Raw genomic sequence first — 223,102 nt, forward strand, 5'->3', positions numbered from 1 at the left:
TCTTAGCCGGTACGCCCGGTGCAAGTAAAACTTACGAACGCTATGACGGCCTAGCATTGGAAACGCAGTACTTTCCAGACGGGCCAAACAAACCAGAATGGGGACTCAACAATGGGGTGTTGAGCTCTGGGGATTGCTATCAGCATCGAACTACTTATCAGTTTGAATTTTAGATAGCACTTCTACCCTTTGAACTTGCAGCGGCAGCGATGCTGCAACTCCAACGACTTTGGGTGTTATGGTGGGCTACATGCCCACCTTTTTTGTTTTTGATATGTATTTTTACTAGGAAGTTTAAATCACTTACCTCACTTTCGACACAATACTGTACGGTGGATGATCCCCGTAATTTCCTACTTATTACTCTTCGTTTTACCTTTATTGTTATCGTTTACATTTTTGTTGATTTTAGAGAGTATTAATTAAATGATACTTCTCTTAATATTTGTGATCTTTAGCTCGTTATAAGGTTTTTAGCGTAATATGTATCAATATGTGTGATTTGAGTTACATTTCATTTGAGTGGTAACGTTTACACTTTGCGGCGTAAACAAAACTACAGGATGAAACTGATGTCGAATATAGAACATGGTCTAAGCTTTATCGACATAATGGTCTTCGCCATTTATGTCGCAATTATCATTGGGGTCGGACTTTGGGTATCTCGTGATAAAAAAGGCACTCAGAAAAGTACGGAAGATTATTTCTTGGCGGGAAAATCTTTGCCTTGGTGGGCTGTCGGTGCTTCGCTAATTGCTGCAAATATTTCTGCGGAACAATTTATAGGAATGTCTGGTTCAGGCTATTCAATCGGCTTGGCTATCGCATCTTATGAATGGATGTCGGCAATAACATTGATTATTGTTGGTAAGTACTTTCTACCTATTTTCATTGAAAAAGGAATCTATACCATTCCTGAATTTGTTGAAAAACGCTTCAATAAAAAACTAAAAACAATTTTGGCCGTTTTTTGGATTTCCTTGTACATTTTTGTAAACCTAACTTCAGTACTGTATTTAGGTGGTTTGGCTCTCGAAACCATTTTGGGTATTCCGTTGATGTACTCAATTCTAGGTCTTGCGCTGTTTGCGTTGGTGTACTCAATTTACGGTGGTTTATCGGCAGTAGTATGGACCGATGTCATCCAAGTGTTCTTCTTAGTTTTGGGTGGTTTTATGACTACCTACATGGCAGTGAGTTTTATTGGTGGTACGGACGGTTGGTTCGCTGGGTTGTCTAAAATGGTCGATGCCGCTCCAGGCCACTTTGAGATGATCTTGGATCAAAGTAATCCACAATACATGAACCTTCCTGGTATTGCCGTATTAATTGGTGGTCTTTGGGTAGCAAACTTATATTACTGGGGCTTTAACCAGTACATTATTCAAAGAACACTTGCTGCAAAATCAGTATCGGAAGCTCAGAAAGGTATTGTTTTTGCAGCGTTTTTGAAACTTATCGTTCCGTTTCTCGTGGTATTGCCAGGTATTGCCGCTTACGTTATTACTTCGGACCCAAAACTAATGGCAAGTCTTGGTGATATTGCAGCAACAAACCTTCCAAGTGCTGCTCATGCGGATAAAGCATATCCTTGGTTGACTCAATTCTTGCCTGTTGGTGTTAAAGGGGTTGTTTTTGCGGCTCTTGCTGCTGCAATTGTTTCTTCACTAGCATCAATGCTTAACTCAACTGCCACTATCTTCACCATGGATATTTACAAAGAGTATATCTCCCCAGACTCCGGAGACCACAAGCTGGTGAACGTTGGGCGTACTGCGGCTGTTGCGGCATTGATTATTGCCTGCCTAATTGCCCCAATGTTAGGTGGTATTGGCCAGGCATTCCAATACATCCAAGAATATACAGGTTTAGTTAGCCCTGGCATTTTGGCTGTATTCTTACTTGGCTTATTTTGGAAGAAAACAACCAGTAAAGGGGCTATTATTGGTGTCGTAGCATCAATACCATTTGCTTTGTTCTTGAAATTTATGCCACTAGCCATGCCGTTTATGGATCAAATGCTATATACATTATTGTTTACAATTGTTGTGATCGCATTTACAAGTTTGAGCACATCAATTAATGATGATGACCCTAAAGGTATTAGTGTTACATCATCGATGTTTGTAACAGATCGAAGCTTCAATATCGCAGCTTACGGTATAATGATTGTTTTGGCAGTGTTATATACATTGTTCTGGTAAACCATTCTTTATCATACTCCGCTCTTTTATGAGCGGAGTTTTTCTAATTAAAAGAGTGTCATATGGATTCAACCTTGCTGCCAAATGTCGTTTCTTTTTTTAAAACGATAGAGCCATTTCATTTACTTCCTGACCATGTTCTTGATGCTATCGCTACGAACACGGATATTGTTTATTGGGGAAAAGGAGAGAGTATCTCCTTAGTCATGCCTGAAGAAAAAAATTTATATATTATTCGGTCTGGAGTTATCGAACAGCGATTTCCTAATGGTGAATTAAGAGCTAGATTAGGCGATAATGATGTATTTGGATTTAATTTAGAACAGGATAAATATAAAGTAAAAACCATTGAAAATTGTTTAATATATAAAATTAATTATTCGTTCTTACTACAAGAAGCTTCGAATTTTGAAAATGTTGTTAACCAGCTTGCAATTCGTGCAAGTCAACGTCTCACTTCCGGTATTAATGCACAGTATTCACAAGCAGAAAAAAGCCTGTTTTTTAAAAGGGCTAGAGATTTAGCCAATCATAATGTTGTGGTGGTGCATACAAACCAAAGTATCCAGCAAGTGGCACAAATCATGAGTAAAAAAGGTTGCACTTGTGCCTTGGTTACCAATGACACTGCATTGGTTGGAGTGGTTACCGAGACTGACATGACAAGTAGAGTGGTTGCTGAGGCGTTTAATATCTATAGACCTGTTGAGGATATTATGAACGCTCATCCTCAGAGTGTTGACCAAGATGAGCCAGTTATTTCTGCGCTCAATCTGATGATGAAACACAATATTCGTAATATCCCCGTTATTGACAAAAATAAACAGGTTTTAGGTTTGATTAGCCCTCAAGAGTTAGTTCAGAGGCACGGCATCCAGGCTGTTTTTTTGATTGAAAAAATCAGTAAGTGTAAAAGCTTAGAATCGCTTTCATTGTTAGTAAAAGAACGTCAGTCGGTGTTTGAGGCAATGATAGAATCGCATTTGCCAGCCAATGTAATAGGGCAAGTTTTAATGATGATTTATGATGCCTTTACCTGTCGATTAATTAAATTAGCAGAAAGAAACTTGGGTTTACCTCCTTGTAATTACGCTTGGCTAGCTGCAGGCTCACATGCGAGAGGAGAGGTTCACTTAGGTTCTGATCAAGATAACGCTTTAGTACTTGATGACTCAGCAACAGAAAGTGACCGAATTTACTTTCGACATTTTGCTATGTATATATGTAAAGGGTTAGCGGAATGCGGGTATCCTTTGTGTAATGGGCGTTTTATGGCGGCTACACCAAAGTGGAATCAACCATTATTTATCTGGAAGCAGCTCTACAGAAAATGGGCGAACAATCCAGAGTACAATATGTTACTAAATCTTAATGTCTTCCTTGAAGTGCGCTTTATTTCCGGGGATAGGTCACTATTTGATGAACTAAATAGTGAACGCGAGCGGTGTACCAAAAATAACCCTCATTTAATCGCAGCCTTAGTTAGAAATTTAATATCACACCGTCCACCACTAGGGATATTCAATAACTTAGTGTTAGAAAACAATGGTCACAACGAAAAATCGCTGAATATTAAAAAGTCTGCGATTGGTCTGGTGGTCGATATCGCTAGAATTTATGCTCTTCATAAAGGCGGAGGTATGTTGTCTACGGAAGAAAGATTCGATTTTGCGTATGATACAGGATTGATTAATAGCACTTCACATCAAGACTTGATAGGGACTTATCGTTATGTAACGCAATTACGTTACTCACATCAGCTGCAATGCTTACAAGGTGGAAAGCCAGTAACGAATGCTATATTTCCTGAGCATTTTGGTAGCTTTGAAAGACAACACCTCAAAGATGCTTTTCGCATAATACGCGGTTATCAAGACACGTTAAAAATGAAATTTGGCTCTTAGTATGTTTGGCTACTCATTCCAGTCAATTGAACATCTAGAACACGTGCGCAGAGAACTAGAAAAATCTAGCTTGCCAGATGTATTTAACTCTATAGGAAATACGCCTCTACCTAGCGCTTTATCGGATGCTAGAGAGTTAGACACGTTAGTCTTGGACTTTGAAACGACAGGATTTAATCCTGAAGTAGATAGAGTAATCAGTATTGGATGGGTCGAAATTCGAAACAGCAATATTCGTCTAAACAGTGCACGTCATATCTTCATTAATCATGCAATTGATATTTGTCATGAGTCAGTCAAAGTTCACCATATCAGGCCTGAAACGTTGCATGTATCGGGGATTTCAGAACAAGTTGCTTTTACTCAGTTGCTGGATGTAATTGCTGGTAAAATTCTTGTTGCACATGGCTGCATTATGGAGCAGAGGTTTTTAGAGCAATACATCAAGATGAAGTACCAGAATTTGAAGTTGCCATTAATATGGTTAGATACATTAAAAATCGAGCAATATCGCACCCAACTGAGACCTACTCGGTCTGACTGGCGGTTAAGTTCAATTCGAAAGGAACTCAACCTACCAACATATCAAGCCCACAATGCACTAAATGATGCGATAGCGACTGCCGAACTATATCTAGCACAGATTAATTGCTTGTTTGGCCTTTCATCTGCGCCATTACATGTTTTAGTTAATGCTTCGCGCTAACATTTAACGCATATATATCAACAACGCTCGACAGAATTTCTTCGTACTAAAGTTGGGCTAAAAATAATGGTTTCGTCTTCAACTTTTTCGTCACGAGATAGCGCCAAAGCCAAACGGGCGGCGCGTTCTGCCATCATCTCGATTGGATAGCGAATAGTGGTCAGGCTAGGGTGAACAAAGCGGGCGATCAAGCCATCATCGAACCCGACCATAGAAACCTTACTTGGTACGTCAATGCCATTTTGATCCAACGCTGCCAGTGCGCCAGCGGCCATGTAGTCGTTGTAGGCCACCACTCCAGTAATCTCCAAAGATTTGGTTAACAGATTGGTCATCGCAACTTCGCCACCATCACTATTGGGCTCACCGTATTCGATGTAGCTTTTGGAGAGTTCAATACCATGTTCTTTCAATGCGGCTTGGTAACCTTGCAATCGCTCATCGGTATCTTCGATGTCATGGGATGAGGCAATGCAAGCGATTTTGCGATGCCCGTGACGAATTAAATATTCTGTCGCGAGGAATGCCCCCTTGCGGTTATCAAGGGAAATACAGCGTTCGGCTAGCTCTGGGATATGACGATTGATAAGCACCATACCTTTTACTTCTTGGGCGTAGCCAATTAGCTCATCATCAGATAAGCCTTTCGAGTGGATGACTATTGCATCGCAACGGCTGTTGATCAGCAATTCTAGGGCTTGACGCTCATCATCTGGATTGTGATACCCGTTGCCAATCAAGATATGTTTGCCATTTTCGCGCGCGATATTATCGACGGATTTGACCAGCGTGCCGAAGAAAGGATCGGACACATCACTCACCAACACACCCATGGTATTTGTGCTTTGGCTCACCAGTGCACGAGCTGCGGCATTAGGTCTGTAACCCAATTTGCTCATTGCTTTGGTGACCGACTCTACCGATGATTGACTGGCTTTTGGGGACTTGTTGATCACGCGAGAAACCGTTGCGACCGAAACACCGGCTTCTTTCGCGACATCCTTGATCGTTGCCATATAGAACCTTTAGTGGCTAAAAATTTTGACTGGAAGTATTAAACACCCATTGTGTAATAAGTGCAATTTGATAGGGGATTTGCTTTCGGAAATGAGATCTTTACCACTTGTATTTATTAAGCTTACTGATAGTGTAAACGTTATCTTTTTAGTAAAACTTTACTGAGGTTTTAATTATGGAAACTATCGCTTACTCAGATTTTGCCAAACTGGAAATTCGTACCGGAAAAATCATTGAAGTGGCTCGCCATCAAAATGCAGACAAGCTGTACATTGTGCAAATTGATATTGGTGAAAAAACACTGCAAACCGTAACCAGCCTAGTACCTTATTACACCGAGGAAGAGTTGATGGGCAAACAAGTGGTCGTGTTGTGTAATCTTGCCAAAGCCAAAATGCGCGGTGAAACCTCAGAATGTATGTTGTTGTGCGCAGAAACGGATGATGAATCCGAAAGTGTGTTGCTAACTCCAGAAAGAGCGATGCCGACTGGGGTGAGAATTGTTTAATCAGTTCACTGGTCGCTCTATTGTAAAAACAGCTCTTAGTTTAGAGCTGTTTTTACAGATGGGATTGAGCTACGAATTTTGGGCAATCAGATTATCAATCAACTCGTAATGATGCTTTTGCACGCCTGCAAGGTTGCCATATTTAGGTTGGTGGCGGTCATTTTCTTTTGCGTGTTGCCAGCCAATGGTGTGACGCACAAAATGCTCTGCAAACGCATGAGATACTTCTAAGCAACCTGCTAGCACGGTATCGACATAGCTTTGCATGATTGGGCTTTTGACGCACGGTGGTAATGGCTCGTCTTTTACGTAAACCCAGATGCTATGTTCTTGGTTAAAGTTCGCGTCCGTTTCTATTTGATCTGGCTGAATTTGAATACGATGATAACCACGCTCACGGCGATCGAATTCTGCGAGAGCCTCTTCATTCACTTCGAGTAAAACGCCGTTGACCTGCCCATCGCCTTGGTTTACAACCAGAGGAGACAGAGTATAGCTGTCATCAATCTTTCCCCAGTAGCGCACCAGTCCATGAGCAATGACGGGAATGGCTTCTCCCGTTTGTCCGGTTAACTTACGTGACGCAGAATTAATCAAACTGCCATAGCCAAATATGTACATTGTCTTTGCATCCCTTAACTGATGGTTGTGTCTCTCACCGTTTATACCTAACCCGCCTCTGAAGCACAACTTTACCTCTTAAGTATAATCTTAACTATTAACATGTATTTTTTATACATGTTTATGGTAGCATCAATATTGTAGTTGAGTTAACCAGCATCGAGAGACGCTTGAGGGCAAGATAATGCTGAATATCACCGATAAAAAAGTGGAAGAAAAAATCCCTGCATGGCTGCGACTAGGCTTTCGGCCGTTTTTTCTGTTTGGGTCGATTTACGCCATTGTTGCGATCGCGTTGTGGGTGTGGATATTCCAGAGCGGACAGCCAAACGCATTAGCTGTACCGGCATTATGGTGGCACGTTCATGAAATGTTGTTCGGCTTTTCGATGGCGATTGTGGTTGGTTTTGTACTGACTGCGGTACAAAACTGGACTGGCATTAATGGCACCAAGCATTACACGCTTTTGGTCTTATTTGGCTTATGGCTCGCGCCCCGAATATTGCTTTGGACGTCAGCGCCGTTATGGTTAACCAGCAGCATTGAAGCGGTATTTTTGTTGTTTGTTGCCTATGAGGTAGGCATTCGTGTTTATCGAGCCAAAGGTTGGCGTAATCTGTTTTTTGTACCGCTGTTTCTTTTGGCCATTTTTGCGAACTTTGCAAGCTACGCAACAATAAAAGGCATGCCGCCGTTTAGCTCTTCTGCTGTATGGCAGGCGATGTTGTGGTGGTTTACGCTGTTATTGTCGGTCATGGGCGGACGTGTGATTCCATTCTTTACTGCGCGTCGATTTAATTTCGAAAAAGCGCAACCACTGGCTTGGTTAGAATGGTTCGCGAACTTGCCGTTGGTAATGCTATTTGTGCTGAGCTTTTTCCCTGTGACGTTTGCAGAATTAGGCAATCCGTTGATGCTGTTTGCAGGAGTTGCTCAGTTGGTGCGTTTTGTTCGCTGGAAACCTTGGTTAACCCTGAGCGAGCCTTTAGTGTGGTCGCTGCATGCTGCGTATTTGTGTTTGCCACTAAGCTTAATTTTGCGAGGCACTTGGGGAGATGCATTTGCCAGCCATAACCTCATTCACCTGTTTGCGATAGGTGCATTAGGCGGCTTGATTTTAGCGATGATTGCACGCGTGACGATGGGACATACTGGTCGCATGATCTACAAAGGTCCGAACATGAGCCTCGCGTTTGCGGCGATTACCGCGGCAGCTTTGGTTCGCAGTTTTGCCGTGATATTTGATCCTGCCAATATGATGCTGTGGATTAATATCAGTGGCGGATTGTGGATTGTCGCATTTGGCCTGTTTGTTTGGCGCTTTGGCGTGATGCTTATTACCCCTCGCGTTGATGGTCATCCCGGATAGGGCGCTAATGTGAGTAGAGAAAGAGGAACCGCGCGCTCCTCTTTTGATTTTTGTTCTTTATAGGATTAGCGCTTATTCGTCTTCGTCGTCCGTTTTATTCGTGAACCCCAAGCGTTTGAATAGCCACCACTCTAGAGCAAAGATGACAATTAAAGCGATACAGAACCAGGTGAACGCCATGGCGGATTCCACGCCTGGCATACCGCCAATGTTGATGCCAAGCAAACCTGTTAGGAAGCTGGTTGGCAAGAAAATAGTCGCCACCAAGGTAAATAGATAACTGTTTTTATTAGTTTTCTCGTCACGATGATGTTTGATTTCTTCTTGAAAGAGTGCGACTTCTCCAAGATAAAACTCAAGTGTTTCATTTATGCGCGTAATATTATTGTGGGCGAAGCGATATTGATGGGGCCTTAAAGCCACCAACTCGGACTCTGATTCAACGAGATCACGAATAGCATATTGCTGAGGGCGAATAAAACGTTTGATGGAAATAAGCGCTTTTTGAGTCGCCATATGCTTGTACGTCGATTCATCATTCACATCAAACTGGTTTAACGTCTCTTCAATCGTATCAAGGTAAACGTCTATTTTGCTATTTAATCCTTCAATAATCTGATGAAGTAAACCAGCAAGGCTTTTCGGACCTTTGTGTTCCGCCAAGGCTTGACGAATTTCCATGATGGCACGCGATGGGATCTTACGTGTTGAAATCAGTGCGCCTTGAAAATAGAGAATTCGAATACTGAGCATGTCTTCTGGTGAAGCATCGCCATTCATATTGACGCCTCGTAAAATCAACATGAAGTTCTCGTCATCCAAAGGGTGGAAAGACGGTCGGCTTTCGTCGGCTAACAGGTGATCAACAGTGGCACGTGGTACTTGGTTTTGCTCTAGCCAGCCACGAATATCGGGATGCAGCCGTTCACAATGGTACCAATGTTTGGCTTGAATCTGCTCCGCCGTTGTGGATTGCTGAGTTGCTTCTGGGGTTGAAAAATCCCAATGTTCAATCATAAAACCCATTTTCTTTTCCTTGTCTGAGCCTTTCCCCAAATAACTCGGAAAGAGCCTGTTCTTCCACTGCATTTTTTCCGGGAAGTGCATCAGTGATAACGTTCTGAACCCAGCGCCATGAAGTTATTCAGGGATAATTATTCAAATGAGTATGATTGCATTTAACGCTAAATGTCTATGAATAGTTGCTCTTATTTGTAATCAAGTGAAGCAAGCCAAAGTGTGGTGTAAAAACAGCAAAATAAAAAAGCCTGCAGCTAGGCAGGCTTTCTAGTGGGGTGGAGAGGAGCAGTTAGCCAACTTGAGAAAGATTAACCACTTTCTGTTGTAGCTTTTCTTTTAAATAGTCCGATAAAGCCTGCTTTTCTTCATCGTTCATGTACAGACCAAGTTTGGTACGACGCCACAAAATGTCTTCATCGGTCATTGCCATTTCATGGTTCATTAAGTAGTCGATCTCACGTTGGTAAACACCGCCGGCTTGCGATGAGAACGCGTGTCCAAGGTCAGCTTCGCTTGCTGTGCCTTCCATTAAGTTCCACGTTTGGGTACCAAATTGTGTTACGTAACGAAGAATCAATGCTTCTGGCGCCCAAGCGTATTTAGCATGAATTTGTTTAGCTAATTGTTCACGACTACAGCTGAAGTTACCACCAGGTAGGGTTTGATTTGCCGTCCAGTCGCTTCCCATCTCTGGTAGGAAAGGAGCCAGCTTTTTCATTGCCGCTTCACCCAGCTTACGGTAGGTCGTCAGCTTACCACCAAAGACAGAAAGCAGAGGTGCATGGTCGTATTCCGCATCGAGTTCTAGCGTGTAGTCTCGTGTGATCGCTTGCGGAGAGTCAGATTCATCGTCACATAAAGGACGAACACCGCTGTATGTCCAAACCACATCTTCGTGAGTCAGCTGGTGGACAAAGTGTTGGTTTACGATATCGATGAGGTAATCGACTTCGTCATCTGAGATCGCCACTTCGCGTGGGTCACCTTTGTATTCCACATCTGTTGTACCAATGATTGAGAACTTATCTAAGTAAGGAATCATAAATACGATGCGGTTGTCTTTGTTTTGAAGAATGTAGGCTTGCGGTTCGTTGTGGATACGAGGAACAACGATGTGCGAGCCTTTGATTAAGCGAATGTTACGAGGAGAGGCTTGCTCTAATCCATCATCAAAGAACTGTTTTACCCAAGGGCCAGCTGCGTTTACTAGTGCTTTTGCTTTGCGTTCGAAACGTTGGTCTGTCATCACGTCATGAATTGTGACATGCCAGATACCACCTTCACGGTGTGCTTTTTCTACGCGGCAGTAGTTACGTACTTCTGCATGGTTTTCACGAGCAGCCAGAACGTTAAGTAATACTAAACGCGCGTCATCAACCCAACAGTCAGAGTATTCGAAACCGGTTTTCATTTCTGGTTTTAGCAAGCCCGATTTCGCTAAGTTGACGGTTTTGCTGCCTGGCAGAGTCGTACGTTTACCCAAGTTATCGTAAAGGAACAGACCACAGCGAATCATCCAAGCTGGGCGTAGGAATGGGCGATGAGGCAAACGGAAACGCATTGGTAGGGCAACGTGAGGCGCTTTGCGAAGAATAACTTCACGTTCTGCGAGCGCTTCCGAAACCAAACGAAACTCGTAGTGTTCAAGGTAGCGTAAACCGCCGTGGATCAGTTTAGAACTTGCCGAAGAAGTAGCGGACGCGAAGTCACTTGCTTCGTATAAGCCAACACTCAAACCGCGGCCAGCTGCGTCTGCCGCAATACCAGCCCCGTTAATGCCGCCACCAATTACGATCAAGTCTAAGGTAGTGGATGAGCTAGTAGTGGAAGCATTTTTTTGTATACTCATAAATTTGACCTCTTGGTGAGCGAACGAGCATTTTGGAACATGATCTAATCCTAGCTTAGGTTTCGTTTGTGATCATCTATTATTTTCGTTTGTGAGCGTTTTGTGTGATTTAGGCACAAAAAAACCTCTGCCTAATTAAGACAGAGGTCATTTGAGAGGCAAATTAATGACTGGAACTACTCGTTTTCGAAGTTTGTCTCGTTCGCTTCAACGACTTCAAGCGGAATTGAAGCTTCTTTTAAAATCGACAAGATTTCTTCTGGTGGCTGCTTGTTGGTAAAGATCATGTTGAGCTGAGCGATATTGCCTAGCTTCACCATGGCATTCCGCCCAAATTTGGTGTGGTCGACGGCGAGAAATACACTGCGGCTGTTGTCGATGATCGCTTGTTTGACCCTGACTTCGTGGTAATCAAAGTCTAATAGCGAGCCATCAAAGTCGATACCACTGATGCCAAGAATGCCAAAGTCGAGACGGAACTGTTTAACGAAGTCGAGAGTGGCTTCTCCAACAATGCCTCCATCGCGACTTCGAACTTCACCGCCAGCTAAGATGACTTTGATCTCTGGGTTGGGGAAGAGAATGGTTGCCACGTTGATATTGTTGGTAACCACGCGTAGCTGTTTATGGTTTTTATTGAGCGCTCGCGCAACCGCTTCTGGTGTGGTGCCGATATCAATAAATAGAGTCGCGCCATCAGGAATGTGCTTGACCACCTCGTCTGCAATGACATCTTTTTCATTGAAGTTGAGCGCTTTACGCGTGTTGTAAGATGTGTTTTCAGAACTGAGAGGGATGGTTGCACCACCGTGATAACGACGAATTTTGTTGTCGTCGGCGAGTTCATTAAGATCGCGTCGGATGGTTTGTGGGCTGACATTGAATCTTTCTACCAACTCATCCGTGCTGACATAGCCTTGTTTTTTCACCAACTCAACAATCTGTTGGTGTCGAGGTATTTGCTTCACTTACCACTCCCTTGTGCATTGGTAACGGCCAATGCTTCAAATTCGAAGCTCTATTGTGCTCGAATTTGCGCGTTGTGAGAAGTAAGCGAGTTCAGGAATCAGGGGCAAAGCGCAAAAAGAGCGCACAAATGGCGCTCTTTTTTCGTATGGAGGTGAGATTAATCTTCTTCGTCGTGAAGTTCAGACCAGGTTTGCGCACATTTCACTGCGCGTTTCCAACCCTTGTAACGACGATTGCGCTTTTCTTCATCATCGTGCGGCTCAAACGTGCGATCAAGCACCGCTTTATTCTGCAACTCGTCAATGCTGTCCCAGTAACCCACGGCAAGGCCTGCAAGGTAGGCTGCACCAAGAGCCGTCACTTCTGTTACTTGAGGGCGGTGTACTTCTGTATTCAATACATCGGATTGGAACTGCATTAGGAAGTTGTTCGCTACCGCACCGCCATCGACGCGAAGATTCGCCAACTTAATACCTGAATCGGCTTGCATCGCATCCAGTACGTCACGAGTTTGGTAAGCGATGCCTTCCAAAGTCGCACGGATAATGTGGTTTGAGTTCACGCCGCGAGTAAGGCCGACAATCGTGCCACGTGCGTAGGCATCCCAGTATGGTGCGCCTAAACCAGTAAAGGCAGGCACGACATAAACGCCGTTTGAGGTATCCACTTTGGTTGCGAAATATTCAGAGTCTTCTGCACCGTTCAGGATTTTTAATTCATCACGTAGCCATTGGATAGAAGCACCACCCATGAATACGGCACCTTCAAGCGCATAAGCAGGCTCACCTTTCGGACCACAAGCCAAAGTTGTCAGTAGGCCGTGCGTCGAAGTGACTTTTTCTTGGCCCGTATTCATTAGCAAGAAACAACCCGTGCCGTAAGTGTTTTTCGCCTGACCCGCTTCAACACACATTTGGCCGTAAAGCGCAGCTTGTTGGTCACCAGCAATACCAGAAATAGGAATACGAGTACCGCCTTTACCACCAATGTTGGTCTTACCGTAAACTTCCGATGAACGTTTTACTTCTGGCATCATAGATGCTGGGATACCAAGCTCATCTAACATTTTCTGATCCCAACATAGATCGTTGATGTTAAATAGCATGGTACGCGATGCGTTAGTGTAGTCGGTCACGTGAACGCGGCCTTGAGTCATCTTCCAAACTAACCAAGTATCGACGGTACCGAACAACAATTTGCCTGCTTCTGCGTCTTCGCGCGCGCCTTCAACATTGTCCAGAATCCATTTCACTTTGGTTCCTGAGAAGTAAGGGTCAAGCACCAAACCTGTGTTGTCACGTACGTAGTTTTCTAGACCACGCGCTTTTAAATCTTCACAGATGTCAGCAGTACGGCGACATTGCCATACGATCGCATTGTAAACGGGTTTGCCTGTTTCTTTATTCCAGACAATGGTGGTTTCACGCTGGTTAGTAATACCGATAGCCGCCAATTGGTCGCTACGGATGCCAGACTTAGCTAGAGCTTCTACCAACGTAGAGCTTTGTGTTGCCCAGATTTCCATTGGGTCATGTTCTACCCAACCTGCCTCTGGATAAATCTGAGTAAATTCGCGCTGTGCGACGCTTACGATGTTCGCGTCATGATCAAGAATTACTGCGCGAGAGCTTGTCGTACCTTGGTCTAGGGCAACAATGTATTTTTGCTCAGTCATGGTAAGAATCCTTTTGTTTCGTTATTTATATTTTAGTAAATGTTCGAGTTGCGTCAGTTTTAAGCTCTAGCTTCTTCTGTTTCTTCTTCCGTCTCACATTGGTTTGGAATTGTACAGCCGTGGCCTTGTTGTGGAAGGTAAGCCGCAATCGCTTTTGGATACAACCAACCACCAAAACACGCACCTGCAATCGGAGCAAGTAAAGGCACGATAAAGTAAGGAATGTCTTTAGCTCCTGTCAGAGCGTAATCCCAGCCTGCGAAGTAAGCGAACAGTTTCGGTCCAAAGTCGCGCGCAGGATTCATCGCGAAGCCAGTTAGTGGACCAAGAGAACCACCGATCACGGCAATCAAAATACCGATTAACAGCGGGTTCATTGCACCTCGTGCAGCGCCGTTATTTTCATCGCCCAAAGCCAAAATCGCAAACATCAGCACGGCAGTGATAACGAATTCCACAGCAAAAGCGCCAAAGAAAGAGAGGGAAGCATGTGGATAGGTTGAGAAGATACCAGCGGTTGCTAGTGCATCTTGGCTACTGCGGACGAAGTTATGTGCGATTTCGTAGTCGGTGAAAAGGTTGCTGTATAAGCTGTAAACCAACGCAGCAGAGCAGAATGCGCCAAGCATTTGGGCGATGATGTATGGCACCACTTTCGCCTTATCAAAACCATGGAACATAGCGAGTGCGATGGTTACCGCTGGGTTGATGTGCGCGCCTGAAACGCCGGCAGTACAGTAAATAGCGATGGCGACACCTAGGCCCCATACAATACTGATTTCCCATTGTCCAAATGATGCGTCTGTTAGAACTAAGGCTGCGACACAGCCTACGCCGAAGAAGATAAGTAGTCCTGTACCGATAAACTCGGCCAAACATTCTCCGAGCAGAGAGGGGTGTTTGTTCGTTGTCATGTTAAAAGTCCTTTGATCATTTTTGCCTGTCTAGCACGATACTATTGTGCACATATAAACGTTTGCGAAAACAAACGCGCGTTAAAAATGAGCGTTTGAGCATAGAATTGTTAATCAAAGTCTTCGTTTTTGTTAAATGGCGCATCTTTTAATCGAAAAAGAAAACAACGAAAAGAACTTCTTTGCTACGAAGTGTGTTTTGGAAGCGCTCAAATTACCGATGTGAAAAAGAATGCACAACTGGTAAGAGGAGTTTTGTGAAGCTGCTACGTGCTTGGGGATTTATTACTCAGATTTTGCGTAGTAATTAACCCTAAAGAGGTAAGGCGAGGTCAAGTACCTCAAGGACTAGCGGTGATATAAGAAAATGCGTTGCAATGTTTATATCTCGAGAGGAACTTGTTATCCAAATTAGTGTTAATTATGAAAATGGAGAGGAAAATAAACGCGGTTTATGTCTTGTGTTCGTGAATCACTGTCTAGGTTTGAGTTCAGATAACATTAGTTTTGTTATTTCGTTTGATACTAAGCGCGAACATTTTTCATCTTTTTAGTTATTTAGTGGTTTCGCGTAACAAGGATGGATGTGAAACACCCTTTTTACGGTTAATTTGTGTTCTTATTCGATCCTTTGTTTCATTGGTTTCGAATTAGAATGCTCAAATGAGAGGTTTAAACATCAGTTTCATATTAACTAATTATGAGTAAAGTTGAACGATGGTCTAATTAATGCGCTCTAATTTACTGTATTTACTTATATTTAATTCATGTGCAACATTTGTCACAGAAATAAAATCCTAACTCAATACAATTCATGAGCTTTCGAACGAAGGTTTTTTTGTTTCGTTCGCTCCTTTTGTGTTTTTTACCATCGCATACAAAATAATGAGGTTCCTATGTTTGGAATATTCAAACCTAAGGCGCACATTGATCGTCTGTCCCCAGGCAGTATCGATAGCACCTACTCTCGCCTCCGTTGGCAACTCTTTATCGGTATATTTGTTGGCTACGCCGGTTACTATTTGGTTCGTAAAAACTTCAGTTTGGCGATGCCTTATCTTATCGAGCAAGGCTTTAGCCGCGGAGACTTAGGTGTCGCGCTGGCAGCTGTTTCCATTGCATATGGTCTCTCTAAATTTCTAATGGGCAGCGTTTCTGACCGCTCCAACCCTCGCTACTTCCTAAGTGGCGGCCTGTTGATGTCTGCATTGGTTATGTTTTGCTTTGGCTTTATGCCATGGGCGACTGGCAGCGTCACTGCGATGTTCATTTTGCTTTTCTTGAATGGTTGGTTCCAAGGCATGGGGTGGCCCGCATGTGGACGAACCATGGTGCACTGGTGGTCACGTAAAGAGCGTGGTGAGATCGTTTCGGTTTGGAACGTGGCACACAACGTGGGTGGCGGTTTGATTGGTCCACTATTTATTCTTGGCCTGTGGGCATTTAACGATGATTGGCGCACTGCATTTTATGTTCCTGCATTTTTCGCCACGTTGGTTGCTGTGTTTGTTTGGATGACGGTTCGCGATACGCCTCAATCTTGTGGTTTGCCACCGATCGAAGAGTATAAAGACGATTATCCTGATGACTATGACAAGTCGCACGAACAAGAAATGACAGCCAAGGAAATCTTCTTTAAGTATGTATTCAACAATAAGCTGCTTTGGTCGATTGCAATTGCAAACGCATTTGTTTACCTAATTCGCTACGGCGTACTGGACTGGGCACCTGTTTACCTAAAAGAAGCGAAGGATTTCTCGGTAGATAAATCGTCATGGGCTTACTTTTTATACGAATGGGCCGGCATTCCAGGCACATTATTGTGTGGTTGGATTTCAGACAAATTGTTCAAAGGTCGTCGTGCACCTGCTGGCATCTTATTTATGGTGCTAGTGACCGTTGCAGTGATGGTTTACTGGTTTAACCCTGCTGGTAACCCAATGGTGGACATGATGGCGCTGATTGCAATTGGCTTCCTAATCTATGGTCCGGTTATGCTGATTGGCTTGTACGCACTTGAACTCGCTCCGAAGAAAGCCGCTGGTACTGCTGCTGGTCTTACTGGTTTATTTGGGTACTTAGGTGGGGCAGTTGCCGCAAACGCGATTCTGGGCTACACGGTAGACCACTTTGGCTGGGATGGTGGCTTTATCATCTTAGTGGGTTCTTGTATTACTTCTATTGTGTGTTTGATGTACGCCTTCTTAGGTGAGCGTGCGCACCACGAGCAAAAAGAGCGCGAAAAGGAAGCGCTAGCGTAATATTTATTTAAAGAGGCAGTGGAATACTGCCTCTTCGCTTTATCAAGGAAATAACAATGAAAACAAAGTCAGTATGTCTTACTTTTTTAGCACTTAGCCTCTCAGCTGGTGCGATTGCGAAACCGCTTGTAATTGCACACCGTGGCGCATCGGGTTACTTGCCTGAGCACACGCTAGAAGCCAAAGCGCTTGCTTACGCAATGAAACCTGACTACATAGAACAAGATGTGGTAATGACGAAAGACGACCAGTTGGTCGTGCTGCATGACCATTATCTCGATCGCGTAACGGATGTTGCGGAGCGTTTTCCTGATCGCGCACGCAAAGACGGTCGCTACTACGCGATTGATTTCACACTGGCGGAAATCAAATCGCTGCGAGTAACTGAAGGCTTTAATATCGATGACAAAGGTAATAAGGTCGCTGGTTATCCGACACGATTCCCAATGTGGAAATCGGATTTCACCGTGCCGACGTTTGCTGAAGAGATTGAGCTGATCCAAGGCTTAAACAAAACGCTGGGTTATGACATCGGTATTTACCCAGAAATTAAAGCGCCTTGGTTCCATCGTCATGAAGGTAAGGACATTTCTAAAGCAGTACTTAAAATCTTGAAGCAGTACGGTTACGACTCGCAAGACGATAAAGTCTACCTGCAGTGTTTTGATGCGAATGAACTTCAACGCATCAACAGTGAGCTCATGCCTGCAATGGACATGGACTTAAAGCTCGTTCAGCTTATGGCTTACACGGACTGGAACGAAACTATGGAGTACAAAGGCGATACAGCAACACCATACAGTTATGACTGGATGTTCGAAGCCGACGGCATGAAGAAAGTGGCGAGTTACGCGGAAGGAATTGGACCTTGGAAGCCGATGCTGGTGGATGATAAGTCAACCAAAGACAACATCATCATCAAGCCGTTGATGAAGGCTGCAAAAGACGCTGATTTACAAGTTCATCCATACACGTTCCGTGCCGATCCAGGACGCATTCCAGCGTACACGGACAGTTTTGAAGGCATGATGGATGTGTACTACAACCAAGTGAAGGTGGATGGTTTGTTTACTGACTTCCCAGATAAAGCGGTCAGCTTTTTAAACCAGTAACCAGCACTCACGAATTTTGCTTTAAGCTAAAAAATCCCCCAACAGTTTCCTGTTGGGGGATTTTTCGTAGGGCTAATTCACTGCAAGCCAAGTTAGCCTCGCTGAATCAAGCATCTCGAGGTTATTTAGGTATTCTTATTAGTTGTTTTTATGCAGTTCGCTGTTCAGTTCAACCGCGCTCTTGTTTGCAAGACACTCGATTTGACCAGTTACAGAGTTACGACGGAACAGTAGGTCAGAAACACCAGCAAGATCGCGAGCCTTAACCACTTCGACTTCTTGACCTTCAGAATCTAGCATGAGTACTTTAGAGCCAGCGGTTACGTACAGACCTGATTCGATAGTACAACGATCACCCATTGGGAAGCCAAGACCTGCGTTTGCGCCTAGTAGAGAGTTTTCACCGATGGAAACCACCACTTTACCGCCGCCAGATAGTGTACCCATGATAGATGCACCGCCACCGATGTCTGAACCGTTACCAACAACAACGCCAGCAGAAATACGGCCTTCAACCATGCTTACGCCAGTAGTTCCCGCGTTGAAGTTGATGAAGCCTTCGTGCATAACAGTTGTGCCTTCGCCAACGTGTGCGCCAAGACGTACGCGAGAAGTGTCTGCGATACGAACACCAGTTGGTACCACGTAGTCCACCATTTTAGGGAACTTGTCTACGCAATCTACGCTTAGCGTACGGCCAGCTAGGCGAGCTTCGATTTGACGCTCAGCCAGCTCAGGTAGGTCGATTGGGCCTTCGTTAGTCCATGCGATGTTGTGTAGTAGACCGAAGATGCCATCCAGTACTGTGCCGTGTGGCTTAACTAGACGGTTGGAGATAAGTTGAAGTTTTAGGAAGCCTTCAGCAACAGATTGTGGTTGTTCATCCGTAGCTAGGATAACCAGTACAAGCGGCTGTGCTGATTCTGCTGCTTTGGTTGCGAAAGATGCGTTTGCTGCATCGCCGTTTGCTTCGAAAGCCGCCGCAAGTTCTGCGCTTTGTGCTGCAGAGATCTCGATAGCTTGGTTGCCTTGTTCGTAACCTGCTACTGCTGCTAGTGCGTTAACAAGCTCTTCATTTGGGTTAAGAACAGGGTTTGGAAAAAACGCTTCAATGATTTTGCCATCGCGGTTTTTAGTCGCTGTACCAAAGGCTAGAGAAAAGAAAGCCATAGTTGATCTCCATGTGTTGAGTCTTGTGTCTCGTCTGTTCACTGACAAGAAATAATTAAGTTGTCAGCCATCATAATGAGAGTGCTAGGGAGTTTAAAGAGGGGAAATAGATAAAGTCTGTAGATGGATACCTTTTGTCTTTTGGGAGATATGTCTGTCTGATGAGAAATGTGGTTGTGAGGTGGTCAATTAGCAGGTGTTTGTTGAAATGAAAGAAGGCGATTTGTCGTATCTGTGCTCGAAAGAAAGGGCGATCTTTCCATGATGATGTGTGCCTTCAGATACAAAAAACGCCACATGATGCGGCGTTTCTTTAACAAATGAGAGGCTTATGCAGCGTCTTCTTGCTTATCTTCTTCTACAGATTCAAGCTTTTTTGCTTTCTTTGGTGCCGGTTTGCGTTTTGCACCCAGTGCGTAAAGCACTTCTTCTTTGTTTTGAGCGAGGTACATCGCAAGATCTTCTTGCTTACCTTCGTCTTCTAGAAGTTCACTTTTACCTAGCAGCGTGAATAGTTCGTCTGCCATGTCTAGCATTTTATCGTATGCGTCAGCTTCCGCTTTAGAGGTAAAAGTCATTTTCTCTTCTCCATTGCGTTCTACCACGTACTTGACGATTACAGCCATGGTTGGTCCCCTAACTTGGTGTATTGATACTGGCTTTTTATACAGTTTTTGACCAGTTAAGTCTAGCGACAAGCCTAAGAATGAGAGACACGTACAACTAACTGACCAGCATTTAAACTATCTCCGTTTCACTTGGAGGGCGTATTCTCTAGATAAAGATTATTTGGTCGTTCCCAATCTTGGCAAAATTCGATAAACGTTTTGAGCAATGGGCTTTGATATTTCTCTTTATGAACCAGTAACCAGAAGCGACGTTTCATATCTAAAGGCATGTCGAGCAGTTTTACGCGGCCGTCACGAATAGCAGGTTCTGCAGACAAACGTGACAAGCAACCTAAGCCCAGCCCAGCAGATACTGAGTTGATCAATGCTTCGGTGGTATTGAGCTGAAAAGCTTCATGCCAATGTTCCAAGCGCGGCGCGACAACGCGCATAAAGAATTCGCGTGAACCAGACCCCGCCTCTCGCAATATCCATTCGCTGTTTTCTAGCTCGGTTAAGTTTACTGGCCCTTCGTGCGCGGCTGGGGAATCTGGCGCGCAAATCACGCACATTTCATCTTCGCTAAACTGGGTGGACTGCAATTCAGGATGAAGAGTTTTACCCTCAATGAGGGCAATGTCTAACTCGTAATCGGTCAGCATGTCGCAGATTTGTGCAGAGTTAGAAATGAACAGGCTTTGAGAACGATGGTTCGTTTGCTGACGAAATTCGCTAAGCAAATAGGGCGCAACTTGGTTGCCAATGGTGTCGCTGGCACCAATGCGAAGTTGGCCCGATAGCGCTTGGTCACCATCGAAAATGCTCTCGATGTCTTTGGCTCGGTTGAGTAATTCATCCGCCAGTGGCAACAGTTTTTGACCTTCTTGGTTCAAAATCAGTCGGTTATTAACACGATCAAACAAGTGATGGCCGATCTGTTTTTCTAATTCTGAGAGTGCCATGCTCACTGCCGCTTTCGATAAAAAGAGACTATCAGAAGCTGCTGTGAGCGTTTTGTGCTGCGTGATCGTCGTAAACACTTTCAGTTGTTTAAGAGAAATGTGACTTGCCATACCCCACCGTTAAGTAATTTTGAACGTTTGTTTTAAATAATTAGATATATCAGAACGAAGTGCAAGCGTATTATACGCTCCATCAAGAGTGAGTCTGGTTGAGGTCATCATGATTCAAAGAACAAAAGCAAAAGTAATGGGAGCACCAACTCCAATGGCGGGTTTGGCTCTTGGTATTGCAAGCTTGGGCTGGAGTTGGGAGAACTTCGCCGAATTACATGGCTACGGACAGTGGATTAGTGCGGGTATCGCGAGCGTATTATTGGCTATATTGGCAACCAAGTTTTTGCTACATAATCATCTATTGAGACAAGATCTTGCTCATCCGGTTGTGGGTAGCGTGGTTCCGACATTTGCGATGGGCACTATGGTGGTATCGAACTCTCTCGGCCATTTTTACCCATTGGCTGGTGATGTGCTTTGGCTGATTGCAGTGGTTCTGCACATCGTGTTCTTGGTGAGCTTTGTTTACCATCGCGCCAAAGATTTTGAATTGCACCACATGGTTCCTAGTTGGTTTGTACCGCCAGTGGGTATCATCGTTGCGGATGTGTCTTTCTCTGGCAACCCGATGTTAGCACCAGTAGCACAAGGTGCATTGATGTTTGGGATGGTGGCGTACGCGATCATGTTGCCGATGATGATTTACCGTTTCATGTTTACCCATGAAATTCCGGATGCAGCGAAACCAACAATGGCAATCATGGCAGCGCCAGCAAGTCTATCATTGGCAGGGTACTTAACGGTCACTGCGACACCATCACCAGTGATCATCGCTATGCTATTTGGTATCGCGGTATTGATGACAGCCATCATTTACCTCGCATTCTTTAAATTGCTTAGACTGCCATTTAGCCCAGGCTATGCGGCGTTCACTTTCCCGATGGTGATCGGTGCGACGGCGCTGTTTAAAATGGCGAATTGGATGGAGTTGCAAGGATTGGCTGCGCACTATGTTCAACAAGTGCGAGGCTTAGCTGGTCTTGAGTTGATTGTGGCAACATTTGTTGTCTCTTATGTGGCTTTACAATACATCAACAACTTATTGATTCAGCCACGCTTGATGCACGCTCATCACGCTTAAATAGCAGATAGGGAAAAGCCTCTTGGTCTTACAGCCAAGAGGCTTTTTTATTTCAATCGGCGTCGATGTTGGACACTAGCCTTTTTTGTAAAATCGCGACATCTCATCCAGAGAATGACGAATGATATCGACAGGAACTTTCTGTTCTTTCTCGACTTTTAACTGGCGATTCAGTTGCTGAGAGTGCCCGCCAGGGTTGACCACAAGCATCAGTTCTTTGCCGACCAATGCATAGTTGTAGTAGCTGCCAGCAATATACCAATCGCGAGGGGCAGAACTATCAAACAAGTTATGACCAACGCTGTATGAACTCGTTGTGCCTTGAACGTCAAACAGCGTATTCATCATGGTTGGCACGACGTCAAAATGGGTCGTGCGGTAATCAATTTGCTCTGGTTGACGATTTGGCATGTACACGTAAAGAGGCACATGCACTTGTACGTCACTGTAGTTACCCGTGTGGCCCCAATAGTTCATCTTATGGTCATTAAACTCTTCACCATGATCAGATGAAATCACCACAATGGTATTGTCTAAGTCGACGTTTTTCAGCACATCACCAATCAAGCTATCGATGTAGTACAACGAGTTCTTGTATCGATTGTGGTAAAGCGAAGCGTCAAAATCGTTGTTGAGCAAAATGTGGTCAACGCGTTCCCAGTATGGTTTGAATTTCGCAAATTCAGGTTCAGGAAACACCGTGCCGTGGGCGGCATCGTAGAACAGAAAACCAAAGTACGGCTTGTCGCTGTCCTGCTTTTGGAACTCGATGAACTTGTCTGTGATCTGCTGATCGCGCTCGACTGCCGTTTCCCCACTTTGTTTCAAGGTCAAGTCCGACACTTTTTTGAATACCGTGCGAGAAAGTGGCGGGCTGGTGAGCGGTGCCGAGCCAAAAATGCCCATGCGGTAGCCTTCTGCTTGCAGCGTATCCATAAAAAGAGGAGAGCGTTGGCTTGCGTAAAAGCTTTCCCAGTAGGTCGCGGGCAAGCTGTAAAACAGGCTGAAAATACCCGCTTGAGTTGAGTTGCCGCCGCTCATATGTTGTGTGAAATTCACTGTTTTTTCGGCGAACTTGCTGACATTTGGCATGACTTCTGGCGTCGCATCACTGTAGCGCCACGCGTCAACCAAGATAAACAAAACATTGGGCTGTTTCTCTTTGCTTTGCACTTGAATGGGCGCAAGCGGGTAGTTGAGTGAGCTACGTTCAATGTTGGTTAACTCTACGCGGTTCTTCGATGCAATGTTCTCATCCACTAGGTCGTGTTTGTAAATAAATTTACGAGCCGTCAGCGGGTAGTAAAGTGGCCAGTTATTCGAAAACTGACTGACTTCATCGTCGTAAAGCGCGTTTTTGTACGCATGAATCATCTGTGTGCTGAGCAATACAGCAAACCAGACGCTGATCAAAACGAACTTAGCTCGGCTTTGTGCCAGTTTATTACTTACCCAAACGGTACAGGCGAGCCCGATCACCAGAACGGCAACTTCACTGATGAAGATTAGCCAACTCATCCACGAAATATCGAAGACATCACCGCCACCTTCGAAAAACATACGAATTAATAGGGCGTTGATGTGAAGTTTGTATTGCTGAAAAACGAGGATATCGACTTTAAACATGATCAATAGACAGATCGCGATAGCGATCACGATGCCTTTGAATGCTCGAGTCGGTAGAAAAGAGAGCAATAAACTCAACAACATAAATGGAAGAGCGATCAAGCCCAGCCAGCCATATTGAGTCGAAACCAAATAGTAACCTTGCAACAAGGTTAGTGGTTCATTCTGATTGTTAGACAACACAAAAGGATAACAAGCGATCGACAGATACACTGCAAAGCAAGCAAAAAAAGCAATCAGCCAAGCGCTGTTGAAAGACAGTTTGCGAAACATACTTTTTGTTTGTTTATAAATTATGGGTAGTGGGATTATAAAACAGTGTTTTTTATTATGGAATAGTTGCGACGAATGTCACATTTTGTATGGAGGTGTCAGAATTGATTGACATGTGAAAATTAAGAAGATTCATACTCTATTTGAGTGATATATAATCTTTTGTTTTTTCAGAACGCGAGATCACTGCGGGTTTAAATGGGGCTGTGCTAAGCTAGCTAACAGTTTCAATCGGCGCTCGGTATTCCCAATTTGTTTACTGTTTATCACTCCAACCAAGTTGACGTTCTTAAATCACTCCTTGTCGAACTGATTCGAATCAGTCCGCTGGAAAACCCGTTCGAAAAAGAACAAATTCTGGTTCAAAGTCCGGGCATGTCCCAGTGGCTAAAAATGGAATTGGCCAAAGAGTTTGGTGTTGCCGCGAACATTGATTTTCCGCTTCCTGCTACCTTCATTTGGGAAATGTTTACGCAGGTGTTGCCAGACGTGCCCAAGCGCAGTGCGTTTAACAAAGAAGCGATGACGTGGAAGTTGATGCATCTGCTACCGGGGCTTCTCAACCAAGACGTGTTTTCGCCGTTAGCGCAGTACCTCAAAGATGACAGTGACCACTCTAAGCTGTATCAGCTGGCTGAGAAAATTGCCGATATTTTCGATGGTTACTTGGTGTATCGTCCGGAATGGATCGCAAGTTGGGAAGCTGGGCAGAGTGTGGCAGAGCTGGAAGATGAGCATCCGTGGCAGCCGATCTTATGGCAAGCGTTGTACGATCACACTGTGTCGCTTGGGCAGTCCCCTTATCACCGCGCTAACCTTTATGAGCACTTTATCGACACATTAGCGAATTTTAACGGCAACTTTGACCATTTACCCAAGCGTTTATTTGTTTTTGGTATTTCCTCGTTGCCGCCACGCTATATGGATGCGCTAAAAGCAATTGGTGAGCACATCGATGTGCATCTGATGTTCACCAACCCTTGTCGCTATTACTGGGGTGAAGTTCGAGATCGTAAATATCTGGCTCGCTTGGCGGCGAAACATCGTCAGCACGTTGTGTGGCAGGACGATCACTCGGAAGTGCAAGGTGAAACTGAGCAACTGAAAGGCTCATTGGAAGATAATGTGATCGATGAGCTGCACACCGATGTGGTCGGAAACAGTCTGTTGGCGTCCATGGGTAAACTCGGGCGTGACAATATGTATCTGTTGTCTCAGCTGGAGTCTCATGAAATTGAAGCGTTTGTTGATGTTGAGCGCGACAGTCTGCTCCATCAATTGCAAGCGGATATTCTCAATCTTGAAGAACATCAAGATGACCAACAGATTGAAAACAGTCATCACAAACAAGTGGTTAGCTTGGGTGATAAATCACTTAGCCTACACGCGTGTCACAGCCCGATGCGTGAAGTGGAAGTGCTGCATGATCAACTGTTGGCGATGTTCGATGCTGACTCAACGTTAAAACCGCGCGATATTATCGTGATGGTCGCAGACATCAACGCTTACAGCCCTGCGATTCAGGCGGTCTTTGGTAACGCACCGGGTGAGCGTTTTATTCCATATTCGATTTCTGACCGAACCGCCGATCAAGAGAGCCCAATTCTGGCCGCATTTATGCAGTTGGTGAACTTACCCAATACGCGCTGTTTGGCATCAGAACTACTCGAACTTCTGGAAACGCCGACGATATTAAAGCGTTTTGAACTCAGCGAAGATGATTTCTTACAAGCTAAACAATGGGTTGAGGAATCGGGAATTCGCTGGGGGTTGGATGCCAATACCGGAAGCGAATTTGAACTGCCGGAAACCCGTCAAAACACATGGCAATTTGGTATTCAACGCATGTTGCTTGGCTACGCGATGCCAGAATCCGCAGGTTTGTTTGAAACCGAGCAAGGCAGTTTATCTCCGTACAACGAAGTGCAAGGCATGGGCGCAGAGCTTGCGGGAAAGTTGGCACACTTTATCCAACAAATTAGCACTTATCGAAGCAAACTTTCTCATGTTCAGACTATTGATGGTTGGCGAGAGACTTTGGTTTCACTGCTGGATGACTTCTTCTCAGTTGAGTTAGAAGGCGAAATGGCGCTCAAATCCATTCGCGATACGCTCAGCCAACTCAAAGAGCAATTAGCTGATGCCGCATTTGCTGATGCGTTATCGCCGTCAATCATCAGCCAATACCTTCAAAACAAATTATCTGGCACACGAGTCAGCCAGCGCTTCCTGGCTGGTCAAGTGAACTTTTGTACCCTGATGCCGATGCGCTCTATTCCGTTTAGAACCGTCTGTCTACTGGGGATGAATGACGGCGTGTACCCGCGTTCCATGCCGCCAGAAGGCTTTGACTTGATGACGGGAAGAACCAAACCGGGCGACCGTTCGCGCCGAGATGATGACCGTTACCTATTCCTCGAAGCGATGTTGTCTGCACAGCAAACGCTCTACATCAGTTATGTTGGCCGTTCAATCCAAGACAACACCGAGCGAGTGCCTTCGGTTCTGGTTTCTGAGCTGATGGAATACTGCCACCAAAACTATTGTTTAAGTGGTGATGAAGCGTTGCCCGTTGATGAGTCTGGCGACAACTTATTAAATGCGTTGGTGAATACCCACGCCATGGTGCCGTTTAGCCCAAGTGCGTTCCAAGGCACGCACGCTAGCTACGCGAAAGAGTGGATTCCAGCGGCATTGACTCAAAGTAGTCAATCGCAAGGCTATGTTCGTCGTGATTTTAATCGGGCATTAGACGACTATCTGTTAGGAGCGACGTTCCCACTTGAGCTCGACTTAGTCGAGTTGCAACGTTTCTGGCGCTTACCTGTGCAGTATTTTTTCAATCGTCGTTTAAAAGTAATCTTTGAACCGCCACTGCCGGTGATGGAAGACGACGAACCCTTTGTTTTAGGTGGTTTGGAAAGCTATCAAATGCGTGATGAGCTGTTAGAAACCTTGCTTGAAACGACATTGATGCAGCCAGAGAAAAAAACAGAGGTGCTTAAACACTTTATGAGTCAACAGCGCGCGCAAGGCAAACTGCCGGTGGGGGCGTTTGGTGATATCGAATTTGAAACCAACCGAGTTCAGGCGGAAGAGCTGGTGGACAAACTGGCGTTTTTATCTGGTGCGCCTCAAGACGATTTGGAAATCGACCTGACGTTTGACTCCTTATTTGAGCGAAATGAAGGCGAAGAGAAAAACGTTCGCCTGACTGGTTGGCTAACCCAGTGTTACCAATCTGGGTTGATTCGCTACCGAAGCGGTAAGATTCGAGCGCAAGATTACCTGGCTGCGTGGATCGATCACCTTGCCATGTCGGCGTCGGGTTATGCCAAGAAAACTCATCTGATTGGCTACGATCGTAAAGAAGGCGCGCTGCATTTGATCTACCCAGACATTGCCGATGCGCAGTATGCCAAACAGCTACTGACTGAATTAGTTCGCTTGTTCTTCGAAGGCATGACTAAGCCTTTGCCTTATTTCCCTAAAACGGCGTTGGCTTGTGTTGAAGCGGGCTTTAGCCGTGGTCAGTGGGTCGATGACGAAGAGAAATCTTTGAAGAAAATGGCTGACGCATTCAATGATGGCTTCATGAGTCCGGGCGAAGGCAATAACGCGTACATCTCTCGAATTTGGCCTGCTTGGAATGATGAGTTGGCCTCAGAAGTTCGTTTGCTGACAGCATTAGTACTGCAAGGTGCGCGCTTAGCGGTTCAAGACGCTGATGACGTAAAAGCGTAATAAAGACAGTTGGATAAAGAGAAGGAAGAGTAGGGTGGCCGCCAGAAAATCATTATTTTTTGTAGGGCGTTCGCTGTACGGCCACAAGGTCAGAGGGACCATGATACTTTTGTTTAATTCATTTGAGTTGTGCCGCCAAAAAGGTTTGGCTTATCTCGTGGGGCGCATACTAACGGTACGTCTTATGGATAACCGTGAGAAAGATCTCACAAAGCTCTAAATTATCCAACTTGTTAAACATATTAATAGAATTTTTAACTATAGATCACATTTATTAGGTGATACGTCCTAGTAAATAATCCGGAGAGATTCAGCGTTATGGATCAAATGTCAGGTGCAGAGTGTCCTCTACATACGTTAGACAGCACAGAGCGGCCTCAACCAACGCCACTAGAACCGATGACGTTTCCTCTGCATGGTGCGAGGTTAATCGAGGCATCAGCAGGTACAGGTAAAACCTTCACTATTGCAGGTTTATATCTGCGCCTTTTGCTTGGTCACGGCTGCGCGGAAACTAGGCACCGCGTACCGCTTACGGTCGACCAAATTCTGGTCGTAACCTTTACTGAAGCGGCAACTGCGGAATTACGCGATCGTATCAGGGCAAGAATCCATGATGCGCGAATCGCGTTTGCGCGTGGACAGAGTTCCGATCCGGTGATCCAACCTTTGCTTAATGAGTTTGACGATCACAAGCAAGCCGCAGAAATTTTATTGCAGGCAGAGCGTCAGATGGACGAGGCGGCGGTCTACACGATTCACGGTTTTTGCCAACGTATGCTAACGCAAAATGCGTTTGAATCTGGCAGCCGATTTAACAACGAGTTTGTGACCGATGAAAGTCACCTAAAAGCGCAAGTTGTAGCCGATTACTGGCGCCGCAATTTCTACCCGTTGCCATTTACCTTGGCTGGGGAAATTCGCCAGCTATGGAGCTCTCCATCTGCGTTGTTGTCTGACATCAGCAATTACTTAACTGGTGCACCGTTAAGCCTTTCCGTTCCTGCAATGAAAGGCAGTTTGGCTGATCTTCATACTGAAAATTTGAAAAAAATTGATGAATTAAAAGCACAGTGGCGAGAAAGCCAAGATGACTTCTTCACGCTGATTTCAGATTCAGATATTAACAAACGCAGCTACACCAAAAAGTCTCTGCCGACGTGGTTGGAGGCGGTAAACGCTTGGGCAGCAACGGAAACCACAGGTTACGATTATCCAGACAAGCTGGAGAAATTCGCGCAAAACGTCTTGTTGGAAAAAACACCGAAAGGCAGTGCGCCGCAGCATGCGGTATTTGAAGCCATTGAAACATTTCTTGCCAATCCAATCAGCTTAAAAGCGCCACTGCTTGCTCATGCGATTGAGCATTGTCGTGCAATGCTGGCCAACGCGAAAAATCAAAAACAGTGGCTCTCTTTCGATGATTTGCTGACGCAACTTTCTGCTTCTATCGATACGGACGAAAGCGAGCTTTTAGCGGCGCGTATTCGTACTTTGTATCCCGTCGCAATGATTGACGAGTTCCAAGATACCGACCCGCTTCAATACAGTATTTTCAGTCGTATTTATCTGAACAACCCGGAATGTGGTTTGTTTATGATCGGTGACCCCAAGCAGGCGATTTATGGCTTTCGTGGCGCAGACATTTTCACTTATATCAAAGCGCGTAACCAAGTAAGTGCCCACTACACGTTAGGAACCAACTGGCGTTCTAGCGCAGATATGGTGCAGGCGGTAAACCAAGTATTTGCTTTGCCCGATAGTCCATTTATCTATGATTCGGATATTCCCTTCTTACCCGTTAAGTACAGTCCCAATGCCGAAAAACGCATTTGGACTATGGGTGGCCAAAAGCAACCGGCGCTGACTTATTGGTTGCAAGAAGCGGACGATAAACCGCTACCAAAAGGCGAGTATTTGACTCGAATGGCGGAGGCGACCGCAAGCCAAATCCAAACCATTTTGACGCAGGCTCAACAGGGGCAAGCGTGTCTGGTGAATGGCGAAAAACAGAAAGCGGTTCAAGCGGGCGATATCGCAGTATTGGTTCGAACAGGTAGCGAAGGTCGAATGATCAAACAAGCGCTAGCAGACCAAGGCATTGCCAGCGTGTACCTGTCTAACCGAGACAGTGTGTTTACCAGTTCGGTGGCACAGGATTTACAGCGTTTGCTACAAGCAGTGCTGACTCCAGAAAATGACCGTGCGCTGCGTGCAAGTCTTGCCTCTGAGCTGTTTGCCCTCGATGCAGCAAGTTTGGATGCGCTTAATAACGATGAAATTGTGTGGGAAAACGCCGTTAACGAATTCAAAGAGTATCGCAAACTTTGGGTTCAGCGTGGTGTGCTGCCGATGTTGCGCGCGGTGATCAGTAAACGCCATATTGCCGAGCGATTACTAGAAGAAGGTGCGAGTTCACAGGGTGAGAATGGTGAGCGAGTACTTACCGATTTAATGCACATCGGTGAACTGCTGCAACAAGCCAGTAATGAACTGGATAGCGACCACGGCCTGCTGCGTTGGCTCGCTCAGTCTATCAGTGATGCGGAAAACGGTTTGGGTGGCAGTGATGACCAAATCCAACGTTTAGAATCGGAACGTAACTTAGTGCAGATCGTAACTATTCACAAATCAAAAGGCTTGGAGTATGACCTCGTATTTCTGCCGTTTGTGTTCAGCTATCGAGAAGCCAGTGAAGCCAAATATTACGATGCAGCCAATGACCGCACGGTACTGGATATCACTGGCAACGATGCGTCCATGAAGCAAGCGGATAAAGAGCGTTTGGCGGAAGACTTACGCTTGATATACGTGGCACTAACGCGAGCTGTGTATGCGTGTTTTATTGGAGCCTCGCCTTTGCGCAATGGTCGTTCGACCAAAGAGCCAACCGGCGTACACCGTAGTGCGATTGGCTATTTGATTCAAAATGGTCAAGAAGGTGGCATTAACGATTTGCACCAAGGTTTAACAAAACAACAAGACGAGCTTGATTGTGTCGTTGTGGCCGATCCGCCGCAGCAACTCGAAGAGAAGTACGTAGCGCCACAAGAAGAAATAAACGATCTTAGCGCGAAAGAGCTGCAAAACCCTATCGATAGAAACTGGCGCATCACCAGTTATTCTGGCTTGGTCAAGCAAGGCTCTCATCACGCCGAGCATGATGCCACGATTGAGATTACGGGTTTTGATATCGACTCATCTGAAGAGCAAGACGAAGCGGATTTGGTGGAGCCAGAGCGTTCTATTTTTACCTTCCCTCGCGGTGCGCGTCCGGGTACGTTCCTGCACAGCCTGTTTGAGGAAATTGAATTTACTCAGCCAGCCACGACGGAAGAGAATACACAAATCATCCTTGGTTTGATGGAAAGCGAACAGCTCGATGAAGAGTGGTTGCCCATTTTACAGCAATTGATTGATACCGTACTCGCAACGCCGTTGGATGGTAAATCTTTGCTGCTTAATCAAAAAGCACCGTCGCAACGTTTGGTGGAGATGGAATTTTTGTTGCCGATTGAAGTGTTGTCTGCGCCGGCGTTAAACCGAGTCATTCAACGTCACGATCCGTTGTCGGCGAAAGCGGGGGATTTAGGTTTCCAAACCGTGCAAGGCATGCTCAAAGGTTTTATCGACTTGGTGTTTGAACATCAAGGTAAATACTACGTGCTTGACTGGAAATCGAATCATCTTGGCGACGATGTGACGCACTACCATGGTGAGGCTCTGAAATCGGCCATGGCGGATCACCGCTACGATTTGCAGTACCAGATTTACGCGTTAGCACTGCATCGTTTCCTACGCAGCCGATTGGCGAATTATCAATATGAGCAGCACTTCGGTGGTGTGTATTACTTGTTCTTGCGCGGTATGGATGGGCAGAGTGACCACGGCATTTTTGCCGCGAAACCAACCTTAGACTTCTTACAAGAGATGGATCGTTTGATTGATGGTCAAGCACTTGAAACGCGCTCAACTCAAGCCGGGCAGATGGAGCTACTTTAATGACGACAAATCACAATCTTCATTCTGGCCAAGATAGTTTATTGGTAGTGCTGGAACGCTTGGCGCACAAAGGTGCTATTCGTCAGCTCGACTACCAATTTGCCTGTTTTATTGACTCTCAAACGCATGATGAACAGTCGGATAGCCAAGCACTGGCGTTTATCGCGGGTGTTGTCAGTAGTGAGCTTGGCAAAGGACATATCTGCCTGTCTCTGTTCGATGCACAAGGGCAATCTACGGATTTAGCCAGTAAGCTAGGGCTGTTTGGTGAGTCGGCATTGGCGCTCAACACACAGTTGCAAGGCATAGACTGGATTCAAGTATTAAAAAATTCCACCGTGGTCGGCGCGCAAGGAGAAGCCTTACCGCTGATGTTCGATGGCGAGCGTCTGTATCTGCACCGCTATTGGCATTATGAAGTGACACTGGCGGAAAAGCTTAATCAGTTGGGCGCCGCAGTTAACTTGCAAGCGCAAGAGTTTTCGCGATTATCCGAGTTGCTCAACCATCTGTTCGCACGCCAATACCATTTTCTGTTTAACGCGTTGGGCAAAGCAGTAGAAGCGGGAAGCAGCAACCAAGTGTTGCGTCAACAATTGGTGTGTGATCACCTTGATGTGGTCGCAAGCGAATCGTTGGATTGGCACGCCATTGATTCCGTGCTTAGCAATGCGCGCAAGGTTCAGGATTTGCAGCAACTGGATGAGCTGGTGCCACTTTCAGCTTGTGTGAACTGGCAAAAAGTCGCGGCGGCGGTTGCGTTAACTCGTCGATTTGCTGTGATTTCTGGTGGCCCTGGTACGGGTAAAACGACGACAGTAACCAAATTGCTTGCTGCTTTGATTGAACAGGCGACGCACGAGAAAAATCTAACCATCAAGCTGGTGGCCCCGACGGGGAAAGCGGCGGCGCGATTAACCGAGTCCATTGGTAAAGCAGTGCAAGAGCTGCCAGTTTCTCCGGAGCTAAAAGCCAAAATTCCGACTGAATCGAGCACCTTGCATCGATTGCTTGGCGCGATTCCTAATAGCGCAGAATTTCGTCACAACAAGCAAAATCCACTGCATTTGGATATTTTAGTTATCGACGAAGCGTCGATGGTCGATTTACCGATGATGTACAAAGTGGTCGATGCCTTACCGAAACATGCGCGGCTGATTTTGTTAGGTGATAAAGACCAACTTGCCTCAGTTGAAGCAGGGGCAGTGTTGGGTGATATCTGTTCGTTCCATGCATTGGGTTATGGCAAAGAGCAGGCGTCAGCCATCGCAAAACTGACGGGTTTCGATACTTTAGCCCATACGGGGAACAGTGCCTCCAGCATTGCCGATAGCTTATGTATGCTGCAAAAGAGCTACCGATTTGACGCTCGCTCAGGCATTGGTCAGTTGGCAAAAGCGGTTAACTCAGGTTCTGCTGCGAGTGTAGATAACGTCTGGGCGCGTGACTTTTCCGATATCGAACATTTCGCGCTAAGTAGTCAGCACTACAACCAAATGATGCAGACGTTGGTGCAGGAATACGGTCGTTACCTCAAACGCATTGGACAACAGGAAACCGATCCTGAAACCGGAGAGCCAGAGTCGCTAACGCGTAAAGCCAAAGCGGTATTAGATACCTTCAACCAATGCCGACTGCTTTGCGCGATTCGTGAAGGTGACTTTGGTGTTGCTGGGCTAAACCAGCGCATCGAGAAAGCGCTCGCGGCGCGCAAGTTCATTCAGGTTCAGGATGAAATTTGGTATCACGGTAGACCTGTCATGGTTACGCGTAATGATCATGGTCTAGGTTTGTATAACGGTGATATTGGTATTTGCATGCGAGATGACAGTGAAGAAGAACCGCGTTTGAAAGTCTTTTTCGAGTTACCTGACGGCAGTGTGAAATCGGTCTTGCCAAGCCGAGTGCCTGAACATGAAACGGCTTACGCCATGACCATCCATAAATCGCAAGGCAGTGAATTTGATTACACCCTGATGATTTTGCCACCAGACTTTAGCCCGATATTAACTCGTGAGTTGATTTACACAGGCATTACCCGCGCGAAAAAGCGTTTAGCTCTTTACGCCGAACTCAACGTTCTGAAGCGAGGCATTAAGGTGAAAACGGCTCGCGCGAGTGGATTAGTACAGCGGCTTACGAATTAATTTTTACTTGTGATTGTGACATTTTCGAAGATGATTCTTTGTGGCGGGTCTTATATCCGCCATTTCGTTTTCATGAAAAATGGATTGCTATTGAGTAATATTCTTCCTTAAAGGTATATTTCTCCTTTCTCATTCGCATATCAAAGGCAACTGAATATGAGTTTGCTCGACTCGTCTTTTCTAACCTTCTTTATCGCCGGAGGAGGCGCGTTTTTATGGTTCGTTATTATCGGAGCAATTTTTATATTTTTTATACCACCAAAGGTGAAGCGGTTTGCTTTTAATCCGAAACATTATTCAGAAGTAGAGTTAGCTTTAGTCTCAGGTTTTCACTTTGGTGCTTTAATTCATGGTGTAGGCTTAGTTGTGGCGGTCGCTTTACCAACTTTCGCGAAGAGAAGGGGCTTTGCTGATGTTCATCAAGTTTGCTCCGGTCTATTCATCGGACTTTGCCGTATTTATATAAGCGTTTTATTGCTGCTAGCTATGATCACTTTAGCCTCAATGGTGGTTTGGATGTCTATTACTTGAGAGCTGGAATAGAAGGTCGGTGAAGTTTGCAGTTATTAGAAGTTTCTTTTATTACATTTTTTGTTGCAGGTGCTTTGTTAGTTTTTTGGTACCTGATAGTAGGTATTTTGCTTATTGTTATCACGCCGCAAAAAGTAAAGCACTATGCGTATACTAGTGAGCACTATACAGATATTGAGCTTGCTTTAGTTTCTGGATTTCACTTTGGGGCCTTAATACATGGATTAGCTCTTGTTGCCGCAGTTGCATTTCCTAAGTTGGCCAAAAAAAGAAAGCTAACAGATATTCGTAGAGTTTGCCCAAAGTGGTTCATAAGTATTGGGCTAGTGTACTGGACTATTTTAATCTTTATCGTAGTCACTATTTTTGCATCTTTGTTAGCTATGATTTTGTTTTGAATTGATTACGTACGTAAAAGAAGACCGAGCTTATGGCTCGGTCTTCTTTTATGCATGTTTTGCAAACGCATTGGTAAAAGACACGCTGCGTATTTTGTATTGCTGTTGATAAGCAAGAATAAAATCTCGGATAGCGTCATTTACGGGGAAAACACAGTGGACGTCTAGGCCTTCTAAAAACTGATTGTCAGCCATATCCCAGAAGCTTTGAAGCGAATTACAAATGATTGTTCTCATAACAGTGCTCGTCTCGGCTTATTTAAAGTCAGATTAACAACTGTCCTTGGTGTGCAATACGGAGCTAACTAGTTTTTCAATTGCCCAGTATTTTAGGGTGAAGGCTACATTACATCACCTAGATCCATTCGTATTGGTTAAAAACCAATCACTAGCGAGCAGAGTATAGCCAACCAAATGTATATTTAAAAGATAAAATTGGAACGAAAATTAAGCAATGGTTTGCGCATTTCTAAGTTGGTGTTTACATGATGACTCGCTAGCTCGAAGCAGGATTTATGTGAGGCCTTACTCCAAAACAAACTTGATGTCCGGGATTGAGCGTCAATGAGCTGAATCCCGCACCTTGAGGTGTTGGTATAGCGGAACCTTAAATTTCTCTTCCTGATTTAAGGTTAAGCTACAAATCTAGCGCTAAGATTTTTGACTTACGTTGGAAGTTATATAGCCCTTGTTTGGCTCCGGGCAAATAGTCGACACTGACTTCGTAAAAACCTTGCTCTCTGAACCAATGCAAACTGTGTGTCGTGAGGACAAAGATTTGATCAATGGTTTCGGATTTAGAACGGTGTTTCATGTAGTTGAGCAGTAACAAACCTCGGTTCCCATCACGATAGTCAGGGTGAATCGCTACGCAAGCCATCTCAGCTTTGCGCTCTTCTGGGTATGGATAAAGGGCAGCACAGCCAATAATCAAGCCGTCTTTTTCGATGATGGTAAATTTTCCAATCTCTTGTTCTAGCTGCTCTCGAGAGCGCCTAACGAGTACACCTTGCTCTTCTAAAGGACGAATGAGGTCTAAGATACCGCCAATATCGTCAATATTGGCTTGCCTCACTTGTTCAGCGCTCGCCATAACGACTTGGGTTCCGATACCGTCGAAAGAGAACAACTCCTGAATTAGGGCTCCATCTACTTTATAACTGATCAAGTGGCTGCGAGGTACTCCGGCACGGCAAGCGGCAATAGACCCTTTAAGAAAGCGCAGTGTCCCAGTGTTGTAATCTAGGTCAGGAGACGTATTTTCAGAGAGCGTTTTGATGACATGCTCCGCCTCAATTGGCAGCAACTCGGCGACAGCATTACCGTTGTCATCAATGACACCTTGTTCTGAACAGAAACCAATCAGTTTGTCTGCGCCTAATTTGATCGCCAGTTGTGTCGCAACTTCTTCAGAAAGTAAGTTAAAACACTCGCCAGTCACAGAGCTCGCAATGGGGCCAAGTAGCACAATAGAGCCTTGGTCGAGCGTGCGATTAATCGCGTCGGTGTCAATGCGGCGAATGCGTCCACTATGGCAATAGTCCACACCATCATCAACGCCGAGTGGCTGAGCAATGATGTAGTTTCCGCTAACGACATTGAGCTGGGTGCCTGCCATCGGAGTGTTGTTGAGGCTCATTGATAGGCGCGCAGTAATCGCAAGTTGAAGTTGTCCGGCAGCTTGCATAACAACAGATAAAGCCGATTCATCCGTAATGCGGATATTTTTGTGGTAAGGCGTAGTGAGGTCTTGTTTTTCTAGCAGCTGATTAATTTGAGGACGTGCACCATACACCACCACGACTTTAATTCCGAGGCTGTGCATGAGTGCGATATCATTAATAATATTGCCAAAATTTTTGTGTGCGACGGCTTCTCCGCCCAGCATGATCACCATGGTTTTTCCGCGGTGAGCATTGACATAAGGTGTTGATTGACGGAATCCTTTTACGAGAGCAGTACTACGAATTTTCACTACAGCCATTCCTTTGTTTAATTATGTTAAAATAATGCCTTTTTATTCACTTGGTGGCAAGGTGAAATTTTGGAATAAAGCACAAACATATTGAGGTAGGTTCTTGGTCCCGTTGAGGGGGAGAGTTACAATGAGCGCGTCTTTTCTCAACACGTGAACCTCATGTCTTCTGCTGTTAATAAGAATGCTGCGATCACTGCTTCAAATCTGTCAAAAACGTCATCTAAATCAATGCTTCGTAAGTGGCTAGAGCGTTCTCTTATGCTTATAGCGATAGTTGGAACCGTTGTCGTGTGCATGCTGTATAGTGATTTGATTACTCGAACCATTAATCCGCCTATTCCTAAATCGACTATTTATGGCCGCTGGGTTGAGCAAGATGTTGCGCCTTATGCTCGTGAAGAATTTGTGTTGAGTGAGCGCGGTGTTACTGTAAATGGTTCTACAGTGGCGACCAGTTTTGAATTCGATGGGGATTCGTTTTCGTATCGAGTGGGTTCAAATGAGCGGCACTTCAATTTTGTGGGTAAGCAGCATGCAGAAATGAAGCTGGATGCCAATGCACATTATCTACCTGTATTCCGTTTAGAGGGGCGTGCAAGGATTGCGGTAAGATAGTCGTTTTTATCATTGTCTGTTAAGCAGAGATCTCTTGCGTCTGTGAGTCACATGGATGATCACAATTTCATCTCTCAATCAGTAAATCTTACTTTCAAACATAATCCGGACAATTCCGTAATTCTTCCGCTGCTATCATGTTGCATTAACTGAATGAATTCACAACGAGTAAACGGATTGGCTTAGCGTTGAAACATTTTGTCGTTGCTTTTCAATTGCACCGTATGCATTTGTTTGCCATCCTTTTGCTATTCTCTTTTACGGAAAAGACACGTGTTAAAAAAACTCCTTCCTATTATCTCTTTGAGCCTACTCTTTGGCTGTGCTCAACAAAATGATCGTGCTCAGCAATATCTTGATGGTGAGTTTCCTCAGATCCTCAATCAAGTGGATGTGGTTGAGTCTAACAAACCACGCGATTTTACTGAATTTAACAAGCAAGCTGAGCAAGTGGTGATAAAGTCACCATCCATGGCGAAGATGTACCAACCGCTATATCAACGATTAAGTGAGTGGGCGCAACAGAGCGGAGATACCAGTGCGTTGAGTGCGTTTGGCATTCAAGCCGCGCAATTGGGTGGTGGTGATAAAAAAGGTAATGTGTTGTTTACCGGATACTTTTCTCCCGTGATGGAACTGCGTCATACACCAAACGACATTTTTAAGTACCCAGTTTATGGCAAACCAAACTGCTCATCAGATTGTCCGACTCGCGCGGAGATCTACAATGGAGCACTAGATGGACAAGGTTTGGTGCTAGGTTACGCGCCTAATCGTATCGACCCATTTATGATGGAAGTGCAAGGCAGTGGCTACGTGCATTTTGAAGATGATGATACGTTGGAGTACTTTGCGTACGCGGGTAAAAACAATAAAGCTTACGTCAGCATTGGCCGCATTTTGATTGAGCGTGGTGAAGTCCCGCGTGAAAAAATGTCCCTCAAAGCAATCAAAGAGTGGGTGATGGACAACGACGATGCAACAGTACGCGAGTTGTTGGAGCAAAACCCTTCTTACGTTTTCTTTGCGCCAAAAGCAGAAGCGCCAGTAACGGGGTCGGCTGGTATTCCTTTGTTGCCAATGGCTGCCGTCGCAGGCGATCGTTCTATCTTACCAATGGGCACACCAATCTTGGCGGAAGTGCCGCTGTTGAATGCCGATGGTACGTGGAGCGGTGCGCATCAACTGCGAATGCTGATCGTTTTAGACACTGGTGGTGCGGTAAAACAGAACCATTTGGATCTGTATCATGGCATTGGTGCGAGAGCAGGAACGGAAGCTGGGCACTACAAGCATTTTGGTCGAGTGTGGAAGCTTGGGTTAGAAAACTCACCAACTCAAGCGCCTTGGGCTTTACCGCCAGAAAAGCTACAATAGTCGTCCAAGAGAGAGGAACACTCTCTTATCTAGACATTTCATCAAAGAGTGCGTATAAATCGCACTCTTTGTTTTTCTATCGATCATCTGGACTTCAATATGCGTGAACTCGATACCCCAGCATCTGACAGCTACAATCAACGCTTTGGCGGCACTCGTCGTCTTTATGGCAACAGCGAAGTGGACATTCTTCGCGCTGCACACGTTTGTGTGATTGGTATTGGTGGCGTAGGTTCATGGGCGGTGGAAGCGCTGGCTCGTACGGGGATCGGTGAGCTAACTCTGATTGATATGGACGATGTTTGTGTCACGAACATTAACCGCCAAATTCATGCGATGACGGGCACCGTTGGCCAAAGCAAGATTGAAGTGATGGCCGAGCGTGTCAAATTGATCAACCCAGAGTGTAAAGTTAATCTGATTGATGATTTCATCACGCCAGACAATCAACATGAGTACTTAAGCAAAGAGTTTGATTACGTGTTGGATGCCATTGACAGCGTAAAAGCGAAAGCGTCTTTGTTGGCGTATTGCCGCAGCAACAAGATCAAAGTGATCACCACGGGTGGTGCTGGTGGTCAGGTTGACCCAACGCAGATCATGGTCGCTGATTTAACGAAAACGATCCAAGATCCTCTAGCGAAGAAAATCAAAGACACCTTGCGTCGTCATCATAACTTCCCTAAGAATCCGGCTCGTAAGTTTGGTATTGATTGCGTGTTTTCAACCGAGCAGCTGAAGTACCCTCAAGCAGACGGTTCAGTGTGTGGTGTGAAGTCGACAGCGGAAGGCCCAAAACGTATGGATTGCGCTAGCGGTTTTGGTGCGGCGACTGTCGTAACTGCAACGTTTGGCTTTGTCGCGGTATCGCGAATCGTTGAGAAGTTGATTTCAAAATATAAGAAGTAAACTAGAAGAAGAGCGCATCATGACAGATTTTCCCGTTTCTCCATTTGGTACAGATATCACCAGCGAAGACATTGTAGCGACTATGCAGCAATTTCAAGGCTGGGAAGATCGTTACCGTCAGGTTATTCAGTGGGGTAAAAAGCTGCCACAAATGCCAGAAGAGCTGAAATCAGAACAAGTTACCGTTTCGGGTTGTGAAAGCTTGGTGTGGTTAGTGAGCCAAGAGCAAGATGGCGTTTGGCATTTTTGTGCGGACTCCGATGCGCGTATCGTCCGTGGATTGATTGCCTTGGTGATGGCGGCTTATGACGGAAAAACGGCCGATCAAATTCAAGCATTTGATATTGATGCTTATTTTGATCAACTGGGGCTTGTCTCCCATTTAAGCCCGTCACGTGGTAATGGCTTGAAAGCTATTGTAGAGCAGATTAAACAAACCGCCGTGTAACGAGTCATTTTCCCAATTCTTAAAAAACGCCGAATAGCCTAGCTGTTTGGCGTTTTTTGTATCTGAGTTGAGATATTTTTTGCATATGGATAAAAAGTATGCAAATGGTCGACTATTTTAGCGTTAATTAACCATTCTATTGATCCTGGTTCATTATATTGCCCACTTGGTTTTTATAAACTCAATTGTATTTAAAATTTGTCTATATTAGATAATAGACATATGCCCCATTCGCTCCTATTCCCCAATGTGGAAACACACTTGGAAGCGATTGGGTTACTTAGATACAAATGCTAGGAACCTCCCTATATGCAATTCACCTTGGAACATGCGCAAGACGTGTTATCCGGAATGCCAGACCCCACTTTTATTCTGAGTGAAGATGGTATCTATATTGATGTTTTTGGAGGAACAGATAAAAAAGCCTATCACGATGGAAGTAATTTGATAGGTGAGACGCTGTACAGCGTACTTGAGAAAGATAAAGCTGACTGGTTTATCGAACAGATAAATCGGTCACTGAAACAAGACAGTATTGTGACGATCGAGTACAAGATGTGCGCCGACAGCATTCAGGGAATAGATGCTAACAGTGGGCCAAGAGGCGACCTATACTACGAAGGCAAGATCTCCCCACTCGCTATAAAATACCGAGGTCGTCGCGTTGTCCTTATTCTTACACGCAACATCTCCAATCGCCACCGAGTTGAAACCCTTCTTCGCCATCAAAGCCAAATTGATGCTCTTACCAACATCTACAATCGACGTGTCTTTTTCGAAAAGCTCACAGAAGAAGTTATTAAATCCCAAGCTCCGGATTATCACTCCGCGTTGTTATTATTTGATTTGGATTTTTTTAAAGTCATCAATGATAAACGTGGTCATGATGCGGGGGATTATGTCTTAGAGACGTTAGCTGATTTGGTTTCTCACTTACTCGTCAAAGACGAAATTTTTGCAAGAGTCGGAGGGGAGGAGTTTGCGATTATTTTGCCAGAAACTTCTCTGTCGGCGGCGAAAGAGGTAGGAGAGGAAGTACGTTCCCACATTCAAAATTGTCAGTTCGAATTTGAAAAGATTGAAATTCCGGTCACGGTGAGTGTAGGCGTGGTGGAAATAGGCAGAAATGAAACCACCAAACGTTTGTATGCGCATGCAGATAAAGCGCTTTATGCTGCGAAAAGAAATGGCAGAAATTGCGTGGCGACTCTGGATAGGCAGATGGAGTAACCTTGTTGGTTACTCCAAATCAAACCGTTGGCGTTATAGCATGTCGACGGCTTTTTCTACGGCGGCGATGAGTCTATCCACATCTTCAGCCGTGTTATAAATACCAAAAGAAACGCGTACCGTGCCTTTAACGTTTAGCGCATCCATCAATGGGTGAGCGCAGTGGTGTCCTGCTCGTACCGCAATGCCTTGTTGATCGAGCAGCGTCGCAATATCTTGGTGATGAACATCGTCCATTACGAACGTCAGTACAGAAGCGTTCGGTTGGTAGCCTAGAATATGGATGTCATCCAAAGCGCTTAGTGCTTGGTAGGCCTTATCCTGAAGCGCATGGAGATGATCCTCGACTGCGTGATGGTCAAAACCTTGGTACCACTCAATGGCTTTCGCTAGAGCAATCGCGCCCGCAACGTTTGGTGTGCCCGCTTCAAATTTACCAGGAAGTGCAGAAAACGTCGTTTTCTCGAACGAAACGCGTTCAACCATTTTACCACCGCCGTGCCATGGTGGCATGGCTTCCAAAAGTTCAAGCTTGCCGTATAAAACGCCAATACCTGCTGGCGCATAAAGTTTGTGACCTGAGAAAACGTAAAAATCGATATCTGATACCGATAAATCAAGCTGCTCATGGACGATGCCTTGAGCGCCATCAATCACAACAACCGCGCCAACGCTGTGCGCTAGTTCAGTGATTTTTTCGATAGGTTGTCGTGTGCCCGTGACGTTGGTGATTTGCGCACAAGCAACAATTTTACAGCGGTCAGACAGAAGCGCCTCAAATGCACTGATGTCGAACTGGCAATCTGATGTCATTGGAACTTTTATGACTTTGGCGCCCGTTTGCTCTGCCACGATTTGCCAAGGCACGATGTTAGCGTGGTGCTCCATCTCGCTAATCAAGATCTCATCACCCGGTTGTAACGTGCTGCGGGCGTAAGTCTGAGCAATTAAGTTCAGTGCTTCGGTTGCGCCCCGTGTCCAAATGATCTCTTTAGAGCTGTTTGCACCAATAAAGTTTGCCACTCGTTCTCGTGCCGCTTCAAATTGGCTGGTGGCATTAGCCGTTAAACTATGACTGCCACGGTGAACATTGGCATTTTGCGCACTGTAGTAATGACTGATGACATCAATCACACATTGCGGTTTTTGCGTTGTCGCTGCGCTATCTAGATACACTAAGGGCGTATCGTTGACGGATTGATTTAGAGCGGGAAATTGCTCACGTACAGCATTTACGTCAAACATTATTCTTCACCAAGCTTATGGTAATGCAGAGTAGGCAGAGGGATCATTGGTTCAGCAACTGACCATGCGTGTTTTTTACCTGAGAGTTGAATGATTACTTCCATTGCGAACTCTAAAGCAGTGCCCGGACCTTGACTGGTGATAAGGTTGTGGTTGATATCAAAGGTCACGCGTTTGCTGCGCCACTTCTCTTCCGGGATATGTGACTGAAAGCTCGGGTGACAGGTCATCAGTGATTGTGGGAAAAGATCATGGTGTTGCAATACCAACGCCGGTGCTGCGCAGATAGCAGCGACCAACTTTCCCTCGTAGATGTGCTGCTTAAGGATTTCTATCATCACCGTGCTATCACGAAAAATTTCTGCACCACCAACACCACCAGAAAGCGCTATGGCGTCAAACTCATCATCAGCGATATCGACTAGCTTACAATCGGCTGTTAGTGTGACTCCGCGAGAAGCTTTCATCGTCAATGAGCCATCAAAAGCAGCACTCGCTACCGTAACGTCATAACCCGCGCGAACCATCATGTCGATAACGGTGACGGCTTCCATTTCTTCGGTGCCCGGAGCGATTGGCACTAAGATTTTCTTACTCATTGTTCTGTCCAGCTTTGTTCTATTTGTTTGATGCGTTGGTAAAGTTTTAAATTCTCAGGCGTATTGATGTGATGTTTCTCGGCAGCCTTTAACAAGTATCCGGTTATAAAATCAATTTCCGTTCGACGCTGATGGAATACGTCTTGTCTCATTGAAGAATAGTTCTCAGCTGTGGCGTTCACCACTTGCATTACCGTATCGAAAAGAGAGCGAAACTCGATAGCAATACCTTCTTTACTCATTACTTCAACCAGTTCTTGAGTGATACTTTCGAGTTGTATCTTAAACTCGGGCTGCGCAAGCTCACCATTCTTACACTGGTGAATCGCAGTCAGTGGGTTAATCGCGCAGTTAATTGCTAACTTAGTCCATAACGCAGATCGGATGTGTGGATTCCAAATGGCCTCTGGAAGGGCATGATGCATAACATCTTGCAGAAAAGCGCACTGCATTCCCTTGTCATTATAACCACCCACTTGCGTTGTTCCGTGACCGGTATGCAGTACGTGTTGGTTATCTGGTTTGTATGCGCCGTGCGTCGTTGTGGCGAGCACTATCGGATTGTTTGGCAGAGCCTTCTCTACGCCAGAGGCGGTACCCATACCATTGTGCATCAGCATGATAATCGTGTCAGCGTTGATATGAGGCAGTAAAGGCTGAATGGCGTCTTCCACTTGCCAAACTTTTACCGTGATCAAAATGAGATCCGCTTTATTTACGGAGGAAATATCTTGATTACTGAATACGGTTGCGGGTGTGTCATCCAACTGAAGTGATTGTTGTCTCTCTGAACTTCTTCCCCACAATGAAACATTGTGTCCGGCAAGCTGAAATTTTGTTGCCCAGAGTGAGCCCACCGCACCTGGACCGAGGATAAGGATATTCACCAAACGCTCTCATTAAAAAGGTTTGCTGCAAGGATAATGAGGGAAAAAAGGAAAGCAAATAAAAATGGCGCCGAAAGGCGCCATTTTTGATGAAACTTAGTGGTTCAATTAGAACTTGTAAGTTACAGCTACGTAGTGACCTACGCCTGAAGACTCAGATTTTGTCGAAGAATCCCATGGTAGACCAGTACCATCTTCGAAACCATATACGTCATGGTATAGCTTCAGACCGTAACCTACCGCGAAGCGGTCAGAGTGCCAGTAGATACCGTTGAACATAGCACCGCCATTACTAACTTGAGAATACTCGTCTTTCATACCAAATTGGTAATCGATGTAACCTTGGTAAGAGATGAATGAACCGTTCTCGAAGAAGTAGAATGGTTTGAACCAGTTAGTCGAGATTTGGAAACCGTTCCAATCTTTTTGGTTTGAGTCGTAAGTGCCGTAAAGGTTTAGACCCATTTTACCAAACCAAGGAACCATTACGTCAGAACCAAGACCTACTTTCTGAGTGTTAACACCGCCATTGTTACCGTCCCATTCAAAAAGAGTAGACAAGTAAAGCTCTTGTACTGGACCGAAAGATAAGTCTTTACCAGTAATAGCGTCTAGAGACATACGAGGGGCGAACTTCATAAAGATTTTACCATCTTTATCAGCTTTATCACTGCTGCTGTCGGAAGTTAGGTTGAATACGTCAACGTAGCCGTAAAGGTCGAAAATACCAGAGCGACCGCCAAATTCCATTTCTAGGTAATCGTGAGTTGATTCGTAAGGACCTTTCTCATTTATTGCGCCCATGATGTTGAACTGCATCCACTTGTAATCGTTCTTGTGGATATCGCCATCTGAGTAGTCAGCAGCCATAACTGGAGCTGAAGTAGCCGCTAGAAGGCTAAGAGCTAAAAGTGATTTACGCATAAGGGGACTCTCTATGTTTGTAATGATTCAGAACACGCAATCTGTGCTGCGCTTTCCAATTGGCGGGAATAATAGCGATAAAAATCCCAAATGAAAGTGATAAAGGGTGCAAAATTGAACGTTTTTGGTGAGTTGCGTCACGAAATTATCTTTATTTACGGAACTTTTTGTTTGTTGCATTTGATTGCAATAAATGTGTGATTTGGATCGTTTGCGTAAGCGATTTTATGACTTTTTAAGCCAGTCGATTAACCAACATAAATCGTTAGTGATCGGAGTGATAAGGGATTCGTATGTATCGGTGAATCAAAGAGGACGTTTGAATGAAAGAAGTCATGTTATTCCCACTCACTTCAGTTGTACTCCCTGAAGGTAAAATGAATTTGCGCATTTTTGAGCCACGATATAAGCGAATGGTAAAGGAATGCAGCCTACAAAATGTGGGTTTTGGAGTTTGCCTAGTAGGTAGTGAAGGTGACCCTAAAGACGTGGGAAATGTTTCATCTATCGGAACTTTGGTCAGGATCGTTGATTTTGAAACACTCAGTGATGGTCTTCTTGGTATTACAGTCGCTGGTGAGAAACGCTTTGTTGTCAAGCGAGTTCGTGCAGATGCGGACGGCTTACGCCATGCAGAGGTCGAATGGTTAGACAATTGGCAACATCCAGACAACTCACCAGATTTCTTCTATTTAAGCCAGCAGTTATCCCATGTTTATGAAGAGTTTCCTCAACTTGGAAACCTCTACCAGCATCGTTTTTACGATGACTCAGCTTGGGTGACCCAGCGCTGGCTTGAATTACTTCCTTTAGACTGCAATCTGTTCGAACAGCTCGTTGGCGCAGAGAACTGCATTCCTGCGTTGCAATTTCTGACAGAAGCCATAGAAGCCCCGACTAACAAAGAGGCAAGGATATGAAAGGATTTAGCAGAGCTGCGCTAACTATGGTGGCGGCATTAGGACTGGCGGCGTGTGGCTCCGACAGCGACACCATCGAGTATTCCAATTTGCAAGCAGTACATGCGTCTTCTGATGCGCCGCTTGCAAATGTGTGGATAAACGATAAGTCATCATTGACAGGTGTTGATTATGGTATGGGTTCTGGTTACATGAAGTTACGTGAGGGCATGAACTCAATTCAAGTTGATGTTCAACTTCCAGGCGATGAAACCGCGACTGTAATACCTAAAACAGAATTAGATCTCGATTCAGACCTCAATTACAACGTGTTCGTTGTTGGTGATGCCGATGGTTCGCCAAACCCAGTAGAACCTTTAGTTGTGACTCGCAGCGCCGATTCAATGGCTGATGCCAATAGTTTAGATGTTCAAGTTGTTCATGCAGCGTCTGGCGTTCCTGCCGTTGATCTCTACGTCACTGAGCCAGGGGCTGATCTTGCTAGCGCGACACCGCTTATGAATCTTGCATATAAAGCATCTACAGACGTATTGAACATCCCCGCTGGTGAGTACCAAGTTCGACTTGCTGTTGGGGATAGCGTTGCTTTTGACTCGGGCACAATATCTCTTGCTGCTAATTCAAACTTGACTATTGCCGCTATCAGTACCGGAGATTCAAATAGCACGTCACCAGTTAAGTTGTTGGTATTGGATGGTTCAGGATCTTCTATAATCGAGGATATGGGCAGCCAAGCTGAAGTAAGAGTTGGACATCTTGTCGATGGAGCGCCAATCGTCGATGTCAACGTTAACGGGGCGGCCTTCGGTCCTCTTGCCGACTTAGCGTTCAAAGAGATTCGTGGTTATTTGGATCTCGATGCTGGCGCTTACGATATTGACGTTTACGTGGATGGCACAACAACCAATCCTATTATCGATGTTGACGGATTAATGGTTGCGGGCGGAATGGATTACAGTGTTTACGCAGTCGGTGTTGTTAGCCCAGCGATTGATATCGAACCTCTAGTTGTTGAAGACATGAGACGTGCAGTGGCAACTAGCGCGACGCTGAATGTGACACACGCGGCGGCGAATCCCGTAGCGGAAATGGTGGATATTTATCTCACTACAAGCGCTGGAATAGATGGAAGTGATCCAACTATTGCTAATTTTGCGTACAAAGATAGCGTTCAGGGATTATATGTCGCTGAAGGTACCTATTATGTAACCGTGACAGTGGCAGGCGATCCAAGTACGGTTGCTGTTGATTCAGCACCAGTCAATGTGATGAATGGTGTTGTGTATCAGGTGGTTGCCATTGATGATGGGAACAACGGTGGCTTCAACTTGTTGGTTGATGACGTTACCGATTAGGACGAATGGGAGGAGATGACTCCTCCCTAAAATTAAGGCCGATTATGATGAGTGATAGCCCAAAAAAACTGGGGCGCAGTGATTGGAACGATTACATGGACAAAGTGAAGGCTCGAGATAAAGACGCGTTCGCTTTTGTATTCCGTTTTTACGCACCCAAGCTGAAGCAATTCGCTTACAAACATGTTGGTAATGAGCAAGTTGCTATGGAGATGGTGCAAGAGACCATGGCGACAGTTTGGCAGAAAGCGCACCTCTATGATGGGGAAAAGAGCGCGTTATCGACTTGGATATACACCATAATCCGAAACCTATGCTTTGATCTGTTGAGAAAGCAGAAAGGTAAGGAGTTACACATTCATTCTGATGACATTTGGCCGTCAGAATATTATCCACCAGATCTTGTTGATCACTATTCACCAGAGCAAGACATGTTGAAAGAGCAGGTGGTTAAATTTTTAGATATTTTACCGAAAAATCAGAGAGACGTTTTACAAGCGGTGTATCTTGAGGAGCTACCTCATCAGCAGGTCGCTGAATTATTTGATATACCCCTCGGTACCGTAAAATCCAGGCTGAGGCTTGCAGTAGAAAAGCTAAGGCATTCAATGCATACGGAGCAACTATGAACAAACACCCAGATAACAGCTTGTTAGAAGCATACGCTTCGGGAAGCATTGATGCAGTTTCTGGTCTTGTGGTCGCAACCCATTTAGAAACATGCACCAAGTGCCGAGCTTATGTGAACCAAGTCGAAGCCAGCCAAGCGAATATCGTGAGCGACATCCCCTCTGAATATGTCCCTGAATTCGACGATATGTTCAATGATATTATCAATGCGGAGCCAGCGACAGATAACATCGTTATCCGAGATCCTGCCGCAGTGAATGTTGCAGGAAAGAGCTTTGAACTTCCCAAAACCTTAGCGCGTTTCTCTGACCTTGTAGGGTCATGGAGAAGTTACGGAGGCAAGGTTTTCAGTGCTCAGATTGATCTAGGGGAAGATGCTCGTGTTAGCTTAATGTACATCGGAGAAGATGTGCAAATCCCTCAACATACGCACAAAGGCTTAGAATCTACATTGATCCTACATGGTGGGTTTAGTGATGAGGATGGCCAATATGAAGAGGGCGATTTGATGATTAGAGACGCGTCAGTGAAGCACAGCCCTTACACTAAGGCCGGAGAAGATTGCTTGTGTTTAACCGTACTGACTGAGCCGATGATCTTTACTCAAGGTGTGGCACGTATATTTAATATGTTTGGCAAAGGGCTATACCCATAGACCTCTTATCTTATATCTCGCAAAACAAAAACCACCGAATTCGGTGGTTTTTTGATGCGCTTCTTAGTGCTTGTGACGTGCCTTTTCCAATAGAGCATCAAAGTAATGTCGTAGCGAGTACAACATAATCAAGCTTGGCACGACCATAACAGCGGTAAGCACAAAGAACGTGCTCCAGTCATTGAGGTAGTCCACCAGTTCTCCACTGAAAGAAGCAAGAGTCGTTCGTCCGAAGTTGCCCAAAGAGGCAAGCAACGCATACTGAGTTGCCGAGAATGCTTGTCCGGTTAGAATCGTCAAAAATGAAACAAAAGCGACAGTTGAGAAAGCAGTCGTAAAGTTATCGACAATAATGGTTGCTAAATACAGGTGCTCATTTGGGCCTACCGATGCAATCCAAGCAAACATCAAGTTGCTGGCAGACATAGCAATACCGCCGATCATTAATCCACGTACAATACCAAACCTGACGTTGAACATGCTTCCGACAAAGGTAAAGAAGATAGTGGCTCCCCATCCGATCAGTTTGGAGTAATAACCAATTTGTTCGTTACTAAAACCAATATCTTTATAGAACGCGATCGACATCCTGCCCAAAAACGCTTCGCCAATTTTGAATAGGAAAACGAACAGCAAAAGAGTAATCGCGACACGGACGCCATTGCGATTAAAGAAGTCAAGGAAAGGTTCTACAACAGTCACAGTAAACCAAGCCACGACTTTTGAACCAACCACTTCTTTGTGGCGTTGTTCAGCGGCAGACTGAAGTTGTTCGCGTTGAGTTTTAGGCTCTCCGACTAAAATCGTAAAAACCATTAGAATGCCGACTATCACCGCCATCCCGTAATACACGCCATTCCAACCGACGCTATCAGCATTAACAAACGCTAAATAACCCGGTAGTGAATAACCTGTCCACCAGCCAATGACCGCCATTGCAGAAGCTTGTGGCAGCTTAGATTCTTCTGATTTTGGGAAAGTATCAATACGAAAAGCATCAATCGCAATGTCTTGTGTGGCTGATGCGGTTGCAATACACAAGGCGAGTAGAGACGCAAACACCAAGTTCTCTGCTGGATTCACGCCCGCAATAAATACCGTCGCGACGAGTACGATGCTTTGACAGAAGAAAATCCAGCTACGCCTTTGTCCAAGTAGTCGATAGAGCACTGGTAGCTTCACCCGGTCTACGAGTGGCGCCCAGAGAAAGTTAATTGCATAAACCGCAAAGACACTACCAAAGTAGCCTATTGCGGATAGGGTCAAACCAGCGTCTTTTAGCCAGCCAGACATATTTGAACCGATAAGTACCCACGGAAAGCCGCTAGAGCAGCCCAACATGAAAACCCACATGAGTCGTTTATCGAGGTAACTTTTTACCGTTTCCAACCAAGTGATGGAAGGTAATGAAGACATAAATCAATCCAATAAAATGAAGCCGTTGAAAGAGAAAGCCCTTCGATTATTCAAAGGGCTTATCGTTTTGGCTATTTAAGTAGTGTTGCTTTAGTGATGACGATTTGAGTCTCGGGAACATCACGCATACCGCGAGTCGTCGTAGTTGGCTGTTTTGCCATTTTTTGGATAATGTCGAATCCTTCCGTGACCTCGCCAAATACCGCATAACCCGGTGGACGAGCGCCGTAGTTTAGAAAATCATTGTCGACTAAATTGATAAAAAACTGACGAGTAGCAGAGTCAGGCGCGTTGGTGCGCGCCATTGCAATCGTCGCACGGTCGTTATTTAAACCGTTATTACCCTCGTTTTTGATTGGAGCGTAAGTCTTCACCATTTGCATATCTTGGTTAAAGCCACCACCTTGCGCCATAAAGCCTGGAATAATGCGGTGAAAAATAGTGCCTTCATAGCTACCGTCTTCTACATATTTCAGGAAGTTCGCTACCGTAATCGGCGCTTTCTCTTCATTCAGTTCGACAGTAAATGAACCTAACGTTGTTTCAAACGCCACTTTTGGTCCAGCCCAAACGCTGCAGCTGAGTAGCGCGAGAGAAAGAATTGCCTTGCGTAACATTAGAAACGCTCCTGCATGTACTGACGAAGCTCAGGATCATTGGCAATTTCTTTAAGTGTTAATGTCACAACATCATTCAGTGTTTGCTCAATGTCGGCATCAGACGCACTCAATGTGCCAGAACGCTTCGCAGTGCCTGTGTAAGTTTTGACCAGTTTGCCTTCTGGTGTTTCTGCGGTGATTTCAAGCACGACTTTCGCATCCATCTTATTTTCCATCACCGAATGTTTTACGTTAACTAATGCTTCTTGAACGTTTAATTCAATTGCATTGTTGCTGTTTAGATCGGCATGGAAGCCTTGAGATGAAAACTGCTTCTCTAATGATTCTTCTAACGCAATACGTAAATTCTGTTTAGCATGAAGAGGAAGAATGTTCGAACGGCCGTTATCCACCAACGCCACGTACTGCGCTGCACGTACATCTTTGCTGGTCAAACTGTAAGTCTTGCCTTGAACAATTGGATTGGTGCTCAGTGTGCTTTCTGGCATCAAATTCAGCTGAGGCTGTTGAGGCGCTGAACACGCAGCAAGCAACGCAACCGAAGCCGCAAGTACCAATTTTCTCATTTTATTATTCCTTTTAACTATTTTGCTAAAGCTTATTTTGCGCTTAATTTAGCAGGATTTTTTGTGGCCTGTAAAATCACAAACTTATTGTTGGAAGCGATAAGTTTCACATTCTTATCGCCAAACAGCCGTTTTAGTTTTGCGTCGTAACCAAGATGACGATTTCCAATCACCAGTAACTTACCACCTTGACTCAATACTTGCTTTGCATCACAGAACATTTGCCAAGCAATATGATCGGTGATTGCCTGCTGTTGGTGAAAGGGTGGGTTACACATAATCATAGAGCAGCTGTTGTGTTTAAAACCGTCCAAACAATTGTTTGCAACACACTGTATGTCTCTATCTTCACCAAGGTTATCTAGCAGGTTCTGCTTCGCGGACTCAAGCGCCATAAAGCTTTCATCAACACATGTTAATCGAGCATTCGGATTCAGCTGACCAAACTTCACAGACAAAACACCATTACCGCAACCGAGATCGATAACATTATCTACCAATGGATCTTGAGGTAGGTGCTGAAGCATAAAACGCGCACCTAAATCTAAGCTTTCTCCTGAATAGACATTTGGCATGTTCTTGAGTTCGATATCTTCGCCATCAACGCGCCAAGTCGTGAAAGGGCTTACTTCAATTGTTGGGTCAACCGTTGCTTGAGCAAATACCAATCGGTGCTTTTTCCAGGCCAGAGAGGTTTTTGTCTCACCCAAATATTTTTCAAACAGTTTTAGCGTTGAAGTATGAATGTCTTTCGCTTTATTAACTGCAATGACGGGGCAGGATGCAGGCAGTGCTTTTCTTAACTGACTGAGTATCCAAACGAGGTGACGGTTACTTTTTGGCAGTTGCAGCAATACGAGATCAGTATTGGAAGGTACGGGATCCATCGTGGTTGCAAACACTACCTTATTGCACTGGTTTTGCTCAAGGTTCTGCTGCACACCTTTATGAGAAATGAAAGAATCACTCATTAGCGTCACATGGTGCTTTTCTGAAAACCAGCAGGAGAGGGCACCAAAGCTGTCATTAATCACGAGGATGTTTTGATTGTCTGGCAAAGCAAGTTCTTCAACATGATTAATAAGATACTCATCACCGGCATCCCACGCTTGTAGAGTTTCATTGCTGCGTTTTGGGAAACGATGAAGTGTTAAGCTTCGCTCGTGAATATTCAGTTCGGTTTTCATAGCTAAATGTAAGTTGATTTAGAAATTAAGTGTTATTGTCGCAAATGATGACGTGTCGAGATACAAAAAGCTGTCAAATTTTACGTGTTCAGTGGTGGTCGCTCTCTAGGCATGTTCATAGCGTCAAGCGCTTTGAAATCAGTTGAACGTAAAATGCATCAATAATGAGAGTGATGTTTGAGTGATACACGTCTGCTTTACTTAGGTATATACTTATGGAATTCGCATCAATGAGGAACGAATATGATCCAAGAAATCATAGAGAAGAAACTACACAGTGAGCTGCAACCAAGCTATCTCAAAGTGATTAATGAGAGCTACATGCATAATGTGCCACCAGGCTCGGAGAGTCACTTCAAAGTGATTGTTGTGAGTGATTCGTTCGCGGGACAGCGTTTGATTGGACGCCATCGCCAAGTTCATCAAATTTTGGCAGATGAGCTAGATAACCACATTCATGCACTAGCTATCCATACATACACTGATGAAGAGTGGAAGCGAGAACAAGATGGCGCTCCTGATAGCCCTATGTGTATGGGTGGCGGTCACTAAAGACGCAAAATATAAAGGTGCAGAGAAAAGGTGGCTAAGGCCATCTTTTTTCGCTTTACATTCTTTAGGGGCATTGATGTGGCACAAATTCTGGTTAAAAAATGTGTTAACAGTGTTTCAACAAATGAATGGAAATTGCAGGATATTTCAGGCGATGAATATGACTTTTCCATAAGATATGTATGGAATATGGCATTTGTGCGATCGGTCAAAGTTATGACTATTCTTTGACCTTTTAGACCTGATTCTACCGAAATAACCCCTCTATTCTAATGATTGGTCATGGCATCAAGTTCCTAAAAAATGCTAGACTACGGCACCTGATAAATCTCGCGTATTCCTTGTGACGAGATTTTTAATAGGATGTTGCGATTTTGATGTTTAAAACAACATCAAAACCGGACACTGATGTCGTGTCTAAAAGTTACGCAATCAAAAGAATCTTTTTCCCGATAAAAGTAGTGCAAGTGCGTATGATTACAATAAAGAAGGGCTTGGATCTTCCTATCGCAGGAACTCCATCCCAGGTGATTAATGATGGTAAGACCATCAAAAAAGTCGCCTTGCTTGGCGAAGAGTACGTTGGCATGCGTCCTACCATGCATGTCCGCGTTGGTGATGAAGTGAAAAAAGCGCAAGTTCTTTTTGAAGATAAAAAGAACCCTGGCGTGAAATTTACTGCACCAGCAGCCGGTAAAGTGATCGAAGTTAACCGTGGCGCTAAACGTGTCCTTCAATCTGTAGTGATTGAAGTGGCAGGTGAAGAGCAGGTGACATTTGATAAGTTCGAAGCCGCTCAACTTTCAGGTCTAGATCGTGAAGTGATCAAGACTCAGTTGGTTGACTCTGGCCTATGGACCGCTTTACGTACTCGTCCGTTTAGCAAGGTTCCTGCAATCGAGTCTTCTACTAAGGCTATTTTCGTAACTGCAATGGATACTAATCCATTAGCAGCTAAGCCTGAGTTGATCATTAATGAGCAACAAGAAGCATTCATTGCTGGTCTAGACATTCTTTCAGCCCTGACAGAAGGCAAGGTTTACGTATGTAAATCTGGCACTAGTTTGCCACGCTCTTCACAGTCTAACGTAGAAGAACACGTCTTCGATGGCCCTCACCCAGCAGGTCTTGCTGGCACCCACATGCATTTCCTATACCCAGTGAATGCAGAAAATGTGGCATGGAGCATCAACTACCAAGACGTTATCGCGTTCGGTAAGCTGTTCCTAACTGGTGAGCTATACACAGATCGTGTTGTGTCTCTAGCTGGTCCAGTTGTGAATAACCCTCGTCTAGTTCGTACCGTAATCGGTGCAAGCTTGGATGACCTAACAGATAACGAGCTGATGCCTGGCGAAGTTCGTGTGATTTCTGGTTCTGTACTGACAGGTACACATGCAACTGGTCCACACGCATACCTTGGCCGTTACCATCAACAGGTTTCTGTATTACGTGAAGGCCGTGAAAAAGAACTATTTGGCTGGGCAATGCCTGGTAAGAATAAGTTCTCGGTAACTCGCTCTTTCCTTGGTCACGTATTCAAAGGTCAGTTGTTCAATATGACAACGACGACCAATGGTAGTGATCGTTCAATGGTTCCAATTGGCAACTACGAACGCGTAATGCCTCTAGATATGGAGCCTACTCTGCTGCTTCGTGATCTATGTGCAGGTGATACAGACAGTGCTCAAGCACTGGGTGCGCTTGAACTGGATGAAGAAGATCTAGCATTGTGTACCTTTGTATGTCCAGGTAAGTACGAGTACGGTACGTTACTTCGTGAATGCCTAGATACTATCGAGAAGGAAGGGTAATTTTCATGGCTCTTAAAAAGTTTCTTGAAGACATCGAGCATCATTTTGAGCCTGGTGGTAAACACGAAAAATGGTTTGCCCTGTACGAAGCTGTAGCAACAGTTTTTTACACGCCAGGTATCGTAACAAATAAAAGCTCGCACGTTCGTGATAGCGTTGACCTAAAACGTATCATGATCATGGTTTGGTTTGCGGTATTCCCAGCAATGTTCTGGGGTATGTACAACGCAGGTGGCCAAGCTATTGCAGCGCTTAACCACATGTACGCTGGTGATCAACTAGCGACAGTTATCTCTGGTAACTGGCACTACTGGCTAACTGAAATGCTGGGCGGAACGATTGCCGCTGATGCAGGGGTTGGCAGTAAGATGCTACTAGGTGCGACCTACTTCCTACCTATCTACGCAACAGTATTCCTTGTTGGTGGTTTCTGGGAAGTGCTTTTCTGTATGGTGCGTAAGCACGAAGTAAACGAAGGCTTCTTTGTTACTTCTATCTTGTTCGCACTTATCGTTCCACCAACGCTACCTCTATGGCAAGCGGCACTAGGTATCACATTTGGTGTTGTTGTTGCGAAGGAGATCTTCGGTGGTACAGGTCGTAACTTCCTTAACCCTGCACTTGCAGGTCGTGCATTCCTATTCTTCGCTTACCCAGCGCAAATCTCGGGTGACGTAGTATGGACTGCAGCTGACGGCTTCTCTGGTGCAACTGCTCTTAGCCAATGGGCTCAAGGTGGTAACGGTGCTCTAGTTAACACAGTAACTGGTTCTCCTATCACTTGGATGGACGCTTTCATCGGTAACATCCCTGGCTCTATTGGTGAAGTATCGACTCTAGCTCTAATGATCGGTGCAGCGATGATCGTTTACATGCGAATCGCTTCATGGCGCATCATTGCGGGCGTAATGATCGGTATGATTGCAGTATCGACTCTGTTTAACGTGATCGGTTCTGACACTAACCCAATGTTCAACATGCCATGGCACTGGCACCTAGTTCTAGGTGGTTTTGCATTCGGTATGTTCTTCATGGCAACGGACCCAGTATCAGCGTCATTTACTAACAAAGGTAAATGGTGGTACGGCATCCTGATTGGTGCAATGTGTGTGATGATCCGTGTAGTTAACCCGGCGTACCCAGAAGGTATGATGCTGGCGATTCTATTCGCGAACCTATTCGCACCTCTGTTCGACCATGTAGTGATTGAGAAGAACATCAAGCGGAGACTAGCACGCTATGGCAAGTAATAACGACAGCATTAAAAAGACGCTGGGTGTTGTTATCGGGTTGAGCCTTGTTTGTTCAATCATCGTATCAACAGCAGCAGTAGGTCTGCGTGATAAGCAAAAAGCTAACGCTGTCCTAGATAAGCAATCAAAGATCGTTGAAGTTGCAGGCATTGACGCGAACGGTAAGAAAGTACCAGAGCTATTTGCTGAGTACATCGAACCTCGTCTGGTAGACCTTGAAACAGGTAACTTTACTGAGGGTAATGCATCTACGTACGATCAGCGTGAAGCATCAAAAGATGCAGAACGTTCAATCGCATTGACACCAGAAGAAGACGTCGCTGATATCCGTCGTCGTGCGAATACAGCAGTGGTGTACTTAGTAAAAGACCAAGATGAAGTCCAAAAAGTTATCTTGCCTATGCACGGTAAAGGACTATGGTCGATGATGTATGCCTTTGTAGCCGTTGAAACTGATGGTAACACTGTGTCTGCTATTACTTACTACGAGCAAGGTGAAACTCCTGGACTTGGTGGTGAAGTAGAGAACCCTTCATGGCGTGATCAATTCATTGGCAAGAAATTGTACAATGAAGATCATCAGCCAGCGATTAAGGTCGTGAAAGGCGGCGCACCGCAAGGTTCTGAGCACGGTGTTGATGGCCTATCAGGAGCAACGCTCACTAGTAATGGTGTTCAACACACATTTGACTTCTGGTTAGGTGACAAGGGCTTTGGTCCTTTCCTAGCAAAAGTTCGTGACGGAGAACTTAACTAATGTCTAGTGCACAAAACGTTAAAAAGAGCATTCTAGCGCCAGTATTGGATAACAACCCAATCGCGCTACAAGTTCTTGGTGTATGTTCTGCTCTTGCAGTAACAACTAAACTAGAAACAGCTTTTGTAATGACGCTAGCGGTAACATTTGTAACTGCGCTGTCTAACTTCTCTGTTTCATTGATCCGTAACCACATTCCTAACAGTGTGCGTATCATCGTTCAGATGGCAATTATCGCATCGCTAGTAATCGTGGTAGACCAGGTGCTAAAAGCTTACCTATACGATATATCTAAACAGCTATCTGTATTCGTTGGTCTGATTATCACTAACTGTATCGTAATGGGTCGTGCTGAAGCATTCGCAATGAAGTCTGCGCCAGTACCATCTCTTATTGACGGTATTGGTAACGGTCTAGGTTACGGTTTCGTTCTTATCACTGTAGGTTTCTTCCGTGAGCTATTTGGCTCAGGCAAGCTATTTGGCCTAGAAGTTCTACCTCTAGTGAGCAACGGTGGTTGGTACCAGCCTAACGGCCTAATGCTACTAGCACCATCAGCATTCTTCCTAATCGGCTTCCTTATCTGGGTAATCCGTATTCTGAAACCAGAACAAGTAGAAGCGAAGGAGTAAGGACGTCATGGAACATTACATTAGTCTGTTAGTTAAATCGATTTTCATCGAAAACATGGCTCTGTCTTTCTTCCTAGGTATGTGTACTTTCCTTGCCGTATCTAAGAAGGTTAAGACCTCTTTCGGCCTAGGTGTTGCAGTTGTGGTAGTACTGACTATCGCTGTTCCTGTGAACAACCTAGTATACAACCTAGTTCTGAGAGAGAACGCGTTAGTTGAGGGCGTGGACCTTAGCTTCCTAAACTTCATCACCTTTATCGGTGTAATTGCAGCACTTGTACAGATTCTAGAGATGGTTCTAGACCGTTTCTTCCCACCTTTGTACAACGCGCTAGGCATCTTCCTACCGCTGATCACAGTAAACTGTGCAATCTTCGGTGGTGTATCTTTCATGGTACAACGTGACTACAACTTTGCTGAATCTATCGTTTACGGTTTCGGCTCTGGTGTGGGCTGGATGCTGGCAATCGTTGCTCTTGCAGGTATCCGTGAGAAGATGAAGTACTCTGACGTACCTCCAGGTCTACGTGGTCTTGGTATCACATTTATCACTGTAGGTCTTATGGCGTTAGGCTTTATGTCTTTCTCTGGTGTTCAACTGTAAGTCGGGTAAACCGCAACAATTAAGGAATAGTCAATGGACATTATTCTTGGTGTAGTGATGTTTACTCTGATCGTACTTGCACTAGTACTAGTGATTCTTTTCGCTAAGTCTAAGCTTGTACCAACAGGTGACATTACAATTTCTGTGAACGATGACCCTTCTCTGGCGATCGTTACACAACCAGGTGGTAAGCTACTGAGTGCTCTAGCCGGTGCTGGCGTATTCGTATCTTCTGCTTGTGGTGGCGGTGGCTCATGTGGTCAGTGTCGCGTAAAAGTTAAATCAGGTGGTGGCGACATCCTACCAACCGAGCTTGACCATATTACTAAAGGTGAAGCTCGTGAAGGTGAGCGTCTAGCGTGTCAGGTTGCAATGAAAACTGACATGGACATCGAGCTTCCTGAAGAAATCTTTGGCGTTAAGAAGTGGGAATGTACCGTTATCTCTAACGATAACAAAGCGACATTCATCAAAGAGCTTAAGCTACAAATTCCAGATGGCGAATCAGTACCTTTCCGTGCTGGTGGTTACATCCAGATTGAAGCACCTGCTCACCACGTGAAATACGCAGACTACGATATTCCTGAGGAATACCGTGAAGACTGGGAGAAGTTCAACCTTTTCCGTTACGAGTCTAAAGTTAACGAAGAGACAATCCGTGCATACTCAATGGCTAACTACCCGGAAGAGCACGGTATCATCATGCTTAACGTTCGTATCGCAACTCCGCCGCCGAACAACCCAGACGTACCACCAGGTATCATGTCTTCGTACATCTGGTCTCTAAAAGAAGGCGACAAGTGTACTATTTCTGGTCCATTTGGTGAGTTCTTTGCGAAAGATACAGATGCAGAAATGGTATTCGTAGGTGGTGGTGCTGGTATGGCTCCAATGCGCTCACACATCTTCGACCAACTTAAGCGTCTACACTCTAAGCGTAAGATGTCTTTCTGGTACGGCGCACGTTCTAAGCGTGAAATGTTCTACGTAGAAGACTTCGATATGCTACAAGCTGAGAATGACAACTTCGTATGGCACTGTGCACTGTCTGATCCACTTCCAGAAGATAACTGGGATGGTTACACTGGCTTTATTCACAACGTTCTTTACGAGAACTACCTACGTGATCACGAAGCGCCAGAAGACTGTGAATACTACATGTGTGGTCCACCTATGATGAACGCTGCTGTTATCGGCATGCTAAAAGATCTAGGTGTAGAGGATGAAAACATTCTACTAGATGACTTCGGTGGTTAATCCCTCCAAGTGATTGAATCTATGGCTAGCTCTCTAAGAGCTAGCCATTATTTTTTGTAGAAGTAAAAATAATATTCAACAGTTGATATAGGTAATTGGATTTAAGTAATCGGTCCCATTCCCCATATCAATTCAACAACATTGGGAGTTAACAAGTGAAAACGTGGCTTGTTGCATTCGCTTCTCTATTGATTTTGGCTGGCTGTGAGCAGCCAGCAGATCAAATTCATCTAAGTGGCCCTACCATGGGGACTTCTTATAACATCAAATATATCGAGCAAGATGGTATTCCTACGCCAAAAGCGATGCAGACGGAAATTGATCGCTTACTGGAAGAAGTCAATGACCAAATGTCGACCTACCGTGATGATTCAGAATTAAGTCGCTTTAACCAGCATCAAACGAGTGAGCCATTTACTGTATCGACACAAACAGCAACCGTAGTCAAAGAAGCGATTCGTCTCAACGGTCTTACTTTAGGCGCATTGGATGTGACAGTCGGTCCTTTAGTTAACCTGTGGGGCTTTGGCCCAGAAGCTCGCCCTGATGTCGTTCCTACAGATGAAGAGCTAGCGGCACGCAAAGCCAATACTGGCATTCACCACCTATCTGTTGATGGCAATAAATTGTCCAAAGATATTCCTAACTTGTATGTCGATTTATCAACTATTGCTAAAGGTTGGGGGGTTGACGTGGTTGCTGACTACCTTCAATCTGAAGGGGTTCATAACTTCATGGTAGAAGTGGGCGGCGAAATGCGCCTCAAAGGCGTGAATCGTGAAGGCGTGCCGTGGCGCATAGCGATTGAAAAGCCGACTATTGATGAGCGCTCAATTCAAGAAATTATTGAGCCAGGGGACATGGCAATTGCAACAAGTGGTGACTATCGTAATTACTTTGAGAGTAATGGTGTGAGATACTCTCATATTATTAATCCACGAACAGGCAAACCTATTCATCATAAAGTGGTGTCTGTAACGGTATTAGATAAATCGTCGATGACTGCTGATGGTCTTGCAACTGGTCTTATGGTGCTAGGTGAAGACAAAGGCATGGCAATTGCGAACGAAAATAATATTCCTGTTTTCATGATTGTGAAGACGGAAAATGGTTTTAAAGAGCTGGCTTCGGAAGCATACAAGCCGTTCATGAAGAAATAACAACAGAAGTGAGCATGTTCTTATGAGTACATTTCTAATTACGTTTGCAGTTTTTGTTGCGGTAATCGCAGCGATGGCTGTTGGCTACATCTTCCAGAAGAAAGTAGTGAAGGGTAGCTGTGGCGGTCTTGGTGCAGTAGGTATTGAGAAAGTATGTAACTGTCCAGAACCATGTGACGCGCGTAAGAAACGTGAAGCACGTGAAGCGGCGCGAGCTGAGAAATTGGCTGCATGGGAAAAAGATCGAATTGCTTAAGTATCGATCATCCAAATAGTAATATAAAATAACCCAGCCAAAGCTGGGTTTTTTTATATTTCTCGCTCTACTTCTCTGAGAGTTTATACTTTGCTTGCTACGTTTAATCTAGGATGACCGGAAGCTTAAGTCGGTGCAGACTTCACAGCCAAGTCATTTCCCTTTAATCACCGTACTTAACTGTTATTTGGTTATATACTCAAACTAAAGCGCGTCAACTTAGGAGGAAATATGGAAATGCATCAACACGGTATGGCTGAATTGTTTCAACAACTAGGCCTCGGCAGCTCTCCTCAAGAGATAAAGGACTTTATTAACGAACATCGGCACAAAAGAGCTTCAGCCCCTCTGCATGAAGCCAGCTTTTGGACAAGTTCGCAGGCCACATTTCTCAAACAAGCCATTGAAGAAGACGCAGACTGGGCAGAGTTGGTCGATCAGCTTGATGTGATGTTACGAGATTAAAGCACGTCTACAAACTCTCATTTCTATCAAGGCAGATTTAATTTATACTGTTTTTTTGAACAGTATTTGATGGCTATGTCAGACCGAATTAGAAAAATCATTCACGTCGATATGGATTGTTTTTATGCTGCCGTTGAGATGAGAGATAATCCTAGTTACCGTGGCATTGCACTCGCCGTTGGCGGTCATGAAAAACAGCGTGGCGTGATTAGCACCTGTAATTATGAGGCGCGCAAATATGGCGTTCGTAGTGCAATGTCAACGGCGCGTGCATTGCAACTCTGCCCCCATCTACTGGTCGTTCCCGGTCGAATGCACGTGTACAAACAAGTCTCTCAGCAGATTCGTGCTATTTTTGAGCGTTATACGCCTATCATTGAACCTCTATCATTAGATGAAGCATACCTCGATGTTACGGACTCGACAGCTTGTCGTGGCTCCGCAACGTTGATCGCAGAGTCTATTCGACGCGACATTTGGAATGAGCTTGGGCTGACGGCATCGGCGGGCATTGCACCGATTAAGTTCCTTGCCAAAGTCGCCTCTGATATGAATAAACCCAACGGTCAGTTTGTTATCCCGCCAGATAAGGTCCAGGAAGTTATCGATACACTTCCGCTGGAAAACATTCCTGGAGTAGGGAAGGTGAGTCTTGAGAAGCTACATCAAGCGGGCTTTTATCGATGTGAGGATATTAAAAACAGCGACTATCGTGAATTGCTGAGGCAGTTTGGTCGTCAGGGGGCCTCTTTATGGCAGCGTAGCCATGGAATTGATAATCGAGAAGTCGTTGTTGAGCGCGAGAGAAAATCCGTCGGTGTGGAACGGACATTCAGCCAGAATATCTCGAGCTATGATGAATGTTGGCAAGTGATCGAGGATAAACTTTATCCTGAACTCGAGAAACGCTTAGAGCGTGCAAGCCCAGATAAATCGATTATTAAACAAGGTATTAAAGTTAAATTTGCCGACTTTCAACTGACAACAATTGAGCATATCCATCCGCAATTAGAGCTTGAGGACTTCAAGATCTTGCTAAGAGATATTCTTAAGCGCCAAAACGGACGGGAAATACGCCTTTTAGGCTTGAACGTGATGCTCAAGCCCGAGAACCAAGCGCGTCAATTGAGCTTTTTCTAGGCTCTTACTGCTTCTACCTGAGCTAATACTTGTTCAAAGCTTGTGTTGGCCATCGCACCATAACCCGCCAGTTTTGAAGCTTTTAGCTGGCTAATTAAAGGGGTACTAATTCCACACAAGAAGCGGGCGACAGCATCATTGCTGATAGCTGAAGGGGAGAGCTGAATAAATTCCTGCACCCACATTGCTACTTGAGGTGGCTCAATATCCTCACTTTGTGGTGTTGGGAACGAAGCGACTTGACCACGACACACGGAGCAGTGACCACATTGCTTTGGTGCATTGTGATCAGAAAAGTAGTTCGCCAATTGTGAGCTCAAACAGTGCTCTGACTGGAACAAGCGCAGCATAGTGTGAATTCTTTCGATATCTTTGCTTTCTTTGGATTGGAACAGTTCATACAGTTGTTGGATTAAAACATCAGAACTCTGTGTGGTTGGCAAAACAGAGTACACGTCGGTCAGTTGTTTGCTCTCTAGCTCTATCCAACCATTCTGGTGAAAATAGTCGAGGGCTGCGACAACTCGGCTGCGTTCCGGTTGATAGTTCATCCATAACGCTTCTAGGTCAACTTGGCACCACACTTTGGCTTTTTGCGAGCAGGAGAAAATAGCCTCCACGAATTGACGTCGCTCGCCTTGAAATTGATTCACAATAAATTGCTGATCGTGCAAAAACTTAAAGCGATATTCCGCAAAGTAACTGTATTTTGCTTCAATGAGTTTATGTAGCTCCAAATAAACCAACAAGGTTTTGAGTGGTAATTGGCGGATATTACTTTCACGTGATAAGCGCAGTGGCACTACCTCCCATTGTGGAGCATGTTCTTTCGCTTGCTCGACTACATAGTTAATCGAGGTTAGTTCAGGTGTGTCACCATAGACAAAGTTTTCCAACACCGTTAAGCCGGACGTATTGCCCAGCAGAATGCACTCAGAACGTTGCCCGTCCCTGCCTGCACGTCCAATCTCTTGTGCGTAGTTCTCGATCGATTTGGGTAAGTCGAAGTGAATGACGCGGCGGATATCAGATTTATCGACCCCCATACCAAATGCAATCGTTGCAACAATACAGTCAATTTGGCTATCCATGAACTGCTGTTGGATTTGTTCACGAACGTCGCTTTTCATGCCGGCGTGGTAGGCGTGAGCATTAATGCCAATACGGATTAGTGACTTTGCTACTTGCTCTGCTGTCTGCTGTTGTGTCACGTATACGATAGTCGGAAGCTTAGGTGAAGAGGCGATGATCTCACTTAGCTTTTCTTGTTTCGTTGCTTCCTCGCACGGGATCACCGAGATATCCAGATTGGGGCGGTAGAAGCCTGTAACGGTAATATGTTCACTGGCAATATCGAACTTTTGTTTCATGTCTTCAATAACTGCGGGCGTTGCTGTTGCAGTGAGAAGCAAAGATTGTGGAATGTTCAGTTCACGTTGATATTGCGGTAGCTTGAGATAATCAGGGCGGAAGTTATGTCCCCATTCGGAAATACAGTGCGCTTCATCAACCACCATCAAAGAGATCGGTACTTGGCGAATGAACTCACGAAAACGCTCGTTTTTTAGGCGCTCAACAGAAATCATCAATATTTTGATCTGTCCATTTTTTACCCCTGCCATGACGCGTTGTGACTCTTCTCTGCTTTGACTGCTATCGATAGAAGCGGCCGGGATCCCTTTACTTTGCAAAAAGTTCAGCTGATCTTTCATTAACGCCAACAACGGCGAGATCACCAACGTAAGATTGGGCAATACGGTTGCTGGCAATTGGTAACAGAGAGACTTACCCGAACCTGTAGGAAAGATGGCCGCAGCAGAGTAACCATTCATAACCGCTTCAATTACGGGTTGTTGACCTTGGCGTAATGAGTCAAAACCAAATACGGATTGAAGTGTTTGATGCAGCGAGTCACTTTGCATAATAGGGAAACCTTTCTTTGATGGTAAACTTAGGTACATTAACACACCCTGAGTGCCAAACGCGCGTCCTAAAAGTATGAATAAAGCTGACTTAGTCCAAATTATCATCCAACATCTGGAAGAAAAACTTCAAGTGGCCCATGCATCGGCTCAGCGAGCCATTGATGCCGCGACAGATGAAGAAACTGTTCCCGAGCATAAGTACGATACGTTAGCACTTGAAGCCGCGTATCTTGCTCATGGACAAGCTATGCGAATCCAAGAGAGTGAAGACGAGCTGCGTCAATATCGCGCTCTAGTGACTCGCGACTTTAAAGGCGCACCTGTTGGTGTAGGTGCTTACGTCGTTCTCGCAGATGAGAATTTGCTTGAAAAGCACTTCTTTGTAGGCCCTTGTTCTGGTGGTCTGACTGTTAAATATCAGGCTCAGGAAGTTTTTGTCTTAACAGCAAAATCTCCTCTTGGTCGAGCGTTATTCGGGAAAGAAGAAGGCGATGAGATTGATGTAAAAATAGGAGATAAAACAACTTGTTACGAAGTCGTGACGGTTTGCTGACATCTCATGTATCACTCAGTGTTATGTTTAACACGAGTAATGTTAAATAAAAGAGAATGACATGAAAAAGCTTCTTACACTTTTATTGCTGATGGTCAGTGCAACTGGTTATGCAGCGCAGTGTCGTGTGGACATCAATAATGAAGTTCGTATGGATGGACAAAGCTTGGAAATTAGCCAAGCGACGGGTGACAAAGCGGTCGTGGATGAAGATAACAACCTTTTCATCAAAGGTGAGCTAATTGAACTCAATGCCGACCAAAAAGCGGCAATTGAAGACTATCGCGAAAAAATGAACGCGTATATTCCACAAGCAAAGCAGTTGGCGAGTGATGGTTTAGCGCTTGCAAATGACATCATCGATGATGTCGCGGAAAGCCTAGACGCACCTGGCGCGTTTGATAACGTCAAAGTCGCAGTGCAGGACTTTTTCGCTGATGTTGAATCACGTTACTACAAAGATGGCGATTTCATTCTACCAGCGGAAAGTTTTGAGTCCATGACACAAGGGTGGACTGAAGACTTTGCAAAAGCACAAGAGATCTTCAATAAAGAGTTTTTAGCGAGTTCGTTGGATGCTTTATCGAAAAAAATGAAGGAAGAGGGGGGAATAAACCTCACTGCATTATCGGAGAGTATGGCTGAACTCAGCGCGAAAGTAGAAGAGCGTTTAGCTGAGCATTCGAAAGAGGTAGAGCAACAAGCAGAAGACTTGTGTGACTCGTTGGATGACATGGCAGGGCAAGAAGACGATTTGTTGAAGAAAATCCCTGAGCTAAAAGATTACCGAGTATTTACGATTTAATTACCCTTCAAAAAGTAGAACTCAATGGTATAAAGAAAGAGAGCACAATTGTGCTCTCTTTTCGTTTTTACTTACTTGAACAAGTAATGAAAGCAAGACGATATTTCCGTTTTACCCGCTTGTTCTTTGATAGCTTATTGCGCGTTCATCTCGGTGAGCTTATCGCCGACAGGTTTTGAGAAATTAAAACCATCATACTGATCCCAGTTGATAGACCACGTCATTACCCCTGCATAATTCGGGTAATTGAACGCTGGCTTAACGGTGCCGCATGAAGTGCCTTTGGTTAAACAATCTAGTGCGCTGATAATATTCTGTGTCGGAGCCTGACCTGAATTTGCCGAGCTAGGACCTGAAGGTAAGCCGATTGCGACTTGATCATCACGTAGTGGTGCAAACTGAGTGCCGTCGGCCAATTCAAAGCCTTCGATAAGCATTTTAGATTGCGCTACCATCATATCCACAGAGCCTTCTGGTGCACTGCCTGGCAGATATGGGTTTGGCAAACCACCGTTGTTATATAGCTGGACGTGAAGTAGGTCGAGCGTGCTGCGTGTCTCGTTAATCACAGGAATGTAAGCTCCCCAAATACCGCTGTAAGCCACATAGCCGCCTTGAACATAAGGATGCTCAGGTGCCATGGTTAGGTACATGTCGCCACCCATATTTTGCTCTATTTGAAGCAAAGCACGACCAAGGCGAGCTTGAATTTGCGAGCCATGAACCAAGTTAGATCCACTCTCTAAATCCACATCAAGACCATCAAAGCCCCACTCAGCGATAAGACCTGTTAGGCTAGAGACAAAGTTGGCTTCGTCTTGATCGGTATTCAGCGTAATAGTGCCTTCTGCGCCACCAAGAGAGAGAACAAACTTCTTACCCTTCGCTTGAAGCGCAGCCATGTCTTGCTTGAATTGCGTTGGGTCGAGCGCTGGACAATCGCTGTAAATATCGCCTGAATATAGATTAAAGTGCACGGTACCATCGCTGTTGCGGTCATTCTCGGCGAAGGCAATATCAATCACATCCCACGCATCAGCCATATCCGCTAGACGAATTGGACAGCCAGCCCCATTTACAAAATTGTGCCAGTAACCGATGAGTTTATGACGTTTCTCTGCTTGCTCAACCACCGTTATTGCTGCTGCGTCAGACAATGCATTGCTTCCTGACAAATCCACAGCTTGGGCGCTAACTGTAAAGTTACCAAGTGCAGTTGGTGTCCAGTTGGCTGTGTAAGGTGCCGTGGTATCGGTTGCAACAATAGAGCCGTTGATCATGAAATCAACGTGTTTAATGCCTGAGGTTAAAGATGTTGCATCGGCACTTAATGCGAGGTTTTTGCCTAAGCCGACGGTTTGACCGCTACTTGGTGAAGTCAGTGAGACGACCAAATCTTTATCGCTGACTTCCACACCAACCAAGGACTCTGACGTGTTGTTATCATTATCGGTTGCGACGGCTTTAAGCTGGTTAGAGCCAATAAGTGTGGCGTTCCAAGTAACGGAATATGGTGCTTGAGTGGTGACCCCTAAGCTGGTGTTGTTCGCAAAAAACTCAACTTGCGTGACGGTGCCATCAGCATCGCTTGCGTTAGCCGTGATTTCGTTATTGCTGCCAGCGAGCACGACTTGTCCATCCGTTGGTGCCGTAATGGTAACTTGCGGTGGCGTCGAACAAGCACCTAGGCCACTCCAAGCATCTTGCCAGTATAACCCTTCACCTGGCTCGTAAGCCCATGTCGCATCCGAGGAACACCAACCAGCAACATCACAACGATATTTTTGGTTGAAGTGAGAAACCAGGTCGCCAACTTGATAACTCGTGCCCGCCGCGTAAGGCACTGCATCTGAACATCCGCCCGTCCCTGTTTCTGAATTACTAACAACAAGCGTTACTTCTTGGCTCATGGTTGCGAGGTATGTGTCATCAGTCGCTTGTGCTTTAAACGAATGTGTACCAGCATTCGCGGTCCATTGATATTCGTAAGGTACGCTGGTATCAATCGCAACGGATTGATTGTTCACGAAGAACTCAACTTGTGTGACCACACCATCAATATCATCAGCTTGAGCGGCCACCGTGAGGTTCCCACCCACGTTAAGCGCTTCCGTTCCCGATGGGCTTGTCAGTGAAATGCTAGGTGGTGGCAACTCGACTTGTGGTTGAACTTGGATAGAAATCGTCGTGGTGGTAACGGCTCCCTCATTATCGGTCGCAATTGCGGTCAATTGCGAGACACCTTCAATAGCGGTCCAAGATGCTTCGAATGGTGCTTGAGTTACCACAGCAACCGTTTGGTTGCCTGCAACAAACTCAACTTGTGCGATTTGGCCATCTTCGTCGGCAGCGTTGGCTAGCAAGGTGATCGCACTGCCTTCGGGAATTTGTGCGTTGTTTGTTGGAGAGGAGAATGACACTGTTGGCTCTAGGTTGTTGCTTCCACCATCACATTGCCCTAACGCTTTCCATGCCTCCCAAGCCCCTGAATTGGTAACAGGGTCATTGCCTTGCGTCCAATACGCGGCCTCGTAAGCGGCTCCTTGCGTTTTTACTAAAGTGCCCGATGTATAAGTCGCAGTGCTGTCCCAGTCGGGTAAGCTTTGGCAGTTATAGGCTTGAGCTTGGTAGCTGACGCTGAGTGCTGCAACCATCGCTCCGTGAAGTAGAGTGACCTTCATTTTCCTCTCCTTGAGTCATGGATATAAATGAGAACAGAGTAATAACTAGCTGATAAATAGACATAAGGGGGAAAAAGCGAAGCACAATATTCTGCTTTTCGACACAGTATCACGAGGAACTATTCGTTCCTTACACCAAAGCTCATTATTTTTCGGCTCACTTCACGATGGGAGAATCATAAATTCTAAGCGTGTGAAAAAGACAAAAGTCGCCAGGTCTTAGAATGATGAATGTGAGATGTACGTTAAAATTTACAAGCTGAATGACTGTGAATTGTTTCAACTGTCGAGTATTTAACCGGAGTGCTCTTGTTGAATAGTGAATATTGCTATAGTGTACTAGTTAGCTAGTTCAATGATATTTTGTGTGAGTAGTATGACACAGCAAACCTCTTCTCAGCCTCGTGAGCATTTTGGCTCTCGTCTCGGATTCATCTTAGCAGCCGCAGGTGCCGCAGTTGGCCTTGGCAATATTTGGGGCTTTCCAACCCAAGCTGCCAGTAATGGCGGCGGTGCTTTCCTGTTGGTTTATTTGGTGATGATTCTTATCGTCGCATTTCCTATGCTGGTGGTTGAAATGGCGATTGGTCGTCATGGTCAAGCCAACCCGGTAGATAGTATGCGTTCGCTTACCAATCATCCGGTAGGTAAAAAGCTCGGCGGTATTGTGGGCTGGATAGGTTTAAGCGTACCAAGCGCTGTTTTAGCGTTTTACTCTATTGTCGGTGGTTGGTTGATCTGCTTTTTACTGGGTGCAATCACAGATCTAATGGGGTTAGAAGCCGCAACTCAATGGCTAAAGGGCTTTAGCGTTGAACGTAACTTGTTCGGAACCATTACTTTTTATGTGCTAACGATTCTCATCGTACAAGGTGGCGTAAAACAAGGTATTGAGAAGTGGTCCACACGTTTGATGCCAGCATTGTTTGTTTTGTTTGCTCTACTGTTTGCTTACATCATGACGCAAAACGGTGCGATGGAAGGTCTGAAACATTACTTAGTGCCGGATTTTGAAAAGGTATGGGACCGCAAGTTGATTCTTGCTGCAATGGGACAGGGCTTCTTCTCGCTTACGATCGGTGGCTGCTCAATGTTGATTTACGGATCTTACTTGAGTAAGAAAGAAAACCTACCAAAGATGGCGATGAACGTGACCATGGTAGATACTGCCGTTGCTTTCATTGCAGGATTAGTGGTGATGCCAGCGATGTTTGTGGCAATGCAAAAGGGCGTTCAAATCTATGCAGAAGATGGCTCTCTCTTAAGCTCAGATACGTTAGTGTTTACGGTATTGCCGTTGATGTTTGATAGCTTAGGTTTGCTTGGTCAATTGTTCTCTATTGTGTTCTTTTTATTGCTGACGATTGCGGCGCTAACGTCTTCAATTTCAATGTTAGAGTGTCCAGTGGCGTTAGTGAGTGAGCGTTTCAACACCAAGCGTAGCGCAACGAGCTGGGTTTTAGGTGGTCTCATCGCCTTGTTCAGTGTGGTGATTGTTTATAACTTTGGCGCTCTATTTGGTATGGTCGCGACGGTTGCTACTCAGTATCTACAACCAACCGCTGCGCTCTTATTCTGCTTATTTGGTGGTTGGGTATGGAATCGCAACTCAAAAATCAAAGAGCTTGAGCAAGGTTGCCCGGAGTTTACGCAAGGTTGGTTTGGTAAGTTATGGCCAGCGTATGTGAAGTTTGTATGTCCAATTCTTGTGGCTACGGTCATCTGGGCTTCATTCGGCTAATCGAAACGTCTATTGGACAAAAGAGAAGGGCTTGATGAGTGATCATCAAGCCCTTTTTCATGTTGGTTATTCCCAGTTTCAGTTACCCGCGGTGATTGCAGCGGGTTAACGGAATTGTCCTGCTTCTGGAAGAAAGTCAAAACCAGCAGAAGCCAGTTTTGCTTCTAGTGCTGTGCGATCGATATCGAAGAAAGCTACCAGTTTATCTAAGTCACCACCGAAGTCGTCGCGTAGCTTCATATTTACAATGCTCATGAGCATGACAGGATCCATGGATTCAAAGTTAGCTAGATTCATTACTTATCCTCAAAATCTGAAATCAGTAGGTTTGCTGCAGCAAATGCCGCTTTTTCACGCACTTCTTTAGGCAGAGACTCATCCGCCGCAACATCGTTCAGCGCTTTAACAGCACATGAAATTGCCTGAGGAATGTAAGCTTGATCGCCACTACCAATTTGAGCATAAAGCTCACGAACCAGTTCACAACAGCCGTATACTTGCATGTTTTCTTTCCACTAAATGATAACTTATCTCAATATACACACAGCAGATTTGAAACTCAAAGTGCAGAGTTGTTTTGGCTCAAGTTGAGGAGTTGCTTGAGCGAGATTTAATCACTGCATTTGTACTTCTAACTGCTGAGTGACTTCTGGTGAAAGCTGAAGCTGTTTTGCCAGTTCTTGCAAATACGCTTTTTCCATGAAGTTTTGCTCATCAGAAACAATCAAAGATGCGAGATAAATTTCTGACGCTTGCTGGGGAGAGGCCGCCTGATTAGCAATTTCAGCAGGATCGAGCGGTTTGTTTAGTTCTTGCTGAACGAGCTGACGTACGTGCTCATCTGCGCCCATATCTGCGAGGGCTTGCTCGATGCGGGCCATTTCCTCTTCATCGACATGGCCATCGGCTTTTGCGGCTCCAATCATTGCTTTTAAAATTAGTACACTGTGTTTGCTGTCATCGGGGTCAAAGGTCTCATGAACACCTTGACCGGACTGTTTGGCTTGCCAGTCGTTATAAACTTTGTAGGCTAATGCTCCAAGCGCAGCAGCGCCACCGACTTTTAATGCGCCCGAGCCTATTTTCTTGGTCATTTTTTTACTTTTCTTCGAGCCCATCAGCATGCCGATAAGGCCTCCGCCAACGGCGCCTGCTCCTAGCGTTTTCAGGCTACTTGAGTTTGATGAGGATTTGATGTTGTTAGTTTGTTTACCTAACGCATCAGCCCCTTGCTTGAGTAAGTCTGATTTGAGTACTTGGTTTAGAAGACTTTTTAAATCCATAACTGACCTCCTTTAGATGATGAAATCAGTTTAATAGCAAGAAGCTGAACCAAAGATTAACAAAGTGAATAGATCTAAAGGGGAGTAGTAAGGTTGCCCAGTAATAAAAAAGGGCTGACCGAAGTCAACCCTTACTAATTATTTTGAAATTACTTCAAATGAGAACCGTCGAGCGCTTACTTTAGTTGAGCCTTTACGTGCTCGATAATATCAGTCATTGCGACTGGCGTTTTCTCACCAGTAGCACGGTTCTTGTATTCGAAGTTGCCTTCTTTCATTGAGCGGTCACCGATAATAATGGTATGCGGTACACCAATAAGCTCCATGTCAGAGAACATTACACCTGGGCGTTCTTTACGGTCGTCAAATAGGACTTCGATGCCCATTGCCGTTAGCTCAGCGTACAACTTCTCAGCGGCTTCTTTTACTTCTTCTGACTTGTGCATGTTCATTGGAACGATCGCAACCTGGAATGGTGCGATTGCATCTGGCCAGATGATGCCGTATTTGTCATGGTTTTGCTCAATAGCAGCCGCTACGACGCGAGTGATACCGATGCCGTAACAGCCCATTTCTAGGATGACGTTCTTACCATCAGGACCAAGTACACCACAGTTCATCGCTGCCGAGTAAGCGTTGCCAAGTTGGAAGATATGGCCAACTTCGATACCACGCTTAAGCTGGATAGTGCCTTTACCACATGGGCTTGGATCGCCTTCAACCACGTTGCGTAGGTCTTCAACTTGACCAAGCTCTGCGTCACGACCCCAGTTAATGCCGAAGTAGTGTTTGCCATCGATGTTCGCGCCCGCACCGAAATCACTCATTACCGCTACGCTGCGGTCAACGATGAACGGCAGTTTAAGACCAACAGGGCCTAGAGAACCAGGACCAGCACCGATAAGCTCACGAATTTCTTCTTCAGATGCCATTTCCAGTGGAGCTGCAACCTGAGGAAGGTTTTCTGCTTTCACTTCGTTCAGCTCATGATCGCCACGAATGATAAGCGCGATGATTGGTGCATCAACTTCGTCAGACGCTTTCACAAACAAAGTTTTCACTGTTTTTTCAATTGGCAGCTCGAACTGTTCAACCAATTCAGCGATTGTTTTTGCGTTTGGCGTATCTACCAACGTCATTTCTTGCGTTGGTGCCGCTGCTTCAGAGGCTGGAGCTAGTGCTTCTGCTTTTTCGATGTTTGCCGCGTAATCTGACTCGGTAGAGAATGCGATGATGTCTTCGCCACTTTCAGCCAGTACGTGGAACTCTTGAGAGCCGCTACCACCGATAGCACCGCTATCTGCTAGTACAGGACGGTAATCCAGACCCATGCGATCGAATGCTTTGCAGTAAGCATCGTGCATTGCGTCGTATGACTTTTGTAGGCCGTCTTTATCAATGTCAAAGCTGTACGCATCCATCATTGAGAATTCACGTGAACGCATTACACCGAAGCGTGGACGACGTTCGTCACGGAATTTGGTTTGGATTTGGTACAGGTTTAGCGGAAGCTGTTTGTAAGAGCTCACTTCATTGCGAACAAGGCTAGTGATCACTTCTTCAGCGGTTGGGCTAAGTACAAACGGACGAACATGACGGTCAGTAAAGCGAAGTAGCTCAGGACCCATCTTTTCGCTGCGGCCTGTCTCTTCCCATAGTTCAAACGGCTGAACAACGGGCATCAAAGTTTCGACTGCACCTGCATTGTCGATTTCTTGACGAACGATGTTTTCGACTTTACGCAGTACACGTAGACCAGTAGGTAGCCAGGTGTATAGACCTGAAGCCAGCTTACGGATCATACCTGCACGTAGCATGAGCTGGTGGCTCACTACTTCTGCGTCGTTTGGAGTCTCCTTCAGAGTAGAAAGAAGATAATTACTGGTACGCATTAAATTTATCCGTTTATTTAAGTTAGATACTCAAGCTTGAATAAGCTGGAGTATAGGAGTTCCCGAAAGGGAAATTTATTAGCCGCCTATAATATCAGCCAATTGCGTTTGTCAAAAGCTTTCAATAGCGGTAACCGTTATTAAGTTGCTTGTTGCTGTGAACTTTACGTTCAAGTCGAACAAATTTACCGCATATTCTTTGTCGTCCGGCTTGTTTTTCTTGTATGCAGGACGAGGATCTTGGGCCAGAACTTGTTCAATGACTGATCTTACATAGTCAGTATCGGATCGATTTTCTATCGTTGCTAATGCTTGAGCAGAAAAGTTGACTTGTGACTTTTCTGGTTCTTGGTCTGCGTATCCGCCTTGTGCTTCTGGAATAGAGTCCGAATAGGGGATATAGGGCTTAATGTCCACAATCGGTGTGCCATCCACGAGATCAACACTGCCTAGATCAAGATAGATTTGATCGCCTTGCTTAGTGACTCCTTTCACTTCAACGGCTGACATTCCGATTCCGTTTGGGCGGAAAGTCGAGCGTGAGGCAAAGACACCTATTCGTTCATTGCCGCCCAGTCGTGGTGGACGGACGGTTGGCTTCCAACCTGCTTCCAGATTTTGATCAAACAAAAATAACAGCCAAACGTGAGAGAACTGTTCTAGCCCACGCACTGCTTCAGGGCTATTCGCTGCGCCTAACAGTTTTACGCGTGCTTTCGCTGTTGATACTAAGCGAGGCTGGCGCGGTACTGCAAACTTTTCTTTGTACGGTGTCTCAATGACGCCGATGGGTTCAATGGAATACATGGTGGACATCTTTAAGAATTCATTGAGATGAAAAGTATCACAAATTTCTCTTGCTTTTCTTGTTGATAATGATTATTAATTAAAATGTTATAACATAACATTTCGATTGAGAGGAAAAGTATTATGAAACCAGGAATCCACCCTGAATATCGTCCAGTGGTGTTCCACGACACCAGCGTAGATGAATACTTCGTTGTTGGTTCTACGTTGAAAACAGAGAGAACCATCGAATGGAAAGATGGCAAAACCTACCCTTACTTTACGTTAGATGTGTCGTCAGCATCCCATCCGTACTACACCGGTAAACAGCGAGTGGTTCAAACAGAAGGTCGTATTGCGAACTTCAACCGTCGTTTTGGTCAATTTAAGAGCGAAAAGGAATAAATCATGAAGGTAGTAAAATCATTAAAAAGTGCAAAAAGTCGTCATCCGGATTGCCAGGTCGTAAAACGAAGAGGGCGTCTATATGTCATTTGTAAGGCGAATCCGAGGTTTAAAGCAGTGCAGAAGTAATCGTTCTGCATATTTCTGGCTTATGGTTTTGTTTAATTGATAATTTTGACTTAACTGTTTTACATGGATGAAATATCTACATTTTTGTTTATTATTGGTTATAAAACTCTCTAATGGTCACAGTTTGTAACATTTAGGGCTTTTCTTTAACCTTCTACTCAAGTACCCTTCGCTCGCTTTTTTGACATTTTTGTCACATTTGCACAGGAATAAAAACAAGGAGGGAACAGATGAGTTCATCTGATTCAATTAAACAAAACTCGCCTAAGAAGCCGCTGTTTACGCGCTTTTTGGATACTGTCGAATATTTGGGGAACTTATTACCTCACCCGATCACACTATTTGCCATTTTCTGTTTAGCCATTCTGGTGATGTCGGGCATTGCAGGATACTTCGAAGTTTCCGTTGTAGACCCTCGTCCTGAGGGCGCAAAAGGTCGTGCCGCAGATGGCATGATTCATGTCGTCAGCTTACTTAACGCTGATGGACTCGAACTTATCGTTACCAATTTAGTGAAAAACTTTGTTGGCTTTGCGCCTTTAGGCACGGTTTTGGTTGCGATGTTGGGTGTTGCTATTGCCGAGTACTCTGGTTTGCTATCTGCAGCTATGCGTGGCTTGGTCATGGGCGCATCTCAACGCATGGTAACAGTGACTGTTGTTTTCGCTGGTATCATTTCAAATACGGCATCAGAGCTGGGGTATGTGGTACTTATTCCACTGGCAGCAATGCTGTTCCATTCTCTAGGTCGTCACCCACTTGCAGGCCTTGCTGCGGCATTCGCTGGTGTATCTGGTGGTTATTCAGCAAACCTACTTATCGGTACGGTTGACCCGCTACTGTCAGGTATTACTGAAACCGCAGCGCAAATGATTGACCCAACTTACACTGTTGGTCCAGAAGTTAACTGGTACTTCATGTTTGTTTCGACGTTCTTCATTGCAATCACTGGTGCGTTTGTTACTGAAAAAATTGTTGAGCCAAAGCTTGGCAAATACAGTGAAGAAGAAGCCTCAGAAGATTTGTCGAACGACAAAATGGGCGGCTTAACAGACATTGAGAAGAAAGGTCTAAAACTAGCAGGTGTTGCTGTACTGGTTGTTTCCGCGTTGCTTGCTTGGACGGTTGTTCCAGCTGACGGCATCTTACGTTCTGATGCAGGTACAATTGCAGGTTCTCCATTCCTGAAAAGTATCGTGGCATTCATCTTTGTGTTCTTTGCTATCCCAGGCTTTGTGTTTGGTAAAGTTGTTGGCACGATGAAGACGGATCGCGATGTAATTGATGCAATGGCGAAATCGATGTCTTCTATGGGCATGTACATTGTATTAGTTTTCTTTGCTGCTCAGTTCGTTGCTTTCTTTAAATGGACTAACTTCGGTCAGGTATTCGCAGTTGCTGGCGCTAGCTTCTTGCAAGAAATTGGCTTAACTGGCCCAATGTTGTTCTTTGCCTTCATCCTCATGTGTGGCTTTATCAACCTAATGATTGGTTCGGCATCGGCACAGTGGGCAGTGACGGCACCGATTTTTGTTCCTATGTTGATGCTTGTTGGTTATGCACCGGAAACGATTCAGGCTGCTTACCGAATTGGTGACTCGACGACAAACATTATTACTCCAATGATGAGCTACTTTGGTTTGATTCTTGCCGTAGCAACTCGTTACATGAAGAACTTAGGTATCGGTACGCTGATCGCGACCATGCTACCTTACTCAATCTGCTTCATTGTAGGTTGGAGTGTGCTGTTCTACCTATGGGTATTCGTATTTGGTTTACCAGTAGGCCCTGGCGCAGCAACATACTACACACCGTAAAAAACGGTTACCTCACACAGCTCCATTACAAAAGCCTGCGAACGTCGCAGGCTTTTTTATCGATCCAGATTGTGTGCAAGCAGGTTTGCTTGGTTATCGATGTCGTTTTATAGCTGAAAACGCATCAACAAAGGGCGATAAAAGTGCTGAGTGAGCCAGCACAAGCTTTTCCAAATTACGCGTTTGTACCAAGGTAAGTGCGCAATATAAACATAGCTAAATTCAATTTCTGGCTGGGCTTTTCGGTTGCGTTTAAAAGCTGGAGCCCCTGAGCTCATATTAAAGCGACGCTGGCATATCATTGCGTGGCGGATGGTATAAGCAGATATTCTTCTATACAGCGCAAAACTCTGCGGCTTATTGGTATCGTAGCCAAAAATTGGGCAAGTCATGTCGTTATCAATTTCTACTATGCCTAACGTAGCCAGCATCTCTTCTTGATAAAATAGTCCCACTAAATGCACTAAGTTATTCTGGCTAGCCTGTTTTAAATATTGGATTGAAAACTGGATGTTATTCCGGCTGTATTTATCAAGGTAAAGCATGTCATATAACGCTTTGGCACGCTGAAACTCTTCATCAGTAGCCAGTGGCTTAAACTGCCAATCTTTATCATTAAACAGCTTGAAGTCTTTCGTTAAATCTCGGTTGAAGCTGAATGCTTGCCAATCCTCAAGTAAATACACTTGTCGCGTTACTAAGCTTTGCCATTGTTGTTGTTCTAATCGCTGAATTAAGTGTGAGTGCTGAAGTTGGTTGAGGGAGCGAAGCACCAAGGGAAAGGTGGGGTATTGATCGAGTGCCACGCGACGCAGTTCATCAAGGTTTAAGGATTCCCATTGTTCGCTATACATATTGGTGGACAAGCACTGATTGTTGAGCGTTTGGACTTGATCCAATCCAGCTAATGATAAGATTGGTTTAGTCATATTAATAAGTAGCTTACATACCCATCGAACAGCCACATTTTTGACTTTGTGAAGCTCTTCTTCGGCGTAGCCACTAAGCAGTGTCATAGGGGACACGGCATAACAGTTGTTTGGTATTTTTGGTGTTACGGAGTAGGGAATGGCAACATCATCGATATAGTAGCAACCAAAGCTTGCTGTGCATTCATCAATAGGATTCGACTGCATAAGAGTGATAAAGGTTTGATGCCATTCTTGAGAGGAAAGTGTCATGATCGCAACGCTTCTCCATTCCACTCAATATCAACGGTAGAAGCGGCACTCCACTTCGCCTTGTTCTGCCTAGCTAACCGGAGTAATTCAAACACACTCCGGATTTGGCTCCCGACCGGTAAGTTATGCTGTTGCATCACATTCACTCCAGACCACCAATCTTGCCAAGTTCGAGCCTTGAACAGGGATAACCCACCTTCAGCGATGAGTGTTATTGGACCTAAATGATGCAATCGCTGCTTGGAAGGACTGGTAAACTCCATGTTAGGAAGCAGTTGAGTGCATCGAGAGGAGAGCAGGTGCAAACCACTTGTGGCTCTTGGGTTGCATTCAATCACGTAGAGTTCATTTTGTGATTGGATGAAGTCAAACGAAACTTGCCCATGATAAGTATGACGTTTACCAAAAGCGGCGATAAATGTATCTAGTCGATCGCATGAGATCGGCTGAAAAGCACTGGCGGCCGATCCGTTTACACAGTATTTCGGCACATAAGCTTGGTGTGCTTTAAGGTCACCATGTTCAAAAATCGCATAGTTACACACCGGAGTCCCATGGATTTTTTGTTGCTGAACCCAAGGATAAAGTGGCGATATCGTGACGGCAGAAATAGACTGAGTTGTCACATCTCTTATTACTTGCCCGCCAAACCGAGAGTAAACTGGTTTTAGAACGGTTCTTTCATTAGTTTCAACCTCACTTTTATCAGCGACCAAACGAGTTTTTGGAAGTGTAATTTCTGGCAAGCCTTGAAGCTGTTCAAAGACGGTCAACTTGTTGTGTAGGGCATTGAGTAGTCCCACATTGGGCAGAAAAAAATCTACTTCTGTGCATTGCTTGGCAACATGAGCCAAGTAATACACTTCTTCACAAGTGGGTATCACCATATCAATACGCATCTGAGTAATGATTTTTAGGATCTGCTGTTGGTAGGTGGGAAACGCAAATCGAGGTGAAGCGGTGGGTATATAAGACTCGATGCCTCGCAAAAATGATCCCATAGGCTTTTTTAGCGAATCGGTGAGAATTACTTCATGCCCATGATGCATACACATGGTTGCCCACTCTAGTGCAACTGGTGCCCGGGCTCCGGTGATTAAGACCCGCATATGTTCACCACACGTCGTTGTTTATTCATTGGCGTCCAAATAGGCGCAGGGCGGTAACTAAATCTGACAGGATCAAGCCGTAATTGGTCAAACAACTTTATCAAGGCTTGATGTATAACCCTATGGTGGTGAACATCCGCTTCAATTTGAATGGTTTGTGACCCTGTTTGGGTGATTCGGTAATCCACGCGACCTTGGGCAGATAGTGTTATAGCGCGGTAGATGAGATCTGGTAACACCGTCACTGGGACGTGGTTTGCGTTTAGCGTGAGGCGATCACCACATCGTCCGGCAATTGCGCCAAGAGGTTCAAATACGCCATTATCCTGTTTATTCTCAATAATATCGTCGAGCTGATAACGAATAATTGGCTGAGTTTTACGACGAAAATCGGTAATGATTGGGCTGTAATGAGTACGTTCGGTATTCAGCCAGTGTTTTTCGATATAAACAACATCTTGATTCCAGCGCATTTGTCCATGCTGATCAGTACATGCAAGAAAACCTTCAGTACATTGATAGACTTCATGGAGTTCGCTGTCGAACCGTTGAGAAATATAGTGACGGTCACTCTCGGTTAGAACCTCTGCCCCAGAAATGATCCGTTGTGGTTGAATTGCGGGTTGACCAAATTGACCGCTGAAATGGGCGCAGAGCTGAAGAGCTTGCGCACTACCAACCAAAAGCGTGGGTTGGAACTCATCCAACTCTTTTATCCATTCTTGGTAAGGTTTGGTTAAATCGGCATAAAAGAATGTGACAGGCCCTTTCGCGATGGATTTATACAGTGGGCTGTTGGCTCGCAAGGCTAGTGCAATTCGGTGCTTTTGCCATAGGTTGGGCAAAAGGCGAGCCAATATATTGCCGGCCCACAGTTGTGTTTCCTGCTTGTCAGCAAGAAACAACCCGCGCATGCCTGATGTGCCCGAAGAAAGCCCAACCGTAACATCGCCAACTTTCGAAGCGGCAAAGTTGCGTGACTGCTCTGCTTTGAGTGCCTGCTGCATTAACTGTTCAGCATCTAAGCCCTTCGTATTTAACTCTGAAAGGTTCTCCATCATGGTTTGCTTATTCATGATAGGGAAATCACTGAGTGGTGCACCTTGAAAAGAGCGGTAATACGGTGAATGACAGCATACCCAATCCAGGTGTTGCGTTAAATGTTGTTGCTGCCACGCTTCGACTTGTTCCCTTGAACCGAAAGGGCGGTAGCGGGTTCGCCAGAATTCTGAGATAAGCGTTCTCACTTCATCCATCCTTCTTTGATTAGCTGCTGGATAGTTTCCTGACAATGTGAAGGCACGAAGCGAACAAAGTGGTGGGTTTGTTGGTAGCAACTTCTCAATTCGGAGAGGGTGTTTTTATAGGCCTTTGTGTCATCGCAAAGCATGTTCGCCAGCCAATGCTGATCGATATTTTCACTCAAGCTCTCAATTAACCAACATGCATCGGCGAGTAAGAACATCCAACCTCGTTCTCTTTTAACTAATAGGCCCACTTGACCCGCAGCATGGCCTGGCAAGCTAACCATATAAATAAGTCCATCGTCGAACATGTCTTTACAGAGCAAGTTAACCCCTTGGCACTGAGGAAGAATTTGGCTGATTGGCACAGAAAAATCACCATGAATGATGAAGTTAGATTCTAGTTGTGGAGGAAGCAGAGCTTTTAGGTAGCCTTTTCTTACGCCTCCAATTCGACCACTTTTAGTAATCGCATCTACCCCTTTTTGTTGGCAATGCAATTGAGAGTGAGAAAACTCAGACACGGCGGCAATGTGATCAGCGTGAAAGTGGGAGAGCACTAAATGCTCAATATCATGAGGTTTGAGATTTTCTTTTGCTAACTGCGCAACAATCCCATGTTCTTGTTGATAGCGGCAAGGTGTTGTCCAAGCATAAAAACGTTCAGGGAAGGGACGAGTCGCGCTAAAAAAGTGCTCGTGATATCCCGTATCAAACAGGATGTTGCCTTGTGTCGGGTGCTGAATTAACGCAACGGCTGCCGGAAATGCTCTAGGCTTGATACCAGAACCTGGTTTGACAACAAAGCCTGGGTGTACGCAGTGTCCAGCCTCAAAGATTTTTATTTTTAGACCAGTTTGCATACTGCTGTATTCCTTCTTGAATTGAAAAAAGCGGTTGGTAATTCAGTGTTTGTTTCGCCTTGCTGATATCCAGAGTTTGATGATAGTTAAACAATCCTGCGCTGTATGAGGTGAGCCTTGGCTCTGGCTGATGTGGTAAGCGCCTTCGTATTTGCTCACTGAGCTTTAATAATGGTGATACCACACCGTATGGTAATGATTGTAACGTTACTTTTAGGTTCAACCCCACACATAAAGCTTGTAGAACAGTCTCAATTGGCATTGGTTCGTTGTTGGAAATATTGAAGACATCACCATGCTGAAGCCGGTCTGCCTGAGTGCAAGCGAGCATCGCCGCATGGGCAACGTTGTCGACATAAGTTAGATCAACCACTGGGTTTCTACCCGATGGCAGAAGCAGAGTGTTGTTTTTTATCGCCTTAAGCACTCTTGGGATAATCGCGCGATCGTTGGGACCAAAAATGCCACGCGGTCTTAAAATGATCGCTTTGCTTTGGCCTTTTATGGCTTCAAGTTCAGATAGGTATTTGGTGTGTGCGTAATCATTACACCAGTGTGAAGCAATGGCGTCGGTTTCTCGAATATTCCAACGGTCTTGATGGTCAAAGTAGACGCTGGTGGAGGAAATATGGATAAAACGCGAGATTTGATGCGTATTAGCCGCATTGACGAGGTTTTTGGTGGCATCTACATTGGCTTGATAAAACGCCTGCCACTTTCCCCATGGGCTTGAGAGAGCGGCACAATGGATGATTGCATCCATACCTTGGCATACCGCATGAACTGCTGAGTGGTCTCTTAAATCGACTATATGTGGGATAACATCGAATTGCTCGGCGAGTTGTTTAGCGATGACTGTGTTTCGTGCTGTAAAATGCAGTTCATGCTGCTGGTGAAACATTCTTAGAATTGCGCTACCCAACATCCCACTGCCGCCAGTGACTAATATCTTCATAGTTTTAGCACTCCCATCCCTAGTGACAACCCTGCGGCGGTGCCAGCTAATAACACATGTTTTCCTGCTGTTTCTGGTTGATTACGCAGCCAGTGTAAGTTAATCGGGAGTGAGGCTGCGACTTGGTTTCCCAAAGTCGAAAAGTGATTAACTGTTTTCTCGGTTGGTAACCCGGTGAGTGATGGCAGTTTTTTTAATCCGTGCGCACTGGCTTGATGCGGAAGAAAATAATCAATATCGCTGAGTGTTACCGGAGAGGCGTCAAAGCCTTTTTTTAGAAACGCCGGTAAGGTTTTACGCACATGTTTAAAGAGTGCTTTGCCCTCCATCTCAAACTGGCAGCTTTTTAAATAGGCTTGATGCTCTGAGGTGTGAGGGTTGACATGACTACCTCCGCCCTTAATTTGACAAAATGAATACCCGGTATGATGCGTTTCAAAGTGACTGGTGAGCAATCCATCATCGTTGCGTTCTTCGAGCAAAAATGCGGCGGCACCGTCTGCGAATAGCGTTGCAACTTCTGGTTTGAGCGTAAAATTTCGATTCAGTGTGATGCCAGTGGCGAGTTCGCTGGTGACAATAAGAATCCGACGGTATCGTTTTGCTAAGAATAGACTCTGGGCAAGATCAAGCGCAGAGAGAAAGGATAAACAGGTGCTGTTCAAATCAAAGCTTTCTAGCCATGTTGGAGCGTCTAACGCGGCGAGAACCGCTGAGGCGTCGTAGGGTAGAGACTGGTGATGTGTGCCGCTAGCGTAGATAAGAAGATCAACGGAGCTTAAGGTATGTGTGTTTCCTAAACACTGCTCTATTGCCTGCACCGCCATGTAAATAGCGGTCTCTTTTGTATTGGCTACATGACGATATTCAACGTCGAATTTATTTCGGCAGGTCCCTGGCGCTAATTTTAGGAAGCGATCCATCTCTCGATCAGACCATTGATTCGTTGGCAGGTAGCTTCCACTGGAAACGATGTTAAAGCCCATTATTCTCTATACACTTATTAAAAACGTCGTTCAAAATAAACCACGTTGCATATTGAAGCTATGGCGAGCGAGATGAAAAATAAACAGAACAAAACAAATGGGAGTAAGAGCACGCTTTGGGTGCAATGCTGAGAATGAATTTTCAGGAATGAGCCAGGCTTTGATTTGCTGGCTCAATATGAATAGAGTGAGGGTTACTTCTTAAATTTCGCCAAAATACGATCCAAATGGTTTGCAAATTCGCGTCGATCGGTTTGAGAAAGCGCGGCGGGCCCACCTGTCTGAATTCCGCTTGAACGCATGGTTTCCATAAAGTCGCGGATATTTAGGCGAGCTTTGATGGTGTCTTTTGTATAGAGCTCGCCACGAGAACTGAGGGCTTGAGCGCCTTTAGAGATAACCTCATCTGCAAGCGGAATATCTGACGTGATCACCAAATCGTTGGCTTCTACACGCTTGACGATTTCGTTGTCTGCGATGTCAAGTCCCGCAGGGACTTGCAGCGAGTGGATGTTGTCTCTTTTCGGCACAGGGACAACGTGGTTAGCGACAAACGTACATTCAATCCCCGTACGCTCGGCGGCACGCACAATGGTTTCGCGAATAACTTTCGGACACGCGTCTGCATCTACCCATAACTTCATGATGATTTCTCACTGAGTTTCGCTTCTAACTCTTCAATACGAATGGCTAGCATTTTTACGGTGCGTTCTAGGGCTTCAAGACGATCATTATCGGTGTGGTGCTGTGCTGCGATTTCAACCTTGGGTACGCGTTGAGCACTCTTCCAACTTTTTATTGCGGTGATTAACGCTGGCATTGGAACTGGCGTTTTCAATCGTGCTTTCACTAACGCTACGGTTGGCTCTTTTCCTTGTTGTTGCAACTGTTCCATTGCCGCTTCTAATTCTTTAGTAACGTCTTGAGTTAACATTTTTAATCCTTAACAACGATATATCTATCATCATACGTTGAGTGCGCTGATTTGGCGAATGGCATTTTGGAGAGTGTAGTGTGAGAGATCTCTTACATAGGTTGTGAGAGAAAACGATTTCGTAAGCGGAAAAAGAGAAGCTGAAGAGCTTAAGTTTCTGATAAATAATGATTTAACAACTTGTTAACCAATGTGAGAGCCAAATATTTATCTTGGATAGATTGTCTATTTTTGGAAAAGGCGTAAATTGAGAGTTGTCAGCAGGAAGCAGACATGGAACAGGAAAGCACCAAGGATTTGGTTATCGTCAGGAAGACGATTTGGTTGGTCAGGATGATTAATCAAGCATGGAGCGTAGGACATTGTAAGGATACGATCATCAATAGGATGTTGATGACTAAGGATAGACAATGGACCCCTCTAGGATTGAGGTTATGGACAGCATCAGGAAGATGCAAGGGACACCGCTCAAGGAACAAGTGATGTGTGCTAACGAGGAATGTTAGCAGTCAGGATGATAAGGACACCGCTAGGACGGCGACGTAAGGAATAAGCTGACGGAATCAGCCACTATTATGGATGATGCATGGAGCACTTTTAGTAGCCGGACTGCTGCGAGTAAGACCATGACCCCGATACTTATGTGTCGGGGTCTTTCTTATATAAAAACGATATCCAGTGTTCTCATTGAATTAAGCATCTCGATGTTACTTGGGGATATCAATATCACAAAATATATAAATTCCTAATAACACTTAATAAAAAACAACTCAGATCAATATCCTTTCCAACCAGTTGGTTTAACTTTCGGCTTCTCTACAAGGTGTTATGCCCGCAATCATTGAGCATGTTCAGCTCATCGAGTTTGTGATCTGCGGATAGATTAAGTTTGTTGTAATCAAGGAACAGATGTGGCCATAGTAACCAGAAGAATGCTTCTTCTACCCTACAATGAGTCGTTGCAACTAGAATTCGTCATGCTGAATTGCTGTGCGAAAAACCGTGCTGAATTGAATGGTCCGTATACAGTTGCGTCTGCCAAACAGATGTTTGAGAAAATACTGGATGATGAGAACATTTATAGTATGGCAGTGCTAGAGAGCACCAGTCGTGACTATATGGGGCACGTGTTCATTGCTAATCTCGATTCCGAACCTGAATTAGGGTTTATTTTTGATAAATCATATTGGGGTAAAGGGTTAGCAACAGAAGCACTAAAAGCATTTTTCCCCAAAGCGTGCCGTGAGTTGGGCTTGAATAAGGTGAAAGCTAACGTGAATAGCAATCATCAAGCTTCTATGGCGGTACTGAAAAAGCTGGGATTTGTTAAAACAAAAGAAAGTAAGGATGTATATGGTCCTTACTTTGAAATGGAATTTACAAGCGATGCGGTGGTAGGTGAAAGTTCTGCGGCCTGAAACCGACCATGGTTAACTCTCCTTGGTAGCAATCGTCACCAAGAGATGAAAACTCAAATTGATACACCGTATGCCAACGCCAGACTCCGTCTGGCGTTTTTAGTTTATGGGCACCAAAGGCGATGCTGATTAATTGGAGATCCAATTGCTCACATTTACGCGTGATGGCCGCTTTTGCGAGTTCGGCTTGGCGACGCTGTTGCCAAAACAGGTAACAGAAAAAGCAGAGCCCTAAAATTGCTAAAAGATCACCAATCATTCCTGAACCTTTCTTAGCTTTTTGTTGCTTGTTGTAAGCTTACTAGCGCATTTGCTAGTTCCTCTGATGGGTTTGAATGCAGCAAAGGCAATAACACCATTCTTAACTCTGGCAGCATCACTAAATCGGCAAATAACTGATTAAATAGGGCTTGATTACCGGTTTGAGCTAAACGCAGCAAAAACTGTTCTGCTACCTTTTCATTGGCGAGTAAGTGCCAAGCGCGACCCGCCACACCAATCAATACCTCCTGATGGCTTAAACGAGGGCTATGCAATATCGCATCTAATACTGGAGAGGCAATGGCTGTTGGTGCGCCAGCCAAAGCTCGGATAAGTGCTGAAAGTAGGAATAGATCAGGTTCGCTACTTGCGATTTCTTGCTGTGCCTTTTCCGCGATACGTTCTGCTAAACGCTCTTGAAGCTCTACATGCTCAAGCGCACCTAATAGTGCATAAAGTGGCTCATTTGGTAGGTGGTTCAACGCTTTGCGTATCATTACCCCGTTTTGCTCTTTGTCCAGGCGAGCGGCTATGTCTGTGATACCTTGCAGACCTACAGTTTGCCAATTATCCCAGCCTAAACCTCCAGAGAAGTAATGCTGGGTATGCTCGTAATATTGGCTGGTAGGAAGATTGAGGTTTGCGCGGACCTGGCTATGAAACACGGCCATTTTATCTTCGGAAGGTTTGAAAGTGTATGGGTTGTTAGACAGCTTTTGTTGTTGCTCTTCAGTGATATCAGCATTGAGGCGTGTTCCCATAGCCTCCACGACGTATTTAATGAAATTGCCGATATCCGCTTGCTTTAACAAACCGCGCTCGTCCAATTCAAACTTTAGAAACCAAATCCAAGGTTGCTTTTGTTCATTCCAATAAGCGATGGCAAGGTGTGCTTTACGCTGCATTGGGAATGGGTACGGTGCTTGACCTTTTTCTACATCGGCAAACTCTTTCTTAGCGATGGTTTTGATACGGCGACCAAGATCGAAGATTTGATAATCACAGTGGCTGTTGTTCAACAGTTGAGTGAGGGTTTGAATGTTTTCCATTAAATACGACGTCCTAACGTTCTTTTCACAAGAAATGGTATCATTCTCGGCTAATTCAAGGTTCGAGATAGAATTAATGGTAACAAATACTCAATTGGTCGACTTACTTCACCAACTTGAAACGCAGCTTAGAGAGCATAAATTGTGGCAATACACTATGCCTTCAGAGCAAGCCTTACAAAGTGCGGAGCCATTTGCGATTGATACATTGCATCCTCATGAGTGGTTGCAGTGGATTTTTATAGCCAGAATGCACGCACTAGTGAAAAATAACCAACCACTGCCAAGAGGGTTTTCTCTCGAGCCCTATTTTTCAGAAGCGTGGAAGCAGGAACCGCAGTTCGCCGAGCTGCTCGTTACAATCCGAACCATTGACGAACTGTGTAAGTAAACGAATGCTAGAACAAGAACTAACGCGATCTTCAGAACCAGTTGAGCTGGAGATCGTTTATCAGGATGAATATTTTGTAGCGGTCAACAAGCCTGCAGGCATGTTAGTGCATCGCAGTTGGTTAGATAAACACGAAACTCAGTTTGTCATGCAAACTTTGCGTGACCAAATTGGTCAGCATGTGTTCCCATTGCATCGTCTGGATCGTCCAACATCTGGTGTGCTTGTGTTTGCGTTGTCGAGTGAAGTCGCATCACAAGTCATGCCGATGTTTGCTGAACATAAAATGGAAAAGACATACCACGCAATAGTACGCGGTTGGATTGAGGAAGAGGGCGTCTTGGATTACGCGCTCAAAGTCGAGTTAGACAAGATTGCGGATAAGTTCGCTTCACAAGAAAAAGAAGCGCAAGAAGCGGTGACGGAATATAAGCCGTTGGCTAAAGTGGAAGTTCCCTATTCGACGGGTAAATTTCCTACAACGCGTTATTGCTTAGTTGAGATGAAACCTAAAACGGGGCGTAAGCACCAACTTCGTCGTCATATGGCACATCTACGCCATCCGATCGTGGGTGATACAACGCACGGGGATGGAAAGCACAACAAGCTTTATCGCACAGAGTTTGATGCTCACCGCTTGCTACTGCACGCTTCAGAGTTACGGTTTGTCCACCCATTTACCGATCAAGAGGTTGTCATGACGGCCAATATTGATGAAACTTGGCAGCAATTGTTTACTCGTTTTGAGTGGGATGAATCAATGATCAACCGATAATCGGCTTAGCTAGATCTAGATAATTGAATACAAATAAAAAGGGTTAGCATCAATGCTAACCCTTTTTTAATATTTAAGACTTAACGTTTTACTTTAGTTTTTCGAGATCTGCTTCGATCTCTGCGATCTTGCTCGAAACGACTTTTTCTAAATGACGAAGGTCTGAGAGAATTTTCTCTTTTACATCAACCTCAGGTTGTTTTGTTGGCTTAGTGATTTTATTCAGTTCATCAATGACCAATGTGAGGTTACGGTTGATTTCCGTTACTTCTTTATATTTGTGACTGCCACTGTCCACAAGAACATTTTTGATTTGACGCGGGTATTTGAATTTAACGCTTTTGGCGAACAGCTCGCCTTTTTGCTTGTGGAAATAGATCTTGAGTACGTCTTTGTGTGCTTCTTGGCGTAGGGAATAACGTTCAATCTGCTTGGGGTCGTGAATACCCAAACCAGTGAGGTGGGGATACATAGGCTACCTCTATTACATCGAATTGATATTGATATAACTGTAGCAGCCTATGTATGAGCTAGATAGCTGATATTTAGCCAAAATGCTTAACTTGTGGGCAAGATCGCTCTCGCCCTGAACCGAAAAGATTGGCAGGTTTGATCTAAGCAGCGACCTCATCAGATAACTTTTCGATCAATCTCTCTCTTAGCTCATCCTGTTGTTCTTCACTTAATCTTCCCCCTGCATCACTGGTTAAAATAAACAAGTCTTCTGCTCGCTCACCAATGGTGGTGATTTTTGCACCATGAAGGTTGATATTTAAATCAGCAAATGTACGGCCTACTTTGGCCAACAGCCCTGGTGTGTCTAGCGCGACAAACTCCATTAAAGTGTGTTTTTTACCTTTGGTTGGTAAGAAGTCGACTTTGGTTTTCACATTAAAGTGCTGAAGTTTGTTCGGAGTACGGCGCGTTTTAATCTTGGTTGGTCGGCCAGCCTCCAGTACATGGGTGAGGTGTTTAATCACCGCGGCGTGACGAGACTCATCAATCGCTTCGCCATGTTGATCGAGAACCATAAAGGTATCAATCACGTGCCCATCTTTGCTGGTCATGATTTGCGCGTCGTGTACATTAAAATTACGCCTATCTAACTCCGCCACGACCGTCGCAAATAAAGCTGGCTGGTCTTTCGTATATACAAACACCTCAGTGCCGCCACGAGTGGCTTTTTTACTGATCAACACCAAAGGCTTAGTCGGATCTTCCATGCGAAGTAAGTGTTCGCAGTGCCACGCGATTTGCGTATGAGTATGACGAAGGAAATAGTCAGCTTTAAAGCGCTGCCACAATACTTCAATTTCGCGCGCGGCAAAGCCCTCTTTACGTAGCATTGCGGAGGCCATTTGTTGGTTGTGGCGAATTCGCTCACGCACATCGACAGGATTCTCTAACCCTCTACGTAAAGCACGTTGTGTAGAGTAATACAGCTCTGCGAGTAAGGTTCGTTTCCAAGCATTCCAAAGTTCTGGGTTGGTTGCACAAATATCTGCAACTGTCAGGCACACAAGATAATCGAGAGATTCTTCGTCTCTGACTTTTTTGGCAAATTCGGTAATCACATCGGGATCATAAATGTCTCGGCGCTGTGCGGTGACGGACATTAATAGATGATGCCTTACCAACCAAGCGACAAGTTTGGCCTCGGGCTTTGATAAGCCATGCTCAATACAGAAGTCGTAAGCCTCACCTTCGCCTATAACAGAGTGATCGCCGCCACGTCCTTTACCGATATCGTGGAAAATAGCGGCAATAATCAGCAGTTCTTTCTTTTGCATCCGTGGGTAGACGTCACAACAAATAGGGTGCTTCGCATGATTGTCTGGGTCACTGAAGGTATTAATGTGTTTCAGTAAGCGAATACTGTGCTCATCAACCGTGTAGGCGTGGAATAAGTCAAACTGCATTTGACCAACTATTTGGCTCCATTGCGGTAAATAGGCCGCCATAACCCCTAATCGGTGCATTAGGCTGAATGCTTTATGCAGAGCATTAGGGTGACGACATAACGCCATGAATTTTTCACGCGCAGCAGGAATGGTGTGCAAAAATTTGTTGAGTCGACGGCGAGCGGTGCGCAGTTGACGCAGCGTTGGTGGGCTCACCCCTTCAATGGTTGAGTCGTTCGCGATATGTAAGAACATATCCAGAATAGTTTCTGGGCGAGCTTGAAACAATGCGGGTTTCCGCGCTTCAATCAAAGAGCCACGACGTTGGAAGTCGGCATCGAGAATCTCGGCACTTTCTGTCGCCCCACCATTAATGATCGCTTGATCAAAAAGTTTGAGTAGCATTTTATTGAGCTCTGCCACACGACGAAGTGTGCGGTAGAACTCTTTCATCATCATTTCTACGCCTCGGTTGCCTTCACCGACGTAGCCTAGATTTTCCGCAACTTGTGCTTGATGGGCAAAGGTCAAACGGTTGTCATAGCGGCGAAGCTCCATGTGCAGAGCAAAACGCACTCGCCAAAGGAAGTCCTGACATTCAACCAATTCTCGGTATTCTGCGTCAGTTAAAAATCCGTATCGGCTCATTTCCAGCAATGACGTGGCACCAAAGTGACGTCGGGCGACCCAGCTTAATGTATGAATATCGCGCAGCCCGCCAGGGGTCGACTTAATGTCTGGTTCTAAGTTGTAGGTTGTATCATGGTAACGCGCATGGCGTTCTCTCTGCTCTTGAATTTTAGCGCGATAAAACGTTTCACTTGGCCAAAAGGAGTCTGATAATACGACTTTCTTCAGTGCCTGAAAGGTATCCTCGCTGCCACACAGTAGACGCGCTTCTTGAAGGTTTGTCGCGACGGTCAGATCGGCTTTACCAATTTCCGCACATTCGTTAACGGTGCGAACAGCGTGTCCGACCTCGAGTTTTAAATCCCACAACAGCGTAATGAATTCGCTGATTTTTGCTTCTAGCGCGGTCGGCAGCTTATTGTTCGACAGAATCAAAATATCGATATCGGAGAGCGGATGCAGCTCGCCACGCCCATAGCCACCCACGGCAACTAGGGAAATGTTGTAAATATCTTTGAAGCCAAAATGTTGCCACAAACGATTCAGAAGCAGATCCATGTATTCTGCCCTGGCTAAAACCAAGCTTGTTACCGGATGATGATTGAGAAACTCTTGGTTTTGATCGGAGCTAAATTTCTCTAACTCTTGTTTGAGCTCTCCGATATTGATTTGTTCATCGGAAAAGGTAAGAGGGGACTGAAGTGTCATATTTGCCATCCGTGCAAGCTAATCTAGTTACAATCTAACAAATTTGTGGCAGATAAAAAATATCCCCGCCGAAGCAGGGATATAGTAAACAACGAGTGGTCGTCAGCTTTACGCGTTTTTCATTAGGCGAGGAATTGTATCGTCGCTACGAAGCGTCAGTACTTCACAACCTTCTTTTGTTACAACAATGGTATGTTCCCATTGCGCAGAGTTCTTGCCGTCGCCTGTGTAAACGGTCCAATCGTCTTGAGCGTCAACAGAGCAACCAAATTTACCTGCGTTAATCATCGGCTCAATAGTAAAGCACATGCCTTCTTTTAGTACGCGGCGGTCTTTGTTCTTGTAATGAACCACTTGTGGTTCTTCATGGAACTCATCGCCGATACCGTGGCCACAGAAGTCTTTCACAATAGAAAACTTGTTGCGAGGGTTGTTTTTGTTGTTCTCTTTGATGTATTTCTCGATAGCCGTACCGATGTCACCAACCGTTGAACCTGGCTTAACGGTACGCATACCAACATACAGTGCTTCTTGAGCTACCATGCACAGACGTTTGTTTGCAGGTGAAACATCACCGACTAGGAACATCTTAGAAGTGTCACCATGGTAACCCTGAGGACGCACGCTCAGATCGGCATTCTCATCATTTGGAACGATTACGGTAATATCAACGTTTAAGATGTCGCCATCTTTTAGTACCGCTGGCTTCATTTGACCGTTGCTACCGATTTCGTCTTTTTCTGCTGGAATACCGTGGCATACGATATGGTTGATTGAAGTACAAATCGACTTAGGGAAACCATGGTAATCAAGCGGAGCAGAGTATGCGCCTTTTTCTAGAGCGTACTCATGACAGATTTTGTTCAACTCTTCTGTCGTCACACCAACTTTGATGTGTGGTTCGATCATTTCTAGAATCTCTGCGGCCAGCTTGCCCGCAATGCGCATGCGTTCTATTTCTTCAGCAGTTTTAATCTTGATTGACATTGGCTTTCTCTACTTATTCCTAAGCACGTAAACGTGCGAATGGCCGCATTCTATCAGACATCGGGGCGTTAACCCAAGTTAGATAGGAATATGCATCATTCTTAATTCGATCGTATGTTTAAAGTTTTGCTTATAAATAGGAGAAAGTGGCACGGTGAAGAAATAATTTTTACTAGCCACAGTGAGCTAAAATATGGTATAAAGCGCGCCGGAATAGAGGACTGTTCTCTTCGTTTAGCAAAGCTAAGCGGCGAAGCAAGCTTCATCCGAATAACCTTTTATCTTTAAATCACACACATTCCGTCACATATTCCGGGGTGCTGAGCAGAAGCTTGGTCGGAGTTATGGGGAATGTGGAGGCCTAACCCCATAGAGGAATTTAAAATGGCAACTGTATCAATGCGCGATATGCTAAAAGCTGGTGTTCACTTCGGTCACCAGACTCGTTACTGGAACCCAAAAATGAAGCCATTCATCTTTGGCGCTCGTAACAAAGTTCATATCATCAACCTAGAAAAAACTGTACCAATGTTCAACGACGCTCTAGCTGAACTAGCTAAAGTTGGCGAGAAGAAAGGTAAAGTTCTATTCGTAGGTACTAAGCGCGCTGCATCTGAAGCTGTTAAAGAAGCTGCAATCGCAAGCAACCAGTTTTACGTAAACAACCGCTGGTTAGGCGGTATGCTTACAAACTACAAAACAGTTCGTCAGTCTATCAAGCGTCTAAAAGATCTAGAGACTCAATCTCAAGACGGTACTTTTGACAAACTAACTAAGAAAGAAGCTCTAATGCGTACTCGCGAAATGGAGAAGCTAGAGAAATCTCTTGGTGGTATCAAAGACATGGGCGGCCTACCAGACGCTCTATTCGTAATCGACGCTGATCACGAACACATTGCAATTAAAGAAGCTAACAACCTAGGTATTCCAGTATACGCTGTGGTAGATACTAACTCTAACCCAGACGGCGTTGACTACGTAATCCCAGGTAACGACGACGCGATCCGCGCTGTACAGCTATACCTGAACGCTGCTGCTTCAGCAGTATCTGAAGGTCGTAACAAAGACGTAGCTGCAGTTGCTGAAAAAGACGGTTTCGTAGAAGCTGAATAATAGCGGCTCTGTGTCACACTTGGTCTATGTGAAACCTTTGTGTAGCATAAACTAAGTTATAGTTAGCAATGGGGGCCGACAATGTTAGGCCCCTGTTTTTTACCTTATTTCGAATCAAACGAGGAATACAGAATGGCAACTGTAACTGCTGCTCTAGTTAAAGAACTTCGCGAGCGTACTGGCGCTGGCATGATGGAATGTAAGAAAGCGCTTGTAGAAGCAAACGCTGACATCGAACTAGCAATTGAAAACATGCGTAAATCTGGCGCAGCGAAAGCAGCTAAGAAAGCTGGTAACGTTGCAGCTGAAGGCGCAATCATCATCAAAGAAGAAAACGGCGTTGCTGTTCTTCTTGAAGTTAACTGCCAAACTGACTTCGTTGCTAAAGACGGTAACTTCACTGCATTCGCAGAAGAAGTTGCAGCTGCAGCTCTAGCTTCAAAAGCGACTGTTGAAGAGCTACAAGCACAATTCGAAGACGCACGTGTAGCTCTTGTAGCTAAAATCGGTGAAAACATCACTATCCGTCGCGTAGAATACGTTCAAGGCACTGCAATTGCTTCTTACCGTCACGGTGAGAAAATCGGTGTTGTTGTTGCTGGTGAAGGCGACGCAGAAACTCTTAAGCACGTTGCAATGCACGTTGCTGCTTCTAAGCCTGAGTTCGTTAACCCAGAAGACGTACCAGCTGACGTAGTAGAAAAAGAGAAAGCGGTTCAAGTTGAAATCGCAATGAACGAAGGCAAGCCTGCAGAAATCGCTGAGAAGATGGTTGTTGGCCGCATGAAGAAATTCACTGGCGAGATCTCTCTAACAGGTCAAGCTTTCATCATGGAACCTAAGAAAACTGTAGGTGAAATGCTGAAAGAAAAAGGCGCTTCAGTTTCTACATTCGTTCGCCTAGAAGTAGGTGAAGGTATCGAGAAGAAAGAAGAAATGAGCTTCGCTGAAGAAGTTGCTGCAGCTCAAAAAGGTTAATCCTTAGAGACTGTATAAAGATTAGACCGTAGCCTTGGCTGCGGTCTTTTTATGAGCAGTGAACGATTAGCCGTGATGAATAGCCATAACTGAATTTGTGTCTATTCATGACTGTTAATCAACAACTCTCTTTGGAAGGTAAACTCCATGACTACGAACCCTAAACCAGCGTATCAACGTATTCTATTAAAACTGAGTGGTGAAGCTCTTCAAGGTGAAGACGGTTTTGGTATTGATCCTGCGGTCCTTGATCGCATGGCACAAGAAGTTAAAGAACTGGTTGAACTGGGTGTTCAGGTTGGTGTAGTTATCGGTGGCGGTAACTTGTTCCGTGGTGCAGGCCTTGCTGAAGCTGGTATGAACCGCGTAGTTGGTGACCACATGGGTATGCTTGCTACAGTAATGAATGGCCTAGCGATGCGCGATGCTCTTCACCGTGCATACGTGAATGCGCGCGTTATGTCTGCCATTCCTCTAAAAGGCGTATGTGACGACTATAATTGGGCTGATGCGATCCGTGAGCTTCGCCAAGGCCGTGTTGTCATCTTCTCTGCTGGTACGGGTAACCCGTTCTTTACAACGGATTCTGCTGCTTGCCTACGTGGTATTGAAATCGAAGCGGATGTTGTACTAAAAGCGACGAAAGTTGATGGTGTATTTACTGCTGACCCTGTAGCAAACCCAGACGCAGAGCTGTATGATAAGCTATCTTACGCAGAAGTTCTGGATAAAGAGCTGAAAGTGATGGACTTGGCGGCGTTTACGCTAGCTCGTGACCACAAAATGCCAATCCGCGTATTTAACATGAACAAGCCAGGCGCACTACGTCGCGTGGTTATGGGCGAAGCAGAAGGCACGCTAATCAACGAATAAGCTTGTCCCAAGGTGCCACCCAAAGCGTTAGGGTGGCGTTTGCTTTGCTCAACCGTTTTAGGCTTTCTTCAGGAAAGATGACATTTTTAAGGTGAAACTGTGATTAACGAAATCAAAAAAGACGCGCAAGAGCGCATGGATAAAAGCGTTGAAGCGCTTAAGAACAACCTTTCTAAAATTCGTACAGGTCGTGCACACCCAAGCCTACTATCTGGTATTTCTGTAGAATACTACGGTGCAGCAACACCTCTAAACCAAGTAGCAAACGTTATTGCTGAAGATGCACGTACACTTGCAATCACGGTTTTCGATAAAGAGCTGACTCCGAAAGTAGAAAAAGCGATCATGACGTCTGATCTTGGTCTAAATCCTATGTCTGCTGGTACTATCATCCGTGTTCCACTTCCACCACTAACGGAAGAGCGTCGTAAAGACCTAGTTAAGATTGTTCGTGGTGAAGCTGAAGGTGGTCGTGTTGCTGTTCGTAACATCCGTCGTGACGCAAACAACGATCTAAAAGCGCTTCTAAAAGATAAAGAAATCTCTGAAGATGAAGATCGTAAAGCACAAGACGAAATTCAAAAACTAACTGACGTTGCAGTTAAGAAGATCGATGAAGTTCTTGCTGCAAAAGAAAAAGAGTTGATGGAAGTTTAATACTCCCACACACATCACTGTTGGAAAACGCTGTGCTCACAGCTCAGCGTTTTTTTATGTTAGTCTATCCAACTGATGGAACTCAATTAACTCCCTATGCAAAATTCTCAAGCCTTCTCTGATTCCCTTCCTAAGCATATTGCCATCATTATGGACGGTAATGGCCGTTGGGCTAAGTCCAAAGGAAAACCTCGCGTATTTGGTCACAAAAAAGGCGTTAATGCCGTTCGTAAGACCGTGGCTGCTGCTTCAAAGCTTGGCATTAAAGCCATGACGCTATTTGCTTTTAGTAGTGAAAACTGGCGTCGTCCGGAGGAAGAAGTGGGTCTTTTGATGGAACTGTTTATCACGGTCCTGTCTAGTGAAGTAAAAAAACTACACAAAAATAATTTACGGTTGCGCGTGATCGGTGATACCAGTCGATTTAGTGAGCGTCTACAAAAGAAGATTGTAGAAGCTGAAAATCTAACGGCAGGTAACACGGGGATGGTGATCAACATTGCAGCCAATTATGGCGGTAAGTGGGACATCACAGAAGCGGCCAAAACGTTAGCGTTAAAAGCACGTAACGGTGAGATTCGTGTAGAGGATATCAATGAGCAGCTAATCACTGAGCATTTGACCATGGCAGACTTACCTGAAGTGGATCTTTTGATTCGTACCAGTGGAGAGTGTCGCATCAGCAACTTTATGTTGTGGCAAATGGCTTATGCAGAAATGTACTTTACACCCGAGTATTGGCCGGAATTCGACGAAGACAGCTTAGTTGAAGCTGTAACTTGGTTTATCAATCGAGAACGTCGTTTTGGCTGTACAGGTGAACAAATAAAGGCATTGATGGCAGCTCAATAAGGACTAGTTAGTTTGAAACAGAGAATAATAACAGCACTAATTTTAGCTCCCCTGGTTATTTTAGGCATTTTTAAATTACCCCTAATGGGCTTTATTGCCGCTTTAACTGCAATTACCCTATTAGGTTTTTGGGAGTGGACTCAATTTACAGGAAGCAACTCTCGCTTTGCTGCCCTCGTTCCGGCAGTCATTGTTACCGGACTTAGTTTTCTATATATTTCGCCTGACGCACATAGCCTCAACCATTTAGCAACGCCTCATTATGTTGTGCTGGGCCTTGGTTTTGTTTGGTGGATTATTGCTAGCTTAATGGCGATTACTTATCCCAAAACGACGAAATCTTGGCAAAATAATTTTGTTTTACGCCATGTGTTTGGTTTTCTGACATTAATTCCATTCCTTTGGAGTGTAGTTATTCTTAGAGCTCATGACATTACGGTAGATCCATACCACGGAGCAAAGCTCGTGCTATACGTTTGTTTCTTGGTATGGGCTGCAGATAGCGGTGCTTACTTTGCAGGCAAAAGCTTAGGCAAACGTAAGATGGCGCCACATGTCAGTCCGAATAAAACCATTGAAGGGCTTATTGGCGGCATTATCACGGCATTGATCGTGGCGTGGGCATTTGCTGATTGGTTCGATATTCAGTTCACCAGTCCCGTCCATATGGTGTTGATTACGTTGGTTACTGTCGTTATATCAGTGCTCGGCGATCTGGTGGAAAGTATGTTCAAGCGTGTCTCAGGCATTAAAGACAGCAGCAACATTATCCCAGGACATGGCGGTGTGCTCGATCGTATTGACAGCCTAACCGCAGCATTCCCAGTTTTTGCTCTTCTTTACTACGTATTCTAATTTATCAGGAGCGGCATTGTCGCTCCTGAGCTTTCTAACGGTCTTACAACATGCAAAAGTTAACGATTCTTGGTGCTACTGGATCCATTGGTGCAAGCACGCTTAAAGTGGTCGAACAAAACCCAGAGCTGTTTTCTGTCGTTGCCTTAGCGGCAAGCACCAACGTTGAAAAGATGATCGGGCTATGTCGTCAGTGGCAACCTAAATACGCGGTCATGGCGGACAAAGCCGCAGCGGTTCAACTCCAATCTGAGTTACATTTGGTTTCTCCAAACACCGAAGTATTAGGTGGTGTGGATGCTCTATGCCATATTGCTTCATTGGACGAAGTTGACAGTGTGATGGCTGCTATTGTCGGAGCGGCTGGTCTACTGCCTACCATGGCTGCTGTGAAAGCTGGTAAGCGAGTATTGTTGGCAAATAAAGAAGCACTGGTCATGTCAGGCCAGTTATTTATTGATGCCGTAGAAGAGTTTGGTGCGGAGCTACTTCCCGTCGATAGTGAACACAATGCTATTTTCCAGTGCTTACCACAACAAGTACAAACCAATTTAGGTCGTTGTAATTTACAAGAACATGGCATTTCTCATATTTTGCTGACTGGTTCTGGTGGTCCTTTCCGTTACACTGATACCGCAGAACTGGAAAAGGTGACTCCTGAGCAGGCGATCGCCCATCCGAACTGGTCGATGGGACCAAAGATTTCCGTTGACTCAGCCACGATGATGAACAAAGGCTTAGAGTATATCGAAGCTAAATGGTTGTTTAATGCGGCTCGCGAGCAGCTAAAGGTTATTATTCATCCGCAGTCTGTTATTCATTCAATGGTTCAATACCGCGATGGTTCGGTTTTGGCACAAATGGGTGAGCCGGATATGGCGACCCCTATTGCACTGACTATGTCATACCCATCAAGAGTTGAAGCTGGAGTTAAGCCACTAGACTTCACGAAAATTGGCGAATTGACGTTTTTGCAACCTGATTTTGCTCGTTACCCATGTTTAAAACTAGCAATTGACGCTTGTTATGAAGGTCAACATGCAACAACGGCACTGAATGCAGCGAATGAAGTCGCTGTTGATGCATTTTTAAATAACAGCCTAGGTTTTACGGATATCGCTCGCATCAATGAGTCTGTGTTGAATAAAATCAATGCAAGCTGCAAAGCTGAGAATGCGAATAGCTTGGAAAGCTTGTTAGAGCTAGATAGAATGGCACGAACTATTGCCCTAGAAACCATACGCGAGCGTATCTGATGACTGGTATATTGTGGAATCTCATTTCTTTTATCGTCGCACTGGGCATTCTTGTCGCTGTGCACGAGTTTGGGCACTTTTGGGTTGCTCGCCGTTGCGGCGTGAAAGTTGAAAAGTTTTCAATCGGTTTCGGTAAGTCTATCTGGAGTAAGGTAGGCAAAGACGGAACGGAGTACAGCATCTCAATGATCCCTCTCGGCGGCTATGTAAAAATGGTTGATAGCCGTGTTGATGAGGTGCCAGAACATGAGAAGCACTTAGCGTTTGATAAGAAGCCGCTATGGAAGCGAACCTCTATTGTTGCGGCAGGCCCTATCTTTAACTTCCTTTTCGCAATCTTCGCCTATTGGCTCGTATTTCTTATTGGTATCCCAGCAGTTAAGCCAGTAATTGGTGAAGTTACGCCCAATTCGATCGTCGCAGAAGCCGGAATTGAATCTGGAATGGAACTTAAATCGATATCTGGTATCAAAACTCCGGATTGGGAATCGGTAAATATGGGATTGATTTCTCATATTGGCGATGATTTGATGACAGTAACACTGACGTCAGCGAATGAAGTTGGTTCAGAAGTAACGAAAACGCTCGATCTGCGCGAATGGGAGTTCGACCCTGAAACTCAGTCTGCGATGCAGTCATTAGGTTTTGCGCCGTATACACCGGAGGTGTATCGCGTTATCGAACAGGTTTCGCAAGGTGGAGCGGCGGAAAAAGCAGGTGTGCTTCCAGGTGATGAGATTGTCGCTATTGGTGAACAACGCATCACGGAGTGGAAGCAAGTTGTTGAAGCGGTTCGCTCTAATCCTGATACACCGATTGAATTAACGGTATTGCGTCAGGGCTATGAGCAAACATTAACGCTGACGCCTGGTAGCCGTGAGCTAGCTAACAAAGAAGTCGTTGGTTTTGCAGGTATTGCACCTAAAGTCGCAGAATGGCCAGAAAGTTATCGCTTCGACCTTCAGTTTGGTGTATTCGAGTCAGTAGGTAAGGCGGTAGACAAAACCGGCCAAGTCATTGGCTTGACAATCAGCATGCTTAAGAAACTGATTGTTGGTGACGTTGGTCTGAATAATCTGAGTGGTCCAATATCAATAGCCAAAGGCGCAGGTGCGACGGCTGATTATGGCTTGGTCTACTTTTTAGGTTTTCTCGCTCTAATTAGTGTTAACCTAGGTATTATTAATCTCGTTCCTTTACCAATGTTGGATGGCGGTCATTTGTTGTTTTTTGCAATTGAAGCAGTCATTCGACGTCCCGTTCCTGAGAGAGTGCAGGAAATGGGCTTTAGAATTGGTGGTGCGATCATCTTCTCGCTCATGGCGTTAGCGCTATTTAATGATTTTACTCGTCTGTGATAGATAGTTCAGAGACAAAAGCAGTAGCAAGGAATAATTAGAACAAGTATGGCGATTAAGCGAATTCTATTTGCAAGTTTACTGGCGACCAGTGTATCTGCAAATGGAGCAGAGAACTTCGTAGTTCAAGATATTGAAATCGATGGATTGCAGCGTGTAGCACTGGGTGCTGCGTTGTTGAAAATGCCTGTACGTGTCGGTGATACCATTGGCCAAGGCGATGTTGCAGAGATTATCCGTGCACTGTATGCATCTGGTAACTTTGAAGATGTGAAAGTGTTACGTGACGGCGGCGTTCTGATGGTTCAAGTCAAAGAGCGTCCTACTATTGCCAGCATCTCATTTTCTGGTAACAAAGCAATCAAAGACGAGCAGCTACAGGAAAACCTGAACGCATCTGGCGTTCGTGAAGGTGAAGCGCTTGACCGCACCACGCTAAGCAACATTGAAAAAGGCTTAGAAGACTTTTATTACAGCGTAGGTAAATACAACGCCACAGTAAAAGCGGTGGTGACTCCACTGCCACGTAATCGTTCTGACCTAAAGTTTGTCTTTACTGAAGGCGTGTCGGCAAAAATTCAGCAAATCAATTTTATCGGCAATGAAGTTTTCAGCGATGAGGACCTTCTTTCTCGTTTTAACTTGAATGTTGATGTGCCGTGGTGGAATTTCCTGTCTGACGAAAAGTATCAAAAGCAAGTCCTTGCAGGTGATATTGAAGCACTCAAATCATTCTACCTGGATCGTGGTTACTTAAAATTTAACGTTGATTCGACACAAGTTGCAATCTCTCCTGACAAGAAAGGGGTATACATTACTCTTGGTCTAGAAGAGGGCGAGGTTTACACCGTTAAGGACGTGAAGTTCCGTGGTGACTTGATCGGTGAGGAAGCGACGTTCGAAAGACTTGTGCCATTTGAAGACAATGAGACATACAACGGCTCGTTGGTCACTTCAATGGAAGAGGGTATTAAACGTGTGCTTGGTGAGTCCGGCTACGCTTATCCACAAGTGAATACCATTCCTGAGTTTGACGACGAGAATCAAGAAGTTTCTTTGGTCGTTAACGTCGATCCAGGTAACCGTATTTACGTACGTGATATCCGCTTCACGGGTAACAACTCAACCAAAGATGAAGTCCTTCGTCGTGAAATGCGTCAGATGGAAGGCAGTTGGTTGAACTCGAAATCGATTGAAACGGGTAAAACTCGTCTAAATCGTTTGGGCTACTTTGAAAATGTTGAAGTACAGACGGTTCGAGTTCCTGGTAGTGATGATCAAGTTGACCTAGTTTACTCTGTCAAAGAAGCGAACTCTGGTAGCGTTAACTTCGGTGTTGGCTACGGTACAGAATCGGGTGTGAGCTTCCAGGTTGGCCTGCAACAAGATAACTTTATTGGTAGCGGTAACCGTGTTGGTATCAACGCGATGATGAATGACTACCAGAAAAACATCAGTCTAGATTACCGAGACCCGTACTGGAACTTAGACGGTGTAAGCTTGGGTGGTAAGGTTTTCTATAACGAATTTGAAGCTAAAGAAGCCAATATCGTTGACTATACCAACGAAAGCTATGGCGCGAGCTTAACGTGGGGCTTCCCATTCGATGAGTTGAACCGTTTTGAATTCGGTGTCGGTTATACGCACAACAAGATCGGTAACTTATCGCCTTACTTGCAGGTAGAGCAGTTCTTAGAAGCGCAAAAAGATAATATAGATTCAAGTGGGGCATTGAATACGAACGACTTCGACTTCAATATCTCTTGGACACGTAATAACTTAAACCGTGGTTACTTCCCAACGGCAGGTAACCACCAACGTGCATTCTATAAAATGACCGTACCTGGCTCTGACGTTCAATACTTTAAACTGCAGTACGATGTTCGCCAGTATGTACCATTAACTAAAAAGCATGAGTTTACCCTCTTGTTCCGTGGCCGCTTGGGTTACGGTAATGGTTACGGTCAAACGGATGGTAACGATAACTTGTTCCCATTCTACGAAAACTACTACGCAGGTGGCTTTACATCGCTTCGTGGCTTTGGCTCAAACTCTGTTGGCCCTAAAGCGGTTTACCGCGATACATCCGGCTCTAACAATGGTACAGATATTGCGACAGATGATTCAGTGGGTGGTAACGCAGTCGCATTAGCAAGTATTGAGTTGATCGTTCCAACGCCGTTCGCATCAGAGGAAGTACAAAACCAAATTCGTACCAGTATCTTCTTTGATATGGCAAGTGTTTGGGATACCGAGTTTGATTATCGAGAAAATAGCAACATTTCGGGTGCTAACTACTACTACGATTACTCAGATCCAACCAACTACCGCTCTTCTTACGGTGCGGCGTTGCAGTGGATGTCTCCAATGGGGCCACTAGTATTCTCACTAGCGAAACCAATTAAGAAATTTGATGGCGATGATGAAGAGTTCTTCACATTCACTATCGGTAGAACTTTCTAAAGAGGAAAATATTTTGAATAAAATGATCAAAGCGGCTGGGATTGGCCTTCTTGTACTGAGCTCTTCAATGTTTGCAAATGCGGCAGAAGCTGCACAGAAAATTGCTTATGTAAATACAGCTCAAGTTTTCCAAGCTCTTCCTCAACGTGAAGTTGTACTACAAAAAATGCAGAAAGACTTCAAAAGCAAAGCTGATGAACTGAAGTCAATCCAAGCACAAGCTAAAACAAAGATTGAGAAGCTACAACGTGACGGCGAGCTTTTGGGTCAAGACGAAGTTGAAAAGCTACGTATCGATATCGCGAAGCTAGACAGCGAGTACAAAGTGAAAGCACAAGCACTTGAAAAAGCAAGTTCGCGTCGTGAAGCTGAAGAAAAAGCGAAGCTTTTCAAAACGATTCAAGATGCAGTTAAGAAAGTCGCAGACAAAAATGGTTACGATCTTGTGATTGATATCTCTGCTTTGCAGTACGGCAAGCCAGAATACAATATCTCTGAAGACGTAATTAAAGCTCTAAAATAAGAAGTTATGAAGACATTAACATTAGCCGAATTGGCGACAATTACCGGGGGTGAGCTGTTTGGTGACGAGTCTCTCGTTGTAAGCCGTGTTGCCCCAATGGATAAAGCACAAGAAGGTGATGTAACCTTCTTGTCTAACCCAAAATACGCAAAACACCTTTCTGAGTGCCAAGCTACCGTTGTTATGGTAAAGGCTGAGCATAAAGAGCAATGCGTTGGAAACGCGCTAGTGGTTTCGGACCCTTATGTCGCATTTGCTCGTGTGGTCCAAGCGATGGATACCACACCAAAACCGGCAGACGATATTGCACCAAGTGCTGTGATTGCCGCTGACGTTAAGATGGGTGAGAACGTTACAATCGGCGCTAACGCCGTGATTGAAACGGGCGTGGAACTCGGCGACAACGTAAGCGTTGGCGCTGGTTGTTTTATCGGTAAGAACGCCAAGCTAGGGAATAACACCAAGCTTTGGGCTAATGTCACTATCTATCATGAAGTGTCATTGGGTGATGACTGTCTTGTTCAATCGGGCACCGTCATTGGCTCTGATGGCTTCGGTTATGCGAATGACAAAGGCGAGTGGATTAAAATTCCTCAGCTTGGTTCAGTGCGTATCGGTAACCGCGTTGAGATTGGTGCTTGTACTACGATTGACCGCGGTGCACTCGAAGATACTATCATTGAAGACAATGTCATTCTGGATAACCAACTTCAAATCGCGCACAACGTGCAGATCGGATATGGTACCGTGATGCCTGGTGGTACTATTGTCGCGGGCAGTACAAAAATTGGTAAGTACTGCCAGATTGGCGGCGCGTCTGTTCTGAATGGCCATATCACTATCGCAGATGGTGTGGCGATTACAGGTATGGGCATGGTAATGCGCAGTATCGAAGAAAAAGGCCTTTACTCATCAGGTATTCCACTACAAACGAACAGAGAGTGGCGTAAAACTGCAACTCGAGTTCACCGTATTGATGAGATGAATAAGCGCCTAAAAGCGGTTGAAAAACAGCTGGAACAGAAAGAAGAAATTTAGAACAAGTTATCTTTCGCTCTGTATTTAACGTGAAAGCTAACAGGCTCTAGTTCCATATTCTGTACGAAGACTCGCGAAATGCGGGTCTTTTTCTTCTATAATGACGCGCTCTAAGTAGATTTAACTCCAAGATGGTGCGTATTTTGCTAGTATATTGCAAAGCGATTCGGCTTTACGACCTGTTGCCACGTTTGCCATCTTGGCGGCAAAAAATTGATATAGGAAGACGACTTTGACTACTGAAAAGAAAACGATGAACATCTCTGAAATTCAAGAGCTACTACCTCATCGCTACCCATTCTTATTGATCGACCGAGTGATAGACTTCCAAGAAGAGAAGTACCTTCACGCGATTAAAAACGTGTCGGTTAACGAACCTCAGTTCACAGGTCACTTTCCTCAACTACCAGTATTCCCAGGTGTTTTGATTTTAGAAGCAATGGCTCAGGCAACAGGCTTACTTGCATTTAAATCATTTGGTGCACCAACAGAAAATGAACTGTACTACTTTGCAAGCGTAGACGGCGCGAAATTCCGTAAACCAGTGGTTCCGGGCGACCAATTGGTTGTTGAGGTAGAATTTCTGAAAGAACGTCGCGGCATTGCTGCATTTAGCGGTGTAGCAAAAGTTGACGGCGAAGTGGTATGTTCTGCAGAACTGAAGTGTGCTCGTCGAGAGTTTTAATATGATTCATGAAACCGCTAAAATCCACCCGGCAGCGGTGGTAGAAGAGGGCGCCAAAATTGGTGCTAACGTAACAGTAGGTCCTTTTACGTACATCACCTCTACGGTTGAAATTGGTGAAGGCACAGATGTGATGTCTCACGTTGTGATCAAAGGTCACACGACTATTGGCAAAGATAACCGTATTTTCCCGCATGCTGTCATTGGCGAAGAAAACCAAGACAAAAAATACGGTGGTGAAGACACAACTGTGGTTATCGGTGATCGTAACGTCATTCGTGAAGCGGTCCAAGTTCACCGCGGCACAGTGCAGGACAAAGCAACCACGATCATTGGTGATGATAACTTATTGTGTGTGAATGCACACGTTGCGCATGATGTTGTTATTGGTAACCACACTCATATCGGTAATAACTCGATTCTTGGTGGTCACGTTACTGTTGATGATTATGCTGGTGTGATGGCACTGTCTGCGATTCACCCGTTTTGTACAGTGGGCGCTTACGCGTACATTGGCGGCTGCTCAGCAGTGGTGCAAGATGTCCCTGCTTACGTACTCGCGCAAGGCAACCACGCGACTCCTTTCGGCTTGAACCTTGTTGGCTTGAAGCGTAACGGCTTTGAGAAACCAGAGATTCGTGCGCTGCAAAAAGCGTATAAAGAAATCTATCGTTCAGGTAAGACGCTAGAAGAAGTGAAGCCTATTCTGGCTGAAATGGCTCAAGAGTGGCCGGCTGTGAAGCGTTTCTCAGATATTCTGGAAACGACGGAACGTGGCATTATTCGTTAATTGGCGAATGAACCAATAAATAAAAAGATCGTGACCGAATTTGAGGTTACGATCTTTTTGTGTTTTATGGATAAGGCAAACCGTTATCCATAGCGCACAGGAAAAATAGCGAAGTAGATATGGAAAGACCATTACGTATTGGCATCATTGCCGGAGAATTGTCTGGCGATACGCTAGGTGAAGGCTTTATCAAAGCAGTAAAGCAGCAATATCCAGACGCAGAGTTCGTAGGCATTGGCGGTCCGAAAATGATAGCCCAAGGTTGCGAGTCTCTGTTTGATATGGAAGAGCTTGCGGTGATGGGGTTAGTCGAGGTTTTAGGCCGCTTACCGAGACTTCTTAAAGTGAAAGCTGAGCTCGTTCAGTATTTTACTCAGAATCCGCCTGATGTTTTCATCGGGATCGATGCTCCTGACTTCAACTTACGCCTAGAGCTTGACCTCAAGCAAGCGGGCATTAAAACCGTTCATTACGTGAGTCCGTCTGTTTGGGCTTGGCGTCAGAAGCGCATCTTTAAAATAGAAGCGGCAACGAACTTGGTGCTAGCATTTCTTCCGTTTGAGAAAGCGTTCTACGACAAATTTAATGTACCTTGCGAGTTCATTGGTCATACCTTGGCTGATTCCATCCCACTAGAATCAGAACAAGCGCCTGCACGTGAGTTGCTTGGTTTAGAACAAGATAAAAAGTGGCTTGCTGTCCTGCCAGGCAGTCGTGGTAGCGAGTTAAAAATGCTCTCTGAGCCATTTATTGAAACCTGCAAGTTACTCCATAAAAAATTTCCAGAACTGGGGTTTGTTGTCGCGCTTGTTAATCAAAAACGCCGTGAGCAGTTTGAACAAGCCTGGAAAGAACTCGCACCAGAGTTGGACTTCAAGTTAGTTGATGACACCGCACGCAACGTCATCACCGCATCCGATGCCGTGATGCTGGCCTCTGGTACCGTAGCGTTGGAGTGTATGCTTCTCAAGCGTCCAATGGTGGTGGGTTATCGTGTGAATGCATTTACTGCTTTCTTAGCTAAACGTCTATTGAAAACGAAGTATGTGTCATTGCCGAATATCTTAGCGGATGATGAGCTCGTCAAAGAATATCTACAAGATGAGTGCACACCAGACAATTTGTTTACTGAGGTTTCTCGCTTATTGGAAAGCGACAATAAACTGATGTTAGATAAGTTTACGGAAATGCATCATTGGATTCGTAAAGATGCGGACCAACAAGCCGCAAACGCGGTTCTAAAACTGATTGAAAAATAGAGATTTATCATGGCTGTTAAACCAAAAGCGACCAAAACCAAAGTTGAACTCCCTCCGTTTGAATATCCGCAAGGTTACCAGCTTGTGGCCGGAGTCGACGAGGTCGGACGTGGCCCTTTGGTGGGAGACGTCGTCACCGCTGCGGTTATCCTTGATCCTAACAATCCTATTGAAGGGTTGAACGATTCGAAAAAATTGACCGAAAAGAAACGCATGGCGCTGCTTCCTGAAATCAAAGAAAAAGCATTGGCGTGGGCGGTCGGGCGTTGTTCTCCTGAAGAAATCGATCAACTGAATATTTTGCAGGCGACTATGGTTGCGATGCAGCGTGCAGTGGCGGGGTTACAGGTTCAACCTGATTTGGTGTTGATTGATGGTAACCGTTGTCCGGAGTTGCCAATGGATGCTCAAGCTGTAGTAAAAGGCGATCTACGTGTTGCCGAAATCAGTGCGGCTTCAATTATTGCCAAAGTCGTGCGTGACCAAGAGATGGAAGAGTTGGATAAACTTCATCCACAATTTGGCTTCGCGAAGCACAAAGGTTACCCAACTAAAGCGCACTTTGAAGCGATTGAGCAACACGGAGTGATCAGTGAACACCGCAAGAGTTTCAAGCCAGTAAAAAAAGCGTTAGGCATAGAATAATCAAACGATCTAATTGGTGTTATAAACCCAACCTCTTTAGGTTAGAATCCCCAACAAAATAGAGTTACACGGTACCTGTTAATGTCAGATCCCAAATTCATCCACCTGCGTGTTCATAGTGACTTCTCGATGGTGGATGGCCTCAACAAAGTTCCGCCAATCGTAAAGAAAGTTGCTGAGCTCGGTATGCCCGCAATGGCGTTGACCGACTTTACCAACCTATGTGGTTTGGTGAAGTTTTACGGTACAGCGCATGGCAGTGGTGTTAAACCGATCATTGGTGCTGACTTTAAAATGCAGTCGGACGAGTTTGGTGAAGAGCTGACTCAAGTGACTTTGCTTGCGGCGGATAATGTGGGTTATAAGAACCTGACGTTATTGATATCAAAAGCGTACTTACGTGGACATGTTCAACACCACCCTGTGATTGATAAAGCCTGGTTGGCTGAAATGTCTGAAGGCCTGATTGTATTATCCGGCGGTAAAAGCGGGGAAATTGGTCGCGGCCTTTTGAAAGGCAACCGTCAAATAGTGCAAGGGTGTGTTGATTTTTATAAACAGCATTTTCCAGATCGCTTTTATCTTGAGTTACTTCGTACCGGTCGTCCAGATGAAGAAACTTATCTTCACTTTGCAGTTGAATTGGCAGAGCAGCAAGACTTGCCAGTAGTGGCGACCAATGAAGTTGTATTCCTGAGTCCTGACCTATTTGATGCTCATGAAATACGCGTAGCGATTCACGATGGTTACACATTAGAAGATCCGCGCAGGCCAAAAAACTACAGTCCGCAGCAATATCTTCGTACAGAAGAAGAAATGTGCGAGTTGTTTGCTGATATTCCTGAAGCGTTAGAAAACAGTGTCGAGATAGCGAAGCGTTGTAACGTGACTGTGCGCTTAGGGGAGTACTTCCTACCAGCCTTCCCAACTGAAGGGATGAAAGAGACTGAGTTCTTAGTCATGAAATCCCGAGAGGGCTTGGAAGAGCGTTTAGAGTTCCTATTTCCAGATGAGGAAGAGAGGAAACGTCGCCGCCCTGAATATGATGAACGTCTTCAGATAGAGCTAGATGTTATCAACCAAATGGGATTCCCTGGTTACTTCTTGATCGTAATGGAATTCATCCAGTGGTCAAAAGATAATGGAATTCCTGTAGGTCCTGGACGTGGTTCAGGTGCCGGCTCTTTGGTGGCTTACGCACTAAAAATCACCGATCTGGATCCACTAGAATACGACTTGCTGTTCGAACGTTTCTTGAACCCAGAACGTGTTTCGATGCCCGATTTCGACGTCGACTTCTGTATGGATAAACGTGACCAAGTTATTGACCACGTTGCGGAAATGTACGGTCGTGACGCGGTGTCTCAGATCATCACGTTTGGTACCATGGCGGCAAAAGCGGTAATCCGTGACGTTGGCCGCGTATTGGGTCATCCATTTGGTTTTGTTGATCGTATTTCAAAGCTGATCCCGCCCGATCCAGGCATGACGCTAGATAAGGCGTTTAAAGCTGAACCTGCACTACCTGAATTGTATGAGGCCGATGAGGAAGTTAAAGAACTCATCGACATGTGTCATATTTTGGAAGGCTGTACGCGAAACGCCGGTAAACACGCTGGTGGTGTTGTAATTTCACCTACAACAATTACCGATTTTGCGCCAATTTATGCAGACGCTGAAGGTCACTTCCCGGTTACTCAATTTGATAAAAACGATGTTGAGACCGCTGGCCTAGTTAAGTTTGACTTCTTGGGTTTACGTACCTTAACCATTATTGACTGGGCGTTAGGGCTGATTAACCCACGTCTAGAGCGAGAAGGTAAAGAACCGGTTCAAATTGAATCCATACCGTTAGAAGACCCTGCCTCTTTCCGTTTGTTGCAAAACTCTGAAACGACAGCAGTATTCCAGCTTGAATCTCGAGGCATGAAAGAGCTGATCAAGCGACTTCAGCCAGACTGTTTCGAAGACATTATCGCATTGGTAGCACTCTTCCGTCCGGGCCCTTTGCAATCGGGTATGGTAGATAACTTTATCGACCGTAAACATGGTCGAGAAGCGATCTCTTATCCAGATGAAAAGTGGCAACACGAGTCGCTAAAAGAGACGCTTGATCCAACCTACGGCATCATCCTGTACCAAGAGCAGGTAATGCAGATTGCGCAGATCTTAGCGGGTTACACGCTAGGTGGTGCGGACATGCTCCGTCGTGCAATGGGTAAGAAAAAGCCAGAAGAGATGGCAAAACAACGTGCTATCTTTGAAGAAGGTGCGATAAAGAACGGTATCGATGGCGAGTTGGCGATGAAAATCTTCGACTTGGTAGAGAAGTTCGCTGGTTATGGTTTTAACAAATCGCACTCTGCTGCTTATGCATTGGTTTCTTATCAGACTCTTTGGCTGAAAACCCATTATCCTGCCGAATTTATGGCCGCGGTAATGACAGCTGATATGGATAACACGGAAAAAGTCGTTGGCTTGGTCGATGAGTGTTTCCGTATGAAGCTCACCGTGCTGCCACCAGACATCAACTCTGGCCTATATCGCTTTAATGTTGATGAAAATGGCGCAATTGTTTACGGTATTGGTGCGATAAAAGGGGTAGGTGAAGGCCCTATCGATGCGATTCTTGAGGCGAGAAATAAAGGTGGTCACTTTAAAGACCTATTTGATTTCTGTGCTCGAGTTGATCTAAAACGCGTCAATAAACGAGTGATAGAGAAGCTGATTTACGCGGGCGCGTTGGATCGACTGGGCCCACACCGTGCGGCGATGATGGCGTCACTCAATGATGCGGTAAAAGCAGCAAGTCAACATCACCAAGCTGAGGCGTTTGGTCAAACGGATATGTTTGGTGTGTTAACGGATGCGCCTGAAGAAGTAGAGCATAAGTATACGCAGGTTCCGCCTTGGCCAGAAAAAGTGTGGTTAGAGGGCGAGCGTGATACCCTAGGTCTATATTTGACAGGGCACCCAATTAACGCCTACGTAAAGGAACTAAACAAATACACCAGTTGTCGACTAAAAGACGCAACGCCTACGCGTCGCGACCAATCTGTCACGGTGGCTGGTTTGGTTATTGCCGCTCGCGTAATGACGACTAAGCGTGGTACACGAATTGGCATTATGACACTGGATGACCGAAGTGGTCGCATGGAAGTGATGTTGTTCTCAGATGCACTGGATCGATACGCTGAACTTCTCGAAAAAGACAGAATTTTGGTCGTTTCTGGACAGGTCAGCTTTGATGACTTCAACGGTGGCCTTAAAATGTCGGCGCGTGAAGTTATGGATCTCGGCAGTGCGCGCGAGAAATACGCTCGTGGTTTGTCGGTATCGATAGATGCAACTCAGATCAACGATCAGTTTTTTGAGCAGTTCAGCCGTATTTTAGAATCGCACAAAGCCGGAACCGTACCCGTCAATGTATACTACCAGCGTGCCGACGCCAGAGCGCGGTTAACATTGGGCACCGAGTGGCGAGTAACGCCAAGTGATACATTACTCGACGATTTAAAACAGTTACTTGGCAAAAGCCAGGTAGAACTCGAATTTAACTAAAAATTCAGCGCAATATGTTAGACGCTGAGTAAACAAGGATTCATAGATGAGCCTAAACTTTCTTGAATTTGAAAAGCCAATTGCAGAACTAGAAGCGAAAATTGAAGCACTACGTGATGTCTCTCGTCACGGTGGTGATTCTGCGATTGACCTGGATAAAGAAATCGAACAGCTTGAGAAGAAAAGCTTAGAGCTGAAGAAAAAAACCTTCAGCGACCTAGGCGCATGGGAAACAGCTCAACTGGCTCGTCACCCACTACGTCCTTACACGCTGGATTACATCCAACACGCTTTTGAGGAGTTTGATGAATTAGCGGGTGACCGCGCGTTTGCAGACGACAAAGCGATTGTGGGTGGCATGGCTCGCCTTGAAGGCCGCCCTGTGATGATTATTGGTCATCAAAAAGGTCGTGAAACCAAAGAAAAAGTGAAACGTAACTTTGGTATGCCAAAACCAGAAGGCTACCGTAAAGCGCTACGTTTGATGGAAATGGCTGAGCGTTTCAACATGCCGATCATCACATTTATCGATACGGCTGGCGCGTACCCAGGTGTGGGCGCAGAAGAGCGTGGTCAATCTGAAGCTATCGCGAAAAACCTAAAAGTGATGTCTGGTCTTAAAGTGCCAGTAATCTGTAACGTTGTTGGTGAAGGTGGTTCAGGCGGCGCACTAGCAATTGGTGTAGGCGACTACGTGAACATGCTTCAGTACTCTACATACTCAGTAATCTCTCCTGAAGGTTGTGCTTCAATCCTATGGCGTGATTCTGACAAAGCGCCGCAAGCGGCAGAAGCGATGGGTCTAACTGCTCCTCGTCTTAAAGAGCTTGAACTGATCGACGAAATCATTGAAGAGCCACTAGGCGGCGCTCATCGCGATCATGTTCAAATGGCAGCGAATATGAAAGCGACACTACTTCGTCAACTAGAAGATCTAGAGCAATTGGATGAAGAGACGCTACGTGAACGTCGTTACCAGCGCCTAATGAGCTACGGTTACTGTTAATTTCGGTGATTGCTATTAAGCGTTAGCTGATATCTCAAGTGATAACAGTTAAAATAGAAAGGGTTGGATGAGAGTCCAGCCCTTTTTTGTACCTATCGGATCGCTTATGGAATCGCTTTACCCGCATTTTGCTCAAGTTCTCGGCCGCTACTATCAATCAGGCACTAAGGTTGTCTTGGCGTTTAGCGGAGGAGTGGATTCACGTCTTTTACTCGAATTACTCAGTCGCTATCAACAAGCGCATTCGATAGAGTGTCACGCTGTGTATGTGCACCATGGTTTGAGCTCGAATGCCGATGATTGGGCCGATAAATGCTTACTTTGGGCAAAACAAGTGGGGATATCATGCTCGATTGAGCGAGTGAGCTTAGACATCAGCAATGGTGAAAGTATTGAACTTCTTGCTCGTGAAGCTCGCTATCAAGCCTTAACTAAGTACATTCAAGACGGCGATATACTTCTGACTGGTCAACATGCCGACGACCAAATAGAGACCTTTCTTCTCGCTCTTAAGCGTGGCAGTGGGCCAAAAGGGTTATCTTCGATGGCGGAGAGTATGCCGTTTTCTAGTGGATCCCTAGTTCGACCATTGCTTACTATCAAGCGGAAGAGCATCGAAGACGCGGCTACTAAATTAGGCTTGGAGTGGGTGGAAGACGAAAGCAACCAAGATACCCGTTATGATCGTAACTTTCTTCGTCATTGTGTTATTCCTGAATTGTCTGGTCGCTGGCCGAGTATCCATCAAGCGGTTCAGCGCAGTGCAAGCTTATGTGCTCAACAAGAAGCGCTATTGGATGAACTATTGAGCGCGGTGTTTGAACACGCTTTACAAACGGATCTAAGTTTAAGTATTGAAGAACTAGCTAAGCACAGTGAATTAGCGCGTGCGCGCTTGATTCGTATGTGGCTGGCTAAGCTTAATACTAGTATGCCGACTCAGGTACAACTCAATCTTATCTGGAATGAAGTCGCATTAGCTCAGCAAGATGCCAACCCCAAACTACAACTTAAACAAGGTGAAGTGCGCCGTTTTCGAAATCGTCTCTACTGGGTAACAGAAATCGCTGACGTCACTGAGTGGCAAAGTACGATTCAAGTCGATACCGTTTTATCGCTTCCAGAGCGGCTAGGGGAACTGACCTTAACGACGAGTTCTAGTAACGCAACGATTGCGCTTCCGAGTCAGCCAGAATTGCTTCGCGTGACCTTCAATCCGGAAGGCTTATCAGCGCATCCAACCACGCGTAATCACAGTCGAAAACTGAAGAAATTATTCCAAGAATACAATGTGCCAAGCTGGCTGCGTCGTCAAATTCCGATTTTGATGTATCAAGACCGAGTCGTTGCTGTGGCAGATCTGTTCGTTGATCAGGCGTTTAATGGTCAAGATTGTGAACTTATTTGGCGCAGGTAATGAAAATTCATGCCACAATGTCGATTATAAAATATAAAAATCCTTAAATAATAATTGATTAGGTGAAGCAATGAAGAAAACAATCATGGGCGCAATGGTGGCGCTAACCATGTTCAGTGGGCAGGCTCTAGCAGCGGGAGATGCCACAGCAGGTCAAGCAAAGGCAGGAGTATGCGCTGCGTGTCATGGCGCCGACGGCATTGCTGTCATTCCGGGTTACCCAAACCTGAAAGGGCAAAACGAGCAATACATTATCAGCTCAATTAAAGCCTATAAAAACAAAGAGCGAACAGGTGGTCTTGCTGCTGTTATGCAAGCTCAAGCTTCACTGTTGTCTGATGAAGATATCGCAAATCTAGCGGCTTACTACGCAAGTTTGAAGTAAACGCGAGTCTGAAAAAGCTTGGACGATTGGGCATTGAGCTGTCCTCATTGGGGTTTTATCAACTCACGATATTCGCCATGTTAATTTGCTCAATCTGGATTTTCGCTGGTGGATCAGAGACAAACATTGAATGTTGCGAAACGCTAAACGATAATAAGCGCAATCGATTGAAGCTTAAGGGATGAACATGAAAAAAATTGAAGCGATTATCAAGCCATTTAAATTGGATGATGTTCGAGAAGCGCTAGCTGAAGTTGGCATTACAGGGATGACCGTCTCTGAAGTGAAAGGCTTTGGTCGCCAAAAAGGTCACACCGAGCTTTACCGTGGTGCAGAGTACATGGTGGACTTTCTGCCTAAAGTGAAGCTCGAAATCGTTGTAACGGAAGATGTGGCTGATAAATGCGTAGAGACGATCATTGAAACCGCGCAAACCGGCAAAATTGGTGATGGTAAAATCTTTGTTACTGATGTTGAGCGTGTGGTTCGTATCCGTACTGGTGAAGAAGACGAAGACGCGATCTAAGGTTTCTTGTTACCTGTCTCGTATTTATTATGCTAAAAGGGAGCCAAGTGGCTCCTTTTTTGTTTTTTACTTTCAGTGAAATCAAATAACCCGAGGTTGGTTGTTCCAGTTTTAGGGTGCGTATATTCAGGTTTGTCGTATGTTTAAGCGTTTTTTTCTGGCGTTAGCTTTTCTTATTATGGCGGTATTGGTCGGCTTCCAGGTTATTTTCACCGTACCAGATCAGCCGCAAATCATTACTCAAACAGGTTCAGAGCTGACGCAGGATATTAGGTGCATCGAATTTAGCGGCTCAAAAGCTCTGGATCAGGGCGGTGAAATCAATGTACTTGTCTGGAATATCTACAAACAGAACCGAACTAATTGGCAAAGCGCACTCAATGAATTCTCTGCTGAGAAACAACTGCTGTTATTGCAAGAGGCCAGCATGACACCATCTTTTAAGCAATGGTTGGTGGATGGCAACTGGGTCAGCAATCAAGTGAGTGCCTTTAAGGCATTGGGCAGCGGTGCCGGTGTGATTAGTATCGCTCAAGGGCAACCAGAAAAAGCCTGTGCTTATACGTCTAAAGAGCCTTGGCTGCGTTTACCCAAGTCTGCACTATACAGTCAGTATCACTTAAGCAATGGCGAGAGGCTCGCTGTGGTGAATGTACATGCGATTAACTTCACGGTTGGCACGCAAGAGTATGTCTCTCAGTTAACGGCTCTTGAAATGCTTTTAAAGCATCATACAGGGCCGATCCTATTCGCTGGAGACTTCAATAGTTGGAGTGAATCTCGCGTTAATGCGATGCGACAGGCCTTAAAAGCCGCGGACTTGCAAGAAGTGACGTTCTCGCCTGATCATCGAGTCCAATTTATAACGGGATTACCGCTGGATCATGTATTTTACCGAGGACTGACCCTCAAATACGCGAAAGCGCCGCAGAGCGACGCTTCCGATCATAACCCATTGTTACTGTCATTTACGTTAGATGACTAGCTTAGGTCACTACAATATAAAGCGCCCAAATAACGTAGAAGAATACCCATGGCAGGCTTGCAATCACCAAGGCTTGCCCACGTTCAAACTCAGTCCAAGTAAGCACAACACCGTAGCCCAGTACAATGTACCAAGGCAGCAGTAGTGGTAGTGAGCTGGCAAAATGCGACCACTCGTTGGTGAGTGGCAGTTTTAATAGACCATTGAGGCTGTTTAAATCTGCTGCGTAAGTCATCACCTGGCCATGCTTGAGCAATAGGCTCGCGTAGCTTGCTATATCGCCTAGTACTGCTGGGAATAAGATTGCACACGACGCGGCAAACCACTTCCAGTAACCATATTGTTGCTTGCTTGCCTTCGTTGCAAGAAAGAACCAAAACGCAAGCAACAGTAAGGTGGCAAAGCGGTTGAATACATCATTGATGATCGCACTGGCCATTAGCGTGTTTGGCTCTAATAGCTCAATCTGCTTTGGGTCGATTTGCTGAAACTGCTCGGCAAGTTGGTCACTGAGCCACGTGAAATCGACATTCGAAAAGTAAGCGCCCCAGAATAAAAACGGACTAAGCATCAAGAAGATGAACGGTTGCCATCCCCATCCGCCGCGTTGGTAAAGTGCTAGAAAGCAAGATGTTGGAGAACGAAAAATGTCCAACAGCATCACAAGTGGGTTGCTTGATGGGTTCATACACTTACCTTCGTTACGTCAACGTACAACTTAAGTTTTTGACCTGGTTGTAAGTATTTTTTCTTGTGTAGCGAGTTCCATTTCACGATGTCGTTCGTTTTTACTTTGAACTTGCTTGCAATGCCGCTAATGGTGTCACCGGAGCGAACGTTGTAGAAAACGGTACGAATCACAGCACCTTTGTCTGAGTCCTTCCAAATCACGAGCTTTTGACCAACGCGCAATGGATCTTTAGGGCCCATGCCATTCCATTTTGCTAACGATTTATACGATACTTTATTTTCACGTGCGATTGACCACAAACTTTCTCCAGACTGAACGACATGAGTGAGCTTGAGTTGTCCACGAGCACGTGATTGAGTCTTGCTTAATCGATTTTGTGCCGTTAGTGCGTATTTCGCATCGTCTTTTGTTGACGTCGGAATCAGTAGGTATTGGCCAATACGAATATTGTTATTCGACAGGCCGTTTGCACGTCGAATCACTTTTGTGGTTGTGCCGTATTTATTAGCTAGCACACTTAAAGAGTCACCAGACTTCACCTTGTAGCGAGCGACCTTCATCCCTTTACCACGGTTTTTCTCCACCTTAGTGAGAAAAGTCTCTTTTTTCTCTACCGGAATCAAAAGTTGATGCGGACCTTCAGGCGCAGTCGACCATTGGTTGTATGCAGGGTTGTAACTTTGTAACTCTTTCACACTAATGCCGGCATAATCTGCTGCAATGGCCAGATCAAGCTGTTCTTTCGGATCGACAAGCGTTAGAACAGGTTTGTTTGGAATCGCAGGAATATTAAGTCCGTACTTGTCTTGGTTTGCGATGACGTCAGCCAAGGCTAGCAGCTTAGGTACGTAACTGCTGGTCTCTTTTGGTAAGTCCAATGAGAAGAAATCGATAGGTTTACCGAGCTTTTTATTTTTACGAATTGCGCTAGAAACACGGCCACCACCACTGTTGTAAGCAGCAATTGCATGCTCCCAGCTACCATCAAAACGCTCGTTTAGTTGTACAAGGTAGTCCAGTGCGGCATCCGTTGCTGCTGCCACATCTCGGCGACCGTCATACCAGTAGTTTTGCTCTAGTCCCATCATCTTTCCGGTGCCAGGGACAAATTGCCACAATCCAGCTGCACTACCATGTGAGTAGGCAAAGGCATCGAATGAGCTTTCCACCACCGGAAGCAAAGCAAGCTCCATTGGAAGTCCACGCTCTTCGATACGTTTTGTGATCATGTATAGAAAAGGAGTCGCACGCTTAGACACCGTGTAAAGGTGATTCGGGTGCTTTAGATACCACGTACGGTAGTAGTCCACTTTCTTATGGTTTGGAATATCCATTTCAAGTTGCATGGCGATACGTTGCCATACATCTTCTTGTTCCTGAGGGGAAAGAACTTTAGGCGCGTCGTTAGCGGATTTTTTTGCTAAAGACGATGTGTTGCCCGGTTGAGCCTTCGCTGCATTTTGTTTTGCAGTCTGCTCAGATTTATTGGTTTCTGGTGTAGAAGACGTTGAGTCTGACTGAGTCAATTGACAGCCAGATAATAACAACGCCAACGCCCAGGTATACTTCAAACGCATGGATTCAGCCTATTTAGGGCCTTTTTATCTTCACCTGCCTGTCGCGCAACACAATGTGCGTGGCAGTCGCAAGATAATAGACATCTTTTAAACACTAACTAATTAATAGAGGCAAAGAGCTTCTAAATTATGCAATGGGGAGAAATTCAAATAGATTTATATCAACCCCAAACGTAAGAGAAGCGCCAGTGGCGCTTCTCGAAAAATCAGCCCCTGATAATACTGGGGTCTTGCAAACTTACAAGCAGAAAATGGTTAAAATTCGTTCTTCCACTCACGCAAAGCAGTAAAAACCGAGCATGGATCGCTATTTTTAATGCGACTAGCAACAGATTGAACCACGTCAGGATTGGTGGTTCGCAAGAACGGATTAATCCACTTTTCTTTGCGTATTGTTGTTGGAAGTGTCGGAATGTTAAGGGCTCGCAGTCGGTTTACATCATCGCGATATTGACGGAGCTGCTCATTATCAGGCTCAACCGCTAAAGCAAACGCCACGTTACTCGCGGTGTATTCATGCGCGCAGAAGACTTGAGTTTCTTCTGGTAGAGACGTTAGCTTGTTTAGTGACTCAAACATTTGCTCTGGCGTACCTTCAAAAATACGACCGCAGCCTGCGGAAAACAACACGTCACCGCAAAACAGTTTTCCGTCTCCAACGTAACCGATATGACCTAAGGTATGACCTGGTAAACCTAGCACCAAAAAGATTTCGCCAAATAACTCCAGTTTGTCGCCTTCTTCCATGGGGGTGGTTAGGGTTGGAATTGGCTCAGATTTCGGGCCCACAACGGCGACTTCAGGAAAGGCACGCACTAAGTCTGGAACGCCACCAATGTGATCGTTGTGGTGGTGCGTAATTAAAATCGCTTCTAAAGTTAATTCGTTAGCCTGCAAGTATTCTAACACTGGCTTCGCATCGCCCGGATCAACGACTGCGCAACGTTTATCGCTATTTTGTATCAGCCAGATGTAATTATCATTAAATGCGGGTATGCTTTTGATCTCTAACACGATTCGTTCTCCGTCACCCATTTTAGTCAGGTGGTTAATGAAACCAGCACTCAGCAACAAAACTATACCACACCCGTCGACTTGGTCAGCAATGAACAACGGTCCGTGGGTGCTTGAGTCAATCCAGACCCGACTTGATGAATGGTGCCCGAAACTCTTCGGCTACCATATGCTCAAACTGGGCGGGTTGAGCTGTGAGCTAACCAGCTGTAATTGTAACATTCAACACCAAGTCAACGTAGATATCCAGAACCCGTTGCATAATGTGATTGCAGATGGTTACGAATTGCCCTTTTTAGAAAAAAGCTTTGATGTTGTGATACTCGCTCATCAGCTCGACTATGCAAGCGATCCACACCGTTTGCTACGGGAAGTCGATAGAGTGATGATGGATGATGGTTATTTGATAATCACTGGATTTAACCCACTAAGTTTGACTGGATTAGCGAGTTTGCTTCCTTGGCGTAAACATAATTTGCCTTGGAGTGGACGAATGTTTACGTCGAACCGCATCAACGACTGGTTAGGGTTACTTAATTATCAAGTGATTCATTGCGATCGTTACGCGCTGTTTCCGATGAAGCGTTACCGTACGATGTGGACATGGTTGGAAAACAGTCTCGGTGATTGGGCGTCACCTGCAGGGAGTTTGTATTACATTGTGGCACGGAAACGAACATACCCTCTCAAGCCTATCAAACCGCATTGGCGCTTGAAGAAAAAGCTCACACCACTTGGGGTTATGAATCGAGAGGGTAACACTATGAGGAAAGAATCTCGTTAAGAGGGTTGGTAACCGGTATCTTCCTCAGTTGGGTTTTCTGCAGCAGTACGGGCTAGCTCATCACAAATTTCGTTCTCACGATGGCCCGCGTGGCCTTTTACCCAATGCCATTCAACTTGATGGCGTGCGGTTTCTTTGTCTAGAGCTTGCCATAAATCGGCATTCTTAACGGGTTTTTTATCCGCTGTTTTCCAACCACGCTTCTTCCAGTTATGGATCCACTGAGTAATACCTTGGCGCACATATTGACTGTCAGTCGTTAAAGTGACTTTGCAAGGTTGTTTTAACGTCTGCAGCGCGACGACAGCCGCCAACATTTCCATACGGTTGTTGGTGGTTAACGTGTAGCCTTTGGAAAGCGTCTTTTCTACGTCTTTGTAACGCAATACAATGCCGTAACCACCTGGTCCTGGGTTACCTAAACAAGAACCGTCAGTGAAAATCTCAACGTGTTTGGTCATATTTTTTGGTACTATTAGCCGAAACATTTAATAAAGCATAGTCTGACATACATAACCTTATGAATACCAGCAGCAATTCTGAATATAACCGCATTGTCGTTCTCGATACCGAAACCACAGGTATGAACCGCGAGGGTGGTCCTCACTACATGGGACACCGCATTATTGAAATCGGTGCCGTGGAGATCATCAACCGTAAGCTGACTGGTCGTCACTTCCACGTTTATTTAAAACCCGATCGTGAAATCCAACCAGAAGCGGTTGAAGTTCACGGTATTACGGATGAATTCTTGGTTGATAAACCGGAATACGCGAGCGTGCACCAAGAGTTTCTTGAGTTTATTAAAGGCGCAGAACTTGTTGCCCACAACGCACCCTTCGATACGGGCTTTATGGATTACGAGTTTGGCATGCTCGATCCCAACATCGGCAAAACGGACGACTACTGCAAGGTGACCGATACCCTTGCTATGGCGAAGAAAATCTTCCCTGGCAAGCGAAACAACCTTGATATCTTATGTGAACGCTACGGTATTGATAACTCGCACCGTACACTCCACGGAGCTTTGCTCGATGCGGAGATTCTAGCCGACGTTTACCTCTTTATGACGGGTGGTCAAACGAGTCTAGAGTTTAACGCGAATAAACAAGAGGGTGGGGTAGAAACCATTCGCCGTATTGAAGGAAGAAAAGCGCTAAAGGTTTTGCGCGCAAGTGCCGATGAACTAGAAGCTCACCAAAAAAGATTAGAGTTGGTGAACGACTGTATTTGGCATCAATAGGAGAAGCTATGCTGAGGGCTTTGTTGGTCGCGTTTTTAGCGATATGGAGTAGTCTCTCGAGTGCATCGAGTGAATCTGCTATGTCTTTGTTAGACAATCGCTTTCGAGTGGATCCAACCATCGAGCAGATCACTTTTTTAGTTTATCGTGAGCAAAGTTCTCAGCCAGTTGTTTTAGTCCGCCCTGACGGTAAAAAGTACTATGCTTGGGACGCCTACGACAATGTACGTTGGTACCAAGAAGCCTCACTCGATATTATCTCCGTTGACAACCCTATGCCAGGCCCATGGCAGGCTGTGGGGAAAGTCACTCCTAAAAATAACATCCGCTTAATTTCTCACTTAAAGCTCAGCACGGATGTGTTCCCAAACCGATTATATAATGGGGAAGCGCTTAAGTTTACAGCTCGCCTAACCTCCGACGACAAACCTCTCGTACTGCGCGACTTCCTTGACCGCGTGAATCTACGCGTGACATTTACCAAGTTTGTCGAAAATGAAGATGAGTTGATCAAAGAAGCACGTCCAGTGCCGATGGTTGTGGGTGAGTTTGCTGATGATGGCCGCGGCTTGGATGAAAAAGCAGGGGATGGTGTGTTCACTGTCCAACTACCAATAGACGTTGAGCCCGGTAAGTACCGTGCGCGAATCACCTCTGGTAATGGCGTATTCTTACGAGCGCAAGAGCAAGTCATCTTGGTTTATCCGAACCCCATTTCTCGTACTTTTATTCAGGCGCGTAATCCTGACAAACCACACCAATTGGTGGTGAGTGGTGAGCAAGGTATGATCGCGCCAGGCTCAATCGCAGTCACGGTGGAACAAGATGCACCCGATGGCTTCGTTAGCTACAGCCAAGGGCAGGTGTCTGAAGATGGAATGAGAACCACGCTGAACCTCAATAACGATGCTGAGCTAGGTAAGTACGCATGGCGTGGCGAGATCTTTGCCACTGATTTTGCGACTCAACGTCCACTGGTGTTTCCTATTCCAGAGCAAACCTTCAGTGTTGTTGATGAAGTTGATCTAGAAGCCGCTCGAATTGCAAAAGAAGCTGAATTAGCCGAGCAGCGCCGTATTGAAATGGAAAAGCAAATTATCGCTGAGCGGGAGGCTGAGCGTAAGCGCAGCATGATTATTATCGCGGTGGGTAACGTGATAATGCTGCTGATTGTGATCATTGCATGGATAGTCTGGCGCAAAATTAAAGCGAAGCGCGATGCCATGCCAGAGATGCAGTTAGAAGTGCCAAAGAAATAGTAGTAACACATGAAGCGAGAAACGGAGCCAATCGGCTCCGTTTTTTTTCAAGTTACCAAATTGGAAGAAGAAAAATGGATAAATTATGAATATTTAAGTTTACTGTACTCAAATATATGTTTGGGATTTTATATAAATAATATATCATTTTTACTTTCTAAATTGGTTGCATTTTTAATGTGACTAACTTTCAAAATAATCAATTAAAGATAAAGAAATAATGAATAAAATTTTAGCTTTTTTTTGTGCAGTGATAATTGTAGGTTGCTCTTCTATTGATAATGGTATTAATAATCCAGATGCGGGAAGTAATAATTTAAAATCACTTGATACCTTCACTTTTGATCCCTTAAGTAAAATCCAAAAAGTAGAAATACCAACTTATTATGATGGCTTGTTTGATACAGCAAGACCCTATTTAGATGAAAAGTACCCTTACACTTATGTCAGTAAACCTCAAGCATACATAATTGATGACGAGATTATTTCTTTTGCTCCCTGGTTTCCTGTCGAAGGAAGGTTTACGGTTTTTCCAACCGCTCACTATATAGTTATAACTCAAGAAACCGAGAGTGGCTTAGTCTCCGCACGATTTAATCATGAACAAGTAATTAAGCTGTTAAGTGAAGAGTATAAAATTACTGAGCATACAAGTCCGTTTTTTCATTATGTTCTAGAGGTTTCTCCAAGTGAACAAGCCAATTTTGTAGAAGATATCCATAAAAAATTGAGTAGACTTCCTTCAGAATAAGGATTTCTGGTTAAATTTTGATCAATAAAGTCAGGGGTTCTGGCTTTATTGATTGCATGGAGTTCTATTTACATTGATTTGGGCTTTGTAATAGGTAGTACGCCATAATAACAAGAGCCGATCTTGTAGGGTTTCTGGATAAATATTCAGCTGTGCGTGATAAATAAGAATAAGTAAACGCGAGGTCTCTGATGAAATACAAAAAGCGTCAGAAGTATAAATACACTCTCCATTCTGAAGAAAAGATTGAGACTCACATTTCAGTGAGTAACGCGTATGACAGCCCTTTTCTTAGTTTGTCCAAACAAGGCGTGTTAACGATTAAAAAGGGCTACGCATGGGATGGAGCGAGTGGGCCGGCGTTAGACACAAAAAACATTATGAAAGCTTCTTTAGTTCATGATGCTGTTTACCAACTCATGAGGGAAGAGGTGTTGCCACAAAGTGCTCGAAAGCATGCGGATATGTTGCTGAGAGAAACATGTTTAGAAAAAGGAATGTCTAGATTCAGAGCGACTTATATCTATTATGGCGTCAGAGTTGTCGGTGGCTTCTTTTCCAGACCCGACACTTTGTGTGCTTAATGGGAACATCTTTCCAATTTTAACTGGTTACTTATACAGTTTGGTTATGTAAGCTCCAAGGTGATACAAAGGAGTCGTACATAATGACAATAAGATATGAAGAACACGTGCCAAGCCCGAAAGAATACTGTGATATGCGCGTCAAAGCCGGGCTATCACCCAAATCGTTGAAAGCTGCTGAAATTGGTCTACCCAATTCGTTATATGGTGTATCTGTTCGGGATGAGGGAAAGCTCATTGCAATGGGTCGGGTTGTTGGTGACGGGGCGTGTAACTTCGAAATTGTCGACGTTGCCGTTGATTCTGATTATCAAGGTAACGGTTTAGGTAGAAAAGTCATGGAATACATCGACGGCTATCTTTCTTCTGTTGCACTTGAAGGCTCTTACGTTTCTATGATTGCTGATGAGCCGGTCTTTTACGAAAAGCTTGGTTATAGGCTGGTGGCTCCTAAAAGCCAAGGGATGACAAAAAAGTTTAAGCCGAAGGGGTAACACGTATTCAGCTGTGAAGATAAGCACTTGAAAATAGGAGTTTAATATCCTGTTTTCTATATTAAATTTCCATTTAAGCCACTTCTGGAATTGGTTTGGGTGGCTGCTCTAAATCAGGCTCTTTTTGAACAGTAGGAATTTGTCCCTCACCCACAGCACTGATGTAACAGCCACTAAGTTTAATGGCAAGGTACATATCGGCTCGCAGTAAGATGCCTCCTTCACTGGTGCTGATACCAGTAAGCTCACACCATTGACGTAAGCGTCGTTTCCTTCCTGCGAGGATTAAGCGTACGCCTCTCTTTTTTAAAGTATTGTGAATATCTGACAGTGTTGCCATCACACTGAGATCTAAGTGAGTAAAGCTCGATACGGCGTCGATGACAACGCAACTTGCGTCTTTGTGATGTTCTACTTGCTCTAACACTCGGCGTTTAAAGTAAGGTGCGTTGAAGTAAGTCAGCGGCGAGTTAAAGCGGTAAATCACCATTCCAGGAATAGGCGAAGCTTTTCCTGAGTCGTCGATGGTCCGAATGGTGCCTTTTTCATCTAAGCCAAGTAGCTGATCACTCGGTCGCATGACAATACGTAAAAATTGAAACAGCCCTAGCAGTACCGCCAAAGTGATCCCCGGTATTACGCCTACGATCAAAACAGAAATAAAAGTGATGATTGCTAGATAGAACGCATCTTTGTCACGAGATTTTAATTTCCAAATGGCTTTGAGATCGAGCAGCGACAAGGATGCGATGATCAACACGACACCAAGTGATGCGATGGGAATAAACTGTAAAGGCTCATAAATAAATATCGCAATAATGGCAATGGTGATTGCGGCGACAATCGAAACTAATTGAGATTTACCGCCGTTTGCATCATTTACCGCTGTGCGTGAGTCAGCTCCGCTTATCGCGAAACCTTGCGAAAACGCTGAGGCAATGTTGGCAAAGCCCAACGCCTGAAACTCTTTATTTGCATCAATATCATAACCGTTTTTAGCGGCGAAACTGCGCGCGGTGAGCATCATGCTAACAAAGCTGACAATCGCAAGGTTGAGCGCCGGGACCACTAGCTCACGAACTTCACCTAGCTCAAACTCCGGCGTTTGAAACTGAGGGAAACCACCTTGAGTGAGCCCAACTACGGATACGCCCATCTCTTGTAAATGGAAAAACCAAACTGACGCGGTAGTCACGAGTATTGCCAGCATGGCAGCAGGCCAAGTTGGTCGGTAGCGCTTGGTGAGTAAATAAACGACAACCGTCACGATACTCAGAGTTACGGTAGGCCAATGAAGCTCGGTTAATCGTTGTGGAGCCTCCCATAAGCGTTCCAGCAAATAACGTTGTTCGTATTTCAAACCGACCACTTTGGCAAACTGACCAACGATAATTGTGAGAGCGACACCGTTGAGTAGACCCAAAAGAATCGGGCGAGAAAGGAAGTCTGCAAACACCCCTAACTTGAAACGACTGGCCAGTACACACCAAATACCAGTCATCGCTGTCATGGTCATGACTAACTGCCAATGTTTTGTAGGATCACCCGCGGCAAGCGGCGTAACAACGGCGGCAATCACTGCACAGGTTGCTGCATCAGGTCCGACAATGAGTTGTCGAGATGTGCCCATCATGGCGTATACCAACATTGGCAGTACACACGAGTACAGACCGACAATTGCAGATACACCGGTTAGCTGTGCATAAGCTATGGCAACTGGCAGGGCAACCGCGACAACAGAAAAGGCGGCTCTAAAGTCGTTAACAAACCATTCTTTTTGATAATGCTTAAGCTGAACAAGCCCAGGGAACCACTGTGCGAATAATATTTTAGCCAACGGATTTACCATATATGTGAGTGAGTTACTTAAAAGTATACACCGCTTGCTTGGAACGTCTGTGAGTTAGTTATCACTGGAAATCGGGGGGAAGGGTCGGAGTGCGTGGATTTTATTGCGCTTGCGCAGAGGTTCTTCGGGTGTGAGGTGTTATGAAGGCTATTCTGGTAGCAATAAAAAACGGGAGTTGTCACTCCCGTTTTATGGTTTCAGATTAGAGAGTTAGGCAACGCTATCCATCTGAGTGTATAGCGGCTTTGCGGCGAGCAATTCCGGCTCAAAGTCGTCAACGTTGATTGTATCCAGACGATGCTGTTCAGCTTCTCTTAGTAGGTCGGCTTCTTCTTGCGTGATCAAGCCTTGCTCTAGCCCTTCCTGAGCAATCATATCCAAACGTAGGAATGGACGACGTTTGCCTTGCGCTTTACATACCTTGTCAAACACAGGCTCAGCTTGAAGAATCACAGACAGCGCAAGCTCAATCTTACCTGCTGCGTTGTGTTCTGTTGGCTCTAGGTACTGACCTCGACCAATGCGTGAGCGCGTTGCACTAGGCGTTTGTAGAATGCGCGCCACTTTGCTGTCTAGTTTATCGCTTGGCGCTTTGCGTACACGACCGAATGGCATGATTAACACGCGCAGTGCACGACCAATCACTTTGTTCGGGAAGTTTGCTAAGAATTCGTCTACCGCCACTTCCGCTTGTTTCAAACTGTCTTGTAGACCCCAGTGTACTAATGGTAAATCTTCGACTGGGCGGCCATCTTGCTCGAAACGTTTCAACGCCGCAGAGCTTAAATATAGCTGGCTTAGAATATCACCAAGACGCGCTGATAGACGCTCTTTACGCTTCAAAGAGCCACCTAGCACTGCCATTGAGATATCCGATAGCAGAGCAAGGTTTGCGCTGTAACGGTTCAATTGTTGGTAGTAACGCTTGGTTGCGTCTTTGGTTGGTGATGAAGAACCTAAACCGTCGCTCAAACCAAACCAGATGCTGCGCACGAGGTTACTCATAGTAAAGCTCACGTGACCAGCAAGCGCTTTATCAAACTTCTCTACAGCATCACTGGCATCAGAGTACGCGGCGTTCATTTCTTCAAGAACGTAAGGGTGACAGCGAATCGCACCTTGACCAAAGATGATCATTGAACGAGTTAGGATGTTTGCACCCTCAACCGTTACCGCGATTGGCGCACCTTGGTAACCACGCGCTAGGAAGTTAGAAGGTCCCATACAGATACCTTTACCGCCTACGATGTCCATTGCGTCGATGATGCTTTGCTGACCGCGATGAGTACAGTGGTACTTCACGATGGCTGAGATTACTGATGGCTTTTCACCTAAGTCGATACCTGCCACGGTTAAGTTGCTTGCCGCGTCCATTACGTAAGCGTTACCACCCAGACGAGCTAATGGCTCTTCAACCCCTTCCATGTGGCCGATAGGTTGTTTGAACTGGCGACGAATGCGTGAGTAAGCGCCCGTTGCCATTGCCGCAGTTTTGATGCCACCTGTTGAGTTTGAAGGTAGCGTGATACCACGACCAACCGATAGACACTCAACCAGCATACGCCAACCTTGGCCCGCCATTTTTTCACCACCGATAATGAAATCGATAGGAACAAAGATGTCTTTACCGCGCGTTGGACCATTTTGGAATGGCACATTGAGCGGGAAGTGTCGGTTACCAATCTCAACACCTTTGACATCAGTTGGGATAAGCGCACAAGTGATGCCAAGATCTTCTTTTTCGCCTAGCAAACCTTCAGGATCGCGAAGTTTAAATGCTAAGCCTAGTACCGTTGCGACTGGCGCTAGGGTGATGTAGCGCTTGTTCCAAGTCAGGCGCATACCCAGTACTTCTTTTCCTTCCCATTCGCCTTTACAAACCACACCGTAATCTGGAATAGAGCCAGCGTCAGAGCCCGCTTCTGGACTCGTTAAGGCGAAACAAGGTATTTCCTTACCTTCAGCTAGGCGAGGTAAGTAATGATTTTTCTGATCTTCAGTACCGTAGTGTTGCAGTAGCTCACCAGGACCCAAAGAGTTAGGAACACCAACGGTAGACGATAGAACGCCAGAAACACCCGTTAGTTTTTGTAGTACTAGTGATTGCGCGTATGCTGAGAACTCAAGACCACCGTACTTTTTCTTAATGATCATGGCAAAGAATTTGTGATCTTTCAGGTATTGCCATACTTCTGGCGGTAAGTCCGCGAGTTCGTGAGTCACTTGGAAATCGCTCACCATGGCACACACTTCATTCACTGGACCGTCTAAAAAGGCTTGTTCTTCTGCACTTAATTTAGGTGCTTGAATTGCGTGAAGCTTTTGCCACTCTGGTTTGCCTTTAAATAGCTCGGCTTCCCACCAGACGGTACCTGCGTCTAACGCTTCTTTTTCGGTTTGAGACATAGCTGGCAGCACTTTCTTGAAAAGCGCTAATGCTTTGCGGCTTATCAAAGACTGACGTACGCCAGGAACCGCGAATACAGCGGCAGCAAGAACGTAAATAGCCCAACCAGTAACGCCAACCGCGCCTATTACTGTGAGCGCTAACATAGCTGCTGTGAGTAAACTAATAGATTTCACGAGAGACATGCGGTGGTAGAGCGTAATGCCTAGCACGACCGTCATCGTGATGATTGAGAGCAAGATGTCCATATGTATTTTCCTTTTCAGACTTTATAAGTGTTGTACGTCTGTATGTTAGGTAAGAGGTCTAACCAGTTGGTTTAAGTGTAATCAAAATATTAAGGAAATGTAAAACATAAGATTGGATAAAAAGTGATCTAAGTAGAGTTAAAGTTCTAAAGTTGCGATTTGAGTGATGGTTTCATGAGCAAGTTGACAAGTTTATTACCATCACCAATCTAAATCTGTTGGTTCACTATCGACACTAATTCTCGTTTGTGGGTAAACTCAGAGTAATCAAACCCGAGTTCAGGTTTATGAAATGTCCGATACCAAATCGGTATCAGAACAATTTGCTCAGTGAATCTAGGACTGACTGAAGCCGAAATAATAAAGAGAACGTCTTATGTACCATGATCTGATTAGAAGTGAATTAAACGAAGCTGCTGAAGTGCTCCACAAATTTTTAAGCGATGACCATAACATTGCGCAAATCGAAGCAGCGGCGAAAATGATTGCTGACTCATTCAAGCAAGATGGTAAAGTACTGTCATGTGGTAACGGTGGTTCTCACTGTGATTCGATGCACTTTGCCGAAGAGTTAACAGGCCGTTACCGAGAAAACCGTCCTGGCTATGCTGGTATTGCTATTTCAGATCCAAGCCACCTTTCTTGCGTGAGTAATGACTTTGGTTATGACTTCGTGTTTTCCCGTTATGTAGAAGCTGTAGGCCGAAAAGGTGACGTACTGTTTGGTCTGTCGACTTCAGGTAACTCAGGTAACATCCTGAAAGCGATTGAAGCGGCGCAAGCGAAAGGCATGAAGACGATTGCGCTAACAGGCAAAGATGGCGGCAAAATGGCAGGGCTTGCCGATATTGAAATCCGCGTGCCACACTTTGGTTATGCGGACCGCATTCAGGAAATTCATATTAAGATTATTCATATCATCATTCAGTTGATTGAAAAAGAGATGGAATAGTCGTTTCACAGCCACCTTTTCGAGCTGTGTTGTTAGGGAGTTTTTTAAATCATGTGTGAATTGCTCGGTATGAGCGCTAATGTTCCGACGGATATTTGTTTCAGTTTTACCGGGCTCATGCAGCGTGGAGGTCGAACTGGCCCACACCGTGACGGATGGGGAATTACCTTCTACGAAGGGAAAGGTTTTCGAACTTTCAAAGATCCCAAGCCAAGTTGTGAGTCGCAAATTGCAGAGTTAGTGCAAAATTATCCTATCAAGAGTCGTGCTGTCGTTAGTCATATCCGGCAGGCGAATCGTGGTGGTGTTAATTTAGAAAATACTCATCCCTTTACACGTGAGTTATGGGGTAGGTATTGGACGTTTGCGCACAACGGTCAGCTCTCAGGCTATCAAGACTTACATACGGGTCGACACCGACCTGTCGGCGAGACAGATAGCGAACTGGCCTTTTGTTGGTTGCTAAAGCAAATGGAAGATCGATATCCTGAGCCGCCAAAGGATATGGAGTCGGTATTCTTATATGTTGCTAAATGTTGTGATGAGCTAAGAGAGAAGGGTGTATTTAACATGCTTCTGAGTGATGGTGAGTATGTAATGACGTATTGCACCAATCATTTGTATTGGATCACGAGACGCGCACCGTTTGGTAAAGCCGCTTTGCTTGATGAAGATGTGGAAATTAACTTCCAAGAAGAAACAACGCCACACGACATTGTGTCTGTGATCGCGACTCAACCTTTAACGGGCAATGAAGCTTGGCAGCGGATGAAGCCTGGCGAATACGGCTTGTTTCACCTAGGTGAACTTGTGAAAAACAATGCCTCTGAACTGGTGAATGTGCCGTTTGCAGCGGCGAAACCGGGCAATCAGGCGCCAACTGAGCCGTTAGAATAGCAGTTAATTCGGAACAACTCGTAAAGCTCGCTTAATCGCGAGCTTTATTTTTATACGTTTTTTAACCGAATGCGTATACTGGTGAACTCTCATACTTTCTAGGTTCCTAGTCTCGCTAAGGCTTGCCGGAAAGACGGAACTGATAGAAATTTCTCATAAAACACCACGTTATTCTGAACGGTGAGGAACGAACCAGATTCAGAATCTACTTTCCGAGTGTCGTGTTACTCAAGTGGTTATGGGATTTTTTAGAATGTTGGGTTTTAGGTTTCTAGTCTCACTACGGTTTTCTTGAATCAGTTTTATATGTTTCAAAATAACAAAAGGCAGCTCTCAGGCTGCTCTTTTGTGTTTGGAGTTTGGTATTCAGGACGACTCATCGGAGGCGTAGCCGTGTGCGCCAAGCTCTGCGCCATCTAAATAGGCTTTACCATCCTTCATGATCAAACGCTCATCTACTAACCACTTAGCCACCATAGGGTAGATTCGGTGTTCCTGAGCCTGAACACGCGCTGCAAGTACACTAGCATCATCGTCTTCGAACACCGGAACTTTTGCTTGCAGTATGACAGGGCCACCATCAAGCTCTTCCGTTACAAAGTGCACACTCGTACCATGTTCTTTGTCGCCAGTATCAATTGCTCTCTGGTGTGTGTGTAGCCCAGGATATTTTGGTAGAAGAGAAGGGTGGATATTGATCATCTTACCCATGTAATGAGAAACAAACTCGCTGCTCAGAATACGCATGTAGCCCGCCAGAATAATCACGTCTGGTTGGTATTCATCGATTTGACTCATTAGCTCTGCATCAAAGCTTTCACGCGAGTCGAATGCTTTAGGGTCGATAAAGTGACCGTCTACATCAAAGTTTTTTGCACGTTCTAAACCAAAAGCATCGGCTTTGTTAGAGAACACGGCTGCTACTCGTGCGTTTGGCATGCTGTCTTCGCAAGCTTCCAAGATAGCTTGCAGGTTACTTCCGTTACCCGAGATGAGGACCACAATGTTTTTTAGGGTATGGTTTTTCATGATGTCGAGAGTGCCTTGGTATTGTAGGTTGGAGTTATGTAGCTTCTAAACTACCTACTAATAGAATGGTTTTTATTGTTCTAGATAGCAAAATGAGGACCTAGTCATCTAGTGTCCTCATTCTTTTTATCTTGTGGGCTCGATTTGCAAATTATTGGATTTCAACTTGCTCTTCATTCGCGTCTGCTTGCGCGATTTGACCAATCACCCACGCGTTTTCACCTTCTTCTTGAAGAAGAGCAACCGCGGCTTCCGCTTGGTCTTTAGGTAGTGCAACGATTAGACCCACACCACAGTTGAACGTACGGTACATTTCGTGTGTGTCGACATTGCCTTTCTCTTGTAGCCACTTGAAGATCACTGGCCATTCCCAGCTGTTACCATCGATAACTGCTTTTGTGCCTTCAGGCAGCACACGTGGGATGTTTTCCCAGAAACCACCACCAGTGATATGAGAAATCGCATGGATGTCGTGTTTCTCAATCATCTTAAGTGCTGATTTGATGTAAATCTTAGTTGGTTCTAGTAGGTGCTCACCGATAGTGCGACCTGCTAGTTCTTCGTTCTTATCTGCACCAGATACTTCTAGTATTTTACGGATAAGGGAGTAACCGTTTGAGTGTGGGCCGCTTGAGCCAACAGCGATAAGTGCATCACCAGCAGCGACTTTCGTGCCGTCGATCACGTCTTCTTTTTCGACTACGCCAACACAGAAACCAGCTACGTCGTAGTCTTCGCCTTCATACATACCAGGCATCTCTGCAGTTTCGCCACCAATTAGGGCGCAACCTGCTTGAATACAGCCTTCCGCGATACCTGAAACAACATCCGCTGCGGTATCAACGTCTAGTTTGCCTGTTGCGTAATAATCTAGGAAGAACAGTGGCTCTGCGCCTTGCACGATAAGATCATTTACACACATCGCAACAAGGTCGATGCCGATAGTGTCGTGCTTGTTCATATCCAGTGCTAGGCGAAGCTTAGTACCTACGCCATCAGTACCAGAAACCAGTACAGGTTGTTTGTATTTGGTTGGCAATTCGCATAGCGCGCCAAAACCACCGATACCACCCATAACTTCAGGGCGACGAGTACGTTTTACCGCACCCTTAATACGATCCACAAGCGCGTTGCCTGCATCAATATCTACACCAGCGTCTTTATAGCTAAGAGAAGAGTTGTTACCACTCACAGGGAAGTCCTCGGTATTAAGTTGGATATGAAAACGGCGCTATTCTAACAGTGCTTAAACACAGATAGCAAACGTTTGCGTCTGTTTTTTTCTTTAGTGATTTATCCTGATATCCCTGTAAAAATCATGTATAATCTGAAGGTTTGTTTAAATATTGCCAACTATAGCCGGAGATGGACATGAAAGTTGTTGAAGTAAAGCACCCTCTAGTAAAACATAAAATTGGTCTAATGAGAGAAGGTGACATCAGCACAAAACGTTTTCGTGAGTTAGCGACTGAGGTCGGTAGCCTACTTACTTACGAAGCAACGTCAGACTTTGAAACAGAAAAAGTGACCATTGATGGTTGGAACGGTCCGGTAGAAGTAGACCAAATTAAAGGTAAAAAAGTAACCGTAGTACCAATCCTACGTGCAGGTCTAGGCATGATGGACGGAGTTCTTGAGCACATGCCAAGCGCACGTATCAGTGTTGTTGGTATTTACCGTGATGAAGAAACACTTGAGCCAGTTCCTTACTTCAACAAGCTTGCTTCTAACATTGATGAGCGTATTGCGCTTGTTGTTGACCCAATGCTTGCAACGGGTGGTTCTATGATTGCTACGATTGATCTTCTAAAAGAGAAAGGTTGTAACCAAATCAAAGTGTTGGTACTTGTTGCTGCACCAGAAGGTATTGAAGCGCTAGAAAAAGCACACCCAGATGTGGAGCTATACACTGCGGCAATCGATGAGAAGCTAAATGACAAAGGCTACATCGTACCGGGTCTAGGTGATGCAGGTGATAAGATCTTCGGTACTAAGTAATTCTTTAATGTATTACTACGACTGAACAGAAAAAACAAAGGCTTGGTGAAAACCAAGCCTTTTTTATATCTATAATACGAGAAGAATAAAATGCGCCACTCAGTAAAGCAGCGCAGACGCATTATTTCGCGTTCTCTTCTTCCATTTGTGCGTTATCTACAACGTGGTTTTCACCTAAATCGTTTGGTAGCACAAGGTTAAGAATAATTGCCACGATACCGCATAGGCTCACACCTTGTAGGCTGAACTCACCAATACCGAAAGCCATACCGCCAATACCAAATACAAGTGTTACGGCAACGATCACTAGGTTACGAGACTTATGTAAATCAACGTTATTCTTGATCAGTGTATTAAGTCCTACCGTGGCGATAGAGCCGAACAACAGAATCATGATACCGCCCATGACAGGTACTGGAATCGTTTGAAGAACCGCGCCTAGCTTACCTACCAATGCAAGTACGATTGCAGTGATCGCAGCCCAAGTCATGATCACAGGGTTAAATGCTTTGGTTAGCATTACCGCTCCTGTAACTTCACTGTAAGTGGTGTTTGGTGGAGCACCCACCATCGAGGCTGCGATAGTTGCCACCCCGTCACCTGCGATTGTGCGATGAAGGCCAGGTTTTTTCAGGTAGTTTTTACCTGTAACGTTTGAGATAGCAAGCATGTCACCTACGTGCTCTACCGCAGGTGCGATAGCGACAGGAATCATGAACAAGATTGCGTTTATGTTGAACTCTGGCGCGGTGAAGTTTGGCATAGCTAGCCAAGCTGCTTGTGTTACTGGAGTGAAATCAACCACCCCATAGAATAGAGAAACAGAGTAACCTGCAAGAATACCACCGACAATTGGAACGAGCTTCAAAAAGCCTTTTGCAAACACGCTTAGTACAATGGTTGTGAGCAGTGAGACCGCCGAGATGATGATCGCAGCATCACCATTAACAAGCTGTGCAGCACCATCACCGGTTTTACCTACCGCCATGTTCACTGCTGTTGGAGCAAGGCCAAGACCAATCACCATGATCACAGGGCCAACGACAACAGGCGGGAGAATTTTATGGATAAATCCAACACCACGCACTTTGATCATCGCCCCTAGAGCCACATAAACCAAGCCCGCTGCCATTAAGCCGCCCATCGTTGCGCCGATACCCCAAGTTTGGATACCGAACATAATAGGAGCAATAAACGCAAAAGAAGAGGCAAGGAAGATGGGAACAGAACGTTTAGTCATTAATTGGAAGAGGAGAGTACCGACACCGGCACCAAAGAGGGCGACATTTGGATCAAGGCCAGTTAGCAGCGGCACAAGCACCAAAGCACCAAAAGCGACAAAGAGCATTTGAGCGCCTTGTAACGCGTTTTTCATAATAATTCCCTATTTTCAAGATACGCAGACAAATCCGGCGAATACTATCATCCTGCAATCGTTTGCAACGTTGCATGGATCAAACTTTCGATTGAATCTTTCCCATAAATAGCGTTTTTGAGAGTTAGTTGCTTGCAAATTGGCCTCTTTTACGAGTCTTGCGTGACGATGAAAAATGAACTGTCTAACTTGTTGAGATAGCTGGATAAGCAATGAGTTTATTATGAAAAACAACGCTAGAGTGCTCGTTGAGACCCGAGTTAACAAAGCTGGTCATAATACAGACAATTTACTCAGTACTTACCTTGCTCAAGATTTGATAGTTGCTTATTATTCGGGTTCTTGTTCAGAGGATTATAAAAACTATGCGCTATTTAGCTCTCTTACTGATAGGTTGGTTGTCCCTACCAGTATATGCATTAACTCAGGTGGATATCTATCGTGCCGAAGTGGTTATCGACAGTGAGCAGAACGACGGTGAGTCTCTGGCTCGTCAACAAGGTATGCAGGATGTGATTGTTCGAGCGACCGGTTCTCAATCCTCTTTAAGCAATCCAGTGATAAAAAAGGCACTTGGTTCAAGTGCGCGTTACATTTCCCAACTGAGCTATGGGCAGGTTGATGGAAAGGTGAGCTTAAAAATGTTGTTTAACAGTGACCAAATCAGCTCGCTTTTAACACAAGCACAATTGCCATCTTGGTCGCCAAATCGCGCCAATATTTTGGTTTGGATGGTGGAAGAGCAGGGCTACGATCGTAATATTGCTTGGGAGCATTCCGACTCTTCAAACGTTGTAGCACTTCGCAGTGCTACGAAATCGAGAGGCTTGCCGATTACGATCCCAGTTGGTGATTTTGATGATGTAACTGGTGTTAATGTTTCTGATCTTTGGGGCGGCTTTATTGAGCCAATTGGCCAAGCGAGCCAGCGCTACCCAGCGGATGCCGTTTTAGTTGTGCGCGCTCAAGGTGAACAAATTCGCTGGACGTTATACGATCAATCACCAATGAGAATTGTTGAAGCACAGCGCTCTCCGCGTAACGGTTCCGCATCAGGCGCCAATGCCATTGCTGAGATGGTTGATGGCATCGCTGACTACTACGCGAGTAAGAGCGCAGTGGTAGTATCTGGAAAATCTTCAAAAGCGTTGGCGGTGAAAGTCCTTAATGTAACGTCTGCCACGGACTTCTTCCGTTTAGAGAATGCGTTAAAACAACTTAATTCGGTTGCGGGTACGGAAATTAAGCGTGTCCAAGGTGATGAGCTGACGCTCAACATCCATCTTTTGGCATCTCAACAAGCTTTTGAGAAAGAAGCTTCTTCTATTTCTCAATTAATGGTTTTTGAAGATCCTTTGGGTGAAGTTGATGCCCCAGCTTTAACTCAAGAAGCAGAGCCAATTGCTCCGATGAATGAAGCTAAAGATACAGCTATGGTCGAAAAAGTGCAGTCTGAAGTGCCTGCGGATATCGCGGCGGAAGCAAAGGACGAAACGCAACCAACTCAGCCGATGATTGTGGAGCCTGTCCGAGAACAGTATGACTTGATCTACGAGTGGCGCTCGGCATCGTAATCGCATTGATAGCTTTCCAGGCGTAAAGCGCAAGGATCAAACACCAATGTGGTAAGCGTAAAAAAGAGTCGCAATAGCGACTCTTGTTGTTTTCTAAATTCGTATTCGAACCAATGCTCAGTGATTGATTGCGATTGGCGTTATTTATTGAATTTCGCTTTTTCTTCTTTTTCTACTTGAGAGAGGCGCTTCAACTTAAGACCTAGCTCTTTGCCTCTCGCTCTAGCAAACAAAATATTGCCAGCGAAACCGAGTGAAGTCAGGAGCAACTCTACTGCCGCAAGCCAACGTTCTCCACCATCCACATAAAGGATGGTCAGCGCATGCAAGAAATACAGCATAAGAACAAAGTTAGCCCAAGCATGAGTGTAAGGCTTACCAGCCAAAATACCAGGCAACGGAAGTAATAGCGGAATACACCAAGCAATAGCAAGTGTTGTGCTGCTAAGGTGAGGGTGAGGGGACAACGCAAGCTGCCAAATTGCGACCCAGGCTAATAAGGCTAAGTTGCCAAATAAAGCTAGGTAACGATAGGTTTTAGCCTGTGTACCGAGTGGTGTTTGGTCTAAAGAGTCAGACATCGATTAACTATCCTTGATTTTACTAACAGACTTTTAGTTTTAACGCTGCAGTTGCCAGCCTTTTGCCTAGTTGTTGTGCCAGACGAATCTCTTCACTGCTGAGGGTTGCCTCATGGCCTACACTGCTGGCGCCATACGGAGTGCCTCCGGACTGCGTAGTGTGTAGCTCTGGTTCGGCATAAGGAATGCCCAAAACCATCATCCCGTGATGCAATAAAGGGGTCATCATGCTTTGTAACGTTGTTTCTTGACCACCATGCATCGAAGAGGAAGAGGTAAAGACACAAGCTGGCTTATCGATTAAGTCACCACTGACCCATAAAGATGTAGTCTGATCCCAGAAGTGCTTTAAAGGCGCAGCCATGTTGCCAAACCAGACGGGACTGCCAAACGCTAGACCGTCGCACGTTTTCAGTTCCTCTAGAGTAACAATTGGATCAGAAGGGGAGTGTGAGTGAGGTGACAATTCTTCAACTGTACGCAAAATTGCTTGGCATTGAGGAGTCGATTCGACTCCTCTTGCTATCTGTCTTGCCAGTTGTTTTGTCGAGCCGTGACGGCTGAAATACAAAATAAGGATCTGGCAATCCATTTATAGAATATCCAACACTTGCTCTGGTGGTCGACCAATTTTCGCTTTGCCGTTGGCAACTACCACCGGACGCTCAAATAATTTTGGATTTTTCGCCATTGCTTCGAACAATTGCTCATCGCTAACAGAGTCTTCGCCTAGGCCAAGTTCTTTGTATTCGCTTTCTTTGGTGCGCATCATTTCACGTACAGATGAAAAGCCAAGTTGTGCGTACAGCGCTTTTAGCTCATCTACGTTAAGTGGTGTGTCTAGGTATTTGACGACTTCCGGTGTAACACCATTTTGCTCAAGCAGTTCAAGTGTTTGACGGCTCTTTGAGCAACGAGGGTTGTGATAAATCACGACTGACATGGTTTTCTCCATTTCGTTATTGTAATGCCATGAATCGATCTCTTTGGATCATGAGTTGGTCAATACGGGCATCGTATCGAGCTTGCTCTAAGCTGCCCAACTTGGCCATTTTACTTGCTTCACTATAATATTGAATCGCTTTATTCCAGTTTGCTCGCAACGCCAAAATTTCCGCTCGCGCAGCCAACTCTTCATCACTACGTCCTAGCGCGTGGTAGCTCTTCGATATTAGGTGCCAGCCATTTGTATCTTCAGGATAATCATGAGTGTATCTTTGAAGAACTCGCGTGGCTTGATCGTTTTTATTGTCCTCAAGTAGCGCATTGGCATAGTTAATGGTCAATACTTTATTTTGAGGGTTCCGAGATAACGCTTTACGGAGCATCTCGGTTGCTTTTTCTGGCTGCTTCTTCTCGATATATAAATCCGTCATAGCATCCAGGTAGAACGGGTTACTTGGGTCCTGCTCCAGCAACTTTTTCAAAATAGGTTCCGCTTGAGACAAGCGTTTGCTGTCTAAATGTACGAGTGCTCGCCCATAGTCAAAAGCAGGTGTGATGTCCGCAGAGGCTTTCTTTTGAGTTCGCTCAAACCAGCCCAAAGCAGCTTGTCCATCAATGCCAGCGTAACGAGCCACAATGCGCGCACGCGCTAGGTGATAGTCTATTGAAGGCACAACACGCATTGGTGGATAGGTCCTTGCTCGTGCACGGCTATCGGTAATTCGATCTTCAGGTAGTGGGTGAGTCAGTAGCATTGGCGGCGGTTTACTCGCATAACGATATTCATCTGCAAGACGGCCAAAAAAACGTGGCATTGCTTGAACATCAAAACCAGCTTTTGCCAGTGTCGAAATACCAAAGCGGTCCGCTTCTTTCTCATTTGCGCGAGTGTAGTTGATTTGGCTTTGCATGTTACCTGCGGTTGCCGCCGTAATTGCAGCCATCCCCGCTTCTGGTGAGGCAATCGAAAGCAGTAATGCGCCAGCGAGTGCAGCTAATGTGGCCGGAGAGCGACGTGCTTGCTCTTCCATGCTGCGCGCAAGGTGGCGTTGTGTGACGTGCGCAATCTCGTGAGCAACAACAGAGGCTAACTCGCTTTCTGAACGTGCATGAAGAAACAACCCAGAGTGCAACGCTACGTAACCACCAAAAAACGCGAACGCGTTAATATTGCGGTCGCGAATCATAAAGAAGTGAAACGGCGTTTTTACATCGTTCGCATTGGCTACTAATCTGTGCCCGAGAGCGTCAATATACTCATTGATAACAGGATCATTAACGATAGGTTTACTGGCTCTGAGCATACGCATATAGGCGTCGCCGTAAATTAACTCTTGGTCTATTGAGAGCGTGCCACCAGCAGCCGTGCCAATGTCTGGCAAGTCGATGCTATTGGCATAAGTTGTCGGCGAACTGATTGCAGCTGCAAGACATAAGCAAACTAGCGAGCGAGTGCGTTTTAACATACGTTTAAAAGGTTCTCCAAAATACATAAGCATGTGGTTAGAGGCTGAGAACCTCTCAACAGCGCCACATGCGTTTTGGTTATCCGCGAGGATATAAGCTAGCAATAAGACCGGAAATAAATGAATTGGTTTCGTAAATTATTTTATATCCGAGTCATTTCAGCATGTGGTTAAATCATGTCAGAAGTGCTAGCACCAGCTCAAAAAGCCGTTACAATACAACCCTATCATAAGTGCAGAGCAATACAATGGAATCCATGTTACTTGATTTGCGTGAACAACGTTGCCCTATGGCACTGTTACTTGCAAAGCGTCACGCTGCTGAAGTCTTTCAAGGAGAAACGCAGCAGTATCATCAACTTGTTATTCAAGTGGTGGATAACAGCTCTAAACGAGACATTGTGAACTATCTCAGTGCCCAAGGGTACTCAGTTGATTGCCAATCTACATCAGAGCACTACACATTGACTGTATTCAATAAGGAATCCGCATAAGATGTTTGAAATGGTTAGTCGTTGGTATAAACGACGTTTCTCAGACCCTCATGCAGTAAGTCTCGTCGCGATCTTGCTGTTTGGTTTTATCACCATTTACTTCTTTGGGCATTTGATTGCGCCATTGCTTGTCGCGATCGTTTTGGCTTATTTACTTGAATGGCCAGTCGTAAAAATGTGTCGCATGGGCGTGCCGCGCACTTTGTCGGTCATCATCGTGATCTTAATGTTCGTCGGATTGATGTTGATCGCTTTGTTTGGTTTGGTTCCGACGATTTGGACTCAGGTCGGTAATCTAATTAACGATATTCCAAACATGTACAACGGGTTACAAAAGTTTATTGTCACGCTACCAGAACGTCATCCTGAGTTAGCAAACTTAGAAATTGTAGAAACCGTGGTGACAAATGCCAAAAACCAAGCGTTGGGACTTGGTGAGAGTGTAGTAAAAGGCTCACTTGCGTCATTAGTCAGTATTGCGACGCTAGCGGTATACCTGATTTTAGTGCCACTACTTATCTTCTTCTTACTGAAAGACAAAGAAGAGATGCTAAGAATCGCGAGTGGTGTTTTGCCGAAAAACCGTAAACTCGCGAATAAAGTTTGGCATGAAATGAACGAGCAGATCTCCAATTACATTCGCGGTAAAGTGCTCGAGATTTTAATCGTGGGTGGCGTGAGCTACGTGACTTTTGCCATTTTAGACCTTCGCTATTCGGCGCTGCTTGCCGTAGCAGTCGGTCTATCGGTGTTAATTCCTTATATCGGCGCGGCAGCTGTAACTGTGCCTGTCGCCATCGTTGGTCTGTTCCAATGGGGTCTTGCGCCTCCGTTTTATTGGTTGCTGCTTGCTTACGGTATTATCCAAGCGCTGGATGGTAATGTGTTGGTTCCTGTTCTGTTTTCTGAGGCGGTAAATCTACACCCAGTTGCCATCATTGTGGCAGTGTTAGTCTTCGGTGGCTTGTGGGGTTTTTGGGGCGTATTCTTCGCCATTCCCTTGGCGACACTAGTTAAAGCCGTATGGCATGCTTTACCAAGTACGGAAGAAAACGAACCCGCCGAACAAGAGTAGGCGTTACCAAAGTACAATGCTCAAAAGAAAGCCCAGCAGTTTGCTGGGCTTTTTGTTATTTGAGAACGGATCGCGCTTATGCGTTTTCGTTCAGGTAATTTAATACGACTTCGTGGTGATCTTTGGTTTTGAACTTGTTGAACACGTGTTCAATTACGCCTTCTTCATTGATCAGGAAGCTAATGCGGTGAAGACCATCGTATACTTTACCCATGAATTTCTTTTCGCCCCAAACGCCAAATTGGTCTGCAACGGCATGATCTTCGTCAGAAAGCAGGGTGAAGTTTAAATCATCACGCTCGATGAATTTGCCTAGGCGTTTTACAGGGTCGATACTTACGCCAAGTACCACCACGTTGTGTGCATCGAGTTCAGCTTTGATGTCACGAAGACCTTTTGCTTGTGTAGTACAACCCGGAGTCATCGCCTTAGGGTAAAAGTAGAAAAGTACTTTCTTGCCTTTAAAGTCTTCAATAGAAACGGTATTTCCGTCTTGGTCGAGCAAAGAGAAGGCTGGCGCTGGCGAGCCTGCTGTCAGCGTATTCATGGTGATTTCCTTTACTTTATAGTGTGTTTTTAATGAAATTCAGAGAACCTTGTACGTTGAGCGACTGACAAAGTTCATCGAAATCTTCTTGTAATTGCATTAAGTTACAATCCGCACTTACTGATGCGGTAATCGCAATGTGGAATTGGTCCGCATCAAGTTGAATTTTCGACTTACTGATAGTTTGGGCGCTAAGAGAGTCCAAACCAATCTGTTGATCCGCGAAGAACTTAGTAAACTTTTCAGTCAGACCTGGGCGGTCTTCAGACTCAATAAACACTTCCATTGTGTAGCTGTTGTCGAGCAATTCGTGCGCCGACGTACGCTTCATAATCGTAATCAGGTCATGCTCTTGGCCAAGTAGAGGCAATTGCGTTTCTACCCGAGTCACGCTACTGGCGTTCCCAGTTAGGAGCATGATCAGCGTAAATTCACTTCCAAAGATAGCGATACGGCTATCGACTATGTTACAACCGGCTTGAGTAACGAGGTGTACGACTTGGTTACAAATGCCTGGACGGTCCGTTCCAACTGCTGTAAGTACCAGATGTTGCTTCATAAATGAGCTTCTTGTCCTTTCTTCAATAGAGAGATGTTAGCACAGATATTGCGGAGAAATATCGAGTCAGTTCTTTTTTTAGTTTACAAAAAAGTAGGTTGGCTCTTGAGGTGAACGATTGGAGGCAAGCAGTAAACGAGGGAGTTGGGGGGAAATAAAACGTTTGCATGATGTGCTTGCGTATTGTTTGGTCTTTTTATTCACTCAGGTCTGACTTGGTGAGCGCAACCCAAGAGTATATTTTCCTGGCTTGTGCACTTCAGTATTTTCCAAATCACTGATAGATTCTAAAGTCACTCGAAGCCCAACACGATTATCAATATTGCCGCTAATCAAACCAAATAGAGCAATTAAGTTGCTAGACCTCTAACAACTGATAATTATTCATTCATTTGTACTTTGTAAGCGAGTTTACGCTCTTGTGTTTTTCAATCGCATTACAGTACCATGCAGAAAGAGTTAAATGAGGGAGATAAACATGTTTTCAGGAAGTATCGTAGCGCTGATTACGCCATTCAAAGCAGATGGCGAAGTAGACTTTGACAGTCTGCAAAAGCTAGTAGAGTACCACGTTGAAGCGGGTACAGACGGTATTGTGGCAGTAGGCACAACAGGTGAGTCAGCGACACTGACCATTGAAGAGCATGTAAAGGTCGTTAATAAAACTGTTGAGTTTGCCGACGGTCGCATCCCTGTGATTGCTGGCACGGGTGCAAATGCAACCCACGAGGCAGTAACATTTAGCAAATTACTGGCTGATTCTGGTATTGCTGGCTTCCTGAGTGTGACACCGTATTACAACAAACCAACTCAAGAAGGTTTGTTCTTGCACTACAAAGCAATTGCTGAAGCGAGTGATGTGCCTCTAATTTTATACAACGTACCAGGCCGTACTGCTGTTGATATGCAGCCAGAAACAGTGGCACGCTTGTCAAAGCTTGATAATATCGTGGCTTTAAAAGATGCAACGGGCGATTTGGACCGAATTGCAATTCACCGTGAACTTTGTGGCGAAGATTTTATCTTACTAAGTGGCGATGATGCGACGGGTCTCGATTTTGTGAAACTTGGCGGCAATGGTGTTATCTCGGTAACAAACAATATTGCAGCTAAAGACATGGCAGACATGTTCCATTTGGCAAGTGAAGGTAAGTATGAAGAAGCAGAAGCGATTAACCAACGCTTGATGACTCTACACAAAAACCTTTTCATTGAAGCAAGCCCTATCCCAGTAAAATGGGCAGCGCAAAAGCTTGGTTTGATTGAAGAAGGTGGTTTGCGTCTTCCTTTAACCACACTTTCTGAAAAATCGCAGCCGATCGTTGAACAGGCGTTAACCGACGCCGGTATTTATTAAAATTGAGCTATTAAGATTGAGTTACTAGGATTGAAGTTCATACTGGGGGCCAAAGCGCCCTCGGTGTTTTAGGAGTATAGATGAAGCTTTCAAGCCAGTTAGTGTTAAGTTCATTAGCTGTATTCGTATTGACTGCCTGTTCAGGTGGTGCCAATCAACGTCGTCAAGCAAAAGATGACTTCGAGTATTTGAACTCCCCCAATTTGGGTGAGTGGAATGTCCCGCAAGGCGCACAGCCACAGTTTTACCCGAACTATGAGATCCCTCAGGGTAACTACGCTGGTGGTGTAGGTAAAGATGTCGACATTCGTCCACCTCAACAAGTCCTAGAGCTTATTCCTGGTGCACGTCTGGACCGCAGTAGTGATGGTGAAGTGACACTTTGGCTACTTCGTAAAGATGAACTAGACAAGGTTTGGCAAACCGTACAAAACATGGTCGCGGCCAACGAGATTCCAGTTGAAAGCCAAACAGATTCTCGCATTGAGACGGGTTGGGTGACGTGGGATTCGCCAGACGAAGAGCTGGAAATTGGTAGCCGATATGAGATCGTACGTGCTGAAGCAAATGGTCGACACGGCTTTAAAGTTAGTCTTATTGACTGGCGTGAAGGCAATCAAGTGAAAGAAGTAACGGCGACCAACCGTGAGCGCTACAATGTGTTCATGACGAACTTGGTAACCGCTCGCTACGATCAAGAAGTACGTGAAGAAGCACAACGTAAAGCGCAAGAGTTGGTTAAACAGATCCCAATTACAATGGGTAAAGACCGTAGTGGGCTTCCTGTGATTGTCGCGCGCGCGCAATACAACATGCTTTGGCAACGACTGCCTAATATTCTACCTAAGATGGGCTTTAAGATTGAAGAGCGTAGCCAGTCTCAGGGCACAATCACTGCGAAATATGCGTCTCCGGATGATGAATTCTGGAACGATATCGGCGTTAAACCAGTGGAGTTAGACGCTGGTAAGTACACATTCTTACTTGGCGATTTAGGCAACCGTACGTCTATCAATATTACGGATTCCTCTGGTAAGCCAGTAGAAGAAGAGTTTTTGAAATCACTAGCGCCTGTATTGGCTGCGACGGTGAAGCAGTAACCAAAGCGAACTTAACGCGATACGTTTACACAATAATTGAAAAGGGACCCAGTGGTCCCTTTTTGATGCTTATATTCGGCGTGTCGAGATAAAGTAGGTGTTTAACTAACGAGGCTCGTCTTTGTTACTCTCCTCGTCAGCGGAGCGCTGTTTATCCAACGTGTTCAGCTTATCTAAATCGTTCTTACGGCTTTTATCCATCTGACCAAACTTCATTTTTGCGGTGTATTTGAGTGCGGCAATGTTACCAATGACCACGCTCAACACTACAATGATAATGACCCAAGGATTGGTGAGTATTTCTATCATAGAGCCTCCGGCGGCGTGATATTGTGAATAAATTTGGCAACGACGTTATCCAAATTATTCAGTATGACGTCAATCCCTGCAATGTTGTCGGTTTGATTTTGCTGAATCAACTGGTTTCTGAGCACATCAGGCGTCAATTGCGCGAGGCACTGTTGCCCGACAGTGCGGTGGCTAATGTGCCAAGGCTCAATCGAAACGCCACCTAAATCTTGCTGATAAGGGAAGAAGAAGCCGAATCGACCAAGGTTGGCTTTTAACCATTGGTAGAACGCTTGTTGGTGGCCTTCAAGGTACTCCCAAGGCTCCAGCTTGAGTTTGGTGTCAGTAGGCAATAAATTGCGCGCATAGACATCAAAATCACAACCCCAATGATGACGACTTCCTCCAGGCAGTGCCGACCAGCGCAAAATGGCCATCAATTTCTCTTCGTCATTTAACTCTGCTTTATTCAAAGGGCGGGAGTTGATGTCGAGAATTGGCAACTCACCAGAAAATTTCCCGTTCCAGATGGCTTTTTGGCGATTAAAGTCACGAAAACCACTGGCGATTTCCATTTTGAAACCTGCTTCGGTCGCGGCATTAATCATCTTCAATAAGTCATTGACTACTTTAGGGTGAAGCATAAATGCCTTTTGCCCCACTAGTGTGGATTGAAGATGAGAATCAGTGATTCCGGTGAGTTGCTCTGGTGTCATGGTGCTCTCGCTGATTACTTCGCTAACAGGTGTTTCAACGTGTTCTCGTACATGTCAGTCAACTTTTCTAGATCGTCCACTTTCACGCATTCGTTCACTTTATGAATCGTAGCATTAACAGGGCCTAACTCTACGACTTGACCACCCATTCGAGCGATAAAGCGACCATCAGACGTACCGCCAGTTGTAAGTAGGGCTGGCTTCGTATCATTCACGTCGGCAACAGCAGCAACAACCGCATCTAGCAGCGCGCCTGTATCGGTCAGGAATGGGTCGCCGTTGAATGTCCATTTTAGATCGTAGTCCAGCTCATGCTTGTCCAATGTTTCGGTAACACGCTGAACAATTGCGTCATTGTTAAGCTCAGTACTAAAACGTAGGTTGAACTGAACATGGAACTCGCCAGGAATGACGTTAGACGCACCAGTGCCAGCCGATACGTTCGGGATCTGGAAGCTGGTTGGTGGGAAATAATCATTTCCTTTGTCCCACTCTGTTGTTGCGAGTTCATGAATCGCGAGTAGAGACTCGTGCACAGGGTTATTGGCTAGGTGAGGATAGGCCACGTGGCCTTGTGTTCCTTTTACCGTTAAATCGCCCGTGATAGAACCGCGACGTCCATTTTTCACCACATCGCCAACTACTTCGGTGCTGGATGGTTCACCGACGATACACATGTCGATATTTTCGCCACGTGCCATCAACGTTTCTACAACACGAACGGTACCATTGATAAATGGTCCTTCTTCATCCGACGTAATGAGAAAGCCGATTGAGCCTTTGTGGTCTGGGTTTTCTGCAATGAAGCGTTCGACAGCAACGACCATAGCAGCTAGCGACCCTTTCATGTCCGCTGCACCGCGACCGTGTAGGTAACCATCAATAATAGTTGGTTCAAACGGATGTGTATCCCAGTGCTCCAGTTTGCCAGCAGGTACCACATCGGTGTGGCCAGCGAATGCAAATAGTGGCGCTTCTGAACCACGGCGAGCCCAGAAGTTCGTGGTATCTTCAAACACCATTACTTCAATTTCAAACCCGAGTGCTTTTAAGCGCTCGATCATCAAATCCTGACAACCTGCGTCTTCCGGCGTTACAGATTGTCTACTGATCAGATCTTTAGCAAGTGCCAATACTGGACTGTCTGTCATCCTTGAGTATTCCTTTATTTAAGAGTTGAAAATGGTAGCGTATTGATCAGCTTTAAAACCGATATGAAGTTGATCATTCACTTTTAAAATTGGGCGCTTGATCATCGCCGGATTTTCTACCAAAAGAGCGATCGCGTTTTCTTCGTTAAGCGTGTCTTTCTGTTCTTGTGTCAGTTGGCGGTAGGTCGTGCCACGTTTGTTGAGCACCTGTTCCCAACCTAAAGCGCGACAAAATTCGCTTACCATAGCTACATCAACGCCTTGCTTACGGTAGTTATGGAAGTCGTAAGCAATATCCTCAGCTTCTAACCATTTTTTGGCTTTTTTGATCGTATCGCAGTTGGGAATACCAAACATGGTAATCGACATAGTGTTTCCTTTTTTCTTTGTTCTATTTTTCACTGGCGCGGTTAAGACGCACTTAAGTGATTTGGACTGCTATAGCATCCTATCAAGAAGCAATCAAACTGACAAAATGCGGTGGAAAATATTTTCAGATAGATTGAGATAACTGATGTTACGTAACTTATTTACGATGAATGCACTATAAATCGAATAAAAAATCGTCTAAATCAAATGGAAAAGTCGAGTTATTGATCAAACGCAACATCTCGCTGAGCAAAAACGAAATAATGAATCAGCACAATTTTAGGAGGTGTCAATGGAATTGAGTCCTGTTTTTGCAAGGCGGCTATATTTGGCCTTGTTGGTGGAAAACCTAGAAAGGCCGAATGTGCCAAAGTTGATCGAAAAAACGGGGTGGCCTCGTCGTACAATTCAAGATGTACTCAAGGCGTTACCTGGGATCGGCATTGAACTCATATTCGTTCAAGATGGCCGACGTCATAATGACGGCTATTATCAACTTTCAGATTGGGGGCCTTTTGATAGCCAATGGGTTCTAGAGCGGGAGAGAGATATCGCTAGCAGTCTTGGATTTCGTGCATAAGCCAGCAATTGCTGGCTTTTTTCATATTCAGGCGTCATCCATTGCAGCGGTAAGCGGAGCCCAGCACGCTAAATGAGGTGATAAAATCTTGCGGGGAGACCATAAAAACGGTGTCCGCATCGATAGCCGCTGCATTGTTTTTTAAATCATTCATCGCGCCTTGCATCATCGCGTCATTAGTCATAAAAATGTAGTTATACCAATGACCCTCGCTTCCGGTGACTTCGCCTTTGTATTCGCATCGATCAGGGTTGAACTGAGCGTCAATGCGAATATGAACATCTTGGCTTTGAGCATGAGTAAGGTGAGAAGGCATCGTGCAACCAGAGAGAAGTACGACAAAAAGTCCAAGTAACAGGCGTCTCATCAGCTATTTCCCCAATACTATGTAAGCAGCAAAGCCAATCCAGCTCAGAGCGAGCAGTATCCAAGGCAGTTTGCTTGATGCATGGTTTGGCGCATCGTCGGTGATGTTGTCTTGTTCGATAGCTTCTTCATGCTGACGTTGTTTTTCACGTTGCTGTTTTTTCTTCGCTTTATCGGCTTGACGATTGCGCTCTTTTTGCTGCTTCTTATATTGAGCGATGCCTTTTTCGATACCTTGAGCGATAAGCTTGGTTTGCTCTTTGGTTTGCCCCGGTTTCTGCGTGGATTTGGCAATTCTCATCGCTTCGGCTTGAGTTTCTTGAGAAGGCGCTGGGGTAGCTGGAGTTCTTTTTTTCATGTTTCTCATCAACGTCATTGTAAATCTTTGTTTAGTTTACCTGTGTAAGATGATGAAATGAACTTTAGTTCTCATCTTTGCTGGCTTGCAACTCTGAAATGATAGGTTAAAGTGGCGTTTTATCACATTAAGAAGAAGATGTTGTGCGCTACTCGTTTGACCAATATGACGCCCATGGATTTTTAAAAGCGCCGATTATTTTATGGTTTGGATGGATGTTTCTTGTACGTTCATGGGTTGTGTTTGCGATGGCAGGCGTAAGTCGTGATAGTGGCAGTAAGCTACTCGCTATTGTTTATCCAGACTCAAGTACGCTGTATTTGGGTTTGGCTATGGGCATTCCAAGCCTGCTTCTCATGTGGTTGATGGGGCTCCGTCACCCCGATAGAGGATGGGTAAACAGAATTACTCGCTATGGTCGAGAGATCACTTTGATCTTGTGCGGTATCCAACTGGCTCAGACCATGTATCATGTGTATCTGGAACATGGTGTATTCAACTGGGCAAACGCCCTTACCATTACCTTATTAGCTTGGTTTATGATCTATCTTCTAAATGGAAGATGGGTAAAAGACTGTTTTCATGTGCCACAATTGGAGCGCAATGAAGAGCAGCCTTCGAAGAATTAAAAACAATAACTTCCCACACCGGGGCAAAGTATAGAGGAAACCTCAATGTCACAAGCTCAAACGGCGATCGTGCCAGAAGCAGGGCCATTTGCACTGTACACTCAACTTAAAGTGAACCAAAACCGTGAAAACGTATTGGATAAGCTGAAAGCACTACCAAAGTTAGTGGAAGAGTTAAATATTACCCAGCCAGGCGCGGCGCTGACCCTTTCTATCGCATTCACAAAATCGTTTTGGCAACACCTCAATGTAGACGCGCCAGAAGAGCTTATTGATTTTACTCAACTTGGCGAAGGGGACATCGTAGCGCCTGCAACGGATGTTGATGTGCTGATTCACTGTCACTCTACTCGTCACGACTTGCACTTTTATGTTCTGCGTAAGTTTCTAGAAGAGACGGCACAAGATGTCACCATTGTGGACGAAACGTATGGGTACCGTTACCTTGATGCTCGTGATATGACAGACTTTATTGATGGGACAGAAAACCCGAAAGGGGAGGCTCGCGCTGATGTGGCTCTAGTAAAAGAGGGCCCATTTGCTGGAGGTAGTTATGTCATGGCTCAACGCTTCGAACATAACCTTGCCGCTTGGAATCGCTTGAATGTCAAAGCGCAAGAAAAAGTGATTGGTCGTACCAAACCAGATTCTATCGAGCTAGAAGACGTTCCTGCTGCATCACACGTTGGTCGCGTTGATATTAAAGAAGAAGGAAAAGGTCTCAAGATTGTTCGTCATAGCTTGCCATACGGGACGGTAACAGGGCCTCATGGCCTGCTGTTTATTTCTTACTGCAATACACTTCATAACATTAAAGTGATGCTAGAAAGTATGTACGGCGTGACAGATGGTAAAACAGACCAAATGCTTCGTTTCACAAAAGCGGTAACTGGTGCGTACTTCTTCGCTCCATCACAAGAAATGCTCGCAGAGCTAGCCATCAAGTAAGTTCTCAGACTTTATTTCTTAAGCCCTCCAATTGGAGGGCTTTTATTTTCTTCTTTTCTATTCCACAGACTTTTTCAAAAAAGACTAAACCTTTCGATTATTTGGTCGATAAGTATCCAAAGCCTTAATTTATTTGGAGTCTGTGTCTCTTGGCTATCACCGTTAATACCAATGTTGCAGCACTTGTCGCACAACGTCATTTGACCAGTGCAACTGACATGCTGAACCAATCCATGGAGCGTTTGTCTTCAGGGAAGCGTATTAACAGCGCAAAGGATGACGCTGCGGGTCTGCAAATCTCCAACCGCTTGCAATCACAAATGCGTGGTTTAGATGTTGCGGTTCGCAACGCGAATGACGGCATTTCCATCATGCAAACTGCGGAAGGCGCGATGAATGAGGTGACCAATATCATGCAACGTATGCGTGATTTGTCGCTACAGTCAGCCAATGGTTCAAACAGCAAAGCGGAACGCACTGCACTGCAAGAAGAAGTGACGGCACTTAACGATGAGCTAAACCGCATTGCCGAAACGACCTCCTTTGGTGGGCGTAAACTGCTCAATGGCAGCTTTGGTAAGTCGGCATTTCAAATCGGTGCAGCGTCAGGTGAAGCTGTGCAAGTTGAATTAAAGTCGATGCGCAGTGATGGTATTGATATGGGCGGCTTTAGTTACATTGCGAATGGACGCGCAAACTCTGATTGGAAAGTAAAAGACGGTGCCAATGATCTTAGCATGTCATTTACAAATCGTTTTGGTGAGACGGAAACTATTCAAATTAATGCCAAAGCTGGCGACGATATCGAAGAGCTTGCGACTTATATCAATGGCCAAACTGACAAAGTCACTGCATCGGTGAATGAAGAAGGCCAGTTACAGCTATTTATGGCTGGAGAAGAAACTTCAGGCACTTTATCGTTTTCAGGTGACTTAGCGAGTGAACTTGGGTTGCAGCTAAAAGGTTACGATGCGGTTGATAACATCGATATTACGTCTGTCGGTGGTGCGCAACAAGCCGTGGCCGTCCTAGATACTGCGATGAAGTACGTTGATAGCCATCGTGCTGAGTTAGGCGCGTATCAAAACCGCTTTAATCACGCGATCAATAATCTGGATAACATCCACGAAAACTTAGCCGCTTCCAACAGTCGTATCCAAGACACTGACTACGCGAAAGAAACCACGCAAATGGTGAAGCAGCAGATCTTGCAGCAGGTCAGTACTTCTATTCTTGCACAAGCAAAACAAGCGCCAAACCTAGCATTAACCTTACTTGGCTAATGATCGACCTCGCTCGAATTTAACGTAAAACCTGCCTGTATCGACAACTCGAAAAGAAGCTTTAGCGAAAATTTGACGTTTTTTTGCTTTTTTATCTGCTTCATCACGATTCCTTCTCCAAATGAACTTTTTCCAAAAAAATCCAAAAAATTCCCTAAAGAAATCAGTTTGAGCGCCGTTAATAAAAGTAACTTTGAGAGAACTACTTGGTTTTCCGAGACGTCGGAAACCGCTATACCGGAAAATCAATTGGAGAAATCACCATGGCAGTGAATGTAAACACTAACGTATCAGCGATGACCGCTCAGCGTTACCTAAACAACGCAAACTCAGCTCAACAAACTTCTATGGAGCGTTTGTCTTCGGGTTTCAAAATCAACAGCGCAAAAGATGACGCTGCGGGTCTACAAATCTCGAACCGTTTGAACGTACAAAGCCGTGGCCTGGATGTGGCGGTTCGCAACGCGAACGACGGTATCTCAATTGCACAAACCGCTGAAGGTGCAATGAACGAGACCACTAACATTCTTCAACGTATGCGTGATTTGTCTCTGCAATCAGCAAACGGTTCAAACTCGAAATCAGAGCGTGTGGCGATTCAAGAAGAAGTGACCGCGCTAAATGACGAACTAAACCGTATCGCAGAAACCACGTCTTTCGGTGGTAACAAGCTACTAAACGGCACACACGGTGCGAAATCGTTCCAAATCGGTGCGGATAACGGTGAAGCCGTGATGCTTGAGCTCAAAGACATGCGTTCAGACAACAAAATGATGGGCGGTGTGAGCTACCAAGCTGAAAGTGGTAAAGGTAAAGACTGGAACGTTGCTGAAGGTAAGAACGACCTAAAAATCAACCTAACGGACAGCTACGGTCAAGAGCAAGAAATCAACATCAGCGCAAAAGCAGGTGACGATATCGAAGAGCTTGCGACTTACATTAACGGTCAAACTGACCTAGTGAAAGCCTCAGTAGATCAAGACGGTAAACTGCAAATCTTTGCTGGCAACAACAAAGTCGAAGGCGAAGTCGAGTTTTCAGGCGGCCTATCTGGCGAGCTGGGTTTGGGCGAAGGTAAAAAAGTAACGGTAGATACTATCGACGTAACCTCAGTTGGTGGCGCACAGGAATCTGTTGCTATCATCGATGCGGCACTGAAATACGTAGACAGCCACCGCGCAGAGCTGGGTGCATTCCAGAACCGTTTCAACCATGCAATCAGCAACTTGGACAACATTAACGAGAACGTGAACGCGTCGAAGAGCCGTATCAAAGATACTGACTTCGCGAAAGAAACGACTCAAATGACCAAGTCACAAATTCTATCGCAAGCGTCAAGCTCAATCCTTGCGCAAGCGAAACAAGCGCCAAACTCAGCGCTAAGTCTGCTAGGTTAATTTCAAACCTAAGACGAGAACCTCATTGGCTCGTGGTGAGAGATGAGCGAGTAAACCCAGCTTCGGCTGGGTTTTTTTCTGTCTTTTTGGGACTCAGAATTTCTGCGAATCACGACATTAGAGCTTCGTCACATTTCAGTAAGCCAAAGAAAATAATCGCAAAAAATTGAAAATTTCTTCTAAAGGATATTCATCGGTCGCCGTTAAAGGGACTGAGAGAAATGAGATGTACCTAAGTGAGGTGAGAGACACGACGGTACATTCACTAAAGCCTTAAGGAGATCAATTATGGCGATTAACGTTAATACTAACGTTTCTGCGATGACTGCACAGCGTTACCTAAACCAGGCAGCTGACGGTCAACAAAAATCAATGGAGCGTTTGTCTTCGGGTTATAAAATCAATAGCGCGAAAGACGATGCTGCAGGTCTACAGATTTCAAACCGCTTGAATGCACAAAGCCGTGGCCTAGACATGGCGGTGAAAAACGCAAACGACGGTATTTCTATTGCACAGGTTGCTGAAGGTGCAATGAATGAATCTACCAACATCCTACAACGTATGCGTGACCTATCGCTTCAATCTGCGAACGGTTCTAACTCAAAAGCAGAACGTGTTGCGATCCAAGAAGAAGTAACAGCGCTAAATGACGAGCTAAACCGTATTGCTGAAACTACCTCTTTCGGTGGTAACAAGTTGCTGAACGGTACATACGGTACGCAATCTTTCCAAATCGGTGCAGACTCAGGTGAAGCAGTGATGCTTTCTATGGGTAGCTTGCGCTCAGACACTTCTGCAATGGGTGGCAAGAGCTACGCAGCAGAAGAGGGTAAAGATGCATCTTGGACTGTTGGTGAGAAAACTGAGTTCAAAATGAGCTACACCAACAAACAAGGTGAAGAGAAAGAGCTATCGATCAGCGCAAAACAAGGCGACGACATTGAGCAGCTAGCAACGTACATCAACGGTCAAAACGATGATGTAAAAGCGTCTGTTGGTGAAGATGGCAAGCTACAAGTATTTGCTTCTTCTCAAAAAGTTCAAGGTGATGTTGAGTTCTCTGGCAACCTAGCGGACGAGATCGGCTTTGGCGGCCCGAAAGACGTAACAGTGAAAGACATCGACGTAACAACAGTAGCAGGCTCTCAAGAAGCCGTGGCTGTTATCGACGGTGCGCTTAAGTCAGTAGACAGCCAACGTGCGTCACTTGGTGCTTTCCAAAACCGCTTCAACCACGCAATCAGCAACCTAGACAACATTAACGAGAACGTTAATGCGTCTAACAGCCGTATTAAAGATACTGATTACGCGAAAGAAACCACTGCGATGACTAAGTCGCAAATTCTTCAGCAAGCAAGTACTTCAATCCTGGCTCAAGCGAAGCAGTCTCCATCTGCAGCGCTAAGCTTGTTGGGCTAAGTGGTTGACCCAGCCTGAGGTAAACACCTTAGTGCTGGGGCACCAAAGCGATAGGTTCTATCGTTAGCCCATAAGGTGGAAGGGAGATTGTAATGGATATATCCTCCTACGCATCGAACATCCAGCCTTACGGCACGCCAAGTGGCACAAAGTTTGCAAATAAAAATGGCAATGATATAGGCACGTCTAGCCCAGCAAATTCAAATGGTGAGGTTTCGCCGCAAAAAGCGAAAGACACCGAATACGACTTCTCTGTTCAAGCAGCGATCGAGATGGCAGAAAGCCGTCAAGAGCTGAACAAAGAAGAACGTGAAAAATTGGTCGCGCAAATGAATGAGTTTGTGACGTCCATAAACAAAGGAGTCGCGTTTCGAGTGGATGAGGAATCCGGGAGAGATGTGGTGACGATTTACGAAGCCAAAACGGGCGACGTGATTCGTCAAATTCCTGATGAAGAAATGCTAGTGGTATTGCGTCGCCTAGCTGAGCACACAGCCAACAGCGGGTTGTTGACTGAAAAAGTGTAAGTCGTTTTTAGAGGTGATTTGATGAGTTTAGGCCCTTTGGGGATGTCTGGCGGCATGGATATCAATTCCATGGTCAGCAAAATTGTGGATGCCGAACGCGTACCAAAGCAGCAACGCATTGACAACGAGCGCACGACAATTAATGCCAGTATCAGTGCCTATGGGCGACTAAGAGAATCACTGGATACGATGAAAAATCTCATGGCGAACTTTCGTCAAGAGAAAGCGTTTGCCGTTCGTACTGTTGAAACGACAGACGACAATATCGTATCTGCTACTGCAACTACAGATGCTATCGCTGGCAAATATGCTATCGATGTGTTGCAGCTTGCCCAGAGCCACAAAGTCGCTTCTGACGTACTGCCAGAAGACGCAAAGTTTGGCCCTGGTAAGCTGCAGATTTCGCTTGGTGATGACACCTTCAACGTGAACGTTCGTTCGAGCTCCAAGCTCGCAGATGTCGTACGCGGCATCAACGGCTCAAAAGACAATCCCGGTGTTCGAGCATCTCTCATTAACGACGTTGAAGGACCACGCCTTATCCTTGCCTCAAATCTCTCTGGTAAGGATCATCAAATCAGAGTCAGTGTGGAGGCCGACAAAGGCAACCCTCTAAAGTATTTCGAATATCAAACACTTGAAGACCGTGTTAACGCGCTTGAAGAAGCTCGTTCAGCGGCGGAAGAAGTGTTAGGTCCTCTTCAATTCCCCGAGCAACCAGTAGAACTGGATGCAAACGGCAATCCTCTACCTCCAGAAGAGCAAAAAGCGGCAGAAAATGGACAAGATGATGGCTCCCAAGAGCCAATCTCTGCTGCGGGTGCAGAAGCTGCTAAAGCTGGGCAGGAAGCGATTGATGAAGCCAACCGACGCGCGAGTTTGCGCCCTGAAGACCGAATTCCAGGGTGGACAGAAACTGCGTCAGGCACTTTGCTGGATTCTTATGAAGAGCCAGAGCTCGAACTCGACGAGAAAGCAATAGAGAAGGCACCAGATGTACCGGGTTGGAGTAATGCGGCATCAGGCACATTAACCGACTCTTACGTTACGACGAAAGAGGCCAAGCAGCTTCTTGAGCAAGAAAAAGCTGAAATTGAGCAAAAAATTGCGAGTGAAAAACAAGCGCTAGACGCAAAAGTTGAACGTGGTGAATTGACCGAAGAGCAAGCGAAACAAATTCATCGCGCTAAGCTGGATCCTCAAGAACGTGAACGTTTAGACAAAATTGATGAAGCAGAAGCGAAAATCGCAAAAGCGCAATCTGCTTTTGAAGAATACCTTGGTATGACAGAGGTACAAGCAGGGCAAGATTCAGAAGTTCTGCTTGATGGAGTAGCAAAGCTTTCTAGTCACAATAATGTGATTGAAGATGCCATAGAAGGTGTTGATTTAACGCTTAAAGGCAAATCAGAACCGAACAAGCCACCTGCTGAAATTGGCGTCGAATACGACCGTCAGAGTGTGCGTAACGACATCGAAAACTTTGTTGCGGCGTACAACTCGTTTTATCAAACGTCTCAAGCGTTGGCGAGTGTGGATCCGGTCACTGGTCAAAAAGGACCGTTGTCGGGTGACAGTACCGTACGCAGCGCAGACTCACGATTAAAATCGGTATTTTCCACTCAAATTGATAAAGCGCCTGAAAACCTAAAGTCATTAACTGAATTTGGCATTACTACCACGCGTCAAGGTACCTTAGAAATCAACTATGACATGTTAGATCGTCAGTTGAACAACAACTTCAACGAGCTAGAAAAGTTCTTCGGTGGCAACACAGGTTTTGCTAAACGAGTCGAAGACGCGATTCATGGTATTACAGGCATTACAGGCAGCATTCGTACTCGAGAGAAAAGTCTCACAGAACAAAATTATCGTTTGAGTGATGATCAAGCGGCATTAGATCGCCGCATGGAAAGCCTAGAAAAGCGCACTCACGCGAAGTTTACCGCCATGCAAGATGCGACTGGCAAAATGCAAGGTCAGTTAGGTGCCTTAATGAGTGCGTTGGGTTAATAAATGCAAAAAGAACTCATAGATATTAGTGATATAGATCAACTAATTACGCAAGAATTGGAAAAAGTCGACTTTAGTACTGAAGAAATTCTTCGCTTGGTCGATATCAGGGAACGGTTATTGCAAAACCTGTTACCAATTATTCATCAAAATCCTTTGGTTAAGCAGGATGCAGAGTGGCAAGCGTTGCTTACTCGTACCAAAAGAATTGTCGAGCTGATGCAATCGGAAACGTCAAAGGTCGGAAAAGAACTTCATAAGTTTCGTTATGGCCAGCGTTCGCTTCAGCAGTACAAAAAATTTATTTAAAAGAGGATTACTATGCGCGGTTCTTTGCAAGCATACAAAAAGGTATCAGTCGACAGCCAGCTAAGCGCGGCTTCTCCGCACAAAGTCATTCAAATGCTTATGGCTGGTGCGATTGAGCGCCTTATTCAAGGTAAAGCGGCCATGCAAGCAGGCAACATTCCAGCAAAAGGTGAGCGTTTAGGTAAAGCGCTAGACATCATCATTGCGCTACGTAGCTGTCTATCGATGGATGACGGTGGTGATATTGCTTCAAACTTAGATTCACTCTATGAGTTTATGATCACGCAAATTTCAGCTGCTAACCATCAAAATGATCCTCAACTGATCGACGACGTTATCGACATTATCCGTGAGATCAAATCCGCTTGGGACCAAATCCCTACAGAGTTTCATAATCTTACAGCAGCTGAAGTCGGTATTTAATAACCAAAACAACGCGTTAAGATATTAGAGGAATATATTTGTCAATTGCGCAACGAGTTGTGTAGCAAAGTTTCTATCAAGCTCACACCTCTTTATTGCTTGGTTGCCTTATTTTTATATTCAAATAAAATAGAAGCCATTAGTAGCCCTAATGGCTTTTTTTGTTGCTGATTTTCCTATTTTGTCTATCGTAAATTGAGTGTGGTGGTTCTGCCTTCTTTTAGCACCCAATTGCGCAAATCAAGGTTTGGCCGCAACGCACCTAAAATAAAGGCAATCATTCTTACTTATGCAAGGTTTGGCAAAGCTGCTTGTAATTGATGATGACGCATCAAGTCGTTTAAATTTAAGCAATATATTGGAATTTGTTGGAGAAAATTGCGAAGCGGTCAGTTCTGATCAGCTCAGCGATGTTGATTGGTCTAGCGTATGGTCGTGCTGTATTGTTGGTAATATTCCAGCAGGTCAAGCGGCGAATACGGTTATCTCTCATTTAAACAGCGCCTACCACATCCCACTTTTAGTCATGGGCCGATTTCCGTTGCCCGTGGATGATCTTCCAAATTTTGTAGGTGAGCTAGAACTACCTCTTAATTACCCACAGCTTAGTGAGGCGTTACGCCACTGCAAAGATTTTCTGGGTCGAAAAGGGGTCAATGTCGTTGCTAGTGCACGAAAAAACACGCTTTTTCGCAGCTTAGTTGGTCAAAGCAGAGGTATTCAAGAAGTTCGTCACCTGATCGAGCAAGTCTCAGACACTGAGGCAAACGTGTTGATCTTGGGTGAATCTGGTACCGGTAAAGAAGTCGTTGCGCGTAACATTCACTATCATTCGTCGTACAGCAGTGGTGCCTTTGTGCCCATTAACTGTGGTGCCATTCCACCGGAGCTTCTAGAAAGTGAATTGTTTGGCCACGAAAAAGGCGCGTTTACTGGTGCGTTAACGGCACGTAAAGGTCGATTTGAGCTCGCAGACGGTGGCACGATCTTTCTTGATGAGATTGGCGATATGCCGATGTCGATGCAAGTTAAGTTACTTCGCGTATTGCAAGAGCGCTGCTTCGAACGTGTGGGTGGCAATAGCACCATCAAGGTCAATGTTCGAGTTGTCGCGGCAACACACCGTAATCTAGAAAGTATGATTGAAGAAGGCACGTTCCGAGAAGACTTGTTCTATCGTTTGAACGTGTTTCCAATCGAGATGCCTGCGCTGAAAGAGCGCAAACAAGATATTCCATTGCTGCTGCAAGAGTTGATGACGCGTCTGGAAGCGGAGGGTGGCCAGCCTATCTGTTTTACCCCTCGTGCGATCAATTCATTGATGGAGCACAACTGGCCGGGTAACGTGCGTGAGTTAGCCAACCTTGTTGAGCGAATGATCATTCTGTACCCAAATAGCTTGGTCGATGTAAACCACTTACCAACCAAATATCGCTACAGTGATATTCCGGAGTTCCAACCAGAAAGTAATCCGTTTATTTCGGTTGAAGAACAAGAGCGTGATGTGTTCCAAGACATCTTCTCAGAAGACTTTAGCTTTGATGATCAAGACGATCTTGACCACAGCATGAACGCTCCGCAAGCGCTGCCGCCTGAAGGTGTAAATCTGAAAGAGCTGTTGGCTGATTTAGAAGTTAATATGATCAGCCAAGCGTTAGAAGCACAAGGTGGAGTCGTGGCACGAGCCGCTGATATGCTGGGTATGCGACGCACAACGTTGGTGGAAAAAATGCGTAAGTACAACTTACAACGCTAGGCAACGTTGAGATTTAAGACGATATCTAAATCATTTGGGCTATTTAGCATCGTTTTTCTGACACCAAAAACCGTTATCTGAGGGTGTCAACTTATTGTCGATGACTTAACGTCATGATAAATATAAAAAATAGCTTGGTACGCTAATTGCTTACCAAGCTATTTTAGTTTTAGCGGCGATATTTCGACAGGCAGTAATGGATAACAACACCAACCAATCCCATTTAGATTCCGTAGAAAATCAGGTTGAGCGCTATAAGCAGGTGCTTGATGTGATGCCTGCCGGAGTGATTCTGCTCGACACGTTCGGCATAGTGCGTGAAGCAAACCCAGAGGCGCACCGAATTCTTGAGATTCCACTGGTTAATGAAAAATGGTTCAACATTATTCAGGCGGTGTTTGATCCTCGTGAGGATGATGGTCACGAAGTTTCCCTGCGGAATGGTCGTAAAGTTCGATTAGCCATTTCGGCTTCTACGACAGGTCAATTGATCCTGATTACCGATTTAACCGAAACTCGCTTACTTCAAGCTCGTGTGAGTGATTTACAACGCTTGTCGTCGTTAGGGCGTATGGTAGCGTCACTTGCTCATCAGGTAAGAACGCCGCTATCGAGCGCCATGCTATATGCATCCAATTTGGGAGCGCCAAACCTTCCACCAGCGACAAGGGATCGCTTTCAAACCAAATTAATGGATCGACTGCACGATTTGGAAAAGCAGGTTAATGATATGCTGCTTTTTGCTAAAGGTGGTGATAATAAAGTCATTAAGCCATTTACGATTGCTCAGTTGGTGGCGGAATATCAGCCGATGGTCGAAACCGCGCTAAAAAATAACGGTATTGATTACTGCCTAGAAGTGGAAGAAGAACAAACTGAGTTGCTAGGCAATGCGAATGCGATTGCATCCGCGTTGAGCAACCTTGTCATGAATGCGATTCAGATGTCTGGTAAAGAGTCGCAAGTCGATATATTTTTCCGCCCGGTAAATGGCGAGTTGCGCATTTCAGTGCAAGACAGCGGACCGGGTGTACCTGAAGAACTACAAGCCAAAATTATGGAGCCATTTTTTACCACGCGTTCTCAAGGAACCGGGTTAGGGCTGGCTGTTGTTCAAATGGTTTGCCGTGCCCATGACGGTCGATTGGAACTTATTTCAGAGCAGGGTGATGGAGCCTGCTTTACCATGTGCATTCCGCTAGAGCGAGTGCAACCAGAAGCGCAGTAAGCAGCTTCTGGTAATAACAATTACTGGAGAATCAGAATGGCGCAAAGCAAAGTGCTGATCGTAGAAGACGATGAAGGTCTTCGTGAAGCCCTAGTGGATACTCTGGCTCTGGCAGGGTATGAGTGGTTAGAAGCTGACTGTGCGGAAGACGCACTACTAAAACTCAAATCGAATACTGTCGATATCGTCGTTTCTGACGTGCAAATGGCAGGTATGGGCGGGTTGGCTCTGCTCAAAAACATCAAGCAGAATTGGCCTAACTTACCAGTACTGTTAATGACGGCGTACGCCAACATTGAGGATGCCGTGTCGGCAATGAAAGACGGCGCGATTGACTACATGGCGAAACCATTTGCACCAGAAGTATTGCTGAACATGGTCAGTCGATATGCACCGATCAAAAGCGATGACAATGGTGACGCGGTCGTGGCTGATGAAAAAAGTCTGCGACTACTTGCTTTGGCCGATAAAGTGGCACGTACAGATGCGAATGTTATGGTGCTAGGTCCGAGTGGCTCAGGTAAAGAAGTGATGTCGCGTTATATTCACAACGCATCAAACCGTAAAGATGGTCCATTCGTTGCTATCAACTGTGCGGCGATTCCAGACAACATGCTGGAAGCGACACTATTTGGTTACGAGAAAGGCGCGTTCACTGGTGCGGTTCAAGCGTGTCCGGGTAAGTTTGAACAAGCACAAGGCGGCACAATCTTGCTGGATGAAATCAGCGAAATGGACTTAAACCTGCAAGCGAAACTATTACGTGTTTTGCAAGAGCGTGAAGTGGAGCGCCTTGGCAGTCGTAAGAGTATCAAGCTGGATGTACGCGTGCTCGCGACCAGTAACCGTGATCTCAAGCAGTATGTCTCAGAAGGCAACTTCCGTGAAGATTTATACTACCGCTTGAATGTGTTCCCAATTGCGTGGCCAGCACTGAACGAACGCAAAGGCGATATTGCGCCACTTGCCAAGCATCTTGCTGAGCGTCATTGCAGCAAGATGGGGATGCCAGTGCCTCAATTTTCAGCCGTTGCGGTAGAAAAGCTGCTGCAATACCCTTGGCCAGGTAACGTTCGTGAGCTGGATAACGTGGTGCAACGAGCTCTTATTTTAAGTGAGAATGGTGATATCGACGCTGAACACATCTTACTAGAAGGGGTGGACTGGCAAGATGCCAACAGCTTGCAACATGTGGTGCAAAATGCAGAGATGGTGGTACCTAATGTTAAGCCAGTCGCTCAACCTGAGAGTGTGAACCGTCCGGTATCTGGCGGGGAAGGCTTGGGCAGCGAGCTGCGTGACCAAGAATACGCCATTATTTTGGAAACCTTGGTGGAGTGTAACGGCCGACGCAAAGAAATGGCGGAGAAACTGGGCATAAGCCCACGAACCTTGCGCTACAAACTTGCCAAAATGCGTGATGCTGGTATAGATATCCCAAATTAACATGTGCAATCGCCATAAGACAAAAAGTGTAAGCAAACCGCTAACAAATGTCTTATGGCACGTTAATTGCTGTGTTAATAATCAGTTTTGTTAATAGTCAATCTTTTGGCTTAGAGGTGCTAATGAAAGTTGATGGTATTCAGGCAGAAATGCGCGCCATGATGGTAGAAGCAACCAATACTGCTCCTACTGCAAGTGGGGCGAAAGTTGGAGCAGATTTTAATGATCTCCTAACTAAAGCCATCAATAACGTGAACACACTTCAAAAAGCATCCGGTGATTTACAAACCCGTTTTGATCGTGGTGATGCCGATGTTTCCCTTTCTGACGTTATGATTGCTCGTAACAAGTCTAGTGTCGCTTTTGATGCGACGGTTCAAATTCGCAATAAACTCGTTGAGGCGTATAAAGACCTCATGAACATGCCAGTGTAATTTAGGTAATAAGTGTGGCAGACAAGTCTACAGATTTAACCGTCACTGAAGGCGGCTCAGATGGTGCACTGGTAGCAAGTTCCGACGTAGATGTGGAGAGTCAAAATCCAGATCTAGATGAGCGCAGTGCGTCAAAATTTGATATGGCAGTGGGTGACCTTGATTTACTTCGTCAAGTTGTACTTGTGCTGTCAATCTCCATCTGTGTTGCATTGATCGTGATGCTGTTCTTTTGGGTCAAAGAGCCGGAGATGCGCCCGCTTGGAGCGTATGAGACCGAAGAGTTGATCCCCGTTTTGGATTATCTGGACCAGCAAAAAATCAATTACAAGCTTGATGGTAATACCATTTCTGTTGAATCGAGCGAATACAACTCGATCAAACTTGGCATGGTTCGCTCGGGCGTAAACCAAGCCACAGAGGCGGGCGATGATATTTTGCTGCAAGATATGGGCTTTGGCGTATCACAACGTTTAGAGCAAGAGCGTCTAAAACTCAGTCGAGAGCGTCAACTGGCTCAAGCGATTGAGGAAATGAAGCAGGTTCGTAAAGCACGAGTCTTATTGGCGCTACCAAAGCACAGTGTTTTTGTGCGTCATAACCAAGAAGCATCAGCCTCCGTATTTTTGACACTGTCGACTGGTACGAACCTCAAACAGCAAGAAGTTGATTCTATCGTTGACATGGTGGCGAGTGCCGTTCCGGGAATGAAAACCTCCCGAATTACCGTCACAGATCAGCATGGCCGTTTGCTCAGTTCAGGCTCTCAAGACCCTGCTTCTGCAGCGCGACGCAAAGAGCAAGAATTAGAGCGTAGTCAGGAACAGGCGCTGCGTGAAAAAATTGATTCAGTGCTATTACCTATTTTAGGTTATGGCAACTACACGGCGCAGGTCGATATCCAAATGGATTTCAGCGCGGTTGAACAAACTCGCAAACGCTTTGATCCCAATACCCCTGCAACCCGCAGTGAGTACGCATTAGAAGATTACAATAACGGCAATATGGTCGCGGGTATTCCGGGGGCGTTAAGTAATCAGCCTCCAGCGGATGCCTCTATTCCGCAAGATGTGGCTCAGATGAAAGACGGTTCTGTCATGGGGCAGGGTTCGGTGCGTAAAGAATCCACGCGTAACTTTGAGCTTGATACCACCATCAGCCATGAGCGTAAGCAGACGGGGACGGTTGCTCGTCAGACGGTTTCTGTTGCGATTAAGGACCGTCGTCAGGTCAACCCAGATACGGGAGAAGTGACCTATACCCCGATGTCCGAATCGGAAATTAATGCTATTCGCCAAGTCTTAATTGGTACGGTCGGTTTTGACCAAGGCCGTGGTGATTTGTTGAATGTACTGAGTGTGAAGTTTGCAGAGCCTGAGGCTGAACAGCTGGAAGAACCACCAATTTGGGAGCACCCTAACTTCAGTGACTGGGTTCGTTGGTTCGCAAGTGCATTAGTGATCATCGTTGTTGTGTTGGTTCTGGTTCGCCCAGCAATGAAGAAATTGCTTAACCCTACCAGTGATGACGAAGACGAAATGTACGGACCAGACGGCTTGCCGATTGGTGCAGATGGTGAAACTAGCCTGATTGGCAGCGACATTGAAAGCAGCGAACTGTTTGAGTTTGGTTCAAGTATTGATTTGCCAAACCTTCATAAAGATGAAGATGTATTGAAAGCGGTTCGCGCTCTTGTTGCGAATGAACCTGAACTTGCTGCTCAAGTAGTGAAAAACTGGATGAATGACAATGGCTAACGATATCGTACCTCAAGATGACAACGCCGCGGGAATGCCAGTTGAGCTGGATGTCTCAACCATTACTGGCGAAGAAAAAGCAGCAATTTTGCTACTGAGCCTCAATGAACAAGATGCCGCTGGCATTATTCGTCACCTAGAGCCAAAACAGGTCCAGCGTGTGGGTAGTGCGATGGCTAAGGCGAAAGACCTCAGCCAAGACAAGGTGTCGGCCGTTCACCGTGCGTTTTTGGAGGACATCCAGAAATACACCAACATCGGCATGGGCAGCGAAGACTTCATGCGTAATGCGCTGGTGGCGGCTCTTGGTGAAGACAAAGCCAACAACTTGGTTGATCAGATCCTACTTGGTACGGGGTCAAAAGGCTTGGATTCGCTGAAATGGATGGACCCACGACAAGTGGCGAGCATCATTGTCAACGAACACCCGCAGATCCAAACCATCGTATTGTCTTATTTAGAAGCAGACCAATCCGCGGAGATTTTGTCTCAGTTCCCTGAGCGCGTGCGTTTGGATTTGATGATGCGTATTGCCAACCTTGAAGAAGTTCAGCCATCGGCACTGGCAGAGCTGAACGAAATCATGGAGAAACAGTTCGCGGGTCAAGCTGGCGCTCAAGCAGCCAAGATTGGCGGCCTGAAAGCGGCAGCGGAGATCATGAACTATCTAGACAACAACGTTGAAGGTTTGTTGATGGAACAGATTCGCGATCAAGACGAAGACATGGCGACGCAAATTCAAGACTTGATGTTTGTCTTCGAAAACTTAGTCGAAGTGGACGATCAAGGTATTCAGAAATTGCTGCGTGATGTACCACAAGACGTGTTGCAAAAAGCACTTAAAGGTGCCGACGATTCTCTGCGTGAGAAGGTATTTAAGAACATGTCGAAACGAGCGGCTGAGATGATGCGTGATGACATCGAAGCGATGCCGCCAGTTCGCGTGGCGGATGTCGAAGCGGCACAGAAAGAAATCCTGGCGATCGCTCGTCGCATGGCCGATGCAGGCGAACTCATGTTGTCTGGCGGTGCGGACGAGTTCTTATAATCTCTATTGCTCCGCGATTATCCTATTGCGGAGCACCCTCACTTCTTAATCGAATACATAATAGGTAACCCATGGCTGGCGAAAGAAAACGTGGATTTATCCGTCCTGATGAAGATGATTCGATGATCGAACCACAACGTTGGGGGTTGCCTGATTACGGTGAGCCCAAAGCCAAGCAAGCAAAACAAACCGCGTTTAACTATGACCCGGGTTGGGTACCGAATCTTGAAGAACCAGAAGAAGAGCAAGCACTTGAGCTAACCGAAGAGCAGATAGAGCTGATCAAGCAAGGCGCTTATCAGGAAGGTTTGTATCAAGGTCAAGAAGCAGGCTTTAAGCAAGGTTACGACAAAGGCAAAGAAGAAGGCCTGCAAGCTGGCCATGCTGAAGGGCTGGAGCTTGGAAAAGCCGAAGGCGTGACCGCAGGTCAAGAATATATTCAGCAGCAAGTTGAAACCTTTATGAACTTAGCGAACCAGTTTGCTCAGCCGTTAGAGCTAATGAATGCTCAGGTTGAAAAGCAGCTGGTGGACATGGTGCTCTGTTTAGTTAAAGAAGTCGTGCATGTCGAAGTACAAACCAACCCTCAAATTATTTTAGACACGGTTAAGCAGTCGGTTGAAGCGCTGCCAATATCAGGTCACCCCATTACCTTGCACCTGAATCCAGAAGACGTTGCGATTATTCGTTCAGCTTACGGCGAAGAAGACCTTGATTGCCGCAACTGGACGTTGGTTGCTGAGCCATCACTCAATCGAGGCGACGTCCAAATTGAAGCGGGTGAGTCAAGCATTAACTACCGTATGGAAGAGCGCGTCAAAAGCGTGTTGCACAGTTTTTGTGGTGCAAACCGTCATCAAGAGGGTGAATAATCCATGCAAGCATTGGCTGACCGTTTAAGAAACTACAAAGTTGAAGGCTTAACGACGCGCCCAGTTGCCTCTGGCAAACTGGTTCGAGTGGTTGGGTTAACGTTGGAAGCGACAGGCTGTCGCGCGCCAATTGGCAGTTTATGCTTAGTGGAAACCATGTCCGGTCAGATGGAAGCCGAGGTCGTCGGTTTTTCAGGTGATAACCTATTTTTGATGCCAAGCGAGCAAATTACGGGCATTTTGCCTGGCGCTAGAGTGACGCCATTAACCAGTGACGCTGGCTTGCCTGTTGGCATGGAGTTGCTTGGTCGCGTGATTGACGGGGTTGGTAAGCCGCTTGATGGACTTGGCCTGTTGTATACCGATCATCGCGCCTCTTTTAATGCTGAGCCAATCAACCCGCTGGCTCGAAAGCCAATTTCAGAGCCACTTGATGTGGGCTTGAAAGCGATTAACGGATTATTGACGGTAGGTAAAGGTCAGCGTATCGGTCTGTTTGCCGGCTCTGGTGTGGGTAAATCGGTCACGCTTGGCATGATGACGCGAGGTACAACCGCACAAGTTGTTGTGGTCGGTCTGATAGGTGAGCGTGGACGCGAAGTTAAAGAGTTTATCGAAGAGATTTTAGGTGAGGATGGACGACGTCGCTCTGTCGTTGTGGCTGCGCCTGCCGATGCTTCACCATTGATGCGTTTGAAAGGCTGTCAAACCGCCTTAACCATTGCAGAGTACTTTCGCGATCAAGGTTTGGACGTTCTGTTATTGATGGATTCCTTGACGCGTTTTGCGCAAGCACAGCGTGAAATCGCCCTTTCTGTTGGTGAGCCGCCAGCGACAAAAGGCTATCCGCCATCTGTGTTCGCCAAGCTACCTGCTTTGGTTGAGCGTGCGGGTAACGGAAGCGCCGAACAAGGCTCAATTACGGCGTTCTTTACCGTGTTGACCGAGGGCGATGATTTACAAGACCCGATTGCGGATGCATCGCGGGCAATTCTTGATGGTCACATTGTGCTGTCCCGTGAAATGGCGGATGCAGGTCATTATCCTGCGATTGACGTCGAAAAGTCGGTGAGCCGTGTTATGCCGCAAATCACCACTGAAGAACATGTTCTGATGTCGAAAGCCGTACGTCAGGTCTTGTCGATTTGCCGCAAGAACCAAGATTTGGTCTCGATTGGGGCGTACAAGCCGGGCACCGATCCTGCTATCGATGGCGCGTTTACATTGAAGCCAAAGTTAGACGAATACTTACAGCAGAGCATGAAAGAATCGGTGCCATACGATATGTGCGTCAACATGCTTAGAAACATTTTGGGCGGGTGATAGCGCATGAACAATGCGATGGAGTTCCTACTTGAGCAGACTAAAGAGCGTGAAGATCAAGCCGTACTTGCGCTGAACAAAGCGCGCTCTGAACTTGAAGATTATTACCGTCAGGTTGAGCAAATCGAAAAGTATCGCCTTGATTATTGCCAACAGCTTATCGACCGTGGGCAGGCTGGCTTAACGGCAAGCGAATATGGGCATTTAAATCGCTTTCTCACTCAGCTAGACGAAACGTTATCTAAGCAGAAACAAGCAGAAAGTCATTTCAAAGAACAGGTAGAAAACTGTCAAGAATACTGGTTAACAGTACGCAAAGAACGCAAATCCTATGAGTGGATGATCGAAAAGCGTGAGAAAGAGAAACAGCTTGCTGAAGCCAAACGAGAACAAAAGCAAATGGACGAGTTTTCAACGTTGCTTTACAGCCGTCGAGCGAAGCCTTTTTAATGTTTAAAAATTGACGTTGCTTCCACTTATGACACTCGTTTTGTCACTGCAGCAATGAGCTTGTTATTGGCGTAATTTTTGCAGATATCTTTGTAGATGATCACCCCAATAACCTAAATTTGCCACCGTGTGCAATTTAGCAGCGGCCTAGCGCTCGAAGCTGCTGATAATGAGAATTTCTATATGAATGTGAATTTGTCCAATGTTTCTGCGACGAGCAAGACGTCAGTGTCTGACTCTGCCGCACAAGCACCTACAGAAAACGCGGAGAACAAGGGATTTTTAGAAACCTTGACGGATGCGTTTTCAGGTTCACAAAAGTCAGAAAAAGTAGCAACGAAATCACTAAATGGTGAAGAACAAAACAGTGCCGAGATTAACAAGCTTTCGTCTGGCAAAGCTGATAGCCAAGAAGCAGTCACAGACGTGGCTCACGCGAGTAGTAACGACGCCGAAGAGTTTCTGGCGCAAGAAAGCCATCAAGAGCAAAGCCGCTCTGGCGACATGCTGACAGAGCATGCGAACACCATTCAAAGTGATGAGGCAAGCCTACTGGAAGCCAAACAAGGCGCGCACTCGCAAAATGATGCTGATGTCACTGAGAAAGTAGGTTCACTCTCTAACATCCCTTCAGCTGCTAATGGCGCAAAAAGCGCGATGGGTGAAGGACAACAGCTGCTTGGTCGTATTGAACAAGCGAATCAAACCTTGAAAGCGAATAATGCATCCATCGATAGTGGCAAAGTTTTGCCTCAACGAGCGGGTTTAGAACACTCGTTCAACGGGCAAACAACAGACATTGATGAACTTGCTTTGCATGACATGCCATCAGCTCAATCGCTTGAACAAGTGCAGGCAATGGCCGGGCAAGGCTTAGAGCCAATTTTAGATAAGCATGGTCAACCTATCGATGTCGATAAGCTCTCGTCTGAGTTTGCTACTTGGCAAGGTATGGCTAAACAAGTCAGTCACCCAACCGAGAAGGGCATGGTCAGTGGTGACGTTGCCAATGAACTATCGCCACTGGAGGTGGGTTTGGATGGCTCTAAAATTGATGCGCTTCAGCGTGTTTCCTTGGATGAACTCGAACTCATAGATACTAAACTGGCGCAGGGAAAACCACTGACTCAGCAAGAAACTGAGAACATAGAAGGGTTGAAAAAAGGGACGGTCATTGCCGATATTCCTGAGCAAGATCTTGCCCAGTTTGTTGCGCTTCCTACTGACGTTAAACAGGTTCTCGCCGAGCAGCAAGGACAACAGCATTTGGCTCGCCAGGCTACACCTATGGGGATGTCTCAGCAAGCCCTTAATTTTGCGCCTCAATCAGCTCAGCCACAAGCTGTTCAGAGTACAGATAAAGTCGCATTGTCTCCGATGCCAGATGCGTTGGCCGCAGCTCATTTTCCGACGGCGCTTCAAGGCGTAAAGGACGGAGAGGTTAACCAGAAAGTTGTGAATGCCGCATTGACTGCTGGTGCACTTAAAGCGACAGCGGATAAGCAAGATAAACCAGAACTTCAACATGGTTTAGCAGGGCAGCTTCAGGCGATGGCGGGTCAACAAGGAACAAACGTGCAGCAACAAGCGCGTATTGATGCCGCGCAGCAAGCTCAGCTTCCGTTGCAACTGACCAAAGAGTTGGCCAATGAGCAAGTGGCGGAAAAAGTGCAAATGATGATGTCGAAGAACCTAAAAAACCTCGATATTCGTCTTGATCCACCAGAATTAGGTCGTATGCAAATTCGTATGACGATGAACAACGATGTGGCTAATGTGCATTTTACGGTGAACAACCCGCAAGCGCGTGACATCATTGAACAGACGCTTCCTCGCTTGAGAGAGATGTTGGCGCAGCAGGGCATGCAACTGGCTGATTCTTCTGTTCAGCAACAAAACAGCGGGCAGCAGCAAGGTAGGTATACTGCTGAGCAACATGGTCAAAGTGCTCAAGGCAGCGGTTTTTCTGGACAGTCAGAAGAGAGCTTTGATGCTGACGTCAATCTGGATTTGAATGTGGCTTCAAAGCGTGATGGAATTAGTTTTTACGCATAACAGGCCGTTTAAAGGCAATAATACAAGGTTACCAAACGACTTCCTTAAGCATCTCGGTAACCTAAAAGAACAATAAGAGACAACAATGGCAGAAGAACAGTTACAAGGGGCCGATGCGCCGAAAGGAAAAGGTAAGTTACTTATCATCATAATCGCTGTTGTGGTATTGCTACTTGGCGGTGGTGCAGCAGCATTCTTTCTCATGGGCTCTGATGAACCAGCTCAGGCTGAAGCGTCTCAACAGGTTCAAGCGAAGGCATCAGATGCCTCGCCCATTGCCTACGTGAATCTTCCTCAGGCATTTGTATTTAACGTTACTGGGGACCGTCGCGACAGACTGGTACAAATTAAAGCGCAGTTAATGGTTCGCGGCGCAGAGAATGAAGAGTTGGCGCGGTACCATTCGCCACTGATTGAGAGCTCTTTGTTATCAACGTTTGCTTCGGCGACGGTTGATCAGTTGCGTTCTCCAACGGGACGAGTGGAATTGCGCGATCGTGCTTCCGAAGATATCAAAGCAGCGCTAAACGCTGCGGTCGGTAAGCCAGTGATTGAAAAAGTACTGTTTACAGATTTTGTTATTCAATAGGTAAAACGTGACCGATCTATTAAGCCAAGACGAAATTGATGCGCTATTGCACGGGGTTGACGATGTTGATGACGTCGATGAACCGATAGAAAACGACAACGAAGGTGCCGTCAATTTTGATTTCTCGTCGCAAGACAGGATTGTACGTGGTCGAATGCCGACGCTCGAACTTATCAACGAGCGCTTTGCACGACACATGCGTATTAGTCTGTTTAATATGCTGCGTAAAACGGCAGAAGTGTCGATCAATGGCGTGCAGATGATGAAGTTTGGCGAATACCAAAACACATTGTACGTGCCAACCAGTTTGAACATGGTGCGTTTTCGTCCGTTAAAAGGTACAGCGTTGATCACCATGGAGGCTCGCTTAGTCTTTATTCTGGTAGAAAACTTCTTTGGTGGGGATGGTCGATTCCATGCCAAAATCGAAGGGCGCGAATTTACCCCAACGGAACGCCGCATCATTCAGCTGCTGCTGAAGATTGTATTTGAAGACTACAAAGAAGCGTGGTCGCCAGTGATGGGGGTGGAGTTCGAATATCTCGACTCTGAAGTAAACCCAAGTATGGCTAACATTGTCAGCCCGACAGAAGTGATTGTCGTGAGTTCTTTCCACATTGAGGTCGATGGTGGCGGCGGCGATTTTCATGTCGTTATGCCTTACTCCATGGTTGAGCCGATTCGTGAACTGTTGGATGCAGGTGTTCAGTCCGACAAGATGGAGACAGACGTCCGTTGGAGCTCAGCATTACGTGAAGAGATTATGGATTGTCCGGTTAACTTCCGCGTTAACTTGCTTGAAAAAGACATCTCTTTGCGTGACCTCATGGAATTGCAACCGGGTGACATCATCCCGATTGAAATGCCAGAACATGCGACCATGTTTGTAGAAGACCTGCCGACCTATCGCGTAAAAATGGGCCGTTCGGAAGACAAATTAGCGGTGCAAATTTCTGAGGAAATTGAGCGCCCACATGTAGTCAAAACAGATTTAGCTTTCTTGGGCAAGGACATCATGTCTGAGCTTGAGAATGAAGACGATATAGACGATTAAGATACCTTATTGAACAGACATGCTTTGGCATTAAATAAGGCTTAACACAGGATAGAAAAATGGAACCAAGTGACGATCAAAAGCTAGCAGATGAATGGGCAGCCGCTCTTGGCGAAGACCCGTCTGCACCTTCTGTTGACGTAGATGAAGTATTGGCCGCGCCACTGGAAGAGCTAAAAGACACTTCAAGCCCAATTACCGAAGATGAGCGCCGTAAACTCGACACCATCATGGATATTCCGGTGACGATTTCGATGGAAGTCGGTCGTTCACAAATCAGCATTCGGAACTTGTTGCAATTGAACCAAGGATCGGTTGTTGAGTTGGATCGTCTAGCGGGCGAGTCATTGGACGTATTAGTCAACGGTACACTGATTGCGCATGGCGAAGTCGTGGTCGTGAACGATAAGTTTGGTATCCGTTTGACGGATGTGATCAGCCAAACTGAACGAATTAAGAAGCTACGTTAAGATGAGCCGCTCAATCAAAACGCGATTGACGCAAATCACTGGAGCACTGAGCTTAATGCTGAGTGCTCCTTATGCATTTGCTGCCGCACCAAATAACCTGGATCTTGCGACGACACTGGGCTCGCTTGTGCTTGTGATCGGCGTGATTCTTTTGTTGGCTTGGCTACTTAAACGTATGCAAGTGCCGGCGATGGGACAACAAAAAGGCTTGCGTATTGTGAGTCAGTTGCCAGTGGGCACCAAAGAAAGAATCGCCGTAGTTCAAGTGGGTGAAGAGCAGTTTTTGGTTGGAATTACCAGCCAATCAATCCAAACGTTAGCCAAGTTAGATAAGCCACTGAAAGAGGAAGAGTTGGCGACCAATGCTTTTGCGACTCAATTTAGCCAACTGATCAAAAAACATGACAAAGGGTAACCCGATTCGTTTGCTCCTGAGCACGTTGTTGCTTTTCGTCGGCGTGCTGTTTTCTTCATTTTCGTTTGCTGAGGCAGAGGAGTCTGCTCTGCCTGACAACTTGGCTGATGGAAGTAGCGTCACTGTTCAGGCGATGCAAAGTGATACTGGCGCCAGTCGTGCTATGTCCGTTTCTAGTGGTGGTGGCATCCCTGCGTTTACTATGACCACAAACCCAGATGGCAGTGAAGATTACTCGGTTACGCTGCAAATTTTAGCGTTAATGACCATGCTTGGCTTCTTGCCTGCCATGGTGATTCTAATGACGTCGTTTACTCGAATTGTGGTGGTGATGTCGATATTGCGTCAGGCAATGGGTTTGCAACAAACGCCGTCTAATCAGGTCATCATTGGTATCGCGCTGTTTTTGACCTTCTTTGTTATGTCTCCCGTCCTGAACGAAATCAACGATAAAGCCGTTCAGCCTTATTTGAATGAGCAAGTCACGGCTCGAGAAGCATTTGATGCTGCACAAGCGCCAATGAAAGCGTTCATGCTTAAACAGACCCGAATCAAAGATTTGGAGACGTTTGTAACCATGTCAGGAGAGCAAGTTGAGAACCCAGAAGATGTGTCGATGGCGGTGTTGATTCCGGCTTTCATCACCTCGGAGCTAAAAACTGCATTCCAGATTGGCTTTATGCTCTTCTTGCCGTTTTTGATTATTGACCTCGTGGTAGCGTCGGTATTGATGGCAATGGGTATGATGATGTTGTCACCAATGATTGTTTCGTTGCCGTTCAAGTTGATGCTGTTTGTATTGGTCGATGGCTGGAACTTGATACTTTCGACACTCGCGGGCAGTTTTGCCCTTTAGATAAGCGCAGATAGAGGATAAGACATGACACCAGAAATGTTTGTCGAGCTTTTCCGTGAAGCACTTTGGATGGTGCTTATCATGGTCTGCGCCATTATCATCCCAAGTTTGCTTATCGGCCTTATTGTTGCGATTTTCCAAGCTGCGACTTCCATCAACGAACAAACATTGAGCTTCTTGCCGCGTTTGATTGTCACTCTTTTGGCTCTAATGCTATTTGGTCACTGGATGACGCAAATGTTGATGGAATATTTTTATGGCTTGATTGAGCGCTTACCTCAGGTGCTTTATTAGAGGCGCATATGGAGTACCCCACTAGCGTTGTCTTAGATTGGATCGCAAACTATTTCTGGCCTTACGTTCGTATCTCTTCCATGCTGATGGTGATGACGGTAACTGGGGCTCGATTTGTCTCACCACGAATCCGCCTTTACCTCGGGTTAGCCATTACTTTTGCCGTCATGCCAGCGATCCCTGCAGTGCCTCAAGACATTGAGTTGCTCTCGTTTCGGGGTTTTATGACCATTGCCGAGCAAATGATCATCGGTATTGCGATGGGTATGGTCACTCAATTTATGATTCAAACCTTTGTCTTGTTGGGACAAATATTGGGTATGCAGTCAAGTTTGGGTTTCGCTTCTATGGTTGATCCCGCAAATGGTCAGAACACGCCATTGCTTGGTCAGTTATTCATGTTTTTGACGACAATGTTTTTCCTTGCCACCGATGGGCATTTGAAAATGCTGCAACTGGTCGTGTTCAGCTTTAAAACACTGCCGATTGGCTCCGGCTCGCTCAACGCGGTTGATTTCCGTGAAATGGCAGGCTGGCTTGGTATTATGTTCCAAACGGCACTGAGTATGTCGCTATCTGGCATTATTGCACTACTTACCATTAACTTGTCGTTTGGTGTAATGACCCGTGCTGCACCACAGCTGAATATCTTTTCGCTTGGTTTTGCGTTTGCGTTGATGGTGGGTCTATTACTGTGTTGGTACATACTGGCTGGCCTTTACAGTCATTATGAAATGTTCTGGACAGTGGGTGAGGCGCAGATTTGTCGACTCATTCGCTTGGAGTGCTAAGAATTGGCAGAATCAGACGGTCAGGAACGCACCGAAGAAGCCACGCCCCGGCGGTTACAACAAGCCAGAGAAAAGGGGCAGGTTGCTCGGTCTAAAGAACTTGCATCAGCATCTGTACTGATCGTTGGCGCCATTTCATTGATGTGGTTTGGCGAGGCGTTAGCACGCTCACTGTTTTCCATCATGAGCCGTTTATTTGATCTTCAACGAGAAGAGATTTTCGATACTGCAAAACTGTTTGATATCGCTTTGGGCGCGATGAGTGATTTGTTGTTCCCACTATTTTTGGTGTTAGCGACATTGTTTACTGCCGCCATGATTGGTGCTGCGGGTGTGGGAGGAATCAGTTTTTCTGCTCAAGCGGCCATGCCAAAGCTGTCGAAAATGAATCCGCTTAGCGGTTTAAAGCGGATGGTCGGAATGCAAAGCTGGGTAGAGTTGATCAAATCAATACTTAAAGTGGTTTTGGTTACTGGTGTCGCGATCTATTTGATCCAAGCATCGCAGGCGGATCTGATTCAATTAAGTATGGATGTGTATCCGCAAAACATCTTCCATGCTTTAGATATTCTACTGAACTTTATCTTGTTGATCAGCTGTTCGCTGTTGATCGTGGTTGCCATCGATATTCCATTTCAAATCTGGCAGCACGCTGATCAGTTAAAAATGACCAAGCAAGAAGTCAAAGACGAATATAAAGAAACCGAGGGTAAGCCAGAGGTCAAAGGACGCATTCGTATGCTGCAAAGAGAAGCGGCTCAACGGCGTATGATGGCAGATGTTCCTCAGGCTGATGTTATTGTTACCAACCCAGAGCACTTTTCGGTTGCGCTTCGTTATAAACAGAAGACAGACCGTGCGCCGGTAGTGATCGCTAAAGGCACCGATCACATGGCAATGAAGATTCGAGAAGTCGCCCGAGAGCATGACATCACAATTGTACCTGCTCCGCCACTTGCTCGTGCGCTGTACCATACTACCGAGCTTGAACAAGAGATCCCCGATGGATTATTTACTGCGGTGGCTCAGGTTTTGGCATTTGTATTCCAGTTGAAGCAATACCGAAAACGAGGTGGACAGCGCCCCAAAATTCAGGATTACGATTTGCCAATCCCGCCAGAACACCGGCACTAATACTGAAAGAAGCCCAATTCTAAAAAGGCTAATTTAATCAGATATTAAGCTCTACTTGAGTGTTTAGTCATTATTTTGGCGTTAATTATGGTACATAGCTTGCTTAAAACGCCTTAATTATCAACCATACCTAAACTTTTAGGCCAAAGCGGTCGCGTATTAATAGTAAGAGCTAACGTGACGCTTCAATCGATTGAGATCTCTCGTAGTATGAAGTTAAGCCTGCCATTTGCAGATAAATTGCCACGAATCCCTCAGCGTGAAATGCCAGCTATTGGCGCACCGGTGATGGTTTTGGCCACCTTAGCGATGGTGGTGCTGCCTATTCCAGCCTTTTTGCTGGATATGTTCTTCACCTTTAACATCGCGTTGTCGATGGTGGTGTTGTTAGTGACCGTTTACACACGTCGTCCGTTGGACTTCGCCGCTTTTCCGACGGTACTGCTGATCGCAACCTTGTTGCGCTTGGCTTTGAACGTTGCTTCGACACGTGTCGTCTTACTGCATGGTCATGAAGGCGGCAACGCGGCAGGTAACGTAATTGAAGCGTTTGGTAATGTCGTTATTGGTGGTAACTACGCGGTCGGCTTAGTGGTTTTCCTCATCTTAATGATCATCAACTTTATGGTGGTGACCAAAGGTGCAGGTCGTATCTCTGAGGTAAGTGCTCGCTTCACCCTTGATGCGTTGCCAGGTAAGCAGATGGCGATTGATGCGGACTTAAATGCCGGATTGATAGACCAAGAACAAGCAAGAGTTCGTCGTTTTGAAGTGACCAAAGAAGCGGATTTCTATGGTTCAATGGATGGTGCCTCGAAGTTCGTAAAAGGTGACGCGATTGCCGGTATTTTGATTCTGTTTATCAACATCATTGGCGGTCTGTCGATCGGTATGGCGCAGTATGGATTGGGTTTCGGTGAGGCAATTGAAATCTATACTTTGCTGACGATTGGTGACGGCCTAGTTGCACAGATTCCATCGCTATTGCTGTCGATTGCAGCGGCGATGATGGTGACACGTCAAAACACCGATGAAGACATGGGGGAACAGCTGGTCTTCCAGATGTTCGATAACCCAAAAGCACTGATGATTACCGCAGCTATTCTCGGTGTGATGGGCATCGTACCGGGCATGCCACACTTTGCGTTTTTGAGTCTGGCGGTAGCGGCTGGCGCGGCGGCGTATTTCATCGATAAACGCCAAAAGCAGAAAGCGAAAGAACCGGCTTTACCAGCGAAAGCCGACGAAGGTGCAGAGCCTTCATCACAACGCGAGCTTTCTTGGGACGACGTCCAGCCAGTCGATATTATTGGCCTAGAAGTGGGTTACCGCTTGATTCCGCTAGTGGACCGAGACCAAGGTGGAGAACTGTTAGAGCGCGTAAAAGGTGTGCGTAAAAAGCTATCGCAAGATTTTGGGTTCTTAATCCCTGCGGTTCACATACGTGACAACCTTGAACTGACGCCAAACAGCTATCGAATCACATTAATGGGGGTTGCGGTCGGCGAAGCTGAGATTCGTCCGGATCAAGAGCTAGCGATTAACCCAGGTCAGGTGTATGGCATGATTGATGGCGAGCCAACCATTGACCCTGCATTTGGGCTGGAAGCCGTATGGATTCGCGAAGATCAGCGTGAGCATGCTCAGGCGCTAGGGTATACGGTTGTTGACTCATCGACAGTATTAGCGACGCACCTGAGCCAGTTATTGACTAATAACGCATCGCAGTTGATTGGTCATGAAGAAGTAGAGAATTTATTAGAAATGTTAGGACGCAGCGCGCCTAAGTTGGTTGAGAACTTTGTTCCTGATCAGTTGCCTTTAGGTGTGGTGGTGAAAGTCCTACAAAACTTGTTAAACGAGGCCATCCCAATCCGCGATATTCGCACGATTGTTCAAACTTTGGCTGAGTACTCAAGTAAGAGTCAAGAAGCTGACATATTGACGGCAGCAGTTCGAATTAGTCTAAAACGTCTAATTGTTCAAGAAATCAATGGTATAGAGCCTGAGCTGCCAGTGATTACTTTGATACCTGAACTGGAACAAATATTGCATCAAACTATGCAAGCATCAGGAGGCGAATCCGCGGGGATTGAACCGGGGCTCGCTGAACGATTGCAGTCTTCACTAAGCCAAGCGACACAGGAACAAGAATTGAAAGGCGAGCCAGCCGTTCTGCTTACTTCCGGTGTATTACGCTCGACGTTGGCGAAATTTGTGAAGAACACAATACCTAATCTCCGGGTACTGTCTTACCAAGAAATCCCGGATGAAAAACAGATCAGAATTGTGCAAGCCGTGGGTAACTGATCTCACGCATCATTAATGGATTCATAGTTTGAAAATAAAGCGATTTTTTGCCAAAGACATGAGAACGGCGCTGCTCCAAGTGAAAGAGGAGTTAGGCGCGGAAGCGGTGATCATGTCAAACAAGAAAGTGGCTGGTGGGGTGGCGATTGTTGCGGCGATAGATAGTGAATCAACCCCGTCTCAAGCAAGCGCAGCGTCACAACAAAATCGCGGTGCTTCTCAATCGAATCGCTATAACGAACATCGTCAAATGTCATCGTCTTCTGCAGATCGTTATCAAGATCGTCATTTAGATGAAGATAAAATTAGCCTGAACAGTAATAACAGTAACAACGAAAAAACAGGCTCAATGACGCAGCGATTCGCTAACATGCTTAAGCAATATAGTGGTGGTGCAGCAGATGCTGACGATCATGTAGCGGAAAATGAAGATTCGCTCTCTGCTTTATTGCAACGCCAGAATAAGCATCGCGACGGCTACAACCAAGAAAAGCCAGCGCCATATCAACCAGATTCACCTTTGGCGAAGTTAATCGCACAAGATAATCGATTTGAGCGTCCAACGCCGAAGCTGGATCCGACACGCTATGATCGCCGCCGTCCAAGTGATGAGCGAGAAGAGTCTGCCGATGAGCTGGAGAGTATGCGCGAAGAGATGACGTCAATTCGTCGTCTTTTAGAGCATCAAGTCTCTGGCCTGATGTGGCAGGAAGTGGAACGTCGTGAGCCGCTCAGAGCAATGCTGATTAAGCGCTTAGAGCGTATGGGCGTTTCTCCGGAGTTAGCAGACCAAATGGCTTGCTATATCCCGGAAGATACAAAACCAGCGCGAGCGTGGAAAGCGTTGTTGTCGCTGGTGGCGGATCAAATCAATATTCCTAAACAGGACATTTTAAAACGTGGTGGTGTGGTCGCACTGTTAGGTCCGACGGGGGTGGGAAAAACAACCACCGTTGCGAAGCTCGCAGCACGTGCCGCCATGGAATACGGTGCCGACAATGTGGCCCTTGTGACAACAGATACATATCGCATAGGTGCACATGAGCAGCTCTCAATTTACGGAAGAATCATGGGTTGTCCCGTAAGAGTTGCTAAAGATTCTAACGAGTTAGCCGATGTTATATATCAGCTAAGAAACAGAAGACTGATTTTGGTCGATACGGCAGGGATGGGGCAACGAGATGTCAGGCTTTCTGAGCAGCTCGATACTCTAATGCAAGAGAGCGGAGAAGTGATTCACAGCTACCTTGTTTTGCCAGCTACCGCACAACGTCGCGTTCTACAAGAAACGCTGGATCACTTCCGACGCATACCACTTTCGGGTTGTATTATGACGAAGCTTGATGAGTCATTAAGTCTAGGCGAATTCATCAGTGTAGTGATTCAAAACGCAATGCCAGTGGCTTACATAGCTAATGGTCAGCGCGTGCCAGAAGACATTGTGATAGCGCAACCAAAATATATGCTTGCGAAAGCAAATGAACTGTTAGAGAAGTCGACAGAGAACGAACCTCACTTTTGGAACAGTGACAGTGAAGGACTCTAAGGCGGCGGACTACTATGACTGAGAATATGATACACGATCAAGCAAGCGGCCTCCGTCGCTTAACACAACCATCGTTGACCAAAGTGATTGCTGTTACTGGCGGCAAAGGTGGTGTGGGGAAATCAAACGTAACACTGGGCCTGGCGATTTGTATGGCTCGCCAAGGCAAGAAGGTGATGGTTCTCGACGCTGATTTAGGTCTGGCCAATGTGGACGTGATGCTCGGAATTCGTGCAAAACGTAATCTAGGACATGTCTTAGCGGGTGAATGTGAGCTAAAAGATGCGATTGTCGAAGGGCCTTATGGTATAAAGATAATCCCTGCAACTTCTGGCACACAGAGCATGACAGAGCTTTCTCACGCTCAACATGCTGGACTCATTCGAGCATTTGGTAGTCTTGAAGACGAAATGGACGTCCTGCTGATAGATACCGCCGCAGGCATTTCTGACATGGTAATCAGTTTTTCGCGAGCAGCTCAAGATGTCGTTGTGGTTGTGTGTGATGAACCAACTTCAATCACAGATGCATATGCGTTAATTAAGCTGTTAAGTAAAGAACACCAGGTCCAACGCTTTAAAGTTGTAGCAAATATGGTCAGAAGCTACCGAGAAGGGCGAGAATTGTTTGCAAAGTTGACGCTAGTCACAGAGCGATTCTTGAATGTCAGCCTTGAACTCGTAGCATGTATTCCATTAGATGATAAAGTACGACAGGCTGTAAAAAGACAAAAAATAGTCGTTGATGCGTTCCCTCGCTCACCTGCCGCTTTAGCTATTAGCTCACTAGCAAACAAAGCGTTAACGTGGCCACTACCGAAAACACCAAGTGGACACTTGGAATTTTTTGTGGAAAGGTTGCTAAATCGTACCGAATTCGCAGAGGACCCTTTTGGTGAATAAAGCGATAACCTATGACCAACATGGCAAGTTTAATAGCCAGCAAGCGTTTATAGAGCGCTACTCAGTGTTGGTTAAGCGCATTGCTCACCACCTATTAGGCCGTTTACCGCCGAGTGTTCAGGTAGAGGATTTAATTCAGGCCGGCATGATCGGTCTTATCGAAGCTCAGCAGAATTATGATGGTTCTAAAGGTGCGAGCTTTGAAACTTATGCAGGTATCCGTATTCGCGGTGCAATGTTAGATGACATGCGCAAAGGCGATTGGGTACCGCGTTCTGTTCATAAAAATAATCGAGAGATTAACCAAGCGATTGCGGAGCTGGAAGGCGAATTAAATCGAGATCCTACTGATTCTGAAGTAGCCACGCATCTCGGTATGACACTGGATCAATATCATAGTGCTCTGACCGATATCAACTGCTCAAAATTAGTCGGTATTGAAGATTTAGGCGTTTCTGATGATGTGATTTCACCTGCAGATGAAACTGATGACAGTAACCCGTTCAAAGGGGTTGCCGATGAATCATTTCGAAAAGCACTGGTTGAATCAATAAAACAGCTTCCAGAGCGTGAAGCTTTGGTACTTTCGCTTTATTATGATGAAGAACTCAATTTGAAAGAAATTGGCGATGTGTTAGGCGTAAGCGAATCTCGCGTAAGTCAAATACTGAGTCAAGCGATGCAACGTTTGCGCACCAAGCTCAGTGCGTGGACACAAAATGACTAAAAACACTGATTTTACGATTCAGTGGAGGCAATTTTGAATAAAAACATGAAGATCCTTATTGTTGATGATTTCTCAACAATGCGCCGTATTGTTAAAAACCTGCTTCGTGACTTGGGTTTCAATAACACTCAAGAAGCGGACGATGGTTTAACCGCATTACCAATGCTGAAAAAAGGTGACTTCGATTTTGTTGTAACTGACTGGAACATGCCAGGTATGCAAGGCATCGATTTGCTTAAACACATCCGCGCGGATGCAGAACTTAAGCATTTGCCAGTTCTAATGATCACGGCTGAAGCGAAGCGTGAGCAGATCATTGAAGCTGCTCAAGCAGGCGTAAACGGCTATATTGTTAAGCCATTTACTGCTGCAACATTAAAAGAAAAATTAGATAAAATTTTCGAGCGTTTATAACTCTCTCTTTTTCTCTTTGTTATTCGAGTCATTCATACCAATTATTAAATACCTATTAAATGACTCGTTTAGCGTTATTAAAGTGATAAGAAGAACTAAACGTAAAAGGGTCTATTCAGAATGATCTCACTAGAGCAGGCGAAGTCACTCGTTCAAATGCTAGAAAACGGGGAACAAGACCAAGCCAATATGCTTGTTGCCTCGATCTACGAAGGTGCCGAGAATCCAATGCTGCAAGAAATTGGAGCCTTAACTCGAGACCTTCACGAATCACTCAAGCAGTTCAGTCTCGATCAGCGCATGACCGAAATTGCGAAAGACGAAATCCCTAACGCAAGGGATCGTCTTAATTATGTGATCGAGAAGACAGAGCTAGCAGCCAACAAAACGATGGATGCAGTCGACTGCTGCCTTCCTATCGCTGACAACCTGCATGATTGCCTTCAGAAAGTTCGTCCTCAATGGAATGAACTCATGCACGGGCGCATCGAATTAAGCGAATTCAAAGCACTTTGTCACCGAATCGACGAGCTATTAGTTCAAGTCGAAGGTGACAGCACTGAGTTGCGTGGTCAATTGACCGAAATTCTCATGGCGCAAGACTTCCAAGACCTAACTGGCCAAATTATTCGCCGCGTAATTACGTTGGTAAATGAAGTAGAAGGCCGCTTAGTGGAAATCCTAACCGTATTCTCTGGAAATAAACCTGAAGAACACATTCAAGTTTTGTCAGAACCGGCAGATAAAAAGAATACACAAACAAGCGAAGCCGAAGGCCCGATTCTTCATCCAGAACTGAGAGAAGATGCGGTTTCATCGCAGGACGAAGTCGATGACTTGTTGTCCAGTCTTGGATTTTAAAGGTAACGTATGAGCTACGATTTAGACGAAGATATTCTTCAGGACTTTCTCATTGAGGCTGGGGAAATTCTCGAACTGCTTTCTGAGCAGTTGGTTGAATTGGAAAATAACCCAGAAGACAAAGACTTACTTAATGCAATTTTCCGCGGGTTTCACACCGTAAAAGGCGGTGCTGGCTTCCTGTCTTTGGCAGAGCTAGTCGATACTTGTCATGGTGCGGAGAACGTGTTCGACGTTTTACGAAACGGCCAACGCACGGTTACGCAAAACTTAATGGATACGATGCTAAAAGCGTTGGATACGGTCAATACCCAGTTCCAAGCCGTTCAAGATCGTGAACCATTGGAAGCTGCGGATCCTGCCCTTCTTGAAGAACTTCATCGTCTATGTAAACCTGAATCAGAAGATGAAGTCGCTGCAACCGTGGTTGAAGAGCCAGTGGTTACTCCTGAACCTGTCAGTCCTGAGCCTGTTATTGAAGAACCTGCCGCGCCAGCGTCAAGTGTCGGCTCTGTTGATGAAATTACCCAAGACGAATTCGAAAAGCTGCTGGATGAGCTTCATGGTAAAGGCTCAGCTCCAGGCGCTTCAGAACCTGCGACACCAACAACGCCATCAGAGCCCCCTCAATCAAGTGCGCCATCAGTTGAAAGTGGCGATATCACTGACGATGAATTTGAACGTCTACTTGACGAACTTCACGGCGTTGGCAAAAGTCCATCAGCGGCAGAGGCTGCAGCATCTGCACCAGCAGAACCTCCTAAAGCGGCAGAACCAGCTGCGCCAGTTGCATCGTCAGCAAATCAAGATAGTGATTTAATGACGGACGAAGAGTTCGAAAAGTTACTCGACGAGCTACATGGTGCGGGCAAAGGTCCTACGCTAGAAGAACTGGATATGGCAACGAAGCCGGCATCAGCAAACGTAGAGGAAAGCCCTGCGAAACCTGAGCCTGCGGTTAAGCCAGCACCAGCAGCGCCAACTCCGGCTCCAGCACCAAAACCAGAATCTAAACCTGTCGCGGTGAAAGAAGAGGCGAAAGCGCCAGCGGTTAAAAAGCCTCAGGCCGAGGCAACCGTTCGTGTCGATACCTCGACGCTTGATACCATCATGAACATGGTAGGTGAGCTTGTATTGGTCCGAAACCGTCTATTAAGCCTTGGTTTGAACAGCGACAATGAAGAAATGTCCAAAGCGGTCGCTAACCTTGATGTCGTAACGGCGGATCTGCAAGGCGCGGTAATGAAAACGCGTATGCAGCCAATCAAGAAAGTATTTGGCCGTTTCCCACGCGTTGTCCGTGACTTGGCGCGCAACTTAAATAAAGACATCGTGCTGGAAATGCGCGGTGAAGAAACCGATCTCGATAAAAACCTTGTAGAAGCATTGGCCGATCCATTGATTCACTTGGTTCGTAACTCGGTTGACCACGGTATTGAAATGCCAGACGATCGCGCGAAAGCAGGTAAATCACGCACAGGTAAAGTGATTTTGTCTGCATCACAAGAAGGGGATCACATTGAGCTATCCATCGTAGATGATGGCGGCGGTATGGACCCGAACAAACTGCGTGGTATCGCGGTTAAGCGCGGCATGATGGACGAAGATGCGGCGGCCCGTTTAACAGACAAAGAGTGCTTCAACCTTATCTTTGCGCCAGGTTTCTCAAGTAAAGATAAAATTTCTGACATCTCTGGCCGTGGCGTTGGCATGGATGTGGTTAAGACGGCGATCAACACCTTAAATGGTTCAATCGATATCGATTCTGAGCTAGGGAAAGGCACTAAGATCACCATCAAAGTACCACTGACGCTTGCGATCCTACCAACACTGATGGTTGGTGTTGGCGGTCATCCGTTTGCGCTGCCACTGGCATCGGTGAGCGAAATTTTCCACTTGGATCTGAGTCGCACAAACGTGGTAGATGGTCAGTTGACGATCATTGTGCGTGAAAAATCTATCCCGCTATTTTACTTACAGAACTGGTTAGCATCCAAATCACAAAACGTCGAAGAGCGTACTGGTCACGGTCATGTGGTTATTGTACAGATCGGTAACCAGCGCGTTGGTTTTGTTGTGGATACGCTTATTGGTCAAGAAGAAGTGGTTATTAAGCCACTCGATAATCTATTGCAAGGCACTCCGGGCATGGCTGGTGCAACAATCACTAGCGATGGCCATATTGCATTAATTCTAGATGTGCCTGATTTACTTAAGCGATATGCTGCGGCTTCACGCCTTTAAGCAAAGCTGACGTTATTAAAAGGAATAAGATGGCGATTAAAGTACTAGTCGTTGATGATTCGAGTTTTTTTCGACGTCGCGTGAGCGAAATCATCAACTCAGAATCGCGCCTAGAAGTGATTGACGTTGCGGTAAATGGCAGAGAGGCGGTTGAGAAAGCCAAATCTCTTAAACCGGACGTCATCACGATGGATATTGAAATGCCAGTGATGGATGGCATTACCGCTGTGCGTGAAATCATGGCAGCGGCTCCAACGCCAATCCTAATGTTTTCGTCCCTGACTCATGACGGGGCGAAAGCCACGCTTGATGCGCTAGATGCGGGCGCATTGGATTTCTTACCGAAAAAGTTTGAAGACATCGCACGTAACCGCGAAGAAGCGGTGTCACTGCTTCAGCAACGAGTTATTCAGATTGCTTCGAAGCGCGCTTTTATGCGTCGACCAATCACTCGCGCTGCTGCGAGTACTAATGCGGCAGCTCGTCCACTAGGTTCAAGAACGGCTTCGCCAGCGACTCCAGCTCCTGCTCGAGCGGCTGCGGCAAAGTTCCGAGCCTCCGGTAAGAAGTATCAACTGACCGCAATTGGCACGTCTACTGGTGGTCCGGTTGCTTTGCAAAAAATTCTGACGCGTTTACCGATGAACTACCCGCATCCGATCGTATTGATCCAACATATGCCGGCAACCTTTACTGCTGCATTTGCCAGCCGTTTGAATACCTTGTGTAAGATTCAAGTGAAAGAAGCCCAAGACGGCGATGTCTTACAGCCTGGTGTGGCATATCTTGCTCCAGGTGGTAAGCAAATGATGGTGGATGGTCGAGCGGGGGCTGCTCGTCTTCGTATCATTGATGGCGGCGACCGCATGAACTACAAACCATGTGTGGATGTGACTTTTGGTTCTGCAGCCAAAGTATACAGTGACAAAGTACTCTCTTTAGTGCTGACTGGTATGGGGGCAGACGGTCGTGAAGGCGCTCGTATGTTGAAGTCTGCAGGCTCAACTATTTGGGCTCAAGATGAAGAAAGTTGTGTTGTTTATGGTATGCCCCAAGCTGTTGCTAAAGCAGGCATTTCTTCAGAAGATTTACCGCTTGACCGCATTGCTGAACGCATGTTGGTGGAAGTTGGCCTAGCGTAGGATTCATCATGATTGTTTGGAGTGTAGCTAACCAGAAAGGTGGCGTGGGTAAAACCACCTCAACAGTGACATTAGCGGGTTTGCTGAGTCAAAAAGGTCATCGCGTACTGATGGTCGATACTGACCCTCACGCATCACTGACTACCTATCTTGGTTATGATCCTGACGCAGTAACTTCGAGCCTGTTTGATTTATTCCAGTTGAAGACATTCTCTCGTGAAACGGTGAGGCCGTTAATCCTAGAGACAAAACTGGAAGGGATGGATATCATTCCCGCGCATATGTCCCTTGCGACGCTTGATCGTGTCATGGGGAATCGCAGTGGGATGGGGCTGATCTTAAAACGAGCTCTACAAGCGGTCTCACAAGACTATGATTATGTGTTGATTGACTGCCCGCCAATTCTTGGTGTGATGATGGTCAACGCACTGGCCGCCAGTGACCGAATTTTGATTCCCGTTCAAACCGAGTTTTTGGCGATGAAAGGCTTGGAACGCATGATGCGCACGTTAACCATTATGCAAAAGTCTCGTCCGGGTGGTTTCAAAGTGACTATCGTTCCAACGATGTATGACAAGCGCACCAAAGCGTCTTTGCAGACATTGATGCAACTGAAGAAAGATTACCCAAATCAAGTATGGACCTCTGCGGTGCCGATTGATACCAAGTTCCGTGATGCTAGTTTAAAGCATTTGCCAGCATCGCATTTTGCATCTGGTAGTCGTGGTGTGTTTGCGTATAAACAGTTACTGATTTACCTGGAGAGGTTAGCGTTCGATGAGCAGTAACGACGTGCTTTCCAGTGAACAAGCGCTTGATGACTACTTTAATGCGCTATTGGGTGATGAGGCTGAAGCAACGACTCTTGAGGAAGAGCTTGACTTGCTGGCTCAAGAAATATCATCTGCAGAGCCAGAGCCAGAGCCAGAGCCAGAGCCAGAGCCAGAGCCAGAGCCAGAGCCAGAGCCAGAGCCAGAGCCAGAGCCAGAATTGCAGTTTCAATACTCGGAGCCGGAAATATACCAGTTTCAAGAAGCTTACCCGCCAGAATTGGAAGCCCCAAATCTGGAAGATGTGCAAAGGTTATTAAGTCAGCTTGAAGCAAGCAACCCTGTAGCCGAGTTAGATATTGATAGTATTCTTGAACAAAATACGATTGATATTGCAGCAGAAATAAAAGCGGCTGAGCCAGACGTACAAACCGTTAGTGAGGCGCCCGAGTTACAAACAGTTGAAGAGATACAAGACTGGGTGATTGATGCGCCAGTTTTTGAGGAAACTCAGCCAGAACTGGTTGAACCTCAATCGGTGATTGAGCATGATGTCAATATAGAATCGAACGTTGATACCGAGCTCGAGACACAAACAGGTTCCGAAATACCAACTGACTGGGAAAGCACGAAGCGAAGTGAAGATTTTCAAGTGCTTTACTTTGATGTGAATGATGTCACGTTTGCCGTACCGCTTGATGAGTTAGGTGGTATTCATCGCATCAGTGAGCTTAACCATTTGATAGGAAAGCCCGCCTGGTATTTGGGGCTACAAACAAATCGTGAGCAACAGTTTGATGTCGTCGATACCGCGAAATGGGTGATGGCAGATAAGCTTCGCGATGACAGTTACAAAGATAATTACCAATACGTTGTCATGCTTGGAGAGAGCATGTGGGGGCTGGCCAGTAACCAACTAATGGGGACGGAAACGCTCAATATCGACAAGGTTCGCTGGCGTGAACAGGCGGGTAAGCGCCCTTGGCTAGCGGGCATGGTAAAAGAAAAAATGTGCGCCTTAATTCATGTCCAGGCGCTCATTGACATGCTAAACGCCGGTTTAGATGTCAAATCACTGAATTAGATTTAAGTCGGGAACGACATTAACGAGGATTAACTATGTCTCAAGCTTTTGAAGTAGAAGTGAAGAAAGATGCATCGAATGACGAAGTTCTTCAGTGGGTGACGTTCCAGCTAGAAGAAGAAACGTACGGCATCAACGTAATGCAAGTTCGTGAAGTACTTCGTTATACTGAAATTGCACCCGTTCCAGGTGCGCCAGATTATGTTCTGGGTATCATCAACCTGCGTGGTAACGTGGTTACTGTTATCGACACGCGTTCGCGTTTCGGCCTGATGGAAGGCGAAGTTACAGATAATACTCGTATTATTGTGATCGAGTCAGAGCGTCAAGTGATTGGTATTTTGGTAGATAGTGTGGCAGAAGTGGTTTACCTACGTTCTTCTGAAATTGACACGACGCCTTCTGTTGGTACTGATGAAAGCGCGAAGTTCATCCAAGGTGTGAGCAACCGTGACGGCAAACTTCTTATCCTTGTGGATTTGAACAAGCTCCTAACGGATGACGAATGGGACGAGATGGCTCACCTATAATGGGCTGAATAATGATGGCTGAAGAGACTCTTTTATCTGTTCCATTCCTTGCGGGTGGCGTCGCTTTTATCGTGTTGGTGTTGGTTGTTTTGCAACTGCGCATTCGCTCGGGGTTGCAAAAGCAAGTAGACCAGCAACGAGCACAGTCTCGACATGTAGATAAAGAAGTACAAAAGTTGAGTAAGCAGTTACTCGAAGTGCGTTCGGTTGTCGTTGGTCTTGGACAAAAAGTAACGGAACAACAAGACATTATTCAGCACCTAAACGAGAGAATTCGTGAACTCGAGCACGCTGATACTGATGGTCGCTTGTACAGTCGAGCTTCTAAAATGGTACAGCTTGGTGCAGATATCAATGAGCTCATTGAAGAGTGTGAACTGCCAAAAGCTGAAGCGGAATTGATGCTTTCACTACAGAAAAAACTGGCGGGAAAAGAGAAAATTCCACCACTAAGCGGCCAGCCATCAGATGATGCAGAATACCCAGCGCGTGGACGTCGTCGACGCTAAAGGTTTTAAAGCGATAAAAAGAGGCGATAAGCCTCTTTTTTTGTGCTCGGTTACTAATTATCTTTTGTAATACAGCCCTAGCTTATCTTAAGCTCTCTTCATTCTTAGCACTCGCTCCCCAAGTTAAAATGAGAGCTTATAACTACTTATAGTTAATTTTATTAAAGTGTGACGATTAATTAACAAAAATACATGAACTTACATACATCCCAGCCCTCTTATCCTGTTTTGTCATAACTAAGCTGTGCTAATATAGCGCTTCGTTCATTTTTTAGTTGAAGCTCTATGTTAGAAGTATCTAACCTGACAGCGATCCGTGATGAGAGGGTCCTGTTTGAAAACCTGCAGTTTGAAATTAAGCCTGGTGAATTGGTCCAGATAGAAGGGCGCAATGGTACTGGCAAAACTACGTTACTACGTATTGTGACAGGTTTAGGTGATAGAGAAGAAGGCATCATTAAGTGGAAAGGAGAAGAGGTTGAAAAATCTCGTGATGTTTTCCATCAAGATCTGCTGTTCTTAGGGCATCAAACTGGAGTGAAACGAGAGCTTACCGCACTAGAAAACTTACGTTTTTACCAATCTATTCAAAATAACCGCTCTTCTGACGAAGAAATCTTCACTGCTTTAACTCAAGTTGGTTTAGCCGGTCGAGAAGATGTGCCTGTAGCACAGCTTTCCGCAGGTCAGCAAAGACGAGTGGCACTAGCGAGATTATGGCTCAGTAAGCAAATTTTATGGATTTTAGATGAACCGTTGACCGCCATCGATAAGCAAGGCGTCAAAGTGCTTGAATCTTTGTTCGCAAGTCACGCTGATAATGGCGGTATTGTCGTGTTGACGACGCATCAAGATATGTTTTCGGACAGCCCGAAACTTAGAAAAATAAAGTTGGGTGATTGATATGATTCCATCTATGACCACCATCATTCGCCGCGAGCTATTGATAGCATTTCGCCGTCAGGCAGACATTCTGAACCCGCTTTGGTTCTTTATTATTGTTATTACTCTGTTTCCTCTTAGTATCGGGCCTGAACCAAATTTGTTAGCACGTATTGCAGCGGGCATTGTTTGGGTTGCCGCATTGCTATCCGCCTTATTATCATTAGAGCGTCTATTTCGTGATGATTTTCAAGACGGTGCATTGGAACAAATGATGCTAATGCCGATTCCATTGCAACTTGTAGTGGTTTCAAAGGTCATAGCACATTGGTTGTTAACAGGGTTACCTCTGATCCTAATTAGCCCATTATTGGCGGTTTTACTTTCGCTTGATTTCAATACTTGGTTATCTGTTGTACTAACCTTGATGATCGGTACACCGACACTAAGTTTTATTGGAGCTATTGGCGTGGCTTTGACGGTTGGGTTGCAAAAGGGTGGCGTTCTTTTGAGTTTGCTTATTCTTCCGCTCTACATCCCAATTTTGATTTTCGCAACATCAGCAATTGATGCCGCCGCGCTTGGTATGGCGTATAACGGTCAACTAGCAATTTTAGGTGCGATGCTAATGGGAGCGATGACGTTAACGCCTTTTGCCATTAGTGCCGCATTGAGAGTTAGTGTTAACTAACTCAATAAAGTGCCAATGAAGCGGCGCTTGATCAAAGAATTATTATTAAAGCACTGCTACGGTCTCAGCCCTTTAGACAGTGTCCCTGAAGTAAGAGTGAGAACAAAACATGTGGAAATGGCTACATCCTTATGCCAAGCCAGAAACCGCTTACCGTTTGAGTGGTAAGTTTCTGCCTTGGTTTTCTGTATTGGCCCTCGTATGCTTATCGGTTGGTACGGTTTGGGGGCTTGCATTTGCGCCTTCAGATTACCAACAAGGTGACAGTTTCCGAATCATCTACATTCATGTCCCATCAGCTATTTGGTCTATGGGCGTTTATATGTCGATGGCGATTGCGGCATTTATTGGCTTAGTATGGCAAGTACGTCTATCTGATATGGCGGCACTTGCGATGGCGCCGATTGGTGCGGTATTTACCTTTATTGCTCTACTTACTGGTGCCGTTTGGGGTAAGCCAATGTGGGGCACTTGGTGGGTATGGGATGCGCGTCTTACTTCAGAGTTGATTCTTCTATTTCTCTATCTTGGTGTTATTGCGCTTTATCACGCGTTTGACGATCAGAAAACAGCCGCAAAAGCGGCGGGTATTTTAGCGATCGTAGGCGTTGTTAACCTTCCGATCATTCACTTTTCCGTAGAGTGGTGGAACACGCTTCACCAAGGCGCGACGATCACGAAATTTGAACAACCTTCTATTTCATCCGACATGCTTTGGCCGTTATTGCTAAACATCTTTGGCTTTGCGTTCTTCTTTGGTGCAGTGACGATGGTCCGTTTCCGTAACGAAATCATCAGTAAAGAAAGTCACCGCCCTTGGGTGCGCAAACTCGCAACAGAACAAACTCAGTGAGGTAATTGATTATGCATTTTGAATCTCTGAGCGACTTTTTTGCCATGGGTGGCTACGCATCATACGTATGGAGTGCGTTTGGTATTACTTTCTTATCCATGCTGATTCTTCTGATCACTAGCCTTCGCCGCGGTGATGCATTATTGAAAGAAGTGAAAGCAAAAATTGACCGTCAAGCTCGTATCGACGCAGCGAAGAACATGGAGAACACCTTATGAATCCGAGACGTAAAAAGAGGCTAGGTATCGTACTAGCGATCTTTATCGGTATTAGTGCCACCATTGGTTTGATACTTTATGCGCTTAACCAAAATATGGACCTTTTCTACACTCCTACGGAATTGGTTAATGGTAAGCCAGATGGCACCAAGCCAGAAGTAGGCCAGCGTCTGCGTATTGGTGGTATGGTGGTTGTGGGCTCGGTTCGTCGAGATCCTAATTCTTTGAAAGTGAGTTTTGACCTGCACGATGTCGGTCCTAAAGTGACGATTACTTATGACGGTATTCTTCCTGACTTGTTCCGTGAAGGGCAGGGTATTGTGGCTCAAGGTGTACTGAAAGATGCCACGACAGTTGAGGCATTTGAGGTCCTAGCGAAGCACGATGAAGAATACATGCCACCAGAAATTGCAGAAGCGATGAAGAAAACGCATGAACCGCTTCAATACAGCACCGAACAGAAACAAGGAAGCGGCCAATGATTGCTGAAATCGGTCACTTTGCTCTCATTCTTTCGCTTGCAATGGCTGTGCTGCTGAGCGTATTGCCATTGTGGGGAGCATCGAATAATAACACCATGCTCATGAACACAGCGCGACCGCTATCTTGGTCTATGTTCCTGATGCTGTTGTTCTCTTTCGCCATTTTATGTTGGGGATTTTATACCAACGACTTCACGTTACAGTATGTAGCGAGCAACTCGAATAGTCAGCTTCCTTGGTACTACCGTTTAACCGCAGTATGGGGTGCACACGAAGGTTCACTGTTGCTATGGGTTTTAATCCAAGCTGCTTGGACTGTCGCTGTAGCGACATTCAGTCGTGGTATGCCGCAAGAGTCGGTTGCACGTGTACTTGCCGTAATGGGCATGATCTCAGTGGGTTTCCTACTGTTTATCATCTTAACGTCAAACCCATTCTTACGTACGTTGCCTTTCTTCCCGGTTGACGGGCGTGACTTGAACCCTCTGCTTCAAGACCCTGGTTTGATTGTTCACCCGCCAATGCTTTACATGGGCTACGTTGGTTTCTCGGTTGCCTTCTCTTTTGCGATCGCATCCCTAATGACTGGACGCCTTGATACGGCTTGGGCCCGTTGGTCTCGTCCTTGGACAACCGCTGCATGGGTATTTTTAACACTCGGTATCGCACTAGGCTCTTGGTGGGCTTACTACGAACTTGGCTGGGGTGGCTGGTGGTTCTGGGACCCAGTAGAAAACGCGTCATTCATGCCTTGGTTAGCGGGTACCGCATTAATGCACTCTCTTGCCGTGACAGAAAAACGCGGCACATTTAAAGCGTGGACAGTACTATTGGCAATCTCTGCATTTTCGTTGAGTTTGTTGGGCACATTCTTAGTCCGTTCCGGTATTTTAGTATCGGTGCACGCGTTCGCGTCTGACCCGTCGCGCGGTATGTTTATTCTAGGTTTCTTAGTTTTCGTTATCGGTGGTTCTTTACTGCTGTTTGCCGTGAAAGGGGCGGCAGTGCGTGTACGAGGTAACTTCGACTTAGTCTCTCGTGAAAACGCGCTCTTAGCCAACAACGTATTACTTATCGCAGCACTTGTTGTGGTGTTAGTGGGGACACTGTTGCCGCTCGTACATAAGCAGCTTGGTTTGGGGTCGGTTTCTATCGGTGCGCCATTTTTCGACATGCTGTTTGCGTGGTTGATGATGCCATTTGCTTTCCTACTTGGTATTGGTCCACTTATCCGTTGGAAGCGAGACAATTTATCTAAACTTGTGAAACCAATGCTCATTTCAGGTGTGCTTGCTTTCGCCTTGGCTGCGGTATGCGTGTTCCTGTTTGCCGACTTCTTCTCAACCATGGCTTACATTGGCTGGGTAATGGCGATTTGGATTATTGCAATGCATGGCTTTGAACTATATGAGCGTGCAACGCACCGTCATAGCTTTAGTGAAGGCGTTCGCAAGCTGCAGCGTAGCCACTGGGCGATGATGTTGGGTCATGTTGGTCTGGCGGTATCTGTTATCGGTATTGCGATGGTACAGAACTACAGCATCGAGCGTGATGTACGTTTAGCACCTGGCGAACATTTCCAAATTCAAGGTTATGATTTCTACTTCTCAGGCCTGCGTGATAAAGATGGTCCAAACTACGATGGCTACATCGCGGATTTTGAGATCACACATGATGGCAAATACGTGAATACGCTTCACGCTGAGAAGCGCTTCTACCGTACGGCTAAGTCTATGATGACTGAAGCTGCCATTGACCGTGGTATTAGTCGCGACTTATACATTGCAATGGGTGAACGTTTAGACGACAACCGATCTTGGGCTGTTCGTATTTACTATAAACCGTTCGTTCGTTGGATTTGGGCTGGCTCTTTGATTATGGCATTAGGCGGCGCACTAGCGATTTCTGATAAACGCTACCGCTTCCGTAAATCGCCGAAGAAAAACGCGAAGTCAAAAGAGCAGGAGGCATAACATGAATAAGAAAATCTTATTTATTCCGCTTGTCGCTTTCATGATTCTAGCGGGCATTTTCGCAACCCAATTAATGCGTAACCAAGAGGGCGATGATCCAACTAAATTGGAGTCGGTTTTGGTTGGCAAGCCAGTTCCTGAATTTCATTTAGAAGACCTGGCTGAGCCTGGAAAACAGTACGACCAATCAATTTTTAAAGGTGAACCGTTGCTCTTGAACGTTTGGGCAACGTGGTGCCCAACGTGTTATGCAGAGCATAAATACCTAAACGAATTGGCGGGTAAGGGCGTTAAGATCATCGGTATGAATTACAAAGATGATCGTAATAAAGCAATAGGTTGGCTGAATGATCTCGGCAACCCGTACTTGATCAGCCTATTTGATGGTAGCGGTATGCTTGGCCTTGACCTTGGCGTTTATGGTGCTCCAGAAACATTCATTATTGATGCAAATGGTGTGATTCGCTATCGCCATGTAGGGGATGTAAACCCACGTAATTGGTCAGAAACACTGGAGCCACTTTACAACAAATTGGTTGAGGAGGCGAAGCAATGAGAAAGCTAATTCTTGCCGTTTTTGCTGCGATGACATTATCTCTTGCTGCTCATGCGGCCATTGAAGTGTACGAGTTTGATAATTTGGAACAAGAACAGCAGTTCAAAGAGTTAAGCCATACGCTCCGTTGCCCTAAATGTCAGAACAACACGATCTCGGATTCTAACGCTGAACTTGCTCAGGACTTACGCCATAAGGTGTACGAAATGACCAAAGAAGGTAAGTCCAAAGATGAGATTGTTGATTACATGATCGCCCGTTACGGTAACTTCGTGACTTACAACCCACCATTTACGGTCGCGACTGCAATTTTGTGGCTAGGGCCTCTAGCTGTGGTATTGGGTGGTTTTGGTTTGATTGTACTGCGTAGCCGTAAATCTAAAGTTAAGGCAAAAGCGAGCAGTGACGAGCAATGGGATGAGCAAAAAGAGGCTCGTTTAAAAGCATTGCTTGAAGAAGAGAACAACGGAGATAAGAAGTAATGACACTATTTTGGATTTCCACCGTTGCTCTTACGCTTATTGCTTGTGCGCTGGTGGCTTTGCCGCTGCTTAAACAAAAAGCGAACAATGATGATGTGTTACGCGATGAGCTCAACAAGGCATTTTATAAAGACCGTCTATCTGAGCTTGCAGAAGAAACCGACGAAGGGCTGGTTGAAAGCGAAGACGAACTGATTTCTGATCTAAAGCAGTCTCTCCTTGACGATATTCCTGGTGATAAAGCGCAAAAAGAAACCAAGGTTTCACCAATCGCGGTTTTAGTCCCATCGGTAATTCTGACGGTGGCGTTGAGCTATGGCTTGTATTACAAATTTGGCGCGTCAGAAGATATTGTTCAGTGGCAAGAAGTGTCTGCAAATCTACCTGAGTTATCGAAAAAGCTGATGTCGGCTTCTTCTGAGCCGTTGAGTGACGATGAAATGGCGGATTTGACCCTTGCCCTTCGAACTCGCTTACATTACCAGCCGGAAGACTCGACAGGTTGGTTACTGCTAGGTCGTATTGCGTTAGCAAATCGTGATGTCACGACTGCTATCGATGCGATGGAAAAGTCATATCGCCTAGAGCCCCAAGATCCTGATGTGATGTTGGGTTATGCACAAGCTCTGATGCTGTCTCAAGAGGAAATGGATCAAGCGACGGCTCGCTCATTACTCGGCAAGCTGATGCAGCAAGACTATGTCGATCTGCGTGTGTTTTCTTTGTTAGCGTTCGATGCGTTTGAGCGTCAAGACTTTCCGGCAGCGATCAAGTACTGGGGAATCATGCAGCAAATGATTGGTCCAGAAGATAGCCGCTACGAGATGTTGTCACGCAGTATTGAGAGTGCTCGTAAGCAAATGGGCGAAGCGGTTTCACCGGATAAGAGTGTCGCTGTGACAATTAATGTGGCACCAAATGCTCAGTTAGATCCAAACGCAGTTCTCATTGTATCGGTACATCGTTCAGATGGCTCACCAATGCCTGTTGCGGCAGCTCGCTATCCGCTGGGTACTTTCCCTCGTACAGTCGTATTAGATGATGGTAATGCCATGATGCAGGGGCAAAAACTATCTTCACTCGACAAGTTAATCGTCCGTGTGCGTGTGGACTCTGACGGTAACGTAGCAACGCGTGACCAAGATTGGCACGGAGAGAGTGACGTCGTTGAATTTGGCACGCCGGTTGAAGTGACCATTGACCAGCAATATTAATCGTTAGCGTCTGTCTCTGAAATATGACAACGGGGTAGAGTCTGTTGCCTTTAGTGGTATGACTCTAAACGATCGAGTAGAATACCGAAGGCCAGCGACTGCTGGCCTTTATTTATTCCCATATCTGAGTCATCTTTACTACGTATACTGCTCAACATACGTACAACTGTTCATTGGGTGACTTAGGTACATTAATAGTCGTTATGGAAAATTAAATGTATAACAAGGGTAAATCTACCTTCTTGTTACTGCTTGCAGTTGGACTGGTTGGCTGTTCAAGTGCGCCTGATGAAGCAGTAACAGGACAAGAAACAAATCAAACGACTTCTGATGTGTATGACCCGTTGGAAGGCTTTAACCGAACCATGTGGGAAATCAACTACGAATATTTAGATCCGTATTTGGTTCGTCCTGTATCACTTGCGTATGTGGAATACACGCCAGTTCCTATTCGTTCCGGTATCGCTAACTTCTTGTCGAACTTAGATGAGCCAGCCAGCATGGTTAATAACTTAGTCATGGGTAACGGCACGAAAGCCGTGGACCACTTTAACCGTTTTTGGATTAACTCGACGTTTGGTATTTTCGGTTTATTCGATATTGCAAGTGCCGCGGGTATTACGAAATACGACGAGAAAGCGTTCAGTGATGCAGTAGGCCACTATGGTGTTGGAAATGGCCCTTACTTCATGATTCCAGGTTATGGCCCGTATACCTTACGTGAAGTGACAGATACCGTAGATAGTACGTATTTACCCCTCTCTTACCTCAACTTCTGGGCGAGTTTGGGTAAGTGGGCGTTTGAAGGCATGGAGAAGCGTGCTTTATTAGTACCGCAAGAAGCACAGCTAGAATCGTCGCCGGATCCATATATTCTTACTCGCGATGTTTATATTCAGCGTCAAAACTTTAAAGCAGAAGTTGAAACGGTGGAAGAAGTTAACATCGAAGAAGAAGAGTATTTAGACGAATACCTAGAAGACTTTTAAGCGCTGTTCTTTACAATATACAAATAAAAAAAGGCTTAGCTGATGCTAAGCCTTTTTTGTATTTTTGCTGTTTGGTTAGAAACGGTAGTTTGCTTGAACACCGATTAGCCAAACATTACCCGTAGTTTCGCCTACGAATTGGCCGCCGACTTGTTCTGCAGCGTCGTCTGACTTGTAACCACGAGACTCAACGATTGGTGCGTCTTTCGCGAAAATATAGGTGAAGCCAGCGTCTAGGCTGAAGTCTTTTGTCCAATCGTACGTTGCACCAATACTTAGCCAAGTACGGTCAGTTTCTGGAATAGTGATCGTACGGTTTTTGTCGCTTACCGCTGAAGTATCGTATGCAATACCAGTACGTAGCGCTAGCTTAGGATCAAGCTGGTAAGTGGCACCAACAGCAAAGCGGTAGTTATCTTCCCAGTTTTCTACTTTAACCATATGCGTGCCAGCGGTATCTAGGCGTGCTTCCAATTTCTCGAAAGAGCTCCAATCCGTCCAGTTAAAGCTTGCGTGTAACGCAAGTTGGTCTGTTACTTGGTGGAAGCTTGCCAACTCAGCCGTTGCAGGCAGGTTTAGGTACATGTAGCCGTTGTCACGTAGTTGTGGAAGCTCAGAAGTACCGAAGCCAAAACCTAGACCTTCAGCATGGCCTTCAAGCTTCAGTTCAACTTCAGATTTGTACGCGAAGCCGATACGGTTATTTTCATTGATCTGCCATGCAGTACCAACTTGCCAGCCCCAAGCGGTATCGTCACCTTCCATGTATTTTAGAGCGGTACCTTGAGGAACACTGATAGGATCGCCAGTTAAAGGGTGCTTTCCTACAACGTTATTCTTAGGAGCTGCTGCGCCAAAGCTGCCTTCGCCGATGATGTAACGGATACCACCACCAACGCTGATTGATTCATTGACTTTGTAAGCTGCGTTTAAGTTCGCTTCCATTGTCGTTACGCTTGCTTCGTTACCGAAGTGTGATGCACCAAAGCCTTTACCTAAATCGGTTTCCATACCGTAGTTGGTGCCAAATGCCAAACCAATCGCGAATTTCTCATTGTATTGGTGTGATAGGTAGAAGTTTGGAATGATTGCATCATGTGCGAAATCATCTGAAGATGCAGAAGAAGTACTACCGTGGAAGTTTACATCACCTTCAATATCAATATTTGGGTTCACATAGATTGTACCAACGGACACTTGAGTGCCTTCCAAATAAGTTAGCATTGCTGGGTTACGCCATTGTGCACTTGCGTTGTCAGCCATTGCTGCTTCACCAGCATATGCTCGACCTAGGCCTGTTGCAGAATATTCAGCAAGTTGGAAACCTGCTGCGTTAGCCATGCCCGTTGTGCCAAGTAGGCTTAATGCCACTGCTGTTGATAGAAGAGTCTTGTTGGTTTTCATTCGAATGTTCGCTGATTTGTTTATAACGTGGGACGAAAGTTTAAAGGTAGAGTTTTTACTTTAGAAATGAAAATCCAGCACAAGCAGTCATTTGGAATATTATGCTTTCAAGTGTTGTTTGGGTGGTTTAATAATCTAACTGTGAAGGGCTTGTAAATGGAATTCAGCGAACAGCTGTGCGTCCTAATTGTGAGATTTAGATACACGTGTTCACTCAAATTGAGTGGGCAATAAATCGCAGATATGAAAAAAGGCTGGAAATCCAGCCTTTTATATAAAGTATTTTTCTACTAACTAACAGCGAAGCGCTTAGAAGCTACGGCTGTATTGTAAGCCGAATAGAATCGCATCAGCGCGTGTTGTTGCTGACAAGCTCGAGATATTTTGAGGGCTTTGAGCGTCACCTGGGTTGTACATTGGGTTTGGTGTTGATTCATTTACCTCAACATCTTTACCCATTAGGTACGTAAAGCCAAAGTCGACATTTGATTTACTATCAATGTGATAAGTAAAGCCGGTAGAGAACCATTGGCGATCCGAGTCAGGAACGGAAACAGACGTTAAGTCAGCTTGGGCGCTCGTGTCGTACATGTAACCAGCACGAAGTGTCCAGTTATTACTTAGGTAATATGTACCACCAATCGAGTAGTGCCAACCATCTTGCCACTGGTACTGTTTATCGTACGATGAGCCAAGAGGAGAGCCTTTTAAGTTAGAGAATTCGATTTGATCGAAAGTTTCCCAGCCAATGTATTGGATGCTGTAGTGTACAGCAAACTTAGTGTCTTGGATTTTGTGGAAGCCGGAGAATTCGGCCATATCTGGTAAAGGTAGTGTGATTTTTTGACCTTTATCGTCTTTTGCTTCCATTTCTGGGCTATGGCGGTATGCAAGACCAAATCGATTGTTTTCATCTAGCTCGTACACAGTACCAACATTGAAACCTACAGCCCAACCATCAGCTTCGTCTACATCGACAAGTGTGCCTATTGCAGCATGTTCACGCTTCATTGTACCTTGGCCGTAGATTAAATCTAAACCAGCACCAAAGCTCCATTGTTCATTGAGACGGTAAGAACCTGCAAGGCCAAAGTTTACGCTCTTAACATCAGTTAAGCCGCCATATTCTTTTGCCGCAAAGCTATTGTCGAATTCTGTCTTAGTACCGAAATTAGAGTATGCATTTACGCCCCATGCAAACTTGTCATTTACAGGAACGATTAGATGAATGTTCGGTGCAATAGAAGTATCGCCAGCGTCGTCATAGTTTGAGTCGACAGGCTTGAACAGTGTTGGTGCTACTTGGCACGTTGAACCACAATATTTCGCATCTTTCACTTCAATCATTGAAGTAATGCTTTCGAAACCTAGCGAAAGCTCCATTTTATCAAATAGAGCCATTGCTGCTGGGTTACGAGCCATTACTGCGGCGTTATCTGCGATTACTGCATCACCAGCAAATGCACGGCCGATGCCAGTTGCTGATTGAGCGTTGATTTGGAAACCCGCTGCCATCGATTGACCTGAGGCAAAAGCTACCGTTACTGCTAGGAGAGTCTTTTTAAACAGACGCGTGTTCTGAGTCATTTGTTTTTCCTTATTAGATTCGTCTCTTTGGACGATAAATTGAGCTTTTGCTCAGTGGCGCAGATAGTAGTATCAATAGTTGCTTGGACAAATCCGACCATTGGATAAAATTGAATAAAAATTGCAGAAATGATGTCTAAAAGACGGGAAATTACACTTAAAATGCATAATTTAGAGTTTAAGCTCTAAATGCTATAGCAAGGGTGAATGTTTTGTGTTCTATTTATACAAAAATGCCGCTAAATAAGATCATTTAGCGGCATTTAACCTTTTGAAGGCTGGAAATCGTCGAAGTTATTACATCGGTTTAATCATTGATGCAAGAGTCGTAGCGATAGCATCAATATTTTCACCTTCTTCTCCGACTAAAATCAAGCTTGAACTCCCGACGGGCTGAACGATTCCGGTCATGCCATCCTTATTAAAGTCGGTACTTTGTTCGCTAGGAATACCAGTAATAAATAACGTTACTTTACCTTTTGGACCTTGGAATACCATATGCACCGCATTGGATTCGCCAAAACCGCAGTGGTTTAGGTAGTAAACGTGATATGGAAAGCTTTCACTAAACTGGTAATGAAATGGCGACATTTTCGCATTAATTTGCGAGCTCGGTACATCCTCATCAAGATGACGAACAAAAGGTTCTTCATGAATAACGTGTTTCATCGCGGTATCAGCTAAACTGGCTTGTGCTGGAGAAACCAAAACATTTCCCCAGTTTACTTGACCAACTAATAATCCTGCGGTGAACGCAATAGAAGCGGCAAGTGCCATTGCTTTGCGCACAAAGTTTGGTCTGACGACCTTCTCTTCATCAAGTGCACTCGACGTCTGACTAAATAAAATCTTATCAGCGAGATCTTCAGGTACATCCACATTCATGGCTTGTTTAATTTTTACGTCGAGATCCAAAACATCATCAACAAACTTATTGTTGGTGTCGCTACCAGCTAAAGCTTGCAGAATCTCTTCATCCTTTTGTTTTGGATCCGACAAAATACGACGACGAAATTCTAAATCATCCATTCTTTTGTCCTCTCTTAGTATCTTGAGAATCCAACATCTCTTTGAGTTGATTACGAGCGCGAAATAATCGAGTCATCACTGTATTTTTATTTAAATCAAGAATGTCGCCAATCTCTTCTCCGCTGAAACCACCGACAACTTGGAGAAATAAAGGCTCGCGGTATTCAACATCGAGTTTCATGATCTGCGCTTGCAGCCATTCTTGCTGATGATGTGGGTCATCGCTGACTTTAGCATCATTGCCGTAATCATCGATATCAACTAAATCAAATTGTTTACGTTCGAAGCGGCGCGCATTTTCTCGTCTCAATATGGTGATGAGCCAAGACTTGGCTGCTTTTTCATCCTGGAGACTATCGAGTGACTTCCAAGCTCTAAGACAGGTTTCCTGAACTAGATCTTCCGCTATCGCTTTATCTTTGCACAACCAGTATGCGTAGCGATATAAGTCACGATGGTACCCTCGGACGAGCGCTTCGTATTTTCTTTGCTTGTCCATATCAGAGTTGACCGGACTGTTGGAATTTTTCTTTCCAAACATTTTTAATATGGCCACAGGAGCCTCCATCCTCGCTCTGTGAGTTTCTTATTTGTTCTGAGCATGACTTTACTTTTCAATAGCCTCGCGGTTTCGGTTGAGCGTGTGTCGTAGATAACCTCTGACACAATAAGCTATGTGGTTACTTAAAAGTGTATACGCAAATGCCAAATATCATCGAACATGAATTGGTAAAGATTGTTAACAATATCATCATTAGTAATCAATGGTTTGGATAAGTTCATTCGATGGGACATAAAAAGAGACTGCTAGCGGTGAATTTTTGAATAGGTTTGCATCGCTGAGCCTTTTAGATGTGCTTAAAGCTCGTAAAATCACTATAAAATTGATCTATTTCAAAATATCAAGCAGTGAAGGGGTTATAGTACATCTTGTCATCTCGTTAGTCATTGCGACTAACATGTTGAGCAAGATGACACTTCCTTTTGAAGGCTGACTTTACTTTCTCCTAATCAGGAAACTGATTAATTTTCAATTGGCGTAAGTTAATTGTTTTATAGATATTCCGACCACACAGTTATGTGTGGTTTTTTTTTTGCTTCGATTTTACCTTCCGTATACCTCTTACCGTTTTAACTCTCTATAGTTAATCATTATTAATCGCATAAGAATCAAAGAAGTAGAGTAATTGATCTACTTGCTTCACGTTTATTTAAACGCATGTTTGATAAATTTAACAAATTCATTACAATGCATCAGGTCAGACCTCTTGTATTTAAGGAGAAACAATGGGCAAGCAGGAAGTAAAAACACGCAATGGTGAGCGTGTCGCTATTGTCGCGGGGCTTCGAACTCCCTTTGCTCGTCAAAGCACGGAATTTAGCCAAGTGCCAGCGGTCGATTTAGGGAAAATGGTAGTAAGCGAAATGCTTGCTCGAACAGATATTGATCCGAAGCTAATCGAACAAGTGGTATTTGGACAAGTAGTACAAATGCCTGAAGCGCCAAATATCGCACGAGAAATCGTGTTAGGCACTGGTATGAACATCCATACTGATGCTTACAGTGTGACTCGTGCGTGTGCAACGAGTTTTCAAGCGGCGGTCAATGTCGCAGAAAGCATCATGGCGGGAACCATCGATATCGGTATTGCTGGTGGTGCAGACTCTTCTTCCGTCCTGCCTATTGGAGTCTCTAAGAAACTGGCCGCTAATCTGCTTGCTCTAAGTAAGACAAAAACAATGGGTCAGAAGCTTAGCATCCTCAAAAACTTGAGCTTTAAAGACCTTATGCCAGTGCCTCCTGCAGTAGCCGAGTACTCGACGGGCTTGTCGATGGGACAAACTGCGGAGCAAATGGCAAAGACGCATGGTATTTCTCGTGCAGAGCAGGATGCGCTAGCACATCGCTCTCATACGCTGGCTTCCCAAGCTTGGAAAGAAGGCAAGATCCAAGGTGAAGTTATGACGGCTTTTCCCGAACCATACAAAAAATGGATTTCGGAAGACAACAATGTCCGTCACGACTCAACCGTAGAAGGGTACGCGAAACTTCGACCTGCCTTTGATCGCCAGTATGGCAGTGTTACGGCAGCTAACAGTACGCCACTGACTGATGGTGGTGCGGCAGTGATGTTGATGCGCGAAGGTAAAGCGAAAGAGCTTGGCATGGAGATTCTTGGCTACATACGTGGCTACGCATTTTCAGCGATCGGTGTGGAAAAGGACATGCTGATGGGACCGACTTATGCCACAGCGAAAGTGCTAGAAAATACAGGCTTGGAATTGTCTGATCTGACGTTGATCGACATGCACGAAGCGTTTGCTGCGCAAGCATTGGCGAATGTGAAGATGTTTGCTTCAGATAAGTTTGCTCAAGAAAATCTAGGTCGTTCGAAAGCGATCGGTGAAATCGACATGGATAAGTTTAACGTGCTTGGTGGCTCAATCGCTTACGGTCACCCATTCGCGGCGACAGGTGCACGAATGATGACGCAAACCCTACGTGAACTGAAACGCCGTGGTGGCGGTATTGCATTGAATACCGCATGTGCAGCTGGCGGTCTTGGTGCAGCAATGATTCTGGAGGTTGAGTAATGAGCGAGCAAAAAGCATTTAGTCTAAAAGTTGATGAGCAGAATATTGCTTGGTTAGCGATTGACGTACCTAATGAAAAAATGAATACGCTACAGGCGGCTTTTGCTGATGAAATGAAAGAAATCTTTGCTCAGCTAAAAGACGCCAGTGGCATCAAAGGGATGATCATTCATTCCCTAAAACCGGACAACTTTGTCGCGGGGGCCGATGTTCGCATGCTAGAAGCGTGCACGACCGCAAGTGAAGCAGAAGCATTAGCGAGGCAAGGTCAAGAGCTATTCCAGCAGCTATCGGACTTACCATATCCTGTGGTTGCCGCTATTCACGGTCCATGTTTGGGCGGTGGTTTAGAGCTTGCTCTTGCATGTGATTATCGTGTTTGTACGGATTCAGATAAAACGCGTTTAGGCCTACCAGAAGTACAGCTTGGATTGCTGCCAGGTTCTGGCGGTACGCAGCGTTTGCCGCGTTTGATTGGCCTGTTACCGTCACTGGACTTGATCTTAACGGGTAAACAGCTTCGCGCAAAGAAAGCTAAAAAGCTGGGTGTGGTTGACGCCTGTGTCCCAGACACCATTTTGCTCGACGTAGCTAAACAGTTTATCGACAAAGGTAAAAACAAGGGTACGAAAAAGCTATCGACGAAAGAAAAAGTGATGTCGGGTAGCGGGTTAGGGCGCAAGTTTGTGTTTGAACAGGCAGCGAAGAAAACCAATCAGAAAACCCGTGGTAACTATCCTGCAACGGTCGCGATTTTAGACGTTATTCAGCATGGTTTAGAGAAAGGTTTCGCCCAAGGACAAGAGCTTGAAGCGAAACGCTTCGGTGAGCTTGTGATGAGCTCTGAATCAAAAGCGCTCCGTTCTATCTTCTTTGCGACAACGGAAATGAAGAAAGAAAATGGTACGGATGCGAAACCCGCGCCAGTTCATAAAGTTGGCGTGCTTGGCGGTGGCTTGATGGGCGCAGGAATCAGCCATGTGTCTGTTGCAAAAGCGAAGGTGCCTGTCCGCATCAAAGACGTCAGCAACGATGGCGTTCTAAACGCACTCAACTACAACTACAAGTTATTCGAGAAACAGCGTAAACGTCGCATTCTATCAAAAGCCGATCTGCAAGCGAAAATGTTGCAATTGTCTGGCGGTGTCGACTTTACCAGCTTTAATCATATTGATGTCGTAATTGAAGCCGTTTTTGAAGACTTAGATCTTAAACAAAAAATGGTGGCGGATATTGAAGCGAATGCCAAGCCGGAAACCATCTTTGCGACCAATACCTCTTCGTTACCAATCCACAAAATTGCAGAAAAAGCGGAGCGTCCAGAAAACGTAGTGGGTTTGCATTACTTCAGCCCGGTAGAAAAAATGCCGTTGGTGGAAGTGATTCCGCATGAAACGACCTCAGATGAAACCATTTCAACAGTCGTTGCACTTGCTAAAAAGCAAGGAAAAACCCCGATCGTAGTGAAAGACAAAGCGGGCTTTTATGTGAACCGCATTCTTGCGCCATACATGAACGAAGCGGCGCATATTCTGCTGGCTAACGAACCGATCGAAAAGATTGATACGGCGTTGCTTGATTTTGGTTTCCCTGTCGGCCCGATTACCTTACTGGATGAAGTCGGGGTCGACATTGGCGCGAAGATCATGCCGATTCTGGTCAACGAGTTAGGTGAGCGATTCAAAGGCCCTGACGTGTTCGATATCTTATTGAATGACGGTCGCAAAGGACGTAAGAGCGGGAAAGGTTTCTACACTTACAAAGGTAAGAAGAAAGAAGTCGATAAATCCATCTACAAGCTGCTTAAGCTCGACCCTGAATCTAAGTTGAGTGATAACGATATTGCGCTACGCTGTGTACTACCAATGCTGAATGAAGCGGTACGTTGTTTGGATGATGGCATCATTCGCTCGCCACGTGATGGTGATATTGGTGCAATATTTGGCATTGGTTTCCCTCCATTCTTGGGCGGTCCATTCCGTTATATGGATCAGTTTGGCATTAAAGAACTGGTTGAGAAAATGAATGAGTTTGCATCGAAGTACGGCGATCGTTACGCACCGTGTGATGGTTTGCTTACTCGAGCTGGAGAAGGAACCACATTCTATTAAGCGTTGCTTCGGTAAAGAAAAAGGCTTGCCAGCGGCAAGCCTTTTTCATAAATAAGAAATAGTTACTTCTTCTTGTCTTTCTTATCTTTATTGTGGCCTTTACCTGGGTTGTCGTCCCCGTGAACGCTGCTGTTGCCTTTGTTGTCTTTATCTTTCCACTGTTTTGAAGAGCAATCATCTGATTTGATAGAAACATTGTCTCCGCTTAGGCGGACACAGTCGTTACTTAGCTCAAAGCCATCACCTTTCACCGAGATTTCAGCGTGTACAGATGCCAGTGGCAGTAAAATAGCCGCAAGTAGTAGTGCTTTCTTCATGATTACCTCATTAATTTATTTTTAGTGTGGTAATTAGAGCATAAGCCGCAATGGCGTAATTTCAATTTTCTGCCAATTATGGTGTCGATTCTATTTATGAGACCCACAACCTCATTGGTTTGTAGGTATATACTTACTAATCGATAATTTTATTACTGCGCAATTAGATCATCCTAAGCCGCAATCTTTTGGCCTAAGTTGGAACTCTTCTATCGATCCAATTTCTTGCCCTAAGTGGATGCGCGGAGCGTCTGAATGCGATTGCCCTTGAGAGTGCATGACCAATCGGTTTGCCGTGCGAGGTTTCAACTCATTAACGACAAAGCGAATCATGTCTGCTCGGGTCAATTTCTTCAGTTCAGCAAGTACCTTGTCACGTTGGTTAAACTCGGTGTCTTTGTTTCCTATTGCAACCCAAAGACGCTGAGCACGACCTCGCAGTGTGGTGTCCGGCGTCGCTATTTGATTCCACAAGCCGCGCTTACTGCTATGCCACTGGTAATCGTTCAGTTCTAACAGCACCATATAAAAGGCATTTAAGAACTCATCGATTGAGGTAACCAGCTCGGCAGGCGCTGCATTGGGTGACTGCACATAAAGCACAATACCCGGATGACGATTAAGTGGCATATTGCCAGTGCCCACCATGTAACCTAATTGCTGTTTTGTGCGGATCTCGTGGAAAAATGTTGCCGACATGAGATGGTTCGCCAATGAGTATAGAGCAATGCTACGAGGCTCAATATCCTCACACTGGTGGTAAATAACGACCGCCGAATCTTGCTGGTTACAATGTACTTCACGTTGAAAACTGCCGTTTTTTCCCAGCATGATGAGTGGGCGGAGCGCCTCTTCATAACGCTGCTCTTTTACTCTTAGGGCATCTTTTAAGGTCGTCGCCATGTCATGCGCTTGTTGACGCTGCCAATCTCCGTAAACAAACATTTCAACGTGCAGTTCTGCAAGAATTGATTCTACGAATACCGAGAGTTCATCGACTTCGATTTCTTCTAGCGCTTCGACTAAGGTTGCGAAAGGCGGGTTATTGGGTTGAAGTAGCCCTGTAAGTGCATTAAACAGCTGCGAAATAGGGCGATCTTGTGAAGCATTTCTCCAGTTACGTAACAGTTGCTGCTTGATGGTTTCAAAGCGTGCAGGGCTGAAATCTCGAGAAGCAAAACGGTGCAGGATCATTTCCAACAATTGAGGCAGTTTTTGGCTGAACCCTGAGAGGGTTAAGGTAACCCCGCCTTGGTGAGCGTACATGTTGTAACCCATCCCTGCGATTTCAGCTTGATAGGTTTCTTTTGCTAGCGAATCGAGGAACATCTCGACACATAGGCGAGTTTTGACAATGTTCTTCGGTGATGCAACAGCATGAGAGCTGTCGATAGCGACATATACAACGCCTTTTGGCACGCGAAATTCATCGTCTTGTAAATGCCAAAGTCGGAAGCCTTCGAGATCTTCAATTAACTCTGGTAGTGAACCACCATTTTCGAACGGCATGGGATCGAGATCGTAGCAAATATAAGGGTTCTTTTCTGGTAAGACGAACTGCCAGCTTGGATCGATTTGTTGATAGAAGCGGCGTTGCTCATCACTAAAAGGCGTGACGGAATATGGAGTAAAGTACCATTCGGCAGTACGGTTGTATTCCAGTCCTTTTGCAATCAGGGTTACGCGGACATTATCGATGGTTAAGTATTGCAGCAACGAACGCTGCAGTTGTTCATCATAGCCCGCCATTTTGTAGTCGCCATAAATGGTATCGTCTGGCTGATAATGCTGCATATTGATAACAAGATGGCTAACCAAATCCATTGGTCGAGATGGTTCCTGGAAACGAAACGCCGACTCAAGCACCGCTTGTTTTTCGAGATAGCGCCATTCATCTAGCCCGTCTTGTTTGATCATCGAGAGGTATTGAAAAACCGCTTGGATGATGTCGTCAGCGTGGTTGAGACCCTGTGGGGTGAGTGTGCAGCTAACCGTAAAATCTCGATAGTTGCTACCACTAGCGCCGCCTCCCGCAGAAAGCGACGTAATCCAGCCTTCATTTTTTAGCTGGAGCATTAAGCTGCCTTCGCCTTCATAGCCGAGTAAATGCGCGAAGTAAGAGAGTGGTTTCAAGCCGTAGTGCTTATCCATCCCTGGCATTGGGAAGGTGAGAATGAGTTTTCGAAATTCTTTGATTGGTTCAACTTGAACTAAAATCCCGGTACTTTCTTTGGTGCTAATGGGGACATCAATCGATTTTCCACGAAGGTGGTGATTTGGGATATTGGCAAACATGGCTTCTACCCATGCTTGCTGATCATCGAGCGACTGTGGCCCAAAGAGCGTCAACGTCATGAGATCGGCAGAGTATTGAGAGTGGTGAAACTCGACAATTTCGTCGCGGATGGACTTACCCTCTCGGTCACCTAATGTATCTAGGTTGCCGACTGAGAACTTAGAGAAAGGGTGCTCTGGATTGATGACTTCTTTATTGACTTGATACAGGCGGCGAGAATCGTCATTAAGTTTGAGTTTGTATTCGGAGTCGACAGCCTGGCGTTCTTTGTCTAAAGCTTCTTCGTTAAACAATGGTGCGGTAAAGAATTGGCTAAATCGATCTAAGGCATTTTCAAAGGCATTCGGAGTAACATCAAAAAAGAAACAAGTGTGCTCAGTACCCGTCCAAGCGTTATTTGTTCCTCCATGCTGGCTAATATAACTTTGAAACTCGCCCACTTTAGGGTATTTTTCCGTACCCAAAAAAAGCATATGTTCTAAATAGTGTGCCAGACCTTGGCGATCTTTTGGGTCGTCGAAGTGTCCAACGTTCACTGCTAGAGCAGCTGCTGACTGTTGAGCTGTCTCGGAATGAATCAGCAGTACACGCAGATCATTGCTCAAGGTAATGTAGCGGTATTGATTTGAATCGTTAGGACTTAGATGCACGATGCGTCTCCAGATTTCGCATTACAGTAATTATGAACCCCTAGCTAGGGGGCGCAAAGTTTGCGTTTCGACAAATACTGCTTGCCGTATTTTTGTTATTCGTAGACTTCTGCACAGGCCCATCGCGTTTGCGTATGGGGAAGAACTGTTTGAATGAATGCTCTGAACTCATAGCACAGTTAAATACTGTGATGAACTGAGTACATTCTTTTTAATAGATTGTTAAGAAAGTCGCTATCTTTAGCAAGCGAATTGGTATAATGAACAGATAATTATATCAGTATTTTTGTTTCGTCATTATTAAAGTTAGCCCCGTCTATCTAATAAAGATAGCAGTCAACCTTTTGGTAGCGTTAGCTATCCCTAGGAAATAACATGAAAATATTCATCATGCGTCACGGCGAAGCCGAGCATTTTGCAGATTCAGACGCAGCACGACAATTGACCCCAAGAGGCAGAGTCGAATCAGAAGCGGTTGCGAGAGCCTGTAAAGAACAAGGTTTTGCGCAATTCGATAAAGTGTTGGTGAGTCCGTACATTAGAGCTCAACAAACTTGGCAAGAGATCAGCGAGTATTTTGCTGCAAAAAGCATCGAAACTTGTGAAGATATTACACCTTACGGCCAATCTGAGCATGTATTTGATTTTGCAAGTGCATTGATTGAAGTGGAAAAACTAGACTCGCTTCTGCTTGTCTCTCACTTGCCTTTGGTTGGTTATCTCACTTCAGAGTTTGTAAAAGACATGGCACCACCGATGTTTCCTACATCAGGTCTAGTATGTATTGAATACGATCTACAAACGCAAAACGGTGAAGTGCTGTGGCATATTACGCCATAAGCGTCGAAACCAAATAAGCATTTAAACATTAGATATAGAATGAAGAAAGGCAGGAAATTTCCTGCCTTTTTGTTTAATTGCTTCTACAGTGAGCTAGTTACTTTTCTGGAATCGAGAGCAAAACTAACAACGCACCATCACCGCCGAATTCTAGCGGCGCTTGGTGGAAAGCCATTACATCTGGGTGTTGTGCTAACCAAAGTGGCGCTTTCTGTTTCAGGATGTGTTTACCAATGCCATGTTGCACACACGCACAGTGAATCTCGTTTTTGACGCAGTAGGCGATCATCGCACCAAGTTCGCGCTTAGCTTCTTGTTGTGTCATGCCGTGCATATCGAGGAATACGTCCGGTACATACACGCCGCGACGTAGACGTTTAACTTCATAAGTGGAGACGTCGTCACGTGCATAACGAGTTGGGCCTTCTTCATTTAAGAGAGGGACAAACTCGTCGGAGAAGTAAAACTCAGAATCACTCGCTTCACGGTTGGAGCGCTTGATTTCTTTTTGCTTAGTATTTTTTTTTGGTTGCTGGATTATGGTATCCTGTCGCAACTTTTTTACGCCCTGTACTGCTTCCTGAAACAAGGCGAAATCGTCATCGTGTTCGGTGTCTTTTTTGCTCATTAGGTAAACAATTTCATTAATAAACTTTTATTGGCAGTATTGTAGCGCTTTTCGGAGGCAATTTTGGATAAGATTTTTGTAGAAGAAGCGGTATCGGAGCTGCATACCCTTCAAGATATGATTCGTTGGACGGTAAGCCGCTTTAACGCAGCGAACCTGTTTTACGGTCATGGTACTGATAATGCGTGGGATGAAGCGGTTCAGCTTATCCTGCCAACCTTATACTTGCCGATTGATGTGCCTCCGCACGTATTAAACTCTCGCCTAACGACCAGCGAGCGTCTGCGTATTGTTGAGCGTGTAGTAAAACGTATCAATGAACGTACACCAACTGCATATCTAACCAACAAAGCGTGGTTCTGCGGTCTTGAATTCTTCGTTGATGAGCGCGTACTTGTGCCACGTTCTCCAATCGGTGAGTTGATTCAAGCAGAATTCCAACCTTGGTTGGTGGAAGAGCCTGCGCGCATCATGGACCTATGCACAGGCAGCGGCTGTATCGCAATTGCATGTGCTCACGCGTTCCCTGAAGCTGAAGTGGATGCGATTGATATCTCAACGGACGCACTACAAGTCGCGGAGCAAAACGTACAAGATCACGGCATGGAGCAGCAAGTATTCCCAATTCGCTCTGACTTGTTCCGCGACCTACCAAAAGAGAAGTACAACCTGATCGTGTCTAACCCACCATATGTGGATGAAGAAGACATGAACAGCTTGCCAGACGAGTTCACACACGAACCTGAGCTTGGTTTAGCAGCCGGTACGGATGGCCTAAAACTTGTGCGTCGTATTCTTGCAAACGCACCAGACTACCTAACAGATAACGGCATTCTTATCTGTGAAGTTGGCAACTCAATGATTCATATGATGGAACAGTACCCACAGATTCCGTTCACTTGGATTGAGTTTGAGAACGGCGGTCACGGCGTATTCATGCTAACGCGTGACCAGCTGGTTGAGTGTGCCGAAGAGTTCAAACTGTACAAAGACTAATAGGGTCTTGCACTAAACGTCAAAACACCGAGCTTTATGCTCGGTGTTTTTTTATGCATAACTCGCCGATATTAACTCTTTACATCAAAACGTAATAAAGCCACTATGAATCCACGAAGAATTGGAAAGCAGTTGCGCTCTGGTTTGAGAGGGCGTAGCGATAAAAACTTGAGGAAGTAATGGCAGGAAACAGTATCGGACAACATTTCCGAGTGACGACATTCGGGGAAAGTCACGGTATCGCACTGGGATGTATCGTAGACGGATGTCCTCCGGGGTTAGAAATTACAGAAGCAGATCTGCAAATCGATCTCGACCGCCGTCGTCCAGGCACATCACGTTACACCACACAACGTCGTGAACCGGATGAAGTTAAAATTCTTTCTGGTGTTTTTGAAGGCAAAACCACAGGCACATCGATCGGTTTGCTAATTGAAAACACCGATCAGCGCTCAAAAGATTACTCGGACATCAAAGATAAATTCCGTCCGGGTCATGCTGATTATACTTACCACCAAAAGTATGGCATCCGTGACTATCGAGGTGGCGGCCGTTCGTCTGCTCGTGAAACCGCAATGCGTGTGGCGGCGGGTGCAATCGCGAAGAAATACTTGAAAGATGAGTTTGGTGTTGAGATTCGCGCGTACTTGTCACAAATGGGTGATGTCTCTATCGACAAGGTAGATTGGAACGAAATCGAAAACAACGCGTTCTTTTGCCCAGATGTGGACAAGGTAGAAGCGTTTGACCAACTTATCCGTGACCTGAAAAAAGAAGGCGACTCAATTGGCGCGAAAATTCAGGTTGTGGCAACTAACGTGCCTGTTGGTCTTGGTGAACCTGTATTTGACCGTCTGGATGCCGACATTGCGCACGCGCTAATGAGCATTAATGCGGTGAAAGGCGTGGAAATCGGTGATGGCTTTGATGTGGTAAACCAAAAAGGCAGTCAACACCGTGATACGCTTGCTCCTGAAGGTTTTGGCAGTAATCACGCGGGCGGTATTCTTGGCGGTATCTCAACTGGTCAAGACATTGTGGCTAACATTGCGCTTAAGCCAACATCAAGCATCACAGTTCCGGGTGAGACCATCACAAAAGAAGGTGAGCCAACTCAGTTGATCACCAAAGGCCGTCATGATCCTTGTGTGGGTATTCGTGCCGTACCAATAGCTGAAGCGATGCTAGCGATTGTGGTGATGGATCATTTGTTGCGTCATCGTGGTCAAAACCATGGCGTAACAACTGAAACACCGAAGATTTAAGCTTAAAAATAAGCTTGATAAAGAGACAAAAGGCTGCTCAATGGGCAGCCTTTTTAATGTGTTTTCATTACGCGTTTAGATAAGTTAATGGAGTGAGCCTTCCGTTTCCAAATTGAAAGAAGGGAGACGCCACTTAAAACGTACCGCAGCCATACGCAGCATATAACCGGTGATCAGCGTAATGATAGTGGCTGTTACATCGGGAATATTAAATTCTAATAGCGCTAAGTACATTCCTGATGCGATAAGAGCGACAGAAGCGTAAAGTTCTTCATGCAGTACCAACGGTGTTTGGCGACAGATTAAGTCGCGGAGTAGACCACCGAATACACCCGTTACTAGCGCTGAAACCATACAAATTCCAGGGTGTAAGCCCATGCCCATCGCAATCTTAGTTCCGATGATGCTGAACACGATCAAACCTAACGCATCAAGGCGGATGAATAGACCTTTTAGCTTAATCACCCATTTAGCTAAGCCTGTGGTAAGTACACCCGCAACACACGTGATTGCTAGGAACTCTGGGTTTTTTACCCAACCAAGAGGGTAGTGCCCCAGTAAAATGTCACGTACGGTGCCACCACCAATGGCCGTTGCACTGGCCACCAACATAACACCAAACCAGTCCATTTTTCTTCTACCAGCACTCAACGCACCTGTCATGGCTTCAGCCGTGATACCAATGATATACAACACACTTAGCAACATAGGGAGACACTCAACGTAAAAAGTTACTACGTTCTACATGAATCATCGTAGGCGCAGCAACAATACTTACAAAAGGTTTTATCATTCTTAAAAAGTGATTAAAACCAGCAACATGCCTGTAATCAAACCGCTTAAAAAACAGCAGTTTGAGCAGCATCAAAATAAGGCGAGAGTGTAGTAGCAAATGAGTACGCTGACGAATGAGAAATTATATGGAGAAAGCGATGTTCAGATAAATTCAACTAATAACCAAAACTGTGGGAGCATCTTTACCTTATAGATAAAAACAGCGACAATACCCAGCGCATGTCAAACTGAAGTACAAACTCGACGATGACCCACGAATACCAAGACCTTATCACTATTTTTAATGACACCTTTTTAGACCAATTTAATACGAAATTGGAGTTAGGTGGTGATGAGCCTATTTATCTTCCTGCTGATGATGAACATCCTCATCATCGGATTATTTTTGCTCGGGGTTTTTATGCCTCCGCATTACACGAAATCTCGCATTGGTGTGTGGCAGGGCCAGAGCGTCGTTTGCTGGAAGATTTTGGCTATTGGTATGAACCCGATGGGCGCACGGCAGAAGTTCAAGCGGAGTTTGAGAAAGTTGAAGTGCGTCCGCAAGCTTATGAATGGATTCTGGCACAAAGTGCTGGCTTCCCTTTTACGGTGAGTTGTGACAATCTACACGGCGATTTTGAACCAGATAGGCTCGGCTTTATGCAGAAAGTGCATAAAGAAGTGTTGGGTATTTTGGAAGCTGGCTTGCCTTTGCGAGTGAGAATGCTTTCGGATGCTCTGCGTGCGTTTTACCAAACCAAGCCGCTGGAAGCGTCAGACTTTTGCGTTAAATAACCTCAAATAACCTCAGAGATACACCATGATTATTGAATTTGAAGAAAAACTACTGGAACTGATTGATGCTCGAATTGAAACAGCATCTGACGATGAATTGTTTGCTGGTGGTTATCTACGTGGTCACATCTCTTTGTCTGCGGCATCTTGTGAAGAAGAAGGCATTAGCGATATTACTGAACTGAAGTCACGCATTGAGAGCAGTTTGGAAGACGCTCGTACCGAATTAAGCCCAGCTGATCGCGCGATCGTCAGTGACTTGTGGCAAGAACTGCAGGCTCAGGCTTAATCTCCGAACGTCGTTCTCCATTTATTAGTCCAAGTCATTTACTACTTCGAAAAATTCGAACCTCTCCATAAAATTTTTGTGGTTGTAGCGAAACTGTTCAACTTTTATTCTGATCAGCATAAAACGTGAACAAAGGATTACAACCATGAAAATTGTCGCATTTGGTGCATCTACCAGCTCTACCTCAATCAACAAATTACTTGCTACATACGCAGCAAACCAAGTCGAAGGCGCTCACGTGAACGTTTTAGACTTAAACAATTATCAAGTACCGATGTTTAGCGAAGACAAAGAAAAAGAAATTGGTCAAGCTGAAGGTGCTGTCGCATTTTTACGTGATTTGGCTGAGGCTGACGCTATTGTTGTTTCCTTTGCAGAGCATAACGGTTCATACCCAGCAGCGTATAAAAACCTGTTTGATTGGGCAACGCGCATTGAGCGCAACGTATTCCAAAACAAGCCGGTCGTTTACTTAGCAACTTCTCCTGGTCCGGGTGGCGCACAGAGCGTTCTTGCAGCGGCAACAGGTTCCGCGCAATTTTTCGGAGCAGATGTGAAAGCATCGCTATCTGTACCGAGCTTCTACGAGAACTTTGACGTGGAGTCTGGTGAGGCGGTAAATCCGGAAGTGGCAGAACAAGTGAAACAGGCAATTGCACGGCTGAAGTAATTTCAACACGAGTGACTTAATGAGTTAGTGATTCCCGACACATATTTGCGTCGGGAATGTAAACGAGAGGATACTCTTACAGCTCAGTAATGGCTTTGCCTTTTCTTAGTTTACGAACCCACATTCGACTTGGATGAAGTTCGGTCAATACATCAACAGGTAATGGCAGCGGGTCCCCACAGATTTGCGAGGCCAACACTTCAGCTAACAATGGTGCAGAGCTCAGCCCACGAGATCCTAAACCTAAGAAGCAGAATAGGTTAGTGAACTGATGAACGGTTTCTACCTCTTCTGCTTTTTGATTTTGTAAGTTGGCGTATTGCGTTTTTATTGTCTCAAAGTCACCCACATTTCCGACAAATGGTAAGTGATCTCGGCTCACGCAGCGAATACCTTGGCGAGATCGATTGCCCCTGATATCTACCTCTTTTGGCCATTCTTGGTTCGGTACGCACTTAACTAATTTTTCTGCGTTATCCTTCTGAGCGTTTTCATCAAATTCGTAGTCTAGGTGACAGCGATCGTAGCTTGCGCCTATGCACAGGTGCTGATTGTTTGGGTTAACAGGCGTCATGTAGCCGTCGTAACACAATACCGTTTTCAATTGACTCAGCGTTTCGGTTGCCGGAGCATGACTGACTTGCCCTTTCACCTGTCCCATCGGCAGGGAAGCGGTTTGGCTCAATGTTTGGAACTCATGGCCATTCGCAACCACAACGGTTGAGTGCTCAAATGTTTGACCATTGACCGTTAGTGTCCAAAGCTGATGCTCTTCATCCCAATTTAATGCTTCAACGTGATGTTCAAACTTCGTTGAGAGTAACGATGTCTGTTCTAATTGTTTGATTAACCCACGCGTTAGCTCGGCAGGGCACAACCACCCTCCCATAGGATAGTGCACAGACGACATATCGATAGGTAATCCGATAGTATTCGCAGTTTCGTCGGCGGACAGTTTTTGAATCAATTCAGAAGGAAAATTACCCGCAAGCATCTTTTCCAGCTTATCAGCAGACTTTTCATCCCACATTAGCTGCGTTACACCACACCAATCGTGATCGAATGTAACCGACTCCGCAGCTTGTTCAATAAATTGTCTTGCAAACAAAAATGCAGGTGCAAAAACACGCGAAACACCAGTATGAGGACCGTTCAACAATGGATACACGGCCCCTTGACGATTCCCCGACGCTCCTTCGGCTGGTTGAGTGTCTTTGCAGTAAAGCGTGACGTTTTGGCCACGACGAACCAACGTTTTTGCCAACGCTGCACTGGCAATACCACCTCCGATTATGGCAATCGAATCAAGATTGCTGGACGCCGTGCGATTGAACCACGGAAGATGATTCGACTGCTTTTCGCGTTGTTCCATCGAACCTGCGATCATTTCACGCTTGGTGCCAAAGCCTTTGACTTTTTTCATTGCAAAGCCTGCTTCGTTCAATCCTCGACGAACAAAGCCCGCTGCGGTAAAAGTGGCAACTGTACAGTCTTGCTTGGCTAACTTAGCCATGTTGTTGAACAGATTTTGGTTCCACATTTCTGGGTTTTTACTTGGCGCGAATCCATCTAAAAACCAAGCGTCAATCAAACCTTGTTCGTTGTATGGGACTTGCGGCATGCAGTCTTTGATGTCGCCAAACCAAAGGTCGAGTGTAATTGCGCCATCTTCAAGCACAATGCGGTGACACTCAGGTACGGCGGCAGGGTAGTGTTTTTGTAACTTTTCCGCGTACTCAGCTAGCTCAGGCCAAGCTTCATGCGCCTTCTTTAAATCCGCTTGGCTTAGCGGGTATTTTTCAAAGCTAATAAAATGCAGCTCTTTCAATGCTGCGTCTGGATGCTGACGACGAAACTCACTAAACCACTGGCATACTGCTAAGAAGTTTAATCCCGTGCCAAATCCTGTTTCACCAATGACAAAACGTCTTTGGTCAAATTCCTGCCATCTTTCTGGGAGATGATTTTGTTTTAAGAAAACGTAGCGTGTCTCTTCAAGACCGTTTACGTTAGAGAAGTAAACATCATCAAATTGGTCTGAAACCGGAGTACCAGCTTCGTTCCAACCAAGTTCTGCGTTTTTTATTGAAGTCATAATGGTGCAAATTTGTGATTTGGCGCGGTAAGAATGGGGCGATTGTACGAATTTATGGGAAAGCTGACCACTTTTGTTGACTATCTTAGTTATCATCTAGCGGATTTTTGAATTATAGGAATGTCATAATGAAACGAGTCGTAATCACCGGTATGGGTATTGTTTCAAGTATCGGTAACAACGTCGAAGAAGTTCTAGCGTCTCTTAAAGCGGGCAAATCTGGCATCACTGCATCTGAGCAGTTCAAAGAACACGGTCTTCGTTCGCAAGTATGGGGTGACCTAAAAATCAACCCGGCGGAACACATCGACCGTAAGCAGATGCGCTTTATGGGTGATGCGGCTGCTTATGCATACCTATCAATGGAGCAGGCAATCGCAGACGCTGGTCTTACAGAGGATCAGGTTTCAAACGATCGTACCGGTATCGTTGCGGGTTCTGGCGGTGCTTCTGCATATAACCAAACGGTAGCGACAGACACGATGCGCGCAAAAGGCGTAAAACGAGTTGGCCCTTACATGGTTCCTCGTACTATGTCTTCTACGGTTTCCGCTTGTCTTGCTACGCCATTTAAGATTCGTGGTGTGAACTACTCAATGAGCTCTGCATGTGCTACTTCTGCACACTGTATCGGTCACGCGATGGAGCTTATTCAACTTGGTAAACAAGACATTGTTTTTGCTGGTGGCGGTGAAGAGCTTGATTGGTCTCAAACCATGATGTTTGACGCTATGGGTGCGCTGTCAACGAAATACAACGACACTCCAGACAAAGCATCTCGTACGTATGATGCGGACCGTGATGGTTTCGTTATCTCTGGCGGTGGCGGCATGCTGGTTATCGAAGAGCTTGAGCACGCTCTAGCACGTGGCGCGAAAATCTACGGTGAGATCGTAGGTTACGGTGCGACTTCAGATGGCTACGACATGGTAGCACCATCAGGTGAAGGCGCGATCCGTTGTATGAAGATGGCGATGCAAGACGTTGACGGTGTGGATTACATCAACACGCACGGCACGTCGACACCAGTTGGTGACGTGAAAGAGCTTGGTGCGATCCAACAATTGTTTGGTGAGAACAGTCCAGCAATCTCTGCAACAAAAGCAATGACTGGTCACGCACTAGGCGCCGCTGGTGTGCACGAAGCGATTTACTCAACACTTATGCTAGACAAAAACTTCATTGCTCCAAGCATCAATATTGAAAACTTGGACGAAGCAGCTCAAGGTCTGGACATCGTGACAGAAGCACGTGATGCAGAGTTAACAACCGTAATGTCAAACAGCTTTGGCTTTGGCGGCACAAACGCAACTTTGGTTATTAAAAAGTACCAAGGTTAACTGAATTTGTTGGCGCGCCACGTGAGTGAGTACAGCGTCAACAATCCAGTTTCCAGAGCTTGATCAGTCACACTGATCGAACAGACGCAGACTCTATCCCATGGAGAGCGGGATAGGATCCTTTTGTTCTGGAACTTTGCCCGGCTATTTAGCCGGGCTTTTTCTTTTCTCAATTTCTGCTTTTTACATTGCTTCCCGTTAAACGATTTCTTTGGAACTAATCTCTTTGAGGTTTATTAGGGTTATTTCTTGAGATTTTTCGGGAAAAGGGCACAATCGCTTTAGTTTCGCATCTTGCGAATAAACGAACTCATACAAATGGATGTTAAAACGCTGGCGCTATGAAAATTATTGTTGATGAAAATATGCCGTACGCTGAAGAGCTATTCAGCCAACTCGGTAACGTAATTCTAAAACCAGGTCGTACACTGACGGCTGATGATTTAGTGGATGTTGATGCCCTAATGATTCGCTCAGTCACCAAAGTGAATGCTGACCTGATCAGCAAAGCAAACAAGCTGAAGTTTGTTGGTACGGCAACAGCAGGTATGGATCATGTTGACCAAGCACTTTTAAAAGAGAAAGGCATTTTCTTCACTGCGGCGCCAGGGTGTAACAAAGTGGGGGTGGCGGAATACGCGTTCAGCGTGATGATGGTGCTCGCTCAGCAACAAGGCTTCTCGGTATTTGACAAGACGGTAGGTATTATTGGTGCAGGCCAAGTAGGTAGCTACCTAGAGAAATGTTTGAAAGGCATGGGGATTAAAGTTCTCATCAATGACCCATTCAAACAAGAGGCTGGTGATCCTCGTAGCTTTACTCCGTTGACAGAACTGATTGAAAGCTCAGACATCATTACACTACATACGCCAATCACCAAAGATGGCCCATATCCAACTCATCACTTAATTGATGAAACGGTTTTAAACTCGCTTCGTAGTGATCAGATTTTGATTAACGCTGCGCGAGGTCCAATCGTTGATAACGAGGCATTGAAGCAACGCCTTTTGAAAAACGATGGTTTTACAGCGGCACTCGACGTATTTGAATTTGAACCAGAGGTTGATATGGAGCTTCTGCCTCTGCTAGCATTCGCAACCCCTCACGTTGCAGGCTACGGCTTGGAAGGGAAAGCTCGCGGTACGACGATGATTTTCAACAGCTACTGTGAGTTCTTAAATAACGAATTACGTGCGCATGCCAGCGATTTACTGCCAACCGCGCCTGTTCCTACTATGGTATTGGACAGAGCTTGGGATGAAGCAACACTGCATAACATCACGCAGTTAATCTATGATGTGCGTAGAGATGACGCTCTTTTCCGTCGTGAGATCAGTAAGCCAGGTGCTTTTGACCTGATGCGTAAAAACTACTGGGATCGCCGTGAATACAGCGCTGTCACGCTAGTGGGTAACAAAACATGTAACCTTGCTCCATTAGCAGAACTAGGTTTTCAGATTGAGGTAAGTCAATGAGCCAGCAATATAATGTTGCCATTTTAGGTGCGACCGGTGCGGTCGGTGAAACAATTTTAGAAGTGCTTCAAGAACGTAAATTCCCAGTGGGTGACATTCACTTATTGGCAAGTGAGCGTAGCGAAGGCAAGACTTATCGCTTTAATGGCAAAACGGTTCGTGTACAGAACGTTGAAGAGTTTGATTGGTCTCAAGCTCATATTGCGTTGTTCTCTGCTGGTGGTGAGCTATCTGAAAAATGGGCGCCAATCGCGGCAGATGAAGGTGTTATCGTTATCGACAACACTTCACACTTCCGTTACGAGTACGACATTCCTCTTGTTGTGCCAGAAGTAAACCCAGAAGCGATTGCAGAGTTTCGTAACCGTAACATTATTGCGAACCCAAACTGTTCGACCATTCAAATGCTGGTGGCACTAAAACCAATTCACGATGCAGTGGGTATTGAGCGTATTAACGTATCTACATACCAATCCGTATCTGGTGCGGGTAAAGCGGGCATTGACGAACTAGCAGGTCAAACGGCTAAGCTTCTAAACGGTCTGCCAGCGGATAAGAAGCAATTCTCTCAACAGATTGCGTTTAACTGTATTCCGCAAATCGATCAGATGATGGAAAATGGCTACACCAAAGAAGAAATGAAAATGGTGTGGGAAACACAGAAGATCTTTAACGATCCATCAATCACAGTAAACCCAACGTGTGTGCGTGTGCCGGTATTCTATGGTCATGCTGAAGCGCTTCACATTGAGACTCGCTCTCCAATCGATGCACAAGAAGTTGTTAACTTGCTTGAGCAAACAGAAGGCATTGAAGTCTTCCACGGTGATGACTTCCCGACACAAGTGCGTGATGCGGGCGGTAAAGATCATGTTATGGTTGGTCGAATCCGCAACGATATCAGCCACCACAGTGGGGTAAACTTGTGGGTTGTGGCGGATAACGTGCGTAAAGGCGCAGCAACTAACGCGGTACAAATCGCTGAAGTTCTGATCCGCGATTACTACTAAGTCACTTACCAGTTCATTTCAAAGCCTCGCACTGTGCGAGGCTTTTTTGTACGAACGGAACAAAATAGTGTGAGATTAGTACGAATATGGCGAGAGCCACACATTTTTTATTCTCAACGCTATAGTTTTGCATGTGATATCCGATATATTTAACCGATCACCATTTCAAATTGTATTTAGCACAAAACTGAGCCTTCTATGCGTCAAAATTATAAGCGTTTGTTAGCAGCCCTTGTGTTGATGAGCGCGACTCAGACATCATCAGTGGTTCAAGCCGAAGGAATTCGTCTTGTTGGACCGTCTGGTGAAGTGCAATCATCTCCGAGCTATGCTGAAGATATTGAGCGAGCATTACCTGCTCCTCCTGCAAATACTCAGCCGTCACGTTTCTTTGGTCCGACTGGTGAAAATCAAACACTATGGTCGATCGCTTCAGAATTACGACCTTCACGCGGTGTTACCGTTCAACAAACGCTTCTTGCCATTTATCGAATTAACCCTCAAGCGTTTGAGAACCAAAACATTCATGAGTTGATCCCAGGGAGTCGACTACGAGTACCGTCTCTAGAGCAAGTGCAAAGCGCGACTACAGAGCAAGCTGTTGCGATTATGAAGGCGCACGAGGCTAAGTTAAAACAGCCGAAGCTGACAAATAGAGCCACGCCAGCGCAACGCGTCACCGAGCAACCAAAGCCACAAATAAAAGTAGAACCCAAGCCTGTTGCTCCTAAACCAGAAACCACTGTAGCTGCGGAACCAAAACCGGTTCAAAAAACAATACCAGTTATTCCTGCGCCACCTGTGAACACCTCTCCGCAGGGTGAAAAGCAGGTCAGTGCGTTAAAAGACAAACTTCAAGGCTCACAAAGTGAATTAGAGTCATTGGAAGAGAAGAACCATCGTCTTCGCTTAATGTTGTCAGAAGTGCAAAGCGAAGTTGAAACCTTGAAAAATGAGCTGAATGACGAAGAACGCATTCGCTCGGAAGTCGAGAAACTGCTTGCTGAAGAGCGCCAGCGCCTTGCTGAGCAACAACGCATGCAGCCAAGTACGATTGACAAGATTTTGTCTAATGGTTGGCTTGTCGGCTTAGCGGCGCTTATTCCAGGTGCATTGCTGGCACTATTGGTTGTGATGTTGCTTGGTCGCCGTTCTAAAAACAAAGAGGAAGAGCCTGCTGCGCAATCGCCGCAGGAAACCGATCCATTAGCTGCGCCAATTGGTTTAGCGGCGACGGACGAGCTGGATGAAGAACTCACACTTGATGATGAGTTGTTCGCAGATGAAGATATAAATACTCAGGCTACACAAGAAGAGAAGCCAGATTTAGAAGAAGACGTCTTTGCCAACCTTGACGATGAAGAACTGGATTTCAACCTAGAAGGGGATGATGACCCATTTGCGGGTATCGGTGATGACGGCGACCTGGATGTTGGTCTGGATGAGTTTGAGTCATCGAACAATGGTATCCAAGTTAACGGCGAAGAAAAAGCGCTTGGTTTAGAAGAGATGGAGCGAGCCTTAGATGAGGTTGCTCCAGAACTAGAAGTGCTCGATGACGATGAGGCTGGCTTCGATCTTTCAGATGATACGAACGAGAAAGCAGACTCGCTTTCAGACGACGCGTTTGCGGAACTACTTGCAGCAGATGAGCCGTCAGAAGAGTTACCAAGTGACACTGTCGATCAGGATATGCTTGATGACTTGTTTGCGGAACTTGGCAATGACGACTTCGACCTAGATACCGATGAACCTGAACTAAAACAGCCCGTATCGGATGATGATTTCAGCGCAGGAGAGGCATCTGATGACGATATCGATAAGCTATTAGCTCAATACGAGCAGCCTGTTACTGAGTCGACAGAAGTTGAAGGTGACGCCAGCGAAGACGTCGTTCTAGATGAAAACAGTACGGACTTACTCGATGAACTGATCGATTTTGACGAAGATGAAACAGACGACGAGTTTGACCCACTGAATGAGCTAGAAGCACTCTCTGGTTTTGAAGGTGATGACTCGATTGAAGAGTTAGATGCAGATAGCACAGATTTACTAGATGAACTCATTGATGACGTTACATCCGAACTGGATGAAGAGACAGGAACTGAGACTGAGTTAGACCCGTTTGATGATCTGATTCGAGAGGACGAAAGCCCTGCACAGAATAAATCGCAAGAGGAAGAGTTACTCGCTTCACTTGGTTTTGGCGAACCAGACGGCGACGAAAAACCATCTTCAATAGCCGAGTCAGAGCCCGCTCATGAAGAGCCGGAAATTGAGTCTGGTTTGGACATCGGCGCTTTATTAAGTGACAGTCAACCAGATCCGCAACAAACAGCGCCAGAGCAACCATTAACCGAGCCAGAAACTGCTTCAGAGCCATTTAGCAGCGATGAGTTTCTGGGTGATTTAGAGGACCTCTCACCAGAGAACGATCCTTTAATGAGCGAGCTAGACGACTTGTTTGAGTCAGACAGTGAAGAGCTTCAGCCTACAGAGCAAGAAAAAGCGGACTTTTCTGCTGAACTGGATGCACTATTTGATACTGAAGATGATTTAACGCAACAACAAGTTGAAGAGCCGCAAGCTGAGATAGAGGAATCTTCGCCACAACAAGAAGAGGATGCCAATTCTAAGTCAACGCAAGATGCATCAGTAGAGCCTGATGCTAAAGTGCCGCCTCAAGTTGAGACAGAAGAAGACGCTCCAGCGTTCACTCCGACACCAAATACAGTAGAAAATGAATTTGGTGTGCCACAAGAAGAAGATTGGCTACTGGATGAGCCTGAACTAGAAAGTGAAACTCAACCAGAACAAGAACAAAACTCGGGTAACAAAAGTGAGCCAGAAAGTTCAGAACTAGCATCAGAAACTGAGTCGGCAACCAATGCAGAAGAAGAGTTCGATTTTGATGAACTCGATCTACCAGAGTTCAGTGAAGAAGACGCACTGGCGTCCATGGCGGACGAACCTGCGTTTGATGAACCAGAGCCTGTCGAGCCTGAGCGCTCTGAAACTGAGTCGGCTACTGAAGCAGAAGAAGATGAACTCAATTTCGATGAACTCGAACTGCCAGAGTTCAGTGA

At 45.4% G+C, this 223,102-nt stretch carries 211 protein-coding genes (1 of these 211 cut by a window edge); 140 read left to right on the plus strand and 71 right to left on the minus strand.

From position 1 onward, the window contains the following. From galM to MSG33_RS13270, 4 genes are all read left to right on the plus strand, one after another. Nucleotides 1–173, plus strand: partial view of a galactose-1-epimerase gene (gene galM / locus MSG33_RS13255; protein ID WP_248381263.1) — the 3' portion only. Its footprint begins 892 nt before the window's first position; the window shows 173 of its 1,065 coding nt (coding positions 893–1,065); its start codon lies beyond the left edge, outside the window; it ends in the stop codon at nt 171–173. Between the two features lie 399 nt (nt 174–572). Then, complete coding sequence (locus MSG33_RS13260) at nt 573–2,204, plus strand: sodium/sugar symporter (protein WP_182032784.1); 1,632 nt, start codon at nt 573–575, stop codon at nt 2,202–2,204. Nucleotides 2,205–2,266: 62 nt separating this feature from the next. Beyond that, nucleotides 2,267–4,108 carry a DUF294 nucleotidyltransferase-like domain-containing protein gene (locus MSG33_RS13265; protein ID WP_248381264.1) on the plus strand — a complete coding sequence of 614 codons (1,842 nt, stop codon included), beginning with the start codon at nt 2,267–2,269 and terminating at the stop codon, nt 4,106–4,108. Beyond that, nucleotides 4,098–4,814, plus strand: a complete 717-nt coding sequence (locus MSG33_RS13270) for a 3'-5' exonuclease (protein WP_246833664.1) — start codon at nt 4,098–4,100, stop codon at nt 4,812–4,814. Before MSG33_RS13265 ends, MSG33_RS13270 begins: the two co-directional genes overlap by 11 nt. Nucleotides 4,815–4,831: 17 nt before the next feature. Here the strand turns inward: MSG33_RS13270 and MSG33_RS13275 are convergent, their stop codons facing one another. Then, nucleotides 4,832–5,830, minus strand: a complete 999-nt coding sequence (locus MSG33_RS13275) for a substrate-binding domain-containing protein (RefSeq protein WP_150919329.1) — start codon at nt 5,828–5,830, stop codon at nt 4,832–4,834. Nucleotides 5,831–6,006: 176 nt separating this feature from the next. Between MSG33_RS13275 and MSG33_RS13280 the strand changes: the two genes are divergently transcribed. Then, nucleotides 6,007–6,339: a tRNA-binding protein gene (locus MSG33_RS13280; RefSeq protein ID WP_005494151.1), complete on the plus strand. Its 333-nt coding sequence runs from the start codon at nt 6,007–6,009 to the stop codon at nt 6,337–6,339. Nucleotides 6,340–6,408: 69 nt separating this feature from the next. Here the strand turns inward: MSG33_RS13280 and MSG33_RS13285 are convergent, their stop codons facing one another. Further along, nucleotides 6,409–6,960 (minus strand): gamma-glutamylcyclotransferase family protein, encoded by a 552-nt coding sequence (locus tag MSG33_RS13285; protein WP_145532632.1) that lies wholly within the window; start codon nt 6,958–6,960, stop codon nt 6,409–6,411. 184 nt (nt 6,961–7,144) lie between these two features. Between MSG33_RS13285 and MSG33_RS13290 the strand changes: the two genes are divergently transcribed. Beyond that, entirely contained in the window at nt 7,145–8,329 is a 1,185-nt protein-coding gene (locus MSG33_RS13290) for an NnrS family protein (RefSeq protein WP_176320105.1), read from the plus strand. Nucleotides 8,330–8,401: 72 nt separating this feature from the next. On the opposite strand, the gene MSG33_RS13295 is transcribed toward MSG33_RS13290, so the two are convergent. The 5 genes from MSG33_RS13295 to MSG33_RS13315 all read right to left on the minus strand — a co-directional run bounded on the left by MSG33_RS13295 (nt 8,402) and on the right by MSG33_RS13315 (nt 14,756). Next, nucleotides 8,402–9,355, minus strand: coding sequence for a CorA family divalent cation transporter (locus MSG33_RS13295; protein WP_012841472.1), 954 nt, complete (start codon nt 9,353–9,355; stop codon nt 8,402–8,404). Nucleotides 9,356–9,638: 283 nt separating this feature from the next. Next, nucleotides 9,639–11,198 (minus strand): glycerol-3-phosphate dehydrogenase, encoded by a 1,560-nt coding sequence (glpD, locus tag MSG33_RS13300; RefSeq protein WP_248381265.1) that lies wholly within the window; start codon nt 11,196–11,198, stop codon nt 9,639–9,641. 176 nt (nt 11,199–11,374) lie between these two features. Further along, nucleotides 11,375–12,166 (minus strand): DeoR/GlpR family transcriptional regulator, encoded by a 792-nt coding sequence (locus tag MSG33_RS13305; RefSeq protein WP_006742414.1) that lies wholly within the window; start codon nt 12,164–12,166, stop codon nt 11,375–11,377. A 158-nt stretch (nt 12,167–12,324) separates the two neighbouring features. Next, a complete protein-coding gene (gene glpK, locus MSG33_RS13310) occupies nt 12,325–13,842 on the minus strand; it encodes a glycerol kinase GlpK (RefSeq protein ID WP_006742415.1) in 1,518 nt (505 codons plus the stop codon). A 59-nt stretch (nt 13,843–13,901) separates the two neighbouring features. Continuing rightward, entirely contained in the window at nt 13,902–14,756 is an 855-nt protein-coding gene (locus tag MSG33_RS13315; RefSeq protein ID WP_248381266.1) for an MIP/aquaporin family protein, read from the minus strand. An 896-nt stretch (nt 14,757–15,652) separates the two neighbouring features. On the opposite strand from MSG33_RS13315, the gene glpT reads away from it, so the two are divergent. After that, nucleotides 15,653–17,017, plus strand: a complete 1,365-nt coding sequence (gene glpT / locus MSG33_RS13320) for a glycerol-3-phosphate transporter (RefSeq protein ID WP_006742417.1) — start codon at nt 15,653–15,655, stop codon at nt 17,015–17,017. 56 nt (nt 17,018–17,073) lie between these two features. After that, nucleotides 17,074–18,129, plus strand: coding sequence for a glycerophosphodiester phosphodiesterase (gene glpQ / locus MSG33_RS13325; RefSeq protein ID WP_248381267.1), 1,056 nt, complete (start codon nt 17,074–17,076; stop codon nt 18,127–18,129). 138 nt (nt 18,130–18,267) lie between these two features. On the opposite strand, the gene dapD is transcribed toward glpQ, so the two are convergent. The 3 genes from dapD to MSG33_RS13340 form a co-directional block, all read right to left on the minus strand. Further along, the gene (dapD, locus tag MSG33_RS13330; protein ID WP_074191726.1) at nt 18,268–19,299 is read right to left on the minus strand and encodes a 2,3,4,5-tetrahydropyridine-2,6-dicarboxylate N-succinyltransferase; all 1,032 of its coding nucleotides are present in this window, start codon (nt 19,297–19,299) and stop codon (nt 18,268–18,270) included. Nucleotides 19,300–19,628: 329 nt separating this feature from the next. Further along, the gene (locus MSG33_RS13335) at nt 19,629–19,925 is read right to left on the minus strand and encodes a YebG family protein (protein WP_041852896.1); all 297 of its coding nucleotides are present in this window, start codon (nt 19,923–19,925) and stop codon (nt 19,629–19,631) included. A 128-nt stretch (nt 19,926–20,053) separates the two neighbouring features. Then, the gene (locus MSG33_RS13340) at nt 20,054–20,980 is read right to left on the minus strand and encodes a LysR substrate-binding domain-containing protein (RefSeq protein WP_134647125.1); all 927 of its coding nucleotides are present in this window, start codon (nt 20,978–20,980) and stop codon (nt 20,054–20,056) included. A gap of 109 nt (nt 20,981–21,089) precedes the next feature. On the opposite strand from MSG33_RS13340, the gene MSG33_RS13345 reads away from it, so the two are divergent. Then, nucleotides 21,090–22,064 (plus strand): TDT family transporter, encoded by a 975-nt coding sequence (locus MSG33_RS13345; RefSeq protein ID WP_005484954.1) that lies wholly within the window; start codon nt 21,090–21,092, stop codon nt 22,062–22,064. Between the two features lie 75 nt (nt 22,065–22,139). Here the strand turns inward: MSG33_RS13345 and MSG33_RS13350 are convergent, their stop codons facing one another. Further along, a complete protein-coding gene (locus tag MSG33_RS13350) occupies nt 22,140–23,963 on the minus strand; it encodes a DUF3413 domain-containing protein (RefSeq protein ID WP_248381268.1) in 1,824 nt (607 codons plus the stop codon). Nucleotides 23,964–24,215: 252 nt separating this feature from the next. On the opposite strand from MSG33_RS13350, the gene recC reads away from it, so the two are divergent. From recC to MSG33_RS13375, 5 genes are all read left to right on the plus strand, one after another. After that, nucleotides 24,216–27,707, plus strand: coding sequence for an exodeoxyribonuclease V subunit gamma (recC, locus tag MSG33_RS13355; protein ID WP_248381269.1), 3,492 nt, complete (start codon nt 24,216–24,218; stop codon nt 27,705–27,707). A gap of 327 nt (nt 27,708–28,034) precedes the next feature. Next, nucleotides 28,035–31,709 (plus strand): exodeoxyribonuclease V subunit beta, encoded by a 3,675-nt coding sequence (gene recB / locus MSG33_RS13360; protein ID WP_248381422.1) that lies wholly within the window; start codon nt 28,035–28,037, stop codon nt 31,707–31,709. Continuing rightward, a complete protein-coding gene (gene recD / locus MSG33_RS13365) occupies nt 31,709–33,856 on the plus strand; it encodes an exodeoxyribonuclease V subunit alpha (protein WP_248381270.1) in 2,148 nt (715 codons plus the stop codon). Before recB ends, recD begins: the two co-directional genes overlap by 1 nt. Nucleotides 33,857–34,012: 156 nt before the next feature. After that, nucleotides 34,013–34,387, plus strand: a complete 375-nt coding sequence (locus tag MSG33_RS13370; RefSeq protein ID WP_248381271.1) for a hypothetical protein — start codon at nt 34,013–34,015, stop codon at nt 34,385–34,387. A gap of 26 nt (nt 34,388–34,413) precedes the next feature. Beyond that, nucleotides 34,414–34,785 carry a hypothetical protein gene (locus MSG33_RS13375; protein ID WP_031780957.1) on the plus strand — a complete coding sequence of 124 codons (372 nt, stop codon included), beginning with the start codon at nt 34,414–34,416 and terminating at the stop codon, nt 34,783–34,785. 48 nt (nt 34,786–34,833) lie between these two features. Here MSG33_RS13375 and MSG33_RS13380 read toward each other — a convergent pair whose 3' ends face one another. Both MSG33_RS13380 and argA read right to left on the minus strand, forming a co-directional pair. Next, nucleotides 34,834–35,022, minus strand: a complete 189-nt coding sequence (locus tag MSG33_RS13380; RefSeq protein ID WP_005380230.1) for a hypothetical protein — start codon at nt 35,020–35,022, stop codon at nt 34,834–34,836. A 400-nt stretch (nt 35,023–35,422) separates the two neighbouring features. Further along, nucleotides 35,423–36,760: an amino-acid N-acetyltransferase gene (argA, locus tag MSG33_RS13385; RefSeq protein ID WP_012841478.1), complete on the minus strand. Its 1,338-nt coding sequence runs from the start codon at nt 36,758–36,760 to the stop codon at nt 35,423–35,425. A gap of 162 nt (nt 36,761–36,922) precedes the next feature. Between argA and MSG33_RS13390 the strand changes: the two genes are divergently transcribed. The 5 genes from MSG33_RS13390 (at nt 36,923) to MSG33_RS13410 (ending at nt 41,342) form a co-directional block, all read left to right on the plus strand. Next, nucleotides 36,923–37,378: a DUF2850 domain-containing protein gene (locus tag MSG33_RS13390; protein WP_005380234.1), complete on the plus strand. Its 456-nt coding sequence runs from the start codon at nt 36,923–36,925 to the stop codon at nt 37,376–37,378. Nucleotides 37,379–37,651: 273 nt separating this feature from the next. Further along, nucleotides 37,652–38,755, plus strand: a complete 1,104-nt coding sequence (mltA, locus tag MSG33_RS13395) for a murein transglycosylase A (protein WP_012841480.1) — start codon at nt 37,652–37,654, stop codon at nt 38,753–38,755. A gap of 99 nt (nt 38,756–38,854) precedes the next feature. Continuing rightward, nucleotides 38,855–39,664, plus strand: a complete 810-nt coding sequence (gene tcdA / locus MSG33_RS13400; protein ID WP_005380241.1) for a tRNA cyclic N6-threonylcarbamoyladenosine(37) synthase TcdA — start codon at nt 38,855–38,857, stop codon at nt 39,662–39,664. Between the two features lie 19 nt (nt 39,665–39,683). Beyond that, nucleotides 39,684–40,112, plus strand: a complete 429-nt coding sequence (gene csdE, locus MSG33_RS13405) for a cysteine desulfurase sulfur acceptor subunit CsdE (protein ID WP_017636016.1) — start codon at nt 39,684–39,686, stop codon at nt 40,110–40,112. Nucleotides 40,113–40,421: 309 nt separating this feature from the next. Next, the gene (locus tag MSG33_RS13410) at nt 40,422–41,342 is read left to right on the plus strand and encodes a sensor domain-containing diguanylate cyclase (protein WP_248381272.1); all 921 of its coding nucleotides are present in this window, start codon (nt 40,422–40,424) and stop codon (nt 41,340–41,342) included. A 33-nt stretch (nt 41,343–41,375) separates the two neighbouring features. On the opposite strand, the gene csdA is transcribed toward MSG33_RS13410, so the two are convergent. From csdA to MSG33_RS13430, 4 genes are all read right to left on the minus strand, one after another. Then, entirely contained in the window at nt 41,376–42,587 is a 1,212-nt protein-coding gene (gene csdA, locus MSG33_RS13415) for a cysteine desulfurase CsdA (protein ID WP_248381273.1), read from the minus strand. Then, entirely contained in the window at nt 42,587–43,186 is a 600-nt protein-coding gene (locus tag MSG33_RS13420) for a DJ-1 family glyoxalase III (RefSeq protein WP_006742560.1), read from the minus strand. The genes csdA and MSG33_RS13420 overlap by 1 nt, the downstream gene beginning before the upstream one ends. Beyond that, nucleotides 43,183–44,073, minus strand: coding sequence for a 2-dehydropantoate 2-reductase (gene panE, locus MSG33_RS13425; protein ID WP_248381274.1), 891 nt, complete (start codon nt 44,071–44,073; stop codon nt 43,183–43,185). Before panE ends, MSG33_RS13420 begins: the two co-directional genes overlap by 4 nt. Nucleotides 44,074–44,181: 108 nt before the next feature. Next, nucleotides 44,182–44,997: an outer membrane protein OmpK gene (locus MSG33_RS13430; protein ID WP_033905541.1), complete on the minus strand. Its 816-nt coding sequence runs from the start codon at nt 44,995–44,997 to the stop codon at nt 44,182–44,184. A gap of 323 nt (nt 44,998–45,320) precedes the next feature. Between MSG33_RS13430 and MSG33_RS13435 the strand changes: the two genes are divergently transcribed. From MSG33_RS13435 to MSG33_RS13450, 4 genes are read left to right on the plus strand one after another with little or no spacing between them, the layout of a single operon-like run. Further along, a complete protein-coding gene (locus MSG33_RS13435; protein ID WP_005380253.1) occupies nt 45,321–45,917 on the plus strand; it encodes an LON peptidase substrate-binding domain-containing protein in 597 nt (198 codons plus the stop codon). After that, nucleotides 45,914–47,272, plus strand: coding sequence for a DUF4397 domain-containing protein (locus tag MSG33_RS13440; protein ID WP_167426298.1), 1,359 nt, complete (start codon nt 45,914–45,916; stop codon nt 47,270–47,272). Before MSG33_RS13435 ends, MSG33_RS13440 begins: the two co-directional genes overlap by 4 nt. 44 nt (nt 47,273–47,316) lie before the next feature. Continuing rightward, entirely contained in the window at nt 47,317–47,901 is a 585-nt protein-coding gene (locus tag MSG33_RS13445; protein WP_005380255.1) for an RNA polymerase sigma factor, read from the plus strand. Then, entirely contained in the window at nt 47,898–48,557 is a 660-nt protein-coding gene (locus tag MSG33_RS13450) for a ChrR family anti-sigma-E factor (protein WP_048625904.1), read from the plus strand. The genes MSG33_RS13445 and MSG33_RS13450 overlap by 4 nt, the downstream gene beginning before the upstream one ends. A 63-nt stretch (nt 48,558–48,620) precedes the next feature. Here the strand turns inward: MSG33_RS13450 and MSG33_RS13455 are convergent, their stop codons facing one another. The 4 genes from MSG33_RS13455 to MSG33_RS13470 form a co-directional block, all read right to left on the minus strand. Continuing rightward, the gene (locus tag MSG33_RS13455; RefSeq protein WP_006742554.1) at nt 48,621–49,973 is read right to left on the minus strand and encodes an MFS transporter; all 1,353 of its coding nucleotides are present in this window, start codon (nt 49,971–49,973) and stop codon (nt 48,621–48,623) included. A gap of 71 nt (nt 49,974–50,044) precedes the next feature. Further along, complete coding sequence (locus MSG33_RS13460) at nt 50,045–50,590, minus strand: peptidylprolyl isomerase (RefSeq protein ID WP_134647147.1); 546 nt, start codon at nt 50,588–50,590, stop codon at nt 50,045–50,047. Beyond that, the gene (locus tag MSG33_RS13465) at nt 50,590–51,159 is read right to left on the minus strand and encodes a YajG family lipoprotein (RefSeq protein WP_248381275.1); all 570 of its coding nucleotides are present in this window, start codon (nt 51,157–51,159) and stop codon (nt 50,590–50,592) included. Before MSG33_RS13465 ends, MSG33_RS13460 begins: the two co-directional genes overlap by 1 nt. Nucleotides 51,160–51,191: 32 nt before the next feature. Beyond that, nucleotides 51,192–52,346 (minus strand): methyltransferase, encoded by a 1,155-nt coding sequence (locus tag MSG33_RS13470; protein ID WP_248381276.1) that lies wholly within the window; start codon nt 52,344–52,346, stop codon nt 51,192–51,194. Nucleotides 52,347–52,589: 243 nt separating this feature from the next. On the opposite strand from MSG33_RS13470, the gene bolA reads away from it, so the two are divergent. The 11 genes from bolA (at nt 52,590) to dinB (ending at nt 62,236) form a co-directional block, all read left to right on the plus strand. Then, the gene (bolA, locus tag MSG33_RS13475; protein ID WP_005380262.1) at nt 52,590–52,898 is read left to right on the plus strand and encodes a transcriptional regulator BolA; all 309 of its coding nucleotides are present in this window, start codon (nt 52,590–52,592) and stop codon (nt 52,896–52,898) included. 473 nt (nt 52,899–53,371) lie between these two features. Continuing rightward, nucleotides 53,372–54,712, plus strand: coding sequence for a Na(+)-translocating NADH-quinone reductase subunit A (locus MSG33_RS13480; protein ID WP_041853022.1), 1,341 nt, complete (start codon nt 53,372–53,374; stop codon nt 54,710–54,712). Between the two features lie 5 nt (nt 54,713–54,717). Beyond that, nucleotides 54,718–55,962 (plus strand): NADH:ubiquinone reductase (Na(+)-transporting) subunit B, encoded by a 1,245-nt coding sequence (locus MSG33_RS13485; RefSeq protein WP_006742551.1) that lies wholly within the window; start codon nt 54,718–54,720, stop codon nt 55,960–55,962. Continuing rightward, a complete protein-coding gene (locus MSG33_RS13490) occupies nt 55,952–56,722 on the plus strand; it encodes a Na(+)-translocating NADH-quinone reductase subunit C (protein ID WP_006742550.1) in 771 nt (256 codons plus the stop codon). Before MSG33_RS13485 ends, MSG33_RS13490 begins: the two co-directional genes overlap by 11 nt. Further along, on the plus strand, nt 56,722–57,354 hold the full coding sequence (locus tag MSG33_RS13495; protein WP_005380269.1) for an NADH:ubiquinone reductase (Na(+)-transporting) subunit D: 633 nt from the start codon (nt 56,722–56,724) through the stop codon (nt 57,352–57,354). The genes MSG33_RS13490 and MSG33_RS13495 overlap by 1 nt, the downstream gene beginning before the upstream one ends. A 7-nt stretch (nt 57,355–57,361) precedes the next feature. Continuing rightward, nucleotides 57,362–57,958, plus strand: coding sequence for an NADH:ubiquinone reductase (Na(+)-transporting) subunit E (gene nqrE, locus MSG33_RS13500; protein WP_005380270.1), 597 nt, complete (start codon nt 57,362–57,364; stop codon nt 57,956–57,958). Between the two features lie 33 nt (nt 57,959–57,991). Continuing rightward, nucleotides 57,992–59,215 carry an NADH:ubiquinone reductase (Na(+)-transporting) subunit F gene (gene nqrF / locus MSG33_RS13505; protein WP_005380271.1) on the plus strand — a complete coding sequence of 408 codons (1,224 nt, stop codon included), beginning with the start codon at nt 57,992–57,994 and terminating at the stop codon, nt 59,213–59,215. Between the two features lie 155 nt (nt 59,216–59,370). Then, the gene (locus tag MSG33_RS13510; protein ID WP_047008896.1) at nt 59,371–60,375 is read left to right on the plus strand and encodes an FAD:protein FMN transferase; all 1,005 of its coding nucleotides are present in this window, start codon (nt 59,371–59,373) and stop codon (nt 60,373–60,375) included. A gap of 22 nt (nt 60,376–60,397) precedes the next feature. After that, nucleotides 60,398–60,631 carry a (Na+)-NQR maturation NqrM gene (gene nqrM / locus MSG33_RS13515; RefSeq protein WP_005436655.1) on the plus strand — a complete coding sequence of 78 codons (234 nt, stop codon included), beginning with the start codon at nt 60,398–60,400 and terminating at the stop codon, nt 60,629–60,631. A 231-nt stretch (nt 60,632–60,862) separates the two neighbouring features. After that, a complete protein-coding gene (locus MSG33_RS13520; RefSeq protein ID WP_012841486.1) occupies nt 60,863–61,096 on the plus strand; it encodes a DUF2789 domain-containing protein in 234 nt (77 codons plus the stop codon). A gap of 111 nt (nt 61,097–61,207) precedes the next feature. Then, nucleotides 61,208–62,236, plus strand: a complete 1,029-nt coding sequence (gene dinB / locus MSG33_RS13525) for a DNA polymerase IV (RefSeq protein ID WP_230198196.1) — start codon at nt 61,208–61,210, stop codon at nt 62,234–62,236. Here dinB and MSG33_RS13530 read toward each other — a convergent pair. After that, nucleotides 62,233–64,158 carry a RecQ family ATP-dependent DNA helicase gene (locus MSG33_RS13530; protein ID WP_248381423.1) on the minus strand — a complete coding sequence of 642 codons (1,926 nt, stop codon included), beginning with the start codon at nt 64,156–64,158 and terminating at the stop codon, nt 62,233–62,235. The two genes, dinB and MSG33_RS13530, sit on opposite strands and share 4 nt — an antisense overlap. 76 nt (nt 64,159–64,234) lie before the next feature. Here MSG33_RS13530 and MSG33_RS13535 point away from each other — a divergent pair, with 76 nt between their 5' ends. Next, complete coding sequence (locus MSG33_RS13535; RefSeq protein WP_054867209.1) at nt 64,235–64,714, plus strand: GreA/GreB family elongation factor; 480 nt, start codon at nt 64,235–64,237, stop codon at nt 64,712–64,714. A 61-nt stretch (nt 64,715–64,775) separates the two neighbouring features. Further along, nucleotides 64,776–65,519, plus strand: a complete 744-nt coding sequence (locus tag MSG33_RS13540) for a YggN family protein (protein WP_074191710.1) — start codon at nt 64,776–64,778, stop codon at nt 65,517–65,519. 134 nt (nt 65,520–65,653) lie between these two features. Here the strand turns inward: MSG33_RS13540 and MSG33_RS13545 are convergent, their stop codons facing one another. Next, nucleotides 65,654–68,200 (minus strand): Ig-like domain-containing protein, encoded by a 2,547-nt coding sequence (locus tag MSG33_RS13545; RefSeq protein WP_248381277.1) that lies wholly within the window; start codon nt 68,198–68,200, stop codon nt 65,654–65,656. A 376-nt stretch (nt 68,201–68,576) separates the two neighbouring features. Here MSG33_RS13545 and MSG33_RS13550 point away from each other — a divergent pair, with 376 nt between their 5' ends. Then, nucleotides 68,577–69,941 (plus strand): sodium-dependent transporter, encoded by a 1,365-nt coding sequence (locus MSG33_RS13550; protein ID WP_012841489.1) that lies wholly within the window; start codon nt 68,577–68,579, stop codon nt 69,939–69,941. A gap of 105 nt (nt 69,942–70,046) precedes the next feature. On the opposite strand, the gene MSG33_RS13555 is transcribed toward MSG33_RS13550, so the two are convergent. The 5 genes from MSG33_RS13555 to tsaA all read right to left on the minus strand — a co-directional run bounded on the left by MSG33_RS13555 (nt 70,047) and on the right by tsaA (nt 73,923). After that, entirely contained in the window at nt 70,047–70,238 is a 192-nt protein-coding gene (locus tag MSG33_RS13555; RefSeq protein WP_012841490.1) for a DUF4250 domain-containing protein, read from the minus strand. Next, the gene (locus MSG33_RS13560; protein ID WP_005391765.1) at nt 70,238–70,444 is read right to left on the minus strand and encodes a YaeP family protein; all 207 of its coding nucleotides are present in this window, start codon (nt 70,442–70,444) and stop codon (nt 70,238–70,240) included. The genes MSG33_RS13555 and MSG33_RS13560 overlap by 1 nt, the downstream gene beginning before the upstream one ends. A 111-nt stretch (nt 70,445–70,555) precedes the next feature. Then, complete coding sequence (locus MSG33_RS13565; RefSeq protein WP_248381278.1) at nt 70,556–71,224, minus strand: tellurite resistance TerB family protein; 669 nt, start codon at nt 71,222–71,224, stop codon at nt 70,556–70,558. Nucleotides 71,225–71,400: 176 nt separating this feature from the next. Beyond that, entirely contained in the window at nt 71,401–73,116 is a 1,716-nt protein-coding gene (locus MSG33_RS13570) for a proline--tRNA ligase (RefSeq protein ID WP_046874977.1), read from the minus strand. Nucleotides 73,117–73,227: 111 nt separating this feature from the next. Next, entirely contained in the window at nt 73,228–73,923 is a 696-nt protein-coding gene (tsaA, locus tag MSG33_RS13575; RefSeq protein ID WP_248381279.1) for a tRNA (N6-threonylcarbamoyladenosine(37)-N6)-methyltransferase TrmO, read from the minus strand. 123 nt (nt 73,924–74,046) lie between these two features. Here tsaA and MSG33_RS13580 point away from each other — a divergent pair, with 123 nt between their 5' ends. From MSG33_RS13580 to MSG33_RS13590, 3 genes are all read left to right on the plus strand, one after another. Then, nucleotides 74,047–74,307 carry a type B 50S ribosomal protein L31 gene (locus MSG33_RS13580; protein ID WP_012841491.1) on the plus strand — a complete coding sequence of 87 codons (261 nt, stop codon included), beginning with the start codon at nt 74,047–74,049 and terminating at the stop codon, nt 74,305–74,307. Between the two features lie 3 nt (nt 74,308–74,310). After that, on the plus strand, nt 74,311–74,436 hold the full coding sequence (gene ykgO / locus MSG33_RS13585; RefSeq protein WP_074191703.1) for a type B 50S ribosomal protein L36: 126 nt from the start codon (nt 74,311–74,313) through the stop codon (nt 74,434–74,436). 230 nt (nt 74,437–74,666) lie between these two features. Further along, nucleotides 74,667–76,253 carry an AbgT family transporter gene (locus MSG33_RS13590; RefSeq protein ID WP_006742541.1) on the plus strand — a complete coding sequence of 529 codons (1,587 nt, stop codon included), beginning with the start codon at nt 74,667–74,669 and terminating at the stop codon, nt 76,251–76,253. Nucleotides 76,254–76,360: 107 nt separating this feature from the next. Here MSG33_RS13590 and MSG33_RS13595 read toward each other — a convergent pair whose 3' ends face one another. The 8 genes from MSG33_RS13595 to MSG33_RS13630 form a co-directional block, all read right to left on the minus strand. Then, nucleotides 76,361–77,434, minus strand: a complete 1,074-nt coding sequence (locus MSG33_RS13595) for a hypothetical protein (protein WP_248381280.1) — start codon at nt 77,432–77,434, stop codon at nt 76,361–76,363. Further along, nucleotides 77,431–78,543: an ATP-grasp domain-containing protein gene (locus MSG33_RS13600; protein ID WP_248381281.1), complete on the minus strand. Its 1,113-nt coding sequence runs from the start codon at nt 78,541–78,543 to the stop codon at nt 77,431–77,433. The genes MSG33_RS13595 and MSG33_RS13600 overlap by 4 nt, the downstream gene beginning before the upstream one ends. After that, nucleotides 78,531–79,799 (minus strand): F390 synthetase-related protein, encoded by a 1,269-nt coding sequence (locus MSG33_RS13605; protein ID WP_248381282.1) that lies wholly within the window; start codon nt 79,797–79,799, stop codon nt 78,531–78,533. The genes MSG33_RS13600 and MSG33_RS13605 overlap by 13 nt, the downstream gene beginning before the upstream one ends. Further along, nucleotides 79,787–80,650, minus strand: a complete 864-nt coding sequence (locus tag MSG33_RS13610; protein WP_248381283.1) for an MBL fold metallo-hydrolase — start codon at nt 80,648–80,650, stop codon at nt 79,787–79,789. The genes MSG33_RS13605 and MSG33_RS13610 overlap by 13 nt, the downstream gene beginning before the upstream one ends. Then, nucleotides 80,619–81,605 (minus strand): NAD(P)-dependent oxidoreductase, encoded by a 987-nt coding sequence (locus MSG33_RS13615; RefSeq protein WP_065645504.1) that lies wholly within the window; start codon nt 81,603–81,605, stop codon nt 80,619–80,621. Before MSG33_RS13615 ends, MSG33_RS13610 begins: the two co-directional genes overlap by 32 nt. Continuing rightward, a complete protein-coding gene (locus tag MSG33_RS13620; protein WP_248381284.1) occupies nt 81,602–82,591 on the minus strand; it encodes a ketoacyl-ACP synthase III in 990 nt (329 codons plus the stop codon). Before MSG33_RS13620 ends, MSG33_RS13615 begins: the two co-directional genes overlap by 4 nt. A gap of 194 nt (nt 82,592–82,785) precedes the next feature. Then, complete coding sequence (locus MSG33_RS13625; protein WP_248381285.1) at nt 82,786–83,235, minus strand: YaiI/YqxD family protein; 450 nt, start codon at nt 83,233–83,235, stop codon at nt 82,786–82,788. Beyond that, entirely contained in the window at nt 83,232–83,525 is a 294-nt protein-coding gene (locus tag MSG33_RS13630; protein WP_005391777.1) for a hypothetical protein, read from the minus strand. The genes MSG33_RS13625 and MSG33_RS13630 overlap by 4 nt, the downstream gene beginning before the upstream one ends. Before the next feature lie 932 nt (nt 83,526–84,457). Between MSG33_RS13630 and MSG33_RS13635 the strand changes: the two genes are divergently transcribed. Continuing rightward, nucleotides 84,458–84,943 carry a GNAT family N-acetyltransferase gene (locus MSG33_RS13635; protein WP_025768243.1) on the plus strand — a complete coding sequence of 162 codons (486 nt, stop codon included), beginning with the start codon at nt 84,458–84,460 and terminating at the stop codon, nt 84,941–84,943. On the opposite strand, the gene MSG33_RS13640 is transcribed toward MSG33_RS13635, so the two are convergent. Continuing rightward, the gene (locus tag MSG33_RS13640; protein ID WP_005380315.1) at nt 84,903–85,202 is read right to left on the minus strand and encodes a DUF3301 domain-containing protein; all 300 of its coding nucleotides are present in this window, start codon (nt 85,200–85,202) and stop codon (nt 84,903–84,905) included. The two genes, MSG33_RS13635 and MSG33_RS13640, sit on opposite strands and share 41 nt — an antisense overlap. Nucleotides 85,203–85,215: 13 nt before the next feature. Further along, nucleotides 85,216–86,253, minus strand: a complete 1,038-nt coding sequence (locus MSG33_RS13645) for a DUF3549 family protein (RefSeq protein WP_248381286.1) — start codon at nt 86,251–86,253, stop codon at nt 85,216–85,218. Nucleotides 86,254–86,329: 76 nt separating this feature from the next. Between MSG33_RS13645 and MSG33_RS13650 the strand changes: the two genes are divergently transcribed. Both MSG33_RS13650 and truC read left to right on the plus strand, forming a co-directional pair. Further along, on the plus strand, nt 86,330–86,644 hold the full coding sequence (locus MSG33_RS13650) for a YqcC family protein (protein ID WP_042521408.1): 315 nt from the start codon (nt 86,330–86,332) through the stop codon (nt 86,642–86,644). A gap of 4 nt (nt 86,645–86,648) precedes the next feature. Further along, complete coding sequence (gene truC / locus MSG33_RS13655; RefSeq protein WP_248381287.1) at nt 86,649–87,419, plus strand: tRNA pseudouridine(65) synthase TruC; 771 nt, start codon at nt 86,649–86,651, stop codon at nt 87,417–87,419. Nucleotides 87,420–87,507: 88 nt separating this feature from the next. Here truC and MSG33_RS13660 read toward each other — a convergent pair whose 3' ends face one another. From MSG33_RS13660 to map, 3 genes are all read right to left on the minus strand, one after another. Beyond that, complete coding sequence (locus MSG33_RS13660; RefSeq protein ID WP_005380322.1) at nt 87,508–87,891, minus strand: DUF3461 family protein; 384 nt, start codon at nt 87,889–87,891, stop codon at nt 87,508–87,510. Nucleotides 87,892–88,033: 142 nt separating this feature from the next. Continuing rightward, complete coding sequence (gene glnD / locus MSG33_RS13665; protein ID WP_085344087.1) at nt 88,034–90,658, minus strand: bifunctional uridylyltransferase/uridylyl-removing protein GlnD; 2,625 nt, start codon at nt 90,656–90,658, stop codon at nt 88,034–88,036. A 108-nt stretch (nt 90,659–90,766) separates the two neighbouring features. Next, on the minus strand, nt 90,767–91,645 hold the full coding sequence (gene map / locus MSG33_RS13670) for a type I methionyl aminopeptidase (protein WP_005380326.1): 879 nt from the start codon (nt 91,643–91,645) through the stop codon (nt 90,767–90,769). Nucleotides 91,646–92,029: 384 nt separating this feature from the next. Between map and rpsB the strand changes: the two genes are divergently transcribed. The 21 genes from rpsB (at nt 92,030) to MSG33_RS13775 (ending at nt 114,870) form a co-directional block, all read left to right on the plus strand. Further along, entirely contained in the window at nt 92,030–92,758 is a 729-nt protein-coding gene (gene rpsB, locus MSG33_RS13675; RefSeq protein ID WP_012841501.1) for a 30S ribosomal protein S2, read from the plus strand. Nucleotides 92,759–92,890: 132 nt separating this feature from the next. Beyond that, a complete protein-coding gene (gene tsf, locus MSG33_RS13680; protein WP_012841502.1) occupies nt 92,891–93,736 on the plus strand; it encodes a translation elongation factor Ts in 846 nt (281 codons plus the stop codon). 147 nt (nt 93,737–93,883) lie between these two features. Further along, the gene (gene pyrH / locus MSG33_RS13685) at nt 93,884–94,609 is read left to right on the plus strand and encodes a UMP kinase (protein ID WP_005380329.1); all 726 of its coding nucleotides are present in this window, start codon (nt 93,884–93,886) and stop codon (nt 94,607–94,609) included. Between the two features lie 99 nt (nt 94,610–94,708). Beyond that, nucleotides 94,709–95,266 carry a ribosome recycling factor gene (gene frr, locus MSG33_RS13690; RefSeq protein WP_005380330.1) on the plus strand — a complete coding sequence of 186 codons (558 nt, stop codon included), beginning with the start codon at nt 94,709–94,711 and terminating at the stop codon, nt 95,264–95,266. A gap of 96 nt (nt 95,267–95,362) precedes the next feature. Next, on the plus strand, nt 95,363–96,118 hold the full coding sequence (locus tag MSG33_RS13695) for an isoprenyl transferase (protein WP_006741661.1): 756 nt from the start codon (nt 95,363–95,365) through the stop codon (nt 96,116–96,118). A gap of 12 nt (nt 96,119–96,130) precedes the next feature. Then, nucleotides 96,131–96,973: a phosphatidate cytidylyltransferase gene (locus MSG33_RS13700; protein ID WP_046875500.1), complete on the plus strand. Its 843-nt coding sequence runs from the start codon at nt 96,131–96,133 to the stop codon at nt 96,971–96,973. Between the two features lie 50 nt (nt 96,974–97,023). Continuing rightward, nucleotides 97,024–98,229 carry a 1-deoxy-D-xylulose-5-phosphate reductoisomerase gene (ispC, locus tag MSG33_RS13705; RefSeq protein ID WP_248381288.1) on the plus strand — a complete coding sequence of 402 codons (1,206 nt, stop codon included), beginning with the start codon at nt 97,024–97,026 and terminating at the stop codon, nt 98,227–98,229. Beyond that, nucleotides 98,229–99,587, plus strand: coding sequence for a sigma E protease regulator RseP (gene rseP, locus MSG33_RS13710; RefSeq protein WP_085344093.1), 1,359 nt, complete (start codon nt 98,229–98,231; stop codon nt 99,585–99,587). Before ispC ends, rseP begins: the two co-directional genes overlap by 1 nt. A 48-nt stretch (nt 99,588–99,635) precedes the next feature. Further along, nucleotides 99,636–102,050 carry an outer membrane protein assembly factor BamA gene (gene bamA, locus MSG33_RS13715; protein WP_047008880.1) on the plus strand — a complete coding sequence of 805 codons (2,415 nt, stop codon included), beginning with the start codon at nt 99,636–99,638 and terminating at the stop codon, nt 102,048–102,050. A gap of 13 nt (nt 102,051–102,063) precedes the next feature. Further along, on the plus strand, nt 102,064–102,573 hold the full coding sequence (locus tag MSG33_RS13720) for an OmpH family outer membrane protein (RefSeq protein WP_248381289.1): 510 nt from the start codon (nt 102,064–102,066) through the stop codon (nt 102,571–102,573). Between the two features lie 6 nt (nt 102,574–102,579). Next, on the plus strand, nt 102,580–103,611 hold the full coding sequence (gene lpxD / locus MSG33_RS13725) for a UDP-3-O-(3-hydroxymyristoyl)glucosamine N-acyltransferase (protein WP_065645509.1): 1,032 nt from the start codon (nt 102,580–102,582) through the stop codon (nt 103,609–103,611). Nucleotides 103,612–103,843: 232 nt separating this feature from the next. Next, nucleotides 103,844–104,296, plus strand: coding sequence for a 3-hydroxyacyl-ACP dehydratase FabZ (gene fabZ / locus MSG33_RS13730; protein WP_248381290.1), 453 nt, complete (start codon nt 103,844–103,846; stop codon nt 104,294–104,296). Nucleotide 104,297: 1 nt separating this feature from the next. Then, nucleotides 104,298–105,086, plus strand: a complete 789-nt coding sequence (lpxA, locus tag MSG33_RS13735; protein ID WP_248381291.1) for an acyl-ACP--UDP-N-acetylglucosamine O-acyltransferase — start codon at nt 104,298–104,300, stop codon at nt 105,084–105,086. A gap of 119 nt (nt 105,087–105,205) precedes the next feature. Beyond that, a complete protein-coding gene (lpxB, locus tag MSG33_RS13740; RefSeq protein WP_047008877.1) occupies nt 105,206–106,345 on the plus strand; it encodes a lipid-A-disaccharide synthase in 1,140 nt (379 codons plus the stop codon). A 9-nt stretch (nt 106,346–106,354) separates the two neighbouring features. Continuing rightward, nucleotides 106,355–106,990 carry a ribonuclease HII gene (rnhB, locus tag MSG33_RS13745; protein ID WP_005380361.1) on the plus strand — a complete coding sequence of 212 codons (636 nt, stop codon included), beginning with the start codon at nt 106,355–106,357 and terminating at the stop codon, nt 106,988–106,990. Nucleotides 106,991–107,071: 81 nt separating this feature from the next. Beyond that, nucleotides 107,072–110,551: a DNA polymerase III subunit alpha gene (dnaE, locus tag MSG33_RS13750; RefSeq protein WP_248381292.1), complete on the plus strand. Its 3,480-nt coding sequence runs from the start codon at nt 107,072–107,074 to the stop codon at nt 110,549–110,551. Between the two features lie 46 nt (nt 110,552–110,597). Beyond that, nucleotides 110,598–111,557 (plus strand): acetyl-CoA carboxylase carboxyl transferase subunit alpha, encoded by a 960-nt coding sequence (gene accA, locus MSG33_RS13755; protein WP_005380365.1) that lies wholly within the window; start codon nt 110,598–110,600, stop codon nt 111,555–111,557. Between the two features lie 106 nt (nt 111,558–111,663). Next, nucleotides 111,664–112,974 carry a tRNA lysidine(34) synthetase TilS gene (tilS, locus tag MSG33_RS13760; RefSeq protein WP_248381293.1) on the plus strand — a complete coding sequence of 437 codons (1,311 nt, stop codon included), beginning with the start codon at nt 111,664–111,666 and terminating at the stop codon, nt 112,972–112,974. A 70-nt stretch (nt 112,975–113,044) separates the two neighbouring features. Continuing rightward, nucleotides 113,045–113,359, plus strand: a complete 315-nt coding sequence (locus MSG33_RS13765) for a cytochrome c (RefSeq protein ID WP_074191692.1) — start codon at nt 113,045–113,047, stop codon at nt 113,357–113,359. Between the two features lie 187 nt (nt 113,360–113,546). Continuing rightward, complete coding sequence (glnB, locus tag MSG33_RS13770) at nt 113,547–113,885, plus strand: nitrogen regulatory protein P-II (protein ID WP_005436810.1); 339 nt, start codon at nt 113,547–113,549, stop codon at nt 113,883–113,885. A gap of 139 nt (nt 113,886–114,024) precedes the next feature. After that, entirely contained in the window at nt 114,025–114,870 is an 846-nt protein-coding gene (locus MSG33_RS13775) for an endonuclease/exonuclease/phosphatase family protein (protein WP_047008873.1), read from the plus strand. 1 nt (nt 114,871) lies between these two features. On the opposite strand, the gene MSG33_RS13780 is transcribed toward MSG33_RS13775, so the two are convergent. The 3 genes from MSG33_RS13780 to gloB all read right to left on the minus strand — a co-directional run bounded on the left by MSG33_RS13780 (nt 114,872) and on the right by gloB (nt 118,152). Further along, nucleotides 114,872–115,558 (minus strand): YIP1 family protein, encoded by a 687-nt coding sequence (locus MSG33_RS13780; protein WP_248381294.1) that lies wholly within the window; start codon nt 115,556–115,558, stop codon nt 114,872–114,874. Further along, on the minus strand, nt 115,555–117,138 hold the full coding sequence (locus MSG33_RS13785; RefSeq protein ID WP_248381295.1) for a LysM peptidoglycan-binding domain-containing protein: 1,584 nt from the start codon (nt 117,136–117,138) through the stop codon (nt 115,555–115,557). The genes MSG33_RS13780 and MSG33_RS13785 overlap by 4 nt, the downstream gene beginning before the upstream one ends. A gap of 255 nt (nt 117,139–117,393) precedes the next feature. Beyond that, nucleotides 117,394–118,152, minus strand: coding sequence for a hydroxyacylglutathione hydrolase (gene gloB / locus MSG33_RS13790; RefSeq protein WP_006741673.1), 759 nt, complete (start codon nt 118,150–118,152; stop codon nt 117,394–117,396). Between the two features lie 37 nt (nt 118,153–118,189). Here gloB and MSG33_RS13795 point away from each other — a divergent pair, with 37 nt between their 5' ends. Then, on the plus strand, nt 118,190–118,936 hold the full coding sequence (locus tag MSG33_RS13795) for a class I SAM-dependent methyltransferase (protein WP_012841508.1): 747 nt from the start codon (nt 118,190–118,192) through the stop codon (nt 118,934–118,936). Here the strand turns inward: MSG33_RS13795 and rnhA are convergent. Then, the gene (gene rnhA, locus MSG33_RS13800; protein ID WP_012841509.1) at nt 118,933–119,397 is read right to left on the minus strand and encodes a ribonuclease HI; all 465 of its coding nucleotides are present in this window, start codon (nt 119,395–119,397) and stop codon (nt 118,933–118,935) included. The genes MSG33_RS13795 and rnhA overlap by 4 nt on opposite strands. Before the next feature lie 59 nt (nt 119,398–119,456). Between rnhA and dnaQ the strand changes: the two genes are divergently transcribed. From dnaQ to MSG33_RS13825, 5 genes are all read left to right on the plus strand, one after another. Continuing rightward, nucleotides 119,457–120,179, plus strand: coding sequence for a DNA polymerase III subunit epsilon (gene dnaQ, locus MSG33_RS13805; protein ID WP_005380385.1), 723 nt, complete (start codon nt 119,457–119,459; stop codon nt 120,177–120,179). Between the two features lie 8 nt (nt 120,180–120,187). After that, complete coding sequence (locus MSG33_RS13810; protein WP_006741675.1) at nt 120,188–121,438, plus strand: TIGR03503 family protein; 1,251 nt, start codon at nt 120,188–120,190, stop codon at nt 121,436–121,438. A gap of 220 nt (nt 121,439–121,658) precedes the next feature. Beyond that, the gene (locus MSG33_RS13815; RefSeq protein WP_031780222.1) at nt 121,659–122,189 is read left to right on the plus strand and encodes a hypothetical protein; all 531 of its coding nucleotides are present in this window, start codon (nt 121,659–121,661) and stop codon (nt 122,187–122,189) included. 191 nt (nt 122,190–122,380) lie between these two features. Continuing rightward, complete coding sequence (locus MSG33_RS13820; RefSeq protein ID WP_248381296.1) at nt 122,381–122,773, plus strand: DUF1353 domain-containing protein; 393 nt, start codon at nt 122,381–122,383, stop codon at nt 122,771–122,773. Between the two features lie 83 nt (nt 122,774–122,856). Then, nucleotides 122,857–123,267: a GNAT family N-acetyltransferase gene (locus MSG33_RS13825; protein ID WP_041852904.1), complete on the plus strand. Its 411-nt coding sequence runs from the start codon at nt 122,857–122,859 to the stop codon at nt 123,265–123,267. Nucleotides 123,268–123,340: 73 nt separating this feature from the next. On the opposite strand, the gene MSG33_RS13830 is transcribed toward MSG33_RS13825, so the two are convergent. Together MSG33_RS13830 and fadE are read right to left on the minus strand one after the other, a co-directional pair. Continuing rightward, complete coding sequence (locus tag MSG33_RS13830; RefSeq protein WP_226421029.1) at nt 123,341–125,116, minus strand: SulP family inorganic anion transporter; 1,776 nt, start codon at nt 125,114–125,116, stop codon at nt 123,341–123,343. A gap of 210 nt (nt 125,117–125,326) precedes the next feature. Next, on the minus strand, nt 125,327–127,771 hold the full coding sequence (gene fadE / locus MSG33_RS13835; RefSeq protein ID WP_248381297.1) for an acyl-CoA dehydrogenase FadE: 2,445 nt from the start codon (nt 127,769–127,771) through the stop codon (nt 125,327–125,329). Between the two features lie 376 nt (nt 127,772–128,147). Here fadE and lpcA point away from each other — a divergent pair, with 376 nt between their 5' ends. Further along, nucleotides 128,148–128,723, plus strand: a complete 576-nt coding sequence (gene lpcA / locus MSG33_RS13840; protein ID WP_248381298.1) for a D-sedoheptulose 7-phosphate isomerase — start codon at nt 128,148–128,150, stop codon at nt 128,721–128,723. A 51-nt stretch (nt 128,724–128,774) separates the two neighbouring features. Then, a complete protein-coding gene (locus tag MSG33_RS13845) occupies nt 128,775–129,620 on the plus strand; it encodes a class II glutamine amidotransferase (protein WP_006741678.1) in 846 nt (281 codons plus the stop codon). A 366-nt stretch (nt 129,621–129,986) separates the two neighbouring features. Here the strand turns inward: MSG33_RS13845 and purN are convergent, their stop codons facing one another. Continuing rightward, nucleotides 129,987–130,649, minus strand: coding sequence for a phosphoribosylglycinamide formyltransferase (gene purN, locus MSG33_RS13850; RefSeq protein WP_248381299.1), 663 nt, complete (start codon nt 130,647–130,649; stop codon nt 129,987–129,989). Nucleotides 130,650–130,800: 151 nt separating this feature from the next. Further along, nucleotides 130,801–131,841: a phosphoribosylformylglycinamidine cyclo-ligase gene (gene purM / locus MSG33_RS13855; protein ID WP_104974900.1), complete on the minus strand. Its 1,041-nt coding sequence runs from the start codon at nt 131,839–131,841 to the stop codon at nt 130,801–130,803. Between the two features lie 179 nt (nt 131,842–132,020). Here purM and upp point away from each other — a divergent pair, with 179 nt between their 5' ends. After that, nucleotides 132,021–132,647 carry a uracil phosphoribosyltransferase gene (upp, locus tag MSG33_RS13860; protein ID WP_041852906.1) on the plus strand — a complete coding sequence of 209 codons (627 nt, stop codon included), beginning with the start codon at nt 132,021–132,023 and terminating at the stop codon, nt 132,645–132,647. Nucleotides 132,648–132,768: 121 nt separating this feature from the next. Here upp and MSG33_RS13865 read toward each other — a convergent pair whose 3' ends face one another. Further along, nucleotides 132,769–134,022, minus strand: coding sequence for a uracil-xanthine permease family protein (locus tag MSG33_RS13865; RefSeq protein ID WP_047008859.1), 1,254 nt, complete (start codon nt 134,020–134,022; stop codon nt 132,769–132,771). Between the two features lie 365 nt (nt 134,023–134,387). Here MSG33_RS13865 and MSG33_RS13870 point away from each other — a divergent pair, with 365 nt between their 5' ends. Further along, complete coding sequence (locus MSG33_RS13870) at nt 134,388–135,596, plus strand: DUF2066 domain-containing protein (RefSeq protein WP_248381300.1); 1,209 nt, start codon at nt 134,388–134,390, stop codon at nt 135,594–135,596. Nucleotides 135,597–135,736: 140 nt separating this feature from the next. On the opposite strand, the gene MSG33_RS13875 is transcribed toward MSG33_RS13870, so the two are convergent. From MSG33_RS13875 to MSG33_RS13890, 4 genes are read right to left on the minus strand one after another with little or no spacing between them, the layout of a single operon-like run. Beyond that, entirely contained in the window at nt 135,737–136,177 is a 441-nt protein-coding gene (locus tag MSG33_RS13875) for a DUF2069 domain-containing protein (protein WP_012841511.1), read from the minus strand. A gap of 22 nt (nt 136,178–136,199) precedes the next feature. Further along, entirely contained in the window at nt 136,200–136,769 is a 570-nt protein-coding gene (gene wrbA, locus MSG33_RS13880) for an NAD(P)H:quinone oxidoreductase (protein ID WP_012841512.1), read from the minus strand. After that, on the minus strand, nt 136,770–137,120 hold the full coding sequence (arsC, locus tag MSG33_RS13885) for an arsenate reductase (glutaredoxin) (protein ID WP_005380410.1): 351 nt from the start codon (nt 137,118–137,120) through the stop codon (nt 136,770–136,772). Nucleotides 137,121–137,136: 16 nt separating this feature from the next. Next, on the minus strand, nt 137,137–138,588 hold the full coding sequence (locus tag MSG33_RS13890; protein ID WP_012841513.1) for a M48 family metallopeptidase: 1,452 nt from the start codon (nt 138,586–138,588) through the stop codon (nt 137,137–137,139). A gap of 257 nt (nt 138,589–138,845) precedes the next feature. Here MSG33_RS13890 and MSG33_RS13895 point away from each other — a divergent pair, with 257 nt between their 5' ends. Beyond that, nucleotides 138,846–139,082, plus strand: a complete 237-nt coding sequence (locus tag MSG33_RS13895; RefSeq protein ID WP_046875522.1) for a sulfurtransferase TusA family protein — start codon at nt 138,846–138,848, stop codon at nt 139,080–139,082. Nucleotide 139,083: 1 nt separating this feature from the next. Continuing rightward, the gene (locus MSG33_RS13900; protein ID WP_047008856.1) at nt 139,084–140,157 is read left to right on the plus strand and encodes an AI-2E family transporter; all 1,074 of its coding nucleotides are present in this window, start codon (nt 139,084–139,086) and stop codon (nt 140,155–140,157) included. Nucleotides 140,158–140,233: 76 nt separating this feature from the next. Here the strand turns inward: MSG33_RS13900 and bcp are convergent, their stop codons facing one another. Both bcp and MSG33_RS13910 read right to left on the minus strand, forming a co-directional pair. Next, nucleotides 140,234–140,704 (minus strand): thioredoxin-dependent thiol peroxidase, encoded by a 471-nt coding sequence (bcp, locus tag MSG33_RS13905; protein ID WP_248381301.1) that lies wholly within the window; start codon nt 140,702–140,704, stop codon nt 140,234–140,236. A gap of 16 nt (nt 140,705–140,720) precedes the next feature. Continuing rightward, nucleotides 140,721–141,263: a glycine cleavage system protein R gene (locus tag MSG33_RS13910; protein ID WP_012841515.1), complete on the minus strand. Its 543-nt coding sequence runs from the start codon at nt 141,261–141,263 to the stop codon at nt 140,721–140,723. Nucleotides 141,264–141,741: 478 nt separating this feature from the next. Between MSG33_RS13910 and dapA the strand changes: the two genes are divergently transcribed. Beyond that, entirely contained in the window at nt 141,742–142,620 is an 879-nt protein-coding gene (dapA, locus tag MSG33_RS13915) for a 4-hydroxy-tetrahydrodipicolinate synthase (protein ID WP_012841516.1), read from the plus strand. Nucleotides 142,621–142,700: 80 nt separating this feature from the next. Next, a complete protein-coding gene (bamC, locus tag MSG33_RS13920) occupies nt 142,701–143,720 on the plus strand; it encodes an outer membrane protein assembly factor BamC (RefSeq protein ID WP_006741687.1) in 1,020 nt (339 codons plus the stop codon). Between the two features lie 105 nt (nt 143,721–143,825). On the opposite strand, the gene MSG33_RS13925 is transcribed toward bamC, so the two are convergent. Genes MSG33_RS13925 through MSG33_RS13940 form a run of 4 tightly spaced genes read right to left on the minus strand, consistent with a single transcriptional unit; the run spans nt 143,826 to nt 146,244 of the window. Beyond that, a complete protein-coding gene (locus MSG33_RS13925) occupies nt 143,826–144,029 on the minus strand; it encodes a DUF2897 family protein (protein WP_012841517.1) in 204 nt (67 codons plus the stop codon). Beyond that, nucleotides 144,026–144,724: a M15 family metallopeptidase gene (locus MSG33_RS13930; RefSeq protein WP_248381302.1), complete on the minus strand. Its 699-nt coding sequence runs from the start codon at nt 144,722–144,724 to the stop codon at nt 144,026–144,028. Before MSG33_RS13930 ends, MSG33_RS13925 begins: the two co-directional genes overlap by 4 nt. A gap of 14 nt (nt 144,725–144,738) precedes the next feature. After that, nucleotides 144,739–145,875, minus strand: coding sequence for a succinyl-diaminopimelate desuccinylase (gene dapE, locus MSG33_RS13935; RefSeq protein WP_047008854.1), 1,137 nt, complete (start codon nt 145,873–145,875; stop codon nt 144,739–144,741). An 18-nt stretch (nt 145,876–145,893) separates the two neighbouring features. Next, nucleotides 145,894–146,244 carry an ArsC family reductase gene (locus tag MSG33_RS13940; RefSeq protein ID WP_104974904.1) on the minus strand — a complete coding sequence of 117 codons (351 nt, stop codon included), beginning with the start codon at nt 146,242–146,244 and terminating at the stop codon, nt 145,894–145,896. 292 nt (nt 146,245–146,536) lie between these two features. On the opposite strand from MSG33_RS13940, the gene MSG33_RS13945 reads away from it, so the two are divergent. Then, nucleotides 146,537–146,824 carry a helix-turn-helix domain-containing protein gene (locus MSG33_RS13945; RefSeq protein WP_005380433.1) on the plus strand — a complete coding sequence of 96 codons (288 nt, stop codon included), beginning with the start codon at nt 146,537–146,539 and terminating at the stop codon, nt 146,822–146,824. 34 nt (nt 146,825–146,858) lie between these two features. Here the strand turns inward: MSG33_RS13945 and MSG33_RS13950 are convergent, their stop codons facing one another. Together MSG33_RS13950 and MSG33_RS13955 are read right to left on the minus strand one after the other, a co-directional pair. After that, nucleotides 146,859–147,191: a DUF4156 domain-containing protein gene (locus MSG33_RS13950; RefSeq protein ID WP_081441201.1), complete on the minus strand. Its 333-nt coding sequence runs from the start codon at nt 147,189–147,191 to the stop codon at nt 146,859–146,861. 3 nt (nt 147,192–147,194) lie between these two features. Beyond that, nucleotides 147,195–147,548 (minus strand): DUF2956 domain-containing protein, encoded by a 354-nt coding sequence (locus MSG33_RS13955; protein ID WP_134647219.1) that lies wholly within the window; start codon nt 147,546–147,548, stop codon nt 147,195–147,197. A 143-nt stretch (nt 147,549–147,691) separates the two neighbouring features. Here MSG33_RS13955 and MSG33_RS13960 point away from each other — a divergent pair, with 143 nt between their 5' ends. The 49 genes from MSG33_RS13960 (at nt 147,692) to MSG33_RS14200 (ending at nt 195,847) form a co-directional block, all read left to right on the plus strand. After that, nucleotides 147,692–148,177 carry a DUF2919 domain-containing protein gene (locus MSG33_RS13960; protein ID WP_012841521.1) on the plus strand — a complete coding sequence of 162 codons (486 nt, stop codon included), beginning with the start codon at nt 147,692–147,694 and terminating at the stop codon, nt 148,175–148,177. A gap of 45 nt (nt 148,178–148,222) precedes the next feature. Further along, entirely contained in the window at nt 148,223–149,125 is a 903-nt protein-coding gene (locus MSG33_RS13965; RefSeq protein WP_139060391.1) for a Dyp-type peroxidase, read from the plus strand. Nucleotides 149,126–149,274: 149 nt separating this feature from the next. Next, complete coding sequence (locus MSG33_RS13970; protein ID WP_237308208.1) at nt 149,275–150,408, plus strand: flagellin; 1,134 nt, start codon at nt 149,275–149,277, stop codon at nt 150,406–150,408. 263 nt (nt 150,409–150,671) lie between these two features. After that, nucleotides 150,672–151,805 carry a flagellin gene (locus MSG33_RS13975; RefSeq protein ID WP_005393103.1) on the plus strand — a complete coding sequence of 378 codons (1,134 nt, stop codon included), beginning with the start codon at nt 150,672–150,674 and terminating at the stop codon, nt 151,803–151,805. Between the two features lie 288 nt (nt 151,806–152,093). Next, nucleotides 152,094–153,224, plus strand: coding sequence for a flagellin (locus MSG33_RS13980; protein ID WP_006741693.1), 1,131 nt, complete (start codon nt 152,094–152,096; stop codon nt 153,222–153,224). A 92-nt stretch (nt 153,225–153,316) separates the two neighbouring features. Further along, the gene (flaG, locus tag MSG33_RS13985) at nt 153,317–153,751 is read left to right on the plus strand and encodes a flagellar protein FlaG (protein WP_047008849.1); all 435 of its coding nucleotides are present in this window, start codon (nt 153,317–153,319) and stop codon (nt 153,749–153,751) included. A 21-nt stretch (nt 153,752–153,772) separates the two neighbouring features. Next, nucleotides 153,773–155,764 (plus strand): flagellar filament capping protein FliD, encoded by a 1,992-nt coding sequence (gene fliD / locus MSG33_RS13990; protein WP_248381303.1) that lies wholly within the window; start codon nt 153,773–153,775, stop codon nt 155,762–155,764. A 3-nt stretch (nt 155,765–155,767) separates the two neighbouring features. Beyond that, entirely contained in the window at nt 155,768–156,073 is a 306-nt protein-coding gene (locus tag MSG33_RS13995; protein ID WP_012841523.1) for a flagellar protein FliT, read from the plus strand. Between the two features lie 12 nt (nt 156,074–156,085). Then, nucleotides 156,086–156,496, plus strand: coding sequence for a flagellar export chaperone FliS (gene fliS, locus MSG33_RS14000; RefSeq protein WP_012841524.1), 411 nt, complete (start codon nt 156,086–156,088; stop codon nt 156,494–156,496). 289 nt (nt 156,497–156,785) lie between these two features. Further along, a complete protein-coding gene (locus MSG33_RS14005) occupies nt 156,786–158,252 on the plus strand; it encodes a sigma-54 dependent transcriptional regulator (RefSeq protein WP_006741695.1) in 1,467 nt (488 codons plus the stop codon). A 196-nt stretch (nt 158,253–158,448) separates the two neighbouring features. Beyond that, entirely contained in the window at nt 158,449–159,480 is a 1,032-nt protein-coding gene (locus tag MSG33_RS14010) for an ATP-binding protein (protein ID WP_006741696.1), read from the plus strand. Between the two features lie 36 nt (nt 159,481–159,516). Further along, entirely contained in the window at nt 159,517–160,926 is a 1,410-nt protein-coding gene (locus tag MSG33_RS14015; protein ID WP_046875536.1) for a sigma-54 dependent transcriptional regulator, read from the plus strand. Between the two features lie 122 nt (nt 160,927–161,048). Then, nucleotides 161,049–161,360 (plus strand): flagellar hook-basal body complex protein FliE, encoded by a 312-nt coding sequence (fliE, locus tag MSG33_RS14020; protein WP_012841525.1) that lies wholly within the window; start codon nt 161,049–161,051, stop codon nt 161,358–161,360. 14 nt (nt 161,361–161,374) lie between these two features. Then, nucleotides 161,375–163,117: a flagellar basal-body MS-ring/collar protein FliF gene (gene fliF / locus MSG33_RS14025; protein WP_248381304.1), complete on the plus strand. Its 1,743-nt coding sequence runs from the start codon at nt 161,375–161,377 to the stop codon at nt 163,115–163,117. Next, entirely contained in the window at nt 163,110–164,165 is a 1,056-nt protein-coding gene (fliG, locus tag MSG33_RS14030) for a flagellar motor switch protein FliG (protein ID WP_012841526.1), read from the plus strand. Before fliF ends, fliG begins: the two co-directional genes overlap by 8 nt. Before the next feature lie 71 nt (nt 164,166–164,236). After that, nucleotides 164,237–165,037 (plus strand): flagellar assembly protein FliH, encoded by an 801-nt coding sequence (fliH, locus tag MSG33_RS14035; protein WP_006741700.1) that lies wholly within the window; start codon nt 164,237–164,239, stop codon nt 165,035–165,037. A 3-nt stretch (nt 165,038–165,040) separates the two neighbouring features. Further along, nucleotides 165,041–166,360, plus strand: coding sequence for a flagellar protein export ATPase FliI (gene fliI, locus MSG33_RS14040; protein ID WP_248381305.1), 1,320 nt, complete (start codon nt 165,041–165,043; stop codon nt 166,358–166,360). Nucleotides 166,361–166,366: 6 nt separating this feature from the next. Further along, nucleotides 166,367–166,810 carry a flagellar export protein FliJ gene (gene fliJ, locus MSG33_RS14045; RefSeq protein WP_012841527.1) on the plus strand — a complete coding sequence of 148 codons (444 nt, stop codon included), beginning with the start codon at nt 166,367–166,369 and terminating at the stop codon, nt 166,808–166,810. A gap of 183 nt (nt 166,811–166,993) precedes the next feature. Further along, on the plus strand, nt 166,994–168,865 hold the full coding sequence (locus MSG33_RS14050) for a flagellar hook-length control protein FliK (RefSeq protein WP_248381306.1): 1,872 nt from the start codon (nt 166,994–166,996) through the stop codon (nt 168,863–168,865). Between the two features lie 85 nt (nt 168,866–168,950). After that, the gene (gene fliL / locus MSG33_RS14055; protein WP_012841529.1) at nt 168,951–169,454 is read left to right on the plus strand and encodes a flagellar basal body-associated protein FliL; all 504 of its coding nucleotides are present in this window, start codon (nt 168,951–168,953) and stop codon (nt 169,452–169,454) included. 7 nt (nt 169,455–169,461) lie between these two features. After that, the gene (fliM, locus tag MSG33_RS14060) at nt 169,462–170,508 is read left to right on the plus strand and encodes a flagellar motor switch protein FliM (protein ID WP_006741703.1); all 1,047 of its coding nucleotides are present in this window, start codon (nt 169,462–169,464) and stop codon (nt 170,506–170,508) included. A gap of 59 nt (nt 170,509–170,567) precedes the next feature. Continuing rightward, entirely contained in the window at nt 170,568–170,978 is a 411-nt protein-coding gene (gene fliN, locus MSG33_RS14065) for a flagellar motor switch protein FliN (protein WP_012841530.1), read from the plus strand. Nucleotide 170,979: 1 nt separating this feature from the next. Then, the gene (gene fliO / locus MSG33_RS14070; RefSeq protein ID WP_046875540.1) at nt 170,980–171,393 is read left to right on the plus strand and encodes a flagellar biosynthetic protein FliO; all 414 of its coding nucleotides are present in this window, start codon (nt 170,980–170,982) and stop codon (nt 171,391–171,393) included. Further along, entirely contained in the window at nt 171,380–172,249 is an 870-nt protein-coding gene (gene fliP, locus MSG33_RS14075) for a flagellar type III secretion system pore protein FliP (protein ID WP_006741704.1), read from the plus strand. Before fliO ends, fliP begins: the two co-directional genes overlap by 14 nt. 24 nt (nt 172,250–172,273) lie before the next feature. Then, nucleotides 172,274–172,543, plus strand: coding sequence for a flagellar biosynthesis protein FliQ (fliQ, locus tag MSG33_RS14080; protein WP_012841532.1), 270 nt, complete (start codon nt 172,274–172,276; stop codon nt 172,541–172,543). 8 nt (nt 172,544–172,551) lie between these two features. Continuing rightward, on the plus strand, nt 172,552–173,334 hold the full coding sequence (fliR, locus tag MSG33_RS14085) for a flagellar biosynthetic protein FliR (RefSeq protein ID WP_005384463.1): 783 nt from the start codon (nt 172,552–172,554) through the stop codon (nt 173,332–173,334). Nucleotides 173,335–173,337: 3 nt separating this feature from the next. Further along, the gene (gene flhB / locus MSG33_RS14090) at nt 173,338–174,468 is read left to right on the plus strand and encodes a flagellar biosynthesis protein FlhB (RefSeq protein WP_005380490.1); all 1,131 of its coding nucleotides are present in this window, start codon (nt 173,338–173,340) and stop codon (nt 174,466–174,468) included. Nucleotides 174,469–174,678: 210 nt separating this feature from the next. Further along, nucleotides 174,679–176,778, plus strand: a complete 2,100-nt coding sequence (flhA, locus tag MSG33_RS14095; RefSeq protein ID WP_041853026.1) for a flagellar biosynthesis protein FlhA — start codon at nt 174,679–174,681, stop codon at nt 176,776–176,778. Between the two features lie 28 nt (nt 176,779–176,806). Further along, a complete protein-coding gene (gene flhF / locus MSG33_RS14100; RefSeq protein ID WP_248381307.1) occupies nt 176,807–178,324 on the plus strand; it encodes a flagellar biosynthesis protein FlhF in 1,518 nt (505 codons plus the stop codon). Nucleotides 178,325–178,338: 14 nt separating this feature from the next. Then, a complete protein-coding gene (locus tag MSG33_RS14105) occupies nt 178,339–179,226 on the plus strand; it encodes a MinD/ParA family protein (RefSeq protein WP_005380498.1) in 888 nt (295 codons plus the stop codon). Further along, nucleotides 179,219–179,953, plus strand: coding sequence for an RNA polymerase sigma factor FliA (locus MSG33_RS14110; protein ID WP_048625854.1), 735 nt, complete (start codon nt 179,219–179,221; stop codon nt 179,951–179,953). The genes MSG33_RS14105 and MSG33_RS14110 overlap by 8 nt, the downstream gene beginning before the upstream one ends. A 45-nt stretch (nt 179,954–179,998) precedes the next feature. Beyond that, nucleotides 179,999–180,367, plus strand: a complete 369-nt coding sequence (gene cheY, locus MSG33_RS14115) for a chemotaxis response regulator CheY (protein WP_017635949.1) — start codon at nt 179,999–180,001, stop codon at nt 180,365–180,367. Nucleotides 180,368–180,487: 120 nt separating this feature from the next. Continuing rightward, nucleotides 180,488–181,228, plus strand: a complete 741-nt coding sequence (locus tag MSG33_RS14120) for a protein phosphatase CheZ (RefSeq protein ID WP_006741709.1) — start codon at nt 180,488–180,490, stop codon at nt 181,226–181,228. 9 nt (nt 181,229–181,237) lie between these two features. Next, the gene (locus MSG33_RS14125) at nt 181,238–183,472 is read left to right on the plus strand and encodes a chemotaxis protein CheA (protein WP_248381308.1); all 2,235 of its coding nucleotides are present in this window, start codon (nt 181,238–181,240) and stop codon (nt 183,470–183,472) included. A gap of 29 nt (nt 183,473–183,501) precedes the next feature. Beyond that, nucleotides 183,502–184,614: a chemotaxis response regulator protein-glutamate methylesterase gene (locus MSG33_RS14130; RefSeq protein WP_248381309.1), complete on the plus strand. Its 1,113-nt coding sequence runs from the start codon at nt 183,502–183,504 to the stop codon at nt 184,612–184,614. 8 nt (nt 184,615–184,622) lie between these two features. Then, nucleotides 184,623–185,402, plus strand: a complete 780-nt coding sequence (locus MSG33_RS14135) for a ParA family protein (RefSeq protein WP_006741712.1) — start codon at nt 184,623–184,625, stop codon at nt 185,400–185,402. Beyond that, nucleotides 185,392–186,468: a chemotaxis protein CheW gene (locus MSG33_RS14140; RefSeq protein ID WP_248381310.1), complete on the plus strand. Its 1,077-nt coding sequence runs from the start codon at nt 185,392–185,394 to the stop codon at nt 186,466–186,468. The genes MSG33_RS14135 and MSG33_RS14140 overlap by 11 nt, the downstream gene beginning before the upstream one ends. A gap of 35 nt (nt 186,469–186,503) precedes the next feature. Next, nucleotides 186,504–186,998 (plus strand): chemotaxis protein CheW, encoded by a 495-nt coding sequence (locus MSG33_RS14145; protein WP_005380507.1) that lies wholly within the window; start codon nt 186,504–186,506, stop codon nt 186,996–186,998. Nucleotides 186,999–187,012: 14 nt separating this feature from the next. Beyond that, nucleotides 187,013–187,507 carry a DUF2802 domain-containing protein gene (locus MSG33_RS14150; RefSeq protein WP_041853027.1) on the plus strand — a complete coding sequence of 165 codons (495 nt, stop codon included), beginning with the start codon at nt 187,013–187,015 and terminating at the stop codon, nt 187,505–187,507. A gap of 285 nt (nt 187,508–187,792) precedes the next feature. Beyond that, nucleotides 187,793–188,410, plus strand: a complete 618-nt coding sequence (gene ccmA / locus MSG33_RS14155) for a cytochrome c biogenesis heme-transporting ATPase CcmA (protein WP_012841536.1) — start codon at nt 187,793–187,795, stop codon at nt 188,408–188,410. Nucleotide 188,411: 1 nt separating this feature from the next. Beyond that, a complete protein-coding gene (ccmB, locus tag MSG33_RS14160) occupies nt 188,412–189,080 on the plus strand; it encodes a heme exporter protein CcmB (protein WP_006741714.1) in 669 nt (222 codons plus the stop codon). 109 nt (nt 189,081–189,189) lie between these two features. Beyond that, nucleotides 189,190–189,933 (plus strand): heme ABC transporter permease, encoded by a 744-nt coding sequence (locus MSG33_RS14165; protein ID WP_005394301.1) that lies wholly within the window; start codon nt 189,190–189,192, stop codon nt 189,931–189,933. A gap of 11 nt (nt 189,934–189,944) precedes the next feature. Continuing rightward, nucleotides 189,945–190,151, plus strand: coding sequence for a heme exporter protein CcmD (gene ccmD / locus MSG33_RS14170; RefSeq protein WP_005380515.1), 207 nt, complete (start codon nt 189,945–189,947; stop codon nt 190,149–190,151). After that, nucleotides 190,148–190,633 carry a cytochrome c maturation protein CcmE gene (gene ccmE / locus MSG33_RS14175; protein ID WP_005380516.1) on the plus strand — a complete coding sequence of 162 codons (486 nt, stop codon included), beginning with the start codon at nt 190,148–190,150 and terminating at the stop codon, nt 190,631–190,633. The genes ccmD and ccmE overlap by 4 nt, the downstream gene beginning before the upstream one ends. Continuing rightward, the gene (locus MSG33_RS14180; RefSeq protein ID WP_053808770.1) at nt 190,630–192,606 is read left to right on the plus strand and encodes a heme lyase CcmF/NrfE family subunit; all 1,977 of its coding nucleotides are present in this window, start codon (nt 190,630–190,632) and stop codon (nt 192,604–192,606) included. The genes ccmE and MSG33_RS14180 overlap by 4 nt, the downstream gene beginning before the upstream one ends. A gap of 1 nt (nt 192,607) precedes the next feature. Continuing rightward, nucleotides 192,608–193,162: a DsbE family thiol:disulfide interchange protein gene (locus MSG33_RS14185; RefSeq protein WP_005380518.1), complete on the plus strand. Its 555-nt coding sequence runs from the start codon at nt 192,608–192,610 to the stop codon at nt 193,160–193,162. Further along, on the plus strand, nt 193,159–193,644 hold the full coding sequence (locus MSG33_RS14190) for a cytochrome c-type biogenesis protein (protein WP_005380519.1): 486 nt from the start codon (nt 193,159–193,161) through the stop codon (nt 193,642–193,644). Before MSG33_RS14185 ends, MSG33_RS14190 begins: the two co-directional genes overlap by 4 nt. Next, the gene (gene ccmI / locus MSG33_RS14195; RefSeq protein WP_248381311.1) at nt 193,644–194,858 is read left to right on the plus strand and encodes a c-type cytochrome biogenesis protein CcmI; all 1,215 of its coding nucleotides are present in this window, start codon (nt 193,644–193,646) and stop codon (nt 194,856–194,858) included. Before MSG33_RS14190 ends, ccmI begins: the two co-directional genes overlap by 1 nt. Nucleotides 194,859–195,073: 215 nt before the next feature. Further along, nucleotides 195,074–195,847, plus strand: a complete 774-nt coding sequence (locus MSG33_RS14200) for an MlaA family lipoprotein (protein ID WP_104972031.1) — start codon at nt 195,074–195,076, stop codon at nt 195,845–195,847. A 75-nt stretch (nt 195,848–195,922) separates the two neighbouring features. Here the strand turns inward: MSG33_RS14200 and MSG33_RS14205 are convergent, their stop codons facing one another. The 4 genes from MSG33_RS14205 to MSG33_RS14220 all read right to left on the minus strand — a co-directional run bounded on the left by MSG33_RS14205 (nt 195,923) and on the right by MSG33_RS14220 (nt 200,435). Further along, nucleotides 195,923–197,251 carry an outer membrane protein transport protein gene (locus MSG33_RS14205; protein WP_248381312.1) on the minus strand — a complete coding sequence of 443 codons (1,329 nt, stop codon included), beginning with the start codon at nt 197,249–197,251 and terminating at the stop codon, nt 195,923–195,925. Nucleotides 197,252–197,560: 309 nt separating this feature from the next. After that, the gene (locus tag MSG33_RS14210) at nt 197,561–198,838 is read right to left on the minus strand and encodes an outer membrane protein transport protein (RefSeq protein WP_085342876.1); all 1,278 of its coding nucleotides are present in this window, start codon (nt 198,836–198,838) and stop codon (nt 197,561–197,563) included. Nucleotides 198,839–199,135: 297 nt separating this feature from the next. Continuing rightward, nucleotides 199,136–199,867: a DUF3379 domain-containing protein gene (locus MSG33_RS14215; RefSeq protein WP_139060708.1), complete on the minus strand. Its 732-nt coding sequence runs from the start codon at nt 199,865–199,867 to the stop codon at nt 199,136–199,138. After that, nucleotides 199,860–200,435, minus strand: a complete 576-nt coding sequence (locus MSG33_RS14220) for a sigma-70 family RNA polymerase sigma factor (protein ID WP_029836529.1) — start codon at nt 200,433–200,435, stop codon at nt 199,860–199,862. The genes MSG33_RS14215 and MSG33_RS14220 overlap by 8 nt, the downstream gene beginning before the upstream one ends. A gap of 719 nt (nt 200,436–201,154) precedes the next feature. Here MSG33_RS14220 and fadI point away from each other — a divergent pair. Further along, on the plus strand, nt 201,155–202,462 hold the full coding sequence (gene fadI, locus MSG33_RS14225; protein ID WP_005394284.1) for an acetyl-CoA C-acyltransferase FadI: 1,308 nt from the start codon (nt 201,155–201,157) through the stop codon (nt 202,460–202,462). Then, nucleotides 202,462–204,573, plus strand: a complete 2,112-nt coding sequence (gene fadJ, locus MSG33_RS14230; RefSeq protein WP_005394283.1) for a fatty acid oxidation complex subunit alpha FadJ — start codon at nt 202,462–202,464, stop codon at nt 204,571–204,573. The genes fadI and fadJ overlap by 1 nt, the downstream gene beginning before the upstream one ends. A gap of 62 nt (nt 204,574–204,635) precedes the next feature. Here fadJ and MSG33_RS14235 read toward each other — a convergent pair whose 3' ends face one another. Both MSG33_RS14235 and MSG33_RS14240 read right to left on the minus strand, forming a co-directional pair. Further along, complete coding sequence (locus MSG33_RS14235) at nt 204,636–204,890, minus strand: CG2 omega domain protein (RefSeq protein WP_193447008.1); 255 nt, start codon at nt 204,888–204,890, stop codon at nt 204,636–204,638. Nucleotides 204,891–205,058: 168 nt separating this feature from the next. Continuing rightward, nucleotides 205,059–207,836 carry an insulinase family protein gene (locus MSG33_RS14240; RefSeq protein WP_248381313.1) on the minus strand — a complete coding sequence of 926 codons (2,778 nt, stop codon included), beginning with the start codon at nt 207,834–207,836 and terminating at the stop codon, nt 205,059–205,061. Between the two features lie 375 nt (nt 207,837–208,211). Here MSG33_RS14240 and sixA point away from each other — a divergent pair, with 375 nt between their 5' ends. After that, nucleotides 208,212–208,676: a phosphohistidine phosphatase SixA gene (gene sixA, locus MSG33_RS14245; RefSeq protein WP_005397904.1), complete on the plus strand. Its 465-nt coding sequence runs from the start codon at nt 208,212–208,214 to the stop codon at nt 208,674–208,676. Between the two features lie 97 nt (nt 208,677–208,773). Here the strand turns inward: sixA and smrB are convergent, their stop codons facing one another. Next, on the minus strand, nt 208,774–209,304 hold the full coding sequence (gene smrB / locus MSG33_RS14250; protein ID WP_012841540.1) for an endonuclease SmrB: 531 nt from the start codon (nt 209,302–209,304) through the stop codon (nt 208,774–208,776). Nucleotides 209,305–209,367: 63 nt separating this feature from the next. Here smrB and prmB point away from each other — a divergent pair, with 63 nt between their 5' ends. Both prmB and aroC read left to right on the plus strand, forming a co-directional pair. Continuing rightward, nucleotides 209,368–210,300 (plus strand): 50S ribosomal protein L3 N(5)-glutamine methyltransferase, encoded by a 933-nt coding sequence (prmB, locus tag MSG33_RS14255; RefSeq protein ID WP_005397909.1) that lies wholly within the window; start codon nt 209,368–209,370, stop codon nt 210,298–210,300. 179 nt (nt 210,301–210,479) lie between these two features. After that, complete coding sequence (aroC, locus tag MSG33_RS14260; protein ID WP_005397911.1) at nt 210,480–211,565, plus strand: chorismate synthase; 1,086 nt, start codon at nt 210,480–210,482, stop codon at nt 211,563–211,565. An 84-nt stretch (nt 211,566–211,649) separates the two neighbouring features. Here the strand turns inward: aroC and MSG33_RS14265 are convergent, their stop codons facing one another. Beyond that, nucleotides 211,650–212,273 carry a trimeric intracellular cation channel family protein gene (locus tag MSG33_RS14265; RefSeq protein ID WP_005397913.1) on the minus strand — a complete coding sequence of 208 codons (624 nt, stop codon included), beginning with the start codon at nt 212,271–212,273 and terminating at the stop codon, nt 211,650–211,652. A 333-nt stretch (nt 212,274–212,606) separates the two neighbouring features. Between MSG33_RS14265 and MSG33_RS14270 the strand changes: the two genes are divergently transcribed. The 3 genes from MSG33_RS14270 (at nt 212,607) to MSG33_RS14280 (ending at nt 214,096) form a co-directional block, all read left to right on the plus strand. Beyond that, nucleotides 212,607–213,137, plus strand: a complete 531-nt coding sequence (locus tag MSG33_RS14270; RefSeq protein ID WP_005397924.1) for an elongation factor P hydroxylase — start codon at nt 212,607–212,609, stop codon at nt 213,135–213,137. Between the two features lie 25 nt (nt 213,138–213,162). Continuing rightward, entirely contained in the window at nt 213,163–213,426 is a 264-nt protein-coding gene (locus MSG33_RS14275; RefSeq protein WP_005397926.1) for a YfcL family protein, read from the plus strand. Between the two features lie 145 nt (nt 213,427–213,571). Beyond that, nucleotides 213,572–214,096, plus strand: a complete 525-nt coding sequence (locus tag MSG33_RS14280; RefSeq protein WP_248381314.1) for an NADPH-dependent FMN reductase — start codon at nt 213,572–213,574, stop codon at nt 214,094–214,096. A gap of 76 nt (nt 214,097–214,172) precedes the next feature. Here MSG33_RS14280 and mnmC read toward each other — a convergent pair whose 3' ends face one another. Continuing rightward, the gene (gene mnmC / locus MSG33_RS14285) at nt 214,173–216,191 is read right to left on the minus strand and encodes a bifunctional tRNA (5-methylaminomethyl-2-thiouridine)(34)-methyltransferase MnmD/FAD-dependent 5-carboxymethylaminomethyl-2-thiouridine(34) oxidoreductase MnmC (RefSeq protein ID WP_248381315.1); all 2,019 of its coding nucleotides are present in this window, start codon (nt 216,189–216,191) and stop codon (nt 214,173–214,175) included. A gap of 128 nt (nt 216,192–216,319) precedes the next feature. On the opposite strand from mnmC, the gene fabB reads away from it, so the two are divergent. The 4 genes from fabB to MSG33_RS14305 all read left to right on the plus strand — a co-directional run. Next, on the plus strand, nt 216,320–217,531 hold the full coding sequence (gene fabB / locus MSG33_RS14290; RefSeq protein ID WP_006741726.1) for a beta-ketoacyl-ACP synthase I: 1,212 nt from the start codon (nt 216,320–216,322) through the stop codon (nt 217,529–217,531). 341 nt (nt 217,532–217,872) lie between these two features. Then, a complete protein-coding gene (locus tag MSG33_RS14295) occupies nt 217,873–219,006 on the plus strand; it encodes a 4-phosphoerythronate dehydrogenase (RefSeq protein WP_104970073.1) in 1,134 nt (377 codons plus the stop codon). Further along, entirely contained in the window at nt 219,003–220,016 is a 1,014-nt protein-coding gene (locus MSG33_RS14300) for an aspartate-semialdehyde dehydrogenase (protein WP_006741728.1), read from the plus strand. The genes MSG33_RS14295 and MSG33_RS14300 overlap by 4 nt, the downstream gene beginning before the upstream one ends. A 198-nt stretch (nt 220,017–220,214) precedes the next feature. Next, nucleotides 220,215–223,102 (plus strand): FimV/HubP family polar landmark protein (locus MSG33_RS14305; RefSeq protein WP_248381316.1); only part of this gene is annotated, 2,888 nt, incomplete at its 3' end.

The organism is Vibrio sp. 1CM7H (genome assembly GCF_023161645.1).
In the GTDB taxonomy this organism is placed as follows: Bacteria; Pseudomonadota; Gammaproteobacteria; order Enterobacterales; family Vibrionaceae; genus Vibrio; species Vibrio diabolicus.

What these genes read in the sequence shown, in the direction of transcription:
- MSG33_RS13260 (WP_182032784.1), top strand. Translation starts at nt 573, where the DNA reads ATGTCGAATATAGAACATGGTCTAAGCTTTATCGACATAATGGTCTTC.
- MSG33_RS13265 (WP_248381264.1), top strand. Translation starts at nt 2,267, where the DNA reads ATGGATTCAACCTTGCTGCCAAATGTCGTTTCTTTTTTTAAAACGATA.
- MSG33_RS13275 (WP_150919329.1), bottom strand. Translation starts at nt 5,830, where the DNA reads ATGGCAACGATCAAGGATGTCGCGAAAGAAGCCGGTGTTTCGGTCGCA.
- MSG33_RS13280 (WP_005494151.1), top strand. Translation starts at nt 6,007, where the DNA reads ATGGAAACTATCGCTTACTCAGATTTTGCCAAACTGGAAATTCGTACC.
- MSG33_RS13285 (WP_145532632.1), bottom strand. Translation starts at nt 6,960, where the DNA reads ATGTACATATTTGGCTATGGCAGTTTGATTAATTCTGCGTCACGTAAG.
- MSG33_RS13290 (WP_176320105.1), top strand. Translation starts at nt 7,145, where the DNA reads ATGCTGAATATCACCGATAAAAAAGTGGAAGAAAAAATCCCTGCATGG.
- MSG33_RS13295 (WP_012841472.1), bottom strand. Translation starts at nt 9,355, where the DNA reads ATGGGTTTTATGATTGAACATTGGGATTTTTCAACCCCAGAAGCAACT.
- glpD (WP_248381265.1), bottom strand. Translation starts at nt 11,198, where the DNA reads ATGAGTATACAAAAAAATGCTTCCACTACTAGCTCATCCACTACCTTA.
- glpK (WP_006742415.1), bottom strand. Translation starts at nt 13,842, where the DNA reads ATGACTGAGCAAAAATACATTGTTGCCCTAGACCAAGGTACGACAAGC.
- MSG33_RS13315 (WP_248381266.1), bottom strand. Translation starts at nt 14,756, where the DNA reads ATGACAACGAACAAACACCCCTCTCTGCTCGGAGAATGTTTGGCCGAG.
- glpT (WP_006742417.1), top strand. Translation starts at nt 15,653, where the DNA reads ATGTTTGGAATATTCAAACCTAAGGCGCACATTGATCGTCTGTCCCCA.
- glpQ (WP_248381267.1), top strand. Translation starts at nt 17,074, where the DNA reads ATGAAAACAAAGTCAGTATGTCTTACTTTTTTAGCACTTAGCCTCTCA.
- dapD (WP_074191726.1), bottom strand. Translation starts at nt 19,299, where the DNA reads ATGGCTTTCTTTTCTCTAGCCTTTGGTACAGCGACTAAAAACCGCGAT.
- MSG33_RS13335 (WP_041852896.1), bottom strand. Translation starts at nt 19,925, where the DNA reads ATGGCTGTAATCGTCAAGTACGTGGTAGAACGCAATGGAGAAGAGAAA.
- MSG33_RS13340 (WP_134647125.1), bottom strand. Translation starts at nt 20,980, where the DNA reads ATGGCAAGTCACATTTCTCTTAAACAACTGAAAGTGTTTACGACGATC.
- MSG33_RS13345 (WP_005484954.1), top strand. Translation starts at nt 21,090, where the DNA reads ATGATTCAAAGAACAAAAGCAAAAGTAATGGGAGCACCAACTCCAATG.
- MSG33_RS13350 (WP_248381268.1), bottom strand. Translation starts at nt 23,963, where the DNA reads ATGTTTCGCAAACTGTCTTTCAACAGCGCTTGGCTGATTGCTTTTTTT.
- recB (WP_248381422.1), top strand. Translation starts at nt 28,035, where the DNA reads ATGTCAGGTGCAGAGTGTCCTCTACATACGTTAGACAGCACAGAGCGG.
- recD (WP_248381270.1), top strand. Translation starts at nt 31,709, where the DNA reads ATGACGACAAATCACAATCTTCATTCTGGCCAAGATAGTTTATTGGTA.
- MSG33_RS13370 (WP_248381271.1), top strand. Translation starts at nt 34,013, where the DNA reads ATGAGTTTGCTCGACTCGTCTTTTCTAACCTTCTTTATCGCCGGAGGA.
- MSG33_RS13380 (WP_005380230.1), bottom strand. Translation starts at nt 35,022, where the DNA reads ATGAGAACAATCATTTGTAATTCGCTTCAAAGCTTCTGGGATATGGCT.
- MSG33_RS13390 (WP_005380234.1), top strand. Translation starts at nt 36,923, where the DNA reads ATGTCTTCTGCTGTTAATAAGAATGCTGCGATCACTGCTTCAAATCTG.
- tcdA (WP_005380241.1), top strand. Translation starts at nt 38,855, where the DNA reads ATGCGTGAACTCGATACCCCAGCATCTGACAGCTACAATCAACGCTTT.
- csdE (WP_017636016.1), top strand. Translation starts at nt 39,684, where the DNA reads ATGACAGATTTTCCCGTTTCTCCATTTGGTACAGATATCACCAGCGAA.
- MSG33_RS13410 (WP_248381272.1), top strand. Translation starts at nt 40,422, where the DNA reads ATGCAATTCACCTTGGAACATGCGCAAGACGTGTTATCCGGAATGCCA.
- csdA (WP_248381273.1), bottom strand. Translation starts at nt 42,587, where the DNA reads ATGTTTGACGTAAATGCTGTACGTGAGCAATTTCCCGCTCTAAATCAA.
- MSG33_RS13420 (WP_006742560.1), bottom strand. Translation starts at nt 43,186, where the DNA reads ATGAGTAAGAAAATCTTAGTGCCAATCGCTCCGGGCACCGAAGAAATG.
- MSG33_RS13430 (WP_033905541.1), bottom strand. Translation starts at nt 44,997, where the DNA reads ATGCGTAAATCACTTTTAGCTCTTAGCCTTCTAGCGGCTACTTCAGCT.
- MSG33_RS13435 (WP_005380253.1), top strand. Translation starts at nt 45,321, where the DNA reads ATGAAAGAAGTCATGTTATTCCCACTCACTTCAGTTGTACTCCCTGAA.
- MSG33_RS13440 (WP_167426298.1), top strand. Translation starts at nt 45,914, where the DNA reads ATGAAAGGATTTAGCAGAGCTGCGCTAACTATGGTGGCGGCATTAGGA.
- MSG33_RS13445 (WP_005380255.1), top strand. Translation starts at nt 47,317, where the DNA reads ATGATGAGTGATAGCCCAAAAAAACTGGGGCGCAGTGATTGGAACGAT.
- MSG33_RS13450 (WP_048625904.1), top strand. Translation starts at nt 47,898, where the DNA reads ATGAACAAACACCCAGATAACAGCTTGTTAGAAGCATACGCTTCGGGA.
- MSG33_RS13455 (WP_006742554.1), bottom strand. Translation starts at nt 49,973, where the DNA reads ATGTCTTCATTACCTTCCATCACTTGGTTGGAAACGGTAAAAAGTTAC.
- MSG33_RS13460 (WP_134647147.1), bottom strand. Translation starts at nt 50,590, where the DNA reads ATGTTACGCAAGGCAATTCTTTCTCTCGCGCTACTCAGCTGCAGCGTT.
- MSG33_RS13465 (WP_248381275.1), bottom strand. Translation starts at nt 51,159, where the DNA reads ATGAGAAAATTGGTACTTGCGGCTTCGGTTGCGTTGCTTGCTGCGTGT.
- MSG33_RS13470 (WP_248381276.1), bottom strand. Translation starts at nt 52,346, where the DNA reads ATGAAAACCGAACTGAATATTCACGAGCGAAGCTTAACACTTCATCGT.
- bolA (WP_005380262.1), top strand. Translation starts at nt 52,590, where the DNA reads ATGATCCAAGAAATCATAGAGAAGAAACTACACAGTGAGCTGCAACCA.
- MSG33_RS13480 (WP_041853022.1), top strand. Translation starts at nt 53,372, where the DNA reads ATGATTACAATAAAGAAGGGCTTGGATCTTCCTATCGCAGGAACTCCA.
- MSG33_RS13485 (WP_006742551.1), top strand. Translation starts at nt 54,718, where the DNA reads ATGGCTCTTAAAAAGTTTCTTGAAGACATCGAGCATCATTTTGAGCCT.
- MSG33_RS13490 (WP_006742550.1), top strand. Translation starts at nt 55,952, where the DNA reads ATGGCAAGTAATAACGACAGCATTAAAAAGACGCTGGGTGTTGTTATC.
- MSG33_RS13495 (WP_005380269.1), top strand. Translation starts at nt 56,722, where the DNA reads ATGTCTAGTGCACAAAACGTTAAAAAGAGCATTCTAGCGCCAGTATTG.
- nqrE (WP_005380270.1), top strand. Translation starts at nt 57,362, where the DNA reads ATGGAACATTACATTAGTCTGTTAGTTAAATCGATTTTCATCGAAAAC.
- nqrF (WP_005380271.1), top strand. Translation starts at nt 57,992, where the DNA reads ATGGACATTATTCTTGGTGTAGTGATGTTTACTCTGATCGTACTTGCA.
- nqrM (WP_005436655.1), top strand. Translation starts at nt 60,398, where the DNA reads ATGAGTACATTTCTAATTACGTTTGCAGTTTTTGTTGCGGTAATCGCA.
- MSG33_RS13520 (WP_012841486.1), top strand. Translation starts at nt 60,863, where the DNA reads ATGGAAATGCATCAACACGGTATGGCTGAATTGTTTCAACAACTAGGC.
- dinB (WP_230198196.1), top strand. Translation starts at nt 61,208, where the DNA reads ATGGATTGTTTTTATGCTGCCGTTGAGATGAGAGATAATCCTAGTTAC.
- MSG33_RS13530 (WP_248381423.1), bottom strand. Translation starts at nt 64,158, where the DNA reads ATGCAAAGTGACTCGCTGCATCAAACACTTCAATCCGTATTTGGTTTT.
- MSG33_RS13535 (WP_054867209.1), top strand. Translation starts at nt 64,235, where the DNA reads ATGAATAAAGCTGACTTAGTCCAAATTATCATCCAACATCTGGAAGAA.
- MSG33_RS13540 (WP_074191710.1), top strand. Translation starts at nt 64,776, where the DNA reads ATGAAAAAGCTTCTTACACTTTTATTGCTGATGGTCAGTGCAACTGGT.
- MSG33_RS13545 (WP_248381277.1), bottom strand. Translation starts at nt 68,200, where the DNA reads ATGAAGGTCACTCTACTTCACGGAGCGATGGTTGCAGCACTCAGCGTC.
- MSG33_RS13550 (WP_012841489.1), top strand. Translation starts at nt 68,577, where the DNA reads ATGACACAGCAAACCTCTTCTCAGCCTCGTGAGCATTTTGGCTCTCGT.
- MSG33_RS13555 (WP_012841490.1), bottom strand. Translation starts at nt 70,238, where the DNA reads ATGAATCTAGCTAACTTTGAATCCATGGATCCTGTCATGCTCATGAGC.
- MSG33_RS13560 (WP_005391765.1), bottom strand. Translation starts at nt 70,444, where the DNA reads ATGCAAGTATACGGCTGTTGTGAACTGGTTCGTGAGCTTTATGCTCAA.
- MSG33_RS13565 (WP_248381278.1), bottom strand. Translation starts at nt 71,224, where the DNA reads ATGGATTTAAAAAGTCTTCTAAACCAAGTACTCAAATCAGACTTACTC.
- MSG33_RS13570 (WP_046874977.1), bottom strand. Translation starts at nt 73,116, where the DNA reads ATGCGTACCAGTAATTATCTTCTTTCTACTCTGAAGGAGACTCCAAAC.
- tsaA (WP_248381279.1), bottom strand. Translation starts at nt 73,923, where the DNA reads ATGTATTCCATTGAACCCATCGGCGTCATTGAGACACCGTACAAAGAA.
- MSG33_RS13580 (WP_012841491.1), top strand. Translation starts at nt 74,047, where the DNA reads ATGAAACCAGGAATCCACCCTGAATATCGTCCAGTGGTGTTCCACGAC.
- ykgO (WP_074191703.1), top strand. Translation starts at nt 74,311, where the DNA reads ATGAAGGTAGTAAAATCATTAAAAAGTGCAAAAAGTCGTCATCCGGAT.
- MSG33_RS13590 (WP_006742541.1), top strand. Translation starts at nt 74,667, where the DNA reads ATGAGTTCATCTGATTCAATTAAACAAAACTCGCCTAAGAAGCCGCTG.
- MSG33_RS13595 (WP_248381280.1), bottom strand. Translation starts at nt 77,434, where the DNA reads ATGACACTTTCCTCTCAAGAATGGCATCAAACCTTTATCACTCTTATG.
- MSG33_RS13600 (WP_248381281.1), bottom strand. Translation starts at nt 78,543, where the DNA reads ATGCGGGTCTTAATCACCGGAGCCCGGGCACCAGTTGCACTAGAGTGG.
- MSG33_RS13605 (WP_248381282.1), bottom strand. Translation starts at nt 79,799, where the DNA reads ATGGATGAAGTGAGAACGCTTATCTCAGAATTCTGGCGAACCCGCTAC.
- MSG33_RS13610 (WP_248381283.1), bottom strand. Translation starts at nt 80,650, where the DNA reads ATGCAAACTGGTCTAAAAATAAAAATCTTTGAGGCTGGACACTGCGTA.
- MSG33_RS13615 (WP_065645504.1), bottom strand. Translation starts at nt 81,605, where the DNA reads ATGAAGATATTAGTCACTGGCGGCAGTGGGATGTTGGGTAGCGCAATT.
- MSG33_RS13620 (WP_248381284.1), bottom strand. Translation starts at nt 82,591, where the DNA reads ATGGGCTTTAACATCGTTTCCAGTGGAAGCTACCTGCCAACGAATCAA.
- MSG33_RS13625 (WP_248381285.1), bottom strand. Translation starts at nt 83,235, where the DNA reads ATGAAGTTATGGGTAGATGCAGACGCGTGTCCGAAAGTTATTCGCGAA.
- MSG33_RS13630 (WP_005391777.1), bottom strand. Translation starts at nt 83,525, where the DNA reads ATGTTAACTCAAGACGTTACTAAAGAATTAGAAGCGGCAATGGAACAG.
- MSG33_RS13635 (WP_025768243.1), top strand. Translation starts at nt 84,458, where the DNA reads ATGCTTCTTCTACCCTACAATGAGTCGTTGCAACTAGAATTCGTCATG.
- MSG33_RS13640 (WP_005380315.1), bottom strand. Translation starts at nt 85,202, where the DNA reads ATGATTGGTGATCTTTTAGCAATTTTAGGGCTCTGCTTTTTCTGTTAC.
- MSG33_RS13645 (WP_248381286.1), bottom strand. Translation starts at nt 86,253, where the DNA reads ATGGAAAACATTCAAACCCTCACTCAACTGTTGAACAACAGCCACTGT.
- MSG33_RS13650 (WP_042521408.1), top strand. Translation starts at nt 86,330, where the DNA reads ATGGTAACAAATACTCAATTGGTCGACTTACTTCACCAACTTGAAACG.
- truC (WP_248381287.1), top strand. Translation starts at nt 86,649, where the DNA reads ATGCTAGAACAAGAACTAACGCGATCTTCAGAACCAGTTGAGCTGGAG.
- MSG33_RS13660 (WP_005380322.1), bottom strand. Translation starts at nt 87,891, where the DNA reads ATGTATCCCCACCTCACTGGTTTGGGTATTCACGACCCCAAGCAGATT.
- glnD (WP_085344087.1), bottom strand. Translation starts at nt 90,658, where the DNA reads ATGACACTTCAGTCCCCTCTTACCTTTTCCGATGAACAAATCAATATC.
- map (WP_005380326.1), bottom strand. Translation starts at nt 91,645, where the DNA reads ATGTCAATCAAGATTAAAACTGCTGAAGAAATAGAACGCATGCGCATT.
- rpsB (WP_012841501.1), top strand. Translation starts at nt 92,030, where the DNA reads ATGGCAACTGTATCAATGCGCGATATGCTAAAAGCTGGTGTTCACTTC.
- tsf (WP_012841502.1), top strand. Translation starts at nt 92,891, where the DNA reads ATGGCAACTGTAACTGCTGCTCTAGTTAAAGAACTTCGCGAGCGTACT.
- pyrH (WP_005380329.1), top strand. Translation starts at nt 93,884, where the DNA reads ATGACTACGAACCCTAAACCAGCGTATCAACGTATTCTATTAAAACTG.
- MSG33_RS13695 (WP_006741661.1), top strand. Translation starts at nt 95,363, where the DNA reads ATGCAAAATTCTCAAGCCTTCTCTGATTCCCTTCCTAAGCATATTGCC.
- ispC (WP_248381288.1), top strand. Translation starts at nt 97,024, where the DNA reads ATGCAAAAGTTAACGATTCTTGGTGCTACTGGATCCATTGGTGCAAGC.
- rseP (WP_085344093.1), top strand. Translation starts at nt 98,229, where the DNA reads ATGACTGGTATATTGTGGAATCTCATTTCTTTTATCGTCGCACTGGGC.
- bamA (WP_047008880.1), top strand. Translation starts at nt 99,636, where the DNA reads ATGGCGATTAAGCGAATTCTATTTGCAAGTTTACTGGCGACCAGTGTA.
- lpxD (WP_065645509.1), top strand. Translation starts at nt 102,580, where the DNA reads ATGAAGACATTAACATTAGCCGAATTGGCGACAATTACCGGGGGTGAG.
- lpxA (WP_248381291.1), top strand. Translation starts at nt 104,298, where the DNA reads ATGATTCATGAAACCGCTAAAATCCACCCGGCAGCGGTGGTAGAAGAG.
- lpxB (WP_047008877.1), top strand. Translation starts at nt 105,206, where the DNA reads ATGGAAAGACCATTACGTATTGGCATCATTGCCGGAGAATTGTCTGGC.
- rnhB (WP_005380361.1), top strand. Translation starts at nt 106,355, where the DNA reads ATGGCTGTTAAACCAAAAGCGACCAAAACCAAAGTTGAACTCCCTCCG.
- dnaE (WP_248381292.1), top strand. Translation starts at nt 107,072, where the DNA reads ATGTCAGATCCCAAATTCATCCACCTGCGTGTTCATAGTGACTTCTCG.
- accA (WP_005380365.1), top strand. Translation starts at nt 110,598, where the DNA reads ATGAGCCTAAACTTTCTTGAATTTGAAAAGCCAATTGCAGAACTAGAA.
- tilS (WP_248381293.1), top strand. Translation starts at nt 111,664, where the DNA reads ATGGAATCGCTTTACCCGCATTTTGCTCAAGTTCTCGGCCGCTACTAT.
- MSG33_RS13765 (WP_074191692.1), top strand. Translation starts at nt 113,045, where the DNA reads ATGAAGAAAACAATCATGGGCGCAATGGTGGCGCTAACCATGTTCAGT.
- glnB (WP_005436810.1), top strand. Translation starts at nt 113,547, where the DNA reads ATGAAAAAAATTGAAGCGATTATCAAGCCATTTAAATTGGATGATGTT.
- MSG33_RS13775 (WP_047008873.1), top strand. Translation starts at nt 114,025, where the DNA reads ATGTTTAAGCGTTTTTTTCTGGCGTTAGCTTTTCTTATTATGGCGGTA.
- MSG33_RS13780 (WP_248381294.1), bottom strand. Translation starts at nt 115,558, where the DNA reads ATGAACCCATCAAGCAACCCACTTGTGATGCTGTTGGACATTTTTCGT.
- MSG33_RS13785 (WP_248381295.1), bottom strand. Translation starts at nt 117,138, where the DNA reads ATGCGTTTGAAGTATACCTGGGCGTTGGCGTTGTTATTATCTGGCTGT.
- MSG33_RS13795 (WP_012841508.1), top strand. Translation starts at nt 118,190, where the DNA reads ATGAAACCAGCACTCAGCAACAAAACTATACCACACCCGTCGACTTGG.
- rnhA (WP_012841509.1), bottom strand. Translation starts at nt 119,397, where the DNA reads ATGACCAAACACGTTGAGATTTTCACTGACGGTTCTTGTTTAGGTAAC.
- dnaQ (WP_005380385.1), top strand. Translation starts at nt 119,457, where the DNA reads ATGAATACCAGCAGCAATTCTGAATATAACCGCATTGTCGTTCTCGAT.
- MSG33_RS13810 (WP_006741675.1), top strand. Translation starts at nt 120,188, where the DNA reads ATGCTGAGGGCTTTGTTGGTCGCGTTTTTAGCGATATGGAGTAGTCTC.
- MSG33_RS13815 (WP_031780222.1), top strand. Translation starts at nt 121,659, where the DNA reads ATGAATAAAATTTTAGCTTTTTTTTGTGCAGTGATAATTGTAGGTTGC.
- MSG33_RS13820 (WP_248381296.1), top strand. Translation starts at nt 122,381, where the DNA reads ATGAAATACAAAAAGCGTCAGAAGTATAAATACACTCTCCATTCTGAA.
- MSG33_RS13825 (WP_041852904.1), top strand. Translation starts at nt 122,857, where the DNA reads ATGACAATAAGATATGAAGAACACGTGCCAAGCCCGAAAGAATACTGT.
- MSG33_RS13830 (WP_226421029.1), bottom strand. Translation starts at nt 125,116, where the DNA reads ATGGTAAATCCGTTGGCTAAAATATTATTCGCACAGTGGTTCCCTGGG.
- fadE (WP_248381297.1), bottom strand. Translation starts at nt 127,771, where the DNA reads ATGGACATCTTGCTCTCAATCATCACGATGACGGTCGTGCTAGGCATT.
- lpcA (WP_248381298.1), top strand. Translation starts at nt 128,148, where the DNA reads ATGTACCATGATCTGATTAGAAGTGAATTAAACGAAGCTGCTGAAGTG.
- MSG33_RS13845 (WP_006741678.1), top strand. Translation starts at nt 128,775, where the DNA reads ATGTGTGAATTGCTCGGTATGAGCGCTAATGTTCCGACGGATATTTGT.
- purN (WP_248381299.1), bottom strand. Translation starts at nt 130,649, where the DNA reads ATGAAAAACCATACCCTAAAAAACATTGTGGTCCTCATCTCGGGTAAC.
- upp (WP_041852906.1), top strand. Translation starts at nt 132,021, where the DNA reads ATGAAAGTTGTTGAAGTAAAGCACCCTCTAGTAAAACATAAAATTGGT.
- MSG33_RS13865 (WP_047008859.1), bottom strand. Translation starts at nt 134,022, where the DNA reads ATGAAAAACGCGTTACAAGGCGCTCAAATGCTCTTTGTCGCTTTTGGT.
- MSG33_RS13870 (WP_248381300.1), top strand. Translation starts at nt 134,388, where the DNA reads ATGCGCTATTTAGCTCTCTTACTGATAGGTTGGTTGTCCCTACCAGTA.
- MSG33_RS13875 (WP_012841511.1), bottom strand. Translation starts at nt 136,177, where the DNA reads ATGTCTGACTCTTTAGACCAAACACCACTCGGTACACAGGCTAAAACC.
- wrbA (WP_012841512.1), bottom strand. Translation starts at nt 136,769, where the DNA reads ATGGATTGCCAGATCCTTATTTTGTATTTCAGCCGTCACGGCTCGACA.
- arsC (WP_005380410.1), bottom strand. Translation starts at nt 137,120, where the DNA reads ATGTCAGTCGTGATTTATCACAACCCTCGTTGCTCAAAGAGCCGTCAA.
- MSG33_RS13890 (WP_012841513.1), bottom strand. Translation starts at nt 138,588, where the DNA reads ATGTTAAAACGCACTCGCTCGCTAGTTTGCTTATGTCTTGCAGCTGCA.
- MSG33_RS13895 (WP_046875522.1), top strand. Translation starts at nt 138,846, where the DNA reads ATGTTACTTGATTTGCGTGAACAACGTTGCCCTATGGCACTGTTACTT.
- MSG33_RS13900 (WP_047008856.1), top strand. Translation starts at nt 139,084, where the DNA reads ATGTTTGAAATGGTTAGTCGTTGGTATAAACGACGTTTCTCAGACCCT.
- bcp (WP_248381301.1), bottom strand. Translation starts at nt 140,704, where the DNA reads ATGAATACGCTGACAGCAGGCTCGCCAGCGCCAGCCTTCTCTTTGCTC.
- MSG33_RS13910 (WP_012841515.1), bottom strand. Translation starts at nt 141,263, where the DNA reads ATGAAGCAACATCTGGTACTTACAGCAGTTGGAACGGACCGTCCAGGC.
- dapA (WP_012841516.1), top strand. Translation starts at nt 141,742, where the DNA reads ATGTTTTCAGGAAGTATCGTAGCGCTGATTACGCCATTCAAAGCAGAT.
- bamC (WP_006741687.1), top strand. Translation starts at nt 142,701, where the DNA reads ATGAAGCTTTCAAGCCAGTTAGTGTTAAGTTCATTAGCTGTATTCGTA.
- MSG33_RS13925 (WP_012841517.1), bottom strand. Translation starts at nt 144,029, where the DNA reads ATGATAGAAATACTCACCAATCCTTGGGTCATTATCATTGTAGTGTTG.
- MSG33_RS13930 (WP_248381302.1), bottom strand. Translation starts at nt 144,724, where the DNA reads ATGACACCAGAGCAACTCACCGGAATCACTGATTCTCATCTTCAATCC.
- dapE (WP_047008854.1), bottom strand. Translation starts at nt 145,875, where the DNA reads ATGACAGACAGTCCAGTATTGGCACTTGCTAAAGATCTGATCAGTAGA.
- MSG33_RS13940 (WP_104974904.1), bottom strand. Translation starts at nt 146,244, where the DNA reads ATGTCGATTACCATGTTTGGTATTCCCAACTGCGATACGATCAAAAAA.
- MSG33_RS13945 (WP_005380433.1), top strand. Translation starts at nt 146,537, where the DNA reads ATGGAATTGAGTCCTGTTTTTGCAAGGCGGCTATATTTGGCCTTGTTG.
- MSG33_RS13950 (WP_081441201.1), bottom strand. Translation starts at nt 147,191, where the DNA reads ATGAGACGCCTGTTACTTGGACTTTTTGTCGTACTTCTCTCTGGTTGC.
- MSG33_RS13955 (WP_134647219.1), bottom strand. Translation starts at nt 147,548, where the DNA reads ATGAAAAAAAGAACTCCAGCTACCCCAGCGCCTTCTCAAGAAACTCAA.
- MSG33_RS13965 (WP_139060391.1), top strand. Translation starts at nt 148,223, where the DNA reads ATGTCACAAGCTCAAACGGCGATCGTGCCAGAAGCAGGGCCATTTGCA.
- MSG33_RS13975 (WP_005393103.1), top strand. Translation starts at nt 150,672, where the DNA reads ATGGCAGTGAATGTAAACACTAACGTATCAGCGATGACCGCTCAGCGT.
- MSG33_RS13980 (WP_006741693.1), top strand. Translation starts at nt 152,094, where the DNA reads ATGGCGATTAACGTTAATACTAACGTTTCTGCGATGACTGCACAGCGT.
- flaG (WP_047008849.1), top strand. Translation starts at nt 153,317, where the DNA reads ATGGATATATCCTCCTACGCATCGAACATCCAGCCTTACGGCACGCCA.
- fliD (WP_248381303.1), top strand. Translation starts at nt 153,773, where the DNA reads ATGAGTTTAGGCCCTTTGGGGATGTCTGGCGGCATGGATATCAATTCC.
- MSG33_RS13995 (WP_012841523.1), top strand. Translation starts at nt 155,768, where the DNA reads ATGCAAAAAGAACTCATAGATATTAGTGATATAGATCAACTAATTACG.
- fliS (WP_012841524.1), top strand. Translation starts at nt 156,086, where the DNA reads ATGCGCGGTTCTTTGCAAGCATACAAAAAGGTATCAGTCGACAGCCAG.
- MSG33_RS14005 (WP_006741695.1), top strand. Translation starts at nt 156,786, where the DNA reads ATGCAAGGTTTGGCAAAGCTGCTTGTAATTGATGATGACGCATCAAGT.
- MSG33_RS14010 (WP_006741696.1), top strand. Translation starts at nt 158,449, where the DNA reads ATGGATAACAACACCAACCAATCCCATTTAGATTCCGTAGAAAATCAG.
- MSG33_RS14015 (WP_046875536.1), top strand. Translation starts at nt 159,517, where the DNA reads ATGGCGCAAAGCAAAGTGCTGATCGTAGAAGACGATGAAGGTCTTCGT.
- fliE (WP_012841525.1), top strand. Translation starts at nt 161,049, where the DNA reads ATGAAAGTTGATGGTATTCAGGCAGAAATGCGCGCCATGATGGTAGAA.
- fliG (WP_012841526.1), top strand. Translation starts at nt 163,110, where the DNA reads ATGGCTAACGATATCGTACCTCAAGATGACAACGCCGCGGGAATGCCA.
- fliH (WP_006741700.1), top strand. Translation starts at nt 164,237, where the DNA reads ATGGCTGGCGAAAGAAAACGTGGATTTATCCGTCCTGATGAAGATGAT.
- fliI (WP_248381305.1), top strand. Translation starts at nt 165,041, where the DNA reads ATGCAAGCATTGGCTGACCGTTTAAGAAACTACAAAGTTGAAGGCTTA.
- fliJ (WP_012841527.1), top strand. Translation starts at nt 166,367, where the DNA reads ATGAACAATGCGATGGAGTTCCTACTTGAGCAGACTAAAGAGCGTGAA.
- MSG33_RS14050 (WP_248381306.1), top strand. Translation starts at nt 166,994, where the DNA reads ATGAATGTGAATTTGTCCAATGTTTCTGCGACGAGCAAGACGTCAGTG.
- fliL (WP_012841529.1), top strand. Translation starts at nt 168,951, where the DNA reads ATGGCAGAAGAACAGTTACAAGGGGCCGATGCGCCGAAAGGAAAAGGT.
- fliN (WP_012841530.1), top strand. Translation starts at nt 170,568, where the DNA reads ATGGAACCAAGTGACGATCAAAAGCTAGCAGATGAATGGGCAGCCGCT.
- fliO (WP_046875540.1), top strand. Translation starts at nt 170,980, where the DNA reads ATGAGCCGCTCAATCAAAACGCGATTGACGCAAATCACTGGAGCACTG.
- fliP (WP_006741704.1), top strand. Translation starts at nt 171,380, where the DNA reads ATGACAAAGGGTAACCCGATTCGTTTGCTCCTGAGCACGTTGTTGCTT.
- fliQ (WP_012841532.1), top strand. Translation starts at nt 172,274, where the DNA reads ATGACACCAGAAATGTTTGTCGAGCTTTTCCGTGAAGCACTTTGGATG.
- fliR (WP_005384463.1), top strand. Translation starts at nt 172,552, where the DNA reads ATGGAGTACCCCACTAGCGTTGTCTTAGATTGGATCGCAAACTATTTC.
- flhA (WP_041853026.1), top strand. Translation starts at nt 174,679, where the DNA reads ATGAAGTTAAGCCTGCCATTTGCAGATAAATTGCCACGAATCCCTCAG.
- MSG33_RS14105 (WP_005380498.1), top strand. Translation starts at nt 178,339, where the DNA reads ATGACTGAGAATATGATACACGATCAAGCAAGCGGCCTCCGTCGCTTA.
- cheY (WP_017635949.1), top strand. Translation starts at nt 179,999, where the DNA reads ATGAAGATCCTTATTGTTGATGATTTCTCAACAATGCGCCGTATTGTT.
- MSG33_RS14120 (WP_006741709.1), top strand. Translation starts at nt 180,488, where the DNA reads ATGATCTCACTAGAGCAGGCGAAGTCACTCGTTCAAATGCTAGAAAAC.
- MSG33_RS14125 (WP_248381308.1), top strand. Translation starts at nt 181,238, where the DNA reads ATGAGCTACGATTTAGACGAAGATATTCTTCAGGACTTTCTCATTGAG.
- MSG33_RS14130 (WP_248381309.1), top strand. Translation starts at nt 183,502, where the DNA reads ATGGCGATTAAAGTACTAGTCGTTGATGATTCGAGTTTTTTTCGACGT.
- MSG33_RS14135 (WP_006741712.1), top strand. Translation starts at nt 184,623, where the DNA reads ATGATTGTTTGGAGTGTAGCTAACCAGAAAGGTGGCGTGGGTAAAACC.
- MSG33_RS14140 (WP_248381310.1), top strand. Translation starts at nt 185,392, where the DNA reads ATGAGCAGTAACGACGTGCTTTCCAGTGAACAAGCGCTTGATGACTAC.
- MSG33_RS14145 (WP_005380507.1), top strand. Translation starts at nt 186,504, where the DNA reads ATGTCTCAAGCTTTTGAAGTAGAAGTGAAGAAAGATGCATCGAATGAC.
- MSG33_RS14150 (WP_041853027.1), top strand. Translation starts at nt 187,013, where the DNA reads ATGGCTGAAGAGACTCTTTTATCTGTTCCATTCCTTGCGGGTGGCGTC.
- ccmA (WP_012841536.1), top strand. Translation starts at nt 187,793, where the DNA reads ATGTTAGAAGTATCTAACCTGACAGCGATCCGTGATGAGAGGGTCCTG.
- ccmB (WP_006741714.1), top strand. Translation starts at nt 188,412, where the DNA reads ATGATTCCATCTATGACCACCATCATTCGCCGCGAGCTATTGATAGCA.
- MSG33_RS14165 (WP_005394301.1), top strand. Translation starts at nt 189,190, where the DNA reads ATGTGGAAATGGCTACATCCTTATGCCAAGCCAGAAACCGCTTACCGT.
- ccmD (WP_005380515.1), top strand. Translation starts at nt 189,945, where the DNA reads ATGCATTTTGAATCTCTGAGCGACTTTTTTGCCATGGGTGGCTACGCA.
- ccmE (WP_005380516.1), top strand. Translation starts at nt 190,148, where the DNA reads ATGAATCCGAGACGTAAAAAGAGGCTAGGTATCGTACTAGCGATCTTT.
- MSG33_RS14180 (WP_053808770.1), top strand. Translation starts at nt 190,630, where the DNA reads ATGATTGCTGAAATCGGTCACTTTGCTCTCATTCTTTCGCTTGCAATG.
- MSG33_RS14185 (WP_005380518.1), top strand. Translation starts at nt 192,608, where the DNA reads ATGAATAAGAAAATCTTATTTATTCCGCTTGTCGCTTTCATGATTCTA.
- MSG33_RS14190 (WP_005380519.1), top strand. Translation starts at nt 193,159, where the DNA reads ATGAGAAAGCTAATTCTTGCCGTTTTTGCTGCGATGACATTATCTCTT.
- ccmI (WP_248381311.1), top strand. Translation starts at nt 193,644, where the DNA reads ATGACACTATTTTGGATTTCCACCGTTGCTCTTACGCTTATTGCTTGT.
- MSG33_RS14200 (WP_104972031.1), top strand. Translation starts at nt 195,074, where the DNA reads ATGTATAACAAGGGTAAATCTACCTTCTTGTTACTGCTTGCAGTTGGA.
- MSG33_RS14205 (WP_248381312.1), bottom strand. Translation starts at nt 197,251, where the DNA reads ATGAAAACCAACAAGACTCTTCTATCAACAGCAGTGGCATTAAGCCTA.
- MSG33_RS14210 (WP_085342876.1), bottom strand. Translation starts at nt 198,838, where the DNA reads ATGACTCAGAACACGCGTCTGTTTAAAAAGACTCTCCTAGCAGTAACG.
- MSG33_RS14215 (WP_139060708.1), bottom strand. Translation starts at nt 199,867, where the DNA reads ATGGATGATTTAGAATTTCGTCGTCGTATTTTGTCGGATCCAAAACAA.
- MSG33_RS14220 (WP_029836529.1), bottom strand. Translation starts at nt 200,435, where the DNA reads ATGGAGGCTCCTGTGGCCATATTAAAAATGTTTGGAAAGAAAAATTCC.
- fadI (WP_005394284.1), top strand. Translation starts at nt 201,155, where the DNA reads ATGGGCAAGCAGGAAGTAAAAACACGCAATGGTGAGCGTGTCGCTATT.
- fadJ (WP_005394283.1), top strand. Translation starts at nt 202,462, where the DNA reads ATGAGCGAGCAAAAAGCATTTAGTCTAAAAGTTGATGAGCAGAATATT.
- MSG33_RS14235 (WP_193447008.1), bottom strand. Translation starts at nt 204,890, where the DNA reads ATGAAGAAAGCACTACTACTTGCGGCTATTTTACTGCCACTGGCATCT.
- sixA (WP_005397904.1), top strand. Translation starts at nt 208,212, where the DNA reads ATGAAAATATTCATCATGCGTCACGGCGAAGCCGAGCATTTTGCAGAT.
- smrB (WP_012841540.1), bottom strand. Translation starts at nt 209,304, where the DNA reads ATGAGCAAAAAAGACACCGAACACGATGACGATTTCGCCTTGTTTCAG.
- aroC (WP_005397911.1), top strand. Translation starts at nt 210,480, where the DNA reads ATGGCAGGAAACAGTATCGGACAACATTTCCGAGTGACGACATTCGGG.
- MSG33_RS14265 (WP_005397913.1), bottom strand. Translation starts at nt 212,273, where the DNA reads ATGTTGCTAAGTGTGTTGTATATCATTGGTATCACGGCTGAAGCCATG.
- MSG33_RS14270 (WP_005397924.1), top strand. Translation starts at nt 212,607, where the DNA reads ATGACCCACGAATACCAAGACCTTATCACTATTTTTAATGACACCTTT.
- MSG33_RS14275 (WP_005397926.1), top strand. Translation starts at nt 213,163, where the DNA reads ATGATTATTGAATTTGAAGAAAAACTACTGGAACTGATTGATGCTCGA.
- MSG33_RS14280 (WP_248381314.1), top strand. Translation starts at nt 213,572, where the DNA reads ATGAAAATTGTCGCATTTGGTGCATCTACCAGCTCTACCTCAATCAAC.
- mnmC (WP_248381315.1), bottom strand. Translation starts at nt 216,191, where the DNA reads ATGACTTCAATAAAAAACGCAGAACTTGGTTGGAACGAAGCTGGTACT.
- fabB (WP_006741726.1), top strand. Translation starts at nt 216,320, where the DNA reads ATGAAACGAGTCGTAATCACCGGTATGGGTATTGTTTCAAGTATCGGT.
- MSG33_RS14295 (WP_104970073.1), top strand. Translation starts at nt 217,873, where the DNA reads ATGAAAATTATTGTTGATGAAAATATGCCGTACGCTGAAGAGCTATTC.
- MSG33_RS14300 (WP_006741728.1), top strand. Translation starts at nt 219,003, where the DNA reads ATGAGCCAGCAATATAATGTTGCCATTTTAGGTGCGACCGGTGCGGTC.